Origin of the sequence: Geomicrobium sediminis (assembly GCF_016908595.1) — a bacterium.
Classification (GTDB): domain Bacteria; phylum Bacillota; class Bacilli; order Bacillales; family Marinococcaceae; genus Geomicrobium_A; species Geomicrobium_A sediminis.
This window is the reverse complement of sequence record NZ_JAFBEC010000002.1, coordinates 115,344-346,029: the sequence shown is the minus strand read 5'-3', so window position 1 is coordinate 346,029 and position 230,686 is coordinate 115,344. Positions and strand designations below refer to the sequence as shown.

At 42.1% G+C, this 230,686-nt stretch carries 227 protein-coding genes, 1 tRNA gene, 2 pseudogenes and 6 other annotated features (1 of these 236 running past the window's edge); of the genes and pseudogenes, 183 read left to right on the top strand and 47 right to left on the bottom strand.

What is annotated here, in order from left to right; translation table 11 throughout:
* Window positions 1–1,567, bottom strand: partial view of a transglycosylase domain-containing protein gene (locus tag JOD17_RS04620; RefSeq protein WP_204695900.1) — the 5' portion only. The gene continues 1,271 nt to the left of window position 1, outside the view; 1,567 of the gene's 2,838 nt are visible here — the first part of the coding sequence; the start codon lies at window positions 1,565–1,567; the stop codon falls past the left edge of the window.
* Window positions 1,568–1,758: 191 nt separating this feature from the next.
* Window positions 1,759–1,963, top strand: a binding site (T-box leader).
* A gap of 49 nt (window positions 1,964–2,012) precedes the next feature.
* Here JOD17_RS04620 and tyrS point away from each other — a divergent pair.
* The gene (tyrS, locus tag JOD17_RS04615) at window positions 2,013–3,254 is read left to right on the top strand and encodes a tyrosine--tRNA ligase (protein ID WP_204695899.1); all 1,242 of its coding nucleotides are present in this window, start codon (window positions 2,013–2,015) and stop codon (window positions 3,252–3,254) included.
* Window positions 3,255–3,368: 114 nt separating this feature from the next.
* The gene (locus tag JOD17_RS04610) at window positions 3,369–4,010 is read left to right on the top strand and encodes a carboxymuconolactone decarboxylase family protein (RefSeq protein ID WP_204695898.1); all 642 of its coding nucleotides are present in this window, start codon (window positions 3,369–3,371) and stop codon (window positions 4,008–4,010) included.
* 227 nt (window positions 4,011–4,237) lie between these two features.
* Here JOD17_RS04610 and JOD17_RS04605 read toward each other — a convergent pair whose 3' ends face one another.
* Window positions 4,238–5,218, bottom strand: coding sequence for an aldo/keto reductase (locus tag JOD17_RS04605; protein WP_204695897.1), 981 nt, complete (start codon window positions 5,216–5,218; stop codon window positions 4,238–4,240).
* A gap of 203 nt (window positions 5,219–5,421) precedes the next feature.
* Complete coding sequence (gene rpsD / locus JOD17_RS04600) at window positions 5,422–6,024, bottom strand: 30S ribosomal protein S4 (protein ID WP_204695896.1); 603 nt, start codon at window positions 6,022–6,024, stop codon at window positions 5,422–5,424.
* 295 nt (window positions 6,025–6,319) lie between these two features.
* On the opposite strand from rpsD, the gene deoC reads away from it, so the two are divergent.
* The 3 genes from deoC (at window position 6,320) to JOD17_RS04585 (ending at window position 9,508) form a co-directional block, all read left to right on the top strand.
* The gene (gene deoC, locus JOD17_RS04595) at window positions 6,320–6,994 is read left to right on the top strand and encodes a deoxyribose-phosphate aldolase (protein WP_204695895.1); all 675 of its coding nucleotides are present in this window, start codon (window positions 6,320–6,322) and stop codon (window positions 6,992–6,994) included.
* A gap of 136 nt (window positions 6,995–7,130) precedes the next feature.
* Entirely contained in the window at window positions 7,131–7,913 is a 783-nt protein-coding gene (locus tag JOD17_RS04590) for a PRC-barrel domain-containing protein (RefSeq protein ID WP_204695894.1), read from the top strand.
* A 185-nt stretch (window positions 7,914–8,098) separates the two neighbouring features.
* Window positions 8,099–9,508: an FAD-dependent oxidoreductase gene (locus JOD17_RS04585; RefSeq protein WP_204695893.1), complete on the top strand. Its 1,410-nt coding sequence runs from the start codon at window positions 8,099–8,101 to the stop codon at window positions 9,506–9,508.
* Window positions 9,509–9,666: 158 nt separating this feature from the next.
* On the opposite strand, the gene JOD17_RS04580 is transcribed toward JOD17_RS04585, so the two are convergent.
* The 4 genes from JOD17_RS04580 to JOD17_RS04565 form a co-directional block, all read right to left on the bottom strand.
* Window positions 9,667–11,223 carry an ABC transporter permease gene (locus tag JOD17_RS04580; RefSeq protein ID WP_239575218.1) on the bottom strand — a complete coding sequence of 519 codons (1,557 nt, stop codon included), beginning with the start codon at window positions 11,221–11,223 and terminating at the stop codon, window positions 9,667–9,669.
* 25 nt (window positions 11,224–11,248) lie between these two features.
* On the bottom strand, window positions 11,249–12,154 hold the full coding sequence (locus tag JOD17_RS04575) for an ABC transporter ATP-binding protein (protein WP_204695891.1): 906 nt from the start codon (window positions 12,152–12,154) through the stop codon (window positions 11,249–11,251).
* The gene (locus tag JOD17_RS04570) at window positions 12,151–12,801 is read right to left on the bottom strand and encodes a TetR/AcrR family transcriptional regulator (protein ID WP_204695890.1); all 651 of its coding nucleotides are present in this window, start codon (window positions 12,799–12,801) and stop codon (window positions 12,151–12,153) included. Before JOD17_RS04570 ends, JOD17_RS04575 begins: the two co-directional genes overlap by 4 nt.
* 281 nt (window positions 12,802–13,082) lie before the next feature.
* Window positions 13,083–13,568 carry a GAF domain-containing protein gene (locus JOD17_RS04565; RefSeq protein ID WP_204695889.1) on the bottom strand — a complete coding sequence of 162 codons (486 nt, stop codon included), beginning with the start codon at window positions 13,566–13,568 and terminating at the stop codon, window positions 13,083–13,085.
* A 148-nt stretch (window positions 13,569–13,716) separates the two neighbouring features.
* Here JOD17_RS04565 and refZ point away from each other — a divergent pair, with 148 nt between their 5' ends.
* Window positions 13,717–14,364, top strand: coding sequence for a forespore capture DNA-binding protein RefZ (gene refZ, locus JOD17_RS04560; protein WP_204695888.1), 648 nt, complete (start codon window positions 13,717–13,719; stop codon window positions 14,362–14,364).
* Here refZ and hisJ read toward each other — a convergent pair.
* The gene (gene hisJ, locus JOD17_RS04555; protein WP_204695887.1) at window positions 14,361–15,173 is read right to left on the bottom strand and encodes a histidinol-phosphatase HisJ; all 813 of its coding nucleotides are present in this window, start codon (window positions 15,171–15,173) and stop codon (window positions 14,361–14,363) included. The two genes, refZ and hisJ, sit on opposite strands and share 4 nt — an antisense overlap.
* A 211-nt stretch (window positions 15,174–15,384) precedes the next feature.
* On the opposite strand from hisJ, the gene JOD17_RS04550 reads away from it, so the two are divergent.
* The 9 genes from JOD17_RS04550 to tpx all read left to right on the top strand — a co-directional run bounded on the left by JOD17_RS04550 (window position 15,385) and on the right by tpx (window position 24,622).
* Complete coding sequence (locus JOD17_RS04550; RefSeq protein WP_204695886.1) at window positions 15,385–17,115, top strand: septation ring formation regulator EzrA; 1,731 nt, start codon at window positions 15,385–15,387, stop codon at window positions 17,113–17,115.
* Between the two features lie 99 nt (window positions 17,116–17,214).
* On the top strand, window positions 17,215–18,366 hold the full coding sequence (locus tag JOD17_RS04545; protein WP_204695885.1) for a cysteine desulfurase family protein: 1,152 nt from the start codon (window positions 17,215–17,217) through the stop codon (window positions 18,364–18,366).
* Complete coding sequence (thiI, locus tag JOD17_RS04540; RefSeq protein WP_204695884.1) at window positions 18,363–19,565, top strand: tRNA uracil 4-sulfurtransferase ThiI; 1,203 nt, start codon at window positions 18,363–18,365, stop codon at window positions 19,563–19,565. The genes JOD17_RS04545 and thiI overlap by 4 nt, the downstream gene beginning before the upstream one ends.
* 59 nt (window positions 19,566–19,624) lie before the next feature.
* A complete protein-coding gene (locus tag JOD17_RS04535) occupies window positions 19,625–21,229 on the top strand; it encodes an amidohydrolase (RefSeq protein WP_204695883.1) in 1,605 nt (534 codons plus the stop codon).
* An 18-nt stretch (window positions 21,230–21,247) separates the two neighbouring features.
* Complete coding sequence (gene sppA / locus JOD17_RS04530; RefSeq protein ID WP_204695882.1) at window positions 21,248–22,240, top strand: signal peptide peptidase SppA; 993 nt, start codon at window positions 21,248–21,250, stop codon at window positions 22,238–22,240.
* A gap of 12 nt (window positions 22,241–22,252) precedes the next feature.
* Window positions 22,253–22,813, top strand: coding sequence for an RDD family protein (locus JOD17_RS04525; protein ID WP_239575216.1), 561 nt, complete (start codon window positions 22,253–22,255; stop codon window positions 22,811–22,813).
* A 98-nt stretch (window positions 22,814–22,911) separates the two neighbouring features.
* Window positions 22,912–23,604: a DUF2953 domain-containing protein gene (locus JOD17_RS04520; protein WP_204695881.1), complete on the top strand. Its 693-nt coding sequence runs from the start codon at window positions 22,912–22,914 to the stop codon at window positions 23,602–23,604.
* Between the two features lie 6 nt (window positions 23,605–23,610).
* Window positions 23,611–24,054, top strand: coding sequence for a GerW family sporulation protein (gene ytfJ / locus JOD17_RS04515; protein WP_042359674.1), 444 nt, complete (start codon window positions 23,611–23,613; stop codon window positions 24,052–24,054).
* A gap of 64 nt (window positions 24,055–24,118) precedes the next feature.
* Window positions 24,119–24,622, top strand: coding sequence for a thiol peroxidase (gene tpx, locus JOD17_RS04510; protein WP_204695880.1), 504 nt, complete (start codon window positions 24,119–24,121; stop codon window positions 24,620–24,622).
* A 75-nt stretch (window positions 24,623–24,697) separates the two neighbouring features.
* On the opposite strand, the gene JOD17_RS21685 is transcribed toward tpx, so the two are convergent.
* The 3 genes from JOD17_RS21685 to JOD17_RS04495 form a co-directional block, all read right to left on the bottom strand.
* On the bottom strand, window positions 24,698–25,036 hold the full coding sequence (locus JOD17_RS21685; protein WP_204695879.1) for a DUF3221 domain-containing protein: 339 nt from the start codon (window positions 25,034–25,036) through the stop codon (window positions 24,698–24,700).
* 83 nt (window positions 25,037–25,119) lie between these two features.
* Entirely contained in the window at window positions 25,120–25,881 is a 762-nt protein-coding gene (locus tag JOD17_RS04500; RefSeq protein WP_204695878.1) for a hypothetical protein, read from the bottom strand.
* Between the two features lie 142 nt (window positions 25,882–26,023).
* A complete protein-coding gene (locus tag JOD17_RS04495) occupies window positions 26,024–26,632 on the bottom strand; it encodes a hypothetical protein (protein ID WP_204695877.1) in 609 nt (202 codons plus the stop codon).
* 185 nt (window positions 26,633–26,817) lie between these two features.
* Here JOD17_RS04495 and JOD17_RS04490 point away from each other — a divergent pair, with 185 nt between their 5' ends.
* The 4 genes from JOD17_RS04490 to argH all read left to right on the top strand — a co-directional run bounded on the left by JOD17_RS04490 (window position 26,818) and on the right by argH (window position 31,790).
* Window positions 26,818–27,807, top strand: coding sequence for a class I SAM-dependent methyltransferase (locus tag JOD17_RS04490; protein ID WP_204695876.1), 990 nt, complete (start codon window positions 26,818–26,820; stop codon window positions 27,805–27,807).
* A 10-nt stretch (window positions 27,808–27,817) separates the two neighbouring features.
* Window positions 27,818–28,636, top strand: a complete 819-nt coding sequence (locus JOD17_RS04485; RefSeq protein ID WP_204695875.1) for an EcsC family protein — start codon at window positions 27,818–27,820, stop codon at window positions 28,634–28,636.
* Between the two features lie 578 nt (window positions 28,637–29,214).
* Window positions 29,215–30,420: an argininosuccinate synthase gene (locus tag JOD17_RS04480; protein WP_042359668.1), complete on the top strand. Its 1,206-nt coding sequence runs from the start codon at window positions 29,215–29,217 to the stop codon at window positions 30,418–30,420.
* Complete coding sequence (gene argH / locus JOD17_RS04475) at window positions 30,417–31,790, top strand: argininosuccinate lyase (RefSeq protein ID WP_204695874.1); 1,374 nt, start codon at window positions 30,417–30,419, stop codon at window positions 31,788–31,790. Before JOD17_RS04480 ends, argH begins: the two co-directional genes overlap by 4 nt.
* 151 nt (window positions 31,791–31,941) lie before the next feature.
* On the opposite strand, the gene JOD17_RS04470 is transcribed toward argH, so the two are convergent.
* Complete coding sequence (locus JOD17_RS04470; protein ID WP_042359666.1) at window positions 31,942–32,379, bottom strand: universal stress protein; 438 nt, start codon at window positions 32,377–32,379, stop codon at window positions 31,942–31,944.
* 251 nt (window positions 32,380–32,630) lie between these two features.
* On the opposite strand from JOD17_RS04470, the gene JOD17_RS04465 reads away from it, so the two are divergent.
* The 6 genes from JOD17_RS04465 (at window position 32,631) to JOD17_RS04440 (ending at window position 37,595) form a co-directional block, all read left to right on the top strand.
* A complete protein-coding gene (locus tag JOD17_RS04465) occupies window positions 32,631–33,395 on the top strand; it encodes an SDR family oxidoreductase (RefSeq protein ID WP_204695873.1) in 765 nt (254 codons plus the stop codon).
* A gap of 77 nt (window positions 33,396–33,472) precedes the next feature.
* Entirely contained in the window at window positions 33,473–33,826 is a 354-nt protein-coding gene (locus JOD17_RS04460; RefSeq protein WP_152549489.1) for a hypothetical protein, read from the top strand.
* 77 nt (window positions 33,827–33,903) lie between these two features.
* The gene (ald, locus tag JOD17_RS04455; RefSeq protein ID WP_042420207.1) at window positions 33,904–35,031 is read left to right on the top strand and encodes an alanine dehydrogenase; all 1,128 of its coding nucleotides are present in this window, start codon (window positions 33,904–33,906) and stop codon (window positions 35,029–35,031) included.
* Between the two features lie 60 nt (window positions 35,032–35,091).
* Window positions 35,092–35,772, top strand: a complete 681-nt coding sequence (locus tag JOD17_RS04450; RefSeq protein ID WP_204695872.1) for a metal-dependent hydrolase — start codon at window positions 35,092–35,094, stop codon at window positions 35,770–35,772.
* Window positions 35,773–35,916: 144 nt separating this feature from the next.
* Window positions 35,917–36,177 carry a hypothetical protein gene (locus tag JOD17_RS04445; RefSeq protein ID WP_204695871.1) on the top strand — a complete coding sequence of 87 codons (261 nt, stop codon included), beginning with the start codon at window positions 35,917–35,919 and terminating at the stop codon, window positions 36,175–36,177.
* 107 nt (window positions 36,178–36,284) lie between these two features.
* The gene (locus tag JOD17_RS04440) at window positions 36,285–37,595 is read left to right on the top strand and encodes a DRTGG domain-containing protein (RefSeq protein ID WP_204695870.1); all 1,311 of its coding nucleotides are present in this window, start codon (window positions 36,285–36,287) and stop codon (window positions 37,593–37,595) included.
* Between the two features lie 29 nt (window positions 37,596–37,624).
* Here JOD17_RS04440 and JOD17_RS04435 read toward each other — a convergent pair whose 3' ends face one another.
* A complete protein-coding gene (locus JOD17_RS04435; protein WP_042359661.1) occupies window positions 37,625–37,939 on the bottom strand; it encodes a YtpI family protein in 315 nt (104 codons plus the stop codon).
* 75 nt (window positions 37,940–38,014) lie between these two features.
* Here JOD17_RS04435 and JOD17_RS04430 point away from each other — a divergent pair, with 75 nt between their 5' ends.
* On the top strand, window positions 38,015–38,971 hold the full coding sequence (locus JOD17_RS04430) for a DHH family phosphoesterase (RefSeq protein ID WP_204695869.1): 957 nt from the start codon (window positions 38,015–38,017) through the stop codon (window positions 38,969–38,971).
* On the opposite strand, the gene ytrI is transcribed toward JOD17_RS04430, so the two are convergent.
* Together ytrI and ytrH are read right to left on the bottom strand one after the other, a co-directional pair.
* Window positions 38,952–39,467: a sporulation membrane protein YtrI gene (gene ytrI / locus JOD17_RS04425; RefSeq protein WP_204695868.1), complete on the bottom strand. Its 516-nt coding sequence runs from the start codon at window positions 39,465–39,467 to the stop codon at window positions 38,952–38,954. The genes JOD17_RS04430 and ytrI overlap by 20 nt on opposite strands.
* Entirely contained in the window at window positions 39,464–39,802 is a 339-nt protein-coding gene (gene ytrH, locus JOD17_RS04420) for a sporulation membrane protein YtrH (RefSeq protein WP_042420219.1), read from the bottom strand. Before ytrH ends, ytrI begins: the two co-directional genes overlap by 4 nt.
* 114 nt (window positions 39,803–39,916) lie before the next feature.
* On the opposite strand from ytrH, the gene JOD17_RS04415 reads away from it, so the two are divergent.
* The 13 genes from JOD17_RS04415 (at window position 39,917) to pnpS (ending at window position 56,640) form a co-directional block, all read left to right on the top strand.
* Complete coding sequence (locus JOD17_RS04415; RefSeq protein ID WP_204695867.1) at window positions 39,917–43,243, top strand: DNA polymerase III subunit alpha; 3,327 nt, start codon at window positions 39,917–39,919, stop codon at window positions 43,241–43,243.
* A 187-nt stretch (window positions 43,244–43,430) separates the two neighbouring features.
* Complete coding sequence (gene ystJ, locus JOD17_RS04410) at window positions 43,431–44,666, top strand: NADP-dependent malic enzyme (RefSeq protein ID WP_204695866.1); 1,236 nt, start codon at window positions 43,431–43,433, stop codon at window positions 44,664–44,666.
* A gap of 96 nt (window positions 44,667–44,762) precedes the next feature.
* A complete protein-coding gene (accD, locus tag JOD17_RS04405) occupies window positions 44,763–45,641 on the top strand; it encodes an acetyl-CoA carboxylase, carboxyltransferase subunit beta (protein WP_204695865.1) in 879 nt (292 codons plus the stop codon).
* Window positions 45,638–46,582, top strand: coding sequence for an acetyl-CoA carboxylase carboxyl transferase subunit alpha (gene accA / locus JOD17_RS04400; RefSeq protein ID WP_204695864.1), 945 nt, complete (start codon window positions 45,638–45,640; stop codon window positions 46,580–46,582). Before accD ends, accA begins: the two co-directional genes overlap by 4 nt.
* A gap of 32 nt (window positions 46,583–46,614) precedes the next feature.
* Window positions 46,615–47,574 carry a 6-phosphofructokinase gene (gene pfkA, locus JOD17_RS04395; RefSeq protein ID WP_204695863.1) on the top strand — a complete coding sequence of 320 codons (960 nt, stop codon included), beginning with the start codon at window positions 46,615–46,617 and terminating at the stop codon, window positions 47,572–47,574.
* Between the two features lie 23 nt (window positions 47,575–47,597).
* Entirely contained in the window at window positions 47,598–49,352 is a 1,755-nt protein-coding gene (gene pyk / locus JOD17_RS04390; protein ID WP_204695862.1) for a pyruvate kinase, read from the top strand.
* A gap of 25 nt (window positions 49,353–49,377) precedes the next feature.
* Entirely contained in the window at window positions 49,378–49,770 is a 393-nt protein-coding gene (locus JOD17_RS04385; protein ID WP_204695861.1) for an FxsA family protein, read from the top strand.
* A gap of 487 nt (window positions 49,771–50,257) precedes the next feature.
* Entirely contained in the window at window positions 50,258–51,373 is a 1,116-nt protein-coding gene (citZ, locus tag JOD17_RS04380; RefSeq protein WP_204695860.1) for a citrate synthase, read from the top strand.
* A gap of 29 nt (window positions 51,374–51,402) precedes the next feature.
* Window positions 51,403–52,665, top strand: coding sequence for an NADP-dependent isocitrate dehydrogenase (gene icd / locus JOD17_RS04375; RefSeq protein WP_042420227.1), 1,263 nt, complete (start codon window positions 51,403–51,405; stop codon window positions 52,663–52,665).
* Window positions 52,666–52,690: 25 nt separating this feature from the next.
* Window positions 52,691–53,638 carry a malate dehydrogenase gene (mdh, locus tag JOD17_RS04370; protein ID WP_204695859.1) on the top strand — a complete coding sequence of 316 codons (948 nt, stop codon included), beginning with the start codon at window positions 52,691–52,693 and terminating at the stop codon, window positions 53,636–53,638.
* A 147-nt stretch (window positions 53,639–53,785) separates the two neighbouring features.
* On the top strand, window positions 53,786–54,001 hold the full coding sequence (gene tatA, locus JOD17_RS04365; RefSeq protein WP_042359654.1) for a twin-arginine translocase TatA/TatE family subunit: 216 nt from the start codon (window positions 53,786–53,788) through the stop codon (window positions 53,999–54,001).
* A gap of 174 nt (window positions 54,002–54,175) precedes the next feature.
* Window positions 54,176–54,892 (top strand): response regulator transcription factor, encoded by a 717-nt coding sequence (locus tag JOD17_RS04360; protein ID WP_204695858.1) that lies wholly within the window; start codon window positions 54,176–54,178, stop codon window positions 54,890–54,892.
* The gene (gene pnpS / locus JOD17_RS04355; RefSeq protein WP_204695857.1) at window positions 54,889–56,640 is read left to right on the top strand and encodes a two-component system histidine kinase PnpS; all 1,752 of its coding nucleotides are present in this window, start codon (window positions 54,889–54,891) and stop codon (window positions 56,638–56,640) included. The genes JOD17_RS04360 and pnpS overlap by 4 nt, the downstream gene beginning before the upstream one ends.
* A 14-nt stretch (window positions 56,641–56,654) precedes the next feature.
* Here pnpS and JOD17_RS04350 read toward each other — a convergent pair whose 3' ends face one another.
* Window positions 56,655–57,014: a hypothetical protein gene (locus JOD17_RS04350; protein ID WP_204695856.1), complete on the bottom strand. Its 360-nt coding sequence runs from the start codon at window positions 57,012–57,014 to the stop codon at window positions 56,655–56,657.
* A 123-nt stretch (window positions 57,015–57,137) separates the two neighbouring features.
* On the opposite strand from JOD17_RS04350, the gene polA reads away from it, so the two are divergent.
* The 16 genes from polA to rplT all read left to right on the top strand — a co-directional run bounded on the left by polA (window position 57,138) and on the right by rplT (window position 74,284).
* Window positions 57,138–59,780: a DNA polymerase I gene (gene polA, locus JOD17_RS04345; protein ID WP_204695855.1), complete on the top strand. Its 2,643-nt coding sequence runs from the start codon at window positions 57,138–57,140 to the stop codon at window positions 59,778–59,780.
* Window positions 59,781–59,792: 12 nt separating this feature from the next.
* Complete coding sequence (gene mutM, locus JOD17_RS04340) at window positions 59,793–60,611, top strand: DNA-formamidopyrimidine glycosylase (RefSeq protein WP_204695854.1); 819 nt, start codon at window positions 59,793–59,795, stop codon at window positions 60,609–60,611.
* Window positions 60,612–60,698: 87 nt separating this feature from the next.
* Window positions 60,699–61,361, top strand: a complete 663-nt coding sequence (gene ytaF / locus JOD17_RS04335) for a sporulation membrane protein YtaF (protein ID WP_204695853.1) — start codon at window positions 60,699–60,701, stop codon at window positions 61,359–61,361.
* A gap of 12 nt (window positions 61,362–61,373) precedes the next feature.
* Window positions 61,374–61,964 carry a dephospho-CoA kinase gene (coaE, locus tag JOD17_RS04330; protein WP_204695852.1) on the top strand — a complete coding sequence of 197 codons (591 nt, stop codon included), beginning with the start codon at window positions 61,374–61,376 and terminating at the stop codon, window positions 61,962–61,964.
* A gap of 107 nt (window positions 61,965–62,071) precedes the next feature.
* Entirely contained in the window at window positions 62,072–63,100 is a 1,029-nt protein-coding gene (locus tag JOD17_RS04325) for a glyceraldehyde-3-phosphate dehydrogenase (protein WP_204695851.1), read from the top strand.
* Window positions 63,101–63,258: 158 nt separating this feature from the next.
* Entirely contained in the window at window positions 63,259–63,735 is a 477-nt protein-coding gene (gene nrdR, locus JOD17_RS04320; RefSeq protein ID WP_042359647.1) for a transcriptional regulator NrdR, read from the top strand.
* A gap of 50 nt (window positions 63,736–63,785) precedes the next feature.
* On the top strand, window positions 63,786–65,180 hold the full coding sequence (locus JOD17_RS04315; protein WP_204695850.1) for a replication initiation and membrane attachment family protein: 1,395 nt from the start codon (window positions 63,786–63,788) through the stop codon (window positions 65,178–65,180).
* Window positions 65,181–66,122, top strand: coding sequence for a primosomal protein DnaI (gene dnaI, locus JOD17_RS04310; RefSeq protein ID WP_204695849.1), 942 nt, complete (start codon window positions 65,181–65,183; stop codon window positions 66,120–66,122).
* 99 nt (window positions 66,123–66,221) lie between these two features.
* Window positions 66,222–67,346, top strand: coding sequence for a cyclic dehypoxanthinyl futalosine synthase (mqnC, locus tag JOD17_RS04305; protein ID WP_042359643.1), 1,125 nt, complete (start codon window positions 66,222–66,224; stop codon window positions 67,344–67,346).
* Window positions 67,347–67,468: 122 nt separating this feature from the next.
* Window positions 67,469–68,314 (top strand): sporulation protein YtxC, encoded by an 846-nt coding sequence (locus tag JOD17_RS04300; RefSeq protein WP_204695848.1) that lies wholly within the window; start codon window positions 67,469–67,471, stop codon window positions 68,312–68,314.
* Window positions 68,315–68,591: 277 nt separating this feature from the next.
* Window positions 68,592–68,924, top strand: coding sequence for a DUF485 domain-containing protein (locus tag JOD17_RS04295; protein WP_204695847.1), 333 nt, complete (start codon window positions 68,592–68,594; stop codon window positions 68,922–68,924).
* Between the two features lie 5 nt (window positions 68,925–68,929).
* Entirely contained in the window at window positions 68,930–70,471 is a 1,542-nt protein-coding gene (locus JOD17_RS04290) for a solute symporter family protein (RefSeq protein ID WP_204696079.1), read from the top strand.
* Window positions 70,472–70,628: 157 nt separating this feature from the next.
* Window positions 70,629–70,846 (top strand) — a binding site (T-box leader).
* Window positions 70,847–70,890: 44 nt separating this feature from the next.
* Window positions 70,891–72,825, top strand: a complete 1,935-nt coding sequence (gene thrS, locus JOD17_RS04285; protein ID WP_204695846.1) for a threonine--tRNA ligase — start codon at window positions 70,891–70,893, stop codon at window positions 72,823–72,825.
* Between the two features lie 332 nt (window positions 72,826–73,157).
* Window positions 73,158–73,667 (top strand): translation initiation factor IF-3, encoded by a 510-nt coding sequence (infC, locus tag JOD17_RS04280; RefSeq protein WP_042359640.1) that lies wholly within the window; start codon window positions 73,158–73,160, stop codon window positions 73,665–73,667.
* Window positions 73,668–73,695: 28 nt separating this feature from the next.
* A complete protein-coding gene (gene rpmI / locus JOD17_RS04275; protein WP_042359639.1) occupies window positions 73,696–73,896 on the top strand; it encodes a 50S ribosomal protein L35 in 201 nt (66 codons plus the stop codon).
* 31 nt (window positions 73,897–73,927) lie between these two features.
* Window positions 73,928–74,284, top strand: a complete 357-nt coding sequence (gene rplT / locus JOD17_RS04270) for a 50S ribosomal protein L20 (RefSeq protein WP_042420263.1) — start codon at window positions 73,928–73,930, stop codon at window positions 74,282–74,284.
* Between the two features lie 102 nt (window positions 74,285–74,386).
* Here the strand turns inward: rplT and brnQ are convergent, their stop codons facing one another.
* Together brnQ and JOD17_RS04260 are read right to left on the bottom strand one after the other, a co-directional pair.
* The gene (gene brnQ, locus JOD17_RS04265; protein WP_204695845.1) at window positions 74,387–75,691 is read right to left on the bottom strand and encodes a branched-chain amino acid transport system II carrier protein; all 1,305 of its coding nucleotides are present in this window, start codon (window positions 75,689–75,691) and stop codon (window positions 74,387–74,389) included.
* 134 nt (window positions 75,692–75,825) lie between these two features.
* Window positions 75,826–76,236, bottom strand: a complete 411-nt coding sequence (locus JOD17_RS04260) for a hypothetical protein (protein WP_042420266.1) — start codon at window positions 76,234–76,236, stop codon at window positions 75,826–75,828.
* 197 nt (window positions 76,237–76,433) lie between these two features.
* Here JOD17_RS04260 and JOD17_RS04255 point away from each other — a divergent pair, with 197 nt between their 5' ends.
* Complete coding sequence (locus tag JOD17_RS04255) at window positions 76,434–77,519, top strand: M42 family metallopeptidase (protein ID WP_204695844.1); 1,086 nt, start codon at window positions 76,434–76,436, stop codon at window positions 77,517–77,519.
* Between the two features lie 32 nt (window positions 77,520–77,551).
* Here the strand turns inward: JOD17_RS04255 and sspI are convergent, their stop codons facing one another.
* The gene (gene sspI / locus JOD17_RS04250) at window positions 77,552–77,758 is read right to left on the bottom strand and encodes a small acid-soluble spore protein SspI (protein WP_042420269.1); all 207 of its coding nucleotides are present in this window, start codon (window positions 77,756–77,758) and stop codon (window positions 77,552–77,554) included.
* 48 nt (window positions 77,759–77,806) lie between these two features.
* Between sspI and JOD17_RS04245 the strand changes: the two genes are divergently transcribed.
* From JOD17_RS04245 to uvrC, 16 genes are all read left to right on the top strand, one after another.
* Complete coding sequence (locus JOD17_RS04245) at window positions 77,807–78,583, top strand: TrmH family RNA methyltransferase (RefSeq protein ID WP_204695843.1); 777 nt, start codon at window positions 77,807–77,809, stop codon at window positions 78,581–78,583.
* 14 nt (window positions 78,584–78,597) lie between these two features.
* A complete protein-coding gene (locus JOD17_RS04240) occupies window positions 78,598–79,389 on the top strand; it encodes an SDR family NAD(P)-dependent oxidoreductase (RefSeq protein ID WP_204695842.1) in 792 nt (263 codons plus the stop codon).
* Between the two features lie 71 nt (window positions 79,390–79,460).
* Window positions 79,461–79,678 (top strand) — a binding site (T-box leader).
* A gap of 61 nt (window positions 79,679–79,739) precedes the next feature.
* The gene (pheS, locus tag JOD17_RS04235) at window positions 79,740–80,774 is read left to right on the top strand and encodes a phenylalanine--tRNA ligase subunit alpha (protein ID WP_204695841.1); all 1,035 of its coding nucleotides are present in this window, start codon (window positions 79,740–79,742) and stop codon (window positions 80,772–80,774) included.
* Window positions 80,775–80,801: 27 nt separating this feature from the next.
* Window positions 80,802–83,216 carry a phenylalanine--tRNA ligase subunit beta gene (pheT, locus tag JOD17_RS04230; RefSeq protein WP_204695840.1) on the top strand — a complete coding sequence of 805 codons (2,415 nt, stop codon included), beginning with the start codon at window positions 80,802–80,804 and terminating at the stop codon, window positions 83,214–83,216.
* Window positions 83,217–83,415: 199 nt separating this feature from the next.
* Window positions 83,416–83,658, top strand: coding sequence for a cell division protein ZapA (gene zapA / locus JOD17_RS04225; protein WP_042420283.1), 243 nt, complete (start codon window positions 83,416–83,418; stop codon window positions 83,656–83,658).
* Window positions 83,659–83,661: 3 nt separating this feature from the next.
* Window positions 83,662–84,204: a CvpA family protein gene (locus tag JOD17_RS04220; RefSeq protein ID WP_042420286.1), complete on the top strand. Its 543-nt coding sequence runs from the start codon at window positions 83,662–83,664 to the stop codon at window positions 84,202–84,204.
* An 11-nt stretch (window positions 84,205–84,215) separates the two neighbouring features.
* Complete coding sequence (gene polX, locus JOD17_RS04215; RefSeq protein ID WP_204695839.1) at window positions 84,216–85,940, top strand: DNA polymerase/3'-5' exonuclease PolX; 1,725 nt, start codon at window positions 84,216–84,218, stop codon at window positions 85,938–85,940.
* A 27-nt stretch (window positions 85,941–85,967) separates the two neighbouring features.
* Window positions 85,968–88,319: an endonuclease MutS2 gene (locus JOD17_RS04210; RefSeq protein WP_204695838.1), complete on the top strand. Its 2,352-nt coding sequence runs from the start codon at window positions 85,968–85,970 to the stop codon at window positions 88,317–88,319.
* A 15-nt stretch (window positions 88,320–88,334) separates the two neighbouring features.
* On the top strand, window positions 88,335–88,748 hold the full coding sequence (locus tag JOD17_RS04205) for a DUF350 domain-containing protein (RefSeq protein ID WP_169961656.1): 414 nt from the start codon (window positions 88,335–88,337) through the stop codon (window positions 88,746–88,748).
* 332 nt (window positions 88,749–89,080) lie between these two features.
* Entirely contained in the window at window positions 89,081–90,802 is a 1,722-nt protein-coding gene (locus tag JOD17_RS04200) for a long-chain-fatty-acid--CoA ligase (protein ID WP_204695837.1), read from the top strand.
* Between the two features lie 136 nt (window positions 90,803–90,938).
* Window positions 90,939–91,535 (top strand): TetR/AcrR family transcriptional regulator, encoded by a 597-nt coding sequence (locus JOD17_RS04195; protein WP_042359629.1) that lies wholly within the window; start codon window positions 90,939–90,941, stop codon window positions 91,533–91,535.
* A 23-nt stretch (window positions 91,536–91,558) separates the two neighbouring features.
* The gene (locus JOD17_RS04190) at window positions 91,559–92,320 is read left to right on the top strand and encodes an enoyl-CoA hydratase (RefSeq protein ID WP_204695836.1); all 762 of its coding nucleotides are present in this window, start codon (window positions 91,559–91,561) and stop codon (window positions 92,318–92,320) included.
* Between the two features lie 21 nt (window positions 92,321–92,341).
* Window positions 92,342–93,115: an electron transfer flavoprotein subunit beta/FixA family protein gene (locus JOD17_RS04185; protein ID WP_042359628.1), complete on the top strand. Its 774-nt coding sequence runs from the start codon at window positions 92,342–92,344 to the stop codon at window positions 93,113–93,115.
* A gap of 14 nt (window positions 93,116–93,129) precedes the next feature.
* The gene (locus tag JOD17_RS04180; RefSeq protein WP_204695835.1) at window positions 93,130–94,107 is read left to right on the top strand and encodes an electron transfer flavoprotein subunit alpha/FixB family protein; all 978 of its coding nucleotides are present in this window, start codon (window positions 93,130–93,132) and stop codon (window positions 94,105–94,107) included.
* A gap of 181 nt (window positions 94,108–94,288) precedes the next feature.
* A complete protein-coding gene (gene trxA, locus JOD17_RS04175) occupies window positions 94,289–94,603 on the top strand; it encodes a thioredoxin (protein WP_042359626.1) in 315 nt (104 codons plus the stop codon).
* 67 nt (window positions 94,604–94,670) lie between these two features.
* Window positions 94,671–96,443, top strand: a complete 1,773-nt coding sequence (gene uvrC, locus JOD17_RS04170; protein ID WP_204695834.1) for an excinuclease ABC subunit UvrC — start codon at window positions 94,671–94,673, stop codon at window positions 96,441–96,443.
* 44 nt (window positions 96,444–96,487) lie between these two features.
* On the opposite strand, the gene JOD17_RS04165 is transcribed toward uvrC, so the two are convergent.
* Entirely contained in the window at window positions 96,488–96,880 is a 393-nt protein-coding gene (locus JOD17_RS04165; protein WP_204695833.1) for a DUF2507 domain-containing protein, read from the bottom strand.
* Window positions 96,881–97,293: 413 nt separating this feature from the next.
* On the opposite strand from JOD17_RS04165, the gene JOD17_RS04160 reads away from it, so the two are divergent.
* The 3 genes from JOD17_RS04160 to sdhB are packed head-to-tail and all read left to right on the top strand — an operon-like array spanning window position 97,294 to window position 100,478.
* Entirely contained in the window at window positions 97,294–97,923 is a 630-nt protein-coding gene (locus tag JOD17_RS04160) for a succinate dehydrogenase cytochrome b558 subunit (RefSeq protein ID WP_042420307.1), read from the top strand.
* 15 nt (window positions 97,924–97,938) lie between these two features.
* Window positions 97,939–99,717, top strand: coding sequence for a succinate dehydrogenase flavoprotein subunit (gene sdhA / locus JOD17_RS04155; protein WP_204695832.1), 1,779 nt, complete (start codon window positions 97,939–97,941; stop codon window positions 99,715–99,717).
* Complete coding sequence (gene sdhB, locus JOD17_RS04150) at window positions 99,717–100,478, top strand: succinate dehydrogenase iron-sulfur subunit (protein WP_204695831.1); 762 nt, start codon at window positions 99,717–99,719, stop codon at window positions 100,476–100,478. Before sdhA ends, sdhB begins: the two co-directional genes overlap by 1 nt.
* Window positions 100,479–100,596: 118 nt before the next feature.
* On the opposite strand, the gene JOD17_RS04145 is transcribed toward sdhB, so the two are convergent.
* On the bottom strand, window positions 100,597–100,821 hold the full coding sequence (locus tag JOD17_RS04145) for a helix-turn-helix domain-containing protein (RefSeq protein WP_042359623.1): 225 nt from the start codon (window positions 100,819–100,821) through the stop codon (window positions 100,597–100,599).
* Window positions 100,822–101,256: 435 nt separating this feature from the next.
* Between JOD17_RS04145 and JOD17_RS04140 the strand changes: the two genes are divergently transcribed.
* From JOD17_RS04140 to JOD17_RS04055, 18 genes and pseudogenes are all read left to right on the top strand, one after another.
* Window positions 101,257–101,523, top strand: coding sequence for a phosphocarrier protein HPr (locus tag JOD17_RS04140; protein ID WP_042420316.1), 267 nt, complete (start codon window positions 101,257–101,259; stop codon window positions 101,521–101,523).
* Window positions 101,524–103,239, top strand: coding sequence for a phosphoenolpyruvate--protein phosphotransferase (gene ptsP, locus JOD17_RS04135; RefSeq protein WP_204695830.1), 1,716 nt, complete (start codon window positions 101,524–101,526; stop codon window positions 103,237–103,239).
* A 74-nt stretch (window positions 103,240–103,313) separates the two neighbouring features.
* Window positions 103,314–103,745 carry a MarR family winged helix-turn-helix transcriptional regulator gene (locus JOD17_RS04130; RefSeq protein ID WP_042359621.1) on the top strand — a complete coding sequence of 144 codons (432 nt, stop codon included), beginning with the start codon at window positions 103,314–103,316 and terminating at the stop codon, window positions 103,743–103,745.
* A gap of 26 nt (window positions 103,746–103,771) precedes the next feature.
* Window positions 103,772–104,593: a glutamate racemase gene (gene racE / locus JOD17_RS04125; protein WP_204695829.1), complete on the top strand. Its 822-nt coding sequence runs from the start codon at window positions 103,772–103,774 to the stop codon at window positions 104,591–104,593.
* Window positions 104,594–104,679: 86 nt separating this feature from the next.
* Window positions 104,680–105,705, top strand: a complete 1,026-nt coding sequence (locus tag JOD17_RS04120; protein WP_052366174.1) for a GerMN domain-containing protein — start codon at window positions 104,680–104,682, stop codon at window positions 105,703–105,705.
* Window positions 105,706–105,790: 85 nt separating this feature from the next.
* On the top strand, window positions 105,791–106,543 hold the full coding sequence (gene rph, locus JOD17_RS04115) for a ribonuclease PH (RefSeq protein ID WP_204695828.1): 753 nt from the start codon (window positions 105,791–105,793) through the stop codon (window positions 106,541–106,543).
* Window positions 106,543–107,133 (top strand): XTP/dITP diphosphatase, encoded by a 591-nt coding sequence (locus JOD17_RS04110; RefSeq protein ID WP_204695827.1) that lies wholly within the window; start codon window positions 106,543–106,545, stop codon window positions 107,131–107,133. Before rph ends, JOD17_RS04110 begins: the two co-directional genes overlap by 1 nt.
* 13 nt (window positions 107,134–107,146) lie before the next feature.
* Window positions 107,147–107,659: a metallophosphoesterase gene (locus JOD17_RS04105; RefSeq protein WP_204695826.1), complete on the top strand. Its 513-nt coding sequence runs from the start codon at window positions 107,147–107,149 to the stop codon at window positions 107,657–107,659.
* 109 nt (window positions 107,660–107,768) lie between these two features.
* A tRNA-Arg gene (locus tag JOD17_RS04100) sits at window positions 107,769–107,845 on the top strand.
* Between the two features lie 156 nt (window positions 107,846–108,001).
* The gene (locus tag JOD17_RS04095) at window positions 108,002–108,367 is read left to right on the top strand and encodes a sigma factor-like helix-turn-helix DNA-binding protein (RefSeq protein WP_204695825.1); all 366 of its coding nucleotides are present in this window, start codon (window positions 108,002–108,004) and stop codon (window positions 108,365–108,367) included.
* Window positions 108,368–108,432: 65 nt separating this feature from the next.
* Window positions 108,433–109,089, top strand: a complete 657-nt coding sequence (locus JOD17_RS04090; protein WP_204695824.1) for a hypothetical protein — start codon at window positions 108,433–108,435, stop codon at window positions 109,087–109,089.
* A 144-nt stretch (window positions 109,090–109,233) separates the two neighbouring features.
* Complete coding sequence (locus tag JOD17_RS04085; RefSeq protein WP_204695823.1) at window positions 109,234–109,587, top strand: hypothetical protein; 354 nt, start codon at window positions 109,234–109,236, stop codon at window positions 109,585–109,587.
* Between the two features lie 98 nt (window positions 109,588–109,685).
* Window positions 109,686–109,871: a hypothetical protein gene (locus JOD17_RS04080; protein WP_204695822.1), complete on the top strand. Its 186-nt coding sequence runs from the start codon at window positions 109,686–109,688 to the stop codon at window positions 109,869–109,871.
* 175 nt (window positions 109,872–110,046) lie between these two features.
* The gene (locus tag JOD17_RS04075; protein ID WP_204695821.1) at window positions 110,047–110,625 is read left to right on the top strand and encodes an Ltp family lipoprotein; all 579 of its coding nucleotides are present in this window, start codon (window positions 110,047–110,049) and stop codon (window positions 110,623–110,625) included.
* Between the two features lie 114 nt (window positions 110,626–110,739).
* Complete coding sequence (locus JOD17_RS04070) at window positions 110,740–110,979, top strand: terminase small subunit (protein ID WP_204695820.1); 240 nt, start codon at window positions 110,740–110,742, stop codon at window positions 110,977–110,979.
* Window positions 110,934–112,173, top strand: a pseudogene (locus JOD17_RS04065) (PBSX family phage terminase large subunit); the annotation flags it as partial. The gene JOD17_RS04070 and the pseudogene JOD17_RS04065, both read left to right, overlap by 46 nt.
* Window positions 112,174–112,187: 14 nt before the next feature.
* Complete coding sequence (locus JOD17_RS04060; protein ID WP_204695819.1) at window positions 112,188–112,415, top strand: phage portal protein; 228 nt, start codon at window positions 112,188–112,190, stop codon at window positions 112,413–112,415.
* 171 nt (window positions 112,416–112,586) lie between these two features.
* Window positions 112,587–113,357 carry a hypothetical protein gene (locus tag JOD17_RS04055; RefSeq protein WP_204695818.1) on the top strand — a complete coding sequence of 257 codons (771 nt, stop codon included), beginning with the start codon at window positions 112,587–112,589 and terminating at the stop codon, window positions 113,355–113,357.
* A gap of 1,124 nt (window positions 113,358–114,481) precedes the next feature.
* Here JOD17_RS04055 and JOD17_RS04050 read toward each other — a convergent pair.
* Window positions 114,482–114,934, bottom strand: coding sequence for a hypothetical protein (locus tag JOD17_RS04050; protein WP_204695817.1), 453 nt, complete (start codon window positions 114,932–114,934; stop codon window positions 114,482–114,484).
* A 165-nt stretch (window positions 114,935–115,099) separates the two neighbouring features.
* Between JOD17_RS04050 and JOD17_RS04045 the strand changes: the two genes are divergently transcribed.
* Window positions 115,100–115,459, top strand: coding sequence for a YxeA family protein (locus JOD17_RS04045; RefSeq protein ID WP_204695816.1), 360 nt, complete (start codon window positions 115,100–115,102; stop codon window positions 115,457–115,459).
* 33 nt (window positions 115,460–115,492) lie between these two features.
* Here the strand turns inward: JOD17_RS04045 and JOD17_RS04040 are convergent, their stop codons facing one another.
* Window positions 115,493–116,158 (bottom strand): SOS response-associated peptidase, encoded by a 666-nt coding sequence (locus JOD17_RS04040; protein ID WP_204695815.1) that lies wholly within the window; start codon window positions 116,156–116,158, stop codon window positions 115,493–115,495.
* Between the two features lie 152 nt (window positions 116,159–116,310).
* Here JOD17_RS04040 and JOD17_RS04035 point away from each other — a divergent pair, with 152 nt between their 5' ends.
* From JOD17_RS04035 to JOD17_RS04025, 3 genes are all read left to right on the top strand, one after another.
* Window positions 116,311–116,529, top strand: a complete 219-nt coding sequence (locus tag JOD17_RS04035; protein WP_204695814.1) for a LexA family protein — start codon at window positions 116,311–116,313, stop codon at window positions 116,527–116,529.
* A 371-nt stretch (window positions 116,530–116,900) separates the two neighbouring features.
* Window positions 116,901–117,281, top strand: a complete 381-nt coding sequence (locus tag JOD17_RS04030) for a hypothetical protein (protein WP_204695813.1) — start codon at window positions 116,901–116,903, stop codon at window positions 117,279–117,281.
* 155 nt (window positions 117,282–117,436) lie between these two features.
* A complete protein-coding gene (locus JOD17_RS04025; protein WP_204695812.1) occupies window positions 117,437–118,228 on the top strand; it encodes a peptidoglycan recognition protein family protein in 792 nt (263 codons plus the stop codon).
* Between the two features lie 51 nt (window positions 118,229–118,279).
* Here JOD17_RS04025 and JOD17_RS04020 read toward each other — a convergent pair whose 3' ends face one another.
* The 7 genes from JOD17_RS04020 to JOD17_RS03990 all read right to left on the bottom strand — a co-directional run bounded on the left by JOD17_RS04020 (window position 118,280) and on the right by JOD17_RS03990 (window position 124,732).
* The gene (locus tag JOD17_RS04020) at window positions 118,280–119,320 is read right to left on the bottom strand and encodes a GerAB/ArcD/ProY family transporter (protein ID WP_204695811.1); all 1,041 of its coding nucleotides are present in this window, start codon (window positions 119,318–119,320) and stop codon (window positions 118,280–118,282) included.
* Between the two features lie 322 nt (window positions 119,321–119,642).
* A complete protein-coding gene (locus JOD17_RS04015) occupies window positions 119,643–120,764 on the bottom strand; it encodes a DUF418 domain-containing protein (protein WP_204695810.1) in 1,122 nt (373 codons plus the stop codon).
* Window positions 120,765–121,105: 341 nt separating this feature from the next.
* Window positions 121,106–121,570: a GNAT family N-acetyltransferase gene (locus tag JOD17_RS04010; protein WP_204695809.1), complete on the bottom strand. Its 465-nt coding sequence runs from the start codon at window positions 121,568–121,570 to the stop codon at window positions 121,106–121,108.
* An 8-nt stretch (window positions 121,571–121,578) separates the two neighbouring features.
* A complete protein-coding gene (locus tag JOD17_RS04005) occupies window positions 121,579–122,208 on the bottom strand; it encodes a hypothetical protein (protein WP_204695808.1) in 630 nt (209 codons plus the stop codon).
* Between the two features lie 45 nt (window positions 122,209–122,253).
* Window positions 122,254–123,522: an L-lactate MFS transporter gene (locus tag JOD17_RS04000; protein ID WP_204695807.1), complete on the bottom strand. Its 1,269-nt coding sequence runs from the start codon at window positions 123,520–123,522 to the stop codon at window positions 122,254–122,256.
* Window positions 123,523–123,724: 202 nt separating this feature from the next.
* A complete protein-coding gene (locus JOD17_RS03995) occupies window positions 123,725–123,925 on the bottom strand; it encodes a hypothetical protein (RefSeq protein ID WP_204695806.1) in 201 nt (66 codons plus the stop codon).
* Between the two features lie 18 nt (window positions 123,926–123,943).
* Window positions 123,944–124,732, bottom strand: a complete 789-nt coding sequence (locus JOD17_RS03990; RefSeq protein WP_204695805.1) for a GAF domain-containing protein — start codon at window positions 124,730–124,732, stop codon at window positions 123,944–123,946.
* A 436-nt stretch (window positions 124,733–125,168) separates the two neighbouring features.
* On the opposite strand from JOD17_RS03990, the gene JOD17_RS03985 reads away from it, so the two are divergent.
* The 5 genes from JOD17_RS03985 to JOD17_RS03965 are packed head-to-tail and all read left to right on the top strand — an operon-like array spanning window position 125,169 to window position 130,272.
* Complete coding sequence (locus JOD17_RS03985; RefSeq protein ID WP_204695804.1) at window positions 125,169–126,182, top strand: XdhC family protein; 1,014 nt, start codon at window positions 125,169–125,171, stop codon at window positions 126,180–126,182.
* Between the two features lie 20 nt (window positions 126,183–126,202).
* Window positions 126,203–126,754, top strand: coding sequence for an NTP transferase domain-containing protein (locus JOD17_RS03980; protein ID WP_204695803.1), 552 nt, complete (start codon window positions 126,203–126,205; stop codon window positions 126,752–126,754).
* A complete protein-coding gene (locus JOD17_RS03975; protein ID WP_204695802.1) occupies window positions 126,724–127,566 on the top strand; it encodes an FAD binding domain-containing protein in 843 nt (280 codons plus the stop codon). The genes JOD17_RS03980 and JOD17_RS03975 overlap by 31 nt, the downstream gene beginning before the upstream one ends.
* Window positions 127,559–129,817, top strand: a complete 2,259-nt coding sequence (gene pucD, locus JOD17_RS03970; protein ID WP_204695801.1) for a xanthine dehydrogenase subunit D — start codon at window positions 127,559–127,561, stop codon at window positions 129,815–129,817. Before JOD17_RS03975 ends, pucD begins: the two co-directional genes overlap by 8 nt.
* Complete coding sequence (locus tag JOD17_RS03965) at window positions 129,814–130,272, top strand: (2Fe-2S)-binding protein (protein ID WP_204696077.1); 459 nt, start codon at window positions 129,814–129,816, stop codon at window positions 130,270–130,272. The genes pucD and JOD17_RS03965 overlap by 4 nt, the downstream gene beginning before the upstream one ends.
* 12 nt (window positions 130,273–130,284) lie before the next feature.
* Here the strand turns inward: JOD17_RS03965 and allB are convergent, their stop codons facing one another.
* The 3 genes from allB to JOD17_RS03950 are packed head-to-tail and all read right to left on the bottom strand — an operon-like array spanning window position 130,285 to window position 134,094.
* Entirely contained in the window at window positions 130,285–131,586 is a 1,302-nt protein-coding gene (gene allB / locus JOD17_RS03960) for an allantoinase AllB (RefSeq protein WP_204695800.1), read from the bottom strand.
* A 2-nt stretch (window positions 131,587–131,588) separates the two neighbouring features.
* A complete protein-coding gene (locus tag JOD17_RS03955; protein ID WP_204695799.1) occupies window positions 131,589–132,833 on the bottom strand; it encodes a pyridoxal-phosphate-dependent aminotransferase family protein in 1,245 nt (414 codons plus the stop codon).
* The gene (locus tag JOD17_RS03950) at window positions 132,811–134,094 is read right to left on the bottom strand and encodes a M20 family metallo-hydrolase (protein ID WP_204695798.1); all 1,284 of its coding nucleotides are present in this window, start codon (window positions 134,092–134,094) and stop codon (window positions 132,811–132,813) included. The genes JOD17_RS03955 and JOD17_RS03950 overlap by 23 nt, the downstream gene beginning before the upstream one ends.
* Before the next feature lie 157 nt (window positions 134,095–134,251).
* Between JOD17_RS03950 and JOD17_RS03945 the strand changes: the two genes are divergently transcribed.
* The 4 genes and pseudogenes from JOD17_RS03945 to JOD17_RS03930 all read left to right on the top strand — a co-directional run bounded on the left by JOD17_RS03945 (window position 134,252) and on the right by JOD17_RS03930 (window position 138,057).
* A complete protein-coding gene (locus JOD17_RS03945; protein WP_204695797.1) occupies window positions 134,252–135,859 on the top strand; it encodes a PucR family transcriptional regulator in 1,608 nt (535 codons plus the stop codon).
* Between the two features lie 96 nt (window positions 135,860–135,955).
* Window positions 135,956–137,445: pseudogene (gene pucL, locus JOD17_RS03940) on the top strand (factor-independent urate hydroxylase).
* Between the two features lie 15 nt (window positions 137,446–137,460).
* Window positions 137,461–137,796: a hydroxyisourate hydrolase gene (gene uraH, locus JOD17_RS03935; protein WP_204695796.1), complete on the top strand. Its 336-nt coding sequence runs from the start codon at window positions 137,461–137,463 to the stop codon at window positions 137,794–137,796.
* Between the two features lie 78 nt (window positions 137,797–137,874).
* Window positions 137,875–138,057 carry a hypothetical protein gene (locus tag JOD17_RS03930; RefSeq protein ID WP_204695795.1) on the top strand — a complete coding sequence of 61 codons (183 nt, stop codon included), beginning with the start codon at window positions 137,875–137,877 and terminating at the stop codon, window positions 138,055–138,057.
* Window positions 138,058–138,072: 15 nt separating this feature from the next.
* Here the strand turns inward: JOD17_RS03930 and JOD17_RS03925 are convergent, their stop codons facing one another.
* Genes JOD17_RS03925 through paaA form a run of 5 tightly spaced genes read right to left on the bottom strand, consistent with a single transcriptional unit; the run spans window position 138,073 to window position 141,299 of the window.
* Window positions 138,073–138,861 carry an enoyl-CoA hydratase/isomerase family protein gene (locus tag JOD17_RS03925; RefSeq protein ID WP_204695794.1) on the bottom strand — a complete coding sequence of 263 codons (789 nt, stop codon included), beginning with the start codon at window positions 138,859–138,861 and terminating at the stop codon, window positions 138,073–138,075.
* Window positions 138,854–139,162 (bottom strand): EthD family reductase, encoded by a 309-nt coding sequence (locus JOD17_RS03920; RefSeq protein ID WP_042359531.1) that lies wholly within the window; start codon window positions 139,160–139,162, stop codon window positions 138,854–138,856. Before JOD17_RS03920 ends, JOD17_RS03925 begins: the two co-directional genes overlap by 8 nt.
* A 31-nt stretch (window positions 139,163–139,193) precedes the next feature.
* A complete protein-coding gene (paaC, locus tag JOD17_RS03915) occupies window positions 139,194–139,970 on the bottom strand; it encodes a 1,2-phenylacetyl-CoA epoxidase subunit PaaC (RefSeq protein WP_338028750.1) in 777 nt (258 codons plus the stop codon).
* Window positions 139,963–140,319 (bottom strand): 1,2-phenylacetyl-CoA epoxidase subunit PaaB, encoded by a 357-nt coding sequence (gene paaB, locus JOD17_RS03910; protein ID WP_042359532.1) that lies wholly within the window; start codon window positions 140,317–140,319, stop codon window positions 139,963–139,965. Before paaB ends, paaC begins: the two co-directional genes overlap by 8 nt.
* Window positions 140,316–141,299 (bottom strand): 1,2-phenylacetyl-CoA epoxidase subunit PaaA, encoded by a 984-nt coding sequence (gene paaA, locus JOD17_RS03905; RefSeq protein ID WP_204695792.1) that lies wholly within the window; start codon window positions 141,297–141,299, stop codon window positions 140,316–140,318. The genes paaB and paaA overlap by 4 nt, the downstream gene beginning before the upstream one ends.
* 301 nt (window positions 141,300–141,600) lie before the next feature.
* On the opposite strand from paaA, the gene JOD17_RS03900 reads away from it, so the two are divergent.
* From JOD17_RS03900 to JOD17_RS03880, 5 genes are all read left to right on the top strand, one after another.
* Window positions 141,601–142,674, top strand: a complete 1,074-nt coding sequence (locus JOD17_RS03900) for an ABC transporter substrate-binding protein (RefSeq protein ID WP_239575210.1) — start codon at window positions 141,601–141,603, stop codon at window positions 142,672–142,674.
* Between the two features lie 19 nt (window positions 142,675–142,693).
* Entirely contained in the window at window positions 142,694–143,710 is a 1,017-nt protein-coding gene (locus JOD17_RS03895; protein WP_204695791.1) for an ABC transporter permease, read from the top strand.
* Window positions 143,685–144,485 carry an ABC transporter ATP-binding protein gene (locus JOD17_RS03890; protein WP_204695790.1) on the top strand — a complete coding sequence of 267 codons (801 nt, stop codon included), beginning with the start codon at window positions 143,685–143,687 and terminating at the stop codon, window positions 144,483–144,485. The genes JOD17_RS03895 and JOD17_RS03890 overlap by 26 nt, the downstream gene beginning before the upstream one ends.
* A 135-nt stretch (window positions 144,486–144,620) precedes the next feature.
* The gene (paaX, locus tag JOD17_RS03885) at window positions 144,621–145,448 is read left to right on the top strand and encodes a phenylacetic acid degradation operon negative regulatory protein PaaX (RefSeq protein WP_204696075.1); all 828 of its coding nucleotides are present in this window, start codon (window positions 144,621–144,623) and stop codon (window positions 145,446–145,448) included.
* Window positions 145,449–145,462: 14 nt separating this feature from the next.
* Window positions 145,463–145,876: a PaaI family thioesterase gene (locus JOD17_RS03880; RefSeq protein ID WP_204695789.1), complete on the top strand. Its 414-nt coding sequence runs from the start codon at window positions 145,463–145,465 to the stop codon at window positions 145,874–145,876.
* A 33-nt stretch (window positions 145,877–145,909) separates the two neighbouring features.
* Here JOD17_RS03880 and JOD17_RS03875 read toward each other — a convergent pair whose 3' ends face one another.
* The 4 genes from JOD17_RS03875 to JOD17_RS03860 all read right to left on the bottom strand — a co-directional run bounded on the left by JOD17_RS03875 (window position 145,910) and on the right by JOD17_RS03860 (window position 149,783).
* On the bottom strand, window positions 145,910–147,130 hold the full coding sequence (locus JOD17_RS03875) for a dihydrolipoamide acetyltransferase family protein (protein WP_204695788.1): 1,221 nt from the start codon (window positions 147,128–147,130) through the stop codon (window positions 145,910–145,912).
* An 11-nt stretch (window positions 147,131–147,141) separates the two neighbouring features.
* A complete protein-coding gene (locus JOD17_RS03870; RefSeq protein ID WP_204695787.1) occupies window positions 147,142–148,146 on the bottom strand; it encodes an alpha-ketoacid dehydrogenase subunit beta in 1,005 nt (334 codons plus the stop codon).
* The gene (gene pdhA / locus JOD17_RS03865) at window positions 148,143–149,195 is read right to left on the bottom strand and encodes a pyruvate dehydrogenase (acetyl-transferring) E1 component subunit alpha (RefSeq protein WP_204696071.1); all 1,053 of its coding nucleotides are present in this window, start codon (window positions 149,193–149,195) and stop codon (window positions 148,143–148,145) included. Before pdhA ends, JOD17_RS03870 begins: the two co-directional genes overlap by 4 nt.
* Before the next feature lie 330 nt (window positions 149,196–149,525).
* Window positions 149,526–149,783 (bottom strand): hypothetical protein, encoded by a 258-nt coding sequence (locus JOD17_RS03860; protein ID WP_204695786.1) that lies wholly within the window; start codon window positions 149,781–149,783, stop codon window positions 149,526–149,528.
* Window positions 149,784–149,989: 206 nt separating this feature from the next.
* On the opposite strand from JOD17_RS03860, the gene ilvE reads away from it, so the two are divergent.
* The 23 genes from ilvE (at window position 149,990) to JOD17_RS03745 (ending at window position 178,619) form a co-directional block, all read left to right on the top strand.
* Window positions 149,990–150,892, top strand: a complete 903-nt coding sequence (gene ilvE / locus JOD17_RS03855) for a branched-chain-amino-acid transaminase (RefSeq protein WP_204695785.1) — start codon at window positions 149,990–149,992, stop codon at window positions 150,890–150,892.
* Between the two features lie 90 nt (window positions 150,893–150,982).
* Window positions 150,983–151,228 (top strand) — a binding site (T-box leader).
* Between the two features lie 102 nt (window positions 151,229–151,330).
* Entirely contained in the window at window positions 151,331–153,055 is a 1,725-nt protein-coding gene (ilvB, locus tag JOD17_RS03850) for an acetolactate synthase large subunit (RefSeq protein ID WP_204696069.1), read from the top strand.
* The gene (gene ilvN, locus JOD17_RS03845) at window positions 153,052–153,570 is read left to right on the top strand and encodes an acetolactate synthase small subunit (protein ID WP_042359537.1); all 519 of its coding nucleotides are present in this window, start codon (window positions 153,052–153,054) and stop codon (window positions 153,568–153,570) included. The genes ilvB and ilvN overlap by 4 nt, the downstream gene beginning before the upstream one ends.
* A 30-nt stretch (window positions 153,571–153,600) precedes the next feature.
* Window positions 153,601–154,623, top strand: coding sequence for a ketol-acid reductoisomerase (ilvC, locus tag JOD17_RS03840; protein ID WP_169961706.1), 1,023 nt, complete (start codon window positions 153,601–153,603; stop codon window positions 154,621–154,623).
* A complete protein-coding gene (locus JOD17_RS03835; RefSeq protein ID WP_204695784.1) occupies window positions 154,610–156,157 on the top strand; it encodes a 2-isopropylmalate synthase in 1,548 nt (515 codons plus the stop codon). The genes ilvC and JOD17_RS03835 overlap by 14 nt, the downstream gene beginning before the upstream one ends.
* A 20-nt stretch (window positions 156,158–156,177) precedes the next feature.
* Entirely contained in the window at window positions 156,178–157,248 is a 1,071-nt protein-coding gene (gene leuB / locus JOD17_RS03830) for a 3-isopropylmalate dehydrogenase (protein WP_204695783.1), read from the top strand.
* An 11-nt stretch (window positions 157,249–157,259) separates the two neighbouring features.
* Window positions 157,260–158,678 carry a 3-isopropylmalate dehydratase large subunit gene (leuC, locus tag JOD17_RS03825; RefSeq protein WP_204695782.1) on the top strand — a complete coding sequence of 473 codons (1,419 nt, stop codon included), beginning with the start codon at window positions 157,260–157,262 and terminating at the stop codon, window positions 158,676–158,678.
* Between the two features lie 12 nt (window positions 158,679–158,690).
* Window positions 158,691–159,275 carry a 3-isopropylmalate dehydratase small subunit gene (leuD, locus tag JOD17_RS03820; protein ID WP_204695781.1) on the top strand — a complete coding sequence of 195 codons (585 nt, stop codon included), beginning with the start codon at window positions 158,691–158,693 and terminating at the stop codon, window positions 159,273–159,275.
* A 226-nt stretch (window positions 159,276–159,501) separates the two neighbouring features.
* Window positions 159,502–160,926, top strand: coding sequence for a sodium/glutamate symporter (locus tag JOD17_RS03815; protein ID WP_204695780.1), 1,425 nt, complete (start codon window positions 159,502–159,504; stop codon window positions 160,924–160,926).
* 27 nt (window positions 160,927–160,953) lie between these two features.
* The gene (locus tag JOD17_RS03810; protein ID WP_204695779.1) at window positions 160,954–161,955 is read left to right on the top strand and encodes a tetratricopeptide repeat protein; all 1,002 of its coding nucleotides are present in this window, start codon (window positions 160,954–160,956) and stop codon (window positions 161,953–161,955) included.
* Window positions 161,956–162,080: 125 nt separating this feature from the next.
* A complete protein-coding gene (tig, locus tag JOD17_RS03805) occupies window positions 162,081–163,400 on the top strand; it encodes a trigger factor (protein WP_204695778.1) in 1,320 nt (439 codons plus the stop codon).
* Between the two features lie 112 nt (window positions 163,401–163,512).
* Complete coding sequence (locus JOD17_RS03800) at window positions 163,513–163,653, top strand: ClpX C4-type zinc finger protein (RefSeq protein WP_081833577.1); 141 nt, start codon at window positions 163,513–163,515, stop codon at window positions 163,651–163,653.
* A 207-nt stretch (window positions 163,654–163,860) separates the two neighbouring features.
* Complete coding sequence (gene clpX / locus JOD17_RS03795; RefSeq protein ID WP_042419345.1) at window positions 163,861–165,141, top strand: ATP-dependent protease ATP-binding subunit ClpX; 1,281 nt, start codon at window positions 163,861–163,863, stop codon at window positions 165,139–165,141.
* Between the two features lie 131 nt (window positions 165,142–165,272).
* Window positions 165,273–166,943: an ATP-dependent protease LonB gene (lonB, locus tag JOD17_RS03790; protein ID WP_204695777.1), complete on the top strand. Its 1,671-nt coding sequence runs from the start codon at window positions 165,273–165,275 to the stop codon at window positions 166,941–166,943.
* A gap of 137 nt (window positions 166,944–167,080) precedes the next feature.
* A complete protein-coding gene (gene lon, locus JOD17_RS03785) occupies window positions 167,081–169,423 on the top strand; it encodes an endopeptidase La (protein ID WP_239575206.1) in 2,343 nt (780 codons plus the stop codon).
* Complete coding sequence (yihA, locus tag JOD17_RS03780) at window positions 169,410–169,997, top strand: ribosome biogenesis GTP-binding protein YihA/YsxC (protein ID WP_204695776.1); 588 nt, start codon at window positions 169,410–169,412, stop codon at window positions 169,995–169,997. The genes lon and yihA overlap by 14 nt, the downstream gene beginning before the upstream one ends.
* A gap of 299 nt (window positions 169,998–170,296) precedes the next feature.
* Window positions 170,297–171,703 carry a glutamyl-tRNA reductase gene (hemA, locus tag JOD17_RS03775; protein WP_204695775.1) on the top strand — a complete coding sequence of 469 codons (1,407 nt, stop codon included), beginning with the start codon at window positions 170,297–170,299 and terminating at the stop codon, window positions 171,701–171,703.
* Between the two features lie 92 nt (window positions 171,704–171,795).
* The gene (gene hemC / locus JOD17_RS03770) at window positions 171,796–172,731 is read left to right on the top strand and encodes a hydroxymethylbilane synthase (protein WP_204695774.1); all 936 of its coding nucleotides are present in this window, start codon (window positions 171,796–171,798) and stop codon (window positions 172,729–172,731) included.
* The gene (locus JOD17_RS03765) at window positions 172,728–173,456 is read left to right on the top strand and encodes a uroporphyrinogen-III synthase (RefSeq protein WP_204695773.1); all 729 of its coding nucleotides are present in this window, start codon (window positions 172,728–172,730) and stop codon (window positions 173,454–173,456) included. The genes hemC and JOD17_RS03765 overlap by 4 nt, the downstream gene beginning before the upstream one ends.
* A gap of 14 nt (window positions 173,457–173,470) precedes the next feature.
* Window positions 173,471–174,469 carry a porphobilinogen synthase gene (gene hemB / locus JOD17_RS03760; protein WP_204695772.1) on the top strand — a complete coding sequence of 333 codons (999 nt, stop codon included), beginning with the start codon at window positions 173,471–173,473 and terminating at the stop codon, window positions 174,467–174,469.
* Window positions 174,469–175,761 (top strand): glutamate-1-semialdehyde 2,1-aminomutase, encoded by a 1,293-nt coding sequence (hemL, locus tag JOD17_RS03755; protein WP_204695771.1) that lies wholly within the window; start codon window positions 174,469–174,471, stop codon window positions 175,759–175,761. The genes hemB and hemL overlap by 1 nt, the downstream gene beginning before the upstream one ends.
* A gap of 673 nt (window positions 175,762–176,434) precedes the next feature.
* The gene (gene spoVID / locus JOD17_RS03750) at window positions 176,435–177,601 is read left to right on the top strand and encodes a stage VI sporulation protein D (protein ID WP_204695770.1); all 1,167 of its coding nucleotides are present in this window, start codon (window positions 176,435–176,437) and stop codon (window positions 177,599–177,601) included.
* Window positions 177,594–178,619, top strand: a complete 1,026-nt coding sequence (locus JOD17_RS03745) for a protein kinase family protein (protein ID WP_204695769.1) — start codon at window positions 177,594–177,596, stop codon at window positions 178,617–178,619. Before spoVID ends, JOD17_RS03745 begins: the two co-directional genes overlap by 8 nt.
* A gap of 36 nt (window positions 178,620–178,655) precedes the next feature.
* Here the strand turns inward: JOD17_RS03745 and JOD17_RS03740 are convergent, their stop codons facing one another.
* The gene (locus tag JOD17_RS03740; protein WP_081831820.1) at window positions 178,656–178,862 is read right to left on the bottom strand and encodes a hypothetical protein; all 207 of its coding nucleotides are present in this window, start codon (window positions 178,860–178,862) and stop codon (window positions 178,656–178,658) included.
* Between the two features lie 78 nt (window positions 178,863–178,940).
* Window positions 178,941–179,161: a binding site (T-box leader), on the top strand.
* A gap of 49 nt (window positions 179,162–179,210) precedes the next feature.
* Here JOD17_RS03740 and JOD17_RS03735 point away from each other — a divergent pair.
* The 25 genes from JOD17_RS03735 to JOD17_RS03615 all read left to right on the top strand — a co-directional run bounded on the left by JOD17_RS03735 (window position 179,211) and on the right by JOD17_RS03615 (window position 202,445).
* The gene (locus JOD17_RS03735; RefSeq protein WP_204695768.1) at window positions 179,211–181,856 is read left to right on the top strand and encodes a valine--tRNA ligase; all 2,646 of its coding nucleotides are present in this window, start codon (window positions 179,211–179,213) and stop codon (window positions 181,854–181,856) included.
* Between the two features lie 20 nt (window positions 181,857–181,876).
* The gene (locus JOD17_RS03730) at window positions 181,877–183,157 is read left to right on the top strand and encodes a bifunctional folylpolyglutamate synthase/dihydrofolate synthase (RefSeq protein WP_204695767.1); all 1,281 of its coding nucleotides are present in this window, start codon (window positions 181,877–181,879) and stop codon (window positions 183,155–183,157) included.
* Between the two features lie 100 nt (window positions 183,158–183,257).
* Window positions 183,258–183,980: a prepilin peptidase gene (locus tag JOD17_RS03725; protein ID WP_204695766.1), complete on the top strand. Its 723-nt coding sequence runs from the start codon at window positions 183,258–183,260 to the stop codon at window positions 183,978–183,980.
* Between the two features lie 110 nt (window positions 183,981–184,090).
* Entirely contained in the window at window positions 184,091–185,179 is a 1,089-nt protein-coding gene (locus tag JOD17_RS03720; RefSeq protein WP_204695765.1) for a hypothetical protein, read from the top strand.
* Window positions 185,180–185,211: 32 nt separating this feature from the next.
* On the top strand, window positions 185,212–185,793 hold the full coding sequence (locus JOD17_RS03715; RefSeq protein ID WP_204695764.1) for a Maf family protein: 582 nt from the start codon (window positions 185,212–185,214) through the stop codon (window positions 185,791–185,793).
* A gap of 30 nt (window positions 185,794–185,823) precedes the next feature.
* Entirely contained in the window at window positions 185,824–186,489 is a 666-nt protein-coding gene (radC, locus tag JOD17_RS03710) for a RadC family protein (protein ID WP_204696065.1), read from the top strand.
* 309 nt (window positions 186,490–186,798) lie between these two features.
* The gene (locus JOD17_RS03705) at window positions 186,799–187,836 is read left to right on the top strand and encodes a rod shape-determining protein (RefSeq protein ID WP_042419374.1); all 1,038 of its coding nucleotides are present in this window, start codon (window positions 186,799–186,801) and stop codon (window positions 187,834–187,836) included.
* Window positions 187,837–187,985: 149 nt separating this feature from the next.
* Window positions 187,986–188,900: a rod shape-determining protein MreC gene (gene mreC, locus JOD17_RS03700; protein WP_204695763.1), complete on the top strand. Its 915-nt coding sequence runs from the start codon at window positions 187,986–187,988 to the stop codon at window positions 188,898–188,900.
* Window positions 188,900–189,424 carry a rod shape-determining protein MreD gene (mreD, locus tag JOD17_RS03695; RefSeq protein ID WP_042359551.1) on the top strand — a complete coding sequence of 175 codons (525 nt, stop codon included), beginning with the start codon at window positions 188,900–188,902 and terminating at the stop codon, window positions 189,422–189,424. Before mreC ends, mreD begins: the two co-directional genes overlap by 1 nt.
* Before the next feature lie 63 nt (window positions 189,425–189,487).
* Complete coding sequence (gene minC / locus JOD17_RS03690) at window positions 189,488–190,186, top strand: septum site-determining protein MinC (RefSeq protein WP_042419379.1); 699 nt, start codon at window positions 189,488–189,490, stop codon at window positions 190,184–190,186.
* An 11-nt stretch (window positions 190,187–190,197) separates the two neighbouring features.
* Entirely contained in the window at window positions 190,198–191,004 is an 807-nt protein-coding gene (minD, locus tag JOD17_RS03685; RefSeq protein ID WP_204695762.1) for a septum site-determining protein MinD, read from the top strand.
* 156 nt (window positions 191,005–191,160) lie between these two features.
* A complete protein-coding gene (locus JOD17_RS03680; RefSeq protein ID WP_204695761.1) occupies window positions 191,161–191,973 on the top strand; it encodes a M23 family metallopeptidase in 813 nt (270 codons plus the stop codon).
* The gene (locus tag JOD17_RS03675) at window positions 191,966–192,823 is read left to right on the top strand and encodes a M50 family metallopeptidase (RefSeq protein ID WP_204695760.1); all 858 of its coding nucleotides are present in this window, start codon (window positions 191,966–191,968) and stop codon (window positions 192,821–192,823) included. The genes JOD17_RS03680 and JOD17_RS03675 overlap by 8 nt, the downstream gene beginning before the upstream one ends.
* A 44-nt stretch (window positions 192,824–192,867) precedes the next feature.
* Window positions 192,868–192,944 (top strand) — a sequence feature (ribosomal protein L21 leader region).
* Window positions 192,945–192,956: 12 nt separating this feature from the next.
* Complete coding sequence (rplU, locus tag JOD17_RS03670; RefSeq protein ID WP_042419384.1) at window positions 192,957–193,265, top strand: 50S ribosomal protein L21; 309 nt, start codon at window positions 192,957–192,959, stop codon at window positions 193,263–193,265.
* A gap of 8 nt (window positions 193,266–193,273) precedes the next feature.
* Window positions 193,274–193,633: a ribosomal-processing cysteine protease Prp gene (locus JOD17_RS03665; RefSeq protein ID WP_204695759.1), complete on the top strand. Its 360-nt coding sequence runs from the start codon at window positions 193,274–193,276 to the stop codon at window positions 193,631–193,633.
* Window positions 193,627–193,911, top strand: a complete 285-nt coding sequence (gene rpmA, locus JOD17_RS03660) for a 50S ribosomal protein L27 (protein WP_204695758.1) — start codon at window positions 193,627–193,629, stop codon at window positions 193,909–193,911. Before JOD17_RS03665 ends, rpmA begins: the two co-directional genes overlap by 7 nt.
* Window positions 193,912–194,212: 301 nt before the next feature.
* Complete coding sequence (locus tag JOD17_RS03655) at window positions 194,213–195,151, top strand: phosphate ABC transporter substrate-binding protein (protein WP_204695757.1); 939 nt, start codon at window positions 194,213–194,215, stop codon at window positions 195,149–195,151.
* 43 nt (window positions 195,152–195,194) lie between these two features.
* Window positions 195,195–196,124, top strand: a complete 930-nt coding sequence (gene pstC, locus JOD17_RS03650) for a phosphate ABC transporter permease subunit PstC (protein WP_042419389.1) — start codon at window positions 195,195–195,197, stop codon at window positions 196,122–196,124.
* On the top strand, window positions 196,124–197,011 hold the full coding sequence (gene pstA, locus JOD17_RS03645; protein WP_204695756.1) for a phosphate ABC transporter permease PstA: 888 nt from the start codon (window positions 196,124–196,126) through the stop codon (window positions 197,009–197,011). Before pstC ends, pstA begins: the two co-directional genes overlap by 1 nt.
* 21 nt (window positions 197,012–197,032) lie before the next feature.
* Window positions 197,033–197,848, top strand: a complete 816-nt coding sequence (pstB, locus tag JOD17_RS03640) for a phosphate ABC transporter ATP-binding protein PstB (protein ID WP_204695755.1) — start codon at window positions 197,033–197,035, stop codon at window positions 197,846–197,848.
* Between the two features lie 12 nt (window positions 197,849–197,860).
* A complete protein-coding gene (pstB, locus tag JOD17_RS03635; RefSeq protein WP_420827928.1) occupies window positions 197,861–198,637 on the top strand; it encodes a phosphate ABC transporter ATP-binding protein PstB in 777 nt (258 codons plus the stop codon).
* Between the two features lie 14 nt (window positions 198,638–198,651).
* Complete coding sequence (gene phoU, locus JOD17_RS03630; protein WP_204695753.1) at window positions 198,652–199,311, top strand: phosphate signaling complex protein PhoU; 660 nt, start codon at window positions 198,652–198,654, stop codon at window positions 199,309–199,311.
* A gap of 448 nt (window positions 199,312–199,759) precedes the next feature.
* Window positions 199,760–199,906, top strand: coding sequence for a YrzI family small protein (locus JOD17_RS03625; RefSeq protein WP_169961746.1), 147 nt, complete (start codon window positions 199,760–199,762; stop codon window positions 199,904–199,906).
* A gap of 141 nt (window positions 199,907–200,047) precedes the next feature.
* Window positions 200,048–202,027: a chemotaxis protein CheA gene (locus JOD17_RS03620; protein ID WP_204695752.1), complete on the top strand. Its 1,980-nt coding sequence runs from the start codon at window positions 200,048–200,050 to the stop codon at window positions 202,025–202,027.
* Window position 202,028: 1 nt separating this feature from the next.
* Window positions 202,029–202,445: a chemotaxis protein CheW gene (locus JOD17_RS03615; protein WP_204695751.1), complete on the top strand. Its 417-nt coding sequence runs from the start codon at window positions 202,029–202,031 to the stop codon at window positions 202,443–202,445.
* Here the strand turns inward: JOD17_RS03615 and JOD17_RS03610 are convergent.
* Window positions 202,424–202,759: a hypothetical protein gene (locus JOD17_RS03610; RefSeq protein WP_204695750.1), complete on the bottom strand. Its 336-nt coding sequence runs from the start codon at window positions 202,757–202,759 to the stop codon at window positions 202,424–202,426. The two genes, JOD17_RS03615 and JOD17_RS03610, sit on opposite strands and share 22 nt — an antisense overlap.
* Before the next feature lie 99 nt (window positions 202,760–202,858).
* On the opposite strand from JOD17_RS03610, the gene JOD17_RS03605 reads away from it, so the two are divergent.
* A complete protein-coding gene (locus JOD17_RS03605) occupies window positions 202,859–203,653 on the top strand; it encodes a polysaccharide deacetylase family protein (RefSeq protein ID WP_204695749.1) in 795 nt (264 codons plus the stop codon).
* Window positions 203,654–203,779: 126 nt separating this feature from the next.
* Window positions 203,780–204,931: an FtsW/RodA/SpoVE family cell cycle protein gene (locus tag JOD17_RS03600; protein ID WP_204695748.1), complete on the top strand. Its 1,152-nt coding sequence runs from the start codon at window positions 203,780–203,782 to the stop codon at window positions 204,929–204,931.
* A gap of 41 nt (window positions 204,932–204,972) precedes the next feature.
* Here JOD17_RS03600 and JOD17_RS03595 read toward each other — a convergent pair whose 3' ends face one another.
* Complete coding sequence (locus JOD17_RS03595; protein ID WP_204695747.1) at window positions 204,973–205,446, bottom strand: DUF4064 domain-containing protein; 474 nt, start codon at window positions 205,444–205,446, stop codon at window positions 204,973–204,975.
* Between the two features lie 217 nt (window positions 205,447–205,663).
* Here JOD17_RS03595 and JOD17_RS03590 point away from each other — a divergent pair, with 217 nt between their 5' ends.
* The 7 genes from JOD17_RS03590 to JOD17_RS03560 all read left to right on the top strand — a co-directional run bounded on the left by JOD17_RS03590 (window position 205,664) and on the right by JOD17_RS03560 (window position 214,120).
* Entirely contained in the window at window positions 205,664–206,086 is a 423-nt protein-coding gene (locus JOD17_RS03590; RefSeq protein WP_204695746.1) for an organic hydroperoxide resistance protein, read from the top strand.
* Between the two features lie 206 nt (window positions 206,087–206,292).
* A complete protein-coding gene (locus JOD17_RS03585) occupies window positions 206,293–206,655 on the top strand; it encodes a hypothetical protein (RefSeq protein ID WP_042419410.1) in 363 nt (120 codons plus the stop codon).
* A 77-nt stretch (window positions 206,656–206,732) separates the two neighbouring features.
* Window positions 206,733–209,891, top strand: a complete 3,159-nt coding sequence (locus JOD17_RS03580) for an SNF2 helicase associated domain-containing protein (protein WP_204695745.1) — start codon at window positions 206,733–206,735, stop codon at window positions 209,889–209,891.
* A 374-nt stretch (window positions 209,892–210,265) separates the two neighbouring features.
* Window positions 210,266–211,219: an ABC transporter permease gene (locus JOD17_RS03575; RefSeq protein ID WP_204695744.1), complete on the top strand. Its 954-nt coding sequence runs from the start codon at window positions 210,266–210,268 to the stop codon at window positions 211,217–211,219.
* The gene (locus tag JOD17_RS03570; protein ID WP_204695743.1) at window positions 211,209–212,165 is read left to right on the top strand and encodes an iron chelate uptake ABC transporter family permease subunit; all 957 of its coding nucleotides are present in this window, start codon (window positions 211,209–211,211) and stop codon (window positions 212,163–212,165) included. Before JOD17_RS03575 ends, JOD17_RS03570 begins: the two co-directional genes overlap by 11 nt.
* On the top strand, window positions 212,165–212,977 hold the full coding sequence (locus JOD17_RS03565) for an iron ABC transporter ATP-binding protein (RefSeq protein ID WP_239575204.1): 813 nt from the start codon (window positions 212,165–212,167) through the stop codon (window positions 212,975–212,977). Before JOD17_RS03570 ends, JOD17_RS03565 begins: the two co-directional genes overlap by 1 nt.
* Before the next feature lie 117 nt (window positions 212,978–213,094).
* Window positions 213,095–214,120 (top strand): siderophore ABC transporter substrate-binding protein, encoded by a 1,026-nt coding sequence (locus JOD17_RS03560; RefSeq protein WP_042419417.1) that lies wholly within the window; start codon window positions 213,095–213,097, stop codon window positions 214,118–214,120.
* Between the two features lie 32 nt (window positions 214,121–214,152).
* Here the strand turns inward: JOD17_RS03560 and JOD17_RS03555 are convergent, their stop codons facing one another.
* A complete protein-coding gene (locus JOD17_RS03555; protein WP_239575201.1) occupies window positions 214,153–215,016 on the bottom strand; it encodes an SDR family oxidoreductase in 864 nt (287 codons plus the stop codon).
* 97 nt (window positions 215,017–215,113) lie between these two features.
* Between JOD17_RS03555 and JOD17_RS03550 the strand changes: the two genes are divergently transcribed.
* The 14 genes from JOD17_RS03550 to JOD17_RS03485 all read left to right on the top strand — a co-directional run bounded on the left by JOD17_RS03550 (window position 215,114) and on the right by JOD17_RS03485 (window position 228,464).
* Entirely contained in the window at window positions 215,114–216,991 is a 1,878-nt protein-coding gene (locus tag JOD17_RS03550; RefSeq protein ID WP_204695741.1) for an ABC-F family ATP-binding cassette domain-containing protein, read from the top strand.
* An 18-nt stretch (window positions 216,992–217,009) separates the two neighbouring features.
* Window positions 217,010–217,447 carry a peptidylprolyl isomerase gene (locus JOD17_RS03545; RefSeq protein WP_042359569.1) on the top strand — a complete coding sequence of 146 codons (438 nt, stop codon included), beginning with the start codon at window positions 217,010–217,012 and terminating at the stop codon, window positions 217,445–217,447.
* Between the two features lie 86 nt (window positions 217,448–217,533).
* A complete protein-coding gene (locus tag JOD17_RS03540; RefSeq protein ID WP_204695740.1) occupies window positions 217,534–218,070 on the top strand; it encodes an HD domain-containing protein in 537 nt (178 codons plus the stop codon).
* A gap of 80 nt (window positions 218,071–218,150) precedes the next feature.
* Window positions 218,151–219,383 carry a M20/M25/M40 family metallo-hydrolase gene (locus tag JOD17_RS03535; protein WP_239575199.1) on the top strand — a complete coding sequence of 411 codons (1,233 nt, stop codon included), beginning with the start codon at window positions 218,151–218,153 and terminating at the stop codon, window positions 219,381–219,383.
* Window positions 219,384–219,406: 23 nt separating this feature from the next.
* Window positions 219,407–220,069, top strand: coding sequence for a phosphatase PAP2 family protein (locus JOD17_RS03530; protein WP_204695738.1), 663 nt, complete (start codon window positions 219,407–219,409; stop codon window positions 220,067–220,069).
* Entirely contained in the window at window positions 220,044–220,736 is a 693-nt protein-coding gene (locus tag JOD17_RS03525; protein ID WP_204695737.1) for a response regulator transcription factor, read from the top strand. Before JOD17_RS03530 ends, JOD17_RS03525 begins: the two co-directional genes overlap by 26 nt.
* Complete coding sequence (locus JOD17_RS03520) at window positions 220,733–222,109, top strand: ATP-binding protein (protein WP_204695736.1); 1,377 nt, start codon at window positions 220,733–220,735, stop codon at window positions 222,107–222,109. The genes JOD17_RS03525 and JOD17_RS03520 overlap by 4 nt, the downstream gene beginning before the upstream one ends.
* The gene (locus JOD17_RS03515) at window positions 222,102–222,605 is read left to right on the top strand and encodes a PepSY domain-containing protein (RefSeq protein WP_204695735.1); all 504 of its coding nucleotides are present in this window, start codon (window positions 222,102–222,104) and stop codon (window positions 222,603–222,605) included. Before JOD17_RS03520 ends, JOD17_RS03515 begins: the two co-directional genes overlap by 8 nt.
* Before the next feature lie 134 nt (window positions 222,606–222,739).
* Entirely contained in the window at window positions 222,740–224,011 is a 1,272-nt protein-coding gene (gene pgsB, locus JOD17_RS03510) for a poly-gamma-glutamate synthase PgsB (RefSeq protein ID WP_239575197.1), read from the top strand.
* 19 nt (window positions 224,012–224,030) lie between these two features.
* Window positions 224,031–224,480, top strand: a complete 450-nt coding sequence (gene pgsC, locus JOD17_RS03505; RefSeq protein ID WP_204695734.1) for a poly-gamma-glutamate biosynthesis protein PgsC — start codon at window positions 224,031–224,033, stop codon at window positions 224,478–224,480.
* 47 nt (window positions 224,481–224,527) lie between these two features.
* Window positions 224,528–225,673 (top strand): CapA family protein, encoded by a 1,146-nt coding sequence (locus JOD17_RS03500; RefSeq protein ID WP_204695733.1) that lies wholly within the window; start codon window positions 224,528–224,530, stop codon window positions 225,671–225,673.
* 51 nt (window positions 225,674–225,724) lie between these two features.
* A complete protein-coding gene (locus tag JOD17_RS03495) occupies window positions 225,725–227,380 on the top strand; it encodes a gamma-glutamyltransferase family protein (RefSeq protein WP_204695732.1) in 1,656 nt (551 codons plus the stop codon).
* A gap of 33 nt (window positions 227,381–227,413) precedes the next feature.
* Window positions 227,414–227,575, top strand: coding sequence for a hypothetical protein (locus JOD17_RS03490; RefSeq protein ID WP_169961770.1), 162 nt, complete (start codon window positions 227,414–227,416; stop codon window positions 227,573–227,575).
* 169 nt (window positions 227,576–227,744) lie between these two features.
* The gene (locus JOD17_RS03485; RefSeq protein ID WP_042419444.1) at window positions 227,745–228,464 is read left to right on the top strand and encodes a cytochrome c biogenesis CcdA family protein; all 720 of its coding nucleotides are present in this window, start codon (window positions 227,745–227,747) and stop codon (window positions 228,462–228,464) included.
* Window positions 228,465–228,515: 51 nt separating this feature from the next.
* On the opposite strand, the gene JOD17_RS03480 is transcribed toward JOD17_RS03485, so the two are convergent.
* Entirely contained in the window at window positions 228,516–229,949 is a 1,434-nt protein-coding gene (locus JOD17_RS03480; RefSeq protein ID WP_204695731.1) for a cryptochrome/photolyase family protein, read from the bottom strand.
* Window positions 229,950–230,019: 70 nt separating this feature from the next.
* On the opposite strand from JOD17_RS03480, the gene JOD17_RS03475 reads away from it, so the two are divergent.
* The gene (locus JOD17_RS03475; protein WP_204695730.1) at window positions 230,020–230,661 is read left to right on the top strand and encodes an HD domain-containing protein; all 642 of its coding nucleotides are present in this window, start codon (window positions 230,020–230,022) and stop codon (window positions 230,659–230,661) included.
* The last annotated feature ends 25 nt before the right edge of the window (window positions 230,662–230,686 follow it).

Below are 230,686 nucleotides of genomic sequence, written 5' to 3'. Positions count from 1 at the left end.
ATCCGAGTTGCAGAAGTTCATCGTACGTTTCTTCTTCAGGCAACTCCCATAGCGTTCGCACAGAAGGGGTGTTTCTAGAGTTTGTAATCGTATCTCGAACTGACGGAATGCCTGCATAGCCACCGCCAAAGTTGCTAAACGTTCCACCCCCACGGTAATTTGTCGGTACGTCTGGAACAACAACGCCCGGCTGCACGATGCCTCGCTCCATAGCCGAAGCGAAAGGCATTAACGGTTTTACCGTTGAACCGACAGAGCGCCTCGCTTGCGTAGCAAGGTTAAACGATTCTTCTTCAAAGTCACGACCACCAACAAAGCTTAAAATGGCGCCAGTTTCATTATCTTGCATAACGGCACCGACTTGCTCGATGAGTCCATCATTTGAATTCGGACCGAATAGATTGCCGTTTTCAACAGCTTCTTCCATTGCATCATAAATGTCTTTGTTAATCGTAGAATGAATGCGATACCCACCTAATCGAAGTTGGGTCTCAGCTCGAGCGTAATACTCACTGCGAATGGATTCACGCTCTTCTGATTCGTACTCACTTAAGTCAACGCCATCTTTGTCTAAGAAGTAATCACGCAAGATTGGAATCGCACGTCGTTCCAATTCATTCGTAATGTACGGATACCGTTCAAAGCTGTTGCGAGGTGCTGAGTCTGTGAAATCACTGACAATGTCATAGTCTCTCGCTTCTTCGTATTCTTCTACGGTAATCATACCCGCATCGACCATTCGATAAAGAACTGTATTCATTCGACTTAGGCCTGCGGTGAGGTCTTCTTTTAAATCTCCATTTCCATCAAAAGGTGTGTATGAAAACGGATTTTGAGGAATTCCTGCAATAAACGCAGATTGCGGTAAATTCAATTCAGAAGCATCAACGTCGAAAATGCCGTTGGCAGCTGCTTGAATTCCAGCAATCTGAGTCCCCCCTGCATTGCGTCCGAAAGGAACGATATTTAAGTACGCTTCTAAAATGTCGTCTTTATCAAGATAATTCTCAAGACGCATGGCGATCATCATTTCTCTTGCCTTTCGATCAAAAGAAACTTCACTGGATAGCATTTGATTTTTGACAATTTGTTGTGTGAGCGTACTTCCTCCAGTTTGCATGCCAGTGTCTACAAACTCTTGGAACGTTGCTCGCATGATAGCTTTCGGAACAATTCCGTTATGTTCATAGAAGTATTCATCTTCTGTAGAAATAAGTGCTGCTTGTACATAGTCTGAAACGTTTTCAAGTTCAACTTCCCGGCGCTCTAATATAGAAGGAAGCTCGCCCAAGTAAACGTCATTCGCAAAGTACACTTCACTCGTTTCTTCATAGTTGTACACTTCTTCTTTCATTTGTGCTTCTGTATATTCAGGTTCTCCTTCAACGAGAGAAACAAAATATCCAGCCCCAGCTGCTCCTACGAAGGTTGTTCCGAGTAGTAATGTGACGGTTATGATAATAAATAAATTCCATAGAACTAAACTTGTCAAATTAATACGTTGGATATACCGTTTATCTCGTAAAGAATCAAGCCAGTTATTCAATTGCTGAATACGAGACTTCATCACTCACCTCCATACAAAATCACGCATATTATAGCATACTTTTTAACATACTAATCAACAGCTCTAGTACAAATTCGATAATGTTAGACATTTTCCTCTTACCGATTTCTCGTTAGTTTTCCATAAAGGCGATTGAGCATACAGTTGACATGATGAATTCCTCGTGATATAACATGAAGCATCGCTATAACATAAAAGTCATGACGGTAACGAAGTAGTTTAGCGCTTATTGGTACAGAAAGTCGACGGTTGCTGCGAGTCGATCCAGAACGTTAAATGAATTACATTGCCCGAACTTTCCCGTAAGTGGAACGTGAACTCTGCGTTAAAGAGCCGAGTGGAGAATAGAGATGCTATTCTCAACAAGGGTGGTACCGCGACACGTTCGTCCCTTTTTTGGGGGTGGCGTTTTTTTTATGTTTAATTTTAATTAGGAGGAAGTTACATGTCAGAGCAATGGAGCTTAACACCAGAACAAACGGAGCTTGTCGACCGTCAAGTGGAAGATTTGATGCGTGGCATCGTTGAGATCGTCCCAAAAGAGGCATTTCGAGATAAAATTGCTAAAAGTGTCGTTACAGGTAAGCCACTAAATATTAAATTAGGTATGGACCCTTCAGCACCTGACGTACACATCGGTCACACGGTTGTGCTACACAAATTACGTCAGTTCCAAGAATACGGTCATCACGTACAAATGTTAATCGGGGATTTCACCGGACGAATTGGAGATCCAAGTGGAAAGTCAGAAACGAGAAAAGTTTTAACGAGCGAACAAGTTGCAACAAACGCACAAACGTACGTAGAGCAATACGGTAAGATTATTGATATGGACAAAGCGACACTTTACTACAATTCTGAGTGGTTAAGTAAACTAAACTTTGAAGATGTTATTCAGTTGTCGGGGAACTTAACGGTTGCAAGGATGCTCGAGCGTGAAGATTTTAATAACCGTTACAAAAACAATTTACCGATTTCAATTCATGAATTTTTCTACCCATTAATGCAAGGGTATGATTCGGTTGCGATGGATACAGATATTGAAGTGGGCGGTACGGATCAGACGTTTAACTTAATGATGGGGCGCCAGCTCCAAGACGCATACGGGAAAGAAAAGCAAGTTGCCTTAACGCTTCCATTAATTGAAGGACTTGACGGTGTACGTAAGATGTCGAAGTCATTGAATAACTACATCGGCATTGACGAAGAGCCTAACGAGATTTTTGGTAAATCAATGAGTATTCCAGATGAATTAATGATTAAATACTACAAGCTTGCGACTGACATTCCATTAGAAGAAGTCGAAGCCCTTGAAAAAGGATTAGCGGACGGTTCAGTCCATCCAAGAGATGCAAAGCAAAACCTTGGGAAACACTTTGTTGAAATGTACCATGGCAAAGAAGCGGCAGAAGAAGCGCAACGTTACTTCCAAACGGTCTTTACAAAGCGCGCGCTCCCAGAAGATTTACCGGTCGTGAAATGGGAGAAAGATCGTGAGATTTCACTGATTGACCTTCTCGTTGAATTGAACATGATGCCTTCTAAAGGTGAAGCGCGCCGGATGATCAAAAACGGTGGCGTGAAGATTAATGAAGAGAAACAAGAGGATATTCAAACGACAATAACCGTTGAAGACGAGATGATCGTTCAAGTCGGAAAACGTAAATTCGCAAAACTAACTGTATAAAACACGAGGGACAGTCCCCCAGCGCTTTAACGTACCGGGGGACTGTCCCCGGTGCGCATTTTATGATAAATTGTAAGAATAGATCGACAAATATACTATTTAGGAGTGAGACGAATGTATAACAAATCATATTTTAGTCGCTTAGGAGAATTTAAAGAACTTGCTCCGGCTGCATTTGAAGCATTTATGGCGTTTGATCAACAAGCGCTACGAGAAGGTCAATTAGATGGGAAGTTAAAGGAACTCATCGCTGTTGCTGTTGCCCATACGACGGGGTGCCCGTATTGTATTGAGCTGCATGTAAACCAAGTGAAGCAAAAAGGAGCAACGAAAGGTGAGATGGCAGAAGCAGTGATGGTCGCAACAGCACTTAAAGCAGGCTCTGCGATTGCACATAGTGTGAATGCTTTAAACGCGTACGATGATTTTACGGAAGATTCGCTTTATGAATCTTCCTACTTTAAACGATTACCAGAGCTAAAAGAACTTAGTCCTGGCGCATTCAAGACCTTTATTGAGTTTGACCAAGAAGCGTTAAAGCCAGGTGCGCTCACGAAGAAGGAAAAAGAATTAATTGCAATTGCGGTCGCGCACACGACGGGATGTCCGTATTGCATTGAATTGCATACAGGTGGTGTCAAAAAAGCAGGAGCATCAAAAGAAGAAGTAGCAGAAGCAGTAATGGTTGCAACGGCACTAAAAGCAGGTTCTGCACTCGCTCACGGAGTTAACGCTTTAAATGCGTACGATTCATAAAAATCCGCATTAACCTTGAGTAAGTTTCGTAAACGTGTTAGAGTAACTGATTAGTACAGCAAGTCAAACACACATATGAAAGAAGGGTAACGGAGACGTTACCCTTCTTTCATGTTTAAAGAGAATATGGGTTACGTGTAAATATCCTAGTGTCACATACAGAAGAAACGCATATGAACCCTTTCGTATGCGCTTCTTCTGTATAATCATCGGATTGAAACGTTCGCTTACTTCGGTAATGGTGCATTTGGTGAAAGCAACTTACGCTCAAGGAGCTCGTCCCAAAATTGTGTAGGAATTGATTCTTTCATTGCATCCAAATCTTCTTTTATTCGTTCTGGTCGAGTTGAACCTGGTATGACGGCTTCAACGGCTGGGTGAGCGGTTGAGAATTGAAGCGCTGCAGCTTTTAAGCTCACGTTAAAACGTTGTGCGACCTCGTTTAGTTGTTGAACGTGTTTTTTAATTTCTGGTGTTGCTTCTACATAATCAAAGTGTTCTCCACCTAGCAAGGCACCAGAATTGTAAGGACCACCAATCACAAGTCCCATACCTTTCTTTTGAGCAGTCGGCATCATTCTTTCTAACGCTCGTTCGTGCTGCATCAATGTATATTGTGTAGCGGATAAGCTTAAATCAGGATGGGAATCTTCGAGCTCCATTGCCAGTTCAATTGGCGCCGTTGTGTTTACACCAAGTCCCCATGAGCCAATGACCCCTTCATCACGGAGCTGAGTGAGTACACGGAATGCACCGTTTCTCGCTTCATCAAATTTCGTAATCCACTCATCACCATGAAAATCTGGTGAAATGTCATGAACGTAAACAATATCAAGGCGATCGGTTTTTAAACGCTCTAGACTTTGTTCAATGGAACGTAACGTTCCATCTTTTGTGTAGTCATCAATCACATTATTTTTACGACCATGTTCGAATAACCCTTTACCATTTTCTGCTTTTTCGTCGGAGATTAGACGACCGACTTTTGTGCTTAATACATAGTCATCACGATTATAATTAGATAACACTTCACCTAAACGAATTTCAGACAACCCAGCACCGTAAAGTGGGGCAGTATCGAAGTAACGAATGCCATGATCCCAGACGGATTGAATCGTTTCCATCCATTCTTTCTCTGGTATATCACGAAACATGTTTCCGAGTGGTGCTGTACCAAATCCAATTTTTTCTTTTATCGTTAAGCTCATTGCTAAGATTCCTCCCTCAAAAACAGATATCCTTCATTCATAACCTGAATGAGTACAGTTTAAACATTGATTAAGATGTAAGAGCCTCACAACAATTTGCTGTTTAGCATAACGAAATAGATAAATATAAAAAAAGCCCCTTAAGACGTTGATCAACCAACATCTTAAAGGGGCTTTTAACATAACTCTGCAATCTAGGAAGATTAACGAGAGTACCACTCAACGATTAACGCTTCTGTGATTTCAGAAGAAAGCTCAGAGCGCTCAGGAAGGCGAGTGAATGTTGTTTCAAGCTTTTCACCATCTACGTTTACGTATTCTGGTGTGAAAGCAATCGCTTCACGTGCTTCACTGATTGAAGTGAGGTTTTGAGACTTTTCGCGAACACCGAATACTTGTCCTGGCTTAAGTGTGTAAGAAGGAATATCTACACGCTTACCATCAACAGTGATGTGTCCGTGGTTAACGAGTTGGCGAGCTCCACGACGAGTGCGAGCAAGACCAGCGCGGTAAACGAGGTTGTCAAGACGAGATTCAAGAAGAATCATGAAGTTCTCACCGTGTACTCCGTCGATTTTACCTGCTTTATCGAATGTGCGTTTGAATTGACGCTCATTCAAACCGTACATGAAACGAAGTTTTTGCTTCTCTTGAAGCTGAACACCGTATTCAGTAAGTTTCTTTCTTTGAGTTGGACCATGTTCACCTGGAACATATGGGCGCTTTTCTAATTCTTTGCCAGTACCGCTAAGAGAGATTCCAAGACGGCGTGACTTTTTCCAAGCTGGACCTGTATAACGAGCCATAGTAATAGCTCCTCCTTCATCACGATAAATTTGCGTGAAAAAGACGGACAGTGGCAATCTCTTATTCGGACATTTTGCTTTCACACATCTTCGCTCCGACAGCGAGGAGTTAGTGATGCACCTCTTCGTGTATAGAAATACGGTTGAGGAACAAAATGAGCACGTATAAGTTCACCTAGGCTGCCTTTTAACACAACTACCATTGTATAAAGATCAGGATGAAAAGTCAACCTCTCGTTTACGATGGAAAACATGATATAGTAGGTAGGAAACTGTTAAGGAAGGTGTGACCTGAATGAATGCTAATGAGCTAGCATCTTATATTGATCATACGCTATTAAAGCCAGAAGTAACGAAAGAGGCCATCGTAGCATTATGTCAGGAAGCGAAAGATTACCACTTTAAAACGGTATGCGTTCATCCGTACTGGGTGAAGACGGCAGTAAAAGCGCTTGAAGGCACAGAGGTTGGCGTGACGACAGTAATCGGGTTCCCTCACGGCACGACAACAAAAGAAGTGAAAGCATTTGAAACCGAGCAAGCAATCCAACACGGAGCATCCGATGTTGATATGGTCATTAACGTTGGTGCGTTGAAGTCTGGCCTCGTTGATGAAGTGGAAGAAGATATTGCATCTGTCGTTAAGGCGAGTAACAAACGTGCAGTCGTAAAAGTTATCATTGAAACGAGTCAACTTACGGATGAAGAAAAGGTAGTGGCTTGTGAGCGTGCCGTTGCAGCTGGAGCAGACTTTGTGAAAACATCTACTGGATTCCATACAGGTGGAGCGACGCTTTCTGATGTTCGTTTAATGAAAGAAACAGTCGGCAGCAATGCAAAAGTAAAAGCGTCAGGCGGAGTAAAGAACGCAAACGATGCGAAAGAATACATCGATGCAGGAACAGATCGCATTGGAACAAGCTCAGGAATTGCAATTGTTTCAGGTGGACAATCACAATCAACTTATTAATTACACAGGCTCTGCTAACGAAGTTAGTGGAGCCTTTTTTTGTGAGAGTGAGATCATGAGTCAGTTTGTTCATTGGTTTAAAGGACAACCAAAAGAGGTATTGACTACTATGTAAGTATACTAGGAGGTTTTTATTTTGAATTTCCGAGTCGATGCGTTCACACAGTTTGCTTTATCAACGACTGACGATGAATTTGGAACGGTAAATGATGTTTATTTTGACAGCGTTGGAAATTGGAAAGTACGTTATATCATTGCAGATACAAGGCCTTGGTTTTTCGGAGGCAAAGTAATACTAAGTCCTGACAGTGTGGAGCGAATGGACATAGACGCTCAGCTCCTCCACCTTTCGGCGACAAAAGAAGAGATTAAAGACAGCCCTAAGCCTGATGAGAAAGAACCGATTTCTAGGACGCATGAAGAGAGGATTTTAAGTCATTACGGGCTACCTTATTATTGGACGGCTCCAGGTGGAATGGCGCAAAATGGCACACACCCTTATCCGACTGTAGGTCCGCTATCCCCGGTTGCAGTCGAGGCTGTAATTGAGAGCGAAGAAGCTCAAATCTCAGAAGAACCGACGGAAGACGTGAATTATCATTTACAAAGCTCTAAAGATTTAACGTCTTATTCGGTCTATTCCCGTGGGGAGAAGATCGGCAAAATTGATGATATTGTGTTCGATAGTAGAACGTGGCAAGTTGAATTTATTGAAGTAAACACAGGTACGGCACTGAAGAAAACCCATCACCTCATTCCAGTCCAGAAGTTTAAAGAACTTGATCCAGTCACAGAACGTGCACACGTTGATATTGATTTGGAGAAGCTTAAAGATGCCCCAACTCATGAGCAACTCACAGATGAGCATAAAAAGGGAATAAATAAATACTACGGCATGTCAGGCATGTCTGGATTATAGAGTTATCGCTCGTAGGGAACCGTCTCGCTTGAAGGCAGACGGTTCTTTTTGTTGAGAGGTTTGAGCATCTCCCTACTTAGATTGCCGGATGTACCTATATCGATAATTGCTCTATTCCTCTAGAATATTGATGAAACCGCTACGCATATACTGTCTTTTGTTTCTAGCATAGAAGGAGGACATTTATGAAGAAAAATACAGCAATCGTGATTGGAAGTAGTATTGCGGGGATTTTTGCCACCAACGTCTTAGCGCCTGTTTATGAGGAAGTGATTGTTATTGATCGTGACAGACTTCCAAAAGAGGCGAAGAATCGACCTGGAACCCCGCAGTCATTTCATATTCATCGTTTACTTCCGAAAGGAATTGAAGTGATGAACCGTTACTTTCCAGGCTTTATTCAAGAAATGATTGACCAAGGTGCATTTCATTCTTCAAGTTTTCCAGGCTACATTGATAATCCTTTCGGTTCAATGGAAATTCCTGCTGCGATGGAAGATGCAGGTGCGAGTCGTGCTTTACTAGAATCGACCTTGCGACGACGCGTCAAAAAGCATCGTAACGTGACGTGGATGGAACAAGTAAATGTTATTGGATTAACGACAACAAACGGTCATCAGACCATTACCGGAGTTCGAGGGGAAGATCGGCTAACGAGAAAAGAATTACACATTACCGGGGATCTTGTTATTGATGTATCAGGGATTTCAACAAAACTTCCTCAATGGCTAAGTGATTTGAATCTATCACCCCCGACTCCTGAGAAACTAATGACCAATATCGGTTATACAACACGATATTATTCTTATCCTCGTAAAGGTGATTCACCGACTTATTCCGATATTATTAGCCACGGAAATTCAGGGGAACAAGTCGGTTCTGGGCTTTTGTCTCATCAAGAAAACGGCCGTGCAGGGATTATTCTTTATTTTGCAGGAGGTGCGCGTTATCCATCTACGGACGAAGAGGCATTCGAAAATGAAATTAACGAGCTTCAAAGCTCAAAGATTGCTGAAATTTCCGAATCCTTCGTGCCGGAGTCAGCACCACGGGGCTATCGTATTAAAGAATGTGTGAGGCAACACTATGAGTGTGCAGACGTATGGCCTGAAGGATTACTTGCTCTTGGAGACGCCTTTTGCAATTTTGATCCATTGTTCGGGCAAGGGATTAGCGTTGCGGCAATGGAAGCTGAAGTGTTAGATGAATGCTTGAAAGTACAAACATCTCATTGGACGAAGCATGTTTTTGAGCAAATGCAGCAACGTGTTATTGCTCCTGCGTGGTGGACGAGTGGGTTGTCTGATTTGCAATGGTCTGGCGTGCACTATGTAGGTGATGGAGAATTGAACGATCCAACATTTGCCCACAATTACTTGAGGCATTACCTTTCCTATGCATTTGAAGAGAAAGAAAATGGGAACACGAAGCCGATTGAAGGATACTTAGCGATGATTGGTCTGTTAGAACCGTTGACTTCCGTGTTTAACGCTACAACAGCACTAAAATTAGCTGAGCGTTCTGATGAATTTGCGGGTTATAAAACAAAAGACGAGACGTGGGAGCACGTCATTTCTACAGCGTTGCCTACCTAGTTTTTTTCAGGTCTTGAGAAGTTGTATGGAAGTAACTGTCGATAAACCGATTAAATGTTATGGAAAAGCTAGACTAAGAAGTGATCAACGACGGCCCCGATGTTGATCACTTCGCGCTGTTATACAATTTTAACTTACTCAACAAGTCGCTGGAAATGTCACCCTTCAATATCTCGTTTCCTATAACCGATAAACCCAATGATGAAAAGTAAAAGGGATAGTCCACTAATGACAAGAAGTGGTAACACGCTTATTTCTTCAATTGGAATTTTCGGTACATGGCCAAATGGAGTTAAGTACCCCATCCAATCGGGCAGATCTAGCAAATTCCCTAAGTAAAGAACGATAAATGCATACAGCAAATACAACCAAAGGACGATCTTGAGCTTTGGCGTTAAACCAATAACAACAGTCGATAATCCGACCATCAATAGCATAGCAGGGTAGTACACCATTGTTGCTTGATACAATGTTGAAAGTGACAATGGGTCATCCATAACGATCGATATCGCACTCCACATGCCGATCGCACTCAATGAGAGCAAGATCAAGCCGTTTAATGTAGCGATTGTCACATAGCTTAAAAGAATTTGTGGGCGTGACACAGCTCGGGACAGGAGATGTTCAACACGGTTTTTCTTCTCTTCAATATAAAGGCGATGAACATTCATCATTGGTGGTACAGTAGCCAAAATGGAGATAACCATCAAAATCATTGGTAAAAACTGTTCTGCGATTGATTGGGCATGGTCTCCAACAAGCATTTGTTGCAACATGTCATTTCCTTCAAAGAATGCCTCCAAATCACCAAACACAGATCCATAAGACAATGCAAGGATGAAGAGCCCTAAAGCCCAGAAAAAGATGCTCGTGCGCTGAAGACGTATCGCTAAACCAAATGGGCTTAATAAATAGTTGGATGCCTCTGTTTTTCCTGGTGTTGCTCGTAAAAGCCCTGAACCAAGATCTCGCCTTGCGGATAACAAACCACCTAATACCATAAAGCAAACACCTGTAATGATGAGTGCGAGTACCGGCCACCAATGATTGCCGGTAAAGACCTCAGATTGCATTACCCAACCAAGGGGCGATAACGATGATAACAATTCATAATTCACATCTCCAATCGCACGGAGAATATAAAAAGCAAAAAGCATAGCTATTGAGCTTCCAATGGCTCCCCCAGAATTTTCAAAGAATTGCATACATACAGTAGCGACACCTGCAAACGCAATCCCAGTTCCACCAAGTACCATGCCATATAAAAGAGATCCTTCAAGTCCCATGCTTTCAATGTTCAGAGTGTACAATCCAAATCCAACGAGTAAAGCGATGAGTACATTAACGAGTGATACATTAATAAATGCAGCTGTAATAGTTGCCAACCTACCGACAGGCAAAGCCCGTAACATTTCGGTTCTCCCTGCTTCTTCATCTGTTCGGATATGACGGTTCATTAACAAGATACTCATTAGTCCGACAACAACTGCTGTTAATAAGAGCATTTGATGCGCTGTCATTGCACCAATTGTATAATTATCCATATCACCTTGCCCAACAAGTGCGGTCATTGCTGGATTACTCATCGTTTCAGCAATGGCTTCTCGCTCTTGTTCCGTAGTAAACATCTCATCAAATGTTGGCGGTACGATTAATGAGAAAAAAACAAGTCCAATAACCCAGATCGGAATGAGAAAACGATCTCTTTTAAACATAAAAGCACTTAAAGTTTTTGTGTTTTTAAACATTGGAATTATCCATCCGTGTTTGATTTTCATAATGTCGCATAAATAAATCTTCCAATGCTGGTGGTTTACTTTCCAATTTTTTTACGCCAAGTGGAGCAAGGAAGCGAATAATTTCGTCAAGGTTTTCATTATCTGCTTGGAATGTCCATTGTCCATCAGTATTAGCAAGGTCATGAATACCTGGCACATTTTTAAGCATTGTAAGAGATTGATCTGCTTGAACAGTCATCTGAATTCTTGTAAGGTGTCGCATCTCTTTAAGTGTTCCAGTCTCAATTATTTCACCTTCGCGTATAATTCCGATACGATCACACAACTTTTCTACTTCTGATAAAATGTGGCTTGAGAGCAATACACTTTTTCCTTGATCTTTTATTTCTTGAACGCATTGTTGAAATACTTGCTCCATGAGTGGGTCGAGCCCTGATGTTGGTTCATCTAAAATATACAATTCTGCATTCGACGAGAACGCTGCCACGAGAGCTACCTTTTGTCGGTTTCCTTTTGAATAAGTTCGACACTTTTTCTTCGGGTCCAAAGAAAAACGTTCAATCATTTCTTCTTTTTTTGAGCGATCTATGCTTCCGCGTAATTTCCCGAACAAATCAATGACCTCTCCACCAGTTAAGTTTGGCCATAAGTGAACGTCACCAGGGACGTATGCAAGCCTTCTATGTATGTCGACCGCATCCGTCCAAACATCCTTTCCGAAAATGTGGGCTTGACCGGACGATGCTCTAATTATTCCTAACAAAGTGCGAATCGTTACTGACTTTCCAGCACCATTCGGACCGATAAAGCCAAATACTTCACCTTTATTTACAGTTAAATCGATACTTTTTAAAGCGACAAACGAACCGAAACTCTTTTGTAACTGCTCCACGTGCACAACACTCATTGAGCATCCTCCTTATAAAAGACAGTTTTTAGTGTAATCAAATAGTGATCAAACTCTTCCCAGTAGGTCTCCCATGATTCATGTACCATCGATTTTCCTTTTAAACGTTTAATAACGTCTGCTTGATAACCGTCAAATGTCCAGTGAACTAGCTTTAATGCATGATTAATGTCGATGTCTTCTCTAAATAAGGAAAGGTCAATTTCAGCAAATAGACTTTCCATCCTTTGATTGATAAGGAGTTTGATCTGCTTTTGATAATCTGATGGGATGATGTCTGAGTCGTTAACAAATACCGAGCTTATAAAAGTTGCTAATTCAGGGTGCCTCTGCATAAATCTCCATTTATCACTAGCGAACACTTTTAAGCGTTCAATAAAGTCAGGCTCTGTTCGAGAAAAATTAAGATAATCATCTTGAATCTTTTTTAGCGCAAAATCGATTAAGTACACATATAGATCGTACTTACTATTGAAATAATGAAACAACATCCCTTTGCCGATGCCTGCTCGTTTCACAATTTGATTTGTAGAAGCTTTCTCATATCCATTTTCACCGAATTCGAACATTGCTTCATTCCGAATGCGATCTTGTTTTTCCTGTGCGATTGACAGAAATGATTCATTCATTTTTAATCTTCCTTTCATGCGTAGACCACCCTGGTCGATTGAATTGTATCATGATCGACCAGGATGGTCTACTGATTTTTTTGAAGGTTTCTTTTTGGAGTAATTAATGTTTATAAGAAGTTATTCGTAGATGGAAAAGCATCACTAAGGTTACTTTTTCAGCAGATAAATAGATTTTTGGGAATATTCCACTAGTCGATATATGGGCTTAAATTATATAATCAGAATCATACAAAAAAGTGGTCATTGTGGCTTCGACAAGCGAGCCACAATGACCACAATTAGAAATAAGAGTGATATTAATGAGTAATGTGTGGGAGTAAACGTTCCACAAAGCGTGTGAGTAGTGTGCCTTCTTCTTCAGTAAAGCGTGATTTTTCTGGAGAATCAATGTCGAGGACTCCGATTACCTCATCATTTACGATGATTGGCACGACAACTTCCGATTGTGAAGCAGCGTCACAGGCAATATGACCAGGGAATTGATGGACATCTTGGATGACTTGCGTTTCTTTCGTTTCTGCAGCTGTTCCGCAAACCCCTTTACCGACAGCAATGCGTACGCAAGCAGGCAAGCCTTGGAAAGGACCTAATACAAGTTCGCTGTCTTTCATTAAATAGAACCCGACCCAATTCGTGCGATCTAGGAATTGATTTAATAATGCTGATGCGTTTGACATATTGGCGATATTGTCCGTCTCATCTTCAAGTAAAGCATCCAATTGCTTATAAAGCATTTCGTATTTTTTTTGCAAACTTCCATCATAAGTGACAGGTTCAAACATAAAAAGTACCCCTCTCCATTTCTTTCTTGTCTAATGAAATTATAACATGTAGAACGAGCGGACATATAGTCGTAAAGCTTTTGCAGGAAGTATGCCTTTCAAAAAGAATGATTAACGATACGGTCATCTATTGAGAGGAGTGTTTGAATTGACGAATGCTGCAAGCACGAAAACAAAAGAAGCGGTGATGACAGCCGCAGTGGACCTCTTTATGACACGAGGATACAACGGAACGTCTGTACGAGCGGTTGCAGACGAGGCGAAGGTCAATGTCGCATTAATCTCCTATTACTTCGGCGGAAAAAAAGGTTTGTTAGAAACAATCTTAAATGACTATTTAATTGGCTATCTAGAAGCCATTGAAGACGGAATCCGACGTGAGACATCAAGCTTTGATCGATTGCTCGCCATGATCGAATCGGCAATGGAATACCAACGAACCCACCACCGCAAAGCAAGGCTCGTTTTACGCGAGATGACACTCGATTCAATGCTCGTTCGCGAAGTGATGGCAAGTTATTTCATGAAAGAAAAACATTATTTTTCACTGGTCTATGAACAAGGTAGAAAGCAAGGTGTTTTTACACAAATGCGTAAAGAATGGGCCATACTACATTTGCGTGGCATGATTACGATGCCATTTCTTCATGCACAATACATTCGTGAAGTTTTTCATTTAGAACCCAATGATGACACCTTTGTTATGCACTACATGAAACACGTGAAGCAGTTCATTGAACTTCAATTGTGCACAGATCATCAAACGAAGAATTTACCTCTACCGATGATGATTTAATACAGCGATGGTGAGCTTAGTGGAAAAGTACGTAACGTGTCGTAACCTTGGGCAATGCCAGTTGGATGGTGGGCATCAGAGCCATAAACGAGTGGAATCCTCTGTTTCGTTGCTTCATTCAGAATAAACGTCGGAGGATAAGGCTCTAAGCATTTTGGTTTGATTGTGCCTGCCCCATTGGTATCAATTGCGTAATTGTATGCTTTGATTTGGTGTAACACTTGTAAAAGCCAAGCTTCGTCATTTGGAAGGGCGAAATCTCGCTGGAACTTTCTGACAAGACTCGGATGGCCAATTCGGGTCGGTTTATAACGACCTAGATTTGCATGAATAGAGTGCGTGACAGTTTCATAATAACGACGAACGCCCCGTTCGACCGACCCTGCTTGTTCATAGAAAAGTTGAAAAGCTTGTTCACTAAAATCAATACAGTGGTAGTGGTCTTTCGTTTTTACAAAATGGACCGATAGAATTGCGTCATCAAGCTTAGGCCCGTATTCATCCAACAATTCCTTCGTTTCTTCTTCATACCCTTCAATAAAATCGACTTCTAATCCGATATTAATCGTGAAATGATGTTCATATTCTTTCTTGATCTGTTGCAAGTCCTCTAAGTAATGAGGAAGTTGTGCAAGTGACATCCCACTATCTTGTTCTGGCGTCGGGTCGACAAATGCGTGCGGCAAAGGAGCGTGTTCACAGAAAGTAGCCCCTTGAAACCCTTGACGTCTCAACGCGTCAACATAGTCTATGAAAGAAGCTGAACTGCCATGGGGACAGTAAGGTGTATGAACATGTCCATCATACATATGAAAAATTCCTCCTATTCGGCTTTTGTTTTCCTATTTATGAGGCTTACATGTTAATATAGTAAATAGACACAAAGATTACCATAAAAGATTTCTACGATTCTCACTAACGATAATGATAAATATGGTTTTTATAATTACATAAAACGGAATAAAGTACGATTTAACATCACACAACGATCAGTTGTATGAACATATTGGGGTGAGCGAAATGTTTACGATTATAGTCATCGCCATCGGACTCCTTTTAGTTGCTGGAATTGCCTATGGCGCTTGGTTTAGACGGAAAATCTATCAACGTGTTGATGCGCTTGATAAGCGGAAGAATGCAGTTATGAATGAGCCTATTGCAGATGAGATTAGTCGTGTGAAAGGACTAACGATTTCTGGAGAAACCGAGCAGAACTTTGAGCGCTGGCGAAGCGCTTGGGATACGATCGTTGAAGATCGTTTTCAAGAAATAGAGCTTCAGCTTTTTGACATTGAAGAAGCGGCTAACAAATATCAATTCAAAAAAGCCAATGAAGCGATTGACCGCGCATCAGAGAATCTCGACCATGTTGAAAGCGAGATCGCTTTAATTCGAAGTGAAGTCGATGAGCTCGTAAGTAGTGAGCAACAAAATCGCAATGAAATTGATGATGTATCTGATCGCCTTAAAGATACGAGAGCGTTACTATCAAGACAAAGCCGCGCCTTAGGTGATGCAGGCGCTACGATTCAAGAGCACGTTGAGCAGTGCAAAGAAGAGCTTGAAGCGTATTTCGAAGATACGAAGGCAGGGAACTATATGAGTGCCCGCAAACGTCTTATTGCGATAACAGAACAGATTGAACAAGTGAATACGTGGTTAGAAACCATTCCTGGTCAATTAGTCGAGATTAATGTCAACATTCCTAGTGAATTGAATCAGATCGTTGCTGGAATGGATGAGATGGAAGAGAACGGTTTTGATTTAAGCCATTTCACACTCAAAGAAGACGTAACAGAATTACGTGAACTTCTACCGAACATCAAAGATGAAACGGAGAAGTTGCACGTTGATTATGCCGAAGAGAAGATTAAAGTTATTAAACAACAGATTGAAGAAATGTACGATACACTAGAGCAAGAAGTAGATGCTAGAAGCGTAGTTGAAAAGCAAGTACAAGAGCTTCGTAAGCGATTCATTCAAGTGAATGAGGGCATCGTGCAGTTAGAGCAAGAACAAAGTAGAGTGAAAGAAAGCTATCATTTGCCCGAACGGGAACACAATGTGTACGAGCAAGTTCTTAAAGAACTACAAGATACTGAAAAAGAGCAACGAGTATTTCAAGATCTTCACGAACATCGTAAACAGTCGTTCATTGACTTAAAAGCAACACTTTCTCGTCATGAAGAGAGAATTGTAACGATTGAAAACGATTTGAAAGAATCAATGGTTCGATTGGAAGAGTTACGAAGCGATGAATTGAAAGCTTATGAAGAGCTTGCCCTTCTTCGGAAGAAAATTATGGAAGTGCAAATGAAGATACAAAAAAGCCACTTACCAGCCGTACCTGAGGCGCTCGTATCAGAACTTGATCAAGCGAAGAGAGAATTAGAGAAGGCAACTGCTTTGCTTGAGATGACTCCACTTGAAATGAAGGCTGTAAAGGACGCTTTAGAGCTTGGCCAACATCAAGTAGGAAAAGCGGTTATGACGGTGCAAACAACCATTCAATCGGCTGCGTGGGCAGAGCGCTTGTTGCAATTTGGAAACCGGTACCGCAATCAATACCCAGAGCTTCTAGACGAACTGCATTCCGGTGAATGGGAGTTTAGAAATGGGTTCTATGAAGAGGCTATTGAACGATTAACAGACGTTTTAAATCGCCACGTTCCAGTTGCACTAAGCCAATTAGAATCAGCATGGGATGAAGAAACAGACAAAGAAGAAACGAAACAATATCAAAACGTATAAACGTAGCGCGGGGCCATTCGTCCCGCGCTTATCTTTGACTAAAAAGTGTGCTATAATGTTCTGCTGGATAGAAAGCGACATTTGTGAGGTGGCTTCACAATGATATATTTAGATAATAGCTCAACGACGAAACCGTACGCTGAGGTTATGAATACATTTACGAAAGCAAGCATCGACTATTTTGGTAACCCTTCTTCATTGCACAATCAGGGGTCAAAGAGCGAGCAACTAATTAGAGAAGCAAGGCGATCGATCGCAAAGCAGTTATCAATTTCCCCTCAAGAGATCGTGTTTACTTCTGGAGGATCAGAAGGGAACAACCTCGCGATTAAAGGGGCAGCTTTTACAAGGCAAGATCGTGGAAAGCACTTGATTACAACTGCAATTGAACATCCTTCGGTATTGGAAACGTTTCAATACTTAGAAACGCTAGGCTTTACAGTTACGTACTTGCCGGTTAATTGTGAAGGTCTTGTATCCGTTCAATCTGTTATGGATGCAATCAGAGAAGAAACGATACTCGTATCCATCATGCATGTGAATCATGAAACTGGAGCTGTTCAACCAATTGAAGCGATTGGACAAAAGCTAAAAGACATTGAAAAGATACGTTTTCATGTTGATCATGTGCAAGGTTTCTTAAAAGTCCCTCTTAATTTTCACACAGCCGGAATCGATTTATGTACGATATCTGGTCATAAGATTCACAGTGTGAAAGGAAGCGGCTTTTTATTTGTGAGAGATACTGTTACGCTCGTTCCTCTTATTCACGGTGGCGGTCAAGAATTTGGTGTACGTTCTGGAACCGAAAACGTTCCTGCGATTGCGGCATTAACGAAGGCGATTCGCTTGTCTTTAATGAAACGTGACGAACAGCTTCAACATGTACAAGTACTAAAAACATTCTTAATGGAGCAATTGCGACAACGTATGGGTATGCATTTGAACACGCCAAACGAGCGGAGTGCACCTCATATTGTAAACGTATCAATTGATGGAATAAAACCAGAAGTACTCATTCAAGCATTAAGCAAACAAATCATCTATGTTTCTTCAAAGTCGGCATGCTCATCAAAGCAAAAGAGTGCAAGTGCTGTACTATATGAGCAGTTTAAAGATCTAACAAGGGCCTCTACGGCACTACGCATGAGCCTCTCGTATGAAACGACGAAAAGTGAAATCGTGACCTTTCTAGAAGCTCTTGATGAAATTGTAGCTGAAGTTCGAACGATAAAGGAAGTGAAGTTGTGAAAGTCGATCATATACTCGTTCGTTACGGTGAAATTGCCCTTAAGGGCAAAAATCGTAATGAGTTTGAACAAATTTTAAAAGGGAACATAAATCAAGCATTACGGGAAATTGGTTCTGCACGTGCAAAGCGAATTTTCGGCCGTTTGATCGTTGAAGTGGGCGATGAAGACGATGCTGACCAGATCATGGCGCGTCTTCAAAATATATTCGGGATCGTCTCGTTATCAAAAGCAGTAAAAACGACGAGAGAACTTGAAGATATTCAAACAGCAGCGCTTTATATGATGAACGAAGACTTGACCGCAAAAACATTTAAAGTGACGGCAAGGCGTTCCTATAAACAAACGCCATTAAACTCACAAGAAATGAACTACGAAATCGGTTCGTATGTCTTAAGAAACACAGAACATCTAACGGTCGATGTTCACAACCCGGATGTTGAATTGCACGTTGAGGTGCGCGAGCACGGTACGTACTTGAGTGCAGGTCGTGTGATGGGACGAGGAGGCCTTCCTGTCGGAAGTTCAGGTAAAACGATGCTTCTATTGTCTGGTGGTATTGATAGTCCAGTTGCAGGGTACCTAGCAATGAAGCGCGGTGCGGTTGTAGAAGCCGTTCACTTTCATAGTCCTCCGTATACGAATGAGCGAGCGAAACAAAAAGTGATAGATCTTGCAAAACAGATGGCTGCTTACGGTGGTGCCGTTCGGTTGCACCTTATTCCCTTTACAAAGGTGCAACAAGATATCCATCAAAAAATTCCATCTTATTATGCGATGACAATTACGAGACGGATGATGATGAGAATCTCAGAACAAGTCGCTCATGAACAGCGAGCACTCGCGCTCGTAAATGGCGAGAGCCTCGGTCAAGTCGCATCACAAACACTAGAAAGCATCCACGCCATTGAAGAAGCAAGCTCGCTTCCGGTGTTGCGTCCACTCGTTACAATGGACAAAACCGAAGTGATGGACATCGCGATGGAAATCGGCACGTATGAAACGTCGATTTTGCCGTATGAAGATTGTTGTACAATTTTCTTACCTCAAGAATCGAAAACAAAGCCGAAGCTTGAAAAAGCAAAAATGTTTGAGACGAACCTTGATATTGAAGATTTAGTAAGTCAATCGCTTGCAGGAAAAGAAACGATGCTCATTAAACATCAAGACAGCACGGATGAGTTTGATGATTTGTTATAAAGGGTGAGTAGCTTGGCGACCTTTTTGGTTGCCAAGCACCTTACATTGAGGAGGAAATGATGGGTACGTTGTATTTTAATGGTAAATTCTATTCATTAACGTCAGAACATTCTAGATTTGATGCGTTGTTCTCAGAAGACGGAACGATTGTAGAACTCGGATCGAAAGAAGACCTTCAAGCGAAATATCATGACAGAGTGACCGAGTACTTTGACTACAAAGGAAAAACGATTATTCCGGGTCTCGTAGACAGTCATGCACATATGTTAGGGTATGGTTTTCAACAACTACGCCTTGATCTTTCTCAAGTGAAAAGTCGTGAGGGAGTGTTTTCGAAGTTAGAAGAGAAGGCACAAACGTTACAATCAGGCGACTGGTTAATTGCCGAAGGCTGGAATGAGAATGAGTGGGAGGTCGCTACGGTTATTCACCGACGAGAACTCGATGAACGGTTTCCAGATCGGCCAGTTATGCTCACTCGCATTTGTCGTCATGCGATGATCGTTAATTCAAAAGCGTTAGAGCTTGCTGGGCTAACCAACGAATCTCCGGATCCAAGTGGTGGGGTTATTGGTCGTGATGAAGATGGGCTTAATGGTTTGCTTCTTGAAGAGGCGCAAGATATAATACATGCTGTGCGTCCAAGGTATACGAACGACACGATGAAACGTGCGTTAACAGCAGCGTATGAGCAAATGGTTACAATGGGCCTAACTGGGGTACATACTGAAGACTTAGCTTATTACAATTCTCCTGCATCAGTCATTGACACATATCGTGAGGTCATTGAAGGAGACACCCGCAAATTCCGCGTTCACCACCTCGTGCATCATGATGCGGTGGATGAGTGGCTTGAATTAAAACGGGGAACGAAACTTGCAAATGAATACCAAACATTTGGGAGCATGAAGATTTTTGCGGACGGCTCTCTTGGTGGACATTCGGCATGGCTATCAGTACCTTACGTTGGAGAAGAAAGTAATGTAGGAGTGCCCATTCATCAGGATGATGAATTAGAAGCGTTAATTGTAAAAGCGCGAAACTTATCGATGACGATCGCCGTACATGTAATTGGAGATCAAGCTCTTGACCAAACGATTCGTATACTTAAAAAGCATCCACCGAACTATTCGGAAAAAGATCGACTGATTCATTTACAAATCGTACGAGCCGACCTTATGGAAGAATTAAAAGCGATGCCAGTTGTGCTTGATCTTCAACCACAATTTACAGTTTCTGATTTTCCGTGGGTCCGTACGATTGTCGATGAAGCGTTGCTTGAGCACGCGTATGCATGGAAAACGCTATTAGCGAATAAAATTGCTTGTGCAGGGGGTTCTGATGCACCAATTGAAGTTCCAGACCCTAGAATTGGCATTCACGCTGCTGTGACTAGGAGAGCAAGAGGAGAATCGAGTGCCCGTTTTAAGCCTGGACAGTGCTTATCCATTTACGAATCGTTTCGCCTTTATACGTCCGGTAGTGCGTCTGCAATTGGGAAAGAAGAGCAGTTTGGACAATTAGCGCCTGGGTATGCAAGTGATTTTACCGTGTTTCATGAAGATCCTTTTCAATTTACGGAGGATCAGTACGATGAGCTTTTAGATCTTAAGATCGCTTATACGATCGTTAACGACAAAGTCGTGTTTGCAAAAGAGGTTTAACTTAGAGGAGGAAATACTGTGACAGTAAAACGTTGGATTGCTCTTGCTGTTGCAGCAATTGTACTGTTTGTTTCAGCAGGGTTTCAGTTTTTTAGTGCAATTGCTTCAACGAATTTTTCTGACATGTTCGATCTTGACGGAGGTGATTTTCGTCAAGAGATTTTGGAAACAGGAACAGACGGTCAAATTGCCGTTATTGATTTAGATGGAATGATTATGGATACAGGTTCTCAAGGAGGCCTTTTTGCAGGTGGCGGTTATGACCACCGTGTATTTATGCAAATGTTAGAAGTTGCTGCCGAAGACGCTAGTGTCGATGGCATTGTTATTAATGTGAACACCCCTGGTGGAGGTGTCGTTGAAAGTGCAGCAATCCATGACCGGATTGTACGTGCACAAGAAGAGTTTGATACAGAAGTATATGTATCAATGGGTAGTATGGCTGCATCTGGCGGTTATTACATCGCTGCACCTGCAGACTACATCTCGGCACATTCGGGCACGATTACCGGCTCAATCGGTGTTATTATGGACAGCATCAACTTTGCCGAGCTTGCTGAAGAGTGGGGAATTAGCCACAACGTCATTAAATCTGGCGAGTACAAAGACATTATGAGTCCGACTCGTGAAATGACGTCAGAAGAAGAGCAATTATTACAAGACATGGTCGATGACATGTTCGAAGAATTTACTGAGGTTGTCGTCAATGGTCGCGATCTATCAGAAAGTGAAGTACAAGAGCTCGCTCAAGGTCAACTGTTTACAGGGAACCAAGCATTAGAAAATGGCTTGATTGATGGCATCGGTGATCTTGAGCATACGATTGATCATATGCAAGAGAACTTAGGCATTAATGCGACAGTCGTACACTATACGAACGATTTTGGTGTTGGATCAATTTGGGGCCTTGCGGCTGAAACGCTTGCGAGTGAGCGAGTGACAATGAATCAACTCGAGCAGCTGATTACACATTCGAATGCACCACGCTTAATGTATCTCTATCAAGACTAAAGGAGTGGAATGATGGATTACACATACGATGAAGAAAATCGATACGATCGACAGCCTCATCAAACCGATCATGAACCTCCTAAGCAAGAGGCAATGCAAAAAACGGTTGAAGAGAGCATTTATGCAGGTTTTTGGATTCGTCTTTGGGCGTATTTATTAGACTTGCTTATTGTTGGTGCAGTAAATGGGATACTCATTACACCAATCTTTATGTTTATGGATTCAAACCCTACGTTGTTAAGCGTCTTTACGATCCAAGGATTATTAACGGCGATAATGGCTTATGTATACTTTGCGATTATGACGAGATACCTCGGTCAAACGCTTGGAAAGATGGTGTTTGGGTTAAGGGTCGTTCGAGCAGACGGAGCAAAGCTAAGTTGGTCAGATGTGTTTTTCCGTGAAGTACCAGGGCGAATGATTCACCGAGTACTTGGAATTACGAACTTGATGTACATCGTCGTAGGTGTGCATCCTGAAAAGGCTGGCGTTCATGACTTACTTGCTGATACGAGAGTGATTCGTGATACGAAAATCCCTGCTGACAAAGAAGATGAAGACGACGACGAATAGTTTTAAAGCCGGTGCAATGATGTTGCATCGGTTTTTTTCGTTTATACGCTTAGCATTTTGTCGATACTATCATCATTAGTGTCTAAGGAATGAGGGAAATGATGGTTTGGCTTATCATATGTGCCGTAACGCTCATTTTGTTAGGGATCGGGGTAGTGACGTACTTCCTTCGTGTATCATGCCATATTCACGTACTCCAAGCCAATTTACATACAAATGGCGAACTGCAAGTGAAACTGTTACGAGGCTTACTAAAAAAAACGTGGGACGTACCCGCAATCCGCTTTGATGAAAAGAACCTCTCTTTTGTATATGTGGAAGATGAGACAAAGCTGTTTTCAAAACGTAAACAAAAAAAAGTCAAGGAAGAGACACCGAGAGATATTGAGAGTAGGTTGAAGGATTCTAAAGAACTTATTGAGGGTATTTCCCACCTAGGGACGATTCTACGTAAGTTTTTAGCGACGGTTCGCGTTGAACAATGGAAATGGGCAACGACATTTGGAACAGGGGACGCAGCCGTAACAGGCATTGCTGCTGGAGTTGCTTGGACGTTGAAAGCCTTTATGCTTCAACTCGTTTCGTCGTATACACAGTTACGAGAGAGACCACATTTTCAAGTAACGCCCTTTTATCAGGCGCCTGTGTTTTATATGGATGTTCGTTGCATAGTTACTTTCCAAATCGGACACGCTATACGAGCATTACTTAAAATGTGGATGCATAGCAAAAAGCTACAAAAAACATCCTCTCGGAATGAACGTACGGAACATGTAACGAAAGGGGCATAACGTGCCGTGGCAGAACATCCTATTCAAGGTTTAATGAAAACAGCAATGGAAAACATTAAAGAAATGGTCGATGTGAATACGATTATTGGTGATCCCGTTGAGTCACCAGATGGCAATGTCATCATCCCTGTTTCCAAAGTAGGTTTTGGGTTTGCAGCAGGTGGTACAGAGATGAACGTTGGACATGCGATGGATGAAGAAGAACGTCATCCATTTGGAGGAGGTAGTGGTGGCGGTGTGTCCATTACGCCGGTTGCCTTTTTAATTGTTGGAACGCATGGGGTTAAGATGATTCATTTAAATAATGGAACACACTTTTATGAGAAATTACTTGAACTTACTCCTCAAGTTGTAGAGAAAATCAAGGATCTCATTCAAGGGAATGAGCACGTTGAAGACCAAAGTTTATCGCCAATTGATGTAACGAAAAAAGAAACTCCGCCTTTTTAAATTTGCAGACATTGCCAATTCCGATTAGACTAGATGTAAAGGATCTACTCTAGGAGGATTATACATGGCAAAAGTAACGTTTAAAGGCAACCCAATGACGCTAGTAGGAAATGAAGTTAAAGTAGGCGAACAAGCACCGAATTTTACGGTACTTGATTCAGGTCTACAAGAGAAAACACTTGCAGATTACGAAGGTAAAACGATCGTAATTAGTGTTATTCCAAGCATCGACACAGGCGTTTGTGAACAACAGACGAAACGTTTTAATGAAGAAGCAGCTAAATTAGATAACGTTCAAGTCCTCACAATTAGCGCAGATCTTCCATTTGCACAAAAGCGCTGGTGTGCAGCGGAAGGCGTCGACAATCTTGAGATGCTTTCAGACCACCGTGACTTCTCGTTTGCACAAAGCTTCGGTGTAGGCATGAAAGAACTCCGCTTACTCGCTCGCGCTGTCTTCGTCATTGATGATAAAGGAACAATCCAACATGCTGAGTATGTGGAAGAGGCAACCAATCACCCTGACTATGACAATGCATTGGCACAAGTGAATAGTCTCATCAAGTAATAAACCAAATAAACTGGCTCATCATCTAATGATGAGCCAGTTTATTTGATATGTAGTATAGCGATGTTGCCGATGCTATTGATCAATGACTTCAAAGGTTGTTGCAGTAATTTGAACAGGATAACTTTCCATCATTACACCATCATACCCTACTCTTACCGAATCGCCTTTTTTAACTTGAGAGAATTTAAAAACATGACTAGCTGGAATTCGCACGATTACAGTGTCTGATAAATGAGGATCTTCTTCAATATCAATCGTGAAGGAAAAGCCCATTCTATTGATGTCTGATGTTACACCCTTGATGTACAAAAGCGTCTCATCGTGATCTGTTGGATCAGCATTAGAATTAGTATAAGTCACGAATGCGAGCAATAATAGCAACGTAACGATAAAGAATCTTAACGTTTTCACGTTAGAACTACAGAAAACGTTATCTGCTTAAGATTGAAGGATGCTACGTTTTTCATTTCCTAATCTCCTTATCTTAGTTATGTTTAAGAGAATCCTTTTTTTTCGTCAACGAGTTTCTGAAAAGCGCTTGGATCAGTAAGGTAAAGACGTTCATCAAGTGCTTGGTCAATTTTTGCGTTAATCATGTCTGATTGAACCGTATGAATGGTTTCTTCCACTTCGACGTTTTGTGTGTACGTTTTCGTCGCAAGAGCATCAACGAGCATCTCATCTGTAAATTGATACATACTTGAAAGCGTGAGTCGGTACTTCCCATTACGATCGACTTCAGTCACGTTTCCAGGTTGCCCTTTAAAAGGTTCCATATGAGAAGTGAACGTATCATACGTATTGGAATCTTCATTGTAATAGTCATATCCAACGACGAGGTTCGACCGGACAGTTACTTGATCACCGACGCGAAACCGTGTAATGGTCGGTATGTCATAAGGAAGGACATAAGCGAAATTGTTCGTCGGTGGATCTTGCAAGATCATCACAGCAAGTTGCTTGTTCTCAACCGTAAGCAGACGGCCTTTATGGACGACCGTTCGGTTTCGAAGCGTATACCCATAGACAGGGTCATAGAAAAGCGTTCGACTAGACCCGCGTATAAGCTCTTTCCCACCTTGACCTAAATAGACCCCACGAATGCTTCCATTGCGATAGAGTTTCGCGTCGGTTAGATAAATCGTATAATTCTGACTTTCTTCTATGAGAACTTCCCCGTACGTTGTTTCAATTCTGTACGTATCTGGTTGCATTCGTTGTAATACGATGACTGTACCTTTTTGAATACGAACCAACACGTCCATCTCCTCTGCAAATAAAGTCAAGATCACCGTTCGCGAAATAATGTAAGTTTATTTACTATGACACAAAAGTCCGTTTTTTTCTAGCGGAAAGAATCCATAACAAAAAAACCACTGAAGAACAGTTCAGTGGTCGTTAAGCATAAGCCGCTTGAATGGCCGTTGTATAACAGTCATAACAAACAGATTCATAGATTTGGGTTGCATCCGCATAATCTTCAACATTAATGGGTGAACCAGACGTTTGCAAAACACCATCTAGATAGAGAAGGTGGTGAGTCGCATCTTGAGAACAGTGAGCACATGGCATGGAAAGGTGGTGGATCGTAAATCCACATTCCATCGCGCGCTTAATCGGAGAGAACATTTCACCTGTATATGAAATCATGAGCCCGTACGCTTGAATCGCTACGTCAAAGCGAATGGAAGCTTTCGCTAATGCTTCAACTTGTTCATCTGTGAAAAATTGTAATTCATCCACAAGAATCACTTCAGGCCGTTCAGTCTCAATAATCGATTGTACATAAGATCCATCATCGTACTTTGGGATAATGTGTGCGGGGCGTTTCGTATGTAGTGCTCGTGAAGAAACGAAAGCGCCGTCTCGAAGGTCTGTTTCTGGTTTTAACGTTAAAACCTTCTTCCCTTGTTCATCTAATTGATACCCGTGCATCAATAAATGAGCAGATTTCGCAGATTTCATTGTGCCGAGCATTAAATGGCGGACTTTATTAGATTTCAACATGGAAGCACCTCGTTACGTCATTTTACATGTGGACAGTCAGACCTTTATCTTGTCACAGAATGTCATTTCATGCAATGCGTAATCATTGTATGAAAATGGATTATTTTGTGTGCTCCTCTTCTGAAGGTAGAGATGTAGGGAACGAACGTGATAAACTGGAACAAGATTGTATTCGAGGTGAAAAGATGGAACGTCAAATAGATACAGATCAGTTGTTTCATGTATTGGATGAAATGGCTCAAACGCTAAGTAATGAAGGGCATGGCAGTTACTTGGAGACACTTGCCCTTGCTGGAGATAATTTATTCCAAGGAAGCATTATGCAACAACCGCTCTCCGATGTTGCCTTTAAGAAAATGGAAGAGCAATTTAAAAAGATTGATCAAATGACAATGGAACGAGAAACCGTTCGAAAGGCATTTCAACTTGCGATCATCAAAGGGATGAAGCAAGCCGTACAACCCCATCATGCGATGACACCTGATGGCATTGCTATTTTTATGTCGTATTTGTTAAAGCGTTTATTAAAAGATCAATTAGGCGTGAGTGTTTACGACCCTGCTGTAGGAACAGGAAACATGCTTACTGCTATGATGAATCATACAGAAGGCATTGAACGTGCAATTGGAGCGGACGTGGATGAGTCATTAATTCGCCTTGCGTTCGTTATGTCGAATTTACAGCAATATGAACTAGAACTGTACAATATGGACAGTGTGAAAGAAGAAGGTATACCAACGGTTGATGTGATTGTATCAGACCTTCCGAATGGGATTTATACGAACGATGAGGTCGTGGAGTCGTTCAATACGAAACCTAGTGAAGGAAGAATGCCAGCAGAATATGCAATCATTGAAAGCAGCTTACGTGCGTTAAAGCCAGGTGGAGTCATGCTTTTCTTAATTCCGAATGATATGTTTACAAGAGAACATTCGGAAGCATTCCGTACATTCATGAGAAAAGAGACGATTACGCTTGGAATGTTGCAACTTCCTGATACGATGTTTAAAGCTGAAAGGCATGGTAAGAGTATTTGGATGCTACAGAAGCAAGGTCCAGACGTATCGGCACCACAACAAGCTTTATTCGCAGAACTTCCATCGTTTACGCGTGCAGAAGCGATGACAGACATGATGGCTAAAATTAACGAATGGTTTGATCACATTTATAACTGAAGGTGATGGCATGGATGAAGCAAAGCTTCACGAAAGACTTCGTGAGTTGTATGAATGGGAAGATGTATATTTCCCTGAAGAAATTCGACATCGTAAGTTAACGAACAGTCAAGATGTGTTACCAAAGCGTTATGAAAAAAAGCTCGTAGAACTTGTTGATCGCTTTATGTTTTATACACAAACACTCATCTTGAACTCGAGTGCACAAGTTGAAGCGGAGCAGCGTATCTTATCCACTGCAAAAGTGTTTAATCATCGCATCGAACACATTTCTGAGTTGAATCAACTTTCGTTTGAGCAGAACAAGTTCATCCTTGAACAACAAACGGCCAAACAACGCTTATTGTCGTTTGGACAAGGTGGCTTGACGGGTCTTGGTGGACCGTTTTTATTAGCAGCAGACTTACCGTTAATGCTTGCTACTAACTTACGCACGGTTCAATTGGCAGCAATGTCGTTTGGCAATGACCTTAGACATCCAAGAGAAATGATGATTGCCTTAAAAGCCTTCCACGTTGCTACGCTTCCGAGAAAAGCGCAATATGAAGGTTGGACTGAGCTACAAGCCGAAAAAGAGATTTGGATGGGGCGCTTTCCTGTTTTTTATGGTGGCAATGAGGAAGTTACATCTGCAGAGTGGTTCCAACAACCATTGCGCCAAATTGCGAAGTTAATGATGATTTCTGTCATAAGAAAGAAGATGGTTCAAGGCATTCCCATTGCAGGAATTGCGCTTGGGGCGTACAGTAATTATCAATTGGCAAGGCAAGTGTCAACGATTGCCGGACATTATTATGAGCGACGTTATTTAGAAGAAGTTTTACAATAGAAGAAAATAGCTAGCATATGTCGCTTCAGGCTGTTAATAAATGAAGTACTCATAAATGGATGAAGCGGCTTATGTGGTTACGCTTACCGCGGGTGTTGTCAGCTGATGATCTTTAGCTAACTATACTCCCGCAGGCGCCTTTGCCACAACAGCCGCTTTTGTTTTGCATATTTTAGCTACGATAACAACGTTGAATGAGCTATATTCATAAGTACAATTTTTTTCACTTTGTTATTGACCGAAGAGTTTAGGGTTGTCACAAGTGGTAATGAAAACACGTTGAGCCGTGTTGTCCTAGTGCGAAGCGTGAAAGCAACCGCCAGTAATGGAAATTATTCATTGTATAAATCAAGTACTTGAATCGCGATCGTCACGTTATTACATTTTTATAAAAATGTATGTATAACTATTGATGTTCATTAAAGATGGTGTTACAGTATATTTAGACATTGAGAGAGGGCGATCCTCTTATATTTTTTACTAATTAATGCATAATAATAATATCGATAGCATGTTTATTCGTACCGAAATTTTATACACGGAGGTGAATGAAAGGGAAAAGATCCCTTTCAATCAATATGAACAAACAAAAAGTCGTTTTAGCCTATTCAGGTGGTTTAGATACGTCAGTTGCAGTTAGATGGTTAATGGATCAAGGATATGAAGTCATTGCAGTTGGCTTAGATGTTGGTGAAGGTAAAGATTTAGAAACAGTAAAACAAAAAGCGATTAACGTCGGCGCAAGCCAGTCGTATACAATTGACGCAAAGAAAGAATTTGCAGAAGAGTTCGTATTGCCTGCACTTCAAGCGCGTACAATGTATGAAGATAAATATCCACTCGTATCAGCGTTATCAAGACCACTCATCGCAAAGAAGCTCGTTGAGATTGCTGAACAAACGGGTGCAGGATCAGTCGCGCACGGGTGTACCGGAAAAGGAAATGACCAAGTTCGTTTTGAAGTGTCAATTCAAGCGCTAAATCCAGATCTCGAAGTATTAGCACCTGTTCGTGAGTGGGGTTGGTCCCGTGACGAAGAAATTGAATATGCAAAAGAGCATAACATTCCGATCCCGGTTGATTTGGATAACCCGTATTCGATTGATCAGAACCTGTGGGGGAGAAGTAATGAGTGTGGAATTCTTGAAGATCCGTGGGCAACACCACCAGAAGGTGCGTATGATCTGACGAAGCCACTTGAAGAAACACCAGACACGCCCGATACGATTGAAATTGAATTCGAACAAGGTAAGCCAGTCGCAGTTGACGGCGTTCATTATGAATTAGATGAATTGATCATGCATCTAAACAAAATCGCGGGTGCACATGGCATCGGAAGAATTGATCACGTTGAGAATCGTCTCGTTGGGATTAAATCACGTGAAGTGTATGAGACACCAGGCGCAACAACGTTAATTAAAGCGCATAAGGAACTAGAAGACTTAACACTTCCAAGAGAACTTGCGCACTTTAAACCGATCGTCTCTAAGCAATTAACGGAACTCATTTACCAAGGTCTTTGGTTCTCTGCGCTTCGTCCAGCGCTTGAAGCGTTTTTGAAGGAATCACAAAAGTCCGTAACAGGAACAGTTCGTGTGAAGCTGTTTAAAGGTCATGCGATTGTAGAAGGACGTAAATCACCATTCTCACTTTATGATGAGAAGCTTGCTACGTATACGAAAGAAGATGAGTTTGATCACAACGCAGCAGTCGGGTTTACGCAACTTTGGGGACTTCCAACGAAGGTGCACAGCCAAGTAATGAAGAACGGTGTGAAACTATGACCAAGCTTTGGGGCGGCAGATTTACAAAAGAAGCAGAAGAGTGGGTGGATGCATTTGGTGCATCCATCGGCTTCGATCAACAGCTCGTCTTTGAAGATCTCGAAGGTAGCATGGCTCATGCGGCAATGCTTGCGAATTGTGGCATCATATCAGCCGATGATGAATTACTCATTCAAAAAGGCTTAAAATCCCTTTTAGAAAAAGCGAAGCGTAATGAACTCGTTTTTGACGTGAAGTACGAAGACATTCATATGAATCTAGAGAAGCTTCTAAAAGACGAGATTGGAGACGTAGCTGGAAAGTTGCATACGGCGCGTAGTCGTAACGACCAAGTCGCAACGGACATCCATCTATTCATGAGAAAAGAAACGCATGAGTTGATGACACTCTTGAACAATTTAAAGCTCGTTTTATTAGAGCAAGCCGAAGAGCATGTTGAAACGCTCTTACCTGGTTACACTCATTTGCAACGTGCTCAACCAATTTCTTTTGCCCATCATATGCTCGCTTATGTATCGATGTTTGATCGTGACTATGACAAGCTACAAGACAGTTTGAAACGAGTAAACCTTTCGCCGCTTGGAGCTGGTGCTTTAGCAGGGACAACTTTCCCAATTAATCGCTACGAAACAGCTGAGTCGCTCGGGTTTGACGACATTTATATGAACAGTATGGATGCGGTCAGTGATCGGGACTTTCTCATTGAATTTCTAAGTGTTGCGTCAACAATTATGATGCACCTTTCTAGATTCTCTGAAGAGCTCATTTTATGGTCAAGTCATGAATTTAATTTTATTGAGTTGGATGATGCATTTGCAACGGGAAGTAGCATTATGCCACAAAAGAAAAATCCAGACATGGCTGAACTCGTTCGAGGAAAAACAGGGCGTGTATACGGCAGTTTGGTCGGGTTACTCACAACGTTAAAAGGCCTTCCCCTTGCGTATAACAAAGATATGCAAGAAGACAAAGAAGGAATCTTTGATGCTGTAACGACTGTCAAAGGATCATTAAAGATCTTTATCGGTATGATTGAATCAATGACTGTCAAAAAAGAGGAAACTGAAAAAGCGACAAAGTCCGACTTTTCGAATGCCACAGAGCTTGCGGATTATTTAGCAACAAAAGGCATGCCATTCCGTGAGGCGCATGAAGTGGTCGGGAAGCTCGTCTTACAGTGCATTCAAGAAAATAAAGTGTTAAGTGAGCTCTCACTCGAAACGTTTAAAGAGGCAAGTCACTACTTCGAAGAAGATATCTATACTGCGTTAGACCCTTATGAAGCAGTCGCTAGAAGAGTGAGCGCAGGCGGTACAGGCTTTGCGAAAGTGAAAGAGAGCATTGCACTCCAAAAAGCAAAGTTACAATAGATCGTAAAGATTAGAAAAATGACATGGCTCGTGATCGAGTGATGTCATTTTCTATTTGTCCAATTCGTACTTTACGTATTGAGGAGGGCTTCTAGTCAAAAAGCGCCCACCAAAGTTTTTACTTTGGTGGGCGCTTTTAAAACCATCTTCGTTACTTACGGCGAACGATCAAAACGTCACAAGTTGCTTGGCGTACGATCGCTTCAGAAACACTACCGATGACGATGCGTTCTACTTTGTTGGCGCCTGTTGCACCAGCCATGATTAAGTCAATTTCATATTTTGGTGCGATATAACGTGTGATGCGAACTTTAGGTGATCCAAAATCAAGAATCGTCTCGACTTCTTCGACACCTTTATCCAACGCTTGTTGTTTGTAGTTCTCAAGCGTTTGCTTTCCTTGTTCTTCTGCACGCTTTACGATTTGGCGGTCAAAACGTTCAATCGTAGCGAACGATTTCGTGTCAATCACAGTCACGATAAAAAGCTTGGCTCCTTGATCAATTGCAAATTCACAAGCTTGGTCAAACGTGTAGTTGGATTCGGTTGAACCATCTACCCCAACTAGAATTTTCTGGTAACGACGCATAATGGTCTCCTCCTTTGTTCAAGTGGTTCGTAGCATAAGTATAAATCGATAAAAGCAGTTGAATATCTCTACAGAATAGCTGTTTCCTTTAAAGGGATATTCTAAACCTCATTTGAGTCCATTTTACCTTGTGTTAACGAATTTGTCGAAAATTAAGTATGGGTCTAACGAAACTAATGAGCGACTTGCTTTTCGTCTCTCAAAAAAAATAGTAAGATCAAATAGACGAACAGGACCTGGAGGTTTTCTGTATGAAACACGCACTTATTACAGCGGGATCAAAAGGATTAGGGAAACAAGTAACTGAAGCCTTCATAAAGAAGGGCTACTCTGTCACGGTTAGTTATCGAAGTGATTATGCATCTGTTCTGAGGTTGCGTGAAGAGTTAGGCATTGATGAAAAGCAATTGTTTGCCGTTCAAGCGGATGTGACGAACCGTGAAGATGTGATCTCACTCGTTCAACAGGCAAATGAGACATTTGGCCGTCTCGATGTACTCGTCAATAACGCAGGTCCATACATTTTTGAACGAAAGAAGCTTTATGATTACGAGCCATCCGAATGGCATGCGATGATTGAAGGAAATCTTTCAAGTATGTTCTATTTATTAAAAGAAGCTTTGCCAATCATGCGTAAACAACGCTATGGTCGAATTATTGCTTACGGTTTTCAAGATGTAGGAAATGCACCTGCATGGTTGTACCGCAGCGCATATGGCGCTGCAAAAGCAGGGCTTGCGTCCTTAATTAAGTCAGTAGCCGTTGAAGAAGCAGAATACGGCATTACAGCGAACATGGTTTGCCCTGGAAAGATCGTTGGTGACATGAAAGAAGCTTCAATAGAGACTGGCAAAATGCATCAAGATGACGAGACTCCGATCGGTAGACCTGGGACCGGTGGCGACATTGCACGTACGGTTATGTTTCTCGCTGATGAACACGCAGACCTTGTGACAGGTGCCATTATTGAAGTGACTGGTGGCGTTGATGTTCTACACCAAAACCGACACGAATAGGAAGTCATTTCAAAGCCATGCTATGGGTGAGGTGATCGGTCATCAGAAAGGTACTTATAGCTGTGTTGGCGCTAGTTATGATGGTAAGTGTAGGAACGTTGGAGAGAGCAGAAGCGGATGAATTAATGGAAAGCTTTGCGCTTCGTGTGACTATTGAAACGAAAGATGGGGGATATCAATGGAGATTTGATAGCCCAGATCTTTATGAATTTCAAGATGGTGATCGAGTACTGCGCTCAGAAGATGCGAAAGAACATGTCGAGAATATGAGTAAACAATTGCATGTGAATGAAAAGGTAACAGCCGATCAATTAGCAGAAAGAATTAAGCAACATTTTCCAAAGCTACGCAAGATGGACGTTCGTTGGAAGAACGGAGAAGGTGAGCTTTATACGTGGCGGTGGAAAAGTGAGCAAGTGTTGGTTGATTAATCACTACTGTTAGTCTATCTTTGAGGTAGACTAATTTTTTTATTTTATACCATAACTAGAATAGGGGCGTGGGGCTTATGAATATTGGCGTACCCAAAGAGATTAAGAACCAAGAAAATCGTGTCGCAATGACACCAACAGGCGTTGTGCTTTTAAAGCGTGACGGGCATCAAGTGTTTATTGAGACGTCTGCAGGGATTGGATCAGGATTTACGGATGAACAGTACATCGAAGCAGGTGCTGTAATCGTTGATTCTGCTCAAGAAGCTTGGGACCAAGAATTAATCGTCAAGGTAAAAGAACCGGTTCAATCGGAGTACGGTTATTTCAAAGAAGGTCAACAGTTGTTTACATACTTACACTTGGCCGCGGAAGAGGAACTAACGAAAGCGTTACTTGAGAGCAAAGTGACGGCAGTTGCTTATGAAACGGTGCAGCTACCCGATCGCTCATTGCCACTACTTACACCGATGAGTGAAGTGGCTGGAAGAATGTCAACGCAAATGGGTGTTCAATACCTCGAGAAAACAAAAGGTGGAAAAGGAATTTTACTTGCAGGTGTACCTGGAGTTAGTCGTGGAAAAGTAACGATTATCGGCGGGGGTGTTGCAGGAACGAACGCTGCCAAGATTGCCTTAGGACTTGGGGCGAATGTAACAATCTTGGATCTAAGTCCACAACGACTTCGTGAACTTGATGATCTGTTCGGTTCTTCTGTGAACTTACTCGTTTCAAATCCGGTCACGATTGAACAATCGGTTATTGAAGCAGATGTGGTAATTGGGGCAGTCCTCATTCCAGGAGCGAAAGCGCCTAAGCTCGTAAAAGAAGAAACGATAAAGAAGATGCAGCCAGGTTCAGTGATCGTTGATATTGCAATTGACCAAGGCGGAATCTTTGAGACGACAGATCGGATTACGACACATGATGATCCAGTTTATACAAAGCATGATGTGTTGCATTATGCCGTAGCGAACATGCCTGGTGCTGTTCCTAGAACATCAACAATCGCTTTAACAAACGTAACGATGCCTTACGTGTCAGCGATTGCGAACAAAGGTTTAGTACCGGCGCTTCAGCAAGATCTGAACCTTAAAAAGGGATTAAATACAATTGATGGTAAATTAACGTATGAGGCGGTTGCCGTTGCAATGGACTTACCATTTACGCCAATTGAAGCCGTTTTACCTTCAGAAAACGTTTAATGTTAGCCAAAATCGGTAATAGGTCTAGTGAATCGAAAGTCGATGAAGGGTGGATAAACAATGAAGTTAACATTCCATGGACAATCGTTTATTGAAATTGAAACGAACGGGTATTCCGTATTAATTGATCCGTTCATTACTGGCAACGATACGTGCAAAATTAAACCAGAAGACGTAAACCCTGATGCGATTTTATTGACGCATGGACATGCGGATCATCTTGGAGACACAGAGGCGATTGCAAAGCGTAGTGGTGCACTCGTCGTAGCGACTCATGAGCTTGCCACATATTTAGGTGGAAAAGGGCTTGAAACTCACCCGTTAAATACTGGTGGAGGTTATGAGCTCCCATTTGGTCATGTGCGATTAACGCAAGCGTTTCATAGTTCTTCATTCCAAGAAGAAGATGGTCAAATCATCTATCTTGGCATGCCGAACGGAATTTTGTTCACAGCTGAAGGGAAAACGATTTATCACGCCGGAGACACATCGTTATTCTCGGATATGAAGCTGATTGCAGAGCGTCATGATCTGGAAGTTGCGCTACTTCCAATCGGAGACAATTTTACGATGGGACCAGAGGATGCGAAGGTTGCTGCTGAATGGTTGCAAGCTGAATTAGTCATCCCGATTCACTACAACACATTCCCATTAATTGAACAAGACGGAGATGCTTTCGTAGATTCAATCGCGCCACTTAAAGGAAATGCTTTAAAGCCAGGCGAGTCTACAGAAGTGTGATGTATAAAGAACCAGGTGAAATCATCGTGATCACCTGGTATCTTTTTTTTTTTTTGGGCGTAACTGAAGAGGTAGACAAGTCATATTGGCTCGTCCTTTTGAATAAACTGTTTGCAAGGTATGGTTTATTTGGGAGGTTATAAAATGCGCCGGTTAAGAATTTGGATTTCTTTTTTAGTTGCCGCGTTCCTTTTGTATCTTGGTTTACAGCAATTTACAATCGGTACAGTTGGACTTCATGGATGGTTCTCTGTTGCTTGGTTTTTGTTTTGTTTCCTCGTTATTGGGGGGAATCTTGCAGTGCTTGCTTATGAGCGCACACGGGTTTATGAAGGTGAAGCACACCCATCACGACGGATCAACAAGCGGGAACTTGAACGTAAGGCAGCTCGTCTTCGAGCTTGAAGTCCACGAACGACACCGATATAATTAAAGAGACTTTAGTCGAAAACTTGGCTTTATGCCAAGTTTTTTGTATCGTAATTATCCTTTTTCTAAAAGGAGTGACCCGAATGAGTACGAAGCATGAACAAATATTAGATTACATAGCTCAATTGAGCGTTGGAGAAAAAATCTCTGTTCGCCAAATTGCCAAAGCCCTACATGTTAGTGAAGGGACAGCATATAGAGCCATTAAGGAAGCGGAGAACCAAGGTCTCGTTACGACGATTGAACGAGTAGGCACGATCCGCGTTGAACAGAAACTTAAAGAAAATATCGATCATTTAACATTTGCTGAAGTCGTTAACATCGTAGATGGACAAGTTCTTGGTGGAAGAAGTGGCTTACATAAAACGCTTCAACGGTTTGTTATTGGTGCAATGAAGATGGAAGCGATGATGCGATACGTAGAACCGGGAAACTTATTAATTGTCGGAAATCGCTATCAAGTTCATCGATTGGCACTTGAAGCCGGGGCAGCCGTGTTAATTACGGGTGGATTCGGTACGAATGAAGAAATCATTCAGTATGCCAATGAACAATCGCTACCGATCATAACGACGAGTTATGATACGTTTACGGTCGCCAGTATGATTAACCGGGCGATCTATGATCAATTGATAAAGAAAGAAATTGTCATCGTAGAAGATATTCTCATCCCCCTCAATGAGACGTACTTTTTAACGACAGATAATATGGTTGAACGTTGGCATCAATTAAATGCAAAAACGAGCCATAGTCGATATCCAGTCGTTAATCATGAAATGCAAGTTCAAGGTATGGTTGCGGCGAAAGACATTCTTTCAATGAAAGAAAGTACGCCAGTGGAAAAGGTGATGACGAAAGAGCCGATTACCGTTCATGCAACGATGTCGCTAGCATCCGCTGCTCACGTTATGGTTTGGGAAGGTATTGAGTTATTACCGGTCGTTGATGATGAGGCTAGACTTGTTGGGGTCATCAGCCGCCAAGATGTGTTAAAAGCTTTGCAAATGGCTCAACGTCAACCACATGTTGGAGACACACTTGATGATGTTGTAACGAGACAAGTGGAAGAAGCGCCAACAGGAACAGTTTATGATTACGTTTGTCATTTAACACCGCAAATGACAAATCCAATTGGGATGATTTCGTACGGAGTGTTGTCCACGTTAATTACAGAAGTCGGTAGCCGACTGTTAAGGCGTCATAAACGTGGTGATGTTGTTGTTGAGAACTTATCGTTATACTTCCTAAAGCCAGTGCAAATTGAAAGCAAGATTGAGATGAAGGGTAAGATTCTTGAAGTCAGTCGTAAAAGTGGTAAGGTAGATGTCGAATTGTACTCAAATGATGAACTTGTTGGCAAAGGTCTAATGACTGCTCAACTTCTTGAACGTTAAAAAACAGCTGCCAACGGGCAGCTGTTTCATTAACTCTCTTGAGAGCGTAACTCTTCTTTTGCAAATGGTGTGATGATTCGATTTGCTTTAATTCCATAGTAGACGAACACAGCTCCGAGAATTGCAAAAACGAGTCCAACAACGATATCGACCCAACTTCGGTACGAGAACATGAACAATAGGCCTGGTGATAGAATGAAGATCCCAAGAGCAGTCATTGCTTTCGTTTGATACCATTCTTTTAAACGTTCGCCTTTTACGCGGAAACGTTTATATTTATAATAAACATACAATGCAAGAGCTAGGGTTAGAATCAACGTAACGACAATTGAAATAAATCCCATCGAATATCCCCCTTTTTTTCATTCGTTATTAGTTTACAGGATAAGGGTTCGATGTACAACAGAGGAGAAGTGACAGTGCAAGAAAAACTATTAGAAACAATTGAGCGCTTTGATACAATTATCATTTGTCGTCACGTGCGACCAGACCCAGATGCGTTTGGTTCGCAGCTTGGCTTAGCAGAATTAATTCGAGAAAACACGACGAAGATGGTGTACACAGTTGGAGAAGACGAAAGGTCCCTTTCATTTCTAGCAACAATGGATGAAGTGGATACCGAAACGTTCAAAGACGCCCTCGTTATTATCTGTGATACAGCTAACCGTGGACGGATCGATGAAGAGCGGTACGCATTAGCCAAAGAGACATTTAAAGTCGATCATCATCCAGAAATTGATGATTATGCGGATGCATCATGGGTCGATACGAGCTACAGCTCAACGTCTGAAATGATAACAAGATGGTTTGAGGAAACAGCAAAGCCAAACGGATGGAAGATGAACCAAACGAGTGCAAGGGTTTTATATGCAGGAATTGTCGGGGATACCGGACGTTTTCGTCATCCGAATACAACTGAACATACGTTTCGAGCGGCAGGAGTGTTGATGGAACAAGGCATTGATTTGCCTGAACTGTTTCGCAATCTATATCGTAAACCGTTGCCACTTTTACGCCTTGAAGGTGAGCTGTTACGTACAGTGAGCTTAAGTGAGTACGGTGTTGCTGCGATTCGTGTGTCAGACGAGCAACTAAAACAATATGAAGTAACCGTTAATGAATCTTCTGCACTTGTAAACGCCATTAGCGACCTCGAAGGTCTTCTTACGTGGGGGATGTTTGTCGAACAAGAGGATGGCACGTATCGCGTACGACTCCGTTCTAAAGGGCCTATTGTGAACACGATTGCAGAGAAGCATAACGGTGGTGGCCATCCGCTTGCTGCGGGTGCGTCTGCGAATAGTAAAGAAGAGATCGACACGATCATTGCAGAATTAAATGAAGCTGCAAAACAGTTTAACCCGAAGACTCAATAACAATTTCTGTATGAAGATCAATTTTTTTATAGAAGATGGCTCGTGATACTTCGAGACTGAATTGTTGTTCGTTCACAACAAATCGCTTGTTTTCAAGTGTTCGAATGACGAGCTCTTGCTGCTCAGCGACACTTTCTAAGTTCTGATGAAGCAAAGGCTCTAACTCATCGACGGCTTGTTGGCGTAAGTCATAGAGGGCAAGTTCACTGAGCCTGCTCTCTCTTTCATTTGTAAAGTGAATTTCAATGGTCTCTACTTCCACACGTTTTTGATCTTCATCGAGATCTTCTTGCTCTTGCTCACGTGCGAGCAAAAGCTCAATTTGACTTTCAAGTTGATTAATGGTGAGTTCGTTTTTTCTAAGTTCGATAATGGTTCGCTCATAGACTTGGCCATATTGAAAGATGAAAAGCCCCCAACCGATGACAACACCGATAAATAGGCCTGCTAAAAAACGTTGCCACCCGGGTCGCTTATAATAGGGTGGAATCCTCATGGATACATCTGTTCCTGAGTAATCCACTGAATAATGAGTGCACCTGCATTTGCACCCGAGAGGGCACTTAATATCATGAAGATGGTCTTATAAACGTCAATGTGAGTACCTGCAAACAATCCCCGCTCTAGACTTGTGATTGCATCAAATGTCCCGCCAATGGCTGCAACGAGCGCCCAAATCTTTAAACTGCTTGCAAGTTCTTGAATGGTCGTAAGTGGTGGCTTTCCGATAATAAACGCGCCAATTCCACCGATTAGTGCTCCACCTAGAACGACGCCAAAGGCAACAAAAAAATCAATGACGAGTGTAGCGGCAAAGTCTCTGCTAAACATGGTGCATGCCCCTCTCCTTGAAACGAATCACCTAGTCTCTTATCTTTCATTTATATCGAGTCTTTGTCCAAGTTATGACTAGTCAATCTAAAAACGATCGGAGTGAACAGAGTCATGGCTAATTTTGTACATTTACAAGTGAAAAGTGAGTATTCGTTTTTGACAAGTACTTGTCGGATTGATGCGCTTGTTGCTAGAGCAAAATCGCTAGGCTATGAGACGTTAGCTCTTACGGATCGCAACGTCATGTATGGCGTGAAAAAGTTCATCGATGCGTGTCATAACGAAGGAATTAAACCGATTATCGGGCTTGAACTTGATGTCGTTAGCAATGAAGTGGAAGGCAATGTACTCGTCTACGCAAAGAATGCAAAAGGGTACCAAACACTCCTCTCACTCTCAACTGTTGCGACTTCAAATGACGAGCGAATTGAATTTGAGCAACTCGCTCAAATTCAAACGGATGACGTTGTTTTTATCTTTCCAGAACAAACACACCCAATCGCTAAGCTGATCAATCTCGAACAATATGAGCGTGCGACAAAAGAGCTTCGCCAATGGCAGCACGTTTTGCCAAATGACAATTATTGGTGTGGACTTTTGCCGAGTACACATACGGACTTTCATGAGCACAATGCATGGGTAACGTTTCTCACCGAGCAGAACTTGACGCCAATAGCACTTGCTAACGTTACGATGTTATATCAAGGTGATGATTGGGTGAAGCAATGCTTACACGCCATTCGAGACGATGTTCCAGTTGCAGAGGTCAACCAATTTGAATGGCGTGCTGAGTCACATTTGTTGTCAGTGGAAGAAGCGATAGCAACGTGGCAAAATGACTTTGAACGAAGAGCATTACACGAGACCTTGAACGTGGCTAGTCTCGTTGACGTTTCTTTAGAGTCGCTAACAACGACATTGCCAAGCGTTAGTAATGAAGAGGAAACCACGCACTTGCAACAACTCGTGAGAAAAGGTGCAGCTGTGCGCTTTCCTGATCTAACGACTGAAGTAAAGGAACGCCTTGCAAAAGAAATGCAAACGATTAAGAACATGGGATTCTCCAATTACTTTTTGATCGTGTGGGACTATATGCGCTATGCCAGAAAACAAGGGATGTTAACCGGTCCGGGTCGTGGTTCCGCTGCAGGTTCTCTCGTAGCATACTGCCTATTTATTACCGATGTGAACCCACTTGAATATGGGTTACTCTTTGAACGCTTTCTAAATCCAGAACGAAAATCATTGCCTGATATTGATCTTGATTTTCCTGATGATCGTCGAGATGAAATGTTCCATTATTTAGCAAAACGATACGGCAGTGAGCATGTCGCTCAAATTATTACATTCGGAACATTTGGCGTCCGTTCTTCATTACGTGAAACAGCGAAAGTTCAAGGCATTCGTGATGCACTTTTACAACGAGTTTTAAAGTTTATACCGAGCACAGCAGGTGAACTAAACACCGTCATTAAGAATACATCTGAACTTCAACGGTTGTACAAAGAAAACGATGAGGTACATGAATGGTTTAATCGAGCACTTGCCATTGAAGGGTTGCCAAGGCATACGTCACTGCATGCAGCAGGAATCGTTCTTAGTAAACGGCCGTTAACGTCGGTCGTACCGATTGTGCGTGAAAGAGGGGCGCTCGCGTATACGCAGTTGCCGATGGAAGATCTTGATGCTTTCGGACTCTTGAAATTTGATTTACTAGGATTACGGAACTTAACACTTTTAGATCGCCTACAAAAAGATACCTTCTCAAAAACAGGACAACATCTATTATTCGATCAGTTGCCAAAAGATGATAAAAAAACGATGCAAATGCTTGCAAGTGGTCAAACCGCAGGAGTGTTTCAGTTTGAGTCGGCGGGTATGCAGTCGGTGTTAAGGAAGTTAAAGCCGAGTCAATTCGAAGATATTGTTGCGGTTAATGCCCTGTATCGACCAGGTCCAATGGACAATATCGATACGTTTATACGGGGAAAGCGTGCACCAGAGAACATTACGTATTTGCATGATTCGCTACGTCAGACGCTATCACTAACGTACGGCGTTATGGTTTATCAAGAGCAAGTTATGCAAGTTGCTGTGCAAGTGGCTAATTATTCATTGGCAGATGCAGATCTTCTTCGACGCGTGATTAGTAAGAAAGACAAAGACTTACTCTTGCAAGAGGAAGAGCGTTTTCTAGCAGGCGCAGTCACGAGCGGATACGATCAATCAGTAGCCAAGCAGTTGTTTGAATGGATCTTGCAATTTGCAAACTATGGTTTTAATCGAAGTCATGCAGTTGCTTATAGTTTAATTGCGTATCGAATTGCATACTTTAAAGCACATTTCCCAGGAATTTTCTATGCCGCGTATTTTTCGATGATTAGTGGTGATTTAGAACGGATGAAGCGCGCGGCAGCGGAGATGAAGCGCGAAGAGTTGTCTATACTTGGACCGTCTGTCAATAACAGTGATTACACGTATACCGCAGATGAATGGGGCGTGCGTTTCCCACTTCAAAGTGTGGCACACGTCGGAGGAAATATAGCAAAAGCGATTGTTTCTGAACGAAAGGAAAATGGTAGGTTTCGTAACTTTATAGACTTTTGTCGTCGAATGAAGCCTGTTCGCTTGCAAAGAAATCAACTGATCAGCCTCATCCGCTCAGGGGCACTAGATGAGTGGGAACAACACCGCGCAGTCTTGCTCGCATCGATTGATCGAGCGAGAGAGTACATTGATTTCGAAGATGATGTTGGTGCCCTTTTCAAAAGCCGTGATGAAGATTTCCGTTATGCAGAACGCGAACCGTATACCCATCACGAGAAATTGCTACAAGAGAAAGAAGCGACTGGGTTTTACTTAAGTGGTCACCCACTTGATGAATATGTACACTTATTCCAAGCGCAAAAGCCAAAAGACATTGGAGAAGTTGCTGAAGAACATCATGATCAATACGTTTGGATTGCTGGAACTTTAGAAACAATGAAGCCTATACGAACGAAAAATGGACAATCAATGGCTTTTTTGAACCTTAGCGATGATACAGGTCGAATTGAAGTTGTCGTTTTCCCAGATGTTTATCGTGACATGAAAGATGAACTTATTGAAGGAGAACTTCTCGTTGTCTTTGGAAGAGTGGAAAGCAATGCGAATCGAATAAAGATACTCGCTCAGCTTACTCAACTAGCGGACCATGCTAAGGCTGAATCAACGTCGTCTCTCTACCTCAAAATACCTGAACACTTAAATTCTACGAAGACATTAAGCGCAATTAAACGACAGCTCCGCAACCATTCTGGATTTGCCGGTGTAAAGGTGTACCATGAATCAAAACGCAAGCTGTATGAGTTAGACGCGAGTTACCATGTTCACATCAAAAAAGAATTGCTAGAACGTCTAACCCTTATTGTAGGTGAAGAAAACGTTGTCAAAAAATGAGATCGTCTTTTTGAACGCAAAAGGGTGAATGCAAGAGAACACTTTGTTATAATAGATTGCACATGTACAGTTAATACAGTTTGTCCTTTTTTATTCATTCATAGTTCGAACAGCGTCCCATCGGTCGCAAACATAAGATTCATCAAATATAAGATGAGATCCACTTGTTAAGGAGTGTGCAGGAATAATGCCAACGACTAGAGAAGAAGCACTACACATTCATAGAATGAAGCAAGGAAAGCTAGAATCGAAATCTAAGATTCCCGTAAGAAACAGTAAAGATTTAAGTCTTGCATATTCTCCAGGTGTTGCAGAACCGTGTAAAGAGATTTTTAACGACAAGCAAAAGGTATTTGAATATACGATGAAAGGCAACATGGTTGCGGTTGTTAGTGACGGTAGTGCAGTTCTTGGCCTCGGTAACATCGGTCCAGAAGCATCATTGCCTGTTATGGAAGGAAAAGCTGTTCTGTTCAAATCATTTGCAGGTGTGGATGCATTTCCAATCTGTCTAGACACTTCAGATCCTGATAAGATCGTTGAAACAGTTAAATTAATGCAACCTACCTTCGGTGGTGTGAACTTAGAGGATATTGCAGCTCCGAATTGCTTTATCATCGAGGAACGTTTAAAGAAAGAAACAAACATTCCAATTTTCCATGATGACCAACATGGTACAGCAATCGTTACTCTTGCTGGGTTGATCAATGCACTTAAAGTAACAAACAAACAGCTATCTGATGTGCGCGTAGTATTAAACGGCGCTGGAGCGGCTGGAATTGCAATCGTGAAACTGCTTCTAAGCATGGGTGTCAAAGAAATTATCCTTTGTGATAGTAAGGGAGCAATCTTTGAAGGTCGTACAGCTGGAATGAACCCAATCAAAGATGAGATTGCTAAAGTAACGAACAGCCAGAAGAAAGAAGGCGCTCTTAAAGACGTGATTCAAGACACGGACGTGTTTATCGGAGTTTCTGTTGAAGGCGCACTCACAAAAGAGATGATCGAGAGCATGAATGACGATGCAATCATCTTTGCAATGGCGAACCCGAACCCTGAAATTATGCCTGAAGATGCAAAAGCAGCAGGGGCGGCAGTCATTGGTACTGGTCGTTCTGACTTCCCTAACCAAGTGAATAATGTTCTTGCATTCCCTGGTATTTTCAGAGGGGCATTGGATGTGAATGCGACGCATATCAATGAAGAGATGAAACAAGCAGCCGTTTTTGCGATTGCTGAACTTATTTCTGAATCAGAATTAACGAGAGATTATGTCATTCCAGCACCATTCGATACAAGAGTGGCACCAGCGGTCGCTGCTGCGGTAGCAAAAACAGCGATGGAAACTGGTGTTGCCCGTAAGGAAGCTGATCCAGAAGAGGTTGCTTCACGAACAAGAAAAATGGCTATGATCGAGGAATAAGAAGATAAGGAGCGATCGTCTCTTTGGACGATCGTTTTTCCCTATTATTTCCTATTGGAGAAAGCCGCCTTTAGTGTGGTACGAGAGGTGAATAAGGTGTTCAAAGACTTATTTTCAAAGAAAAGAAAGTATGCAACGATCCCTTCTGAACGTACACAACCGACGAAGATGAACGACGGTGTGATGACGAAATGTCCAACGTGTAAAACGATCATGTATTCAAGGGAATTAAAGAAACATGATTATGTTTGTACGAAGTGTGATCATCATTTCCGGTTGACCGCAAGAGACCGAATTAATAGCGTAATCGATGTCGGTTCATTTGAAGAGCTTGATGTAAGCCTTCTGTCAGGGAATCCACTTGATTTCCCCGACTACGAAGACAAGTTAGCGAGTGATCAACAAAAGACAGGCTTGAATGAAGCGATCATTACAGGACGTGGGCAAATGGAAGGCTTGCCGGTCGTGATCGGTGTCATGGATCCACGTTTTCGTATGGCGAGCATGGGGACAGTCGTTGGCGAAAAAATTAAGCGCGCAATTGAGACAGCACTAGAGGATCGAGTGCCATTCATTATGTTTAGTGCCTCCGGTGGTGCAAGAATGCAAGAAGGGGTTCTTAGCCTTATGCAGATGGCTAAAACATCTGTTGCTTTGCAAAGACTTGACGAAGAACAGTTGCCGTTTATCTCAATCATGACGCACCCTACAACAGGTGGTGTTTCCGCAAGCTTTGCGTCGCTTGGTGATTACAATTTTGCAGAACCACGAGCGTTAATTGGATTTGCAGGTAGAAGAATTATTGAGCAGACGATTCGTGAAGAATTACCTGAAGATTTTCAGACTGCAGAGTTTCTACTTGAACACGGTCAACTCGACAAAGTCATCCATCGCTCTGAGATGAAATCAACACTAACAACGATCTTGAAGATGCATCAAGCTTCGCATCAACGAGGAGGCGAGCTTTCGTCATGACCCATAAGTTACCATTCGAAAAGCCTGTTGTAGAACTCCAAAATAAAATAGATGAATTGAAAAACTTCACGCAAGACAAAGATATTAATCTTGAAGAAGAAATCGCTCATCTAGAAGGACGTTTACAACAAGTTGAATCTCAAATCTACGATAATTTAAAGCCTTGGGAGCGTGTGCAAATCGCAAGACACGCCGAGCGACCGACAACGTTGGACTACATTGAGCATTTATTCACCGATTTCATTGAACTTCATGGTGATCGTTATTATGGAGACGATGATGCAATTGTCGGTGGAATTGCGTTTTATAAAGGACAACCGGTCACGATTATTGGTCACCAACGTGGACGGAATACGAAAGAGAATATTCAACGGAACTTCGGGATGCCGCATCCAGAAGGGTATCGTAAAGCGTTACGCTTGATGCATCAAGCAAATAAGTTTAATCGGCCAATTATTACGCTCATTGATACAAAAGGTGCATTCCCAGGTAAAGCGGCAGAAGAGCGTGGACAAAGTGAAGCAATTGCGCGCAACTTGTTAGAAATGGCAAGCTTTACTGTGCCGTCAATTGGTATTGTAATCGGTGAAGGAGGAAGTGGTGGAGCATTGGCTCTTGGCGTGGTTAATCGCATGTTTATGCTTGAGAACTCCACATACTCTGTAATTTCACCAGAAGGCGCAGCCGCAATTCTATGGAAAGATGCAACACAGGCTCAGCGTGCAGCGGAGACGATGAAAATTACGGCACCTGATTTGTATGAATTAGGTGTTATTGAAGGCGTGATTCGTGAAGTTCGAGGCGGAGCACATCATAATGTGAAGCAACAAGCTGAGTATATTGACTCGGTTTTAAAGCAACAAATGGACGAATTAACGCAACTATCCAAAGAAGAGATAAGAAACCAACGCTACGAAAAGTTCAGTAAAATTGGTATGTAAGAAATGCTGGTTAAAGGGTAGGAGTGATCAACATGAAGCGAATCGGAGTACTTACGAGCGGTGGAGATTCCCCGGGGATGAATGCCGCGATCCGAGCAGTTGTACGTAAGGCGATCTATCACGACGTTGAGGTTTACGGGATTTACTACGGCTATTCGGGACTCATTAACAACCATATAGAGAAAATGGAAGTTGGTGACGTTGGCGACATCATTCACCGTGGGGGAACGATGCTCTATACGGCGCGCTGTGAAGAGTTTAAAACAAAAGAAGGTCAACAACAAGCCATTGAAAACCTCAACAAAGCGGGCATTGATGGGCTCGTTGTCGTAGGTGGAGATGGTTCATTCCACGGCGCGGAAGCGTTGACGTCACTAGGGTACCCAACAATCGGTGTTCCGGGAACGATTGATAACGATGTTCCAGGTACCGATTTTACGATTGGTTTTGATACAGCATTAAACACAGTCATTAATGCAATCGACAAAATCCGAGATACAGCTACCTCTCATGAACGAACGTATGTCATTGAAGTAATGGGTAGAGATGCAGGCGACTTAGCGCTTTGGTCTGGTCTTGCTGATGGTGCAGAAACGATCATGATCCCAGAGCAACCCCAAGAGACTGAGGACATCGTTGAACGTTTATTAAGAGGTCATCGCAGAGGGAAGAAGCATAGTATTATCATCGTTGCAGAAGGTGTTGGTAGCGGTGTTGATGTCGCTCGGGAGATCCAAGATGAAACAGGACTTGAGACAAGGGTGACAGTCCTTGGCCATATTCAAAGAGGGGGTTCTCCTACAGCCTTTGATCGTGTGTTGGCAAGTCGACTTGCATCAAGAGCTGTTGAACTTCTATTGGAAGGCGAATCAGGCAAGATGGTAGGACTCGTAAACAATCAAGTCGTCCATAAGCCGATTCAAACAGCACTTGAAGAGAAACACAAGATTGATCAAAACATGTACAAGCTCTCTCAAGAGCTGTCCATTTAGTCGACACAAGGAGGAATCTTTCGATGAGAAAAACTAAAATAGTCGCGACGATCGGACCTGCATCTGAAGAGAAAGAAATGCTTAAACGCCTGATTTCAGCAGGGATGAACGTGGCACGTCTAAATTTCTCGCACGGGTCACATGAAGAACATCGCAGTCGTATTAAAACGATTCGAGAAGCAGCGGCAGAACTTGAAACGACCGTCTCGATTCTGTTAGATACGAAAGGTCCAGAGATCCGCACGTATACGATGGAAAATGACGCGATTACACTCGAAAAAGGTCAGCCACTCATCGTAACTGGTGAGGAAGTAGTCGGTACGACGGATCGAATCGGTGTAACGTATCAGAATTTGTCAGAAGATCTTTCAGTCGGTAATACGATTTTGTTAGATGACGGTCTCATTGGACTTCATGTTGATCGTATTGAAGGCAAAGACGTCGTTACGACCGTAATGAACAATGGTGTGTTAAAGAACAAAAAGGGAGTTAACCTTCCGAAAGTAAAAGTAAATCTACCAGGCATGACAGACAAAGATGCAGCAGATATTCGTTTTGGAATTGAAGAAGAAGTTGATTTTATTGCAGCTTCATTCGTTCGTCGTGCTTCAGATGTCCTTGAAATTCGTGAGCTTTTGGAAGCGCATGGCGCAGGCGATACGCATATTATCCCTAAGATCGAAAACGAAGAAGGTGTCGAGAATATCGCAGAAATTCTCGAAGTGTCTGACGGACTTATGGTTGCACGAGGGGACTTAGGTGTAGAAATTCCACCGGAAGAAGTTCCACTCGTTCAAAAGAAACTCATTCAACGTTGTAATGATCTTGCTAAACCAGTCATTACTGCAACGCAAATGTTAGACAGCATGCAGCGTAACCCTAGACCTACTCGTGCAGAAGCTAGTGACGTTGCCAATGCGATTTTTGATGGTACAGATGCAATTATGCTCTCAGGTGAAACGGCAGCAGGTGACTATCCGTTTGAAGCTGTTGAGACGATGAGTAACATTGCAAAGCGTGCCGAATCTGCACTAGATTTCGATCGTTTGCTTAACATCCGTACAGAAGAAAGCCAGACGACGATTACGAATTCGATCAGTCAAGCAGTAGCTAGAACAGCGCTAACGTTAAATACACCTGCGATTTTGACGGCTACAGAAAGTGGTTATACAGCTAGACTCGTATCAAAATATCGTCCGAAAGCAACCATTGTTGCTGTGACGAGTAACATTCGTGCGCAACGACGTTTAACTCTCGTTTGGGGCGTACATGCGCTACTTGGAAACACTGTCGAGACGACAGATGAAATGTTCGATGAAACGGTTAGTGTTGCGCTCAAGAGTAATCAAGTCAAGCACGGCGATCTTGTCGTCATAACAGCAGGGGTACCGGTCGGTGAGATTGGTACAACGAACATGATGAAAGTCCATGTGATCGGTGAAGTAGCAGCGAAAGGTCAAGGAATTGGTCGCACAACTGCAAGTGGTAAAGCGGTCGTTGTTAAAGATGCTGCAGAAGCAAATGCTAGGATGGAAGAAGGCAACATTCTGATTACGACAGGAACAGATAAAGAGATGATGCCTGCATTTGAAAAAGCAGCGGCGGTCATCACTGAAGAAGGTGGCTTAACATGTCATGCTGCAGTGGTAGGAATTTCACTTAGCGTTCCAGTCATTGTCGGTGTTCATGATGCGGTTAAGATCTTTAAAGATGGTGAAGAACTAACCGTTGACAGTTCAAGAGGCGACATCTACAAAGGTCACGCTCGAGTATTGTAATTGATGGAAGGGGTTGGGAGTGATTATGGCACGATTCCTGCTTGTCGGTTTGCTACTCGTACCAATCATAGAGATCGCTGGAATATGGCTTGTTGGTCGCTGGCTCGGATTCTGGCCAACTCTCGGTTTAATGTTGCTAACGAGTTTAATCGGCTTATGGATGGCTAGACGAGAAGGAAGACAAGCTTGGCAAGTATTTAACCTGCAGCTGAACAATCATGAAGTTCCGACAAGTTCAGCAATCGACGGGGTTTGTATCTTACTCGCAGGGTTGTTGTTATTAGCTCCAGGGTTTTTGACTGACCTTATAGGATTTATTCTACTCATCCCGTTTACAAGAGCTTACATTAAAGGGTTTTTACGACATTTTTTTCAAAAAATGGTGGCGAGTGGCCGATTCATCGTTATACGAAGATAAAGTTCCCCTCTTAGATGGTGTTCTAAGAGGGGTGTTTTTTTCTGGTAATTTTTAAGAGAATCATGTAAATGTAAAAGGGCAAGCCTTGATTTCTTGAGGGTTTTCCAGCGATCTTTCATTGTATACAAAAAAACATTGGAAAAAAGATTTGTGCGTTTTCGTTCACAAAAAGACGAATCACGTTTATAATAGAGGATGTTGAAAAAACTGGAGAAATCACGACCACCATAGTAACATACGGTAAGAATTGTCTAATTATGTCAAATTGGACGAGGGAACAATTGAATACAATATAGTAGGATGATCGTGTTCACTTCACGTTGATCTTGTAGAAATTATGGTGCGCGCGACGGTTTTATCTGGTAACAGCAGTCATACGTTTTTCGTTTCTGCATGATGGAAAACGCATAATGTGGACAAGGTTAAGACAAGTTATCCTTGTTATTTATGAAGAATCGGATTCTTGTTACAAAGGGGAGAGATTGTAATGAGTCAAACAAGAGGTTTAGAAGGAGTCGTTGCGACGACTTCAAGTGTTAGCTCGATTATTGATGATGTGTTAACGTACCAAGGTTACCATATTGATGATTTAGCAGAACAATCTTCGTTTGAAGAGGTCGTGTACCTATTATGGAATGGCAAATTACCGACGAAGCAAGAGCTTGACGCTTTTTCTAAAGAGTTATTTGCAAACATGCAAGTTCCAGACGAGATTTTCAATTACATGAAAGCGTATCCGATTGCTGATGTACATCCAATGGCGGCGCTACGCACAGCAATTTCGCAGCTTGGTCTATACGACAAAGATGCAGACAAGAATGACGTGGAAACAGCAAAGAAATCAGCAATTAAATTGCAAGCAAAAGTTGCAACAGTGGTTACTGGTTTTGCGCGTATTCGTAATGGCAAAGAGCCTGTTAAACCTAAAGAAGGCTTAAGCTTTGCTGCGAACTTCTTGTACATGTTAAACGGTGAAGAGCCTAATGAGGTTGCAGAAGATGCATTTAATAAAGCACTCGTATTGCATGCAGATCATGAGCTAAATGCTTCGACATTTACTGCACGTGTTTGTGTCGCTACGTTATCAGATATTTACTCTGGTATTACAGCAGCGATTGGTGCTTTAAAGGGACCATTGCACGGTGGAGCGAACGAACGTGTTATGCAAATGCTAAGTGAGATTGAGCAACCTGAAAACGTAGACAGCTACGTTCAAGGCATGTTCGACAAAAAAGAAAAAATCATGGGATTTGGACACCGCGTATACAAAAACGGTGATCCACGTGCGAAACATCTTCGTGAAATGTCGAAAAAACTCGGTGGTATTACAGGTGAAGACAAGTGGTATGAGATGAGCCTTCAAATTGAGAAGATCGTAACAGAAGAAAAAGGACTTCTTCCGAATGTCGATTTCTACTCTGCATCGATGTATCATAGTTTAGGTATTGATCATGACTTATTTACGCCAATCTTCGCGGTTAGCCGTGTTTCTGGTTGGAACGCACACATCCTAGAGCAATATAGCGATAATCGTTTAATCCGTCCGCGTGCAGAGTACGTAGGTCCTGGAAAGCAACAATATGTTTCGATTGAGAATCGCTAATCCATCATTTTTTACAGGAGGTTTTTACTATGGCTGAAAAAATTACAGTAAACAACGGTGTACTAAACGTACCTAACAACCCAGTTATTCCATATATCGAAGGTGACGGAATCGGTCCTGACATTTGGGCTGCAGCTTCTCGCGTTCTTGATGCAGCGGTTGAAAAAGCATACAACGGCGAAAAGAAAATCGATTGGAAAGAAATCCTTGTTGGTGGAAAAGCACACGACAAAACAGGTGAATGGTTACCAGAAGATTCCCTTGACGCAATCCGTGAATACTTGATTGCAATTAAAGGACCACTTACGACACCAATCGGTGGAGGAATTCGTTCATTGAACGTTGCCCTTCGTCAAAAGCTTGACCTTTACACGTGTCTTCGTCCAGTACGTCACTTTACTGGGGTACCATCACCAGTTAAGCGTCCTGAAGAAGTAGATATGGTGATTTTCCGTGAAAACACTGAAGACATCTACGCAGGAATTGAGTTCCAAGAAGGAACTGCTGATGCGAAGAAAGTGATCGACTTTATTCGTAACGAAATGGGATCTGAAAACATTCGTTTCCCTGAAACATCTGGTATTGGTATCAAGCCAGTATCTAAAGAAGGTACAGAGCGAATCGTTCGTTCAGCAATTGAATATGCACTCGCTGAAGGTCGTAAGAGCCTAACACTCGTTCATAAAGGAAACATCATGAAGTTTACTGAAGGTGCCTTTAAGTCTTGGGGTTATGATCTTGCTGAGCGTGAATTCGGAGACAAAGTATTCACGTGGAACCAATACGATGCAATCGTTGAAAAAGAAGGTAAAGATGCTGCGAACAAAGCGCAAGACGAAGCTGAAGCAGCTGGTAAGATTATCGTTAAAGATTCGATCGCTGATATCTTCTTACAACAAATCCTTACTCGTCCAAAAGAGTTTGACGTTGTTGCTACAATGAACCTTAACGGTGACTACATCTCTGATGCTCTTGCAGCACAAGTTGGTGGAATCGGTATTGCACCAGGTGCAAACATTAACTATGCGACTGGACACGCAATCTTTGAAGCAACTCACGGAACTGCACCGAAATATGCAGGTCTTGATAAAGTAAACCCATCATCTGTTATCCTTTCTGGTGAGCTTATGTTACGTCACTTAGGATGGTTCGAAGCAGCAGAACTTGTTCTTCAATCAATGGACAAGACAATTGGAAGCAAAGTTGTCACGTATGACTTCGCTCGTCTTATGGACAACGCAAGAGAAGTGAAGTGCTCTGAGTTTGCTGATGAACTTATCAAAAACATGTAATTGATTTTGCTGGGAGGGCTAGGCTATGGCAATCACGCGCAGAAAAGTCTCCGTTATTGGTGGTGGGTTCACAGGTGCTACGACAGCACTGATGGTCGCACAAAAGGAACTTGCTGATGTTGTACTCGTCGACATTCCTGACCAAGAAGGACCCGTGCAAGGGAAAGCTTTAGATATGTTAGAAGCAACTCCTGTACAAGGTGTAGACGTAAGTGTTGTTGGTACGTCAGATTATGCTTTAACGAAAGACTCGGATGTCGTTGTTATTACGGCTGGAATTGCAAGAAAGCCAGGAATGAGTCGAGACGATCTTGTTCATACCAATGCGAATATCATGAAGTCAGTGACAGAGCAAGTGGTAAAGTATTCACCGAATACGCACATCATCGTTTTGACGAATCCTGCGGATGCAATGACTTATGCTGTTTATAAATCGTCAGGGTTACCGAAGAATCGTGTTATCGGCCAATCAGGTGTACTTGATACGTCACGTTTTCGTACCTTTATCGCACAAGAACTTGAGCTTTCTGTAGAAGATGTACAAGGTTTTGTACTTGGCGGTCATGGTGATGACATGGTCCCACTTATTCGATACTCAAGTGTCGGAGGCGTGCCATTAACGAAGTTGTTATCACAAGATCGCATTGACGCCATCGTGGAACGTACACGAAAAGGCGGTGGGGAGATCGTTTCCTTACTTGGAAATGGTAGTGCATACTACGCTCCAGCCGCTTCGCTTACGCAAATGGTAGAAGCCATCATAAAAGACAAAAAACGCTTATTGCCCGCAATTGCCTATCTCGAAGGTGAGTACGGCTATGAAGGTGTTTATGTCGGTGTACCGACAGTGCTTGGTGGAAATGGTATTGAGAAAATCATTGAACTTGATCTTACAGATGAAGAACGTGATCAATTTGCTACTTCTGTCACCTCTGTTCAGAGCGTTATGAATGCACTTCCTGATGAATTTTAAATGAAAAACCAGCCAATTTGGCTGGTTTTTTCTATAGTTGTACATGAGCTTTGGGTGTGATATGATGAACGCGTAGTTGATGTAGACAAGTCACATTTTTGTGGTTAATACTTAGAAATTCAGACAAGTTCTGAAGGAGGAAACATCATGAGCCCTTTAAATATCGGTGTCCCAAGCTTAATTCTTATTCTCTTGCTCGCTTTACTCATTTTCGGACCGAAGAAGCTTCCAGAGATTGGTGGCGCATTTGGTAAGACGCTAACAGAGTTCAAGAAATCCACAAGCAACATGATGGATGATGATTCGGATAAGAAGGACGTTATTGAGCAACCGTCAACAACTGAGACAAATAAACAAGCATAACATTGATAAGAGGGAAGACTAACACCGGATGTGTTGGTCTTTTTCTGTGTTTTCTTTGCAAAGGTTGTAAAGAATATGTAAAGGTATTAGAGAGAAGCTTGTGAAGGTTATGTTGTTCGATTACGATTAAGATAGAGTTGACAGTCTGATTATAAGAATTAAAGGGGTTATTCGATGGGCTTAAAAATGCTAGTTGTTGACGATGAAGCGTCAATTGTAACATTACTTACTTACAATTTAGAGCAGTCAGGATATGTTGTAGAAAGTGCTACAGACGGAGAACAAGCGTTAGAACTTGGTTTGAACAATGATTACGACATGATTATTCTAGATTTAATGTTGCCTGTTTACGATGGTTTAGAAGTTTGTCGAAAGCTTCGAGAGCGTGGAATCACGACCCCAATCGTTATGCTAACTGCAAAAGATGAAGAGTTTGATAAAGTGCTCGGTTTAGAGCTTGGCGCAGATGATTACTTAACGAAGCCTTTTAGTCCAAGAGAGTTAATTGCTCGAGTCAGAGCGATTTTAAGAAGAGTAGAACAAGCAGGAAAAGTCGACGAAGAAGAAGAAAATGAGAAGGTGCATGTGAGCCTTGGAGACTTAACGATCTATCCAGATTACCACGAAGCATACCTTCAAGAAGAAGGACTTGAATTGACACCGAAAGAATTTGAATTGTTATTATATCTCGTTAACCACAAAGGAAGAGTGCTGACGAGGGATCAATTGCTTAAAGCCATTTGGAACTATGAGTTTGTTGGTGATACACGGATTGTTGATGTGCACATTAGCCATTTAAGAGAGAAGATTGAGCCGAACACGAAAAAACCGACGTACATAAAAACCGTACGTGGTCTAGGGTATAAGATGGAGAACCCTGCTCTACGATGAATACATTTAGAACACGGCTTATGTTTGCTCTTAGTCTGATCATTCTTGTCGTACTTAGTGCACTTGGACTTCTCGTTGGCTCACTAGTGAACGACATTAATATGGAGCAAACGATAGAACGAATCCAAAATGAAACGTCTCTCATGGTTTCACAAATCAATGAGTTATCAGATTCAGGTTCAATTGAACAATATGTAGATCAAGTTAGTGATGAACTGAATTTACGAATAACGGTTATTGATGAGACCGGATCTGTACTCGCTGAAAGTAATATTGAACAAGTATCAGAACAAGACGATAACTATTTATCGCGAGAAGAGATCGTTCACGCTGAAGATTTTACACATTCAGCGGTACGAATAAGTGAAACGTTAAATGAAGAAATGCTCTATTACGCACTTCCTTTATCTGGAGAAGTAGAAGGATACGTACGAACATCCTTAAACATTGACCATTTGCGTGAAGCGTCTATGCAATTATGGTTGTTTTTAGGATTAAGTTTCACAGCAGCAATGATTATCATTATGATACTCGTCTACCGAGTGTCACAACAATTGACGCGTCCAATCTATGAATTAACTGAAATGTCTAGGCAACTAGCGAGAGGGAATTACAAAGCTCGCGCTTACGATGACACGAGTGATGAGCTTGGTCAGCTTGCCCGCTCGGTAAACGTACTTGCCTACAACTTAGATAAAATGACTCGACGCTACAAACGCCAACAAGATCGACTTGAAGCGCTCATCGATCATATGGGTAGTGGTCTCATTTTTATTAATGGTCATGGACAAATTAACTTAACGAATAAAATGGGGATGGCCATTTATAAAGATCAAAAAGATTATGAAGGGTTATATTATGAGAAGATTGCTGAGCCTACGCTTGTTGCCTTCATTCAAGATGTGTTTATGAGTGAAGAACATCAGCGTTCGCAAATAAGCTTTACTCAACGAAGTCCTCAGCAATATTACGAAGTGTATGGAACGCCAATTACGAATAGCCATGGTGAACTGCAAGGCGTTGTGATCGTATTGCATGATATAACGAACCTGAAGCGGCTTGAACAAGCACGAAAAGACTTTGTGGCTAACGTTTCTCATGAGCTAAAAACACCCGTCACATCTTTAAAAGGGTTTGCCGAAACACTGTTGGATGGCTCTCATGAGGAAGAAACGATCCGGCTTCAGTTTTTGCATATTATTGAGAAAGAAAGTAGTCGATTGCAAGAATTAATTGAAGATCTTTTAGAGCTCTCTCGAATCGAGCACCACAGCTTCGAATTAAACGTGATGCCTCTTGAACTTAGTGAAGTTACAAATGAAGTTGTACATTTACTAGAAGAGAAGGCGAATGATAAGGAAATTACGATTCACGTGTCCTGTGAAGGGTCAACGAAGATGGATGGAGATATTGCTCGTATTAAGCAAGTGCTCATTAATCTGATTACGAATGCGATCGTATATACGCAACAAGGTGGAAAGGTTTGTGTAAAGACGATTGAAAAAGCAGAAGAAGTAGCTATTGTCGTTCAAGATAACGGGATTGGGATTGATGAAGAATCGTTACCGCGAATCTTTGAACGTTTCTATCGTGTTGATCGTGCGAGAAGTCGCAACTCAGGTGGAACAGGACTTGGACTTGCCATCGTTAAACACTTAGTTGAAGCACAACACGGAAGAATTGACGTGAATAGCATAGTTGGTAAAGGAACGAGCTTTACCATCACTCTTCCAAAAAAACCAAATTAAAAAAGGGAAAAAGATCAGAGTGATCTTTTTCCCTTTCCTTTCACTTTAATGGTCTCGCCTCCATCAAACGTGATAGCAACATCCCAATGTGTGACCTCAGAAACATCGATACCTAAAGCGTTTGCTAGTCGAAGCTGAACATCTTCCTTAGTAGCACCAGGGTAGATTCCTAAGTGAAAGACGAAGCGTTCTGTGGATTGCTTGTTTTTGTCGTTATCTGTTTCTTTACAACTATATTGCTCTTGAAACGCATCATAGCAAATTTCATAATCTTCTGTAACCGTGACAATTTTAGCTTGAAATTCGATAATGCTTGGGGTGGCATAGACGTCTTGTGAAAGTGGGAATAATAGTAACAGTAAGGTGAAGCTCATGATCATTAGTTTCATATGAGTACCGTTCGCAATACTCACAAAAACTATACAGGCGAACGAGAAGAATCATTGGATAAGGTATGATAAACTAGGTGTATTGATCGGTACGAAAGGGGTTTCCAAGTGAATAAAAAATTAGTATTAGTCGATGGAAACAGTATTGCATACCGCGCATTTTTTGCTTTGCCGTTACTTACTAACGACCAAGGTGTTTACACGAATGCGGTGTATGGATTTACGAATATGTTAATGAAGATTTTAGAAGACCAAGAACCTAGCCATATTTTAATTGCTTTTGATGCAGGTAAAACGACATTTCGTCATGAGCAATTTGAAAGCTATAAAAGCGATCGTGAAAAAACACCACCTGAGCTTTCAGAGCAAATGCCAATAATAAAAGAGGTATTGCAGGCCTTTCAAATTAAAGTAACACGCATTGAACTTTATGAAGCGGATGATATTATCGGAACCCTTTCAAAGCGAGGAGAAGATGAAGGCTTTGACGTTCGCATTTATACAGGAGATAAAGACTTACTTCAACTCGTAAGTGAGCGCACGCACGTTGCCATTACGAAAAAAGGGATTACAAATGTCGAATGGTTTGATGAGGCGCATATGGAAGAAGTTTACGGAATCCCTGCTTCTCATATCCCAGACATGAAAGGACTTGCTGGAGATTCTTCAGATAACATCCCTGGTATTCCTAAAGTTGGTGAGAAAACGGCACTTAAGCTACTAAAAGAATTTGGAAATATTGAAGAGGTTCTCAATTCATCAGAACAAGTTTCTGGACCGAAGTTACGTGAACGTTTAACGGAATTCCGTGACCAAGCATTGATGAGCAAGGAGTTAGCGGTTATTCACCGTGAATCACCGGTGGAAGAGTCGTTGTCAGACCTTGAATACACGGGTTACGAAACGAATGATGTACGTAAGCTTTTCACAGAGTACGGATTTAATTCTCTAATGAAACACATTGGTGTTGACGATGAAGAACAAATAGAGGCCAAAGAACGGGCGTTAGAAGAATTTACTTTCCACCACGAACAAGAAATTACTGAAGACATGTTGCAATCTCCTGCAGCGCTTGTTATTGAATCACCAACTGAAAACTATCACCATGCTGAAATTTGGGGGCTAGGCATTGTGAATGAAAACGGTTCGTATACCGTTCCAATGGATGTTGCCTTACAATCTGACGATTTCAAAGCTTGGTTAGCCGATGAGACGAAAGAAAAATATGTGTTTGACGGTAAGAAACTCACAGTAATGTTAGGCTGGGAAGGTTTTGACGTGCGGGGCATTGTGTTTGATACTTTGATCGCTTCTTACTTAATTGACCCGTCATTATCGAGCCATGATCTTGCAAACATTGCAGAGCGTAGAGAAATGACGAGTGTGTTGCTTGATGAAGAAGTATATGGGAAAGGGGCAAAACAGCAAAAGCCAGAGGCAGATGCCCTTAATGATCACATTGCTAGAAAGACAGCTACGATTTGGAAATTACAACCTTTATTAAAAGAAGAGTTAACGACAAACGATCAATGGCAACTCTTTGAAACGTTAGAGTTACCGTTAGCTCTCGTGCTTTCAGAAATGGAACTCGAAGGTGTAAAGGTAGACCAAGAACAATTAAAGCAAATGGGCGTAGAATTGGACGAGCGTTTAGGTCAGCTTGAGCGCGATATTCACGAGCTTGCAGGTGAGGATTTTAACATTAATTCTCCAAAGCAGTTAGGACCGATTTTGTTTGAAAAACTGGGCTTACCGGTCATTAAGAAGACGAAAACAGGGTATTCAACAGCAGCAGATGTTTTAGAGAAGTTAGAAGGCGAGCATGACATCATTCCGAATTTGCTTCATTACCGTCAAATCTCGAAACTACGCTCCACATACGTGGAAGGTTTGTTAAAAGTCATTCACGGAAAGAGCAATAAGATTCATACGCGGTTTAACCAAGCTTTAACACAAACAGGAAGGTTAAGTTCTCAAGATCCGAACTTACAAAACATCCCCATTCGACTTGAAGAAGGACGTAAAATCCGTAAAGTGTTCGTACCAAGTGAAGAGAACTGGTACATTCTTGCTGCTGACTACTCACAAATTGAACTTCGTGTGTTAGCGCACATGTCTGGCGACGAGAAATTAATGGAAGCATTCCATGAAGGGCAAGACGTTCATACGAAAACAGCGATGGATGTTTTTGATGTCTCAAAGGATGACGTCACCGACACGATGCGTCGCAATGCAAAAGCAGTGAACTTCGGGATCGTTTATGGTATTAGTGACTATGGATTGTCGCAAAACCTCGGTATTACGAGAAAAGAAGCGCAATCATTCATCGACAAATACTTCGAAACGTATCCGAATGTTAAACGATATATGGATGAATCGATTGCGTATGCAAAAGAGCATGGTTACGTAACGACGTTATTAAAACGCCGTCGCTATTTGCATGATATTAACAACCGCAACTTTAATTTGCGTAGCTTCGCAGAGCGGACTGCAATGAACACACCGATTCAAGGTACAGCCGCTGATATTATAAAAAAAGCGATGGTAGATGTCGCGAACACGCTTAATGATCAATCATTAAAAAGTCGCTTGCTTCTACAAGTACACGATGAATTGATCTTCGAAGTACCAGAGTCAGAGCTCGAAACGATGAAGCAGCTCGTTAGTGATTTGATGAGCCAGACGATCTCGTTAGACGTACCGCTTGTCGTTGATGTAGAATTCGGAAAGACATGGTACGAAGCGAAGTAAGGAGAAACGAGAATGCCGGAATTACCAGAAGTTGAGACGGTACGCAAAACACTCTCATCATTAGTTGTTGGTAAGACGATTGCTGATATAGAAATCGGCTGGCCTAAGATGATTAAAGAGCCAGACGATGTGAGCGTATTTCGCGATCAAGTGATCGGTCAAACGATCGTAGACATTGAACGGACAGGGAAGTTTTTACGGTTTATTTTGACGGACTATGTTCTCGTTTCCCATTTACGGATGGAAGGCAAGTACAACACGTCTAATGATGAAGTCGATAAACATACACATGTGCGTTTTTTCTTTTCAGATGAAACCGAACTTCGTTATCGGGATGTGCGTAAGTTCGGTACGATGCATCTCTTCGTAAAAGGGACAGAATTTGACCGAGCACCGTTGAATAAAGTAGGACCAGAGCCATTTAATGAGCGCTATACGGTGTCTTACTTGCAGGAGAAGTTCCAAAGAACGACTCGCTCCATTAAGGCTGTGTTACTCGATCAAGCGATTGTTGCGGGGCTTGGAAACATTTATGTAGACGAAGCACTACATCGCTCAGGGATTTTGCCTGGACGAGTTGCGAACACGTTGCGAATAGACGAAATCCAACGATTACACAAAGAAACGATTCAGACGTTAGAGGAAGCCATTGCATCAGGAGGCTCTTCGATCCGTTCCTACTTAAATGGAAACGGAGAAATGGGTTATTTCCAGCAGAAGCTTTTCGTATACGGGAGAAAGAACGAGCCGTGTAAAACGTGTGAAGGAACCATTATTCGATCAGTCGTTGCAGGACGAGGCACGCACTATTGCCCCGACTGTCAATCGTAATTGTAAAAATGCCCCCTTCCCTCATGTACATAGGATAAGCGTATTTCATAGGCTATCGTATTGAGTGAGTATGAGGGGGCTTTTTTTATGGAATCGTGGATTGCAGTTTTAATTCTTGCATTTGCGGTTAGTGTAGACGGATTGGGTGTAGGAATGACGTACGGTATGCGAAAAATGCAAATTAATTGGTTGCCTCTTTTAATTATCGGCACATTTTCATTTACAGCGGTTTTGCTGTCAGGGTTTGCAGCGACCTTTGTGTTTCAATATTTACCGAATGCATTTGCGGATTACTTAGGGGGAAGCATTTTAATCCTCATCGGAGTTTATGCGATTGTGCAAGCGTATCACCATTCAAAAACGAAGCCAGAAGAAATTAAGCCAATAACAAAAGTCGATCAAGTAAAAGAGAAAGTCGTCAAATTCGAAATTAAAAAATTAGGATTGGTCATCCAAATCCTCAAAAAACCGACGGTAGCGGACGTCGATAACTCAGGGACAATTAGTGTAAAAGAAGCAGTCTTACTCGGCTTTGCGTTATCACTTGATGCTTTTGGTGCCGGATTTGGGGCGAGCATGCTCGGGTACTCGGTCGTTTGGTTTGCCTTAATCGTATCCATCATGTGTGTCACGTTTTTAGTGATCGGCAAAAAAGGTGGATATAAACTGTCGAATGTGCGCTTTTGTGAGCCTTTAGTGTTTTTGCCAGGTTTATTGCTAATGTGTATCGGTATATACAATTTTTTATAAGGAGTTTTCATTATGATCATCGGGTTAACTGGTGGCATTGCTAGCGGTAAAAGTCTCGTGGCGAACCTTCTAAAGCAGGAAGGTTTGCCTGTTATTGATGCAGATCAAATTGCAAAGGAAATCGTTGAGCCTCACGAAGAAGCTCATCGTGACATACTATTTCATTTTGGACGAGAGGTGTTCCATGAAGATGGCACACTTCACCGAAAAGCACTCGGTAAGGTCATTTTTAATGATCCTAAGCAACGTGAAACATTGAATAACATTATGCATCCGCGAATTCGTGAACGATCGAAGTTAAAGCAGCAACAGTATGAGAACGAAGGGTATACAACGATTGTGTACGATATTCCCTTATTAATTGAAGGCGGAAAAATGGATCAATACGATCAAGTGTTGCTCGTGTACGTTGATGAAGACGTACAGTTACAACGGCTTATGGAGCGGGATCAAAGTACAGAAGAAGAAGCTAAGTCACGAATAAACTCACAAATGCCCCTACGTGAAAAACGGCAATATGCTGACGAAATCATTAATAATAATGGCTCAATTGAGGAAACTACAAGACAAGTACGAAAAACACTAAAAAAATGGGGAATATAAATAGAATTGATTTCCAATAAAGAAAAACATCGTACAAGTTATCGTTATATGATATACTATTGAAGAAAATAGTGATGATTAGTGTATCATAATTAGGAGGCATCAAGATGAAAGCGAAAGTAGCGATCAATGGATTTGGAAGAATAGGAAGAATGGCTTTTCGACGTGCATTCTTCAATGAAAATATTGAAATCGTTGCAGTGAACGCAACCCACCCTCCAAAAACGCTTGCGCATTTGCTAAAGTATGATAGTACTCATGGAACGTTTGACGTCGCTGTAGACACAACAGATGATGCGTTAATCGTTGATGGCAAAGAAATCAAACTACTTCAAAACCGTGACCCGAAGCAGCTACCTTGGGCAGAGCTCGGTGTTGATATTGTTATTGAAGCAACAGGCAAGTTTGTTACAAAAGAAGGCGCTGGGAAACACATTGAAGCTGGGGCGAAGAAAGTCGTGATTACAGCTCCTGCGAAAGAAGAAGACATTACAATCGTTATGGGCGTGAATGAAGAAGAGTATGACCACGATAATCACCACGTCATTTCAAATGCTTCATGTACAACAAACTGTTTAGCACCTGTTGTGAAAACGCTTGATGATGTTTTTGGAATTCAAAGCGGTATGATGACAACGGTTCATGCTTACACAAACGATCAGAAGAATATCGATAATCCACATAAAGATTTGCGTAGAGCGAGAAGTTGTGGACAATCAATTATTCCGACGACAACGGGAGCAGCTCGTGCGATTTCCCTCGTATTGCCTCATCTAGACGGGAAATTAAACGGTATGGCACTACGAATTCCTACACCGAACGTATCACTTGTAGACCTCGTTTGTGAACTTCAAAGTGACGTAACGGCTGAACAGGTGAACGAAGTGTTTAAGTCTGCAGAAGAGAAAGAAATGAAAGGTATTTTAGGCGTTTCGGATGAGCCTCTCGTTTCGATTGATTTTAACGGCGACGATCGTTCTAGCATTGTTGATAGCATGTCTACAATGGTCATGAACAAGCGTCAAGTGAAAGTAATTGCTTGGTACGATAATGAGTGGGGTTATGCTTGTCGTGTCGTTGACCTTGTTGATTTAATTGCTCAGAAAATTACACAACAATCAGTTGCAAATTCTTAAATCATTTTCAGCTGAACCTTTTATGACTGATCCATGTCGTTAATGGATCAGTTTTTTTATATTTGTCGTCTAATTTGATTAGGATTGGATGAGTAATTCTAGACATGTTATGATAGACTCAATTAGTTGTTATTCTACCTTGTTAAGGAGTGGGGCCGATGCGTTGTCCGGTCTGTCATTCCAACGGGACTCGCGTACTCGACTCAAGGCCACACAATGAGGCTCGCTCAATTCGAAGACGAAGAGAGTGTGAACGATGCAGTCATCGATTCACAACGTATGAGATTGTCGAAGAGACACCGATGTTAATTGTGAAGAAAGATGGCAACCGTGAGGAATTTAGTCGCGACAAAATGCTTCGCGGTTTAATTCGAGCATGTGAAAAGCGCCCAGTTCCATTGGAAAGATTAGATAAGATCGTTAGCGATGTTGAGCGCGAATTACGAAGTGGTTCCGAGCGTGAAGTTCCGAGTGGCCGAATTGGCGAGCTTGTTATGGAACATTTATCACACGTTGACGAAGTTGCGTACGTACGTTTTGCATCCGTATATCGACAGTTTAAAGACATTAATGTGTTTATAGATGAATTAAAAGAATTGATGAAACGCACAGATGATGAAGGGCCCGACAAGTGAGCAATCACGCTTTCAGGGCTCTTTCTACGTCTTGAAGGAAGGTGACTCGTTTGTCTTGGTCTTGGAGTGAGTTACGGCCAATGGATCCGTACACAGTGCGAATGGTCGAACCGTTTTCACAACTACATGAAAAAGCATTGCTATTGTTGTATCAACCTTTAATCGGCTCGATGGCCGTTAATTTATATTTGACGTTATATTATCGATTAGAACGAGACGCCTACATGTGTGACGAAAGCACACACCGGGAATTGATGATCACCACGGCAGAAGAATTGCCAACGATTTTAGATGCTAGAAAGCGACTTGAGGCGATCGGTTTATTAAAGACGTATATGCAAAAGCAAAACGATGAACGTGTATTTTTGTACGAATTGTCGACGCCAATGCTTGCAAATGAATTTTTTGCCGATCCGTTCTTAGGTGTTTTTTTACAAAATCGCATCGGTGTAACGAAGTTTCGCCAAATTCGACAGCGGTTTAGCACACCAAAAATCGATAAACATCAATGGGAAGAGAAAACAGTTGCCTTTAATGACGTGTTTACGTCGTTAAAAGATCGCGAATTAAATCGAGAAGATCGTGAAGACTCTGAAGAGCTTGTTGGTGATCGTGATCGCTCGTCTTTAGTTGTCAACGATCGACAATTTGATTTTGAACTTGTGAAGACGTTTTTGCCAGCGTTTTTCGATCATGAGGCGATGCTAACCGACTCAGTGAAAAAAGATGTTCGCAGTTTATCGTTTGTGTATCAGCTTGATGAAATGGAAATGAGTCGTTTAATGATTGAAGCGATGATTGGTGATGATACGATAGATATTGAACGGTTACGTACGGTCGTAAAAAATTGGTATCGCCATCAACACGGTCAAAATCCTCCAAAGCTTGGGCTTCGGACGACGGCTGATGAGGAAGTTCCATCATCTGAGAAACCAGAACAGATGAGTGAAGACGAGAAAATGGCAAGCTACTACAATCGTATTTCACCCTATGAGTTATTGGAAAGCATTTCAGAGGCAACGGTCTCGCCTCCAGACATTAAACTAGCTGAATCACTCGTTCATGATTACAAATTACCAGTCGGTGTCGTGAATACGCTCATTGATTATGTGATGCGGACCCATGATCAACGCTTAGATGCTCCGCTCGTACAAAAGATTGCAGGCGATTGGTCAAGGAAGAAGATTAAGACCGTTGAAGAAGCAATGAACCATGCAAAACAAGAATACCAAAAGCGTAAACAGGTAAAAGATAAACCATCCAAATCCACAAATCGACCTTCTCAAACGAAAAACAAAAAGTCACAACAAAATCAAGATAAATTGCCGAAGTGGTTAACAGGTGAACGGCAGGAAGAACCATCAGAAGAGAAGCGCAAAAAAGCAGAAGAAGAACGCAAGAAATTTGAGTTGTTACTTCAAAAATATAAGAAAGGGGACAGTTAAGTGGAGCCGATCCGTGATTCCCTAAAAAAGTATATGGGAGAAACAGGCTGGGAAAAGCGTTTGAATAAAGCGCGTGAATCACTGTTTCAAGACGAGAGAATTCGGTCTTGGCTGGATCATCATCGCGATGAATTGGCAGATGGAGCGATCGAACAAGGCATGGCAGAACTATATGAGTATAAAAACTCGACAGTTGGTTGTCACGCTTGTACTTCATTAAATGCTTGTCAAAATCCGATGCCTGGATACCAACCAGAATTGTATGTTCATTTAGGTCAAATTCATATGAGGTATCAACCTTGCCCTTCTAAAATTGCTAGTGAGCAAGAACAAAAGCATAAGAAGTTGATTCAAAGCATGTACGTTTCTGAGGAATTTAAAAAGGCATCTTTTGAACAAGTAGAACTTGATGATGAAGACAATACGAGAGGGACAGCGGTCATTCAAGCGATTACGTTTGCGAATGAAATTGAGCCTAAGAAAGAAGGGAAAGGGCTCTATTTGCACGGGATGTTTGGTGTTGGAAAAACGTATATCGCAGCAAGCATTCAGAATACGTTAGCGAATCGCAAAATCTCGTCATTGCTCGTCTATGCACCAGAGTTCTTCCGTGAAATGCGACAGTCAGTGGCAGATGGTACTGTTTCAGAGAAGCTCGATGCAGTAAAAGCAGTTCCCGTCTTAATTTTGGATGATTTAGGCGCCGAAACGATGTCCGCTTGGATCCGTGACGACGTATTAGGTGTGATTTTGCAATATCGCATGACTGAAAAACTACCGACCGTTTTCACGTCAAACTGGGATTTAGACGAACTAGAAGGACATTTAGCATTTTCACAAAAAAATGGTGAAGAACGACTAAAAGCGAAGCGATTGATGGAAAGAATTCGTCCGATGACAACTGCAGTGTATGTTTCAGGGAGAAATCGACGTCATGAATAAATGTCGTCCCTGAAACTACATTCGATGTTTTTCATTGGCTATGTTACGATAGAAGAGAAATATGAATCTATGAATCGGCGTTTTTAAGGAGGCAGAACGATGAGCATCGATGCGATTTTGGAGAAAGCTGTCGCAGGTGAACGACTAACGATGGATGATGCCGTTCGGTTATACGAAGTAGACGAAAATGACGAAGTACAGCTAAATAAACTTGGTGAAGCTGCAGATACAATGATGAAGAAGTGGCATCCAGACCCAATTACGACATTCGTAATTGGACGTAACGTCAATTATACGAATTTCTGTGATACATACTGCAGATTTTGTGCGTTTTATCGTCCTCCTGGTCATGAGGAAGGCTACGTTCTAAGCGATGAAGAGATCTTCAAAAAAATTCAAGAAACCGTGGATGTTGGCGGTACTGAAATACTGATGCAAGGTGGAACGAACCCTAATTTAGAGTTTTCGTATTATACCGACTTGCTCCGAAACATTAAAAAACGTTTTCCGGATATTACGATGCATTCTTTCTCACCCGCTGAAATCTATAAGATGATGGAAGTGTCAGGACTTAGCCTTGAAGAAGTGCTACAAGAATTAAAAGATGCAGGTCTTGATTCATTACCAGGTGGCGGTGCGGAGATCTTAACAGAAGAAAACCGTAAAGCGGTTAGTCGCTTAAAGATTGATTGGCTGCAATGGATTGATTGTATGAAAGCCGCGAAGAAAGTTGGCATGCACGGAACGGCTACAATGGTTATTGGCTTTGGGGAGTCGAATGAAGAACGTGCGCTTCATTTGCAGCGAGTACGTGATGCGCAAGACGAAACGAACTGTTTCCTTGCATTTATCTCATGGACATTCCAACCAGATAACACTCGGATGAAAGGCGAGAAAATTACTCCGAATGGGTATTTGAAGAACGTCGCAATTAGCCGCTTGTTTTTAGATAACGTTCCGAACTTCCAATCTTCTTGGGTAACGATGGGACCAGAGACAGGCAAGCGTTCTCTCCACTTTGGTTGCAATGACTTTGGTAGTACAATGATCGAAGAGAACGTTGTTTCTGCTGCAGGTACGACGCATAAAGTGAATAACAACCGTGCGCTTGATATTATTCGTGAAGCAGGCAAGAAACCAGCTGTGCGCGATACGAAATATAACACACTGCACGTTTTTGAAGAACATGAACGAGCATCAAGAGACTTTGAAATGCAGAATTAATCAGTAGAGGAGCCTTCTTTGAAGGTTTCTCTTTTTTTTTCGCATGTTTGTCCAGCGCGTACATACGATGGAATAGAGCGATGTATGGACCGGATTAACGGAATGCGCGAGGAGGCATGTTTGTGCTGACAATTGAATTTACACATAGCAAGGACTGTAATAAGGTCGTCGATCGTATGAAGAATGGGTTAGCGCATCTGTATACACCATGTACGATTTCTAAAACGAAAGAAACAGAGATGCGTTATGAATATCAAGGGGACAAAAATGAGTGGGAGCAATCGGTACGTCCTTTTATCGCTGCGGTGATTACAGATGAAATGATGGCGAACTACGAAACCGATTGGTTAGCAAGACGGATTAATCGTCGTTTTAATTATTGCGATCCAAGTGTACTTGAGCATGTGATTGAGTGTACAAAAGCAATTCTTTCTGGAGAACATTCGGACATTCCAGAAGCTAAAAAAATTACGAAACGAATGGATGCATTTTACGAGTCTGTCCATCAACATCTCATCGATAAAGATACCTTCCATTGGCAACCATTTATGCAGTTTTGTATAGGGAAGTACATTCATTATTTAGACGAGTTATCCGATGCGATTTTCGAAGAATATCAAATGGAGCAAGAATATCAAACGCTCGTTGATACACTTCGAACATATGTCCACGGTGCGACCCCACTGTCAACGGAATTGCATCTATGGTACCCGGGCAGGGAACGATTTAAGCTTTGCGATGGGAATGGCAATGAGTGGAATGCGATTGAAAGACTAAGGAATACAAAGAGTATGCTCGTTTTTGAAGAAGGAGTGTTACCGGCGGAAATGATTATTAGTCCGATTGCAAGTGTCGCCCCTAAGCGGTTATACGTGTATACCGATTGTGATGATGGTGTGATTCAAACGCTTCGGAACATTTTCCAAGAACGAATCAACTTGCGATCGTTTACGCAATGGGAATTTTAAGTTTGTTGATTTTTAATTCATTCATAAATTGTTTATTCTGCAAATGAATACGAAGCAACTTTTGTTAGGAATTCTGAAATTCATGATCTCTTAAGTACGTTGCTTTAAAGAGAGAACGCGTTACCGACAAAAAGTATTTTTTGTCGGTTTTTTTATTCATATACTTTCTGGATATTCTTTTCATTAAGCGCTTACAAATTTTAATATAAATAAAATTGACACAATTAAGAACATCTTGTAATCTTTGTATACACACTTGGTAAAGAGGTGATCGGTCATGAGTAATTCGAAAGCTACAATTGATTATGAAAAAGTTGTAAGCGATTCCAAATTCAAAGCGTTAATGAATGCCAAGAAACGATTTATCGTACCAATGACCATCTTTTTCTTTTTATTTTATTTTTCACTTCCTGTGCTTGCTTCGTATACAACGATTTTACATAACGAAGCGTTCGGTGTGATTACGTGGGCATGGGTGTTAGCAGTTGCTCAATTTGTGATGACGTGGACACTTTGCATCATGTATACGAGAAAAGCGGCTCAATACGATCGAATGGCTGATGAAGTGTTAGAAGAACATGTACAGATCGATCGGAGGGAAGTAAGTTGAATGAATTGAACTTTACCGTTATATCACTCTTTCTAATCATCGTTGCAGCAACACTCGTCATTACGTATTTCGCAGCTAAGCGTACGAATACGGCTAGTGAGTTTTATACTGCTGGTGGGGGACTTACTGGTTGGCAAAACGGTTTAGCCATCGCAGGGGATTACTTATCTGCAGCGTCATTTTTAGGGATTGCCGGCGCCATTGCACTTACAGGTTTTGAAGGGTTTTATTATAGTGTTGGTTACCTTGTCGGTTACTTAGTCGTTCTATTTATCGTTGCAGAACCGATGCGTAATATCGGGAAGTATACGATTGCTGATATGTTAACGGCTCGATTTGATTTAAAGAAAGTACGTGGAATTGCAGCACTTAGTACAATTACGATTGTTACGTTTTACATGATTGCCCAACTCGTAGGGGCAGGAGCACTTATTCAATTATTATTTGGGATCCCTTATTGGGTAGCTGTTATTATCGTCGGGGTCATGATGACAACGTATGTTATGTTCGGTGGTATGACCGCAACGAGCTGGGTTCAGATTATTAAAGCCGTGTTACTCATGGCCGGGATGTTTATCATTTCACTTATCGTATTATTCCACGTGAACTTCAATATCGTTGAATTGTTCACGCAAGCGAGAGATGCCTCGCCTCACGGAGCGTCCTATCTAAATCCTGGAGTCGATTCTGATCTACCATTAGATACGATTTCCTTAATGCTCGCTCTCGTATTAGGTACGGCAGGTTTACCGCATATTTTACTTCGCTTCTTTACAGTAAAAGATGCGAAGACTGCACGAGCATCAGTAATTACTGCGACATGGATCGTCGGGATCTTCTATTTGCTCACGATTTTCCTCGGGATGGGAGCGGTAATCTTCGTTGGTCATGAAACGATTGTCGCGAATAACCCGGCAGGAAATATGGCAGCACCACTTCTTGCTCAAGTTCTCGGTGGCGATTTATTATTCTCATTCATCGCCGCAGTAACATTTGCAACCATCCTTGCAGTTGTGGCTGGTCTTGTTCTTTCAGGAGCATCGGCATTTGCTCACGATTTGTACGGGCAAATTCTTAAGAAGGGTCAAGCTACTGAGAAGCAACAAGTGGTTGCAGCAAGAGTTGCATCATTAAGTGTTGCGGCAATGTCAATCACTCTGGCACTCTTCGCCCAAAACTTAAACGTTGCCTTCCTTGTAGCTCTTGCATTCTGTGTGGCGGCAAGTGCGAATTTACCGCCAATCATCTTCACAATTTATTGGAAACGATTTAACACAACAGGTGCAATTACAGGGATTTTGAGTGGTTTAATTTCAGCATTAGTACTCGTTATGCTAAGTCCAAATGTGCTTGATCCAGACGGAAATGCGATTATCGTTGGAGATCCACTGTTCCCATTGGCTAACCCAGCGATCATATCCGTTCCGCTCGGGTTCTTAGGGGCATACCTCGGTACGATCTTCTCGAGTCGCAAATTAGATACTGAGAAGTATCGTGAAATTAAAGTGAAAGCAAACACAGGATTTAAAGAAGAGATTGACAGCTAATGTAAGTAGAGCGGAAGTTCCTATTTAGGGCTTTCGCTTTATCTTTTCCCGGGAAATAATTACGAATGTCTTAAAAGTAAGCAGCGGCTCGTAAGAAAGTCGAACAAAAATAGGCGGTTGCATTTTTCATGACGAATGAATATAATAGGTCGTAAGAAAAAAGGCACGGAAGAGGACATGAATTTATCGATACGATTCACAGAGAGAAAAGCCTAGGCTGAAAGCTTTTTAACGCCGGTCGATGAGTTTACCCCCTCAGAGCTACAGTGATGAACGCGATGCTAGTACTTACTGTCGTTATCGGGCGTTAACCGATTCGAGTGCAGCAAATCAGCTGTATGAGGGTGGAACCGCGGGTATAAACTCGTCCCTATTTAGGGACGGGTTTTTTCGTGTTTTAAATTAAAGGAGTGAATCGCATGTCTAATCAAGTACAACTTACATTTCCAGACGGAGCAGTTAAATCATTTGATGCAGGCGTCACGTTAGAAGAAGTCGCATCGTCCATTAGTTCTGGACTGAAAAAACAAGCGTTGGCTGGTAAGCTCAATGACGAATTGTATGATCTTCGTAGACCAATTAAAGAAGACGGGAAGATTGCAATTATCACATACAAAGACGCAGAAGGATTAGAAGTTCTCCGCCATAGTAGTGCTCACTTGCTAGCACAAGCGGTCAAGCGTCTCTATCCAGATGCAACATTCGGTGTAGGACCTGTCATTGAAGGGGGTTTCTACTACGACATCGATACTGAGCATACGATCACACCAGAAGATCTTCCTAAAATCGAAAAAGAAATGAAGAAGATTATGGATGAAAACTTCGAGATCGTTCGAAAAGAAGTATCTCGTGAAGAAGCGAAAGCGTATTTCAATGAAATTGGCGATCCGCTTAAACTAGAATTGATCGATGCAATCCCAGAAGGCGAAACGGTTACACTTTATGAGCAAGGTGAGTTTACAGACCTTTGTCGCGGTGTACACGTACCATCTACGAGCAAGTTGAAAAAGATTAAACTGATGAATATCTCTGGTGCTTATTGGCGAGGCGACAGCAAAAACAAAATGCTTCAACGCATTTACGGGACTGCATTTGAAAAGCAAGCCGACTTAGATGAGCATCTTCGTATTTTGGAAGAAGCAAAAGAACGAGATCACCGTAAATTAGGTAAAGAGCTCGAGATTTTTACAATCAATCAAAAAGTAGGACAAGGGTTGCCATTATGGTTACCTAAGGGAGCGACAATTCGTAGAACGATTGAACGTTACATCGTCGACCTCGAAGAGCGCTTAGGTTATGATCACGTCTATACACCAGTGCTCGGCAGTGTAGACCTTTATAAGGCATCAGGTCACTGGGATCACTATCATGAAGATATGTTCCCACCTATGGAAATGGATAATGAAGACCTCGTGTTACGTCCGATGAACTGTCCACATCATATGATGGTATACAAAAACAACTTACACAGTTATCGTGAACTTCCAATCCGAATCGCGGAACTTGGAACGATGCACCGTCATGAAATGTCAGGAGCGCTTGCTGGTTTACAGCGAGTACGTGCAATGACATTAAATGATGCACACATTTTCTGTCGTCCAGATCAAATGAAAGAAGAATTCCTACGCGTGGTTGATCTCATTCAAAACGTGTATAGCGATTTTGGTATTAACGATTACTACTTCCGTCTTTCTTATCGTGATCCTGAAGACAAAGAAAAGTATGTCGATAATGATGAGATGTGGGATAAAGCACAACGTCTTCTAAAAGAAGCGATGGATGAGCGTGGTGCGGAATACGTGGAAGCAATCGGAGAAGCAGCATTCTACGGTCCAAAACTAGATGTTCAAGTAAAAACAGCCCTTGGAAAAGATGAAACATTATCTACGGTTCAGCTCGACTTCCACTTGCCAAATCAAATGGATCTCACATACATCGGTGAAGATGGAAAAGAGCACCGTCCAGTCGTTATCCACCGTGGCGTTGTATCAACGATGGAACGCTTTGTTGCTTTCCTCATTGAAGAATACAAAGGTGCATTGCCAACATGGCTTTCACCGGTCCAAGTGCAGTTAATTCCTGTTTCACTAGAAGTACATCAATCGTACACTTCAAAAGTAGAAGATGCGCTTCGTAAAGTAGGCGTACGTGTTGAAGTAGATATGCGCGAAGAAAAGCTCGGTTACAAAATTCGAGAAGCGCAAACGAAAAAGATTCCGTACACTCTCGTACTCGGTGATAAAGAGCAAGACGCACTCGATGTGAACATCCGTAAGTATGGTGAAAGTGATACAGAGTCGATGCCACTCGATGCCTTTGTTGAACAACTAAAACAAGAAGCACGTAAGTTCTAATAGTAGAAACAGAAACTGGGTAGTGAGCCACTCGTTCGAGCGTTTCAACGAAGTGATTGCTTTTTTTAGAAGTGATGTTGACAATTCGTTATTCATCCTGTATAGTAATGAAGTATTGAACATGTTGCACGCAAGCAGAAGCGCCCGCTTCTCACCTGCAAAACACCTTAGGGTCGTTACCAGGTAAGCAATCGAACGTGATGGCTATAAGTGGGCGTCGTATGTATACGACTCTCACTTTTTTTTATGCATAGCTAACTGTTTTTGTGAGCATGTTTAGATTCATATCGTTTCCTTACTAATGTCGGAGGTGGCTCACTATTCGTAAAGATATGAAGCTCAACGATGGGATTCGTGCACGTGAAGTGCGTCTCATCGACGCTAATGGCGAACAACTTGGTGTGAAATCAAAGCGCGATGCGCTTGAGTTAGCATCTAAAGCTGAATTAGACCTTGTCCTTGTTGCTCCAAATGCAACTCCGCCTGTATGTCGAATTATGGACTACGGAAAGTTTCGTTACGAACAACAGAAGAAGGATCGAGAAGCTCGTAAGAAGCAAAAAGTCATTAACGTTAAGGAAGTGCGTCTTAGCCCAACTATTGAGGAACATGACTTCAATACGAAGCTTAGAAATGCACGTAAATTCTTAGAGAAGGGCGATAAAGTGAAAGCGGCAATTCGTTTCCGTGGACGCGCTATTACCCACTCTGAAATCGGACGTAAGGTTCTCGAGCGTCTTGCAACAGAATTAACGGACGTTGCAAGCATTGAGACACGCCCGAAAATGGAAGGTCGCAGTATGTTCTTAATACTTGCGCCGAAAGCTGAAGACAAGAAGTAGTCGCACAACAGCAAAGGAGGAAGTACTCATGCCAAAAATGAAAACTCACCGCGGTGCTGCAAAGCGCTTTAAGCGTACAGGAACTGGGAAGCTCAAGCGTGGTCATGCTAACACAAGTCACCTTGCAGCTGCTAAGTCTGAAAAGCAAAAGCGTCATCTAAGCAAACAAGCCGTTATGGATAAGAGCGATCAGTCTCGTATTGAGCAGTTGCTCCCTTACAAAAAATAAGTTATTTTCGTAAACTGAGGAGGGATTGACGATGCCTAGAGTTAAAGGTGGAACAGTCACACGTCGTCGTCGTAAAAAGATATTAAAGCTTGCTAAAGGTTATTACGGTTCCAAACATGCGTTGTTCCGCACAGCGAAACAACAAGTAATCAAGTCAGGACAATACGCTTATCGTGACCGTCGTAATCGTAAGCGTGAGTTCCGTAAACTTTGGATCGCTCGTATTAACGCCGCTGCACGTCTAAACGGTCTTTCTTACAGCCGTTTAATGCACGGTCTTAAGCTTGCTGAAATCAACATCAACCGTAAGATGCTTGCTGATCTTGCTGTTAACGACAAAGACGCTTTTACTGCACTTGCAGACAAAGCAAAAGCTCAATTGTCATAATGAATGAACCCCTTGTGCAATGCACAGGGGTTTTTTATTATATAGAGATCATCGGTGATACTAAAACGCCCACACTCATTAAAGTGTGGGCATTTATAAATACTATTTCTTTGATACGAAAAATCCTACAATACCACCGAGAATTGCTGGAACGAGCCAACCAAATCCGAGGTCACTTAATGGTAGCATAGAAGTTAAAGATACAATTGATTCTGGAAGTAATCCTGCCTCTTTCAAACCATCTGTTGTACTGATAAGTGCAGTCATAATGATTACACCTCTATAAACACTTTGACGTCCGCCGAACAGTCGGTCTGTAAACGCTAAAGCGATCAGTGCGATGATGATAGGGTAGATAAACACAAGTACAGGTAGTGAAAATGCAATGAGTTGGTTAAGTCCCATGTTCGCAATCAGCGCACTGAACACCGTGAAGATGAGTACGAACCTTTTATATGAAATTTGAGGGAACCAACCATTAAAGTACGTTGAGCACGATGAGATTAGACCGACAGCAGTTGGGACACAAGCAAGGATTATCGTAATGGCGAGAATGACGTTTCCGCTTACTCCAAAGTACTCAAAAGCAGTGAGTTGCAATATCTGTCCACCGTTTTCTTGTGTACCTACGGCCGTTTCGCTGACAGCACCTAGATACCCAAGACCAGTGTAAATTACCGCCAATAGTCCACCGGCAATTAAGCTTGCTTTAATGGTTACAGATCGGATGACCGTCTGATCGTTAATTCCTTGTGATTTAATCGTTTGTAAAACGAGAATTCCAAAAACAAATGCTGCAATCGTGTCCATCGTTAAGTACCCTTCGGTAAACCCAGAGAAAAATGCCAAGCTACTGTATTCCTCAGATGGCGCTGAAAATGTACCGAGTGGTCCAAAAATCGTTCGAGCTAATACGACCGCTAAAACGAACAATAAGATTGGGGTAATAATTTTCCCGATTCGATCGATGAATTTGCCTGGAGAGGCAGCTAGCCAATAGACAAACGCAAAATAGACAATTGTAAAAATAACGAGTGCAAGACTCGTAACATTGTCTAAAAAGGGCGTTAAACCGACTTCAAAAGAAACAGTAGCTGTTCTTGGAACAGCGAATAAAGGTCCAATTGTCAAAAATGTTAGAGCAGTAAATGCTGTCGCAAAAATAGGGTGTACACGTTTACTAATCGCTTCAGCATCGTCTTTACCTGTATAGATGATTGCAATAACTCCAAGTACAGGCAAGCCAACTCCAGAAATCAAAAACCCGATAATTGCTGGCCAAAGTTGATCACCAGCTTCTTGTCCAAGTAACGGTGGAAAAATAAGGTTCCCTGCCCCAAAGAACAGAGAGAACAACATAAGCCCGATTAAGATCGTTTGCTTTGTTGATGATTGTGATGCTGACATAATTATGTAATGCTCCTCTTTACAGTGATAAAGTCTAATGGAAACTATTCTATCATACAAAATGTCCCTTTCAAAACTTTTAGACAAATGAAGCGCTTTCTTTTTTGTGGAAAAATGTGGAGAAGCAAAGAATGTCAGACAGACCCCTTTGCTTCTCGAGTTTTCTTGCGTTGCATGAGTTGTTTAATAGGGCTACGCCATTCCACTTGTGCATGTGAATAACGTTGCTTTACTTCCGATTCAAGATATAAGAAGTCTTCATATCCAAGCCCTTCAATTCTCTCTGTTCGCTTCGGGTCCATAACGACTCGAACGACTTCGAAGCTAGATTCAGCTACACTTACATACTTCTCTCCTTCAAACATAACCCCTCGGTACGTAATTAAGAAATTCTTTCGAACGTCGTCAGGGTCATCATAAAAATAAAACTCTTGTCGTTTATGGGCAACTTCAAGCTTGCGTGTAGAATTCGTAGCATAACGGTAAACAGAGTAGGCTAGAATAAATAAGGCCGCAGCTAAAAATGCGTAGAGTAGTAACGACATGATGCGCCCTCCAATCGATACAGGTTTATGTATATATACGTTGAACCTTAAGAAAACGTTTCATTACGAATTACAATTAATATTCCACAACTTGTTGCACATCAAACATTTTAAAACGGGCGTAAGAAACGATGGATTGAGTATACCATCAATTGTCGGTATACTAGATGTATTGTACTAGAATGGAGGAATATGGAATGGTCAAGTTAACAGAGACGCAACAAATGCTCAAAGACTTAACAGATGCAAACGGTGTACCAGGCAACGAACAAGAAGCACGTGACATCATGAATCAATACATAAGCCCTTATGCCGATGAAGTAACGACGGACAACTTAGGTAGCTTAATTGCTAAGAAGGTCGGTAAAGCAGGGGGACCGAAAGTGATGGTTGCGGGTCACCTTGATGAAATCGGCTTTATGATTACACAAATTGATGATCGTGGGTTTTTGAAATTTCAACCTTTAGGCGGTTGGTGGGAGCAAGTGATGCTCGCTCAACGAGTAACGGTCATGACGAACAAAGGAAACATCACAGGGGTAATCGGCTCTAAGCCTCCACACATTTTACCTGCTGACCAACGCAAGAAAATGGTCGAGAAAAAAGACATGTTCATTGATATTGGTGCGAGTAATCGCGAAGAAGCGGAGTCATTTGGTGTGCGCCCAGGGGATTCTGTCGTACCAGTTTGTGATTTTACGGTCATGAACAACGAGAAGCTTCTAATGGCTAAAGCTTGGGACAATCGCATAGGGTGTGCAATTGCGATTGAAGTGTTAAAGCAATTAAAAGATAGCGATCATCCAAACGAAGTGTACGGAGTTGGAACGGTTCAAGAAGAAGTTGGTTTACGTGGTGCAAAAACGTCGTCACAAGCGATCGAGCCAGATATTGGGTTTAGTGTAGACGTTGGCATTGCAGGTGATACACCAGGTGTATCCAAGGCAGAAGCACAAGCAGAAATCGGGAAAGGTCCACAAATTCTCGTTTATGACGCTTCATTAATCTCTCATAAAGGCCTTCGTGAGCTTGTCGTTGATACGGCTGATGCTGAGAACATTCCTTATCAATACGATGCGATGGCTGCAGGAGGAACAGACGGCGGTGCAATTCAACTAACGGCTAATGGTGTTCCGGCACTTTCAATCTGTATTCCGACACGTTACATTCATACGCACGCCGGCATTTTAAATCAAGATGACTTTGATAATGCAGTTAAATTAATAGTAGCTGTCATTAAGAAGCTCGACGCTGAAACCGTTAAAACGCTAACATTCAAGTAAAAAAACACCCCAGTTTGGGGTGTTTTCCCGTTTTATTTCACACCTGTTGAAATCTGTTCAACAATTTGTTGCTTAGCTGAATCATCAACTTCGTTCCAATAGACTTCAAATAAAACGCCTAACCCAGGAAGCATTTTCTCTTCGCCGCTAGAAATGGCATCGGTAATGGTTGCTTCAATTTGTGTTGCATCACTTCCAGAAACGTTGTCTAAAATTGCATGTCGTAAATTTAATCCCATTATAGATCCTCCTTCAGTCTTTGCAGGTTTCATTATAGGATGAGGTGAATGAGGGAATCTTATACATCATCGAAAGAGGTGAGTACGTTGATTATGTCAGCGAGCAATCCTAAAATTAAGCAAATTAAAAAATTACAGCAAAAAAAATACCGTCAAAAAGAGCAACGATTCCTCGTTGAAGGACCGCACCTTGTGGAAGAAGCAATTCAGGCAGGTCGCGCTGAATCATTGCTACAAAGTGAAAGTGCAAAACCACTAGCAATAGAAACAGCGATGGAGCCACTCCTTGTGAGTGATGAAGTAATGAAAGGAATCAGTGCGACAAAAACATCGCAAGGCTGGCTGGCGGTTTGCAAGTTGCCAGATGAAAGCCTCCCAACTGAGGGGAACTTATTGTTCATTGATGGTGTACAAGACCCTGGGAATCTCGGTACGATCATTCGCACAGCTGAAGCTGCTGCTATTGCTGGAATCATCATTAGTGAAGAGACGGTCGACCCGTATAACGACAAAGTTATTCGCTCAACTCAAGGAGCCATTTTTCATCTTCCGATTGTTCGTGCCGATTTACGTGAACAAATGATCGCACAACAACAAGCTGGAAAAGTGATCATCGGAACAGCAATGAAAGGTCATCATTACCGGGAGATTGATCTCGAGAGTCGTGACTTCGGTTTGCTAGTTGGTAATGAAGGAGCTGGAGTTTCTAATGAATTACTCGCGCTTACTGATGAGAATGTTACGATCCCGATTGTTGGTCAGTCAGAATCATTGAATGTTGCGGTTGCAACAGCCATCCTTATTTATCAATGGTCGAACTTATAATAGGAGGAATCTCAATGGTTTATTCAAATGATGCCCTTCAAAATGAGCATATCGTTGTTACAGGTGCGACAGGTGGAATTGGCTACGAGACCGCCTTACTCGTAGCTCAATTAGGTGCTTTTGTGACCGTTACTGGTCGCAATGAAGAAAAGCTACAATTACTCGGTGAAGAACTTAGAAAGCATACGGAAAACTATTTCGTCAAACGTACAGACATAACGGTTGAAGAAGAGCGTCAAGACCTCGTATGTACTGCTGAAGAAAAGCTAGGTCCGATCACAGGGCTTGTTAATGCTGCAGGGATTGCTGGCAATTATACCGTTGAAGAAGTTACTGCAGAGCAATTGCGCAACTATATGGAGTTGAATTACGTATCACTAGTCATGTTAAGTAAGCTCGTGTACCGTTCCATGAAAGCGAACAAAAAAGGTGCAATCGTAAACGTCTCTTCGCTTTCTGGATTACGGGGAACGTATGCTAACACGGCGTACTCTGCAAGTAAGTTTGCGGTGATTGGTTTTACGCAATCGTTTGCATTAGAAGCTATTGAATACGGTGTTCGTGTGAATGCAGTTGCACCTGGAATTGTGGATACAGAAATGGGAAGAGCGGTTATTGAACGTAAAGCCGCGCAACATGACCGTACGTATTTAGAACAAAAGCAACATACTGAAGATAACTATCCGACAAAAAAGCTAATTACCCCACAAGAAGTCGCCCGCTCCATCGTTTACTTGTTAACGGATGCTACAGAGAGCATCATCGGCGAAACCTTGAAGATTAGTAGCGGAAGTTTAATGAGGTAAACGTGATTTGTTAACCGCCCCTCTTGCAAGTGCAACAAAAACCCTCTATACTATACTGCAACTGAACATGATTCAACACGTTGATAGAGAGTAGTAAAGTGAACACTGACTGACAGGAAGGGAAGACCATCGATTGGAAGTCTTTCTCTTTAAAGATCACTTGAATTCACTCTGGAGTTGGCACCGGTCACAAGGTGTCCCGGTTGACTACCGTTATGAGTTCATAAGTGATTGGTTCGTTCGTGAGAGCTGATAACAAGGGTGGTACCGCGAAACCTTCGTCCCTTTTTGGGCGAAGGTTTTTTTGCGTTCAATTACGATGTTGAAGCAAGGAATAAAGGAGGAGCACGATGATTGATCGATTAGAAGAGTTAAAGCTTGAGGCTCAAAGCGCTGTAACAAGCAGTCAAGACAAAAAAGAACTTGAACAAGTACGTATTAATTATCTTGGTAAAAAAGGACCCATCACTGAAGTACTAAGAGGGATGGGGAAGCTTTCAGCAGAAGAACGTCCTGTCGTTGGTCAAAAAGCCAATGAAGTGCGCGAAGCAATTCAAGCATCCATTGACAGCAAACAAGCATTTTTCGAAGAAGCAGAATTACAAGAGAAACTTTCGGCAGAAAAAATTGATGTGACGTTACCCGGCAAAAAGGTCGAAGCTGGATCTCCGCATCCCCTAACTGCAGTCGTTGAGCAGATTGAAGATATTTTTGTAGGACTCGGGTTTGAAGTCACAGAAGGTCCTGAAGTGGAGCTAGATTACTATAACTTTGAAATGATGAACTTGCCTGCAGACCACCCTGCACGCGACATGCAAGATTCGTTTTATGTATCAGAAGATACGCTTTTACGTACACAAACGTCTCCGGTACAAGCGAGAACGTTGCAAGCGGCCAAAGGTGAAGGACCGGTTCGAATTATTTGTCCAGGTAAAGTGTATCGTCGTGATGAAGATGATGCGACGCACTCTCATCAGTTTATGCAAATCGAAGGTTTGTACGTAGACAAACACGTGCGAATGAGTGACTTAAAAGGCGTATTTGATACGTTTGTTAAAGAATATTTCGGCAGTAATCGTGCCATTCGTTTACGTCCAAGTTACTTCCCGTTTACAGAGCCATCGGCTGAGATTGATGTGAACTGTGGCGTATGTGGTGGTGATGGTTGCCGCGTATGTAAGCAGTCCGGTTGGATTGAAGTACTCGGTTCCGGAATGGTTCACCCACGAGTTCTTGAAATGAACGGATTTGATCCGAACGTCTATTCAGGCTTTGCATTCGGAATGGGTGTAGAACGTTTTGCGATGCTAAAGTATGGCATTGATGACATTCGTCATTTCTACACGAACGATACGAGATTTTTATCACAATTCAAACACGTTTAATCGATAAAGAAAGAAGGTGAAGGGAACATGCTCGTTTCCTATCAATGGTTGCAAGATTATGTGGATCTTTCAGGAGTATCTCCTGAGGAAGTAGCGGAGCTTCTAACTCGCGGCGGGTTAGAAGTGGATCATATTCATCGTTATCATGACGGCATGGACGGTGTTGTTGTCGGTAAAATTACGGACTCAGGACCTCATCCAGACGCAGACAAATTAACGATTTGCCAAGTTGACTTAGGTGATCAATCATCACAAATCATTTGTGGTGCGACAAATGCCCCGAAAGCAAGCAAAGTTGTGGTTGCGAAGCCAGGCACGGTTCTTCCAGGTAATCGTGTTATTGAAGCAACAGAAATTCGTGGTCAAAAATCTGAAGGCATGATTTGTGCATTAGATGAGCTTGGGGTAAGCGAAAACCTTGTTTCGAAAGAACAACAAGATTTAATTATTGAGCTTCCAGACGATGCTGAAGTTGGCAGTGATGCCCTTGAATATCTTGGGTTGAACGATGTTGTTCTAGAGATTGACTTAACACCGAATCGTTCCGATGCACTAAGTATGCTAGGGGTCGCTTATGACATCTCAGCGTTACTAGATCGTCCAATTAAAGTGCCTGAAATCGAACACGGTGCTGTCCGCAAAAATGCGATCGATCAAGTGAGTGTGACGGTTGAAGCTGGAGTAGATGTTCCGTATTACGGAGCAAAGATTATTAATAAAGTAACGATTGCTCCGTCACCATTATGGATGCAAATGCGCCTCGTTGCAGCAGGCATGCGTCCTGTAAACAACGTCGTTGATATTACAAACTACGTGATGCTTGAAACGGGTCAACCGCTTCATGCGTTTGATTATGACCGTTTTGGCTCAAAAGAAATTGTGACACGCAGAGCGTATGCGGGCGAAACGATGACAACGTTGGATGAGCAAGTACGCACACTAAATGAAGAAGACATTGTAATTACAAACGGTCATACACCTACAGCGCTCGCAGGCGTGATGGGTGGAGCTAGTTGTGAAGTCATTGAAACGACAGAGAATATCTTGTTAGAAGCAGCTCAATTTGATCCGGTTCGTGTTCGCAATACAGCAAAACGTACGAACTTACGTAGTGAGTCGAGTACACGTTTTGAAAAAGGATTGGATGCACAAGGGACGGTTCAAGCTGCTGAACGTGCGGCCTATTTATTAGAGAAGTATGCGGGTGGCTCTGTTCTGAACGGTATTGTAGAGTCTGGAGAAATGCCAGTCTTCGAACAAGAAGTTGAGCTAAGTTTAGGCGCTGTCAACACGAGACTTGGAACAGAACTTGACCAAAAAGAAACAGAAGAAATTCTGTATCGTCTCGGTTTTGGTGTTGAAGATTTAGGGGATCGTTGGAGAATTTCAATTCCTTCTAGACGTTTAGACATTAACATTCAAGAAGATTTGATTGAAGAGATCGCTAGAATTTACGGTTATGATCGGATTCCAACGACGTACCCAGTTAGTGAGCGAAGCGCGGGTCGTCTGTCGAATACACAAAAGCTCAAGCGAAAAGCGCGTCGCTTCCTTGAAGGAGCAGGACTAGAAGAAGCAATTACGTATTCGTTGACGAGCGAAGAAAAATCGAAACGTTTCCGACTTGATGAGTTTAGCGATGACGTACGCGTTTTAATGCCGATGAGCGAAGAGCGTAAAGTTCTACGTCAAAGTCTATTACCACAGTTGCTTGATAGCATTAGCTACAACAAAAACCGTCAAAACAACGACCTTGCGTTGTTTGAAATGGGAGCTGTATTCTTACCAAATCCAGGAGAGAAGCTGCCTTCTGAGCTTTGGCATATCGCAGGAGCATTTAGTGGCAATTGGACAGCCGCTGCTTGGAACAAAACGGCAGAACCTGTTGATTTCTATACAGCGAAAGGCATTGTAGAAGGTTTGTTAGAACAACTAGGATTAACTGAAGGTGTGACGTACCGAATCGCTAAACGGGAACAACTTCACCCAGGACAAAGTGCAGATGTGCTCGTGAACGGACAGGTTGTCGGCTTTATCGGTCAACTTCATCCGACATTTGCAACGCGTGAAGGACTGCCTGTGACGTATGTGTTTGAACTTCGTGGTGAGGCGCTGTTAACGGAACAAGACAAAACGATGCGTTATGATCCGCTTCCACGTTTCCCAGCAATCAAGCGTGATTTCGCCGTCGTTGTTGATGCGCAAATCTCAGCATCTGAAGTACAACACGTGATCTATGAAGCAGCCGGCACGTGGGTAAAGGATGTCACTCTCTTTGACGTTTATGAAGGTGAGCATCTAGAACCTGGCAAGAAATCTCTTGCATATTCAGTGACGTTCTTAAATAAAGAACGAACGTTAGTGGATGAAGAGATTGCAAAAGTTCATGAGACGATCGTTGAACGCCTGCAATCGAAGCTCGGTGCAAGTCTACGAGGATAATCATAAGTTAGGGAGCAATCGTTGCCGTCGAACGGTGGCGATTGCTTTTTGTTATGTGTAACCGAAAGGACTCGAACATCGTAAACATTAAGGAGATGACATTTTCTTCTCTGTCTGATTTTGGTATGATGAAGCATAGGACTGACAAGTTTCGGATTCACAAGACATCACGGTGTGGTGTTTGGAGGAGGCGTAAAAAGTGACGGGGAAAAAAAGAACAACGGTTACGATTTATGGACATCAGTATACGATTGTTAGTGACGAGTCAGAGACGCACGTCCAAGAGGTTTCACAGCACGTACATCAAAAGATGAAAGAAATGAAAAAGGTCAACCCTTTTATAGATACGTCAAGACTTGCAGTGTTAGCGGCAGTGAACATCGCCGATGATTATTTGAAGCTAAAAAAAGAACTGGAATTACAAACAAAAAAAGAGGATTAATCGATGTTAAGTTTACTATTATTACTACTACTCATTACGAACTTTTTTATTGGGTTACGACGAGGGTTCATCTTACAATTGTTTCACCTTGTAAGTTTCTTCGGATCACTCATCGTTGCGTACTTGTTTTACCAAGATATTGCTGAATACTTACGACTTTGGTTGCCTTATCCGCAATTTCTAGACAACCCTGACAATATGTTAATCTCAGCATTTAATTTTGAAGCGGTCTATTATAATGGCATCTCGTTTGCGCTCTTGTTTTTTGCGACAAGGATTCTACTCCATATTCTTGCATCGATGCTAGATTTCGTGAGCCATTTGCCAATCCTTCGTTCCATTAATCGTTTGCTCGGTGCCGTTCTCGGGTTTATTGAAGCGTACCTATTAATATTCGTTTTGTTAATTGTCGCTGCGTTACTCCCAGTTGACGCTATTCAAGAAGCAATCGCTAATTCATCGATTGCTAGATTAATGATTGAACAAACCCCGTTTTTATCGGATTGGTTAAAAACGTTGTGGATATCCCCGATTGAACAGAGTTAAGGAGTGACAAGATGGACAAGAAAGCGGTCATTAAGACATTAGAGACGATTGCCGTTTATATGGAAATCGCAGGTGAGAATCCATTTAAAACATCTGCATATCGAAAAGCTGCCCAAGTGTTAGAGCGTGAAGAGCGCACACTAGAAGAAATTGAAAAGCCAGAGGATTTGACGGGGATCGGCAAAGGAACAGCGGGTGTCATTACTGAGCTGAAAGAAACCGGTGAAACTGCTGTTTTAAATGACTTAAAAGAGCGAGTTCCAGCAGGTCTCCCCTCACTTTTGCAATTGCCTAGCCTTGGCGGTAAAAAGATTAATAAGCTTTACAAAGAACTCGGTATTACCGATGTAGATGCACTTAAACAAGCTTGTGAGCAAGAACAAGTCCAAGCGTTAGCAGGCTTTGGTAAGAAAAGCGAAGAGAAGATTCTCGCAGCACTTGAAGAGGTAGGAAAGCGGCCAGACCGATTGCCAGTCGCGTTTATGCTAGACGTTGCAGAGCAGGTGGAAGAAGAGCTTCGTTCGTTTACAGGCATTACACGCTTTGAAAGAGCAGGGAGTTTACGAAGAGTAAAAGAAACGATTCGTGATGCTGATTATGTAATTAGCACGACTCAACCGGATGATGTACGTGAGCAATTAAAGTCACTTCGTGACACGTATGAAGTCATTGCAGATGGGGATACGAAAGTATCGTTAACGCTTGAAAAAGAGTATCGTGTAAATGTTGATTTTAGACTCGTTAATGATGAAGAGTTCGCAACAGCGCTACACCATTTTACAGGTTCTAAAGATCATCACTTACTCATGCGAAAACGTGCGAAAGATCTAGGGCAAAAGATCAACGAGTACGGTGTAGAAGACCTAAATGAAGAAAAGCTGCATCAATTCGAGACGGAAGAACAATTTTTTCACCACTTTGATCTTCATTACATTCCTCCAGAAGCTCGAGAAGGAACGATTGAATTAGATTGGTTTAAGGAAGATCGCCCGCTCATTGAAAAACGTGATATTGTAAGTGACCTACACATGCATACGGTCTGGAGCGATGGTGCAAATTCAATTAAAGAGATGGCTTTAGCAGCTCGAGATCAAGGGTATAGCTACATTGTTATTACCGATCACTCGAAGTATTTACAAGTTGCGAACGGCTTAACAGAGGAACGTCTACTACGACAAATCGAAGAAATAAAAGCGGTCAACGAAGAAGTAGAGGGCATTCACATTTTCGCAGGTACAGAAATGGATATTAAACCAGATGGAACGCTCGATTTCGATGACGAGATCTTGTCTCAACTCGATTTCGTCATTGCGAGTATCCATTCATCGTTCCAGCAATCCCAAGAAACGTTACATGAGCGATTAGACAGCGCATTGAAGAATCCGTATGTCCATTTAATTGCCCATCCAACGGGACGAATTATCGGTCAACGTCCAGGGTACGATGTCGATGTGGATTGGCTTATTGAACGTGCGAGCGAAACAAACACGGCACTTGAGCTAAATGCGAACCCTAATCGGTTGGATTTAACCGCGGATTCTTTACGAAAAGCACGTGACAAAGGGGTGCGGGTTGCGGTCAATACCGACGCCCACCGAAAAGAAATGCTCAACCATATGAGCGTTGGTGTTTCAACGTGTAAAAAAGCATTTCTCACACGAGAAGATGTGATTAACACGTATTCACTTGAACAATTTAAACAATACATCGGAGAAAAGCGGCGACGCTTTCAATAGATGAGGTGAACGGTCATTCAAAAGACGATGTTACACACATTAGAATATAAGAAAATGAAAGAACAGCTCTTCACGCACGTAAGTTCAGCACTCGGGCGAGAACGAGTTGAGCAATTAACACCAGAGAAAGACGCAAACGAAGTAAAACGACTTCTCGATGAAACGTATGAAGCGACAGAAGTGTTGCGCCTTCGCGGTCATGTGCCACTCGGTGGACTGCATGACATTCGCTTTGAAGTAAAACGAGCATCACTCGGAAGTGTGCTCGATGCAAAAGCGATTAATGAAACGGCAGATACAATTCGTGTAGGCAATCAATTAACCCTGTTCATGGAACGATTGTTTGAAGATGAAGAAGACATTCAATTACCGAACTTGAATGGGATGATTGAGCAGATTCTGCCATTAAAAGAGTTGTACAATACGATCAGAAAAGCGATCAGCGAAGAAGGATACGTATTAGATAGTGCTAGCGCTGAACTACGTGCAGCAAGACAACAAATTCGTACCTTTGAATCAACCGTGCGTTCTAGACTGGAACAAATTATCCGTTCTAGTGACGCAGACACGAAGCTATCTGATCGAGTCGTAACGGTAAGAAACGATCGTTACGTGATACCGGTTAAAGCTGCGTATCGCCATAGTTACGGCGGGATCGTGCACGATCAATCTGCATCTGGACAAACCGTGTTCGTAGAGCCTCAATCGGTCGTAAACGCGAACAATCAGCTTCGTGAAGCACGCTTAAAAGAACGTAATGAGATTGAGAAGATTTTGCGTGAACTGTCACTTGAAGTCGGCGCAGAGTCAGCTGTTTTACTCATTAACGTTGAGCAGTTAGCGACGATTGATTTCACATTCGCGAAAGCTAAGTACGCCAAAAGCATTGCGGCGATTAAACCGAAGATTAATGAAGAGTATTACTTGCACTATCCAAAAGCAAGACACCCATTACTCGATCAAGAAACGGTCGTTCCAACTGATTTAACGCTCGGTCGAGAGTACACGTCACTCGTGATTACTGGACCGAATACAGGTGGAAAGACGGTTGCATTAAAGACGACGGGCTTACTCACATTAATGGCACAATCAGGGTTGTTTCTACCAACGGATGAAGGTGCGGAGGCGACCGTCTTTGATTCGATTCATGCAGATATCGGTGATGAACAGTCGATTGAACAAAGTTTAAGTACGTTTTCGTCGCATATGACGAATATCGTGTCCATATTAAAGAGTGTTGACCATCGTAGTCTCGTTCTCTTTGATGAGCTTGGTGCCGGTACGGACCCACAAGAAGGTGCAGCGCTTGCAGTTTCGATTTTAGATGAAGTGCATGCAAGAGGGGCGCGTACTGTGGCGACAACCCACTATACAGAGCTTAAAGGTTATGCGTATAACCGTACAGGAGTTATGAATGCAAGCGTGGAGTTCGACGTGGCATCACTTAGCCCGACGTACCGTTTGTTGATTGGTATTCCTGGTCGAAGTAACGCCTTTGCCATTTCCCGTCGATTAGGTCTAGATGATTTCTTAATTGAGGCAGCAGAAAAGGAACTAACTGCGGATACGAAGCAAGCTGAACAGATGATTACGTCACTCGAAGACCAGCAACAAGTCGCTCAAGTAGCGAAAGAAGAAGCTGACGAATTAAGACAATCTGCTGAGAAACTCCATGAAGAGCTTGAAGAAGCATTCAACGATCTTGAACGCAAAAAAGAACGCATCTTAAAAGAAGCGGAAGAAAAAGCAGCGGAAGAAGTTGAACTTGCTAAACTCCAAGCAGAGGAGATTATTGGCCATCTACGCGAACTTCAAAAGCAAGGTTCTACGATTAAAGAGCATGAACTGATTGATGCGAAGAAAGGTCTAGAAGATGCAGCTCCTAAGCTTACGAAGAAACAAAAGCAAGTGAAACGCAAAGCACAAAAGGCGGCATCATTTATCGACGGTGAAGAAGTGTTTGTTCAACGCTTTAATCAAAAAGGACAAATACTTGAAAAGGTTTCTGATAAAGAGTACCTCGTACAAATCGGCATTATGAAAATGACTGTAACGGTCGAAGACCTCCAAAAAACCGAACAACCGAAACAAAAAGAATTGCGTCCAGTAACGCGCGTTCAGACGAGTGGCAGTACCGTGAAGCCAGAGCTCGATCTTCGGGGAGAGCGATATGAGAACGCCTTGTCTCGCTTAGAGAAGTATTTGGATGAAGCGGTGCTTGCAGGTTATCCAACAGTCCATATTATTCATGGAAAAGGGACAGGAGCACTTCGAAAAGGGGTTAAGCAATACCTTGCAAAACACCCAAGTGTTAAGTCAACACGTGACGGAGGCATGAACGAAGGTGGAATCGGCAATACCGTTGCGGATCTAAAGTAAGAAAGGGTCATGTTCATGGCAGCATGGATGGAAATGACGTGGGTAATGATTATTGCTCAATACAGCGTCACAATACTCGCTTTGATTGTATTTATGGTCGTTTTTGAATGGATTACCCCATATAAAAATTGGGAATCGATTCGATCAGGGAATTTAGCTGTTGCGATGGCAACAGGTGGGAAAATTCTAGGTGTCACGAATATTTTTCGGTTTTCAATCGAAAATAACGATACGCTCTTGCAAATGCTCATGTGGGGAAGCTTTGGATTTGTTTTACTCGTTGCCGGCTATTTAATCTTTGAATTTTTAACGCCGTTTCTAAAAGTCGATGAACAGATCGCTTCAGACAATCGCGCTGTAGGTTTATTATCGTTGATTCTTTCATTCGGGTTGTCCTATGTAATCGGTGCAGGAATTACGAACTCATAGGGGGAAGTATGGAGAAACTTTGGAAGATCCTCGTTGTTTGCTGTGTCGGCTTTATGTTGGCAGGGTTTATATATTTAATTGTAGCGACGTAATAAAGATGTTTACCCACTCGAATGGTGACGTTCGAGTGGGTTTTCTATATTAGGAATCGAGCCTTTTGATTGATGTCATTCGTCATAGATAATCCGTAAATAAGGCTTGATCTACATGTAAAAAATCAGTTAGGAATAGGACATGCTATACATGAAATATTCATAATACACTTAATAATGATAGCGTTTTCAGATGAAAAAATGTAGACTATATGTATGACTATTTCAAGGAGGCCAACGATGACACAAGAACAAACTGCGCACAACTGGTTTCAGTATTATCCTAAGGATGTTGCACAAAGTTATCGCTATTCAGAGAAGGCTTTATCCGATTATTTAGGTGAAGTAGCAGAGAGGAATCCAGATGAAAAGGCCGTTCAATTTATGGGGACGAATGTTACCTATAAAGAGGTTTATGATCAGGCCAGACGGTTTGCAAACGCACTGCAATCCAAAGGAGTAGTAAAGGGCGACCGAGTGGCGATCATGCTCGCGAACACACCGCAGTCGGTGATTTGTTATTATGGTGCGATGCTTGCGGGCGCTGTAGTTGTTCAAACAAATCCACTGTATGTGGAGCGAGAAATTGAACATCAGATGGTTGACTCTGGTGCGAAAGTACTTGTTTGCTTAGACATGGTATTTCCTCGTGTTCAAAAAGTAAGAAACAACACGCAACTTGAGCATGTGTTTGTCACATTCATCAAAGATTATCTGCCGTTTCCGAAGAATCTAATTTATCCATTTATTCAAAAGAAAAACCTCGGGATGAAGATTGAAGTTGACTATGACGAACAAACACATAATTTGAAACAAGCGCTTGAAGCAACAACGAATAAGTACAAGAAAGTCGACATCTCACCACGAGAAGATTTGGCGTTAATTCAATACACAGGTGGAACAACTGGCACACCTAAAGGCGTTATGTTAACCCATTACAATCTTGTCGTTAATACCGAGCAATGTACGAAATGGACGTATCGTTCTGATGATCCTAACCCACATGAGAAAGTGTTAGCTGTGCTACCCTTTTTCCACGTGTATGGAATGACGGTCGCATTGAACCTTGCTGTAATGAATGGCTATACGCTCGTTATTTTGCCAAAATTCGACCCGAAGCAAGTATTACAAACAATCGAAAAGCACAAAGTAACGCTTTTCCCAGGGGCACCAACGATGTACACAGCGCTCGTTAATCACCCTGATATCGATAAACATGATCTTTCATCGATCAAAGTCTGTCTAAGTGGTGCAGCACCTTTACCTAAAGAAATTCAAAAGAAATTTGAAGAGAAAACAAAAGGGCGCTTAATCGAAGGGTACGGTCTAACGGAGACGGCTCCAGTTGCAGCCTCAAATCCAATTTGGGAAAATCGCAGAAATGGAAGCATCGGTTTACCTTGGCCAGATACTGAACTTGCAATTTTAGATAGTGAGACTGGTGAATTTCTAGAAACAGATCAAGTCGGAGAAATTATCATCCGAGGTCCACAAGTTATGCAAGGGTATTGGAAGCGCGAAGAAGCGACAAAAGCCGTTTTCCATGAAGATTGGTTTAAAAGCGGTGATATGGGATACCAAGATAAAGATGGCTATTTTTATATTGTTGACCGTAAGAAAGATATGATTATCGCAGGTGGATTTAACATCTATCCTCGCGAAGTAGAAGAAGTGTTGTATGAGCACGACGCGATCCTAGAATGTGCTGTTGTTGGTGTTCCAGATGAATACCGAGGAGAGACGGTCAAAGCGTTTGTTGTCACAAAAACTGGAAAAGAAGTAACTGAAGAAGCATTAGAGTCATTTTGTCGAGAAAGACTTGCTGCCTATAAAATCCCACGTATTTATGAGTTCCGTAAAGAACTACCAAAAACACTGGTTGGAAAAGTGTTAAGACGTGTGTTAGTTGAAGAAGAGCAGAAAAAAGCAGAAGAAGCTTTATTGTCTCAAAAAGAAAACTAAAACTAGTGGCAGCAGTCCGGTAAGCTTCATCCGGACTGTGATCTTTGTTTATAAGATTGACAAGCAATCGTACATTCAGTAAAATTTATGAATGAGTAATCATTCATAATTGTTGGACATAAGGGAGTAGCCGCACATGGCAGTAGATAAACGAAATTCTGAGAAGTACCACTTGATTATTGATGCAGCAGTGACAGTCATTGCAAAACACGGCTACCATCATGCGCAAGTCTCCAAAATAGCAAAAGAAGCGGGCGTTGCAGACGGAACAATTTATCTTTATTTCAAAAACAAAGAAGACATTCTCATTTCGTTGTTTCGCTTGAAAATGGGAACGTTTATAACAACGATTGAAAAGCGTCTTGAAACGTGTTTTGATGCAAAAGAAAAGCTGCGATTTCTTGTCGAAATGCATTTGTCGCAACTTGCAGAACAACCGGACCTTGCTGTCGTGACTCAGCTAGAACTCAGGCAATCTGCCCGCGAACTTCGTCTAAAAATAAACGATGTTCTGAAAGGGTATGTGCAAGTTATGGAGAATGTTATAGATGAAGGGAAAGCCGAAGGAATCTTTCAAGAGCAACTTGATACGAAGCTAGCTCGTCAGATGTTATTTGGTACGCTTGATGAAATTGTGACAAATTGGGTCATGAAAGAAGGAAAGTTTGACTTAGAGTCACTTTCACAAGAAACGTATCACATGCTCTTAACAGGCTTTCAGAAGTCATCATGATCGAGAGAGGAGCCTTTTAAATTATGATTGAAAAGAACAAACAAGGAGCGGTCTTGTGGTTAACCATTAAGCACCCTCCTGCAAATGCTTTGTCGACGAAAGTATTGAAATCTTTAGATGAAGCGATTACGGAAGCTGAAAACGATGAAAGCGTACGAGCGATCGTTTTGCACGGTGAAGGACGCTTTTTTGTTGCAGGAGCTGACATTAAAGAGTTCCAAGGGAGCTCAGGTCAAGCACTTGCAGAAAATGGTCAATTATTGTTTAATAAGATTGAACAATTAAAAAAGCCAGTCATCGCTGCGATCCACGGTGCCGCTCTTGGTGGCGGTCTAGAATTAGCGATGGTCTGTACGATAAGAATCGCTACAGAAGATTGCAAATTAGGCTTACCAGAGACGAACCTCGGTTTGCTCCCTGCATACGGAGGTACACAACGGCTACCGAAGCTTGTAGGACCGCATAAGGCAACTGAAATGATGCTTACTGGCATTCCGATTACTGGTGTACAAGCACATCAGTGGGGCCTAGTAAACGACGTTGCGAAAGATGAATCTGAGCTCCTAGAGAAAGCCGGCATTCTTGCCGATACGATTGCCAGCAAGAGCACAGTAACAACTTCACGCATTCTCGATCTCATTCAGCATGCTGCGAGTGGTCAATCTTTAGAAGAAGGCTTAAAGAAAGAAGCGAAATATTTTGATGAATGTTTCGATAGCGAAGATTCTAAAGAAGGCATTGCAGCATTTCTAGAGAAGAGAAAGCCAGTATTTTCAAATCGTTAATTCTAAGGAGGAGGAAACCAGATGAACATTTTTGTGGTTATGAAACGTACATTCGATACGGAAGAAAAGGTAGAGATTAAAGACGGTCGTGTCGATGAGGAAGGCGCAGAATTTGTCATTAACCCTTATGACGAATATGCAATTGAAGAAGCCATTGTCCTTAAGGAAGCAAACGATGGTGAAGTTACAGTCGTCACTGTCGGAGACGAAGAGGCAGAGAAAGAGCTTCGTACAGCATTAGCAATGGGTGCAGATAAAGCTGTACTTCTTGATACAGAAGACCTTGATGATGAAGTTGATCATTATACGATTTCTGAAATGTTAGCGGCTTACTTCAAAAACCAAGAATTTGATATTATTCTAGGTGGAAATGTCGCTGTCGATGATGGCGCTGGACAAGTTGCCCCGCGACTTGCAGAGCTTCTTGATATCAACCAACTGACAACGATTACAAAACTTGATATTGATGGTACAAAAGCAACGGTTGAGCGTGACGTTGAAGGGGATGTTGAAGTTGTCGAAACAGAACTTCCACTTCTTGTAACGTGTCAACAAGGCTTAAATGAGCCACGTTATCCTTCATTACCAGGCATTATGAAAGCGAAGAAGAAACCGCTTGAGACGCTTGACCTTGATGATCTTGATTTAGACGAAGATGAGCTAGAAGCGAAAACAAAAACGGTCGACCGCTTTTTGCCACCAGAAAAGCAAGCAGGTAAGAAGCTTGACGGTGAACCAGCAGAACAAGTGGAAGAACTCATCAAATTGCTCAGAACCGAAGCAAAGGTCATATAAGGAGGAATTACAACATGTCTAAAAATGTACTTGTACTTGCAGAATCAAAAGATGGAGAACTACGTAACGTTTCCTTTGAAGTGATTGCAGCTGGAAAGAAAATTGCTGGAGAAGGTTCAGTAAAGGCACTTCTCGTCGGTGAAAATGTTGCATCATTTAGTGAACAGCTTATTCAACAAGGAGCAGATGAAGTTCTTGTTGCTGAACATTCAGACTTGAAAACGTATACAACAGACGCGTATAAGCAAGTGTTGTTACAAGTAATTGAGAGTGAAAGTCCAGATGCGCTTTTAATTCCACACACGTCTTCTGGTAAGGACCTTGCGCCTCGTTTAGCTGCGAAGCTATCGTCAGGACTTGTCTCAGACGTTGTTGATATTGAAGAAGTTGGCGAAGAAGTAATCTTCACTCGTCCAATCTACTCTGGTAAAGCGTTTGAGAAGAAGAGCGTATCAAGTGGCCTCGTCTTTGCAACAGTAAGACCGAACAACATTGCAGCACTTGAAGTTGATTCTTCAAGAAGTGGTGAGACGAAAGAAGTTTCTGTAGATTTGAAAGACTTACGCACAGTCATCAAAGATATCGTGAAGAAGACGAGTGGTAAAGTCGACCTTGCAGAAGCGAAAGTCATCGTTGCTGGTGGTCGTGGAGTGAAGAGTGCAGATGGATTTAAGCCACTTGAAGAACTTGCAGACATTCTAGGTGGAGCAGTTGGTGCTTCACGTGGTGCTTGTGACGCTGAGTATTGTGACTACTCGTTACAAATTGGTCAAACAGGAAAAGTCGTTACACCTGAACTTTATATTGCTGTAGGTATTTCTGGTGCAATTCAGCATTTGGCAGGAATGAGTAACTCGAAAGTGATCGTTGCGATCAACAAAGATGAGGAAGCACCAATCTTTGATGTAGCGGATTACGGTCTTGTTGGAGACCTCTTCGACATTCTTCCGATCCTCACTGAAGAGTTTAAGAAAGTAAAAGCAGGAGCGTAACAACCCCCAAACACACCAGATGTCATTTCTGGTGTGTTTTTTAATACCACTATTGACCAAATGAACGCGTTCACGTATAAATGAAAAAGTACATCGAAGTGTAAGCAGATTATTTCTCACGAAGTTTTACGAATGCTATACTTACGGTGTGGAAAGATAGAAATGAAAGGGGATTATCACAATGGCAATTGTAAATGTTACGGATCAAGACTTTGCAGAGCAAACGTCCCAAGGCGTCGTACTTGCAGATTTTTGGGCACCATGGTGCGGACCTTGTAAAATGATTGCACCAGTACTTGAAGAAATTGACGGAGAAATGGGCGACAAAGTTAAAATCGCTAAACTCGACGTTGATGACAACAAAGAAACTGCAGGAAAGTTTGGGGTTATGAGTATCCCAACATTGATGGTCTTTAAAGACGGCGAGCAAGTAGAACAAGTTGTAGGCTTCCAACCGAAAGAAGCACTTGTTGAATTGCTTCAAAAACATCTATAGAGCAGAAGAAAAAGCCTGATTCGCTTCAGGCTTTTTTTCTACTTTTCGGTGAAGGGGAGGTGTTCATATGGACACTCTTAAAGAGAAACTTGCGGTTATTCCAGCCAAGCCCGGATGCTATCTCATGAAAAATCGAAATGGCGCCATTATCTATGTCGGTAAAGCAAAAGTGTTAAAGAACCGAGTTCGCTCTTATTTTACAGGGAGCCATGATACGAAAACACAACGCCTCGTTAGTCAGATCGATGACTTTGAATATATTATTACGTCGTCAAACATTGAAGCGCTCATTTTAGAGATGAACTTAATTAAGAAGTATGAACCGAAGTACAACGTCTTACTGAAAGACGATAAATCATATCCGTATTTAAAAATAACGAATGAAGAACACCCTAGGCTCATTACGACGAGAAACGTCAAAAAAGATGGCGGCAAGTATTTTGGCCCGTATCCGAATGCCTTTGCGGCAAACGAAACAAAAAAGCTGCTCGATCGTTTGTATCCACTTCGCAAATGTAGAACGTTACCAGATCGTGTTTGTTTGTATTATCATATTGGTCAATGTTTAGCGCCGTGTGAATTTGAAGTATCACAAGCTCAGAATCAAGCGTTAACATCAGAAATTGGTCGTTTTCTTAACAACGGTCATAAAACGATCCGAAAAGAAATCGAACAAAACATGCTTCAAGCATCAGAAGACTTGAATTTTGAGCGTGCAAAAGAACTTCGGGATCAAATTCAACATATTGACGCGGTTATGGAAAAGCAAAAAATGACAGAGGTAGATGGTGTTGATCGTGACGTATTTGCGTATTCATTCGATAAAGGATGGATGTGCGTACAAGTCTTTTTTGTACGACAAGGGAAATTAATTGAACGCGACGTCTCTATTTTTCCTTTTTATCAAGAACCAGAGGATGATTTTCTTTCGTTCCTCGGTCAGTTTTATTGGGAAGGCGCTCATATTAAGCCAAAAGAAATTCTCATACCAGATGTTGCCGGTTATGAAGAAGTAGAGCAAGTGCTTGAAACGAGCGTACGTGTTCCGAAACGCGGAAAGAAAAAAGACCTCGTTGAACTTGCTGGTCAAAATGCGGATGAAGCACTTGCTGCGAAGTTCCGCTTGTTAGAACGAGATGAAGAACGTACGGTTCGAGCGGTCGAGCATCTTGGCGAAGCGATGGCGATTAATGCTCCATATCGAATTGAAGCATTTGATAACTCAAACATTCAAGGAACCGATCCAGTATCTGCGATGGTCGTGTTTGTGGACGGTAAGCCAGAAAAGAAAAGTTACCGAAAATATCGCGTTCGTGACGTTGAAGGCCCAGATGATTATGCATCAATGAAAGAAGTCATTCGTCGCCGTTATTTACGTTTGTTACGTGAAGAAGCACCGATGCCTGATTTGATTCTCGTCGACGGTGGTAAAGGTCAATTACGTGCAGCCATTTCCGTGTTGGAAGATGAATTGGGTTTATCTTTGCCTGTTGCTGGCCTTGCAAAGGATGATAAGCATAAAACATCGCAACTATTATTTGGTGAAGATGCGACGGTCATTCCTTTAGCGAGAGACAGTCACGCCTTTTATTTGCTACAACGAATCCAAGATGAAGTACACCGATTTGCGATTACGTTTCATCGTGATTCACGAGGGAAAAGTGTACAAAAGTCTGTGCTTGATGATGTGGAAGGTGTTGGCGATAAGAGGAAAAAGAAGCTCTTTAAACACTTTGGTTCCATTAAGAAAATGAAAGAAGCAGAGCTTGAAGAGTTCACAAATATTTCAATTCCAGAAAAAGTAGCGCAAGAGATTATGACGAGATTACGAGAAAACTAAACCAGCCAAACGATCGGGTCGTCTGGCTGGTGTTCTCTAATTCACTACATGAGGTCCATATGTATATGTAAACGGAAGCGTCGACGCTTTCGCTCGAGGATTGCTTCGGCAGTCGTTTGATAGAGTAACTCATATTGGGCAGCAATAAACCCGGCTTCAATATGACGAGAGAAATTCTCCCGCTTTTCATCTTCAAAAAAATGCAAATCAAACGTCGTTGATTTTTTGCCAGATTTCACAAGTTCTAGTCGTCCCCAACCTGCCTTGTCAAAAAATGCCGAAAGCTGTTCGATGTTTTCAAGAGGATACTTTCTCGCTAACAACTTGCCGCCGAGATAGAGGATGTCGTCTTGATCATCGTTGAGTAGCTCTGGTAGCAGTGCTTCTCGAAGTAATTCGTAGCCGAAATCTGTATATTTACGTACTTCCTCAGACAAAGAAATCTCCCCCAATTCAATTATCTATTATAAGCGTTTCACAAAAAGAAAACTACAGAAATGTAAAAATATCGCAAATGATCGTATATGAATGCGTTTTATCTGCTTTCTTGACGACTCTACCGTGTCAGAGTACAATAAATATGTCGGAAATATGAATGGACGGGACACAGTTTAGTTAGTATGAAAACGCTTAGGTTTTGAATGCTGGTCAAACTGACGAGGGTTACATATTCGTTCCGTTTAATAGCATATATCTTCATCGAATACTGGACGTAACACGGGGAGACAGTTTGCGCCGTGTTCGTGGAGTGCCATAGGGAGGGTTTTCATAGCGCATAGACAAGCAAAAAATATGGATAGGCTAGGTACTAGGAGCAAGGGTCAGCAAAAATAGAGGGGGAGCCTTATCGATGCCTCAGAATCAAGAGTTTTTTAACCGAAGACTACACTCATTACTCGGGGTCATTCCAGTCGGTGTATTCTTAATTCAGCACTTTATCATTAACCATTTCGCGGTGTACGGTGCAAGTTCGTTTAACGCCGCTGCACATTTTATGGAAAGTTTGCCTTTTCGCTATGCACTTGAAATTTTCGTGATCTTCTTACCACTTCTTTACCATGCGATTTACGGCTTGTATATTGCATTTTTAGGTAAGAGCAACACGAGAAGATACGGATTCTTCCGTAACATTATGTTCATGTTACAACGAGTGACAGGTGTATTCCTTGTCATCTTTATCGCTTGGCACGTTTGGGAAACACGTGTTGCTGCAGCATTCGGTGCAGATGTAAACTATGACATGATGGCGGACATTTTAAGCAGTCCATTTATGCTTGTATTTTATATTGCGGGTGTATTAGCTGCTACATTCCACTTTGCAAACGGACTTTGGTCATTTGCAGTATCTTGGGGACTTACGGTTACACCAAGATCTCAGAAGATCATGACATACGTAAGTATTACAGTATTCTTAGTACTAAGTTACATTGGTATTCGCGCGATTATTGCGTTCTTAGATCCAGCTTTAGCTAACATGTAAAGGAGTCGGTGATTCATGAGCAACGGAAACATCATTGTTGTCGGTGGCGGCTTAGCCGGTCTAATGGCAACAATTAAAGCAGCGGAAGCAGGGAAGAGTGTAGAATTGTTCTCCCTCGTTCCGGTAAAACGTTCACATTCCGTTTGCGCTCAGGGTGGAATTAACGGTGCCGTTAATACAAAAGGTGAAGGAGACTCTCCGTGGGAACACTTTGATGATTCCGTGTACGGTGGAGACTTCCTTGCGAACCAACCCCCTGTAAAAGCAATGACAGATGCAGCACCAGGGATTATCCATCTTTTAGACCGTATGGGAGTTATGTTTAACCGTACACCAGAAGGTCTTCTAGATTTCCGTCGTTTCGGTGGAACACAACATCACCGTACGGCATATGCCGGTGCAACGACCGGACAACAGTTACTTTATGCACTTGATGAGCAAGTTCGTCGTTACGAAGTTCAAGGACTTGTTAAGAAATATGAGAACTGGGAATTCACCTCAGCAGTAATGGACGACGAAGGTCGTTGTCGTGGAATTACTGCCCAGAACCTTGCGTCTATGGAAGTTCAAAGCTTCCGCGCTGATGCAACAATTATGGCAACGGGTGGACCAGGAATTATTTTCGGTAAATCAACGAACTCAATGATTAATACAGGTTTTGCAGCAGCGAAGCTTTATGAGCAAGGCGTTTACTATGCAAATGGAGAATTCATTCAAATTCACCCGACAGCAATTCCTGGAGACGATAAGCTTCGTCTTATGAGTGAGTCTGCTCGTGGTGAAGGTGGACGAGTTTGGACGTACAAAGACGGTAAGCCTTGGTACTTCCTTGAAGAGAAATACCCAGCATACGGAAACCTTGTACCTCGTGATATCGCGACTCGAGAAATCTTCAACGTTTGTGTCGAGCAAAAGCTCGGTGTAAACGGAGAGAACATGGTTTACCTTGATCTTTCTCATAAGGATTCTCACGAACTTGATGTTAAGCTCGGTGGAATTATGGAGATTTATGAGAAGTTCATGGGTGATGACCCTCGAAAAGTTCCAATGAAGATCTTCCCAGCAGTTCACTATTCTATGGGTGGTATGTGGATTGATTACGATCAAATGACAAACATCCCTGGTCTTTTTGCTGCAGGTGAGTGTGATTACTCTCAACACGGCGCGAACCGTCTTGGAGCCAACTCACTTCTTTCTGCAATCTACGGTGGTATGGTTGCTGGACCGAAAGCCGTCCAGTACATCGATGGACTTGAGAAATCAGCCGACGATCTTTCTTCTTCACTGTTTGATTCAGAAGCGAAGAAAGTGGAAGATGAGTACGAAGGCATCCTAAAAATGGACGGTAAAGAAAACGCGTATGCACTTCACAAAGAACTTGGTGAGTGGATGACCGATAACGTTACTGTTGTTCGTGAGAATGCTAGACTACTCCAAACGGATGATAAGATTCAAGAATTAATGGAGCGTTGGAACAACATCAACATGCACGATACGAGCCGGTGGTCAAACCAAGCAGCACCATTTACTCGTCAATTAAAAGGAATGCTTGATCTTGCTCGTGTAATCACAATCGGTGCATACAACCGTAACGAAAGCCGTGGTGCACACTACAAGCCTGAATTCCCAGATCGTAATGATGAAGAGTTCTTAAAGACTACGAAAGCGAAGTATGATGCGGCAAACAACAAGCCGATCTTTGAGTATGAAGACGTTGATACATCGCTAATCAAGCCAAGAAAACGTGACTACTCAAAGAAAAAAGCTAGTGAAAAACAAGGAGCTGGAAAATAATGAGCGAACAAAAAACCGTCCGCTTTATCGTTACTCGTCAAGACAGCCCTGATGCCAGTCCATATACAGAAGAATTCGAGATTCCACATCGTGAAAATATGAACGTCATTTCTGCTTTGATGGAAATTAGACGTAACCCTGTTACTGTAGATGGAAAAGATTCTGCCCCAGTCGTTTGGGATATGAACTGTCTTGAAGAAGTTTGTGGTGCATGTAGTATGGTAATTAACGGGAAACCACGTCAATCGTGTACAGCACTCGTAGACCAACTAGATCAACCAATTCGTCTAGAGCCAATGAAAACATTCCCGGTTGTACGTGACCTTGTGGTAGATCGTAGCCGGATGTTCGATTCATTGAAGAAAGTTAAAGCTTGGATTCCTATTGACGGTACGTACGACTTAGGTCCAGGACCACGTATGGCAGAGAACAAGCGTCAGTGGGCTTATGAACTTTCTAAATGTATGACATGCGGTGTTTGTCTTGAAGCTTGTCCGAACGTAAACAGCAAATCTGACTTTATTGGTCCAGCAGCAGTATCTCAGGTTCGTTTGTTTAACGCTCATCCAACAGGTGAGATGAACCGTGAAGAGCGTCTTAACGCACTTATGGGAGACGGCGGTCTTTCAAACTGTGGTAACTCGCAAAACTGTGTACAAGCTTGTCCAAAAGGAATTCCTTTGACAACATCAATCGCGGCGCTTAACCGTGACATGACGATGCAATCGTTCAAAAACTTCTTCGGAAGCGACAAACTGTAACAAAGACCAAAGCCGGATGTTCGAAATGAACATTCGGCTTTTTTATGGTTTCCCAATCTTTGTTTTGCGCACACTCTAGAAAAGCCGGTGTCATCCCTCATTGACGACCGGAACAGTTCTAGATTTGGATCTCACCGAGTCGAATTAATTCAATGACAGCTTGAGAACGCCCTTTAACTCCTAATTTTTGCATGGCATTAGAAATATGATTACGGACTGTCTTCTCGCTGATGTAAAGCTGACCCGCAATTTCCTTTGTCGTTTTGTCCTGCACGAGAAGGTCAAAGACCTCCTTCTCCCTTTTCGTCAGAAGGGAGCGCGGACCACGTTCCAAGTCCTTCAATCGTGTCACCCTTTCTAATCCAGGCCACCCTCTTGTGTGTCCGGCTCTCGTTGGAATTGGACGATTAGAAGAAAGTATTTAGTCTCCATATCGTATGTGAGAGTTAACCCTTCGGTGAGTAGTGGAGTAAAAAGCGGCGAACAACTATACCGAAAAGTTTTCAAAAACTTTCATCCAATAGCAGCAGTGGTCATAGACGTCCCAAGAACAAGTGCTTACGATAAACAGCTGTCTTGAAAGCTCAAGCCTATCTTATTCAAGTTTTGATAAAGATGTTAAGAAAATGTTGCAAAAAACCGATAAAATTTTTAGAAAAAGTTGTTAATCAGCAAAACGATTGGCGATTTATTGCTTGAGTGATAAAATGTAGAAGGAGTAAAGATGATTAGATCAACCAATTCAATTCTGAACTGAATCTTGAAAGGGGCATGTCAAATGCTAGAAAAAACATTCACTATTACTGCTGATACAGGATTACACGCACGTCCAGCTACTCAGCTTGTTCATAAAGCAAGCCAATTCTCATCTGAGATTGAAATGGAAGCAAAGGGTAAGAAAGTTAACTTGAAATCAATCATGGGTGTCATGTCTCTAGGCGTTGGAAAAGGCGGAGAGATCAAGATCCTTATTTCAGGGAATGACGAAGAAGAAGCAATGAACGCGATTACTGCAACGATTCATGAAGGCTTAGGAGAGTCGTAAATGTCTAGCGTGATTACAGGAATTGCTGCGAGTAACGGCATTGCAATTGCAAAAGCCTTTGTCTATGAAGAAGTGTCGCTTGAAATCACAGAAAACAGTACTGAAGGTGCTGAAGTTGAAAAAGCGAACTTTGAACGAGCGACAAAAACATCGAAGCAAGAGCTTGAAGCGTTAAAGACAAAGACGGAAGAGCAACAAGGAAAAGAAAATGCAGAGATTTTTGCTGCACACTTGCTCGTTTTGGAAGACCCAGAACTGGTCGGAGCCGTGCATACGAAAATTGATGCGGACAACGCCACTGCGGCACATGCGTTAAATGAAACCGCGGCTATGTTCATTTCGATGTTTGAGAGCATGGATAATGACTACATGCGTGAGCGAGCAGCAGACATTAAAGATGTTAGCCAGCGCGTATTGCGTCATTTGCTCGGAGTGAAATCAGCGTCACTTGCTGATTTATATCAAGAGACAATCGTGATTGCAAAAGACCTCACGCCATCTGATACTGCCCAGCTGAACAAGGAATTTGCGTTAGGCTTTGCAACGGATATTGGCGGACGCACGTCGCATTCAGCAATTATGGCACGTTCTCTGGAGATTCCAGCAGTCGTTGGATTAACGAATGTCACGACGGATGTTCATGATGGAGATGTGCTCATCGTGGATGGGATCAACGGAGAAGTCATCGTTAACCCAGATGAAGCTACCGTAGAGCAATACAAAGAGAAACGAGCAGTATTCCTTGATGAACAAGAAAAGCGTAAGCGACTCATCAACGAGCCGTCCGTTTCTAAAGACGGGAAGTCTGTTGAGCTTGCAGCGAACATCGGTTCAGTGAAAGACGTTGACGGCGTGTTGAATAATGGCGCAGAAGGCGTTGGTCTTTACCGAACAGAATTTCTTTACATGGAGCGAGATCAGCTCCCGACCGAAGAAGAGCAGTTTGATGCTTATAAAGCGGTTGTAGAGAAACTTGATGGAAAGCCAGTCGTCATTCGTACGTTAGACATTGGTGGCGATAAAGAATTGCCGTATTTGGACTTGCCGTCAGAGCTTAATCCATTTTTAGGCTTCCGCGCCATTCGTCTTTGTCTTGAGAATGAAGCGTTATTCCGCACGCAACTACGCGCGCTAGTTCGCGCAAGTGCATACGGAAATCTGAAAGTGATGTTCCCGATGGTTGCGACACTTGAAGAGTTTCGTGCTGCGAAGGCGCTCATCGTAGAAGAGCAAGAGAAGTTACGAGCAGAAGGCATTTCGTTTGATGAGTCAATGGAAGTTGGAATTATGGTCGAGATCCCGTCCACTGCTGTGATTGCAAAGCAATTTGCAAAAGAAGTTGATTTCTTTAGCATTGGAACGAACGACTTAATTCAATACACATTGGCCGCGGATCGTATGAGTGAAAAGGTTTCTTACTTGTACCAGCCGTACCATCCTGCGATTTTACAACTCGTGAAAAATGTCATTAATGCATCCCACGCTGAAGGAAAATGGACAGGCATGTGTGGAGAAATGGCTGGTGAAAAGACAGCAATCCCGCTACTCTTAGGTCTCGGTCTAGATGAATTTAGCATGAGTGCTTCTTCTGTATTACAAGCGAGAGAGCAGTTGTTAGGACTCGATTCTAAAAAGTGTGAAGCCCTTGCGACACAAGCATTAACATGCACGACGCAAGAGGAAGTTGAAGCACTCGTAAATGAAGCAATCCGATAAGTAGATGTTAAGTCGTCTGAAACATTTTTTCAGGCGACTTTTTTTACAAACAAAAGAGTGGGAGGAGATTAGATGTGAGAGATAACCAAGTGGAAAGCATTGAACGTTCTTTACGTCGAATTTCATATACAGTCAAGCAAAAGGGAAGAGAAATTCTGAATCAATTTCCAATTACACCTCCGCAATTTATAGCATTGCAATACTTAAAAGACAAAGGTGATTTGACGATTGGTGAATTGTCTCAAAAGATGTATCTGGCATTTAGTACGACAACAGACCTTGTGGATCGTATGGAGAAAAACGAACTTGTAGAGCGCGTTCGTGATCAACGGGATCGCCGCGTCGTACGCGTTCATATATTGGAAGAAGGTAAGGTCATCATTGATGAAGTGATTCAAAAACGTCAAGAATACTTGCAAGAAGTTTTAGTACACTTTTCTAGTGAGGAAGTTGACCAATTACAAGCAACGCTTGGATCCCTTCATGAAGAGATGTCCAAAGATTAGAATAGTGAAATAAAGAGGCGAGACGATTGAATTTACCGATTGGTGTTATTGACTCGGGTGTAGGTGGATTAACCGTTGCAAAGGAAGTCGCAAGGCAGTTACCAAAGGAAACGATGATTTACATTGGTGATACGGCTCGTTGCCCGTACGGACCAAGAACGGTGGAAGAAGTTCGCCGCTTTACGTGGCAAATGGTAGAACAGTTGTTGCAATGGGACATTAAGATGCTTGTAATAGCTTGCAACACAGCAACAGCTGTGACGCTAGAAGAGTTACAAGCACAACTCGACATTCCAGTAGTCGGAGTTATTCGTCCTGGGGCAATTGCCGCATTAAATGAAACGTCAAGTGGTGAAATTGCGGTTATTGGTACAGAAGGTACGATTCATAGCGGCGCTTATCCTGAAACGATCCGCGCGATTCAAGGTGAGCAAGTCACTGTTCATAACCTTGCATGCCCACCCTTTGTGCCACTCGTTGAACAAAACCGAACATCTAAACAAGACGCATACAAGATCGTTGAAGAAACGTTAAGACCACTTCAACAGTATCGTTATGACACGCTCATTCTCGGATGTACGCACTACCCAATCTTAAAAGCGGTCATTCAAGAAGTCGTCGGTGGTGGTGTGAGCGTCATTTCATCAGGGCAAGAAACAGCTAGAGAGATGAGCACCATCTTGCAACATAATGGTATCCATAATCGATCGGAGGAAGCTCCAGCCCATATTTTCTATACGAGTGGCGAGGTGTTGCCATTTGTAGAAAAGGTGGAGCGCTGGATGACCATCACAACCCCTGACGTTCGTCAGATTAGCTTTTTATCATCAACGATGAACCACGACTAATTGTCGTGGTTTTTTCGTCTTGATAACTGGTCTAATTCCGTCATAAGGCTCGTATACTTCAGTAGACTAGCTAGGGGGGATCAAGAGTGAAAAAGCAAATTCGCCGTTCTATAATTGCGATCGCTGCACTTCTTGTCGTGCAAGCGTGTAGCACCGATGAAGAAGCGGTGGAAAGAGACGCAGAAACCGAGCATACAGAAGAGCGTGTCGTGGAAGAACAAGACGAAGAAACCGCAGAAGGACTCACAGAGCGTGAGTTGTATTTAATCGATTCTGACGGGTATGTCGTCCCGAGAACCTTTTCACTTCCGCACGACGAAGAAGTGCTTCGCCAAGCGCTTGAGTATATGATTGACGGAGGACCGATCACCGAAATGCTACCGAGTGGTTTTCAAGCGGTGTTCCCAGCAGATACAGAAGTGCTCGGTGTTAACGTAACGAACGAAGGGACTGCGGTTGTCGACTTCTCTGAAGACTTTAGAGATTATGACCAGAACAAAGAAGAAGCTATTCTTCAGGCATTAACGTGGACACTAACACAATATGAGTCCATTGACCGAGTAGAAATTCTTATTAATGGTCATGAACAAGACGTTATGCCACACAATGAAACGCCAATTACATCATTAACGAGAGACCGTGGCATTAACAAAGAACCAAATGTGAATTCAGTAGATGTAACAGCGACGTTACCATCGACATTATACTTTCTAAATGAAAACGAACATGACCTATATTATGTGCCTGTCACAAGACGGATCGATCAGTCTGATAATCGAGTTGAATCCGTAGTGAATGAAGTCATTCATGGACCTGCACTCCAATCGGAATTGCTTACCGGTCTGCGTCACGGTGTTGAGCTCGTAGATGAGCCAACACTGAATGATGGGGTACTGACTGTCAATTTTAATGAAGCGCTCCTTACAGAGAATGAAGGAACGGCAATCGCAACGGAAGCGTTAACGATGTTAACGAAGACGCTCACAGCGATTGATGGTGTAGACAGTGTGACGTATCTCGTAAATGGAAGTGATGAAATTAATGCCCGTAGCGGCGATGCACTTCCAACAGCGGTTACGGAAGATCACATTAAGGAACTTGTTTCACAGTAGCTTCATATTCATGGTATACTTGCAGAAAAGGCGGCAATTTGCGGCCTTTTTTGTTATGATGAACGTTAGATAGGGAGTCGTTAACATGGAAAGAACAGATGGAAGAACTACGAATCAAATTCGACCAACAACAATTGAAACGAATTATATTAAACACCCGGAAGGATCAGTATTGATCTCCGTTGGGGATACAAAAGTCATTTGTTCTGCAAGCATTGAAGAAAGAGTACCACCATTTCTTCGTGGACAAGGCAAAGGCTGGATTACAGCAGAATATAGCATGTTGCCACGTGCAACCGAACAACGAAACATTCGTGAATCTTCAAAAGGCAAAGTAACAGGCCGAACGATGGAGATTCAACGTCTGATCGGACGCTCACTCCGCGCAGTCTTAGATTTAGAGGCACTTGGCGAACGTACCGTATGGGTTGATTGCGATGTTATTCAAGCTGATGGAGGCACGCGAACGGCATCCATTACAGGCGCTTACGTTGCAACGGCACTTGCACTTACGAAACTCGTGAACGAGAAGAAAATCGAAAAACTACCGCTTCAAGATTCATTAGCAGCAATCTCTGTCGGACTTGATTCCGAGCGTAACGTCTTGCTCGACTTATGTTACGAAGAAGACTCTGCGGCAAACGTCGACTTAAATGTCATCATGACAGGTAGCGGTGAGTTTGTTGAACTTCAAGGAACCGGTGAAGAGGCGACGTTTACGCATCAAGAATTGTTAAGTATGCTTGCATCAGCAGATTCAGGCATTAAAGAACTCATTGCGATTCAACAACAAGTGTTACAACTCGTCAACGAAACAGACGGTGAGGAGGAGAAGTAATGACGACAATTGTACTTGCAACGAAAAACGAAGGCAAGCGGAAAGAACTTGAAACGATGCTTCAAGGTAAAGTTGATGTAAAGTCATTAAACGATTATCCAGAATGCCCAGATGTTGAAGAGACAGGTACGACCTTTTATGAAAATGCCAAACTAAAAGCAGAATTTGTATCAAACTATACGAAGCTACCTGCGCTTGCGGATGATTCTGGACTAGAAGTTGATGCACTTGATGGTGCTCCAGGCGTCTATTCTGCTCGATTCGCAGGAGAGCCAAAGAGCGATGCTCGAAACAACGAAAAGCTGTTAGACATGTTAAAAGAAGTTGATGACGCAGATCGTACCGCGCGCTTCATCTGTGCGCTCGTCTACTTTGACGCTAGTACAGGAAAAGAACAAGCGGTTGAAGGAACGTGCGAAGGACGAATCTTAACAGAAGCGCAAGGCGAACACGGCTTTGGCTATGATCCACTCATGTACAGTCCAGAACACGGCAAATCACTCGCTGAAATGACGCCAGATGAGAAGAACGCAATTAGTCATCGCAGTCACGCATTGAAAAAAATGGACGAGCTTTGGTCAACACTTTAGGAGGCGATGGGAAATGAAACGGTTGCTTGTCATGAGTGACACACATCGTGATCGACAGTGGTTAGAAGCAGTTGTTGAGCGACACCAGTCTGACGTAGATGCAGTGTTTCACTGTGGAGATTCTGAGCTAGATACCGACGATCCACTACTAGAAGGCATTACAATTGTTCGTGGCAACACCGATTTCGAAATCGATTTCCCGTCGTTTCAAATGACAACGATTGATAACCTCACGATCTGGCAAACACATGGTCACCTCCTGCACGTGACGAGGGACGATCAACAAGCATTACAAGCAGCAGCCAAAGAAAAAGGCGCAGACCTCGTGTTATACGGTCATACGCACATTCCAAACGTTGATCACATCGATGAGAAGATGCACATCGTTAACCCAGGAAGCCTTCTAATGCCACGAGGTGGCTACGAACCAACCTATTGCATCATTACGATTGAAGAAAGCAAAGTCAAAGCCATCGACTACTACAATCGCAACACCGGTGAGCGTAACGAATCACTCTCCGTCTAAGCAAACCTTTTCATTGCCGCAAAACATGCGGCAATGAAAAGATATCTAAAAAAATCCAGTAAAATTATTGACGAAACATGAATTATTCGGTATGATACTAATTGTCGCTGTCCCAGTAGCTCAGCTGGATAGAGCAACAGCCTTCTAAGCTGTGGGTCGGGAGTTCGAATCTCTCCTGGGACGCCATTTACATTACATAATACCAACCCTTGGGGTTGGATCGGGGTCGATTTTTATAAATCGGCTCTTTTTTTGTTGCAAAACTCTCTTTTATGTATTCAATGTTCGTTATTTTTATTTTGGACTGCACAGCATGAAATCATTGGCGAGACGATCAGAGACTTGAAGTATGCGTTTGAGAGGACGGAGACGAGTAGGCGGTCAGGAGCAAAGCAAGATATTGAGCGACGATCCGTGCACCAACGCACAATTTACATGGAGCCTAGCGCATTAGAGCAATTACGGCATAACATGTCAGAGGACAAACAAATAAGTCAGGCCAACCATTTTCGCATCGATGACGCTCTATCTATGCTTACGGAGAGAGAGCGTGAGGTTTATGTAATGGTTAAGGCAGAGTTGCTCTCGTTGGAGCAGGCGACAAGGTATCTAGGGGTGTGTAAGTCTACGGTGCAAAAGACCGTGGATCGGGCAGAGTTAAAGATTAATAACCAAATCGCAAATAGCCTCTTCTCCTTTGTGGGATGAGGTTTTTGTAGAATAGCTAAGTTGCTTGTATAATGATAATTAAATTGAAATAAGGGAAGCGAGCTATGGATACACTAGATACAATGCGTTTATTTGAGTTATTACTAACTGGAGTAGGGGCCTCTATTGTTACATTTTTTCTCTCAGCTATATTCTATGGCTTACGTTCAAAAGGAGAGAGAAAACTTAATACTCGGTCTATAGTTGAGGTTCAAGATCAAATGGTTAAGTATAACCTAGATGTAGATCCGATTAGTGCATCGCGAATTATACCGACACCAGAATATGAAGAGAATTTGGTCCGCATGAAGCAAACCTCACCGGCAATTAAAATCCCGTTTGCGAGAGTGACTAATCACGGACCAGGTATAATTCTTAGAGCAGATATAGGGATTAGAGTTGTACTAACAAAAGATAATGAGAATGAGTTAAAATCTTGGCGTCATGATGTTAGCACATCAGTAATTAAGGTTGGGGAGAGTATTTACATACCATTAATGAATAGTGAGTATTACGAAGTTGAATACCGTATCGCTAATTGTGACATAGACTATATAAGTCAGTCTAACGAAAAATTGAGGCATGAATATATATGCATGAAAAAGAGTGATAGGTTAGAAATACTTGTCAGAATGCGAAGAAGAATTTGGGGGAAATACGTTAGTTTTCATAGGTTCCGTGGAGATAGCAATCGTTGGTTTGTATTTTACAAATCTAAATAAATTGCCATACGCTTGCCACCTATAAACGAGATCCATTCTATTAAGCAGTGACGATGGTTGGTCGTTGTGGTTTTTTGAATTTTCATGACTATTCATCTTTTTTGAGCTACATTATAGATATATCTTTATGTAAGAGGTGATGAAGTGGCACTTTATAATGTCGTAAAAGATGCTTTAAGGTTCGCGAAAGATAGTGGGAATAGCGAGCTGTATTTTAAGATGGTAGAAGTTCAAGAAAAGTCACTTGATTTGCAGCATGAAAATTATGAACTGAATAAGGAAATAAAAAAACTAAAAGAAGAAAAAGACGTCAGTAAATCATTAAAAGTAACAGGCCACTTTTATTATTTTCATAACAAAGTAGATGAAGGTCTTTTCTGCACAGCATGTTGGGACAAAGATAAGAATCTAATTAGAGTCCACGTATCAGATTCTTACGGAGTAGACACAGGCAAATGTCCAATTTGTAACTTCGGTTCTTCTTATATAGAGTCGTAACATCTTGCGATCGAACCAGAACTTTCTGTTTATTGATGGAGGAATATAGTTCCTTATGTCGAATTTGGTAAGGAAATCAAATCTTAGGGGGTTATGAAGTGGCTCACGAGACTCCTATTGAAGAGATTAGACGGAAAATTGATCCGGGTGCAAAAGAAATATTTGATGAAAAACGAAAACAAATGATGTATTACCTTCCGAAAACTGAAGAAACATTAACTCTTGATGAGGTTATCGGAAAAAATGGAATTAGTTTAAAAAATAAATTCAGAAGAGGCGTTTAGCACCCACTCGGGTGCTTTTTTAATGCTACAAAACAAACGAATCCGTCGTGGGTGGGTGATTATGTAGATGCTGGACAAACTTAAGTCATCATAAAATTTGGTCGTTGTGGTTTTTGATGATTTATGCAGGTATATAGTCCCTTATGTCGAATATGTAAGTGGAGGGGGTTAGAAAATGAGAAAATTACTATTCCTTACTTTTGTATTAACTTTGGTTTTATCAGGATGTGGTGGTAATGACGATGTAACAGCAGATGCCACTTATGAAAACGAGGAGCACGAAGAGGGTGTTGAGAACAATGGACTGGAGCCGGAAAACGAGGAGGATATTGAGAACAATGAATTGGAAAATGAAGTAGATGAATCAAGCGGAGATCATGAAGAGATTTCCACTGACGAGAGTGAGAATGAAGAACCTTTAAGTACAGACCAAGAAGAAAATGAAGAAGTTGAAGAACTGGAAGAAACACCATCACAACAAAACGCAGTGAGCATGGCTCAAGATTATTTAGCTTTTACAGCTTTTTCAGAAAGTGGTCTGATAGAGCAATTAGAATTTGAAGGTTTTGGTAACGAGGATGCTACATATGCAGTGGATAAGATAGATGTTGACTGGCAAGAGCAAGCAGTAATAATGGCGCAAGATTACTTAGATTTCTCAAGTTTTTCAAGATCGGGTTTAATAGAACAGTTAGAATTTGAAGGTTTTAGTAATGATTACGCTACAAATGCTGTAGATGAAGTAGGGCTTTAAAATTATTGTTGATCGCGATACCGATTATCATATTTTCCTTCTAAGCTACCTTAACACCGGTGGCTTTTTTTATGCTTACATAATGACAAATTACGAGGAGGACGGTGATATGTAATGAAGATGACAGAGAAGCAGAGGCGGTTTGCTGACTACTATATTGAATCAGGTAATGCAACGGAAGCGGCAATCAAAGCAGGCTATAGCAAAAAGACTGCAAGGTCTGTGGGTAGTGAAAACCTTACAAAACCTGACATATCAGTATATATCGAAAATCGGCTAGAAGAATTGGCTAGTGAACGGATCGCTGATCGCTTTGGCGAGCTGCACTTAATCCAGAAATTCTCAATGTTGTAGCTAAAGGCGGTCGTGGATCGGGAAAGTCATCAGACATTGCTCACATCATCGTACAATTACTCATGCGATTAGCCGTAAACGGTGTTGGCATCCGTAAGTTTGACAATACGATTGAGCTATCATTGTTCGAGCAGATTAAATGGGCAATTAGCGAGCAAGGAGTGGCACACTTGTTTAAAGTTAACAAGTCGCCTATGAGGATTACCTATACCCCAAGAGGCAATTATATTATGTTTCGAGGAGCGCAGCAGGAGCTAGAGCGTATTAAGTCACTTAAATCGGCAAATTATCCATTTGCAATTGCTTGGGTCGAGGAGCTAGCTGAGTTTAAAACAGAAGACGAAGTAACAACCATCACTAACTCACTTTTACGTGGAGAGTTGGGTGATGGTCTTTTTTATATGTTTTTTACTCATACAACCCTCCTAAACGCAAGCAATCATGGGTTAACAAGAAGTACGAGAGCCATATACCGGCTGACAATACCTTTGTGCATCACACAACCTACCTTGCCCGTTTATTTCACAGCAGTTTATTGAGGAGACTGAGGCGGCAAGAGAACGTAATCAAAGTAAATATGATTGGGAGTATCTAGGCAAGGCAATCGGTAGTGGCGTTGTGCCGTTTGACAATTTGGAGTTCCGCAGAATTGAAGACGAAGAATACAACAACTTTGATAACATCCACCAAGGGATTGACTACGGATTTGCTGGCGATCCATTTGCATTTGTTCGCTGGCACTTTGATAAGAAGAAGCGCACGATCTATGCGATGGACGAGATATATGACGTTAAGCTATCAAATCGCAAAGCATCTGAGGGTATTAAGTCTAAGGGATATGAAGACAAAGAGATACTTGCTGATAGTGCGGAACCGAAATCGATTGATGAGATGAAACTAGAGCATGGCATTAAACACATTAAAGGAGCTAAGGAAGGTCCTGACAGCGTGGAGTACGGCGAGGAATGGCTGGATGATTTGGATGCCATTGTAATTGATCCAAAGCGTACGCCTAATAACATTGCCCGTAAGTTTGAGAACATTGATTATCAGACTGACAAAGATGGCAATGTGCGTAGCAAGCTAGAGGATGCAGATAACTACACAATAGATGCAACACGTTATGCATTCTCTAACGACATGGAGAAGCGCGGGAAGTTGCGTTCACGAAGCAAAACTTCATTCGGATTTTAACAGGAGGTGAGAAGATGGATATAAGGATGAATGAAACCGAATCAAGTGTAGAGCTAGTAAAAGCCTTGATTGATGCACACAAAAGCAGTAAGGACTTAAAAAAAGAGAAGACAAATCAGTTATATTACGAAGGTCATCACGCTATTATGGAACGAGTATTCGATGATAAAGATAAACCAAACAACAGGATTGTAACTAATTTTTGCAAGTACATCACGGAATTAGCACTGGTTACTTTATAGGTGTTTCAATCCTTACTTGTTGTTTACATGATCGAACATATTAGATGATTAAGTACTCATATGTCTAATTCATAAGTAGTAAATGGTTAATTTTCACTTAAAATTAGCCATTTTCTTATGTTAGTGTTTAGGAGGTATTAAATATATTATTAAAAAGGAGATATTACTCAGATGAAAAGGTCTTTTATAGGGATATTAAGTGCAACCCTTGTCTCAGCAACTATATTAGCTCCTGCAAGCACTTCTGCTTCTACCTTTAATTCAGTTGAGGGTAATGTTCTGGAGGAGTTTACAAGTGAATCTGAAATAGAAATTATTGAATCTAATGATGATGGTTCAACATATCGTTATCAAGTTGATAATGATAGAGAAATAGAGGTTGTAGAAGAAATCGAAGTTATTGACGCGAACATTCATACAATTACAACTAAAACCTATGATATTACATATGATAAAGAATTGATTAGTGAAAGTGAAACAAAAATTATAGAAAATGAAGATACAACAATCACAATTATTCAAGACGGGGAAGAGATAGTATTCAATCCAAATGAAGAAACTGAGATTATTTCACCGATGAACAGAGGAGGTTCGTCAATAACACAAACTCGTTATAGTGAAATGTCGAGTGGAACAGCATACGCCACTATTTACCCTGGGAACCAGAAACAAACGACGGCCTCTAACTCTAATTATCGGACATTCAAATCACACGCTCAAGACTTAGTTAGCATTGAAAGAAACTTGGTTTCAGCTGGGTTAGCCGGATTGGCTGAAGAAATATTCAGGAGTATAATCCGAGGAAATCCTTTCTCGTTTGAAACAGTTAAGGCAATTGTAAGGGCTACTGGTAAAGCAATACCGATTATAGGTACAGCTACAACGCTTTTTAATTACGGGAGCACATTACAAAGTGCACGTAGTGCTCATGGGAGTATATAATATGGATATTGATAGTAAGGGGCAACTAATATGCAGATAGTGATCGATGTTACAATCACTTTGCTGTATTTTTTGTTCTCAATCTTCATTGTAAAAACAACAATAAAATTAATTCGAGTTAAAGGGTGGCCACTTGAGCTCCCATATTTATTTGGATGGTTAGCTTCAGTTATTTTTTCTACAGTAGCGTATATAGCTTATGAAGTAACTCTTAATCAAATTTATACTGCGGGAACGCTCTTATTGGTTGGCTTAATTGTAAGTTCTGTAGCAAGTTTACGATTTTTGTTTCTCGTGTTTCTTCGTATATTTGGAAGTGAGAAATATGATAAATATATAAAACGCTTGGAAGAATCGAGTCATAATTAGTGAGGGATTGGAGAGTGAGCACATTTTGAATTGTATACTCACACTCACTAAGGATTATGGATCAACACCTCGATTTTGCAGTTGTGATTTGACAGTTCTATAGTCTTTTGAGCTAGCTGAATTGGAAGTTGAACATTTCATATAACCGGACCTGAGCCTAGTTGGATTGGAGTCGATTTTATAAATCGACTCTTTTTGTGTAGAAAAAAGGTATTTAATTAGTAGATTTCCTGAATTTTAGGTTTTGCGAGTGATAGACATCTCACATCAAACAACAATGAATACTTATACCAGTACAGTCAAAGAACACTAGCTCTACCAACCTAATGAAAAAGCCCAGTTTCACCTGAACTAGCGCTTTTTCAACAATTGATTACTTCTTATGGAATCTGCCTGTCATACCTAACTTTTATTAGCATCTTGCATTCCGTGCTTTACTGCGATACGAATGATCCAATATAAGACGTACAAGCTAATTCCCCAAATAACGAGTGGAAATAATATGTTGCCGACGTTTATCATAAGGACACCTCAATCAATGAAAGAATTATCAATTAATTGTATCAGAGTCACACGGGGAATTCATTGAAATAAGAAGGTTCATATTGTAAGGTGAAGGAAATTTATATTAGATGAAAAGTGAAAGTGGTTCAGTTTTCAAAGATCTATGTAATTGATAGTTTACAAACTACATTAATTCTCTTCAAAGCTTTCACTGGCTCAAATCTACCTAATTCAATTCAATTCAATTCAATTCAATTCAATTCAATCCTTTCCCAAGCAAGATCCAAGGATTTAATTGCTTTGATAAGATCATTATCCTCTTGTCGTAATTCGTAATTCTGCCCACCTAACGACATGGTATCCTTATTAATATAAAAGATGAGCCGACTCTGAGTCTCTTCGAAAAAAACGACGAAACTGTACAACTCTTCACCTCTTTTTTGATTAATAGCCGTTAATTCCATTTCAGTAGCAAGGTTCAAAAAGCTATTGATTTCCTCTGATTCTTCAAGTCTTGCAAATTCCTCTGTTGCATACATTTCTGAAGAGTGATCATAGATAAGTAGTTGGCTGAACTCCCCGTATTCTTCTTTCGTGTTCGTGATAATGTGATCAAAAGTCGTTTGATTAATGAAGTTTATAGTTAATGTTAGTACACCTATTAAGACTGCGATTGTCACGAGCCATAGCCATAGCTTCCTCATACAAAGTAAGCTCCTTTTATCACAATATGATGTAGCTTTATTCCACCGTGCATTTTACCTTCACTACCTACGATCTTACAACATTGTAAGGGCAAGTAAGAAGAATCCATTTAATCAACGATTAAAAAGATTTACGATTAGGTAAAGATCGATAGGAGGCTAATTATGAGAAAGGCGATTATCGGTGTGAGCATTGGCGCATTTTTAATGATTGCAGCCCTAGTCGGTTTATATCAATCGTTAACCGATATGACACGGGCGAACATTAACCCATTTATCGAAGAAGAGTATTGGTATGTACAAGTAGATGCATCAGGAATACTAGAGGAAGACGAACGTGGTAGCGTCTATTATGAACTTCCGGCTATACACAAAGACGGTGATGAGGAGAAAGAAATCGAATTTACCGCTCTAAGTGAATTGCAAGAAGGTGCTTATTTGCAATTAACCTTAAAAGAAGATCATGTCATCACATACGATGAAGTCGAGGAAGATGATGTGCCAACACAATTAATCACGAATTAAGCACCCGATGTGGGTGCTTTTTTTGAATCGTAGTTATAACGAATTAATAAGGTTCGCATGATTGTTGTACGGGCTGTTAACATCTGTAGATACCTCATAGGCAATCATATCTCCAGCAGGGTAGGGCTCTAAGTAGCTAAGCAGATACTCCGAATCGGTCATTGTAGGGTCTAACCACGCTTCATAGTCAGCTGGTGTGAGGATGACAGGCATACGGTCGTGGATGTCTCTCATTAGTTCATTTGCTTCGGTCGTGATGATGGTACAGCTGTGGATCGTTTCGTCTTTATCACTCCATGTCTCCCACAACCCTGCAAATGCTAACGGATCACCGTTTTTCAATTGAATGTGATAGGGCTGTTTTTTACCATCAATGTTTTTCCATTCGTAAAACCCTGAAGCGGGTATAATGCAACGGCGTTTCTTAAATGCAGTGCGAAAGCTGTTTTTTTCATGAACGGTTTCTCCTCGAGCATTGATCATTTTGTATCCGATTTTAGGATCTTTAGACCACGATGGAATGAACCCCCAGCGTAAGGTTCCTAAACGGTTTTGTTGTCCATCGTTACGTACCGTAACGACTTGTTGAGTCGGCGCAACATTGTAACTTTCCTGATACTCATCGAGTGCTGTGATCGTTATATTAAAATGCTTTTGGAGCGACTGAAGTTGCTCAAAGAACGTAAATCGTCCGCACATGAGATCGACCCCCTTACTTCGTTTTCACCACTTTTGGTTACTAGTAAGCTTGCGATTATAAATGGGAAAATATACACGAACAAAAGTTCGTGAAAAGTCTTGAATTAGAATGTATGTTCGTATATGATTAAGTAAATGAACGGAGTGATGAGATGACGAAACGACAAAAGGAAGCGTTACAAGTTGCGATTGCTTTTATTGATGAGAACGGGTTTTCTCCTACATTTCGTGAATTAAAAGAACTGTTAGGATTGAAATCTCAATCGTCCGTCCATACGCTGTTCATTCGTTTGAAAGAACAAGGTTATGTCACGTGGGAGTATGATCGACCAAGAACACTGAAGATCTTAGTGAAGGGAGTCGCTTCATGAGCAAGTATGTCCTTCAACATTCAAGGTCTACAAGTATGCCTATACAAATCATTTATGAGGCAAAAGATGGATCCCTCAGTCAAAGACTTGTTACTGTGCGACGAATGAATGAAGAGAACGTGTTCGTTTGGTGCCATAATAAGAAAGCTGTTAGAAGCCTCAGAGTAGAAAATATCCTATCAGCGCAAAAAAGAAGACAAAGAATGATGCATGCGTACGCTTAAGAACGATGAAAATCATCAAAAAATCCTCCATAACGACGCATTATTGATTATGGTTGTAGCTCTTTGTTATCGAAATGATTAATCCTCCTTCATAACTGTTATATTCATAAATTTGAATGATAAAATATAACTATGGGAGTGGTAATCTTGGAAAATGATAAAATACAACTAGATATGTTAAAAAGCTTAATTACGAGCTCTTTTAAATTCGCAGAACTATCGTTAGAATCATTAACTTATGGTAAGCATGTAAGTGATTGTGACTACATTCTTTCTGCCCAATTTTTAAGTATATCGCAAAATGAGATTTCCAAAACGAAGATCTATTATGCAAACAATATACAAATGGAGCATCATCATATTGAATTGTATTTTTCGGTACATAATCATTTTGTGCAAGATCTGACGGATGTGATCAAAAGTTTAGATCCTGACGTCACGTATGCAGAAAAAAGTCTTGAGAATCTAAGAGATCAAAAAGATCAAGTAACGGCATTTATCGATTATTATCATAAAGTGATTAAGTAAGTGAAGCACCTTCGTGGTGCTTTTTTATTTTGGCTTGATCCTAATCAACCTAGACAAGAGTGACAAGCAATGAAGAGTGTTCATATACTAACACGAGCATTCTCTGATCTAGCGGAATCAGTGGTTTATGTTACTAAACAAAAGGAGTCATGAAAATGATCAAACCGACGATTTTAAGGTGGGGGAATTTAACTCCTATTCGTAAAGTTAGACGTATTATCATTCATCATCCTGCCGCCGTGAGATACTCGTATCTGCAAATCCACAACCAACATCGCAACCAAGGATGGTCAGGGGCTGGATACAATTATTATCTGCAAAAAAACCATGAATTCTATGAGTTGCGAGGCTTAAATGTAGGTGCCCATGCGGCCAACCACAACAGCGATTCCTTAGGCGTTTGTGTTGAAGGGAATTATGATCGTGAACAAATGGATGAGACACTGTTTTTGAAATTTGTACAAGAAGTCAAAAAGTTAATGAATCAGCACGGGTTAACAGCAAATGATGTGTATCGTCATAGTGATGTAGGGCAGACGAGTTGCCCTGGACGAAACTTTCCATGGGCACGATTTAAGCAGCTCATTGCCCAAAGAGAAGAAGTGAAATCAATTGTGCATGAACCAAAACAAAAAGAGGTGATGTATGTGAAAGCGGAAGATTTCCAGTGGTCATCAGGAAAAGAACAATTCGAAGCTGTGATCAATCGACACGGTAACAAAAATGAACTAGATGCGTATAAAGCAGGTAAGCTAACGGTTAGTGACGCGCTAGGTGTATTATCAAAAGGCATTCTAGCAGAACCTTCTCAAACTGTGGCTAGCACGCACAAAGACGCTTGGGAGGATCTAACGAAGAGAGGCATATTTAACGGCAAGAATCCGAATCATCCGATTACACGGGCGCAACAAGCAACAGTGATTAAGCGGATTGAGGAAGGAAATTAAATCCGTTAACAGAAGAAAGACCTACGGTATTGTACGTAGGTCTTTCTTCTGTTAACGATGATTCGTGACACCGTATTCAATGTTTCGATTCTTTAGTTTCATGTGCAATAAAAGTATGAAAAACAGAGCGAACGATGCGATTGAAATATAAATGGACCATGAACGATAAAATTCGATTTCTTCAATCGTATTCGCGGTGTAGTATGCTGCGACAACAACGATGATTGCTCCTGTAATGATTTGTAGCGTTTTTGATGGCTTAACGTTGATGGAGCGCAACACGTCTGAAATCACGTGTTTGTAAACACATAAGGAGAAGAACATCGTGAAATACCAGATCACAAAAAGCGAAGATTTTAACGCAAATGCATCGCTTAACATTCCTGAATTCTGCATCGTGCGAAATGCAGGGAAAACTTCCATGCTCGTTAATTTCGGTCCAAGAGAATTAATGGTAAAGAAATTAAGGAGTGCCAGAATAATCACGGAAAGCAAGTAACCGATTTTAATTCCTTTAATTGTCCCTTTGAAGTTCGAAGCATGGCGAGGATAAAGGTAAAAAAGGATTAAAATGTTGTCGATCACGCTTTTTATTAAATAAAAGCCTACTGAATTTACGTAGTGATCGTATGGATACTGGAACATCGGCAAAAACTTATCAAATTCTATGTCTCGTACAAAGGCAAGTAAGGTTAAAATAATTAATAACAGAACGAAAGGACCTACGAGTGTCGACGTAGTCACAATTGTAGTGAAGCCTGAGATTGTCGCGTACACAATAATGATCATCAATAGGATCAGGACCACGATGTGCGGTGTGCCATCGAGTAGCGTGTTATTAATAAATAGCCCAAAATAGTTTAAGTGAGAAACGAGTAACGATACAGGTTGGAAGAGAAACAATACGGCTAAGATCATACAAGCCTTAGAACCAAATGAGTTCTTTAGACTTGTGATTAAATCATAGTCCGGTAACGTCTTGAATAAATACGATACGACTACAATTAACAAGTAGCCAATGAAGCAACCGACTAATGGGATCCACCAAATCTCTTGGCCCACATCAGGGGCAATGTTGTAAGGCAAACTCAATAAGGTAGAATTGCTAAAAATGAACAAAGAGATAAAGAGAGCGTTTGTATTTAAAGAGGCAGGAGTGTTCATAGCACTATCTTGATCATTTTACGTGGGATTATTCAGAAATGGCTTCTGTGGTTAAACATTTCCCATTATCATCTGCTGTACATTATTCATGATCTTCATTCGTAGGTAGTACGAATGTGAGTGATGAAAGAGTAATTAATGAAAGAAAGAAAGCGAAAGGTATTCAGCATGAAGTTGAAGCACTGACGAATTAAATCTAAGAACACAAATTAAAACCCTACCATAGCAATTCTATGGTAGGGTTAATCGCTTAACGATAAACAAATTTACGGAAAAGGAAATCGAACGGGCCTGCTTTTTGTTTTCGCTCGAGAATGGTTGCCATCGCGACAGATGATAACCATACAAGGAATGTAAGTATCCATACTTGTGCAATGCTTAACGTACTAGCTAACCCGAAGACTGCTGGTGAGAGGAGAACGATCAGCAAGATTTCATTCACGATAAAGAAAGTGAGTGAGCGTTTTCCGAGTGCTGTAATCCCTGTTACGACCGGATTCGTCTTCTTTAAATGTGGTCCGACGAGTCCGAACAGTGCTGCATAACCACACCCTCCAGCGATCCCGCTCATCATGTGAATCGTAAAGATGATTCCGAATAGGCTCGGTTGTTCGATCGTGATGACCCCGTTACTGTGCAGAGCATGAGGGATCGCACCGATGATTGAAATGAGAATACCGCCAACTGCAATTTTTTTTAGGAGGGAGCGGTGTTTTGGATCTTCATTCAACAAGCCTTTTCGACCAAACCAAATGCCTAGCATAATGGATAGAATGACAGGCAGTGCAAAGTTCCCGAACAGCGGAGCGCCAGTGAAGAACATGACGAGTTGATTGAGCATCGTTTCCCAATAACCGTCACCTGTCATGAACATGTTTTCCATGCCAACAGAAGCCATGTTGCCCCAAAAGATTGGCAGTAGTAAGGCAAATCCGATGGTGAGAGCGATCATCGCTCTGACGAGTGTTTTATCACTTCGATATAAGAACCAATGAACAAGTAATAATCCTGCACCGTAAATGGCTAGTATGTCTTTTCCGCCAATAATGACTGAGAGAACGAACCCGAAGAAAAGTAGAGCGATGGCTCTACGATTTATTGAACGTCGTATATCGAGTCTAGATTTTTCTCGCTTCATGTAACTACGGATGACGAGCGTAATTCCGTAACCGAATAATAAGGCAAACATTGCGCGAGCGCGGTTATCAACAAAGAGAACCGAAGTGTAATTGAGGATCGTATCGATGAACCCACCACTTTCGGGGCGAGTAAGGATGGTACCACTCAAGAAGATTTGTGCATGCGCTAGGGCGACGAGTAGTAGCATAAGCCCCCGTGCGAGGTCGAAAGAGATGTATCTTTTTTTCGTCAAAAATCCCACTCCTATTTGTCTAGTCTAGGTTCGTCTGAAAATCGGTGGTGATTGTTAATAAATCTAAAAACGTGCTAGAGGTCCAGTTCCAGCGGTAAAGCATTGGAAGGTGTTCCATACGAAGAGCATTCATTTAGAGGTGTCATTCATAACTCAAGAACAATACGTCATCATGACATAAATTAACACGACTATGAGAAGCACTACAATAGGTCGTCTCTCTTCATTTGTTAGGTTGTAAACGCATGTAAGCGCTTTTGATGACGATCTTCATAGGTGTGAAGTATACGACTTTCTGAGAACACAAAAAAGAGCGTCAAAATAGACGCTCCGTTCTCCAACTAGTATTGATTTGTATGGTTTTCATATAATGGAATGGAATCTCCAGATGGACCGTACGCTAAGCCGATTTGCTTCCAGCCATACTTTTCATAATAGCCTTCTAAGTCAGAGGTAAGGTACAACGAGCCGTAGCCTCGATTTGCGGCTTCTTTTAAGCCGTGCTCGAGTAATTTAGCTCCTAATTGCTGGCCGCGATGGTCTTCGCTTACGTATAAGCACGCTAGCCAAGGGCGCAAATCTTGACGACTGTTTAAGTCGTTTCGAAGAAGCGCATACGTTCCGATGATGGCGTTTCGATCATCAATCGCAACGTAGAAGCTCGGAAGTCCAGAAGGGTCTTGTAAGCTATGAACCATCGCATCTTCATAAAAAACTTTGCCGCCTTCTTCACCCCATGTTTTCCAGTAAAGGTCAACGGCCTCATTGAATTGTTCGTTCTTATCGGTTAATTGGATGACCTGCATGGGACCCCTCATCCTTCCTGTGTGTGTTTGCCAATCCAAACGTTCCCGGAGTCAATCAAGTAGAGGAGATCTCCGTTTGAAAGAACCATCGTTTCATAGACATTTCGTTTGTAACGATCTAATTCTTGTCTCGTTATGAGGTCATCCTCGAGCCATCCGTCAAAAATTTCTTTCGTCCAATCGGTCGTATGAATGCACAATTGCCAGTTCATATCGTTCACCTTCATCGGATCGTTTACGAATTTGTCAGTAGGAAACGCTCGTTGTTGCTCTCGCTGTTCGAACGTTTGGTCATAAAAATGGAGGCAATCACGATACGAAACGACGACTTGCGACTTCATGAAATCTGGGTCAAATAACCAAACCATTAAATCGTACGGCTCGTGTAACAATTGAAGTTGTTCATGCCAAGAATGATACACGTCCAACACCGCATCGAATACTTCCCGAACAAACCAAGCGGGTAGTTTCCCTTCAAAGGAAATGTAAAAAGGATGAATGGTTAATTTAACATATGTTCGTTTGTGTGCGTGTAATTCATCGAACGGGAACGTCATTGCATGACGTTTCCACCGATCAATCTTTCGCTTATGCCGCTTCCAGCCTCGAATTTTTTTCTTCTTTGAATGATAATGCATCGTTTCACCTTTGTTTTGTTCGTGCTAGTGACCATCATTTAGAGATTACGCACTAACCGAAGAGTCAGCATCCACTTTTTGCGATTTTACCCGTTTAATATTGATCTTCATTAAGATGGCGGTTACGAGTGCAACTGCGAGCAGAATCGTAAACAAAATGAATGCGGATGTAAATTCTCCTGTACGTTCAAACGTAAGACTCACAGCCATTGGACCAACAATGCCTGCCATTGCCCAGGCGGTAAGTGTGTAGCCGTGGATCGCACCGAGTTGCTTTGTACCGAACAAGTCGCCGATAAAAGCGGGAAGGCATGCAAATCCACCACCGTAACACGTCATGATCAAGTAAAGAAGAATGGAGAAGGCGATTTCGTTCGTTGTGAACGGTAAGGCGATAAAGGCGCCGAGTTGAATAATAAAGAAAATGATGTACATATTCGCTCGACCGATGTAATCAGAAAAGCTAGCCCAACCAATTCTACCAATTCCATTAAAGAAGCCCATCACTCCAACGACAGTCGCTGCGAATGCTGAAGTTGCACCGGTAATCGTTTCTGTCATGTTGGCAGCAACCGCAAGCAACATAATCCCTGCAGAGATGTTAATGAACATCATCACCCAAAGAAAGTAAAAGCGAGCGGTACGAAGCGCTTCGTTTGCCGTAAGTTGTGCCAGATCGACGGCAACGGTACGCGGCTGTTTACGTTCAGAATCGGTTTTCATGTTTTCTGGCTTCCAGCCTTCAGGAGGCGGTGAAAGGTAGCTCGCACCACTGACCATTAAGACGAGATAAAGCGTACCGAGAATGTTAAAGGTCATATGAATGGACGTTTGATTCATAAGAAATTCTGCAAACGGGCTCGTAATTAACGCACCAGCACCAAAACCGAGAACGGCCATTCCAGTTGCGAGTCCGCGCCGGTCGGGAAACCATTTAACGAGCGTTGAGACGGGCGATATGTATCCGATTCCGAGTCCAATTCCACCAACAACACCGTAAAAGAAAACAAACATGGCAATGCTTTCAAGTTGAATAGCTAAGCCCGCACCAAATGTCCCTGAGACGAACAGAGCGGTTGATATGAGTGCTGATTTCTTGGGACCGTTACGTTCCACGAACTTCCCCATAAAAGCGGCACTCATCCCAAGAAAGAAAATCGCAACCGTAAATGCAAGCGTAACAGACGTAATCGCCCATCCGAGAGAATCATTAATCGGGTTTTGATAAACGCTGTACGCATACACTGAGCCGATCGACAAATGAATGGCAATCGCAGAGAGGGCGATAAGCCAACGATTTCGGTGTGCTTCCATTGGAAACCCCTTTCAATAATTATTTAAAAATTAATAATACAAAAATAATAATAAACGCTTTAATTCGTCGTGTACAGTTAATCGCATCATAAAAAAGAGAAGTGTTGCAAGCTAGAATGATTAAACGGCACAAAAAAAGCGCGACGGGCAATCCTTCCGACGGGAGAGTCCCGATCCATCGCGCTTTTAAATGATCTTCATATTATACAGTTTTATACTTCGTACTGATTCCCGTCATTAAGTTTTTTGCTGCAACGTCATCTTCTGCTTTTTGCTTGCTCACTTTGTCAACGTAGGCTCTTAGCGTATCACTCTCCCTTTTGAAAAAAGCTTCGCTAATGATTCCTTGTTGCCGTGCGATATCGAGCACTTTAATTTTCTTTAGTGCATCATGATAGTTCATGACAGAAACTCCCTACCTTTAATTTTTGTCTAACGATCCATTTAGCTCTTCATCCTGGAATTTCAATGCATCGAACATTTGCAGATAGGCAAGCTCAATACACTTCGCATATAAACATATTATATTACGTGATTCTTGATTAAATGGTGAAAGTGAATCGACGGTTAAAATGCCTAAGTTTAAGATAGGTATGCAAATAAGGCTTTTGTAATTCCCTCTAGATTCTTCATTTTTTAACCAATCAGGATCTTCAGTTACATCATCAAGGTCGATGATTTCGTTTTTGCGATAACAACGTCCGCCTGTTGAATTATCGATGTCTAATTTTCGGCTGTTCGTATAATCTTTTGGGAAATTGAAACTTCCTGTATGGAAATCTAACGTATTGGTCGTAGGACTACTGAGCCAGACTGCGCATCGCTTACTATCGCCTCTTGAACTCGATAGTGATAACGGAAGTGTATCGATGATTTTCTTAATGACTTCAAGAGATTCTTCGTACGTTTGATGACAATCGTTTCGAAGTTCAATAAGGTCCTCAAACAAATGATTGATACTTTGTAATGAGTGATGGTATTGGGTGTTGGCGTCTTGTAAGTCATTGTTTTGGCTCGTTAAGGTTGAATTCTCTTGAGAGATGGCAAGAGCAGACGATTCACTTTCTAATGCCCTGAGTACGTTTTTTGCAAATCGACTCAAATAAAATGAACCGAGCACTAAGCCTATGATCAAGAGGATGGACAACACGGCGAATGTCCAATCGGGCATTCGGTCGATAATGCGAATCATAACATCTTCACCGATCATAATCCGAATCCCTCCATTACTATATGATATACAAGCAGTTTATTAATGGTGAAAACGCGTTAGAAGGGATTGCTTTAAAAATAGATCATTAAACATGGGTCTGTTTTCAAATGTAGCGTAGGTAAGAAGATTTATGTAAGGTCATCTTCCATGAGCGATTGAAAAGTGACAGATGGAAGAGCATACGACGTGTTGTACGTTGTGATGGTAAAGCAAAAGGAAGCCGATCTTTTGTACAAAATGATACAAAAACCGTCCCTCCATTTAGTTAATCTAACCAATGACGAGTCGTTAGACGAGCGATACGATGGGTAATATTGGTAGTTGAAACTAAGATCGTTGATAGAAAATCTAATTAAATATCATAAGAACAACGTGTTATTTCTTATACTGGTTAGTAAAACCTTTTGTGAAGCTAACTTAAGGAGTGAGAAAAATGGAGAACATGCATGAAATCTTAGATTATATAGAAACGTCGAAGGATCGTTCGATGTTGGCAACGGTTATTCATGTTGAAGGTTCTGCCTATCGAAAAGAAGGTGCATCGATGCTCGTCACCGCTGATGGGAATCAAGTAGGAGTGATGAGTGCGGGGTGTCTAGAAGAAGATATCATGGCTCGCTTTGAACATGTTTGGCATCACGGAGCAGATGTGTATGAATATGACATGCGAAGTGACGATCCATTTTCTTGGGGAGTGAACAATAGTGGTTGTAATGGAGTTGTTACCGTACTGCTTGAGCCGCTCACTGAGAAGCTTCAAAGCGAGCTTTTGCACGTAAAGGCTGAACTAATGAACGGTCACGCGATCCAAGTGATGAAGTTGATTCAAAAAGACGACGTACAGACGGTGTATCAAAGTACGTCTAACGATCACTTTGGAGAATTATCATTATTGAAGCAAGCGGTTGATGTTCCCATACGTAGTGGGATGTGGCAAGAGATGTTTGTTCATCGATATGAGCCCAAACCACGACTTTTTCTTTTCGGAGCGAATGTTGATGCAAGACCTGTCGCATCGTTTGCAGCAGCGTCAGGGTTCGACGTCATCGTTACTGATTGGCGCAGCGGTCTATGCCAAGATCACTATTTTCCTCATGCAACAAAGTTCATCATAGGGTTTCCTAAAGAAACGATCCCGACCATTTCATTTAGACCGACGGATTATGTTGTTGTGATGACACATCATTTTCATTACGACCGTGACATTGTCATCTCACTACAAGACTTGTCGCTTCGGTATTTAGGTGTTCTAGGATCTAAAAAAAGAACGAGGCGACTTCTAGGCACTTCCGTTATTCCGCCCACCATTACGACGCCACTTGGACTGTCAATTGGCGCTGAAGGGCCAGAACAAATTGCAATCAGTGTGGTCGCACAGTTAATTGAAGAAGAACAAAAAGGAGACGACCGACGTTCGCTATGGGATACACAATCGGCATCTATTTAGCAGCGGGAAGTAGCTCAAGAATGGGAAGAAACAAATTAGCCCTCCCATTGTTCAATACAACACTCGGTTCGGTTGCATTAAAAGTCGCACTTCAAAGTAATCTTGATGAAGTCTTGATCGTAAAACGAGCGGAAGATCGTCTAGAATGGGTCGATTCGTCATGTGAAGTTCAATTCCAATCCGTCACGTGTTGTGATGCTCATTTAGGGCAGGCGCATTCAATCGTTACTGGGATTAAAGCTGCGGTAACACGTGGTGCAGATGCAGTGATGATTATGTTGGCCGATCAACCATTTCTACGAATGCATCATCTAAATACGATGATGGAGGTTGCGACAAGAGAGCGTATTCAGTATATCGGTACAAATGCGGAGCGGCGCACACAACCGCCACTTTTATTTTCGAAAGAAGTCTTTCCAGACTTAATGAAGCTTGAAGGTGATGTCGGTGCCAGGAGACTATTGCCGACACTTACTGGAATGAGTCTCAATATAAAGGAAAGCAGGGAAGCGTATGACATTGATACAGAGGAACAGTATACATGGTTAATCAGTCAACAGAACATACCGTAAAGGCAAATACCGTAGTCCGAATCGCACATTCTATTGAAGAAGCTCTAGCGTTAAAGGTGCAATTTCCTAATTCTAGTCGGTTTATTTCTGGTGGTACCCTCATTCAATTAGAACGTGAGCAAGGCAACGAGTTGCCTGAACAATTGATAAGTTTGGAGCGTATTTCATCGTTATTTGGAATTGAAGAGACAGAAGGTTATGTACTCATAGGGGCGGCGACACCACTGAATCAATGTGCAAGCGTCGAGCTTTTACAGACCGTGATTCCAACAGTCGCGTCTAAGGCGGTGAGAAACCGGGCCACACTCGGTGGGAATTTGATGTATATGTGTGGCGATACGATTCCGGCATTAATTGCGCTCGGGGCAACGGTATCGATCGTTGAAGAAAATGGAGAACGGACCGTTTCGGTCACGGACTTCCTTTCATTAAGAGTAAATGAGCCTATCGTTACACAGATTCATATACCGAAAGAAAAGATTGAATCATTTTTTTATCAAAAGGTTGGCTTTCGAAAGTCATTTTCGAAGTCACAGTTAACTGTTGCAAGCATGATTAGCATCGACAAACAACGTGTTCAAAGCAACGTACGTCTTGTCTTCAGTGACGGAGAGCGGACTGCAATTCGTTTACCAACAACCGAACGAGTACTCGGAGGGCAGAAACTAACGAAGAGTGTCATTCAAAAGGTGAGTGAATCTTTAAATGAAGAATTGGCACGTATCAAAACAGCAACGACGTATCAACGCATGGTTACGAAGAATCTATTCATCTCAGAATTGATTAACAGAATGGAGGGATCTCTTGAGTAAATCACGCAAACGACCGGATGGGAACGACAAAGTGACAGGACAGTTAGCGTATTTAACCGACCGAACTTTTCCAGAAATGTTGTATGCGAAAGTATTAAGAAGTGCATATCCTCACGCGCGGATTCGTTCGATCTGTACAGAGCGTGCGAAAGAGCTTCCAGGCGTTAAAGCAATCATTACACACCAAGACGTACCTGGTGTCAATGGCTTTGGTATTATTACTCCTGATCAACCTGTGTTTTGTGATGAGACCGTACGTTTTATCGGTGATGCGGTTGCGGCTGTAGCTGCGACAAGCGTAGAAGTCGCTGAAGAAGCGATAAAACGTATTGATGTAACATACGATGTTTTGTCTGTACTTGATGATCCAGCGAAAAGCTTAGCGAAAGACGCACCAAAACTGCGTGATGACGGAAATGTGTTGTATAAAAAGAGTTTTACAAAAGGGGATGTGGCCGAAGGATTTAAGCACTGTACGGCGGTCGTTGAAGAAACGTATCACGTTCCAAGACAGATGCATGCGTATATGGAAACTGAAGGTGGTGTTGTCGTACCTGAGGCAGATGGTGGTATTACGGTCTATATGGGTACGCAACACGGTTTTAAAGATCAATTTCAATTGTCTCGTATTCTTGATTTACCTAAAGAGAGCATTCGCATCGTCTCAAGCCCGATGGGAGGATCATTTGGAGGGAAAGATGAATTAAACGTTCAACCGTACGCAGCGCTTTTGGCACTAAAAACGAACAAACCGGTAAAACTCCACCAAACCCGTGCTGAATCAGTCATTTCAAGCATTAAGCGGCATCCGATGGCAATTACGATTAAAACAGGGGCAGATGAAACGGGAAAAGTAATCGCGCACGATGTCAAAATCGTTGCTGACACAGGTCCGTATGCAACGCTTGGACCCGCAATATTGGATTTCGCAGTAGAACATAGTGCAGGTCCGTATCGTTTCGAACACGTAGCGGTCGATGGCACATCGGTGTTGACGAACAATGCCGTGTCTGGAGAGTTTCGAGGGTTCGGGGGTAACCAAATTACGTTCGCCCTAGAAAATCAAATGGATCGTCTTGCTGAGCAGGTAGGGATGTGCCCATTGGCATTACGCAAGTTGAATTTGCGTGGTGAGCATGATCTAGGACCACTCGAGCAGCGGATCGTACCGACAACCGGTGCAAGTGACGTGCTTGAGAATGTCGAACGATTAAAAGACCAACTTGAATTTAAAAAAGACCTTCCGTTTGTTCGCACAGGTGTAGGGATTGCGATGGCCATGCACGGTGGGGGATTGGGCTTTGGGCGTTTAGACGGTGCCGGAGGAAGGTTATCCTTAAGCGATGAGGGAAAAATCGACGTTTCTTTTGGCTTTGAAGAGGTCGGTCAAGGAATCGTTGCGGTCATTGAAGAATTAACAATAGCAGCACTGCATTGTGATGAAAACGACATTACAATTACGATTGGTGATACGAACCGAGTTCCACATTCAGGTTCAACAACGGCATCCCGAGGGACGAGTATGGTATGGCACGCCCTTGAGCGAATGAAGCAGGAGTTTAAAGAGAAACTTTGTGAACAAGCTGCATTAATTACGGATGAGCCAGTGAATGATCTATGTTTAGGGACCGGTGGGATTTACAAGGGCGAGGAGCAAGTACTCACGTATCGGTCGTTACGTGAACAAGTAACAAGTGAAGCGAATGTTGTCGTAGAGACATCGTTTGATTTTCCGACAACACCAGATGAAGTTGACGGTGGGCATTATTTGTACACGTTTGCAGGGGTTTTAGCAGCCGTTGAAGTTGATCTTCTTACCGGCCAAGTGAATGTTACTCATTTACATCAAGCGATTAGTGCAGGTGAGGTCGTTAATGAGCTTGGCTATAAAGGTCAAATTGAAGGTGGCGGTGTGATGAGTCTTGGTTACTCGATTATGGAAGACATGGGAATGGAGCAAGGGCACTATTTGAAACCGAACTTTGATACGTACATGTTGCCAACAATTTCCGATGTACCGAGGTTATCGGTGGATGCCATTGAGAAGCTACCGGATGGAGATGTACACGGACCACGAGGCGTCGGTGAAATCGGTACCGTAGCTGTCGCTCCCGCAATTACGAAAGCAATTCATGATGCACTCGGCATTTGGATAAACAAAATACCTGTTGATCCTTCAACGATTCTTCAGGCTATAGAGAAGGAAGGTGCTACGTGGTGGAACGAGCAACCGATTGTAAGCCACAAATGATTAGCATGACATTAAATGGTGAGCGTGTGTCTATTCAGGCGAATGAAACTGATCGACTGACCGACGTACTCCGTCATGGTGAACCATCCTTAACTGGAACGAAGTTATCATGTGGAATTGGTCGTTGCGGAGCGTGCTCTGTGTTAGTGAATGGAGAGCTCGTTAATTCTTGTTTACTCATGGCGTATCAAGTAGAAGGAGCTTCTGTGACAACGATCGAAGGCGTTGGGAAAGGGTCGCTAGATCCAATCCAAATTGCATTTATGGAAGAAGGCGGTTTTCAGTGTGGGTATTGTACACCTGGAATGGTCATGGCTGTAAAGGCACTTCTTTTAGAAAATCCTGAGCCTAATGATGAGCAAATTGTTGAAGGATTGTCCGGGAATATTTGTCGCTGTACAGGGTATGAAGGAATTAAACGTGCCGTACGAGCGGCAATTAGAAAACAAAACTAACCGTCCGTAAATTTACGGACGGTTAGTTTTGTAGATCGATTGACCGCGATAGAAGGTTTCTTTAATTCGATGAGGAAATCGATGTCCGAGGTAGAGGCTGTCTTTATGCTTAGAGTGTAACGTTTCTTCTGTGACAGCATCATATTCGTTCTTGTTAACGACAACAAGATCTGCGAGCTTTCCTTCTTCAATACTTCCACGATCACGAGTAAGTTTGAAGCGTGAGGCAGGTGCTGTAGCTGTTAACTGGGCGACATCTTGGATGGTTAATGATGTCGTTTCCGTAAGTTCAAGTAAACTAAGCAACGTAAATTGCCCTCCATTAATGCCACCCCAAGCAGTAAAGAAATTGCCTGTTTGTTTTAACGTATTTGGACTTGGTGAATGGTCCGATGCAACGAAGTCAATCTGTCCATTTACGAGTGCTTGAACGAGTCGCTCTCGGTGTTCTTCATTACGTAACGGTGGCGCGCACTTTGCGTGCACCCCCTGTTCATACATCGCTTGATCATTGAACAATAAGTAATGGGGGCACGTTTCAACGGTCACATCGAGTCCTTGTTGTTTGGCTTCTTGAATGAGTTGTAGCGTACTCGTATTACTGATATGGACGAAATGCAAGGCACAACCGGTTAGTTCAGCGAATGATAAGCTGCGTTTGACTGCCTCACTTTCAGCGATAATAGGGCGCATGTGAGAGTATGCTTGAACCTGATCTTCAATGTTCACGTTACGTTCTAAGTGCTCAATGATCGGTGTGCTTTCTGCATGTAAGGCAAGGACGCTCCCTAAGCGAGCGATTTCCCGCATGCCTTCTAGTAATGTTTGATCGTCTGTGTGATTGAATTCTTTTGTTCCTGATGGTGATAGGAAGGCTTTAAAGCCAATTACGCCGAGATTATGGAGGGAAGCAAGTTCAGAAAGGTTACCTGGAACTAGTCCGCCCCATAATCTGAAGTCATTGATCGATTTTTCACTACCGATTTTTTTCTTCTCATGAAAAGCGTTCTCGTTAACCGTTGCAGGAATGCTGTTTAGCGGCATATCAAAGTACGTTGTACAACCCCCAGCGGCGAGCATTTGTGATCCAGTCGTAAACCCTTCCCAATGATCCCGTCCTGGCTCATTGAGATGAACATGGGCGTCAATGACACCAGGCAACACGTAACAGTTTTCAGCATTGTAGACGGGGCTGCTTGCTACTTGAAGGGATGGCGATAAGGCAACAATTTTTCCATCTTGAATGCCGATGTCGACATTCTTCACTTCATGTGGCAACACAACAACGCCGTTTTTTATGATGAGATCATACACATCTACACACGCTCCTTGTTGCTGGCTTGATTTTCGTAATAGGTGAGCGCTGCCTGAACACCATTTCCTCTAGATAAATTAACGCCATAGTAAGTGAGCGCAGCTTCTAGTGCTGCAAGTACGAAAAGGACATTTTCTTTTCGACAACTTGCTCCCATCGTTCCAATTCGCCAAATTTTCCCGTGTAATGATCCGAAGGAACTTGCAATTTCAACGCCAAAATGCTCAAGCATAAAAGCGCGAACTTGATCTGCATCAATGCCTTCTGGAACGTTAACACACGTAACGACAGGCAGTTTATAGTCTTCTTGAACGAACAACGTTAAACCTAAAGCACGAATGCCTGCAATAAGAGCGGCTTCATGAGTGCGGTGACGTTCAAAGCGGTCTTCTAATCCCTCATTCAGTACCATCGTTAAACCAGTGTGGAGTGCATAGAGCATCGACGTTGCTTCCGTATGATGATTAAGTCGTCTTGGACCCCAATACTCTTGAAGTTGGCTCAAGTCAAAGTAATTGCTCGGAATGATGTTGTTTTGTTGAGGTGTTTGCAAGTCATCGTCGGTTGCAATTCCACGTTCGATTTTTTTCCTTTTTTGTAGCACGCTTTCAATACGTTCGTTATACGTAATCGGTGCCATGCCAGAAGGAACCGACAAGCACTTTTGTGTACCGCCGATACAAGCATCAATTTGCCACTCATCTACGTTTACTTCTGTGCCTCCAATTGTTGCAACCGCATCAACAATAAATAACGCATCCACATTAAGGCAAGCCTGACCGATCTGATCGATCGGTTGCATACATCCTGTTGACGTTTCGCCATGCACAATTGCAACGACATGGGGGCGAATGCGATAAATCTCATCAATGATCGTTGTTTGTGAGAAGACAGTGCCTTGAGGTTGCTCGATCGTGACAACATTTGCCCCATACCGTTCACAAATTTCTTGCAATAGATAACCGAAACGGCCGTACACAGGAATAAGGACTGTTTCCCCACGGGATACCACACTTGCGAGTACAGATTCAATCCCTGATCGTGACGTGCCGTCGATCGGAAAAGCCCAACGGTTTTTCGTTTGGAACAGTGAACGAAGCATGTGCATCGTATCATTCATCATATTCGTAAACGCAGGATCAAACTGACCAAGAATTGGAGCAGACATTGCTCGCAATACGACGGGGTCAACTTCAACCGGACCAGGTGTCATAATCGTTCGTTTAGGAGAGAGATGATTCGTCATGATAAGAGCTCCTTTTCTCGTAGGCAAGTGTATAAATCATTGATTTTAAGACGTCAACGCCTGCACGTAAATGATGCTCTGCGGTGAACTCTTTCGGTGAGTGGCTAATGCCATCTTTGCTTGGGACAAATAATAACGACGTTTTACAATGAGTCCCGAAGATTTGAGCATCATGTCCAGCACCACTGTGCATAAATTTCGTTTGATAGTTGAGTCGTTCGCTCTCTTTATAGGCAAGTTCAACAAGTGAAGCATCCATATTGACTGGTTTGACGTTCGTCCATCGGTTCACATGTACGTTAACTCGTTTTTCTCGCTCTAATTGAGCAATAAGGGTGTTCATTTCCTGTTCGTACAATTCAAGGGTTGTAACGCTCGGGTGTCTAACGTCGAGTGAAAACGTCACTTGATGACAAATGACGTTTGGGGTATTTGGTTTCGCTTCAATTTTACCGACAGTACTCACTAAGTCGTCATCTAGACGGCGAGCGATCTGAGTAAACGAAGTCATAAGACTTGCAGCACTTTCCATGGCGTCGACTCTTCGATTCATCGGTGTTGTTCCGGCATGATCACTCTTGCCATTCACGACAATCGTGTAGCGACGCTGTCCGACGATGCTTTGTACAATGCCGATGTCTTGATGATCTTGCTCGAGGACACAGCCTTGTTCGATATGCACTTCCAAAAAGTGTGACAAGTCTCCTCGATAAGGCTGTGGATAGCGACCGAGCCCGAATCCTTTTTCAATCATTGCACTGTACAATGATACGTCTTCGTGGTCGACAATTTCAGTCGATACAATCTGTTTATGTTTGTTTGTTATATTTCCTGACCCCCAAAATGTTAAAGGGAAGCGACTGCCTTCTTCTTCACACAATGAAGCGACTTCAATCGTTTGAAGTGGTCTTCCGTGTTGTTCAAGAAGTTCCCTGACCGCAATCCAAGCAGCGGCAATGCCATACACCCCGTCGTATTTACCACCGTCAATCACCGTGTCAATATGGGAGCCAACGAGTATGGCTTCTTTATGATTTCTGTTTATACCTTCTACTCTTCCGAATAAATTCCCTACATCATCAAAGTACGGCGTTAAGCTTGATTGCTGGAATTGGTCAAATAACGCATTCTGGGCATTCATCCAATCGTTTGAATAAAGAAGCCTCGTATTCCCTGTATCACTCGATTTACCGAAAGTATGCAGCCAATCAAGTATGGATTGGACCGTCGTTGATTGATTCAAGAGCGATTGTTGTTTCAAGTTTTGCCTCCTTAACTCGAACAATTTGTTAGGTGATCTTACATACTATCTTCGTTTTTTCTAGTTTACTGGTATGATGTGAGGAAATCATTAGATGTTTCGTGAGTTTTCTTTCGATTTCTTGTACAACATAACCAATTGTTTGGAGGCGATCATCATGCAACTCGGACACATTCTACAATTACCGATTTTTCAAGAAGCAGACGTTATTTCAGGAAGTAGTGGCCTTTGGCGGAATGTCGAAAACGTCAATATGATGGATGCACCTGATATCGCTGACTATCTAAAACAAGATGAGCTTCTTATTACAACGGCATACCATTTCAAAGAAGATCCAACGAGTCTAAAGCAGTTAATCGAAAAAATGGCGCGAAGAGGTTGTGCTGGGCTCGGAATTAAGACGAAACGTTTTCTGGCATCCATTCCAGAAGACGTAAGGGCATATGCGGATGCCTTGCATTTTCCAATCATTGAATTGCCTTTTCACGTTCGATTAGGATCGATCGTGAATCAGACACTAAGCGCGATTTTAAACGTTCAAACGTTAGAGATGAAAGAAGCGATGGCAGCGCATCAAACGTTTTCAGAAAGTGTGATGAGCGGAAAAGGGTTAAGTCACTTGCTAACAACGGTGTCAGACGTTGTAAGTCTTCCGGTTTATTTACTGAATCATCAATCAATTTTAGTTGCAACGTCAGGAAAGGATCACTCGAACTTAGAGACCTTGAATGAGTCCATTAGTGGAAAACAGCAGTGCTTTTTGTCCCAAACTCATCATACGTACTTTTCTCTTGTCGACAGTAAGCAAGTCGTTACCGCATTTGCAGTAGAGATGAGCAACATCACTAAAGGGATGTTAGTCGTTTTAAGTGATACTCCTTTAACGCATCGGACGATTTTAACGTTAGAACAAGCAACGAATGTAATTGCCTTTGAAGTGATGAAAGAGAACGCAGTCAAACAATACACGCAACGTGCGCGCAACGAGTTTTTTAAAAATTATTTAGACGATGCTTTTCTAACCAATGACGAAGTAATTAGTCGAGCAAAAGAGTTCGACATTTACAACAATCAACAATTTAGCTGTTTTGTAGGAAAAATGGATGCCTGTGAGGCAACACTTGGTTTTAAACAAAACGTTATCGAAGTTGAGAAAGTATTTGCGTTAATTGAAGAGGAGCTCGCAATGTTCGCGATTCCAACCTATGTCTTTATGAATGGTAATTATTGTTGTATTCTCGCTGAGGAAACTGGAGAAGTTCATCCGAGTGACTGGCATTCGCCTACACGAATGATGGTAGAGATGATTCAAGATCATGTCATTCAACAACTGGGTCGGTCCGTGTCATTTGGGATTAGTAACATTTGTCATGAGTTCCTCGATGTAAAAGCAGGTTATTCAGAAGCGCTAAACGCCCTAAACTCGGGGCTATTATCAGGCAATCGCCAATTTATTCAAGCGTATCATACGAAAGATGTTAGCGAGTTATTGCGAATGATTCCAGGTGAAGATTTACGTAGTTTCTGTGAATATACGTTACAGCGAATTGATGATTCTGACTTGTTACACACGTTAGCCGTTTATTTAGAAACGCATTGTCAGATTACCGAGACTGCCAATCGTTTGTATGTTCATCGTAACACCGTCATTTACCGTCTAGAAAAGATTGAAGATTTACTTGGTAAAAAAGTTAACGAACCTGAAACGACGCTGCAGTTGAGAATTGCCTTTCGAATCCATCCTACATTGAATGCTTCATTGTAAACATGTTCTAATTTTAGCGAATAGATTTAGACGAAGTACACAAAGACAGTTTGTCTTTCCTCTTCTACGATGAAAGGAACGAAAGGAGTGTTCGAGTTGGTAACCTTGAAACAGCTAAATGAAAATGACACTCACTTTTTTACGGACACGTTATCAGACGTCTTTGAACATTCACCGTGGGTTGCTGAGGAAGCTGCCGACAATCGTCCATATAAAACAGTTGTAGAAGTGCATGAACGTATGGTGATGAGTGTGGAAGAAGCGGACGTTGAGGATCAATTAACGTTAATTCGGTCTCACCCAAAGCTCGGGGCACGAGAAAAGATGGCACCAATGTCAGTTGCGGAACAGCGCAAAGTCGGATTGGATCAATTAAGTGATGAGGAGTACGAGACGTTTTTACAGTTAAATGAACAATATGTGGAAACGTTTGGGTTTCCTTTTATAAAGGCAGTTAAAGGTCAATCAAAAGATGCGATTGTTGAAGCGATTCAGAGAAGGTTGTTGTTAACAAAAGAAGAAGAAGTCTCAACTGCATTACAGGAAATCTATAAAATTGCTTACTTTCGCTTATGTGATCGGATTCAAGGTTAACAAGTTTCGAGGAGGTAATCATCGTGGACGAGAGAGAAATGATGACGTATGGAAAAGGAAATGTTTTTGCTTACCGTACGTTTATGGAGCCCGTTGTAGCGAGTAGACAAATCCCTGAATCGTCATTTAAAGAGCGGGACAATACGGTATTTGGAATAGATGTGACGGTAGAAGTAGGAGGGAAGGAATTTTTATCTTCATTTACTGAAGGAGACAACTCGAAGGTCGTTGCAACGGATTCAATGAAGAACTTTATTCAACGGCATTTAGCGACTTTTCCTGGTACAACGGCTGAGCAATTTGTACACTATGTCGCTCATGCGTTTCTTGAACACTATGCTCACATCGAGACGGTCAAGATGACGGCAGATTTATTACCATTTGAGGCAACTGTTACAACGGAGAATGATGAGCCTAAAATTAGTGATCTTGTTTACAAGAAGTCTAGAAACGAAAAGTTGAAAGCATCTATTCATATGGAACGTCGTGAAGGGGCAATAGCAAGTGTACAGCAGATGAGTGAACTCACGGATTTGCAGCTGATTAAAGTGAAAGACAATTCGTTTGTCGGTTTTATTCGAGATGAGTATACAACATTACCAGAAGATGGGAATCGACCGCTTTTTATTTATTTGAACATAGGATGGACGTATGAACCAGGAGGAGAAGAAGAGGATGGATTCGTTGCTCACGAGCAAGTGAAAGACATTGCGAGTACAGTTTTTCACGAAACCGCATCACCATCCATTCAAAGCTTAATCTATCACATCGGGTTACGGATGTTGCAACGTTTTCCTTCATTAAAAGACGTTCGCTTTGAATCGCAGAATCGCACGTGGGATACAGTTGTTGAACAAGTACCAGATTCTGAAGGCAAGGTGTATACAGAACCACGTTTACCGTATGGTTTTCAACGATTCCAAGTGACGCGGGCGGACTTAGAAAACGAGCGACAGTCTGCCAACATTGGCGTAGAGGAGAGTCATCGTTAAAAGGAGGAGAGAGAATTGGGAAAGGTAACGACACACGTTCTAGATCTCTCAAACGGTGTACCTGCGAAACATGTACACATTAAATTGTATTCTATTAATCTTGGTGAACGAGAAGAAAACCTTCAAGAGGCTTGGACGAATGGTGACGGTCGAGTCGATGAACCTCTTTTGCAAGGTGAACAGCTTGAATTAGGGATATTTGAATTAGAGTTTCATGTTGGGGATTATTTTAATGAACAGAGCTTCTATGAAACGGTACCGATCCGTTTTAAAATTACCGATCCAGATGAGCATTACCACGTGCCGTTATTAATCTCTCCTTGGGGATATCAAACGTACAGAGGAAGTTAAATGAATGCAATAAGTTGAGTTGAATGAAGGAATCGAGTACACTTTCTAATAGAAAAGACATACTAAGGCTGTGTTAACGTGAAGTGGCTCGACATCTTATTTCCATTAATTGCGCTCATCTACTTGTTGTTTTTTAATTGGTATACGAGTGTGTTCGGAGTCATAACCGCACTGTTCGTTACGTTAGTTGCTGCGATGGCAGTTGCGAATTTAGCGCTACGTATCACAAGAAGACACCGAAGAAAAAAGCAACAAAAATAGGGCGAACCCTACAGCTTACAGACCTGTAAACTGTGGGGTTCGCTTTTCTTTGAAGGCGTTTAATCCTTCTTTATGATCGCTTGTGTTACCAGCTTTAAGCTGAGCGCGGGCTTCATGATTCAAATACGTTTCATAGTCTTCTTGTAGTCCACCGAAGAGCAGCTCTTTCGTTAATCGAAGGGCCTCAGTAGGCATGGTGGCAATTGTCTTCGCAAATTGTTCAACGCCTTCTTGCCAATCATCGTGGATGTAGCAAGTGGCAAGATGTAGAGAAATTGCTTCTTCACCTGAGATTTTTTCATTTAATGTAGCGATCTCAAATGCCTTCGCTGAACCGACAAGGCGTGGTAGGTCATACATCATCCCTGCATCCGGTACTAAGCCGATGTTTGTAAATGCACTAATAAAAGTCGTGTTTGCATGAACGAGGCGATAGTCACAAGCGAGCGCAAGGCTCATACCTGCACCAGCAGCGATACCATTTACAGCAGCAATAAGTGGTGTCTTTGTCGCGCGCATGACTCGTAACAGCGGATGATAGTTGTTTTCTAGCAACTGATCGTATGTTTCTTCGGATTTCATTGCTTTTAAATCCTGACCTGAGCAAAACGCTTTGCCAGCACCCGTAATCACAATCGCTCGAACTTGATCATTTCGATCGGAGTCTTCAATAATGCTTGTAAGCGATTGCAATAGACTCGGTGTGAATGCATTATAATAGGTAGGTCGTTGAAACGTGACGTAGCAGACGTTCTCTCGTAGTTGAACGAGAAGTTCGTCGGTGGTTTTCGTCTCGTTATTCATCGACATCTTCGCCAATCATTAGCGTAACTAAAGATCCTGCAAAGCTCATTAAATCCTTTCCAGATGCTTTACCTTCATCGCTTTTAAGTCCTGCTTTTAAGGCGTTATGAGATTCATAAACCATTTCACACATGAGGTAATAATCGCTTTCTTTTCCCATCGGTGTACCAACAAACTTCGTAACGTTCATTTCTTTTAATCCAGGAATTTTCTTCGTGATTGGCGCATGTGTGTTGAAGTAATGTTCATCAAATGCTGCTTTGTCTTCCGGTTGCTTATACAGTGCGATTAATTTAGCCATTGTAATTCCTCGTTTCTATAAATTAATTTCGTTACCACTGAGCGACTGGATCAGTTCGATAGACTTCTGATAATGTTGTCAGAGCTTCATCCAAATCTTTCGTATGCTCTCCGTTTCGCCCATTCTTTACTTGTTCTAATGGGCGTGTGGGAAGGTCTTTCACTTTGGATTGTAGCTCGGATAACCATTGTTGCTTTAACTCATTTGGATCGTTTATATAGCCTTCGATCAGAAGGGTTTGTTCGTATTGACCAAAGTCAACTAAGTCCAAACTCAGCGACCAAGCTTCTTCAATTCTCGTGCGTATTTTTTCTTTGGCAGTCGGAGAGCTTTGTTGTAATTGCTTCATCCACTCTTCCCAATAAGCGAGATGATAACGCTGCTCAGGTAAAATACGTTTAGCACAGGTGGCGAGCGGTTCATAAGAAGAGTTGGTGAACGAGATGAGCTTCACTCGTTTATACGTCTCATAAAAATAACCGCGTACGACGGCAAGCGCCCAGTCAAAGTAAGGATCTTCGTCGTACTGACCGTCGCCATTTCGCTTTTCAAGGTAAACGGCATTACGTCGTTTAACAGCAGGCCTCTCGTGAGCGAGCACGTCTACGTCACCTTCACCAAGCTCTTGAAGAAGGCGATAAAAGTAAACCGCATGCCCCATCGTATTCTGCGTAATTGATGAGAAGGCTACATCCGCCTCGATGTGGGGGGCAAGACCTAACCACTCAGAACCTCGAAATGAAACGAGCAGGTCATCATCTGCACATTGATATAGCAAATCAATGAGTGCCTCATTGCGTTTATCCACGATTCTTTTTAACCTCCTTCCAAGACATAATCTCTTGTTCATCGAGCATTCCTTGTTCTTTGTCTTGCCATTTTTTTCGTAAATAGCCGTATGCTTTCGTCGTACGGTAATTTTTATTGTCTATACGTTGGGTAAGGGCTTCGCGCTCTTCGTCAGTCATGTGACGAATGGAAGAAGAAGGAACGACCCATATGTCCATGACTTCTTCACGCCTCATAAAGTTCTCTTGAGCGAGAATCATTGCCATCTCTTCATTAGGGGCTAGTAGACTAAACTGATGCATCAACCCGCTTCTAGGATTCTTGCGACTGAAAACTTCAAATTCTTGATAGAAATCTTGTTCGCTCATGGACGATCACCTCCAGCAACGGCTAAAGCTTCTCGCACCCAGCTATTGTTCGAATAGGCAATCTCACGCACTTTTAGGCGCGCTTTTGAGCGTGGTCCTTTATTTTGGATGATTAGTTTAAATTCATTCCAATCCGGTTGTTGGTAAATCCACTTTTCTTGGACGTCGTCATAGTGCATCGTTTCATCAGGGACGGTGAGTCCGAGTGAAAATACGCGCGGCATGTACTTATCTAAGAAGGCTTGTCGAAGCTCTTCGTTCGTACTTTTACGGATGTTGTATTTGATTGTAATCTCTTGTTTTGATGAGCCGGTCGTTTCTGCACTCGCAGGTCCGAAAAACATGAGCAGTGATGGCCACCAACGATTGAGAGAATCTTGCAAAATCTTCCGTTGGTCTTCTGTGCCTTCCGCAAGTGCCATAATGATGGATTCCCCGTGTTGCGCATGAAACACTTCTTCCTTACAAATGCGCTGCAATGCACGTTGATAAGGACCGTAAGATGCATCAAGCATGTTCGTTTGGGAAATAATCGCTGCACCGTCAACGAGCCAACCGACCATTCCTGCATCAGCCCACGTTTTCGTTGGCATATGGAACACATTATGAAACTTTAATCGTCCAGATAATAAATCTTCCATTAAATGTTGGCGGTTTCTTCCGTAAGGCTTCATGAGATCCTCAGTAACTCTTAGAAGTAACTGACCATGACCCATTTCATCTTGAACTTTCGCCATAATAGCAAGTTTACGTTCTAAAGATGGGGCTTTAGGTACCCATTCTTTCTCTGGAAGCGCTCCCATAATTTCGCTGATGCCATGCATTGAAATTAATTTAATTAACGTATCGCGATACTCAGCAGGCATCCAGTCATTCGCTTCAATCTTATCGCCGTTCTCAATTCGTTGCATAAAATTGTCGTAAAGAATCGGATCTTCATTCGTTTTGGACCCCTTTTGGTGCTCTAAATAGTGGTACATGAAGCGATCCTCCTATATAACGTCTTTATAACGTCATCTTATCACACGTCATATAAAAATCAATAATAAAAGTTTAGAAAATTAATACTTTTTAATTAAAAACTTAATAATCGTTATTGACACGCCCAGTTTTACCATGTAACTTATTCATAAATCGTAGTCAAAAATTCCTCATAGATTATAGAATTTAGCCGTTTAAAGGATTAAAATCGCTGCTGAATTATGTCATACTATGTTTAAGAAACGTGGCAAAGATTTCTATCGCCACTTTTCATAATATTGTAAATAAGGGGGATTTAAATTGAAAAAATGGATGATTGGTTCTGGTACATTGATGTTTGCAGCAACGATGCTCGTAGCATGTGGAGACACAGAAGAGGAAGCTCCTGCAGAGCCGACAGAAACAGAAACAGAAACTGACGATGAGGCTGAAGAAGCTGCTGAAGACGATGGAGAAGATGAGCCTGCTGCAGCTAGTGAAGGAGAGAGCTTCGACGTTGGCGTCGTTCAATACGCTGATCATCCATCGTTAGATGCGGCGACAGAAGGGTTTAAAGACGCATTGGCAGAAGCAGGTTTAGACATTACTTATGATGATCAAAACCCTAACGGGGACATGAATGTGTTGCAGACAATTGCAGATACATTCGTTGGAAATGACGTTGATTTAATTTTTGCTAATGCTACACCCGCGGCGCAAATTATGACAACATCAACTTCTGAAATTCCAATTTTATTTACGTCTGTAACTGACCCAGAAGGGGCTCAACTTGTGGATACATTAGAGGCGCCAGGTGGAAACGTTACGGGTACGATGGACCTTCATCCGGATGCCATTTCACAAACAGTTGAATTGATGTCAGAACAATTCGACATTGAAACGTTCGGTATGGTATATAACGCAGGTGAACAAAACTCTGAGTACCAAGTGAGTATCGCTCAAGAAACCGCTGACGAGCTAGGGTTATCTGTAGAAACAGCAACAGTTCAAACGTCAGCTGACGTACAAAGTGCAACGGAAAGTTTAATTGGATCAATTGATGCGATTTACATCGTAACTGATAATGAAGTCGTTTCTGGACTTGACGCAGTAATTGGCGTTGCAGAACGAGAAAGTCTGCCGTTATTTGTTGGGGAATTAGATTCAGTTGCAGCCGGTGGTCTTGCTGGATTCGGGTTCTCTTATTACGACATTGGTTACAAAACAGGTGAGATGGCTACAGACGTTCTCGTAAATGGCGCAGATCCTGCGACGTTGTCTGTAGAATTCCCGCCAGAATTGGAACTCGTATTTAATGAAGGTGCAGCAGAACGTATGGGGCTTGATTGGGACGAAGAGTGGGATTCAATTGCTGATAACGTAATTAACGAATAAGTTAGGTAGGTGAAGTCGAATGTTCACCGCCCTTTTCGGCTCAGTTGAACTTGGACTCATATACGGAATTATGGCACTAGGAGTTTATTTATCGTTTCGAGTTTTGAACTTTCCCGATTTAACGGTGGATGGAAGTTTCGTTACAGGTGGGGCTGTCGCTGCTATTATGATTGTAAGTGGCTACTCACCAATCCTTGCCACATTAGCAGCAGTTGGTGCAGGTTTTATAGCCGGTTCAATTACGGGAACGTTACATGCAAAAGGAAAGATTAACCCTTTACTATCCGGGATATTAATGATGATCGCGCTATACTCGATTAACTTAAGGATTATGGGGAATAGTCCGAACATCCCGCTCATGCGTGAAGATACGATTATGACAATGTTTCAAAGTTTTTGGGCGACATTACCGTTTGATGGTTTGATGACGAGTTTGTTTACGACATTAAATCTACCATTTACACCTTCAACATGGGGTATTTTATTGTTTGCCATTATGATTGTCATCGTCGTAAAGCTATTTACCGATTTTTTCTTAAGTACAGAAGTTGGTCTTGCGATTCGTGCAACAGGGGATAATCCACGTATGATTAGCAGTTTATCTGCGAATACGGATCGTCTAAAAATTTTAGGTCTCGGTATTTCCAATGCTTTTGTAGCCTTATCAGGGGCGATCGTCACACAATATAGTAGTTTCGTCGATGTGAATATGGGAATCGGAATGATTATTATTGGTCTTGCTTCCGTTATTATCGGTGAAGCGATCTTTGGAAAAGGGTCGATTTTCAAAATTACGATTGCTGTTATTGTTGGGGCAGTCATCTATCGAATGGTCGTCGCACTTGCGCTACGCGTAGGGTTTCTTGAGACAGGTGACATGAAGCTCATAACGGCCATTATCGTCATAGGCGCACTTGTCGTACCGAGGCTACTAGAGAATGGCAAAGAGCGAAGGCGTAAGTATCGCAAAGCTCGTAAGATAAAAGAGCAATATGGGGGGGAGAAATCCGTTGCTGCAACTAAGTCAGATCTTTAAAGTGTTTAATGAAGGTACGACCGATGAAAAGGCAGCACTAGAAAACGTGTATTTAGATTTAAAAGACGGTGACTTTGTGACTGTTATTGGTAGTAACGGTGCAGGTAAATCAACGCTTATGAACTTAATCGCAGGTAATCTAACCCCTGATGTTGGGAAGATACTAATCGATACAAAAGACGTAACAAGGTTAAAAGAACACGAGCGTTCCAAGCTCATCGGTCGTGTCTTCCAAGATCCAATGGCAGGGACAGCACCTTCAATGACGATTGAAGAAAACATGGCAATGGCTTATAGCCGAACGAGAAAACGTTCGTTTATCGCAAAAGGCGTCACAAAAAGTCGAAAGATGTTTTTCAAAGAACAACTAGAATCTCTAGGTCTTGGGTTAGAAGATCGATTAAATGCAAAGGTTGGTTTTTTGTCAGGTGGTGAACGCCAAGCACTTTCGCTACTTATGGCAACGTTTACCGATCCGTCTATACTTCTATTAGATGAGCATACAGCTGCACTTGACCCTTCGCGAGCGGAGCTCATTACAGACAAGACGAAAGAAATTGTAAGCAAAAATGAGTTAACAACGCTTATGGTTACGCACAACATGCAACAAGCACTAGACTTAGGCAACCGCTTAATCATGATGGATAAAGGCCAAATCATTTTTGAAGCAGAAGGTGAAGAAAAACAGCGATTAACGGTTGAGCGTTTGCTAGAAGAATTCCAAAAAATTCAAGGTAATCAACTTGCAAATGATCGTGCAATTCTTAGCCATTAAAAAAATTGGGATGATCGGAAGTTTATTTTCCGATCATTCCCTGTTTTTAAACGGTTCTGCTATAATGAACGCTGTAGCGGGCTCAAATAAAGAAAGGATCGGAGTTTCTTGACGAAAAAATTAAATACGAGATCGATGATCTTTACGATTTATGGAGATTATATTCAACATTATGGAAGTAAAGTGTGGATTGGTACGCTAATACGATTGCTCGAGGAGTTTGGTCACAATGCACAAGCAGTACGAGCCGCCATGTCAAGAATGCAAAAGCAAGGATGGGTTCAAGCCGAAAAGCAAGGAAATCGAAGCTACTATTCACTAACAACCCAAGGTACGAGACGAATGAAAGAAGCAGGTAGAAGAATTTTTAAGCAATACGAAGAAGATTGGGATGGGAAGTGGCGCATGCTCATCTATTCCATACCTGAAAGTAAACGAAAGTTACGAGATGAACTTAGAAAGGAACTATCGTGGAGTGGGTTTGGTTCACTCACACATAGTTGCTGGATTACCCCTCATCCTCTAGAAGATGAAGTTGAACAATTGAAAGAACGTTATGACATTGAGCAATACATCCATTTCTTTGTTTCAGATTATGAGCAAACAGAAAAACAAAAAGAACTCGTTACACAATGTTGGGATATCGAAGAAATAAATGAGAAATATCGTCAGTTTATTGATGCGTATAGCAAGCGATTCATTATTACAAGAAATCAAATAGAGCGGGGCCAAATGGACTTAGGCGCTTGTTTTGTAGAAAGAACAGAACTCGTTCATGAGTACAGGAAGTTTCTATTCGTTGACCCGAGCTTACCAGAAGAGTTGTTGCCAAATGATTGGTTAGGTGGTCACGCAGCCGTATTGTTTGCCGATTATTATAATGTTTTAACTAAACCTGCGACTGAATTTTTTGAAACGATCTTCTCTGAAGGAAATGACGAAGCATTACTCGTGCAGGTGTGATAGGAGAGGTGACGATGAAGCGGTTTGAAATTCGTGATTTTTTACGTGTTGCTAATGGCGAGATTGAGCCGCCTCCGTGCGATACGATGATGAACATTCGTGTTACAGCAGCAAGTGAAGGCGAATCAACTGGAACTTGGACGGTGAACGATTCGTTTATTAATGGAAACGGTGTCGTGATGGGAGGCTTTTTATCATCAGCGGCAGATATTATGATGGCTTATGCAATTGCTTCAAAGCTTGAAGATCATCAAGGGTTTGCTTCAATTAACTTAGATACAACGTTTCACCGGCCGGTTACCGAAGGGGTTGTAACGGTTCATGCGAGAGTAGACCGCTTGGGAAAACGAGTCGCGTATGTCATCGCAGAGCTTTATCAACACGACAAAAAAGCAGCTACATGCCAGTCCTCAATCTTTATTACGTAAAAAAGCTTGCCCATCAATGATGAGCAAGCTTTTTTATTTGAGAGCTACGAGTAAGTGCATAGGTTGTTCTAACAATTCCTTTACACGGTTCGTGAAAGAGACTGCATGAAAGCCATCAGCAACCCGATGATCAAAGGAAAAGGAGACATTAAGTAGTGAGCGAATAACAATTTCTTTGTCTCGAACGACAGGTGTATCTTCAATTTTGTGGAAGGAGAGAATGCCTGTCTCGGGATAATTAATGATAGGTGTTGCATAAACGCCACCAATCGGTCCGACGTTACTCATCGTAAAGGTACCGCCTTGCAAGTCTTTCAACTCACACGTGTTTGTTTGCGCTTTTTTCGTTAATTGTTTGAATTGGTTGTGAATCTCTTGGATGCTAAGTGCATCAACATCTTTAACAACCGGCACAATCAGCCCTTCCTCAGCGTGTGTCGCCATCCCGATGTTAACCGTGTCTTGAAAGACAATTTCTCCACGTTCTGCATCGAGCTTACTGTTGAAGATGGGGAAGTCATGTAACGAAATTGCGATTGCCTTTATGAAGACAGCGGATAAAGATAAGCTTGCGCCAGATTGATGGCTATAAGATTCTTTTAACGACAACAACTCCGTCACATCAATTCGTTCGAAGTGAGTGACGTGCGGGATTGCTTTGACTGATTGTGTCATTTTTGCGCCAATCTGTTTTCTTCGACCTTTATACGGTATGGACGTTCGTGCGGGTGTACTTTTGCGCACTGTCGTCTCCTCGATTGCTGTTGTAGCGGCAACTTCGTCTTCAGGTCTCGTAGGCTGTTCTATATGACGCCGAATGTCTTCAATCGTAATTCGATTGTTTTTACCGGTGCCAGTGACTGTTTCAATGGCAACCCCATACGTACGTGCGAGTTTACGTGTGAATGGTGCGGCTTTTACATTTTGCAAACGAAACAGACGAGTGGCAGGCAACTCGGTTTGATTCTCTGGTGTTGCCTTTTCAATTGTCTTCGTAGTGAGCGTTTCTTTCTCCTGAATTTTATTGGATATTTTTACCATCACTTCGCCTAGAGATACAACGTCTCCTTCGGAAACGACAATGTCTTTAATCGTTCCGGCAACAGGTGACGGTAAGTCGGCAGTTACTTTATCAGTTTGTACAGCAATGACAGGTTGGTCCACAGATACAACATCGCCAATCCCTACGTAGAGGGTATCGACCGTTCCTTCATGAATGCCTTCTCCTAAATCGGTTAATTTCATCTCAAACATATCTGAGCCTCCTACTCTTCGTTTAACACGGTTTCAATGGCTTTGTAAATACGTGTTGCATTCGGGATATAATGTTCTTCAATTGAAAAGAAAGGAACGTGAACATCGTAACCAGTAACCCGAACAACCGGGTTTCGAAGAGAAAAGAGTGCTTTGTCGTTAATGAAGGCGATGAGTTCAGCGCCAAACCCACTCGTTTTATGGCCTTCATGGACGATAACGACCCTTCCGGTTTTCTCCACCGATTCAAGAATCGTTTGTTCATCAAGAGGGTACAACGTACGTAGATCGATGACTTCAACGTTGACATTGTCGTTTTCTTTTGCCTGTTTCGCTGCAGCTAGTGCAGGGCTTATCATATTACCATAAGCAAGAATTGTGACGTCTTCCCCTGTTGTAAGGGCAGATGCTTCACCAATCTTCACGGTATACTTCTCACTCGGTACCGTCGCTCGTGTAGAACGGTACGTGCGCATCGGTTCCATGAATAGAACAGGATCAGGATCTTCAATCGCAGAAATTAACAGTCCCTTTGCATCGTAAGCGTTAGAAGGGATAACAACTTTTAATCCTGGTAGATGTGTAAACATCGCTTCCATACTATCGGAGTGCAATTCAGGAGCATGAATGCCGGCGCCATATGGAGCGCGAATAACCATCGGTACGGTAAAAGCCCCAAGCGTACGTGTTCGAATTCGTATAGCATGTGAAACAATTTGTTCAAATGCAGGGTAAATAAACCCTTGGAATTGCATCTCTGCAATCGGCTTAAAACCGTTAAGGGCAAGCCCAATACTCGTTCCGATAATGCCTGATTCAGCTAGAGGTGTATCGATCACACGATGCTCTCCGAACTGTTCGAGCAGACCGTCTGTTGCACGAAATACACCGCCGTTTACACCGATATCCTCTCCGAGAATCATCGTCGTCGGGTCTTCTTCTAACATGATCTTTAATCCATCCGTAATGGCTTGCACCATCGTTAATTCTTTGGTTTGTTGTAAAGAACTCGTCATGAAGTGACCTCCTTTTGAAACTGTTGATGTTGTTCTCGCAGTGAAGGTGTTAGATCTTCGAATACATGGTCAAACATATCATTTGGATTCGGCTCTTCTGCACGTTCAAAGCGTTCTACGGCTTCATCAATTTCCATCGCAATCTCATGTGTCGCATCTTCAATCTGTTGCTCATCAAAGACACCTTCTTGTCGAAGGAATCGCTCAAGCCGAAGAAGACAATCTTCATCGCGACGTTCTTCATTAATACTCTGATCGCGATACTTTGTAGGATCATCTGCTGTCGTATGTGCTCCGTAACGCCACGTGACAGCTTCAATTAATGTTGGTCCATCTCCACGACGTGCTTTTTCGACTGCGTACTCCATCACTTTGTAGACGGCTAGTACATCATTACCATCAACGCGAATGCCTTCAATATCATAAGCGAATGCTTTTTGAGCAATCGTTCTTGATTTCATTTGTTTATGAATTGGAACACTGATCGCAAAGTGATTGTTTTGACAAAAGAAAATCGTCGGTGTATTGAAAGCGCTTCCAAAATTTAATCCTTCGTGGAAATCGCCTTCTGAAGTAGCACCATCTCCAAAATAGGCAATTGCAACTCGGTCCTGACCTTTTAAACGTTCAGCCCATGAAGCACCAACAGCGTGTAACAATTGCGTAGCTATGGGAACGGACGGTGGTAAGATGTTTAACCCAGCAGGTGGGACACACCCATCGATTCTTCCTTTCCAATAACGAAATATCGTCTCTAATGAATGACCATAGGTCATCGTTGCTGCGTGATCACGGTACGTCGGAAACATCCAATCCCCTTGTTGGAGAGCGGATGCACTCCCAATTTGAGCAGCCTCTTGGCCTTCAAAAGGAGCGTATGTGCCGATCCGACCTTGACGTTGTAAGTTAATCGCTTTTCTGTCAAACATGCGTGCTCGAAGCATTTGTTTGTAAAACGAAAGAAGCAATGTCACATCGTAGTCATCTTCAGCAAATGCTTTACTGCCATCTGGTTGAATCATTCTAAGAAGTGGATAGTCATGGTCCATTCGTTCTAATTGATCGAGATAAGAAGAAAGGGATGTTGTCAAAACGACGCCTCCTTAGTCCAGAAAAAGTATCACAATATTATATCGGACTATGTTAATACTGTAATAATAACGAAAGATGAATCTAAATGTCAATAATCTTTAGAAAATTCAACATCATTTATAATGAAATAATATGCTAGGGGTTTGGGGGATTGAAGCTTTAAAGTGATGAAGAGTACTAAACAAAAACCTTTCATTTCAGAATCGTTGGTAAGAAAACAATAATATATAACAAAAATAACAACTCCGTAAATAAAACGAATAATAAAAAACGAGGAAAAACATCTCTTATGTAAAAGCGACATCTGTAATTTGTTCAAATGGAATGAAAAAGAACGTTGGGTCTTGATTAAAGACAACGCGATTGCTTTCATGATCTACTTCTACGCATGTACCGTGTAAATGAGCGGCCATTTCTTCTTTGAGAATCGAAATGGTAAGCGGAATACTTCTATAAAGAGCGGTCTCTAATTGCTCAATGACTGATTTTTGTTCAATATTCGTCGAAACCTCTTTTTCTAAATAAGAATAAGGGTGTAAATACATCGTCGATCCACTCCTAATAAATAGTTAATGTTATTATATACGAACGTATGTTCTTTAGCAATCGTTTTATATTGTCAGAAAAGTTGTCAAAAAACGGTTGACCGTCATTTCACTTAGCGGTATGATAGACAACAACATCGATGTACTCGTGAGAGAAACAAATGGTTTTGTACGGTGTACATTTACTGAAGTCTTGAGGTGATCGTATGGAAGAAGAACAGCAGTGGATATTTATGAACGGCGAGTTCGTACGCAAGCATGAAGCGAAAGTTAGCGTTTATGATCACGGATTCTTATACGGCGATGGCGTGTTTGAAGGGATTCGTACGTACGACAACAACGTCTATAAATTAAAAGAACATCTCATTCGTCTTTTTGAATCAGCAAGATCAATCATGATGGAAATTCCGTATTCATTAGATGAAATGACAGAAATTGTAGTCGATACGGTTCGTAAGAATGATTTAGAGAATGCGTACATTCGAGTCGTCGTCTCTCGTGGGGTAGGCAATTTAGGATTAGACCCTAGATCATGTGGAACACCTCAAGTTATTGTAATTGCAGAAGAACTAGCACTATTTCCAAAAGAACTTTATAAGACGGGGATTGAAATTGTCAGTGTAGCAACAAGAAGAAACCGCCCTGATGTGCTTAGTCCGAAGGTTAAATCACTTAATTATTTGAACAATATATTGGTGAAGATTGAGGCCAATCTTGCAGGCGTTCCTGAAGCGTTGATGTTAAATGATGAAGGGTACGTTGCAGAAGGCTCTGGTGACAACATTTTTATCGTAAAGAATGGTGTGCTATACACGCCACCAGGATACGTTGGTGCCCTCGAAGGAATTACGAGGCAAGCAATTATTGATATTGCAGACGACTTAATGTACACCGTAAAAGAACAACCGTTTACGAGGCATGACGTCTATACAGCAGACGAAGTATTCTTAACCGGCACAGCTGCAGAAGTTATTGCTGTCGTTAAAGTCGATGGTCGTGTGATCTCTGATGGCAAACCAGGTCAAGAAACCATTCGATTAACTGAGGCGTTTCGTGAGAAGATTTTGCAAGACGGAACACCGGTTTACAAAAAAGAAATGAAAGCATAACAAAAAAATTTAGAATAACTATGTTTTTATATTCATACTTGTGGTAACATATCTATCAATCGAACATTCGAAATTCGTATAATTGAATGACATAAAACGTTGAAGAGGTTAAGTAGTCGAAAGACATTTACTTCACAGAGAGCCGAGGAATGCTGAGAACCCGGCAGTAAAGCTTAAGATGAACTCCCCTCTGAGTGCAGCGATGAACATAAGTAGTGGCTGCCGGTCAGAACAACGATCTGATCGTTACGAAAAAGACGCAAATCGGTTGCGTCATGAGCCAGCGCTTTGGTGCTGGGAATTAGGGTGGTACCGCGAAACCTTTTCGCCCCTTTTGTCGAACAGACGTGAGGGATGGAAAGGTTTTTTTATTTTATTTTTTCGTAAATGTTGAGTGGACAGATTACGATACGCGATGAAGGAGGAAAAGAGATGAGTATGGATCTCGAGGTGGAAGCGAAGACGCAAGCTGCCGAACAAACAGATACGCAAATGAGTGGCAGTCAGATGATTCTGCAATCTCTCGTTGAAGAGGGAGTCGATATCATATTCGGCTATCCTGGCGGTGCAATTTTGCCAACCTATGATGAGATTTACAAAAAGGGGATACGTCACATTCTTGCTCGTCATGAACAAGGTGCCGTTCACGCTGCGGAAGGGTATGCAAGGGTTTCAGGGAAAGCCGGTGTATGCATCGTCACATCAGGTCCTGGCGCTACGAATGTCGTAACGGGTATTGCTGATGCAATGATTGATTCTTTGCCGCTGATCGTCATTTCAGGTCAAGTTGCTACAAGTGTTATTGGTACAGATGCTTTTCAAGAGGCTGATATGGTTGGAATTACAATGCCAATTACGAAACACAACTTCCAAATTCGTGACGTTCAAGATATACCAACCGTAATGAAGCAAGCTTTTCATATTGCGACAACCGGTCGACCAGGTCCAGTACTCATCGATCTTCCAAAAGACGTATCTACAAATGTCGGAACATTTAATTATCCAAAGCATATTGATTTGCCTGGATACCAACCGACTGTGCAGCCTAATCGATTACAAATTAAAAAACTGAACGCGGCGATTAAAGAAGCGAAGCGTCCAGTCATTCTTGCAGGAGCAGGGGTTTTACTTTCAGGTGGATCATCTGAACTGGCGACTTTCGCAAAAACTCGGAACATTCCAGTTGTTACAACGCTTTTAGGACTTGGAAGTTTTCCTGAATCTGAGGAACTTTCACTTGGAATGGCAGGAATGCATGGGTTGTATACAGCGAACATGGCACTTCATGAAAGTGATCTATTAATCAACATCGGAGCACGATTTGATGATCGCCTTACTGGTAATCTTGATCATTTTGCACCGAACGCCACGATCGCACATGTTGATGTAGACCCAGCTGAAATTGGTAAAAACATCGACACGGATATTCCGATTGTAAGTGATGCCAAGCGAGCACTTGAGATCCTAAATGCTAGTAAAGAAGAGAACGACGGGTTTAAAGCGTGGCATGAACACCTCACATCGTATCAAGAAGAAAATCCACTGTGGTACGAAGAAGACGGTGAAACATTAAAGCCACAAAAGCTACTTGAATTGATTTATGAGGAAACAAATGGTGAAGCAATTGTTACAACTGATGTTGGGCAACATCAAATGTGGACTGCACAGTACTATCAATTTGATGAGCCAGACCATTGGGTAACATCAGGGGGACTTGGCACGATGGGCTTTGGCTTTCCAGCAGCAATCGGGGCACAATTTGCTAAACCTGACAAAGCTGTCGTTGCAGTCATTGGCGACGCTGGATTCCAGATGACATTGCAAGAGTTATCGATTCTTCAAGAGCTGAATTTACCCGTGAAAATTGTCATCGTAAACAACGCTTCGCTCGGTATGGTTAGACAGTGGCAACAATTGTTCTATGAAGAGCGATATTCTCATTCATTGTTTCCGATTCAGCCTGATTTCATTAAATTAGCTGAAGCGTACAACATACCAGGTTTTAAAGTGGAGAACCCAGATGAAGCTCGAGATGTTTTAAAGAAAGGGCTTGAGATGGATGGCCCGGTTCTCTTTGATTTTCGTGTCACATCTTTAGAAAATGTCTATCCGATGATTGCACCTGGGAAAGGGCATCAAGAAATGGAGGGGGTTAAACCATGATCCGCACCATCACTGCAACGGTTAATAACTCTTCCGGTGTTTTAAATCGCATTACGGGTTTATTTGCTAGACGTCAATTTAACATTGAAAGCATCACAGTCGGTGTAACCGAAAACCCTGAAATTTCTAGAATGACGTTTGTTGTAAACGTCGATAACGACCGGGCACTTGACCAAGTAATTAAACAGTTAAACAAACAAGTTGATGTCTTAAAAGTAAGAGACATTTCAGGGGACACAATTGTTGCTCGCGAGCTTGCATTAATAAAGGTCGTTAGTACGCCGCAAAATCGCAGTGAAATTGAAACGCTCGCGAGACCGTTTCGAGCATCGATTGTTGATGTAGGAAGAGACTCTGTGACACTCCAAGTGACAGGTGACCATCAAAAAGTCGAAGCGCTCATTGATTTGTTAAAACCTTACGGTATTAAAGAATTAGCAAGAACAGGCGCAACAGCTCTTAAGAGAAGTTCGAAGTCGCAATCTCAAGAATTAAAGTATTCCTTTATTCAATAAAAAATAAACTACAAAATAGGAGAGATAAAAATGGCTACAGTATATTACAACACCGACATCAACGAATCAGCACTAGAAGGTAAAACAGTTGCAGTAATTGGTTATGGATCACAAGGACACGCACACGCATTAAATATGAAGGAAAGCGGAGTAGATGTCATTATCGGTCTTCGTCGCGGACGTTCTTGGGAGAAGGCAGAGGAAGACGGTTTCCACGTATATGAAGTAAGTGAAGCAGCTGAAAAAGCGGACATTATGATGCTTGCACTTCCAGATGAAGCTCAACCATCAATCTATGAAAATCAAATTAAACCAGCGCTGACGAGCGGTAAGTCACTCGTATTCGCACACGGTTTCAACATTCACTTTAGTCAAATTCAACCACCTGAAGACATCAATGTTTTTATGGTAGCACCTAAAGGACCTGGTCACATCGTTCGTCGTACGTACGAATCTGGTGCGGGAGTACCAGCGCTTTATGCAATCTATCAAGATCCACACGGTGAAGCGAAAGAACTCGCACTCGCTTATGCGAAGCAAATTGGTGCAGGTCGCGCAGGGATCATTGAAACAACATTCCAAGAAGAAACAGAAACGGATCTTTTCGGTGAGCAAGCGGTACTTTGCGGTGGTACATCGGCACTCGTAAAAGCAGGTTTTGAAACACTTGTAGAAGCTGGATATCAACCTGAAGTTGCGTACTTCGAGTGTCTTCATGAATTGAAACTCATCGTAGATTTGATGTACGAAGGTGGACTTGAGTACATGCGCTATTCAATTTCAGATACAGCTCAGTGGGGTGACTTTGTTGCAGGACCACGGATTGTAACGGATGAGACGAAAGCTGCAATGAAAGAAATTCTTACAGACATTCAAACAGGGAAATTTGCACACGGTTGGATTGTTGAAAACCAAGCGAACCGCCCTCAGTTCAATGCAATCAACAAGCGTGAGCACGAGCATCAACTAACTGAAGTTGGGCAAAAGCTTCGTGAAATGATGCCATTTGTAAAACACGATCAAAAAGGAGTGATTTCGCGTGCGGGAAATTGATATTTTTGATACGACATTGCGAGATGGAGAACAACAACCAGGCTTGAATTTGAATCTCGATGAAAAGCTCGAAATCGCTAAACAGCTCGATCGTTTAGGCGTAAACATTATCGAAGCAGGTTTTCCTGCTTCGAATGAAGGTGACTTTCACTCGGTTCAAAAGATTGCAAGGGCGGTAAAAAACAGCACCGTTACTGGGCTCTCTCGTGTCGTGAAAAAAGATATCGACACTGCATACGAAGCACTAAAAGATACAGCTAATCCGAGGATTCATATTTTCATTGCGACATCTGACATTCACATTAAGCACAAACTATTAATGACACAACAAGAAGTGCTTGATGCTGCTGTAGAAGCTGTACGCTATGCGAAACAGAAGTTTCCTGTCGTACAGTTTTCAGCAGAGGATGCTTGTCGTACGAGTTGGGATTTTCTAACTAAGATCTCGTCTGAAGTCATTCGAGCAGGTGTTGATGTGATCAACTTGCCAGACACGGTAGGTTACACGACACCTAATGAAATTAAAGCGATGTTCCAACATATGAAGCAACATGTTCATGATGTAGAGAAGATTAAGCTATCTGCTCATAACCATGATGATTTAGGGATGGCTGTTGCAAACTCATTAGCCGCAATCGAAGGTGGCGCCGACCAAGTTGAGTGTACGATTAATGGCATTGGAGAACGAGCAGGAAATGCGTCTTTAGAAGAGATTGCTGTTGCACTGCAAATTCGAAAAGACTATTACGCGGCAAACTCAACGCTAAAGCTTAACGAATTAAAGCGCACGAGTAATCTCGTTAGTAAGTTGACTGGGACGATCGTGCCTGGCAACAAAGCAATTGTTGGTGCAAATGCATTTGCCCATGAATCTGGCATCCACCAAGACGGCGTGCTTAAAGAGAGCACAACGTACGAGATTATTACGCCAGAGCTCGTTGGTGTTGAGAAAAATAGCTTGCCGCTAGGAAAGCTCTCTGGCAAGCATGCTTTCAAAACAAAAATTACCGAACTCGGTTTTGAGTTAGAAGAAGACGACTTAAAACGTGTATTTAAAGCATTTAAAGACCTTGCACACAAAAAGAAAAGCGTGACAGATGATGATATCTTTGCTTTATTAACAGCAGAGAAATCAGGTAGTCAAAATGGTATGTATGAGCTGAAAAGCCTACAAGTGAATGTTGCAACTCAAGAGAACGTCATTCAAACGGCGACCGTGATTGTTCGCACACCAGACGGTGAAGAAATTCAAGAAGCGGCGACGGGTAAAGGAAGTGTCGAAGCCGTTTATAACACACTCTCGAGATTAATCGGTGAACCGATACAGCTTGAAGATTATCGAATCCAATCCGTAACAGGTGGAGAAGACGCGCTTGCTGAAGTTGTTGTACACCTCACTTACAATGACGAGTCATCACTTGGGCGCGGTACAGCGCATGATGTGCTAGAAGCTTCTGCATTTGCTTATTTAAATGCAGTAAACCGAATTATTAGTGGTAATCCAACAAAAGAACCGATCGAAGAGTTAGTGTAATAAAGAATTGAGGGGAAATGATGGTAAAGAAAATCGCAGTTCTTCCAGGCGATGGTATCGGACCAGAAGTTACTGAAGCTGCTGTTCACATTCTAAAAGCCGTTGCAAAAAATACGAATCAACAGTTTGAATTCCATTACGGAAACATTGGAGGGGTCGCCATTGATGAAGAAGGAGACCCCTTCCCCTCTTCAACTGAGGAACTATGTAAATCGAGTGATGCGGTATTATTAGGAGCGGTTGGCGGTCCTAAATGGGATCAAAATGAACCTGCTCTAAGGCCTGAAAAGGGCTTGCTTGCAATGAGAAAGAATTTGGGTCTGTTTGCGAACTTACGTCCGGTCAAAGCGTATGGTCCTCTACTTGATTCATCTCCACTGAAACGAGAAGTTGTTGAAGATGTGGACGTACTGATTATGCGTGAACTGACAGGTGGCATTTACTTTGGTAAACACGAACGTGAACAAGTAAATGGTGAATGGCAAGCGCTGGATACGTTAACGTATTCAGAGTCGGAAATTACTCGCATTGCTAAAAAAGCATTTGAAGCTGCTAAATTACGAGATCAACGTGTCGTTTCTGTCGATAAGGCAAACGTATTGGAGTCGAGTCGATTGTGGCGAGAAGTAGTAGATCGTATGAAAACAGATTACCCTGACATAACGGTTGAGCATATGCTCGTTGATAATGCTGCCATGCAGCTCATTCACGGACCAAGCCAGTTCGATGTTATTTTGACAGAGAACATGTTCGGTGACATTTTAAGTGATGAAGCTTCAATGCTGACCGGTTCACTAGGGCTGTTGCCATCTGCAAGTTTAGGAGACCAAGGTGTCGGTTTGTTTGAACCGATTCACGGATCTGCTCCAGATATTTCAGGTCAGAATATTGCAAATCCCTTAGCTGCTATTGCATCTGCTGCGATGCTTTTAAAATACGGGTTTGAGATGGAAGACGAAGCAAAAGCCATTGACGATGCTATTTTGAAAGCGTTAGAAGCAGGGTATCGAACGAAAGATATTGCAACTGAGCAAGGTGCTGTTTCTACAACGACGGAAATGACAGAAGCAGTCATAAAAGCATTACGATAAGGAGGAGTCGTGTGATGGGAAAGACGATCATTGAAAAAGTTTGGGAACGTCATAAAGTTTACGAAGAAGAAGGTAAGCCAGACTTACTCTATATCGACTTGCACCTTATTCATGAAGTGACGTCACCGCAAGCGTTTGAAGGGCTACGACTTAACAATCGTAAACTTCGTAGACCTGATTTGACGTATGCAACGATGGACCATAATATTCCTACGAAAGATCGTGAGACGATCACTGATAAGATTGCGAAAAAGCAAATCGATGTGCTCGTTGAAAATTGTAATAACTTTGGGGTTGAATTGGCAGGTTTGAACAGTCCAAACAACGGTATTGTTCATATTATTGGACCAGAACTTGGACTCACTCAACCTGGAAAAACGATCGTTTGTGGAGATAGTCATACGTCAACTCACGGCGCATTCGGCGCGCTAGCTTTTGGGATTGGGACGAGCGAAGTAGAACATGTGATGGCAACACAAACACTCTGGCAAGATCGACCGAAAACGATGGAAGTCGTGATTGACGGTCGCTTGGAGAATGGCGTTTCTGCAAAAGATATTATTTTAGCTCTAATTGCTAAATACGGAGTGAATTTCGGAACAGGTCATGTCGTTGAATATCGTGGAGAAGCCATTCGAGGCTTGACGATGGAAGAGCGCATGACGATTTGCAACATGTCCATTGAAGGCGGTGCTCGTGCTGGGTTAATTAGCCCTGATCAAGTAACGTTTGACTATCTACGAGGACGAGAACATGTGCCTGATGGTGATGCATACGACGTAATCGTTGAAGAGTGGAAGCAACTTGCCAGTGATCCTGATGCGAAATTTGATTCAACACTCGTTTTAGATGCGAGTGAAGTGAAGCCAATGGTTACTTGGGGAACGAACCCTGGCCAAGGGGTGACAATTGACGGTGCTGTACCTTCACCAGAAGATGGCACAACGGATACTGAGCGTCGTGCAATTGAACAATCACTTGAGTACATGGGGCTCGAACCAGGTACGAAGATGGAAGACATCAAAATCCAACACGTATTTTTAGGTTCGTGTACAAATGCTCGCATTAGTGACTTGCGTGAAGCTGCACGCTATATAAAAGGAAAGAAAGTGGATAAATCTGTTCGAGCTCTTGTCGTCCCTGGTAGTGTGAAAGTGAAACGACAAGCAGAGGAAGAAGGCTTGGCAACCATTTTTATTGAAGCGGGATTTGAGTGGCGCGATGCAGGTTGTAGCATGTGTCTAGGGATGAATCCTGATCAAGTTCCTGCAGGAGAGCGTTGTGCATCAACGTCCAACCGAAATTTTGAAGGGCGACAAGGGAAAAATGCACGAACGCATTTAATGAGCCCAATTATGGCAGCTGCAGCGGCGGTTCATGGACATTTCGTAGATGTTAGAAAGCTAGATGCCATACCGGCGTCATCGTAAGGAGGGGATAGAATGGAAAAATTCACTACGCACGTTGGAACTGTAGCAGCACTTCCTTATGTCAATATCGATACCGATCAAATTATACCGAAGCAGTTTTTGAAACGGGTAGAACGTACAGGTTTCGGACAGTTTTTATTTTACAATTGGCGACTACTTGAAAACGATCAGCCAGATCCTGAATTTCCATTGAACTACGAGCGTGCAAAAGATGCGACAATTCTCGTTGCAGATGAAAACTTTGGGTGTGGCTCATCTCGTGAACATGCAGCCTGGGCGCTTCAAGATTACGGCTTTAAAGTCGTCATTGCACCAAGCTTCGGTGATATTTTTTACAACAACAGTTTCAAAAATGGTCTACTTCCTGTTCGAATGCCTCTTGAAGTCGTTCGGAATTGGGAAGAGAGGTTTGAAGAAGGAACACTACAATTACGGGTGAACCTTGAAGAGCAAGTGATCGAAGATGACCAAGGCGGGATTCATACGTTTGACATTGACGAGTATTGGAAAAACATGTTGATTCACGGATTAGATGAGATTGGATTAACACTTCAATACAGTGATCACATTGCTAAATATGAGCAAGCAACCCAATAATAGTCGCACAAAAGCCAGCAGATTTTCTGTTGGCTTTTTACTTTGGAAAAAAATAAGGTAAACATGTAGAAAAAAATTACACCGTTCTTGTTACTAGATAAACCTCCATTTTTATCCTCACGGAATTATGTTGTTTTAAATGAATGACGAAGTGGTAAAGAGGTATCATACATACGTATGTACACGTGTGAGAAGCGAGGTTCACAAATGAATAGGATGTGGTTGAATGACAGTTGAAATTGTAGCGTTTGCCTTAATGGTAATTAGTATTGTACTTATTATTGGAAAGTGGATCCGTTTGCGGGTTCCCGTTTTTCAACGACTGTTTTTACCTAGTTCATTGCTTGGTGGTTTCTTTGCACTTCTATTAGGACCAGAAGTTATTGGAAGAATTATTACACCAGTCACAGGCGAAGAAGTAATGCCTTATGGGATTTTTACTGAAGGAATTTATGAGGTGTGGGCAGAGCTTCCAGGATTATTAATTAACGTCGTCTTTGCCAGTCTTTTTATCGGGTTTGCATTACCGCGCCTTCAAGAAATTTGGAAAGTCGGTGGACCGCAAGTCGCACTCGGCTATACGATTTCTTGGGCCCAATATGCAGTAGGTATGGCGATTGTGTTGATCATTTTAACGCCGTTGTTTGGCACAAACCCAGCAGCAGGTGCTTTAATTGAAATTTCATTCGTAGGTGGTCATGGTACTGCAGCAGGTCTTTCAGATACATTTGAATCGTTAGGATTCCCGGAAGGTTATGATCTGGCTGTCGGGTTAGCAACCGTCGGAATCTTATCTGGTGTCGTCATCGGTATAGTGATGCTTAATATTGCAGCAAGAAAAGGGAAGTCTGAAACGTTGCAACACCCAGATGACATCTCGGTTGATCAACAAACGGGGATATTAGACCAAGATCGTCGTGAACCCGCAGGGCAAATGACAACATCTACGGTTTCTATTGAACCACTTGCGCTTCATATCGGTTTGGTTGGTTTATCAATCTTCATTGGTTACTGGATATTAGAAGCTTTAGTTTGGGTGGAAGAAGTTCTTTGGTTAGATACCGGTGTAGAGATTATTGCCCATGTCCCTCTGTTTCCATTTGCGATGATCGGTGGAATTATCGTGCAAGTCTTTATGTCGAGATATGATAAAAATGACATCGTCGATCGACAAATTGTGAGTCGTATTCAGAATACAGCTTTGGATTTATTAATAGTAAGTGCATTAGCAACGCTTAGTTTACAAGTAATCGGAGACAACTTATGGGAGTTCATCATTTTAGCTGTCGTTGGTGTTGTCTTAAACGTTATTATGTTTATTTATTTAGCACCACGAATGATTCCACATTTCTGGTTTGAACGTGGTATTGGTGACTTCGGTCAGTCAATGGGTGTAGCAGCGACAGGGATCATGCTTATGAAGATTGTTGACCCTGAACAAAAGACACCTGCGATGAAAGCGTTCGGTTACAAACAGATCTTCTTTGAACCGATGGTCGGTGGTGGTTTAGTAACGGCAGCAGCGATGCCGCTCATTATAAACTTCGGTGCCGTTCCATTTTTAATCGCAACGACATTGTTGACCGTTGCATTCTGGTTGCTCGGTGTGCTTTACTTCGGTAAGAACAAACAGAATGAACGGCGTGAGTAATGTTCGTTTATGAATAGAGGATGAATGATGAGTAAACATGACAATAAAGTGATTATGTTTCCAGGCATGCAAGAGCACCTCATCAAAAAAGGGCTGCTTGCATTGGAGACGAACAATTATAATGAAGCAATTGAATCGTTCCAACTTCTATTAGATGTCGACCCCGCGCATTATGATGCGGGGTACGGCTGTTTGCTAGCTTACTTAAAAGCAGGCCGGACAGATGATGTATTAGAACTTGGCAAAGTCTTGATTGAGAATCGACCTTCATCAGAAGGGAAGGTTGTATCAATCATCATTAGCGCCCTTTCTGAAAACAATCGCTGGTCAGAAGCGATTGCGTGGATCAACCGTTCTTTGCGTAGTGAAGCGATCAGTGATGAAGAGCGCATGCAAATGCAACAAATATTGACAAATGCCGAGTGGATGGAACAGCAATCAGACGTTCAAGTCGAACGAGAAGAGCTTCCTGAAGATCTACAAAAACGTTTGTATTCCGGTTCAGAAGAAGAAAAGATGGGTGCTTTTCAACAGATTAAGCAATACAGTGTTGCTGTGTCGGTGTCAGCCCTTGAAAAAGTGCTCGCTGACGATGAACAAAATCCAGTATTAAAAACGATGATCTTGTTGTATTTAAAAGATGAAGATTGGAGCGAGTCAGTTGCCGTTAGCAAAGATGATCTTATGCTTTCGTTCGTTCCGAGCGAACTAAAGGGATTCGAAGACTATGAGGCTGAAAAGGAAGCAAAGCTTATCCAGTTGCTCGAACATACCGTTCTTAATGAGAGTCCGCAACTTTACGAAACGGCAACGCAGTTATGGGAGTATGTAAAGTTTAATAAGTATCCATTTGCACTTCCGGCTTTTCATGTTCATACATATGCGGCAGCGCTACACTTTGAAGCGATGGTGTATGCTGGAATGGTTCAAAAAGACGAACTTAAAACAATTGCACACACGTATAGTGCGGATGTTCAGGAATTACAAGAAGTCGTCGAAGTTCTCCGAGCGCATCATCAGACAAATTAATAGAAAACTTATGTTTAGGCAAGTTTTTCTATCGGACATTGATTGAAAACAAGGTCGAATATGTTATAATGTAATGGTTGTAATTATGGATGCGTAACCTATGAAACTTGGAGGGAACACAATAAATGACTGCTAAATGGGAAAAAGGTGAAGGAAACCAAGGGGTCCTCACTGTAGACGTAGATGCAAAAGAATTCAACGCTGCGATTGACCAAGCGTTTGATAAAGTGAAAAAAACGGTCAATGTACCAGGATTCCGTAAAGGGAAAGTACCTCGTCAATTGTTTGAATCACGTTTTGGAGTAGAATCATTGTACCAAGATGCACTAGACATTCTTCTACCAAAAGCATATTCTGAAGCGGTTGAAGAGACTGGAATCGAACCTGTTGACCAACCAGAAATCGACATCAAAGAGATGGAAAAAGGTAAAACACTTATTTTCACTGCAAATGTTGTCGTAAAACCTGAAGTTGAACTTGGCGAGTACAAAGGTCTTGAAGTACCGAAGTTCGATACAACGGTAAATGACGAAGACGTTAACAAAGAATTAGAGTCACTTCGTGAGAAGCATGCTGAGCTCGTTATCGTTGAAGACGATGCGGCTAAAGATGGCGACACACTCGTATTTGACTTTGAAGGATTCGTTGATGGAGAGCCGTTCGAAGGCGGAAAGTCTGAGAACTACTCATTAGAGATCGGATCTGGACAGTTTATCCCAGGCTTTGAAGAAGAGCTTGTAGGTGCAAAAGCTGGCGAAGAAAAAGACGTTAACGTAACATTCCCTGAAGAATACCATGCATCTGACCTTGCTGGTAAGCCTGCAGTATTCAAAGTGAAAGTTCATGAAGTAAAGCGCAAAGAGCTTCCAACACTTGATGATGAATTTGCAAAAGATGTCGATGAAGATGTCGAAACGTTGGACGAGCTTAAAGCGAAGAAGAAAGAGCAACTCCAAAAAGACAAAGAGCACGAAAAAGAGCACCACGATAACGATGCAGTCGTTGAGAAAGCGACTGAAAACGCGACAGTTGACATTCCAGAAGGAATGATCAAAACTGAAACGGATCGTATGATGCAAGAGATGGAGCAACGCTTCCAATCTCAAGGCATTTCTATGGATATGTACTACCAAATGGCAGGTACAGATGCAGAAGGAATGAAAGAGCAATTCAAGCCAGAAGCTGAAAAGCGTGTTCGCATGAACCTCGTTCTTGAAGCAATTGCGGTTGCTGAAGACCTAGAAGCAAGTGATGAGCGAGTTGAAGAAGAGCTCGACAAAATGGCTGAAATGTATCAACGTGAAAAAGAAGAGATTCGTCAACTTCTTGCAATGCAAGGTGGCGTAGAGGCTCTTAAAGGTGATCTTCGCATTCAAACTGCGGTTGATTTCCTTGTTGAGCAAAGCGTTACAGTTGATAAAGTTGAAGAGAATAGTGCAGAATAATGCATGGGATTAAAAGGCACGAGCGTCATCGTGCCTTTTTCCATCTCATTAAAAGGTGAACGGTTTGATCTTTTATTAATATTCCTGTAAATTGAGAAAGAAGGTAGTCAAAATGACTGAAGAAACAACGAAGCGCCCGGAGCTAAGCTGTTCATTTTGCGGGAAGAAAGAATCTGAAGTGAAGAAGCTGATCGCAGGTCCTGGCGTTTATATTTGTAACAGTTGCGTAAGTCAAGCGCAAAAGCAGTTATAATGATCTTTAAGCGATAGTTTGATCGTGTGAGGCGCTACTGTTGTGCCCGCTTTTTTCTTGGAATTTTTGTAAAATCACGAATGAATTCTCACATCTCCACGTAAAGCTGTTGAAGAATGGGCAGTATAATTATGGTGGAAATCGAAAGATTTGACGCGGGGTCACAATTCGGTGTAGTCTACATTATACAATAGAGGGGTGAATAACATGATCAAGTTCAACGATGAGAAAGGTCAGTTGAAGTGTTCTTTCTGCGGGAAAACACAAGACCAAGTCCGTAAGCTAGTTGCCGGACCTGGTGTCTATATATGTGACGAATGTATTGAATTATGTTCGGAGATCGTTGAAGAAGAACTAGGAACGGACGAAGAAGTTGAGTTTGAAACTGTTCCGAAACCACAAGAGATTGATGCAATCTTAGATGATTATGTCATCGGACAAGAAGGCGCGAAGAAAGCGTTGTCAGTAGCTGTTTATAACCATTATAAGCGTGTGAATTCAACGGTTAGTACGAGTGGAGACGATGTTGAAATTTCAAAGAGTAACATCTGTCTAATTGGACCTACCGGTAGCGGTAAAACGCTTATGGCCCAAACGCTTGCACGTATTCTTAATGTGCCATTCGCAATTGCGGATGCAACGAGTCTTACTGAAGCAGGTTATGTAGGTGAGGATGTTGAGAACATCTTACTTAAACTGATTCAAGCTGCCGATTACGATGTAGAGAAAGCTGAGAAAGGCATTATCTATATCGATGAGATTGATAAAGTTGCGCGTAAATCTGAGAATCCTTCAATTACTCGTGACGTATCTGGTGAAGGCGTTCAGCAAGCACTCCTCAAGATTCTTGAAGGAACAACAGCTAGTGTTCCACCACAAGGTGGTAGAAAGCATCCACACCAAGAATTTATCCAAATTGACACGAGCAATGTACTGTTTATCGTAGGTGGTGCATTTGACGGAATTGACCAAGTGGTCAAGCGTCGTCTCGGGAAGAAAGTCATCGGATTTGGTTCTGAAGGTGATAGCGGAGAGATGACCGCTGATGATTATCTAGGCAAGTTATTGCCAGAGGATCTTCTTCGTTACGGGTTAATCCCAGAATTCATCGGTCGTTTACCGGTGATTTCAAGCCTTCGTATGCTTGATGAAAATGCACTCGTTGAAATTTTGACGAAGCCAAAGAATGCACTCGTGAAACAATTCCAACGCTTGTTAGAGATTGACAACGTGGAGTTGGAGTTTACGGAAGAGGCGCTTCGTGAAATTGCAAAGAAAGCAATCGAGCGCAAAACGGGGGCAAGAGGGCTTCGTTCGATTATTGAGGCAATTATGCAAGACGTTATGTACGACTTACCGTCTCAAGACAATATCAGTCATTGCCAAATTACAGCAGACTGTGTATTGCACGATGCATCTCCAATCCTTACGACAAAGGACGGAGAAAGCATTACACTCGATCAAGTTCAACCGAAAGAAAGTGCTTAAACGAGAGATGACCTGCAGATTCTAATCTGCAGGTTTTTTTATTTGGATAGAGACAAACGTCCAGAGTCATACTACCGATAAATGAAGCCGTGCACGAATCAAAGTGATTGTGCTCATTTAGGAGGAGAACTATGAACTGGACGTCAATCTTCATGGTCGTACAAGTCTTTTTTGGGGTAGTTATCGGCTTGTACTTCTGGAATTTACTTAAGAATCAACGTACGCAAAAGGTGAGTGTAGACAGAGAATCAAGAAAAGAAATGATGCAACTGCAAAAGCTTCGGTCGATCTCTCTTAATGAACCACTAGCTGAGAAAGTACGTCCCCAACGACTTGATGACATTATAGGACAAGACCAAGGCATTCTTTCCCTCGAAGCTGCGCTTTGTGGCCCCAATCCGCAACACGTTCTCATTTATGGTCCGCCGGGTGTCGGTAAGACGGCTGCAGCTAGGCTAGTGATGAATAAAGCGAAAGAAAATAACCAATCGCCGTTTGCGAGTGAAGCGCCATTTATTGAGCTTGATGGAACGACGGCGCGTTTTGATGAGCGTGGGATCGCGGATCCATTAATCGGCTCGGTTCATGATCCGATTTATCAAGGAGCGGGATCGATGGGGCAAGCTGGAATTCCACAACCGAAGCCAGGTGCGGTCACAAAAGCCCACGGAGGCATGTTGTTTATCGATGAGATTGGTGAGCTTCATTCAATCCAATTAAATAAGCTATTAAAAGTGTTAGAAGACCGCAAGGTCTTTCTAGAAAGTGCTTATTACAACGAAGAAAACATGAATATTCCTAGACACATTCATGATATTTTTCAAAATGGCTTACCAGCTGACTTTCGGTTAATTGGGGCAACAACACGTACGCCAGACGAAATTCCGCCTGCCATTCGTTCAAGGTGCTTAGAAGTATTTTTTAGACCGTTAAAACAAAAAGAGTTGTCAACGGTAGCGAAAAAAGCATCTGAGCGATTAAAGATGACGATGAATGAGAAAAGTCTAGAGACCATTTCAACATATGTCACAAACGGTCGTGAAGCGGTAAACACCGTGCAAATTGCAGCCGGTCTTGCGACAACTGAGAATCGCGAAGAGATCTTTGTTGATGATATCGAATGGGTTGTACACGCAAGCCGATTGACGAGGCGCCCTGAGCGTATGATCCATAATACACCTGCGGTTGGACGAGTAAACGGCTTAGCAGTGTACGGAGCGGACCTAGGCATGCTGTTAGAAATTGAAGCGACAGCGAGAGAAACAAAACCTGAAAAAGGCATGTTAACTGTTACCGGCATTGCTGAAGAAGAAAATGCTGGTAATCAAATGCGGTCGATTCGACGTAAAAGTATGGCAAGAAGTTCTGTTGATAACGTGATGACGGTGTTACGTCGCCTCAAAGTACCGGTTGATAGTTATGATATTCATGTGAATTTCCCTGGTGGCACGCCGATTGATGGTCCTTCAGCTGGGGCAGCGATTGCAACTGCAATCTATTCGGCGGTACATCAATTTAAAGTGAAAAATGATATTGCGATCACAGGTGAGCTAAGCATTTGGGGAACGTTAAAGCCTGTAGGAGGCGTGCCTTCTAAAGTGGCTGCTGCATTAGAAGCAGGAGCGAAGACGGCATATATTCCAGTGGACAATGATGAAACCGTATTACATCGTTTAGAAGGAATTAACGTCATCCCTCTCACATCGTTAGATGAATTGTTCGATGCCGTTCTTATAGAAACGGAGCAACCGAACAAAACAGAGAATGTCATTTGGGACGAAAATCAATCATCATCAATGTAAAAACCACTGTGCGCCTTCGTGGACACGTGATAGCCGTTAAGCTACAATGGGTATCATGAGATCAACTCCGTCTGTGTATATACTATTAGAGAAACTTTTGAATAGATGCGATCGTTGATGTGAAATGGGGGATGACGTTGACGTCTAGACAAACTGAAAGACGATCGATTCCGCTTTTACCATTGCGTGGAGTGCTCGTATTTCCAGGCATGGTGCTTCATTTAGATGTAGGGAGAGCGAAATCAGTACGAGCTTTAGAGCAAGTGATGGTAGAAGACCAAGAAATTATTCTTGCAAGCCAAGTGGATTTATCTGTAGATGAACCGGCGAAAGAAGACCTTTATGAAGTCGGAACGCTTGCATATGTTAAACAAATGGTAAAGATGCCGAACGGAACGACGAGAATTCTCGTCGAAGGCTTAAAGCGAGCGACAATTGAACAATTTAATGAAAACGATGAGTACTATGATGTTTCAATCACAATTCCTGAACAATCATCAGATGTTGATGATGAGAAGGCAACAGCTTTAATGCGCACGGTGCTTAAACAGTTTGAAAACTACACAAAACTGTCTACGAAAGTATCTAAAGACACGTTGAAGTCCGTGCAAGACGTTGATGATCCAGGGTATTTTGCGGACTTGGTCGCTTCTCATTTGCCACTTCAAATTAAGCGCAAGCAGTCATTGCTTGAAGCGTTTAGTGTTGAAGCACGTCTTGAGAAGTTGCTTGAGATTCTTGAGAACGAGCGGGAAGTGCTCGGCCTTGAAAAGAAAATCGGCCAACGTGTAAAAAAGTCGATGGAGAAAACGCAAAAAGAATACTATTTGCGTGAGCAAATGAAAGCCATCCAAAAGGAGCTCGGCGACAAAGACGGCAAAGGTGGGGAAGTTGAAGAGCTTCGCTCAAAAATCGAATCCCTTAACATGCCAGAAAACGTTGAAGAGAAAGCGTTAAAAGAACTCGCTCGCTATGAACGCGTGCCAGCAAGTTCTGCTGAGAGTTCCGTGATTCGCAATTATATTGATTGGTTAACATCCATTCCTTGGTCAGAGAAAACAGAAGACCGCCTTGATCTTTCTCATGCGGAGAAAGTTTTAAATGAAGATCATTTTGGTTTGGAGAAAGTAAAAGAACGTGTTCTTGAACATTTAGCGGTTCAACAACTTACGAATTCTTTACGAGGACCGATTCTTTGTTTATCTGGACCTCCAGGTGTTGGTAAGACGTCACTCGCGAAATCCGTTGCGCGCTCCATTGAACGTGAATTCGTAAGAATTTCTCTTGGTGGTGTTCGTGATGAGGCGGAGATTCGCGGTCACCGTAGAACGTATGTCGGTGCGATGCCAGGGAAGATGATTCAAGGAATGAAAAAAGCAGGAGTCATGAACCCAGTATTCTTACTCGATGAAATTGATAAAATGGCGAGTGATTTTAGAGGAGACCCATCTTCTGCAATGCTCGAAGTGTTAGACCCCGAGCAGAACAACCAATTTGGTGATCATTACCTCGAAGAAACGTACGATCTCTCAAATGTAATGTTTATTACGACAGCAAATCAAATCGCAAAAATCCCTGCGCCATTACGAGACAGAATGGAAATGATTCACATCGCTGGGTATACAGAGCTTGAGAAACAAGCGATTGCAACGGATCATTTACTCCCTAAGCAAATCGAAGCTCATGGTTTAACGAAACAAGACATCCAAATTCGTGAAGCTGCACTCTTGAAAGTAATTCGTTACTATACACGTGAGGCGGGGGTCCGAAACTTAGAGCGACAAATTGCGACACTTTGCCGTAAAGCTGCAAAAATGATCGTTGCGAAAGAAAAGAAACGTGTCATCGTAACGGAAGGTCTTGTTACGGAGCTATTAGGGAAGCCGAAGTATCGTTACGGGAAAGCGGAAGAAGAAGACCAAGTTGGTACTGCAACTGGACTTGCCTATACAACGGCCGGTGGCGACACGCTTGCGATCGAAGTATCGCTTGCCAATGGCAAAGGTGGTCTAACGCTAACAGGGAAACTAGGCGACGTTATGAAAGAGTCCGCTCGTGCTGCATTTAGCTATATTCGCTCGAAAGCCGAAGAATTTGGCATTGATGAGCGTTTTCACGAAAAGTATGACGTTCATATTCACGTTCCTGAAGGTGCAACCCCAAAAGATGGGCCTTCTGCAGGAATTACGATGGCAACTGCACTATTGTCTGCGCTAAGTAATCGTCCTGTATTAAAAGAAGTCGGTATGACGGGTGAGATGACACTTCGAGGCCGAGTATTACCGATTGGCGGTTTAAAGGAGAAATCAATGAGCGCTCATCGCGCAGGTCTTACGAAAATCATTTTCCCGAAGGATAATGAAAAAGACTTAGATGATGTTCCTGAAAGTATCCGAGAAACGGTAGAATTTGTGCCGGTCACTCATTTCGATGAAGTGATTGCTCATGCATTAGGTGGTGTAATTGATGAACGTGAGTAAAGCAGAATTAAAGATAAGCGCAGTTGGTCCCGATCAGTACCCAGAAGAGAATTGGCCAGAACTTGCTTTTGCCGGTCGTTCTAATGTCGGTAAGTCATCATTTATTAATACGATCACGCATCGCAAAAAACTTGCTTATACGTCGCAACAACCAGGTAAAACGAAAACCTTAAACTTCTTTAATATTAATGACCTCTGTTATTTTGTAGATATTCCTGGATATGGTTATGCAAAAGTCTCGAAGAAAGAGAGAGCAGCTTGGGGAAGAATGATTGAGGAATATATAACATCAAGAGAGCAATTAAAAGGTGTCGTCTTATTGATTGATGCAAGACATGACCCTTCTGAAGACGATTTAAAAATGTATGATTGGCTAAAGCATTTTGAAATACCAATTATGCTCGTTCTAACAAAGATTGATAAAATCAATAAAACGAAGCGTACGAAACATATTAAAAATATCATTGAAATAATTGATATTGATGAAGATGATGTATATGTGCCGTTTTCATCAGAAACTGGTGACGGAAAAGACGATGCGTGGAAACAAATTCGTAAACTCCTTAACGTGTAATAACAAAAAGAAAAACGCAAAGGTTATCAGATGATAATTTTGCGTTTTTCTTTTGTACATGTTTTCTTTCAGATTCGGTACACTAATAAAAAATGTAACAACCGAGCACGTTATTTGCAGTTCAGTGCGTTGTATGTTGTAATGGAAAAGATAAAATATCAGGTGTTGTGTCAGAGCTTGTTCACATTTTGAGTGAACCGAGCGTTTTTGATGCGTGTTATAATAGATTGTAGATATTCTTAGTACGGAAATGAGCGTAGACTAAGCAGAGCGATTGGAAAAGTGGGGTGGAGACGGATATGCATATAATCGTTGCTAGCATCGACTACAAAAGGGCCCCTGTCGATTTGCGAGAACAATTTGCATTTGATGAAGAAGAATTACCAAAAGCGTTGAGCATGTTACGAGATATGAAGAGCATTTTAGAGTGCACGATTATTTCAACGTGTAACCGTACGGAAATTTATGCTGTCGTCGACCAACTTCATACAGGTAGACATTTTACAAAGAAATTTATCTCACAGTGGTTTGATGTACAGCCCGAACAATTTCAATCCGTATTAGACATTCGTGAAAATGATGAAGCGATTGAGCATTTACTCAAAGTTTCTACAGGTTTAGAATCGATGATTCTAGGCGAAACTCAGATTCTTGGACAAGTGAAAAGTAGCTTCTCGATTGCTCAAGAGAATGATGCTACAGGGACTGTGTTTAATCAGCTATTTAAACAAGCGATTACATTCGCAAAGCGAGCACATCGTGAGACGTCAATTAACGATAATCCAGCTTCAATTAGCTATGCCGCGGTTGAATTAGCGAAACAAGTCTTTGGTGATTTTACGAATAAACACATTCTAATTCTCGGCGCTGGGAAAATGAGCGAACTTACAGCAAAGCACCTAGAAGCAAACGGTGCAGCGAGCATTACCGTGATGAATCGGACATTCGAACGAGCAGAATCACTTGCAGCGACAATGAAAGCAGAAGCCAAGCCGATTGAAGAACTTCATGCGTACCTTGAAGAAGTGGATATTCTCATTTCTTCGACGAGTGCAGATCAATATGTTCTCACACAAGAGATGGTTGCACCAATCATGGAACGACGTTCTACGAAGCCTCTTTTTATGGTTGATATTGCCGTTCCAAGAGACTTAGATCCTGAACTTGGCAAGCTTGAACCAATTTATCTTTATGATATTGATGATTTAGAAGGCATCGTGGCGGCTAATATGGAAGATCGTAAAGAAGCTGCCATTCAAATTGAGGCGATGATGACGCTTGAGATTGAAACGTTCAAAAATTGGATTGATCAGCTCGGAGTAGTTCCTGTCATCTCAGCTCTACGTGATAAGGCCTTAATGATTCAAGCAGAAACAATGGAAAGCATCGAACGCAAAATGCCGAATTTAACAGATCGTGAACGTAAAGTTCTTTCAAAGCATACAAAGAGTATCGTCAATCAGCTCCTGAAGGAGCCGATTACGAGAGCGAAGGAAATGGCTGGAGAAGACGATCGAGAGCAATCATTGTCACTATTTATTGAGATTTTTGGTCTTTCCGATGAAGTCGCAGAAGCAAAGGTTGAGCGATTACAAAGCAATCAATCTTCATCTTTTGCGAATGGAAATGCGTTTATGTCTGACGGTGAAACGAGAGTGTTGCAAGAACTCTTGCAGTATCGTTATGCCAAAGACATGTCTGTATAGATCTTTTTTGAGACAACCGGAAGGCTCTTTGCTTTCTGGTTGCTTTCATGTTGAACCACGGACTACTGTCCGTACCTAGGAGGATTCAAACGATGAGAAAGATTGTAATCGGTACGAGAAAGAGTAATTTAGCAGTGAATCAAGCAGAGTGGGTACTTAGTAAGTTAGAATCGCTAGGTTTACCTTATGAATTTGAACTTAAGAAGATCGTAACAAAAGGTGATCGCATCTTAGACGTAACACTTTCTAAAGTAGGCGGAAAAGCGTTGTTTGTGAAAGAGATTGAGCAAGCGTTACGTGACGGTGAAGTCGATTTAGCCGTGCATAGTATGAAAGATGTTCCTTCTGTATTGCCAGAAGATTTTACGCTAGCTGCAATTAGTGATCGTGAAGATCCTCGTGACGCACTCATCTCAACGAGTGGTAAAACGCTTAACGAACTTCCTGAGGGTTCGATTATTGGAACGAGTAGCTTGCGTCGTCAATCACAAATCCTCGCTTTACGACCAGATTTACACGTAAAATGGATTCGTGGGAACATTGAAACGAGAATACGAAAATTAAAAGAAGAGAACTTTGACGCCATCATTTTAGCAGCTGCTGGATTATCACGGATGGGTTGGAGCGAAGAAATCGTTACTGAATTTCTTGATCCAACCCTTAGCATACCAGCAGTAGGTCAAGGAGCTCTTGGTCTAGAGTGTCGGGTTGATGATGATGAAGTAAAAGAAGTTCTTCGTCATTTACACAACGAAGAAGTGGCAAAAACAGTATCAGCAGAGCGTTCATTCCTGCGAAATGTTGAAGGCAGCTGTACGGTTCCAGTTGCGGCTCATGCAACCTTACTTGATAACGATCAAGTGTCACTAACGGCATTGATTGCTTCAACGGACGGCAAAACGTTACTAAAAGATGAAGTCACAGGTAGTGATCCAGATCAAATCGGTAAAATCGCCGCGGCTAATCTCTTTGAACGTGGTGGGAAAGAAATTCTAGCTCAAGTAAGAGCGGAGCAAGAAGATTCTTGAAGCCGACGGTGATCGTCACAAGGTCACAAGGAGACGTCGGACCTGATCCATTAATGCGTGTACTGCATCAGAAAGGAATTAATGCAGTACACATTCCCCTCGTTCAGCAACGAGCGATTCACGTCGATGTGACATCCATAGAATTGGAACGCTATGACTGGATTATTTTTACGAGTGCGAATGCCGTGAAGTATTTTCATGAACACTACAAAGCTACACATTTCCCGTCTTCAGTGAAGGTTGCAACAGTCGGTAAGAAGACGACAGATGTAGCAAAGCAATATGACTATCCCGTTTTGATTAACCCTGAGCAAAGGTTCACTGCAGAAAGCTTGTACGAGGAGTTAGAGCCACGTGTTAAGAAGGGCGACCGGGTTCTAATTCCAAACAGCAAACAATCTCGCGACCTTCTAGAGATCAAGCTAACTGGATTAGGTGCACGTGTAGACGTACACGCGTTTTACGAAACCATACCGAGTACGAATTTAACTCGAGATCAGCTTAGTATGCTGAATAACCCAATCTACCCCATGGTGTTTACGAGTCCAAGTGCGGTAAAGGCTTATCATAGCTTTGCAAGGGAAAAAACGAACAGTAAGCGCCAAGCTTTTGTCATCGGACCGATTACGAAACGAGAAGCAAGGCATTGTGAGTTTAAACAACTCATTGCACCGAGTGAATATACATTTCAACATTTAGCAGAAGCCATTGATCAATACTTATAACGAGGTGAAGCGCAATGTCTCAACAAGCATTTAACCGCCACCGTAGACTTCGTGGCAGTCACAGTATGCGTAACTTAGTACGAGAAACAAAGCTTTCGAAAGAAGACTTGATCTATCCACTTTTTGTCGTGGAAGGTCAGAATTATAAAAAAGAAGTTCCTTCAATGCCAGGTGTGTTTCACTATTCTTTAGACTTATTAGATGATGAAATTGACAAGATCGTCAGTCTTGGGATTGAGTCGATCATTTTGTTCGGTGTGCCAAAGCATAAAGATGACGTAGGTACACAAGCTTATGCAGAAGAAGGAATTGTTCAGCAAGCGATTCGTCAAGTGAAGGCAAATCACCCGCACCTCGTCGTTATTGCCGACACATGCTTATGTCAGTACACAGATCACGGTCATTGTGGTGTGATCCAAGACGGAACGATTGAGAACGATCAATCACTTTCTCTTCTCGTTAAAACGGCAGTGTCTCAAGCGCGAGCAGGCGCAGATGTGATTGCCCCTTCGAACATGATGGACGGCTTTGTCGCTTCAATTCGACACGGTTTAGATGAAGCTGGATTTAGCAACACGCCGATTATGTCTTATGCTGTGAAATACGCGTCAGCATTTTACGGTCCGTTCCGCGATGCAGCTCACAGTACCCCTCAATTTGGTGACCGTAAGACGTATCAAATGGATCCTGCAAACCGAATGGAGGCGCTTCGTGAAGCTCGTTCAGACATCCAAGAAGGTGCAGACTTTTTAATTGTTAAACCAGCGCTCTCTTACCTAGATATTATGCGAGATGTTAAAAACGAAAGTTTACTACCGGTTGTTGCTTACAACGTATCTGGTGAATATTCAATGATTAAAGCAGCCGCTGCAAACGGATGGGTTGACGAGAAAGAAACGGTTCAAGAGAAATTAACGAGTATGAAGCGTGCAGGAGCAGACTTAATCATTACGTACTTTGCCAAAGATGTGGCAAACTGGATCAATGAAGACATAGAAAGGGGACGTCACTAATGCGTACGTTTGACCAATCACAATCATTATTTCAACAAGCGAAGCCACTTATGCCAGGAGGTGTAAGTAGTCCTGTTCGTGCGTATAGCTCTGTAGGGATGGACCACGGTCTATACATGAAGAAAGGTTCAGGTGCTTACATTACGGACCAAGACGATAACACGTACATTGATTACGTATTGTCATGGGGGCCGCTCATTTTAGGTCATGCAGATGAACAAGTCGTAGAACGTTTAAAAGAAACGACTGAACTTGGGACAAGCTTTGGTGCGTCCCACGAAATGGAAATCAAACTAGCGAACCTCGTCATCGACCGCGTGCAGTCTGTTGAAATGGTACGTTTCGTAAACTCTGGTACAGAAGCGACGATGAGTGCATTGCGTCTTGCTAGAGGGTTCACTGGACGTAGCAAGATCGTCAAAATGGAAGGCAACTACCACGGTCACGGTGATTCATTGTTAATTAAAGCAGGTTCAGGTGTGGCTACACTCGGTTTACCAGATAGTCCTGGTGTTCCAGAAGGAACGGCATCAAACACATTAACGGTTCCTTATAACGATCTAGATAGCTTAAAGCTTGTTTTTGAAAAATACGGTGATGATATTGCAGCCGTTATTTTGGAGCCAGTTGCTGGGAATATGGGTGTTGTTCTTCCGGAAGATGGCTTTTTACAAGGTGTTCGTGACATAACAACAGAGTACAGTAGTCTGTTGATCTTTGATGAAGTTATGTCAGGTTTTCGTACCGGTTACAACTGTGCACAAGGAAAGTTCGGTGTGACACCTGACCTTACAACGCTCGGGAAAGTCATCGGTGGTGGCTTGCCAGTAGGTGCCTTTGGTGGACGTAAAGATGTGATGGAGCAAATCGCACCAAGCGGTCCGATTTACCAAGCAGGTACATTATCAGGCAATCCGCTTGCGATGACTGCAGGATATGAAACACTATCACAAGTAACGGAAGCTGATTATGAGACGTTTGAACGCCAAGGAAAGCGCCTTGAAGAAGGGATTTCAGAAGCAGCCAAAATGTATGACATCCCACATACATTTAATCGTGCAGGCTCTATGGTCGGGTTGTTCTTTACAAACGAACACGTAAAAGACTTCCCATCTGCTAAAACAGCAGATCTTGATCTTTTCGCCACATATTTTAGAGAAATGATGCAAGAAGGGATTTCAATCGCACCTTCACAATTTGAAGGGATGTTCTTAAGCACAAAACACACTGATGAAATGATTGAAGAAACGATCGAAGCCGCAAAACGCGTTTTTGCGCGTATCAAAGGATAATAAACGTAACCCGCCATGTGTCTAATCACTTGGCGGGTTTATTGATGAATGAGGGGTGTAAACGGTGTGGTTGAATAAGAGTAGATCTATTGATGAAAATCACATTTGATTTATAGCAAGTGAGTTTAGAAAATGGTTGGTTCGAATGAAAGAAGCCATTGAAAAACTTCTGTTTTGCTTCTAAGAAAACAAAAGTAAATAAAAAACGGATGTGAGATTACTGAAAAGAATGAATTTCGCATCCGTTTTATAAGGTTGCCGTGTGATTTTGTATGCGGCATCGCCTCCTTATAACGAATATCTCAGATTGGAACGGAAGGCGGTGACGCCTGCGGAAGAAGGGGCGAGTCGAGACCCCGCAAGGCGAAGCCTGAGGAGGCTCGAACGCTCCTCCGCGGCAAGCATCCGCCTGCAGTGGAATCATGGCACTAGTATAGATTATTAAAAAAGAAACGGCCTCCTGATTTAATTCGACCTTTCGTTCGTTATTCTTGAATGGATCGTATGAAGTGAGAGTCTTTTGCATAGACATTATTGTAGAGTAACTCGAATATTTTGCTGTTTGGAGTCATACGTTGATAGCGTACGCAAAAAATCTGCACGTAAGCATCGTGGATAGTCTTCTATGGTTGTAGGTTTTTCAAACAACTCTATGATAAAGGGGGAACGGTCTGTGACCCAAGAACAGCCTTCTGCGCTAACATTTAATCTAGAGGAATCAGTCTGGCTTGATCAAGGAGAGAGGATTCAGACGATTTTGGGTCTGGAACTGGAGCCAGAGCTTCTCATCGAGGAAGATGAGCATCAGGTGAGCATTAAAGGTGGTTTGCATTTATTTGGGCAATATGTTCCGTATGAACAAGAAGAAGTGTTTCAAGATTATGAAGGTGGGGGAAAGCCTCATCGAATTGATAGCGTCCGAACGACAGAAAATGGCGAACGGGAGTTGAAACACTTTTTCCCGATTGAAGTGTCAATTCCGCTTAATCGTATTCAAAGTGTGGATGAGATTTATGTTCAAGTGGATAGCTTTGATTATGATTTGCCTGAGCCTAGTTGTATCCAACTGGCGGCAGATGTGACGATTAGTGGGATGAAAGATTTGCAAGAAACACATCAAGCGGAGAAAACGATTGCCGATCCACCTGAACCATTTCCAACCTTTAGTCACGAAGTTAAAATTCCAGATACCGAAGCTGAAGCAACTCGTGAAGCGGATGAAGAGGTAGAGGAAGAAGAGTATGATTTTGAAGAAGAGACTGAGGTAGAAGAAACGTATCGAGCTTATGAAGAGGAGTCGTATGATGATGACTCGGAATTAGAAACAGCGGCCGATGTTGATGAAGAGCTTGAAGATGATCATATCGTTTCTGAAGAGGAACATGAAGATACGTATGTTCATCAAGTAGAGCAAGAAGTAGACTCAGACACGTCGTTTCCAGTGCGCTTGCATCAACGAGAGGAAGAAGCGGATGATGCAACGAATGCGTTAAGTGAAGCGTATGAAGAAGCATTGGAAGATGAAACGGTTCATCTGAAAGACGATGAAAACAGAGATGAAGTTGAAGAAGAAGAGCACGAAGCTCCCAAACTTGAAAAGCCACTAAAAGAAAAGAAGCGAGAAAACGCACTGTATTTAACAGAGATGTTAGACAAAGGTGATCGGGAAACGTTCACGAAAATGAAAATGTGCATTATTCAAGAAAATGAGTCGCTTGATACGATCGCTGAACGCTACGGGTTGTCGGTACAACAACTTCTCCGTTGGAATAACATGGATTTAAATCATGTAGAAGCAGGAGAAATCATATACATCCCGGTGCAAGTGAAACATGATTGAGCCGAATTGGTCTGAAGCGGTTCGTGCGATTGCCAATGATAAGAGTGATTGGTCTTGGGTGAGTGAACGTGTGATTAAAGTCGACCATCCTGAAGGACCGATGGCAATGAAACGTTGGCAACGCACCGTTTCAGAGCGTGATACGTTTTTGCATCATCTACGGTACGGTGAACGTGCTGGTATTCAAGGAATTATCCCCCTCATGACGGGCACGAGAGGGGATTTTCCGATTTTTGAACATGAAGGTGCTGACTATTATCTTGAACCGTGGGTTGAGGAACAATTGCTAACATCTCCTCCATCTAAAGAGTTGCGATTGCTCGCGATCTTAGCGGCAAATCACAAGCTTTCCGAAAATGAGCAAGTCATTGAAGAAGAAGCAATGACTGAATACGCACAAGAAGTTGATCTGCTTTGGAATCAACAGCGCTTAACGATGGAACAGATGGCAGATCAAATGGAACAAGTACGCTTTCTCTCCCCGTTTACGATGACTTTTCTCCATGCTGGTCCTTTTTTAGAGCGAATGTTTCAAGCAGGTAGAACTGGATTTCAGCAATGGGTACGTCACGTAAAAGACCAAGGCAGTTATCGGTTTGTATTTTGTCACGGTCAGCCTTCTCTTGAACACGGCATTATAGCATCAGACGGAAATGCGTGGTGGACAAATTGGGAAGAAAGCGGTCCGAATCATATGGCTTATGACTTGGCTTACTTTTACCAAGACATTGCAAGGAACCAACCATTTCATGCGTTAGACCAGCAAGCCATCTTCGGAACGTATGAAGCGTATGGTCCTGTTTGGAGAGAAGCGGATACATCTTTGTTGAAAGCGTTAATGTTAACTCCAACCCCGGTCATTGAGTTTGTTGAGTTGTATCGAACGAATCCAAATCGCTATGCAGAACACCAGTGGACAGCGATGTTGGAAGTGAAGTTAAATACACTTCGCTATTTATCTGAGATGGTTCGTTTTAAAGAAGACCAAGAAGCAGCCATGAGGCAAAGTTCAACCTAAGCCTCATGACTGCTTTTTTGTCGTGTATGAACGACGTTACTTTTGGAAATACCAGAACATACAGATCAAGATAATGAGAATGAATACATCGAAGAAAGTAGGAAAAAACAACAAGCGTAACAGTTGAAAGCAGATGATCGGTAACAAGATTTGTAAAGCGGCCGCTCGCCATTTGTATACCCAATGGGGACGCTTCTTTTTCCCGTATGGATAGTGGGGCGGGGGATCGTAATAACGTGGCAAAATAAACACCCCTTTTCGTTCTTACGGTCAGTATTGACGGATGTTAGAGCAGTCGGTACAATAACAGAAGATATTCTATTACATGCAAAGATTGGGAGTAGTATGCAGGAATCCTCATCCAGAGAGAGAACCCTTGGCTGAAAGGTTCTTTGACTAGGAGACGTGCAGAAGTCGCCCATGAGCATTCTTTTCTGAACAAGAGTAGGAGAAGACGATAACAACGTTACAGTTCTTAATGAGTGTATGAGTGATTTATCGTTCATAAACAAAGGTGGTACCGCGAACACTTCGTCCTTTGCCTAAGGAGAAGTGTTTTTTTTTTATTGAATTTAATAAGGAGGATATACAATGGCGAACAATTTAGACACGAAATATGATCCGAAACAAACCGAATCGAAATGGTATCCGTATTGGATTAACAACGGCTACTTTGAAGCATCAAAAGAAGGAGAACATAAGGGTGAGCCTCACTCAATCGTGATTCCACCGCCAAACGTAACGGGACGGTTGCACCTTGGTCATGCTTGGGATGTCACGCTTCAAGACATTATCGCTAGACAAAAGCGAATGGAAGGTCGTGACATGTTATGGTTGCCAGGAATGGACCATGCAGGGATTGCAACGCAAGCAAAGGTAGAAGCGAAATTAAAAGAAGAAGGGCGCTCTAGACGAGAATTAGGTCGTGAGAAGTTCCTAGATGTGTCTTGGCAATGGAAAGATGAGTATGCGGAGTTTATTCGTGAACAGTGGGCGACGCTCGGTCTGTCTCTTGATTACACGAAAGAGCGCTTCACACTTGATGATGGCTTGTCTGACGCGGTCAAAGAAGTATTTGTTCGTCTTTACGAAAAAGGCTTGATCTATCGCGGGAAATACATTATTAACTGGGACCCAGCTGCACAAACAGCTTTGTCTGACATTGAAGTAGAATACAAAGAAGTTGAAGGCGCGTTTTATCATATGCGTTACCCGTTAAAAGACGAAGACGAGCATATTGAAGTAGCAACTACACGACCTGAGACGATGCTCGGTGATACAGCGGTTGCGGTTCACCCGAAAGACGAGCGTTATCAACATCTTATCGGAAAGACGGTAATACTCCCGATTGTCGGACGTGAAATTCCAATTGTTGCTGATGAGTATGTTGATCGTGAATTTGGTTCAGGTGCTGTTAAGATTACACCAGCGCATGATCCGAATGACTTTGAAATTGGTAATCGTCATGAACTTCCGCGAGTGCTTGTCATGGATGAGGCAGGGAAGATGAACGGAAACGCTGGCGAATATCAAGGACTTGATCGTTTTGAGTGTCGTAAGAAAATCGTTGCTGATTTACAAGAATCTGGCGTGCTTTTTGACATTGAAACGCACGTTCACTCAGTTGGACATTCTGAACGTAGCGGTGCAGTGGTGGAGCCGTATTTATCAACGCAATGGTTTGTTGATATGAAACCACTTGCTAAAGAAGCCATTGCGCTTCAAGCAAAAGAAGACAAAGTAACATTCGTTCCAGAACGTTTTGAGCGTACGTATTTGCAGTGGCTCGACAACATTCGTGACTGGTGTATTTCTCGTCAATTGTGGTGGGGGCACCAAATTCCTGCTTGGTATCACAATGAAACAGGAGAATTGTACGTAGGGAAGGAAGCGCCGAAAGACCTTGAAAACTGGACGCAAGATGAAGACGTATTAGACACGTGGTTCAGTTCAGCACTGTGGCCATTTTCAACAATGGGTTGGCCTAATGCAGAAGCAGATGACTTTAAGCGTTTTTACCCGACAAACGTTCTTGTTACAGGGTATGACATCATCTTCTTCTGGGTATCTCGAATGATTTTCCAAGGCATTGAATTTACAGGTGAGCGTCCATTTAAAGACGTGTTAATTCACGGACTTGTGCGTGATTCAGAAGGTCGTAAGATGAGTAAATCACTAGGCAATGGTGTCGATCCGATGGATGTTGTTGAGAAGTACGGTGCTGATGCACTTCGATTCACACTTGCAACGGGAACGACGCCTGGTAACGACTTGAAATTCCAATGGGACAAAGTTACAGCGAACTGGAACTTCGGAAATAAGATTTGGAATGCGTCTCGTTTTGCCCTTATGAACATGGAAGGGTTCAAAAAAGAAGATATTGATTTGAGTACTGTTACAGCGGCTCATGATCGTTGGATTTTAGCGAAACTACAAAAAACAATTTCGTCAGTTACGAGATTAATGGATCGCTATGAATTTGGTGAAGCAGGTAAACTTCTTTACAACTTTATTTGGGATGATGTGTGCGATTGGTATATCGAGATGGCGAAATTACCTCTTTACGGTGAAGATGAACAAGAGCAAAACACGACAAAGTCTGTCCTTGCACACGTTCTAGACCAGACGTTGCGATTACTTCACCCATTTATGCCGTTCATCACAGAAGAGATTTGGCAACACTTACCGCATGAAGGAGAGTCCATTACGATTGCAGCGTGGCCACAAGTCGAAGAGAAGTGGCAAGATGAGCAGGCGTTTTCAGATATGGAAATGTACCAAGCTGTCATCCGTACCATCCGTAACACTCGTCAAGAAATGGATGTTGCACCGAGAAAGCCAATTCCACTTCACATGAAGCCTACGACAACAGAAGCGAGCGAGCAACTTCTTCGTGGGAAACATTATCTTGAGCATTTCTGTAGTCCGGAAACGCTTGTAATCGATGAACATTTAAGTGAACCAGACCAGGCTGTATCACATGTGTTAACAGGGGTTGAGATCTACATTCCTCTCGCAGGCTTGATCGATGTAGAAGCAGAACTTGATCGATTAAAAGGTGAAAAGAAGAAGTTAGACGGTGAAGTTAAACGCTTAGAAGGCAAGTTATCGAATGAGAAATTCGTAAGCAACGCTCCTGATTCAATTGTTGAAGCGGAAAAAGAGAAGCTCACTGACTATCAAATGAAACGTGAAAAAGTAGACGAGCGACTAGAAGAAATCGCGAAACTCAAGTAATTAAAGGAGTCAATGTGTTCATGAACAATTTTTCAGAGGCCATGGCATGGCTCTTGAGTCATCGCAATTACGGAATAAAACCAGGTCTTGAACGAATTGAGGCAGTGCTTGAACATCTCGGGCATCCCGAACGTGCCGTCAATAGCATTCATATTGGTGGTACGAACGGGAAAGGATCGACTGTTACGTATGTGCGCCAAATCATGCAACAAGCTGGATACAACGTGGGGACATTCACGTCCCCTTACGTTGTCCAATTTGAAGAGCGAATTAGCATAAACGGAACCCCCATTTCTGAAGAAGAGTTTACAGTTGCTGCGACTTCAGTAAGAGAAGCACTTGAGCGAGTAAATCATCCTTACGGTCCGGCAACGGAATTTGAGATTTTGACGCTTATTGCGATGGTTCATTTTGCGAATGTTAAGGAGCTTGATCTGGTGATCTTTGAAGTTGGACTTGGAGGGCGACTTGATTCAACGAACGTCATTCATCCGCTCGTCTCAGCCATCACAAATGTCGGACAAGATCATATGCACATCTTAGGCAATACGATTGAGGATATTGCGTTTGAGAAGGCTGGCATTATTAAACAAAACGTTCCAATCGTAACAACCGTTGCAAACGATGAAGCACTTCGTGTTATTCGAAGAATAGCTCAAGAAAAAAAGGCTCCGATCACCATTGTTCACGATGAGTTGAATGTACACATTGCCAAGCTAGATGAAGAAGGATCAACATTTAGCGTCATCACGAAGCAGTCGACGTATTCAGAGCTTACCATTCGTATGCGCGGGACTCATCAAGTCGATAATGCACTTCTTGCAATTCGAATTGTAGAAGAGCTCACATCATTCAATTATCTCGTGAAAGAAGATAAGATTCGTAAAGGATTAGAACTTGCGTTTTGGCCAGGTCGCTTAGAATTAGTCCACTCGAATCCTAGAGTATTGCTAGACGGTGCGCACAATCCGGAAGGGATTGAACGCTTATCGTCGTTTTTACAAACGAGCGTTCAAGGTCGTAAGCTTCATTTGATCATAGCTATGACCATAGAGAAAGACATTCAACAAATGCTGGAGCCACTAATTGCGTTACAGCCTGCATCGGTGACGTTTACGTCTTTTAATCATGTGAGGGCAATGGATCCCGAAGTGATCATTAAACAAGTGCCGTTTGATGCCCGTGCGGAAATGAATAACCATAAAGCTGTTCAAGAAATGTTACGAGAAGCAGCTGATCAAGATGTGATCGTTGTTGTCGGCTCGTTGTTTTTAATTTCTGAAGTCCGAGCTTTTTTCTGAAATTCGCCGTCGAATAAGAAGGGATTTTTTCTTCGACGGCGAATTTTTATTTATAAGTGGTGTATGCTTAGGTTGTTTACAGAAAGAAAGGTTAGAGGCTTTGGTCGTTGTCTTCGTTTTATTCGTAGTTGGATTAGTATTTGGTTCATTCTTTACAGTTGTTGCAACAAGGGTTCCAAACGACGAGTCGATCATCACCCCAAGATCTCATTGTCGCCATTGTTTGCACACTCTTCGGTGGAATGAGTTAATTCCGCTAGTTTCCTATGTATGGCAACGTGGGAAATGTACACAATGCAAAGCGATCATTTCAATCCGCTATCCCCTCATTGAATGTACGACCGCGATTTTGTTTGTCCTTGCGTTTGTTCTTCAACAATCACTTCCTCACTTTATGTTTCTATTACTTCTCTTCTCACTTTGTATTCTTGTTACCGTAACAGATCTTTACAAAATGATGATACCTAATCAGATTTTACTCCTATTCTTCTGTTATTTTCTTTTACATCGAAGCTTGCTGGACCCTTTTCCGTTTTTCGGAGATCCATTTATATTAGCCTTCCTCGTATTTGTCGGTTTGTGGGTAATCATGGTCCTTTCTAATGGAGGAATCGGTGGTGGGGATGTGAAGTTGTTTACGGTGCTTGCGATTGCACTCGGTAGTACCCATTTTCTGTTCATGTTCATGCTAGCAACGTTGTTCGGCTCGATATATGGGGTGCTCGTCATTAAAAAGCGGAAAACACCCTTTCCTTTTGCACCTTGGATTGCACTAGCAACTTTACTTACGGTTTCTATTCAAGGGTTGTTTTTAGGTTATTAACGCTAATCATGTCGACAAAACAATCAAAGCGACTGACAGGAATCATCAACGTTTGATTTTCACCTATGATACGGTAAGCCTATTCTATTACCGACATGGGGGAATGTCACTTGGAACGAGAAAACAATCGCATGACATTCAAATTTCCACAAAATAATGACGATCAACGAACTTCAAAAGAGAGAGAACACAGTCAAGAAGAAACAAATGAAGTAGAAAAAGTACAACAAAAAGACGTGCAGGAACATCAAGATGGCTATGAAGAAGCAACAGAAACAAACAATGAAGTAACATTAGAAACAGACAGTAAAGAAGCAAATAAAACGGACGGTCAAAACAAAGAAGAAGCTGTAGTAGAAGATCAGAGTGCCTTGCACAACGAGACGATAAACGTTCAAGAGAAGAGAAAAGAATGGGAACAACTAGAAGGGAATCATTACGACACGGTGTCAATGAAAAAAGCACCAGGCTTACCTTTTCATAAAAAAAGGAAATTCAATTTCCCGAAGAAAAGGAACAAAATGACGATTCCTTTTCAACATATTAAGATGACAGGATTGATTGTATTAGCGCTCGCCATCGGTTCTCTGTTTGGGTTGCCGCTTTTGCAAGTTGTGACAACTTCTTCGCCGACAGATTCGGCAGAACAATGGATGTTAAGTAACGAAGAAGAGTCAGCTCCTGTGCAAGCAACGGAGCAATCAGTCAGTGATCAAGACGTTCAACTATCGGTTGATGTCGTACAAGCTGGTGCGTTTTCAACAGCTGAAGCGGGACAAAGTTCACAACAACAACTTGAAAGTGAAGGCTATTCAAGTGTGCTACATGCCCCAGCATCAAGTGAACATGTGTTTTTATATGTAGCGGTCGCAGCTTCTGGACAAGCGGCAGAAGAATATTTACCAACGTTTGAAGCTGACGGACTTGATGTTTTTGTAAAGTCGCTCGATCTTCAAAGCGCAAATGCAGAAGAAGAAGAACAACAAGCAGCAGAAGAAGTAAAGCAAATTATTGAACAAGCATTAACAAGTTCGGAGATTAATTCTTCAATGACAGAACAATCAAAATCTGTACTTCAATCCAGTGAAGAAGGCACCGCGCTTTACGAATCGTTAACAGGCGCACTTGATAATACGGAGCAAGAAGATGCTTGGATGCAAACGGTCGTGAATTTCGATGGATGGCTTTCGAGTCTTTAAGCTGAGATAATAGAAAGAAAAAGGAGTACAAGATGAAGTTAATTCTTGCCTCGAAGTCACCAAGAAGAATTCAATTGCTTGAAGAAATGGGCTACGAATTTGAGATCCGTACGCGTAGTGTAAAAGAGTGTTTTGATGATACATCTTCTTCAAACGAAAATGCTGTTCGGTTAGCGAAAGAAAAAGCTGTTGCCCAGCGAGATGCGTTAAAAGAAAACGAAGTGATTCTGACTGCTGATACGATTGTTGATGGTGGCAAAATGCTCGGGAAACCAAGAACGAAAGAAGAAGCAAAACAAATGTTGCGCACATTGTCAGGAAGTACACACCGTGTTGTGACAGGTGTATACATTGGAAGCTTCATAACACATGTGCAATTTAGTGTGGAGACGATTGTGCATTTCAAACCATTAACAGAAGTAGAAGTAAACCATTACACGAATACGAAAGAACCTTACGATAAAGCTGGGGCCTATGGAATAAATGGATATGCCGCGTTGTTCATTGATCGAATTGAAGGCGATTATTATAACGTAGTAGGACTCCCGCTTTCACGTGTATACAAGGAACTACAAACGTTTGGCGTTGTACCAACGTGGGCACAAGACGAGTAAAAAAGAGGTGTTGTGTTGCATCTTCCTATCATGAACATGCCAAATGACGAGCGCCCTCGTGAGCGCTTATTATTAGAAGGTGCTGATAAGCTTTCGAACGTAGAGTTGTTAGCAATCCTCCTTAGAACAGGCAGTCGACAAGAGTCAGTAATAGAACTTAGTCAAAGAATCTTAACGGCATTTGGTGGATTGTTACCATTGAAAGAAGCGACTTTGGAAGAGTTACAAGCGATCAAAGGAATCGGTCGGGTTAAAGCGATTGAAATCCGTGCAGTATTAGAACTTAGTAAACGAATTCATACGACAAGTGACAAAAGTCGTGCGATTATTAGTAGTCCAAATGACGCTGTAGATCTTGTGATGGAAGATTTGCGGTTTTTAAAGCAAGAGCATTTCGTTGCCATCTACTTAAATACGAAAAATCAAGTCATTCACAAACAGACGTTGTTCATTGGCTCACTTAATAGCAGCATCGTTCACCCTAGAGAAGTGTTTAAAGAAGCGATTCGCCGCTCTGCTGCATCGGTCATTGCCCTACACAATCATCCTTCCGGCGACCCTGAGCCGAGTGAAGAAGATAAAGCTGTCACAAGGCGACTGTTTGAATGTGGTCAATTGTTAGGAATTGAATTCCTTGATCACATCGTCATTGGTGATCATAAATACGTAAGTTTACGTGAATTGGAAGTTATCTAATATAACCCGCCCTTTTTGCTATCGAAAAGGGCGGGTTATTTGTTACGATAGAAAAAGTATTCGCAAACAAAGTTGCAAAAGTCCTGTAAATGACCTTGCATAATGACAATGTTTGTGACGAATTGAGGAAATTTGCGAAAGCAATTTTTTCAACTATGTTTTTAGAGTAAAGTTGCGTATAATAAGTAAGGGAAATTTAGATAGATTAATTGCTTTGCTTCGCGTTGAAGTGCTTTTTTAGTGAAAATGTAACGAACTGAAAATAAAAAACGATTAAGTATAGTGAAGGTAATGAAGGGAGATACATAGATGTTTGGTGGTTTTTCAAAGGATTTAGGCATTGACTTAGGAACTGCAAATACGCTCGTATACGTAAAAGGAAAAGGGGTTGTCGTCCGAGAACCTTCGGTTGTGGCAACAAGATCGGACAATCAACAAATTGAAGCGGTAGGAAACGACGCAAAGAATATGATCGGTCGTACGCCTGGGAATATTGTCGCAATTCGTCCGATGAAAGACGGTGTAATTGCTGATTTTGATACAACAGCAACGATGATGAAATATTTCATTCGACAAGCACAAAAGAATCGTTCAATCTTTACTCGTAAACCAAATGTCATGGTATGTGTGCCATCTGGAATTACGGCGGTTGAAAAGCGTGCCGTTGAAGATGCGACAAAACAAGCAGGTGCTCGTGAAGCTTATACTATTGAAGAGCCGTTTGCAGCAGCAATTGGTGCGGACTTACCTGTTTGGGAACCAACAGGTAGTATGGTTGTAGACATCGGTGGAGGTACGACTGAAGTTGCCATTATTTCTTTAGGCGGTATTGTTACGAGCCAATCAATCCGTGTTGCAGGTGATGAGATGGATGAGTCGATCATCCAATACATTAAGAAATCATACAACCTGATGATTGGAGAGCGTACGGCTGAAGCACTTAAGATGGAAATCGGTTCTGCTGAAAAGCAAGAAGAGATGGAGTCAATGGATATTCGCGGTCGTGACCTTGTTACTGGACTTCCAAAAACGATCTCAATTGATGCAGATGAAGTAGCACAAGCATTAGAAGATACAATTACAACAATTATTGAGACTGTTAAATCAACACTAGAACGTACGCCACCTGAGCTTGCGGCAGACATTATGGACCGTGGAATTGTACTCACAGGAGGCGGGGCGCTTTTAGAAGGCCTAGATAAGCGTCTTGGTGAAGAGACAAACATGCCAGTCCTAGTGGCAGAAGAACCATTGGATTGCGTAGCACTTGGAACAGGTCGAGCACTTGAGAATTTGCACTTGTTCAGATCAAGAGCAGGGATTACAGCTCGTTCTAACCGTAAATAAAACGAGTAACGCAATTGGTAATGCATTTCTAAGACTGAGACATTCGTCACATCGGCGGATGTCTACGTCTATTCAGGATTGATTGAAACAGTTACTATAGTGAACGGAGCATGGGTTTGCTCTAGTTGCGAGAGTAGAAGGTGTCTTGCATGCCCCATTTTTTTTCTAACAAACGATTAATTTTACTTATGGTCGGCATCATTATTCTCGTTATTTTAGTTGGTCTTACGATGAGAGAACGTGAGCAGGCGACCATTCCTGAACAAATCATGCGTGATTCTGTTGGTGTTGTACAATCTGTGTTTCAACGTCCGGCTTATTTTGTTCGGGATATTTATGATGATTTTGTTAATATCTTAAACGTTCATGAAGAAAATGAACGACTAAAGGGTCAATTGAATGACTATGCGATGTTACGTTCTGAAGTAGATGGATTACGCGAAGAGAACAATAGTTTAACAAGCCTTTATGAAGGCATGGAAAGTTTAAGTTCATTTGATACGATTCCAGCACTTGTCATTGATCGTCAGCCAGATCGATGGACAGAAACAATTGGTATTAACCGAGGGACGCAACACGGTGTCGAAACGGACATGGCGGTCATAACCGAAGAAGGTTTGATTGGTAGAGTTCAGTATACGAGTGCGTTCACATCACAAGTTCAACTATTGAGTGATGGAGAGCGAACAAATCGGGTGTCTGCTAAAGTGAGCTCGGAAGAAGGCGACCCGGCTGTCGGTTTTATTGAAGGTTGGGACGTGGACCAAGATCTTCTCGTTTTACAAAAAGTAGACTCTGAAAATGAATTAGAGCCAGGACAGTTTGTTAGTACTTCTGGGCTTGGTGGTCTCTTTCCTGCTGACTTACCGATTGGTGAGATTGTAGACGTTCAAGTCGATGAATACGGGTTAACACAAAATGCGTACATCGAGCCGTCTGCGGACTTTTTCCACTTGAATCACGTCCTAGTGATTGAACGTAATGTTGATAATATTGAAGGGATTCAAGAAGAGTTTCTACAACAAGAAGAGGAAGAAGATGAAAGCGAAGGGAGTGACGATTAATGCGTTACTTGCTTCCTGCTTTTGTGGCATTCTTCTTCATCATTGAAGGAACTTGGTTTCAAGTCTTCTTCCCGCCGTCTACGGAACAAGATTTACATTGGGTGCCACGATTTGCGTTCGTCACGGTCATTTTAATCTCGATCTATCGTGGCTCACGTTCGGGGATCTTTTATGGAATGGGTCTTGGGCTGTTTCAAGATGTCGTTTATTCAACGGTCATTGGTATTTACACGTTTTCGTATGCACTCGTTGGCTATATGGCAGGGTTTAATTTTCGTGCAGTCCAATCAAGACCATTTGTCGTATTGCTCATTGTTGTTGTGGCTGTGGCGTCGTTAGAATCATTAATCTATCTTATGTACACGTGGACTGGAATTGCTCAAGTGACATTTGAAGAGTTTGCTGCAACCCGTTTACTGCCCTCAGTTGTTTTAAATGGGGCGTTTGGGATATTACTCATACTCCCACTTCGTAAATTCTTCTTAATGCTCGAAGATCGCGATCGTCAGCAGGAGAACGTATAATAAATGTTGAATTAGTTACGGATGAACTCTGTAGTCTAATGGAAACTAGGTCGGGGTGAGACGGTGAAAACAAGCGTTCAAAAGCAAAACGTAACGATAAAAGGAACGAAGGACGGAATCATCATACACCTGAATGATCAATGCGGTTATGATGCGATGATTACTGAACTCAAATCGAAATTGACGGAAAACCATTCCGCTTTCGATCCTAATAAAGATGTATCGGTGCGTGTTCATTTAGGTAAGCGATACTTAGAACAAGAGCAGCAGCGTGAAATCCAACAAATCATTGAAGAGTCCGGAGCGATTGTTGTTGATGAGCTAATTAGCGAAGTGATGACAAAAAAAGAAGCTAAAAAGCAACAAGAACAACAAGAATTAACGACATTTACTCGACTCGTACGCTCTGGACAAGTACTTAGGGTGAAAGGTGACTTGCTAATCCTTGGAGATGTGAATCCTGGTGGAGCTGTAGAAGCTGCAGGAGACGTTTACGTTTTAGGTGCATTAAAAGGAATTGCAAGAGCGGGTATTGATGGCAATGAAAACGCGATCGTAGCGGCATCTGTGATGGTGCCGTCTCAAATTACGATTGCCGATCGGTTGTATCTTACCGAAGCCACACGTGCAGAGCGTTCAATAGAAATGAAGAAAACCGAACCGAAGTACGCGTGTATCGAACATCAAGAAGAAGACATTGTTTTTCACGCAATGAGCGGACTTGCTGCTTTTAGACGTGATCGCAAAAATGAAATGGATTAGGAGGATATGCTGTGGGAGAAGCAATTGTTATAACATCCGGGAAAGGCGGCGTTGGCAAAACAACAACGTCAGCAAATATTGGAACAGCATTGGCACTACAAGGAAAACAAGTGTGCCTCCTCGACACAGATATTGGACTACGTAATTTAGATGTTGTGATGGGGCTTGAGAATCGTATTATTTATGACCTTGTGGATGTGCTGGAAGGGAAATGTGAGGTGCGACAAGCGTTAATTCGTGATAAGCGGTTTAATTGCTTGCATTTGTTGCCAGCTGCACAAACGAAAGACAAATCATCGGTCACACCAGAGCAAATGAAACAAGTCGTAGATGAATTAAAGCCAGATTACGATTATTTAATTATTGATTGCCCTGCAGGGATCGAACAAGGGTTTCGCAATGCCATTGCCGGTGCAGATCGAGCGATCGTTGTCACAACACCAGATATTCCTTCTGTTCGAGATGCAGACCGAGTAACTGGCCTTGTTGAACAAGAATTAGATAAGCCGATGCTTATCGTCAACCGGGTTCGTAAAGCTTCTAAAACAAATGAAAGTGAAGATCTACTCGATGTTGATGATGTTGTAGATACACTCTCATTGGATTTATTAGGTGTTGTTTTTGAGGATGAGAATGTTTTGAAGGCTTCTCACCGTGGTGAACCTGTAGCAACTACTCCAAATACTTCTGCTTCTCTTGCGTACCGAAACATCGCAAGAAGAATTCTTGGAGAGTCTGTGCCTTTGTTGTCACAACAACAAAAGTTAGGCTTCTTTGCAAAAATAAAATCACTGTTTGGCTTACGAGCGAACTCATAAATTTTGTCTGCTGGGAACTATTCTCAGCAGATTTTTTTATGGTTGTTTTCAATTAGAGTCATTAAATTCAAGGATTTGCCCCATCAGTTAACATATCTAGCTTCCATCCTTCATACGTTTAATTAAATGTACAAGCGTTAGGAATGGAGGTAAGACATGGGTGATCAATTAGATCGAATTCGAAAAGAGGCAGAAAAGAAAAGAAAAAAAGAAACAACGGTTCAAAAAGCACAAGAACCTAAAAAAAATAATGAAAAAGAGTTACCGCTTTATTCGTATTATCCGAGTCGTGAAGAGATGAATGAGCACGAACCTGAGTTTTATATGTGGCGCAATGAAGAAATTTCAGAAGCGAAACAGAAGAAAAAAGAGAAGGTAAAGCAACGTTTTTTTATTCAATGGGTAGCAGCACTCGGGTTGTTTTTAATTACAGCGATTGTTGTTCAAGCCGACCACCCTTCACTTAACGAAACGAAACAAACGGCTTTATCGCTCTATCAAGATGAGTTTCAATTTGCGGCAGTATCTTCATGGTATGAAGAACAATTTGGTCACCCGCTCGCACTTCTTCCTGCAAACCCGAACGTAACAAATGAAGAGCCTTCATTCGATGGATATGCAATGCCAGCGGCAGGTGAAATTCAAGTAACGGAAACCTTTTCTGAAAATGGGCAAGCCATTGTTGTTGAAACGATGGAAAATGCAGCAGTCACAGCGGTGAGGCCTGGTGTCGTTATACGGGCAGGTGAGAATGAAGGGTTCGGTCAAACGATCGTCATCCAGCATGAAGACGGTACAGAAGCGATGTACGGCTCTCTACAGACGATTGATGTCCATGTTTATGATCACGTTGCGGTTGGAGACTCCATCGGAACCGTATCAAGCGATAACGGCGGTGGCCAGTTTATGTTCGGGTTACGTAGTGATGATGAGTTTATTGACCCGAGTGAAGTGATGACATTTGATTGATGTTTTCAAACGGATTCGCATACACCCACTGTTTTGGGTCGTTATTGGTCTTGGGGTGGCTACGGGTTATTTTCGTGAATTAATCATGCTCTTTAGCATCATTTTCTGTCATGAACTCGGTCATGCGCTCGCTGCAAAGTATTTTGGATGGCGGATTGTAAAAGTGGAATTGCTACCGTTTGGGGGCGTATTAGAAACCGAAGAATATGGCAATCGGCCGTTCCGCGAAGAGTTCATCGTCACCCTTTCTGGACCAGTGCAGCATTTACATCTAATGCTGCTTTCTTACTTTGCCTACTCTTATTTACCGTTTTGGTCCTATGCGGATCATTCGCTTTTTATTTTGCACAACCTTACGATTTTGTTGTTCAATTTATTGCCGATTTTACCTCTTGATGGTGGACGCATGATGCAATTAGCGCTTGCGAAATTCTCACCGTATCGACTCGCATTGAAACAGTCGCTTTACTTGTCTTTAAGTTTTTTAATCGTATGTGCTAGCGTAACAGTGATTTATTTTCCGTTGCATTTACAGTTGTGGTTCGTACTTAGCTTCTTGCTACTAGCAAACGTGTTAGAGTGGAAGCAACAACCGTTTGGTTATCAACGTTTTTTATTGGAACGAGTACGAAAACAACGTTCACCAAAAGGTCAAATCGTTCGTTACGTTTCTCAAAGCATGCCGATTCAAGAAGCGCTAAAACGACTCTATAAAGAAAAGCAAACGATTTACATGATAAAAGAAAAAGGAATACAAATTGAAGAGCACGTTCTGTTGCGCTATTGGTACAATGATTATCGGAGTGAAATGTCGATTGGAGAAGGGATCATTACCCCTTATGATGATTGACAGCAACTCATGGGTATGGTAACATTTTTATGTTGTTTGGAACCCCCAAACTACAACCGCACAGAAGGGGTACGAAGTTCACATTTGCTGAACACCTTGGATGGCGAGTCTTAGAAATCGGGAGGTGCAGTACATGTACGCAATTATTGAAACAGGCGGAAAGCAAATCAAGGTAGAAGAAGGTCAAACGATCTTCATCGAGAAGCTTATTGAAGACGCTGGTGAAACAGTATCGTTTGACCGTGTTATTTTTGTAGGTGGAGACGACACGAAAGTAGGAGCTCCTTACGTTGAAGGCGCGAAAGTAACTGGAACTGTTGAGAAGCAAGGTAAAAACAAGAAGGTTATGATCTACAAGTTTAAGCGTCGTAAAGGATATCGTCGTAAGCAAGGACACCGTCAACCTTACACGAAAGTTAAGATTGACAGCATCACTGTCTAAGTAGAACGATGATTGAATTAACGATTCATCGAAATCATAAAGATCGTACAGTAGTCTCGTTTGAATTAAGTGGTCATGCGAACGCAGCCGAATACGGTGAAGATATCGTTTGTGCTGGTGTCTCTGCTGTAGCAATTGGAGCCGTTAATTCCATTGCAACGCTATGTGACACCCCATTGGACGTTAAGACGGCAGGTGATGAAGGTGGCTACATTTATGCAACTGTTCCATCGACTTGGTCAGGACGAACGTTTGAAGATGGACAACTTCTTCTTGAAGGCATGGTCATTGCGCTTAAAGATATCGAAGCTGCGTACGGGGACTTTATAAATGTTACGGAAATCGTGGGAGGTGCAGACATATGCTAAACATGAACCTACAATTTTTCGCTCAGAAAAAAGGGGTAGGGAGCACGAAGAACGGTCGTGATTCCATTTCAAAACGCCTTGGTACAAAGCGTGGCGATGGCCAACACGTATCAGGCGGCTCAATCCTTGTTCGTCAACGCGGAACAAAGATCTACCCAGGAACGAACGTTGGTAAAGGTGGAGACGATACACTCTTCGCTAAAATCGACGGCGTTGTTAGATTCGAGCGTCTTGGTAAAAAGAAAAAGCAAGTAAGTGTTTATCCTAAAGAAGCATAAGCACTTAAAAAGAACTCCTTAATGGGGTTCTTTTTTTTGTTTTATGGAGAAGTTTAATATGATGGTTTGCTATATTTCTAAATTCTTGTCCTAGCTTTGGTCGTTGCTGAACTAGATATTCTTTGTTCATTAACAATTGAAGTGTTGCTACATAGAGGAAAGAACGATAAATTGCCTGAAACCCGGAATGACCTTTACAAAGCTTTAATGTTTTTTTACATATCATCCATTTCTCCTCAACATCCAATCGCTATAGTAGAGGCTGTAAAGATCAATAAGCCTTGTAGGGGGAAGAGAAACGATGAAAAAGAAAGCTCTATTTGCATTCTCAGGACTTATGCTAACATTTGCACTTGTCGCATGTAACGGTGACGAAGAAAGTAATGAAACGGTTGATGAAGCAGCAAGCGGAGGTAACGACTCTGAGACAGATTCAGAAGCAAGTGCAGCTACTAGCGGTACAGTAACACTTGCAGGGTCAAGCGCAATGCAACCACTCATTGGAGCAGCTGCTGAGATTTACATGGGAGAAGTAAATACAGAAGCAGACATCCAAGTGCAAGCGGGTGGCTCTGGAGCAGGACTAAGTCAAGTTTCTCAAGGACAAGTTGATATTGGAAATTCGGATTTATTTGCTGAAGAAGAAGATAACATCCCACATGAAGACCTTGTTGATCACCGAGTAGCAGTCGTTGGTATGGGAGCTGTTGCGAACCCAGGAGTGGGTGTTGACGATTTAACGCAAGATGAACTGATTGATGTATGGACTGGAGAAGTAACAAACTGGTCTGAAGTTGGTGGAGAAGACGTTGATATTACACTCGTAAACCGCCCAGATTCATCAGGTACGAGAGCGACGTTCGTTGATTATGCATTAGAAGGCGCTGAACCTGCTGAAGGAATCACGGAAGACTCTTCAAACACCGTTCGTCAAATCGTTGCAGATACTGAAGGTGCAATCGGTTATCTTGCCTTCTCTCATATTGACGACAGTGTCGCAGCATTAAGTATTGATGGTGTAGAGCCAAATGCAGAAAATGTTCAAGCTGGAGAGTTCCCAATTTGGGCGTACCAACACTCTTATACAAATGGTGAGCCAGACGGTCTCGTTAAGGAATTTTTAGATTACCTTCTTTCAGAAGAGATTCAAAGCACGTTAATCCCTGAGCAAGGTTACATTTCTGTAACTGAAATGCAAGTTGAACGGGATGCTGAAGGCAACGAAACGCCTGTAGAGTAAAGGTCAAGCAATGGGGTTAAGGTAGAAATTCTGATTAGAACAGGTGGTATATCGTATGGATCAGGGGCGAGCAAGTGAGCGATTACTCACCCAGCGAAAAGGGCAAAAGCGTCAATCAGAACGTAAAGGTAAAATTATCGTTTATACAGCAGCAACGATAACGATTGTTGCAACCCTCGCAGTTACATTCTTTCTAACTCAGCGCGGGTTGCAATCGTTCTTTGTAAGTGGCATTAATCCTTTAGAATTTTTCACATCAGCAAACTGGAATCCTTCAGGCGCTGACCCGAGTTATGGAGCATTAGCATTTATCTTCGGTTCCCTCGCGGTAACCTTATTGTCTGCCATTATCGTTGCACCTTTAGGAATTGGTACGGCAATATTTATGACTGAGATTGCTCCACGTTGGGGTAAGCGTATTTTACAACCGGTAATAGAAATACTCGTAGGAATTCCATCGGTCGTGTACGGCTATATTGGCTTGACCGTACTCGTTCCGTGGATTCGTGATACGTTTGGTGGCTCTGGATATAGTTTAGTCGCTGGGGTTGTTGTTGTATCGGTCATGATTCTTCCGACGGTTACAACATTATCTGCAGATAGCCTTAAAAGCTTACCAGACGGTCTTAGAGATTCCTCTTACGCTCTTGGAGCTACGAGATGGCAAACAATTCGTCGTGTCTTACTACCAGCGGCGATCCCAGGACTACTCACCGCAGTCATTCTAGGGATGGCTCGTGCCATCGGTGAAGCACTGGCGATTCAGATGGTAATCGGAAACACACGAATTATACCTGACTCACTATTAGATCCAGCAGCAACGATGACGACGATTATCACGCTGAACATGGGCCATACAACGTTTGGAAGTGCAGAGAACAATGTGCTTTGGACGCTTGGATTATTGCTCATGGTGATGTCTTATATCCTCGTCTTAACTGTTCGGTATCTGGCTTCAAGGAGGAAAGTGTAATGCAGCGTAGAAAGCTAGCAGACAAAACTGCGACCGTTGTACTGACAATGTTTGCTGCCATCATCGTCATTATTTTAACCGCGTTACTCGGTTACGTATTATCACTTGGAATTCAACAAGTAAACTGGGACTTCTTAACGTCAAAGTCAAGTTCATTTAGAGCAGGCGGGGGAATTCAAGATCAACTGTTCAATTCCTTCTATATCTTGCTTTGGACGATGATTTTCACAATTCCACTCGGTTTAGCAGGTGGAATTTATATGGCCGAATATGCAAAAGACAATCGCATTACGGCATTTATTCGTATCTGTATTGAAACGTTAGCATCGTTACCGTCGATCGTACTCGGAATGTTTGGTTTACTCATTTTCGTTAATGCAACGGGAATGGGGTATAGCATCCTGGCAGGTGCGTTGACATTAACCATCTTCAACTTACCAATTATGATTCGTACGTGTGAAAATGCTTTGCGAGCCGTTCCCCTTGAATTAAAAGAAGGTGGGTTAGCGCTAGGCTATACACACTGGCGCACGATCACAACGGTACTTTTACCGAGTGCATTTCCGTCAATCTTAACAGGTATTATCCTTTCATGTGGTCTCGTATTCGGGGAAGCTGCAGCACTTTTATACAGTGCGGGGATGACGACACCGAAGCTAGATTTTGGAAACTTGAACCCATTTGCTTCAGATTCGCCACTTAACATTATGCGACCAGCTGAAACGTTATCGGTTCACATTTGGAAAGTAAACTCAGAAGGAATTATCCCCGACTTAAGAGATGTTGCTGATGGTGGTGCGGCAGTTTTAGTAACCGTCATTCTCATCTTTAACATTAGTGCTCGGGTATTTGGAAGCTGGCTTCATAAGAAGTTAACGGCAAAATAAGCCTTTAAAGGAGGAAAAGTCATGCAAGCGGTATTGGAACGTGAGTTAGTTGAACAGCAGTGGACACAAGAGCAACAAGAGGTGGACCTATGTCTAGACGTTACGGACCTTTCGATTTTCTACGGCCCGAAACAAGCGGTTAAGAATGTATCCATGCCGATTAAGCGCCATAGTATTACCGCATTAATCGGCCCTTCTGGTTGTGGGAAATCAACGTTTCTTCGTTCAATCAACCGAATGAATGACGGCATTAAAGGTTTTAAGGCTGAAGGAAACATTCTTTATGATGACGTAAATTTATTAGATGCCAATATTGATCCGGTTGCTCTGCGTAAAGAAATTGGAATGGTGTTTCAGCGTCCAAACCCTTTTCCAAATTCAATCTTAAAAAATGTAACGCTTCCGTTAAAAGAACATGGCCTTAAGTCAAAAGCGAAACGAGAAGAATACGCAGAAACGTATTTAAAGCAAGTCGGTTTATGGGATGAAGTGAAAGACCGTCTACATGAATCTGCTCTAAGTTTGTCTGGTGGTCAGCAACAACGACTTTGTATTGCTCGTACACTCGCGATTCAACCATCCGTTCTTCTGCTTGATGAACCAGCGTCAGCATTGGACCCCATTGCAACGGCAAAGATTGAAGAACTTCTCTTAAAGCTAAAAGAAAAGTACACGATTGTGCTCGTGACACACAACTTACAGCAAGCGGCACGAGTCGCTGACGATACGGCGTTCTTTTATCAAGGAGAAATTGTCGAGTTTAGTGATACGAAGACATTTTTCCAAAGCCCGAAAGAAAAGCGTAGTGAAGATTATATTTCTGGTCGTTTTGGCTAAAATCCAGGGGGAATTGCAATGACAACAGGAACGTTACAAGACTTCGCTTATCGAATTGAAGATTTACGTATTTCATATGGAGATCATCAAGTCATTCACGGGATTGATTTAACGATTGAGAAGAACGAAGTGACTGCGTTAATTGGTCCTTCTGGTTGCGGGAAGTCTACATTTTTGAAAGCTTTAAACGGTATGGTACGCACAACATCAAACGCTACGTGGAGCGGTACGATTGAATGGAACGGGAAGAATATGATTCAAGAAAATGTCGATCCACTAGAGTTGCGTCAAAAGGTGGGCATGGTGTTCCAAAAGCCGAAGCCATTCCCGAAGTCGATTTATGAAAATGTCGCTTTTGGACCAAAGATTCATGGTGTGAAGAAAAAAGACATCCCTGAAATCGTTGAGCAAACACTACGAGATGCGTATTTGTTTGATGAAGTAAAGGATCGCTTACACGAATCTGCACTTGGACTCTCAGGTGGACAACAACAGAGGCTATGTATCGCTCGGGCACTTGCGACATCACCCGATATTTTGCTTATGGATGAACCGACATCTGCACTAGATCCTCTTTCTACAATTGCAGTAGAAGAACTCATTCTCAAATTAAAGGAGAAATACACGGTCGTACTCGTCACACATCAAATGGAACAAGCAGCTAGAATATCGGATTCCACCGCTTTTTTCCTTATGGGTGAGCTCATTGAATTTAATCGTACAGACGCGTTATTTCAAAATCCAAAGTCCCAGCAAACGGAAGATTACATTACTGGCCGTTTCGGGTAAAAGGAGAGAATGATATGCAAAGATCAATGTTAGCTGAGAAAGTTGCACATTTGCACCGTGAGTTGCATCAGATGGGAATGGAATCGCTTCAGTCTTTAAAGTCAACGTTAATTGCGATTGATGATGAAGACATGGAGCGTTCCAAGCAAGTGATTGAACAAGATGCGACAATTAATCAATATGAACTTTCAATAAATGATGCAATTGTAGAAGTACTCGTCACGCAACAACCAGTTGCTACTGATTTACGTACGTTAACAGCAATGATGAAAGTGACCGCTGACTATGAACGACTTGGTGATTTATCTGTAGAAATCGCCAAGTCTAATTTACATCGCGCACCGTTTCATTTTAGTGCCTATGAAAAAGGCATTTTGCTTGAAATGGGTGAATATTGTATTGCGATGGCAGAAGAAGCGATGGAAGCCTTCCATGACCTCGATCTTGAAAGAGTTATGCGAATTGAGCAGAGCGACGTCGTAGTAGATGATTTGTATGGCAGAGCGATTCGTGAGTTTATCTTAAATGGTCATGATGAACGTGCAGTGATCCAACTTGCTTACATTGCTCGATCATTGGAACGCATTGGAGACCATTGCACGAACATTGCCGAGCAAGTGATGTACGTGAAAAAAGGTATACACTTTGATTTGAATCGTCCGACAATTGTGTAAAAATGTGGTGTAAAGCAAAAAGGCTTTACAACTAGAGCGTTCTGGAATATAATAAATTCAGAAAATAATGAAAGGGTGAGCACACATGACAACGCTAATGAAGAACAATCAACAATTGAATAAGCAAGTTGCTATGTGTGTGGAATCCGTTCAATCGTAGTATGTGCTAATCGCTTAGTACGTTTAATACCATTGATTACGTATGCTGTGACCTCACGCAGAAATGTTGTGAGGTCTTTTTGTGTTCATTTTGCTTCTAAAAATGTATGTCGAAGCGTACACTCACTTTCGTGTGAAACGTTCATTTGAACGTCTTCATATACAATAACATATGACTTGAAAGGAGGAACCACCCGATGACAAAGAGCTTTATCAAACTGACAATGGGCAAAACAAATGAGGACAGATCGCCGTAGAAAACGAACGTTGAGAGGAGGCGGAGTTAACGATGCGCTTTCATTTATTACTCATTACTGTAACAATTAAGCGACGCTTCTACTCAGAAGACGAAACAAAACGTGCTTACAGAGAACAGAAAATTGAAGAGCAGTTCCAACAACATAAAGATCAGATTTATCGCCGATACTTTATGTAAGAAAGAGCTCCAGATGAACACCGTTGTTCATCTGGAGCTCTTTTCGTGAGAAAAGAATGCGAATAACGTTTATCTATCAACTATCGTTTAGGTAAACCGATATAAGAACTAAGTAGTAATTAGCGCAATGAGGTGAACGGGATGGCTCAACATGAATATTTACATTTATTTATAGAAGAAAGCTTTGAACATTTACAAAATGTGCAACAGCATTTATTGGCACTTGAGCAAGAAGAAGAGGTTATGCTACATATTGAAGAGATCTTCCGCTCTGCGCATACGTTAAAAGGTATGGCAGCGACGATGGAATATAAAACGATTACTGAGCTCACCCACACGATGGAGAATGTTCTTGACGGTTTACGCAAAGAAGAACTATCGTTGCAGCCAGCAATGATCGATGTGTTATTTCAAGCAGCGGATGCTTTAGAAGAAATGGTTCGCGATATTGAACGAGGAGAAGAAAATGATCGCGACGTCTCAACAATCGTCTTGCAGTTAGAACAAATGACAAAGCATCCAACATCTTCAATGGAATCCGCGGCTGTGGCTTCTATGGAGATTGATTATTTTCCATTTGAGAGAACGGTTATTGAACAGGCAGTTACGACGGGGCTGAACGTCTATGAAATTACGGTAACGTTTGAAGCGAGCGCAGTGCTTAAAGCTGTTCGTGCTTTCATGGTCGTCCAAAAGCTTGATGAATACGGCGAAATGGTAAAATCGATCCCGAGTGCTGAAGATATTGAAAACGATCAATTCGATCAGTCAATTACGCTCGTCTATGTGACGGATACTGCAGCTGGAGCGTTGCAAAACGAAGTGGAGCGAATTTCTGAAATTGAGCATGTTTCCATTCAACCTGTACAACTGGGGAAGACGCAACAAAAAGAAGCGCGTAGCAGTCAAAAAGAAAAGAAGCAAGAAGAAAAGGTAGAACTCACAAAGACTGTTCGAATCAATACGGATCGTATGGAGCTATTAATGAATTTGTTTGAGGAGTTTGTAATTGAGCGTGGACAGCTCGAACAAGTGGCACATACAATCGACCATCCAGATTTAACGAGTAGCGTAGATCGGATCAAACGTACATCTTCACAATTACAAGAAGTGATTTTATCGATGCGAATGATGACCGTGGAGCGCGTGTTTAACCGTTTTCCGAGCATGATTCGAAAGTTATCGAAGGAATTAGGGAAAGACGTCGTCATTGATATTTCCGGCCAAGATACTGAACTAGACCGTTCGATTATTGATGAAATTGGTGATCCGCTCGTTCATTTATTAAGAAATGCGATTGATCATGGCATTGAGACACCGGACGTGAGAAAGCAAGTCGATAAACCTGAGAAAGGCCGCGTCACGCTTGAGGCGTATCATCGAGGAAATCACGTCTATATTGATATTAGTGATGACGGTGCTGGAATTAATCGAGAACGTGTCATGAAAAAAGCGATTGAAAACAACTTAATTAGTGAAAGTGATGCAGCTTCTCGTTCTGATTTTGATTTATTTCAATTGTTGTTTGCACCTGGATTTAGTACTGCTAAAGAAGTAACAGATGTCTCAGGACGTGGTGTAGGTTTAGATGTTGTGAAACAGACCTTTGAACAACTAGGCGGTAAAATTATCATTCAAAGTGAAGAAGGCAAAGGTTCTACGTTTTCTATTCAATTGCCATTAACGTTATCGATTATGGACGTACTACTCATTCAGTGTGAAGAGGAGATCTATGGAATTCCGACTTCTCAGCTCATTGAGACCGCTATTGCACCACATGAAGACAAGGTCGTAATGCAAGGACAAGTAATGTTGCAATATCGCGGACAAATCATACCCGTCATTGAGCTAAAAGAAGCGTTTCAAGTTCCTGTACGACCGACGGCTGCTGAAGAAGTCCATTTCGAAGATACATTTACGTCTTATCTGATCGTTAAGCATGATAAAAAAGCAGCTGCAATCGCCGTTGATCAATTTATCGGTCAACAAGATGTTGTCATTAAGCCACTCGGAAAACGATTATCCACTGTACGAGGCATTAGTGGAGCGACAATCTTAGGTAATGGTACGATTGCTTTCATTATTGATGCTGCGCAATTGCTTGAAGAAAGAGGTCGATAAGGTGAAGTTGCTGCAATTTATAATGGGTGGAGAACAATACGTTGTTGATGTGTTAGCCATCCACTCAGTTGAAAAGATTCAAGATATAACGAGAGTACCTAATGCGCCAGAAGGCGTTATTGGAGTGATCAACGTCCGAGGATTGATGACAACAATCGTTGATGTGAGAGGGAATCAGTCAGAGGAAACGAATGCGTATACGAAAGATACTCGAATCGTTTTAATTGAAGATCAAAACGATCCGTTAGGCTTTATCGTCGATCAAACGAGTAATGTGTTTACAATTGAAGATCAGTTGTATCATCAAGCGCTTGAAGCTAATGAACAAGAAGAGAATCGTCAATATAGCTGTGGCGTCATGTACATCCATGAACAATGGTATACGATTTTTGATTATCAATCGTTATTTCGTTCATAGAGTGGTTTTCGGAAAAGAATATCGATGCCAAACGTTGTTAACCAGATGATGAAGAGGACAAAAATAACGAGATAATACTCATCAACGATAATGAGTGTAAGGATGATTACAAGTCCAGTTGCTGCCCAGCTGTTATAAAACCAAAAGTTCGAGATTTTCTTAAACCATAACACGTAGACGACGAGTGAAAGTGCGATTAGATGTGCAGAGATGAGTATGAGTGAGATCGACGCTAAAGGAACGTAATAAAGCGTAATTGTAATTGCTGCTAGTATGTATACGACTAAAAAAAATAATCGGTCTCTCGTTTCCATTAAAAGTCCTCCTTTTTTTCTTTTTTTACCAAATCGTACATATTATTGGTATGAAATCACAAGACTATAAAAAAGTATCTTGTGAAAGGAAGAAGAGATGTGCGGACGATCCATTGGTTATTAGTGATATGTTTAGTATTCGTTCCTTCCGTTGCGTTAGCGGAAACAGATGATGTTCCCCCATTACAAGGAGGAAGCGAAGAAGATGAAAGAGATCCAGATCCGTTAACGTTCACCCAATTAAAACAATCATTCCCTGATTCATTTTACTACATGGGCGACCCGAGTTCACAGCAAATCGCCCTTACATTCGATGACGGTCCTGATCCTAGACATACAACGCAAGTATTAGAAGTGCTTGAAAAGTACGACGTCCCTGCAACGTTTTTCGTGCTAGGATCAAGAGCAGAAGCGTACCCAGAGCTTCTAACTACGATCGATGAACAAGGACACGACATTGGATCACATACGTTTTGGCACCCGAATTTAACGGATGATGAAGAGTCCGATGATTTGATCGGTCAACTTGATTGGGAATTAACTCAGACCGAGGAAGTTATTGATGAGATTGTTGGTTATCGCCCGCGCCTCTTCCGTGCACCATATGGAGGTTTGAACATCGAGTTGATGGAACGCCTCGTCGCATTGGACAATGTTGCCATCGGTTGGGATGCCGATTCTAATGATTGGCGACAAATCCCAGCCGAAGAGATTGTGGAGATCTTAAGAGAAGAGATTTCACCTGGTAGCATCGTGCTCATGCATGACGGTGGCAACTGGGATCAGACGATTACATCAGCACAGGCGTTAGACATATTGATTCCTGAACTACAATCAGATGGCTATGAGTTCGTAACCATTTCTGATATGCTTGATATTGACCGAGCAAAATAATCGTTTAAACCGAATGCGTGTGACGTATTCGGTTTTCCATGTGATTATAGGGAAAATCGGTCGTATACGGACGCTTTTAAATCGTGTATGATGTAGAAATGAAAGTTGTTTTCAGGGGATGAAGATATGAAACCATATCAAAGTTACGAAAAGCAATACGACATCAATATGATGTTCGTTCTGTTTATTTTTGCTGTATTAAGTTGCTTGTACATTTATTTGGCTTCAGGTAATACAACGACAGTCGTAATGCAAGCAATCTTTTTTGTAGTTGCTTTTGCGATAGCGATTGTTGTGATGCATTTTGACTTTGAATATTATTTGAACTTGCACTGGGTTTTTTATGGATTTGGTTTATTTCTGTTAATTGTTCTCGCACTCTCGCCAGAATGGCTAGCACCTGAGCGACAAGGAGCGACGCGTTGGTTTAACTTACGAGTTATTAACTTGCAACCCTCAGAATTTATGAAAGTCTTCATCATCGTAACGTTAAGTGCGATCGTTTACAAACATAACAATGAATGGACACCGAAGGAATTAAAGTCAGATCTGTGGCTACTAGCTAAAATGGGACTCGTTATTCTTCCACCAATTCTGTTGTTGCAACAGCAACCAGATATGGGAATGGTCATGATGATGCTCGCCATTACTGTCGGTTTGACGCTCGTATCAGGAATGAGTTATAAACTCCTCGGCCTACTATACGGAATTCCAGCTGCTATTGGTGCGTCGTTCGTTATTGCTTATTTCCGCTTTCCGGATTTCGTGCAGACGTATTTCTTCGACCATATTGCACCGTATCAAGTGAATCGTTTTCACGGTTGGTTAAGGCCATTAGAGAATCCAGATCAAGGCTATCAAGTTGCTCAGGCAATGACGGCTATCGGTTCAGGTGGGTTAACGGGAGATAATGAACATAATGTTTACGTTCCTGAGGCGCATACGGACTTTATTTTCTCGATTGTCGGACGAGAAACAGGCTTTTTAGGGTCTGCACTCGTCATTACGATGTTTTTTATTCTTTTCTACCAGATTATGATGACAGCGATTCGTACCCATCATAGTTTTGGAACGTATTTATGCTCAGGAGTCATTGCGTTATTTACGTTTCAAGTGTTTCAAAACATCGGGATGAATGTTGGTATTTTGCCAGTTACTGGGTTTACATTACCGTTCATGAGTTATGGTGGTAGTTCATTGCTTAGCTCAATGCTCGCGATCGGGATTGTACTCGGTGTTCGGTATCATTCAAAAAGCTATGTATTTGAGGAAAAATAAATCCCTTGACCGGATGACGGTCAAGGGATTTTCTTTAGGCTTTATGGTTGTGGATTTGAATTTGGATCTGGCTCGTTATTGACAGTAACTCGTGGTTTGCGCGCTAAACACATAATTCCTGCAATGATTAATAATACTGACTGAATCAATGTCGTACCGAGTGTGAGTAGTAACATTCCGCCACCTGCAACGAGTAAAAGAATACCTGCTGTTTTGGCGTTATTCGTAATCTTAATAGCTCCAATAATGCCAAGGACAGTTCCGACAATCATAACAATGACTGCGAACCATGTAATTCCGACAAACGTACTGCCCATCATGCCGAGCATATCGGCAGCCATTTGTGCGTCTTCACCAGTAACCGCTGGATCGTTTTGAAGTTCATTCATTAATTCCTGCTCAAAGTCGCCACCTAAGCTAGATAGACTAATTGCTGCAAATCCTAATACGATGACCATTAAAATATTAATGACGTTACCAATCCAACTGAGTATTTTTTCCCCTGTTCGTTTCAACTTCCATCACCTTTCTTATGTTCGAGGTAAAGATTCTATCTTCTATACCCGTAATCCATACATGTAAAAACATATGTATCCAAATAGTATACTATGTTTATAAATCGAAAAGCAGAAACTAAACAAATTTGTAATATGAGGTTTAAGGATGTGCGTAAACGTAAACATATAAAGTAGAACAGCGTTTAACAACACATTAACCGGAGGCGAATTAACGATGGCAGATAAAGTATTTACAACGAGCGCAACAGCAGTAGGTGGACGTGAAGGACAAGTTAAATCCGATAACGGTGTAATTGAAGTCCAGTTGTCGATGCCTAAAGGTGACGATATCCCAAGTGATGCATCAAATCCTGAGCAATTGTTCGCATCAGGTTATGCGTCTTGCTTTGATGGTGCTTTAAATTTAATGGCTAGTAAAAGCAAAGAAGAAATCGAATCTGAAACGAAAGCTGAAGTGAGCTTATTAAAAGACCCACATGATGGTGGATTTCAACTAGGCGTTGCTTTGCACGTGTCCATTAAAGGCGTGGATCAATCGAAAGCCGAAGAACTCGTAGAAAAGGCTCATGAATTTTGCCCGTATTCGAAAGCGACAAGAGGCAATGTCGATGTTTCATTACACGTTAAAGCTCAATAAATCAACGAAAAAGTACAAGTGGACAACGTCTGCTTGTACTTTTTTCGTTGTTTTTACCTGAATCCTACTTTAGTATCGATGACTTATGAAGGGATTTCAGTTATTATAAGTTTAAGTATAAACAGGTTCGAAAGTAGACATTCTAAATATGTACAAACCCACTGCATTTCATTGAAGTGCTCTGTAAGGGAGGGGTTCTTATTTCTATGAGTACGATTGCAAAAGAGTCCGTCTGGTTGTTAGAGTCGTTAAGGTTAAACACCGTACGTAAACCTGATATAGAATGCAACATCTGCGGCAAACCAATTGAGCGTCATTATTTGAAGCTAGGGACGAGGCGTGGCTGTTACTACTGCTTGTTGAAATTTCTCAACCATACGAAGTTTGATAACTACCGTATGAAAGTAAAGAATGACCCAGCGAATCCAGGAATTGATACGGTTTTACTCATGGCGGATTTACGCTTTATCATTCAGAAACGTTCCATTGCGAGTCTTGTTAAGGATGATAGAAAAAAAGAAGATGATCATGTATTACATGATCTCGTAGAGACATATAAATCTCAGTAACTGTTTGAAGAGCACAGGCTTATGAAGTTGTCATAAGCGTGTGTTTTTGTTCGTTATTGTTGGAAAGGAAGTTCACGATGATTCAGAGCATTGAACAATTTGTTCATACATTTGCAAGGCCCGAGACGATTCAACGTGCGAAAACGTATCATCGCCAAGGAAATGTGCGCAAATTATTAAGTGATCGAAAAGGCGAGTGGAAAGCGGTCGTACTCGGGCATGAGATTTATGATGTTCATTTTACGATTGAAAATGACTTACCAAAAACATATTCATGTACATGTCCTGCATATGAAGCTTATCCAGGCTTGTGCAAACATTTAATTGCTTGTTTGTATGAATATGAAAACAGGCTAGCTCCAGCGAAAGAAGCACTTCCAAAAGAACAAAAAGGAGAACGAGACGTTAATCGTTTGATTGATTCTTTTGCTGATTTGTTTGAAGTAGAAGCAACCACTGAAAAGGAAGAGTTGTTGATCGAGTACGTCGTACACGTGCATCCTGCAAAAATGTTTGTCGGATCTGGTTTTGTCGAAATTGAATTAAAGGTCGGCATCGATCGTACGTACGTCGTTTTTGATTTGCTTAAATGGTTAGAAGTGCTCGAAGAACAGCGAACGTATTTCTTTACGAAAAACTTTTCATATAATCCTGATGAACATAAGCTCTCAGACGAAGATCAAGAAAAAATGGACCTTTTATTAACGATTGTCCGAATGAGAGAAGATGATGTGAGCTTTCGTGGAGAAAGACGCTTGTTCGTTCCTGGTCCCGCCTTTTCCTCGTTACTATCAAATATCAATACAACGCAACTTTCACTCGTCATTCACCAAAATACGATGCCAATTAAACACATTCATTTCCCTGACGAACGGAATACGCCTCTACAAATTTCTGTCATGAAGACGGACTCTGGGGGAATGTTGCTTCATTGGACAAATATGGAGACGAGTTACTATTTCGGAAGCGATTATCGAGCCATTCTTACAGAAGATACGTTGTATATCTTGTCTGAGGAACAAAACCTCGTCTTTGTGAAGTTCTTTCACCGGATGCAAAGAGAAGAAGGGAAACTGCACATTCCACACCGTTTGTTTGAGCAGTTTTATTCGTACGTGTTGTTACAGCTAAAGAAAGTTGCAAAGGTTGTTATTGAGCCTGAAGTCGAACAAAAAATTCAGCAACACGACTTGAAAGCGACATTGTATGTGGATGAAGTGAACGAGCAACTGAATGCCAAGCTGTATTTCAGCTACGGAGAGCACACCTTTAATCCACATGAAGAGCAAGTCACAAACGATGATTATTATCAAATTCGCGATATAAAACAAGAAAATCAAGTGATGGCAGCAATCGAACAAGTTCCTTTCACGTACAATGAGCGAGGATTAACGATTCGTGGAGAAGATGAAATGGCGCATTTTTTGTTATTTGATTTAAATGAGCTTGCTAAATCGATGGACATCAATGTGAGTGAAAATGTGCAGGAGCGTATTTACACGCCAGCTGAGATGCCGACGGTTGAAGTGAATTACAATCAACAACATGATTGGTTAGATATTAACTTCCAGTTCTCTGGCTTAGATGAGGAGGAAAGCATCAGCCTCCTCAAAGCGATGCGTGAAAAGCGCTCTTTTGTACAACTGAACAACGGACAATACGTCAACTTAACGCGTGATGAATTGAAAAACATGAGTGATGTTCTCAATCAACTCGGTCGCGAACATGTGGAGTCGACATCCGTTCAGGCGCCACTATACCATGCATTTCAATTAAATGAAGAAGCAGCTGTTACGATCTCAGATAAAGTGAGCCGTTGCATTCAAGATATCGAATCACCGAAAGATTTGAACGTGACAGTACCTACTAATTTAGAGACGATTATGCGTGACTACCAAAAAACCGGTTTTCAATGGATGACGGCTTTATCAAAGTATGGATTTGGTGGCATACTCGCAGATGATATGGGGTTAGGGAAGACGATCCAGACAATCGCTTATTTGGCAAAGCAGTATGAAGGACGACGAGAGGGGAAATCATTAATTATTTCTCCTGCTTCGCTCGTTTACAATTGGCAAAGGGAGATTGAGCGTTTTGCTCCCCAACTTGATGTTGTCATTATTGATGGAAACAAAGAAGAGCGAAAGAAAAAACTCACAAAAGATGCGCAGTTGTTCATTACATCGTATCCTTTAATGCAACGTGATGAAGAATTGTATGCTCCAGTCGTTTTTGATCATTTAGTACTTGATGAAGCACAGCACTTAAAAAATGAACAAGCGAAAACGACGAAAGTCGTACGTTCGTTGCGAAAACGACAAGCGTTTGCGTTAAGTGGAACGCCAGTAGAGAACAAAAAGGAAGAACTCTATTCGATCTTCTCAATCGTGATGCCAGAGTTATTCGATTCGAAGCGGAAGTTCTCAGATTTAGATAACCGTGCTGTTCATCGACGAATCAAGCCGTTTTTATTACGAAGATTAAAGACAGAAGTATTAAAAGAGCTACCGGAAAAACAAGAGATTATTCAATACACCGAACTGAGTGAGCTTCAAAAGCAACTGTACGTCACTCAAGTTGAGCAAATTTCGTCACACTTATCGAGGGCAGTGAAAGAAAATGCTTTCCAAGAGGAACGTTTTCACATTCTTGCCGGGTTAACGAAGCTCCGGCAAATTTGTTGTCACCCAGGACTTGTCATGCAAGAAGAAGGTGGCAGATCAGGGAAGCTTGACTTTTTACTTGATTATGTAGAACAAGGGATCGCTTCAGGCAAACGTATGGTCATCTTTTCGCAGTTTACGTCAATGCTTGCAATCATTAGAAAGCAGTTTGATGAACGCAAGTTTGGTTATCATTATTTAGATGGCAGTACACCTGTTGCGGACCGTTTATCGTTGACACAACAATTTAATGAAGGAGAGCACTCGCTGTTTCTCATTTCATTAAAAGCCGGTGGGACGGGGTTAAACTTAACTGGTGGCGATACAGTAATTTTATACGATCTGTGGTGGAATCCTGCTGTTGAAGAACAAGCTGCGGACCGTGTTCATCGCTTTGGTCAGACAAAGCAAGTGGATATCGTTCGACTTGTCACTACCGGAACCATTGAAGAGAAAATTGCGGCACTTCAACAAGATAAGAAATCATTGATTGATGATTTGATTCAACCAGGTGAAACGTTAATTCAATCGATGAATCCTGAGGAGTTACACCAATTAATTTCTTTTAACTAGACGGTGGCTTCAATGCACAACGGAATTTGTGTGCATTGAAGTGATGCATGACAGACGCAGGTCATTAGACTGATGGAAGTAAGGAAGTTACTCATTTGTGAGCAGTTGTAGTGAGAATGAATGACCTTAAGCGCGTAATAGATCGAGAGAGTTCCTTTAAATGAGCCTAAAGAACGTGAGATGTTATTCATCTCACGTTCTTTTTTAATGTTAATTGAAAGTTTTTCTCAATTACTCATTGACCTCATTTCAAAACATAGTATAATCAGAAGTGGCACTGTTGATAATGAATCTCATTTGCATCAGCACCCAACCTTAGTGAAGAGCGAGGAGGGGCGATTAAAGTGCTGTAGCCATTTTGATCAGACACCTTGATGAAGATTAAGTACTTAATACCTGCACTCATTTTACTATCGATCATTTCCTTGTTTGTCGGTGTGCAAGATTTGTCGATCTGGAACATACACAATTTCACCGAAGAGCAATGGGAAACACTATTAATCAGCCGATTACCAAGGCTACTAGCAATTATTATCGTTGGTGTGAGTTTAAGTGTTGCTGGACTGATTATGCAACAACTAACACAGAATAAGTTCGTATCACCAACAACTGCCGGAACGCTTGACTGGGCAAGACTGGGAATCCTCGTCGCCATTATTGCGTTCGCTGGTGCGAGTACGATGGAGAGATTATTCGTTGCATTTCTCTTTGCACTAGGCGGTACATTCTTGTTCATGAGAATACTTGAACGGATTCGTTATAAAAACGTCATTTTCGTACCACTTGTTGGGTTAATGCTCGGAAGTGTCGTAAATGCTGTAACGACGTTCTTCGCTTACCAGTATGACCTTATTCAAAGTTTAAATTCTTGGATGCAAGGAAGTTTCTCACTCGTGCTACGCGGGAACTTTGAGATTCTTTATATTGGAATTCCACTTGTGATCATTGCATTTATCTTTGCGAACCGGTTTACGGTTGCAGGGATGGGTAGGGATTTCTCACAAAGCTTAGGATTAAATTATAAGCAGATTATGAACATAGGCTTACTTATTGTTGCAGTCATTACAGCAGCCGTTGTCGTTACAATTGGTTCAATACCATTTCTTGGACTTATTATTCCGAACATCGTTTCGATTATGAGAGGCGATAATCTACGAAACAGTTTGCCACATACGGCACTGTTTGGGGCGATCTTCTTACTTATATGCGACATTCTTGGCCGTGTGCTCATCTATCCTTATGAGATTCCGATCGGTTTGATGGTCGGAGTGATTGGAAGCGCACTCTTCCTATACTTGCTGTTAAGGAGAAAGTCGTATGCAACGTAAGACTAAATGGATTTTTATCACACTCATTGTATTGTCAATTAGCCTAATCGCGACGTTTCTATTTATCGGTTTAACACCTGCTGGATGGGATTATGCGTTACCGAGACGTGGTCGAAGTGTTGCGGCGATTATCATCGTCGGTTCAGCCATTGCCTTTTCAACGTTAATCTTCCAGACGATCACGAATAATCGAATCTTAACACCGAGCATCATCGGTTTGGATTCTTTATATATGTTGATACAAACAGCACTTGTGTTTTTCTTTGGTACACTTGGACTTGTCTTTTTCTCTCAAGAAGCGAACTTCTTAATGTCCATTGTGTTCATGGTATTGTTCGCATTACTATTGTACGCGTTGCTCTTTAGAGGAGAGCAACAGAACATCTACTTCTTATTACTCGTAGGAATTGTATTTGGTACACTGTTTGGAAGTCTCTCAACGTTTATGCAAGTGCTCATCGATCCAAATGAGTTCCAATCGATTCAAAACCGGATGTTTGCAAGCTTTAGTAACATCAACGTTGATTTGTTATGGTTATCAATCATCATATTGTTGCTAACATTACTATACGTATTTCCTTACTTGAAATATTTAGATACACTCGCACTCGGTCGAGATCACGCTGTGAACTTAGGGATTCCATATGACAAAGTCATTCGACGTTTTCTTATCGTCATTGCGATCATGGTTTCTGTCTCAACAGCGCTAGTTGGACCGATTATGTTCTTAGGTCTACTCGTCGTAAACGTGGCAAGAGAGATGCTGCCAACGTTTAGGCACTCAACACTTGCAATCGGATCAATTCTCGTAAGTGTTGTTGCACTTGTAGGTGGAACGTTACTCGTAGAGCGTGTCTTTGCTTTTTCCGCTCCGTTAAGTGTGTTCATTAACTTCATCGGCGGCGCATACTTTATTTACTTACTTCTAAGGGGGACGAAAAACTAATGGCTCTTAACATGCTAGAACGTCAAAAGTCACAATTCGAAACGGGCGACATTGCCCTTGAAGTGAAAAACGTCTCAAAGTCATTTGATGGAAAGAAAGTAGTAAAAGATGTATCCATTGGCGTTAGAAAAGGTTCAATTACGTCTTTTATCGGACCAAACGGTGCCGGGAAAAGTACGCTTATTTCAATGATGAGTCGCTTAATGAGTCATGATTCGGGCGAAGTTCTCGTCGAGGGAAAGCCAATTAAAAGTTATAAAAGCGATGAGCTTGCCAAAAAGGTATCAATCTTAAAGCAAGCAAATAACATTAATATCCGTCTGACAGTACGTGAGCTCGTAAGTTTTGGGCGCTTTCCACACTCTCGCAATCGCTTGTCGAAAGCCGATTGGGGATACGTTGATAACGCCATTGACTATATGGAGCTTCGCGATATGCAAGACAAATACTTAGACCAACTAAGTGGTGGTCAAAAGCAGCGAGCGTTTATAGCCATGGTTTTAGCTCAAGACACGGACTATATCATTTTAGATGAGCCATTGAATAACCTTGATATGAAACATTCTGTCTCAATTATGAAGACGTTACGTAAGCTTTGTGATGATTTAGGGAAAACGATTCTAATCGTTGTGCACGACATTAACTTTGCGTCTTGCTATTCTGATGACATTATTGCGATGAAAGATGGCGAGTTAGCGGCACAAGGGCACTGCCATGAAATTATTAATCCAACAACATTAAAGAAGATTTACGACATGGACATTGGGATCGAAGAAGTAAATTGCAACAAGATTTGTGTGTACTTTACGTAAATGAAGTGACCAACTTGTAGGGGGTGGGGCCTGGGGCGCTCTTAGAAACACAATGCCACAATAGGTCTTACGATAAATGGGGAAATATCGTACGTAGAAAAAGGGAGATAATTAACGATGAAAAAGTTTTATGTATCTGTAGTATCGGTTGCAATGCTAACAGCACTAGCTGCTTGTGGAGCTGACGAAGAACAAAATGAAGGCGCAGACACAGGCGCGGAAGACACGGAAGAGACAGTAGAAGATGAAGCTGATGCTGAAGAAGACGCTGAAGGCGATGACGCTGCTGCAGGCGGAGAAGTAACAATTGAGCACGATCTTGGTGAAACGACAGTACCGGTAAATCCTGAAGTTGTCGTATCGTTTGATAATGGTATTACAGATTCAATCCGTGCGATTGACGGAAATGTATCAGGGATTCCACAAGCAAACAACGTTCCAGGTTACTTATCAGATTTAGAAGGTACAGCTGAAGACGTGGGAAGTCTTTTTGAACCGAACTTTGAATTAATCAATGAAATGCAACCAGATGTTATTTTCATCTCTGGTCGTGCTTCAGATAACTACGATGAACTAAGTGAAATTGCTCCAACAGTTTTCCTTGCTGTAGACAACGAAAACTACATGGAGTCATTTGAATCAAACATGAACGTCCTTGGAGAAATCTTTGATGCACAAGATGAAGTTGACACGCAACTCTCTGAAATCAACGACATGATTGCAGGCATTAACGAGCGTGCTGAAGAAAGTGAACAAAATGCGCTCATCCTTTCAGCAGATGAAGGTGCGGCTAGTGCATACGGTATTGGTTCACGCTTTGGTTTCATTCATGATGTATTAGGAATTCCAGCTGCTGACACTGAAATTAGCGCTGAAAGCCACGGTGAGAACGTATCATTTGAGTACATTGCTGATGTTGAACCGGACTACATTTTTATTTTAGACCGTGGTGCAACGGTTGGAAGTGACGCTGAAGCAAGTGCGACAGAAGTGATTAACAATGAGCTTGTTGAACGTACACCAGCTCACCAAAACGATAACATTGTTGAACTTGACGGTGACTTCTGGTACCTAAGCGGTGGTGGACTCGAGTCTGTTAGAGGCATGATCGAGAACATCGAAGCAGGATACGAAGCAGAATAATGAAAAACGACCGGATCTCCGGTCGTTTTTTTTTAAGAGGACATAAAGTCACCGCCGTTTACGTGAATCGTTTGACCAGTCACGTAAGAAGCGTCATCTGATGCCAAGTACACGTATGCTCCTGCCAGTTCTTCAGGTTGTCCTGCTCGCTTCATCGGTGTATTCGCGCCGAATTGTGAAACCTTTTGCGCGTCAAAAGAAGAAGGAATGAGGGGCGTCCAAATCGGTCCAGGAGCAACTGTGTTGACACGAATACCGTCTGTAACGAGTGACTTTGCCATACTTCTCGCAAATGCAGTGATTGCACCTTTTGTACTCGAATAGTCAATCAACGTTTCATTGCCAACGTGACCTGTGATTGAAGACGTACAAATGATCGAATCTCCTTGGTTTAGGTGAGGCAATACTGCTTTCGTCATGTAAACATAAGAAAATACATTGGTTTCAAATGTTAATTGAAGCTGTTCATCGGTAATTTCTAATAGTGATTGTTTCGGGTATTGTACCGCGCAGTTATTAACGAGAATGTTGATGTTGCCTAACGCTTCAATTGTTACTTGAACAGCTTTTTTGCATTCTGTTGACTGTTTCAAATCACCGTGATATAAAAAACAGCGTTTTCCTGTTGTTTCGATTAGCGATTGTGTTTCTTTTGCATCGTCATGTTCGTCGTAATAAATAATTGCAACATCCGCACCTTCATTCGCAAACGCAATCGCAACGCTCCGGCCAATGCCGCTATCCCCGCCAGTTATGAGCGCAACTTTTCCATGTAGCCTCCCTTCTTTATGTGTGATCGGTTGTGTGTGGAACGGCAGCGGGTCCATCGCACTTTCAATTCCGGGTTGTTTCGGTTGGGTTTGTGGTTTAAATCCACCTGTTGGGTAAGTTTTCAAATGTTCAACCTCCTCATAATCGAGTTTCTTCACGTAGTATCACCATTCAATCAAATTCTATTTTTGTGGTAGAATGAAGAGTGAAAGGGAGTCGGAAATGAGCGTATTAATAGCAGATGAACTGACGAAGACGTTTGGTGAGAAAAGCTTACTGAACAAAGTTTCTTTTACGATAGAAAAAACGAGTAGAATTGGCATTATTGGTGCCAACGGTACAGGTAAATCAACATTATTAAAAACGATTACAAAACAAGAAGATTTAGAGCATGGATCGTTTACGCATGCGAAAAACTTTCGGATTCAATACGTAGAGCAAGAACCGCAATTTGATGAACATTTGACGGTTTTAGAAACGGTCTTTCAAGGACCTTCTGAAGTGATGACCGTATTGCACGATTATGACCGGGCGTTAAAGCAATTTGAGAACGAACCTTCTTCATCAACAAATGAAAATCGATTGTTTCAAATGCAAGCAGAGATGGATCGATTGAACGCATGGGAAGCAGATACGAAAGCGAAAACAATCCTTTCTAAGCTCGGGATCAAAGAGACAAACCAAGAAATTCGTAAGCTATCCGGGGGTCAAAAGAAAAGAGTGGCGCTTGCGCGCGCGCTTATTGATCGTGCCGACCTCTTGATTCTTGATGAACCAACGAACCATCTGGACTCCACTTCAATTGCGTGGTTGGAATCATTTATTAGTCAATATAGTGGTGCACTAATGATGGTGACGCACGATCGCTATTTCTTAAATCGCGTGACGAACACGATTTTTGAGTTAGATCGAGGTAACCTTTATCAATATGATGGTAACTATGAAACGTATTTAGCAGAAAAAGCGAGACGTGAAGAAGAAGCGCTTAAAGCCGAAGATCGTCGTCAAAACATCTTAAGACGAGAATTAGAATGGTTACATCGTGGTGCGAAAGCGAGAACGACGAAGCAGAAAGCACGAATCGATCGCGTTCACGACTTGAAAGAACAAAAACAAGAGCAATCATCGGACACGTTATCATTTGTTTCAGATCAAGCAAGACTAGGAAAGAAAGTAATTGAAGCCTTTTCTGTGTCAAAGCGTTTCGCAAATGAAGAGTGGTTATTTCAACACGTTGACGAACGTGTCGATCGTGGAGAAAGGATTGGGATTACTGGTGAGAACGGTACTGGCAAGACAACCTTTCTAAATTTATTAGCTAAACGCATTCAACCGGATGAAGGCGCGGTTGAGCACGGAGAAACGGTACGAATCGGTTATTTTACTCAAGGTGAAACGGAAATCGATGGTGATTTACGTGTGCTTGAGTATATCCGCGAAGGGGCATCGGTCATCAAAACGAAAGATGGCACAACGATTACTGCTGAACAAATGCTTGAGCGTTTTCTATTTCCTAGAAGTGTACAGTGGTCATACGTTCAGCGCCTTTCTGGCGGGGAACGTCGTCGACTCTACTTGCTTAGAATCTTAATGGAAGAGCCGAACGTGCTGTTTTTGGATGAGCCAACGAACAACTTGGATATCCCAACCCTTCGATTGTTAGAAGAATATCTCGTTGATTTCCCTGGCTCGGTCGTTACGGTTTCCCATGATCGTTACTTCCTTGACCGTATTGCGGATCGTTTGTTGATTTTCCAACAAGGGGAGCCGATTCTACGTTTTGTCGGTTACTTTGAAACCTATTGGCAAACGAAAGAGGAAAAGCCTGCGAAAGTAAAAGTGAAGAATGAGCCTCAACCAAAGCAGGCAAAATCACGTAAGAAGCTGTCATACAAAGATCAACAAGATTGGAACACAATTGAAGAGCGCATTGACATTCTAGAGCAAAAAAAGGCAGAATTAGAAGAGACCATGGCACATGCAGGTAGCGACTCCGGTCAGTTGCAAGATTTGATGCAAGAAGTGAGAGCAATTGAAGACGAAGTTGACCAACTCATGGAACGTTGGTCGTACCTAGCAGAGCTCATGGAAGAATCATAATTAATGGAGGCACAAACAATGGCGAAAAAAGGATACATTGAAATGGAGAATGGCAACAAAATTGAAATGGAGTTTTACCCAGACGCAGCACCAAACACGGTTGCTAACTTTGAAAACTTAGCGAACACTGAGTTTTACAATGGCGTGACGTTCCACCGTGTTATTCCTGGATTTGTCGCACAAGGCGGAGATCCTACAGGAACAGGCGCTGGTGGTAGTGGCAAGAACATTAAGTGTGAAACAGAAGGTAACCCACATAAGCATGTTGCAGGTGCCCTCTCAATGGCACACGCTGGAAAAGACACTGGTTCATCACAATTTTTCCTCGTACATGAAGCGCAACCACACCTTGACGGTGTTCACACGGTCTTCGGACAAGTGACGAGCGGAATGGACGAAGTGTTAGCAATTAAGCCAGGAGACAAGATGAAAGAAGTAAAAGTTTTTAACGACTAATTCAAAAGCCCTTCGGGGCTTTTTTTACTTGAAATTAATACGTGCAACGTGTTATGTTTGAATGAAAAAAACTAGGAGGAGATTCCATGCGTAACGTAACGTTATTGGATATTTATACTCACCCAGTTGCAAGGAAATTTGTAACACGTTCAGGATTAAGACACGCAATTGACACAGCGAATACGGCTTATAATCTCGCTGTTGAAATGGACGTAGATCCTGATTTGGCAACAAAGGCTGCGTTCATGCACGACATTGGTCATTATACGTGGTATCGCGAGGATGGAAAGTGGGACTTTGATCGTTATAAAGAAAATGATATTCATGCGATAAAGGGCGCTGAGCGAGCGCATAAGTTACTCATTCGTCTCGGAGAGGATCGCTCGAAAGCGAAAGAAATTGCCCTTGCGATTTTACTTCATACAGATTCGTATTTACCAGAAGGCACACTTGCACTAAACCAGTTACAACAAATTGTCGCTAAAGCGGATGAATTAAATGAACAACCGAATGGAAATCATCATTATTTAACGATTAATGAAAACGAAGCAAACGATTTGCTCACGCAACTTGATCAAAAAGTAGAAGAATATGAAGCTGTCGGGCAGAAAAAGACGAGTTAAACCTGAAAGGACTAGGGATGTTCCTTTCAGGTTTTTTCGTATTAACGTATAATTGTTGAGAGACTATGAGGAGGGTTACGATGGATACGTACAAACAAGTTTATGAACAGCTAAAACAAATGAAAGCGGTAGAAGAAGCAATCACTTTTTTGGCAAATGATGATACAAGAACGCTAGAGGAGCAAATTGTACTTGCAGAAATTCCAGCACCTCCTTTCAAAGAAGAAAAGCGAACTGACTATATTTATGAACAACTCGAACACCTCGGTTTAGTAGATGTTCAAAAGGATGAGGAAGGCAACGTGTTTGGAGCGTATGAGGGTACTGAAGACGGACCAACATTGTTCGTAAGCGCGCATGCAGACAGTGTTTTTGCAGAAGATGTTGATACAACAGTAACGCATAAAGAAGGTACATACTATGGAGCGGGTATTACAGATGACGCTAGAGGATTAGCGGCAATGTTATCGATTGTCCGGGCATTCACAACGAACAAGCTTTCAATAAAAGGGAAGATTATCTTTGGTGCGACTGTTGGCGAAGAAGGTGTTGGTGATTTACGAGGCGTGAAAGCATTTTTTGAACATCATACTGATGTTGATGGCTTTATTTCAATTGATGCCGTGTCTCCAACAGAGATAATTTACCTTGGTACGGGAAGTTATCGTTATGAAGTAACCATTTCAGGTCCTGGTGGGCATAGCTTTGGGGCATTTGGGACGCCGAGCGCTTTACATGTGGCTGCAAAAGCGGCAGCAAAATTAACCGAATATGATGTAACCGACGTACCTAAAACGACGTTTAATATTGGGAGTATCCAAGGAGGTACATCTCCAACTGCCATTGCAGAATTCGCGAGAATGACAATTGATTTACGGTCGAATGGCAACCTTCAATTGCAAGCCATTGACGATTATTTGCATCAAGCATTAGCAACTGCAATCAATGAAGAATCAACGCGTGCACCACTAGGAAAGCTTACATATACCGTAACGAAGATTGGAGATCGACCTGTGGGAACGCAGTCGACGGATGCTCCAATCGTTCGCGTGGCTGAAATGGCAACAAAATCTCTTGATTTAACGCCAAAACTTGCAGGGCCTGCTAGTACAGATGCAAATCACCCGATTCATTTAGGAATTCCTGCCCTAACGCTTGGAGCAGGTGGTGAAGCAGGGGCAGCGCACACCTTAAATGAATGGTACCGACCGACGAATAGTTATTTGGGACCACAGCGCGTGCTCTATACGATTTTAGGATTAGTCGGGACACATGAAACAGAATCATTGTTACCTCGTAGATTGGCAAAGTAGAAAGTAGGAATAACGTTTTGAAAATGAACCGACTCACAAAAACATTGCTTTATATTACCTTAACCGTCATCATCTCATTTTTGTTTCGGCCACTCGCTTTACGTGTAGACGAGCTCATTTATGAGGCGCTCCAACCAGTGCATCGTTCAGAAGAGGGTGCATTGTATACATTTGCGGAATTGATTACGGTTCTTGGTGGCTCGACGGCTTTTATGCTCATCATTGCAACATTCTCTGTTGCGTTTTATTGGAGAAAACAGTGGCAATGGTTTATATTTATGGTTGTCTTTTTTGTCGGTGGTGTACTCATTAATACCGTGCTTAAACAAATTATTGCACGAGACCGACCTTATGGAATTGAAAAGAGCATTGACTACATCGGTGAGGCGTTTAACCTCTTATCGTACAGCTTTCCGAGCGGACACTCGTTTCGGGCAATGATGCTTGCACTATTTCTTTCCTTTCTCGTTTATCAAAGTCACAAATTGATTCGTTTCAAACGTATCATCAGTGTAGGGTTAATGATTTTAGCGATCGTAATTGCATTAAGCCGTGTCGTACTTGCTGTCCATTTCCCAAGCGATATTATTGCGGCTGTTCTGTATGCGTCGGTATGGTTTGTCATTTTGAAAATGTGGCTAAACCCCGGTGTTAAGGAGGATGAAAGTGAAAATCTTAATCGCTGAAGACGATTTGAAGATCAGTCGATTGCTCGTTCTTGAGCTTGAATATGAAGGCTATAAAACGACTGTTTGTCATGACGGAGTGGAGGCAGTTCAAGCGGTTGAACAGAATCGCTTTGACTTGCTTTTACTTGATGTGATGTTACCAAAATTAAGCGGTTTAGAGATTTTACGACGTTTTAGAAAAAACGACCGTACGACTCCAGTCATTATGCTAACCGCAAAAGCTGATGTAACAGATAAAGTAAGTGGGTTAGATTCTGGTGCCAATGATTATATAACAAAGCCATTTGAAAATGAGGAATTGCTTGCACGGATTCGAGTACAACTTCGAAAGTCAAAACAAGAAGACACTGAAAGTGAAAGCATGCTTACGTTAGCCGATGTTGTCGTCTATCCAGAACGACATGAGGTATATCGTAACGATCAGCTGATTGAGTTAACAGCGAAGGAATTTCGTTTACTCGTCTATTTACTGGAAAACCAAGGTCATGTACTTACGAGGGATCAGTTGTTGCAACACGTTTGGGGCTATGACTATATTGGAGATACGAATGTAACAGATGTGTACATTCGTTATCTTCGAAAAAAAATTGATCACAACGCAAGCGCATCGTTAATTCATACGGTTCGTGGCGTCGGTTATGTGATGAAAGTCGTTAAACCGTGAAGTTACGAACGAAAATCCAACTTCTTGCTTCCGTCGTTGTCGTTGTGTTTGTAAGCTTAACGAATGTGTCCGTCTATTTGTTTTACGAAAATCAAAGCTTTCAAAGTGAGGCAGAACGGGTACTCAATCAGACAGATGCAATGAGTCAAGCGGTGAGTACCGTTCCATACGATGAACTTATCCTCGTAAACGTTATTCAGTCATACATTCCGTCAGAAGGAATGATTCGACTCATTAATCAGGACGAAGAAAGTTTTCACACCTTTACGACGGACGAGTCATTTTCTTCTATTTCTACTTCGTTTACAAATTCTCAAACAGCCCAAACATTGACAACAGATGATCAAGAGCGATATGTCATTGCCTCAAAGCCATTAATTTGGGAAGACGGTGAAATTGTTACGCTTCAAGTCGTTGAACGATTGTATGGATTAGAAGAAAATATGGCGTTGTTGCGATACATTTTAATCGTAGCATCCATCATTGCCATCTTGCCTGCCGTTGTTGGAGGATTTTTGCTTGCAGCAGTGATCGTCAAACCTGTACAACGGTTAAGTGAAACGATGGTGCACGTTGAAGCAGAAGGGAACTTTCAGAAGTTAAACGAACAAAACGTAACGAAAGATGAACTTGGACAATTGACGGTGGCCTTTAATAAAATGATGGAGCGATTGCATCGGCAATTTAAGCAACAAGAGCAGTTTGTATCAGATGCTTCCCATGAGTTGCGAACGCCGTTAACAGTCATTGATGGCTACGCCAAATTACTGCTTAGAAGAGACATTGATCGTAGTTCTCCACTATTTAAAGAGTCATTACTTGCAATTTCTGATGAGACAAAACAGATGCAACACTTAACAGAGCAGTTATTGATCCTTGCTAAAGATGATGAGCAATTGCACGTTGAGAAGACGACGTTTTTCGTTGAGCAACTTCTAGAAGAAGTTACTGATCGTTTTCAAGTCGCAACAAACCGTTCGATTAAACAGATTAGTCAGCGGTCGTCTCAAACGGTGTATGCAGATCGTGAGAAAGTAAAGCAAGTTTTGTATATCTTAGTGGATAATGCTTTAAAGTATAGTGAAGGAGAAGTTGAGTTTGTTGTAGATCGCAAAAAAGACACGGTATACGTTCGGGTTCGTGATTATGGTGTTGGAATTGATGAGCAAGAGGTCGCCTACATATTTGATCGCTTTTACCAGATCGATGCAGGTCGAAATCGTCAAGCTACTGGTGTTGGGCTCGGGTTGTCTATTGCGAAGAAGTTGATAGAAGCACAACAAGCGACCATTTTTGTCGAAAGTAAACAAGGAACCTCTACGACGTTCACAATTGGCTTACAAGCTGGAGAGGATTGTGAAAGCGATGAGTAAGAAAATGATTGCCCTTATTGTAGTTTTACTCATCGTGATGATCGTGATTGCGTTATTTCCGAATGACTCAGAAGTATTATCGATTGATGAGATGACATCTAAAGTGATTGATGAGTATCCAGGAGAAGTTGTTTATGAAGGACAATCGCAGTTGGATAGTTCATCGTCAATGCATGAGTTTTCTGTGAGGTTCCAAGGAACGGAGTATCAATTATTTGTCGATGAACATGTTGGAACGATTCACGGGCTCTCTAAAGTTGGAGACGCAGATCGTGACAACGATGAAGAAAAACGTTCACAAGATGTCATCATTACGAGTGAAGACGCATTAACGATTGCAAAAGGTCACTTTGATGGAGAGCTTGATAGCATTGAGTTAGATGAAGAAGACGGTCGGATCATCTGGGTCGTTGAACTTGAACGAAATGACTTGGAAGCTGAGATTGAAATTGACGCGTTTACGGGAGAAGTTTTGATTATCGCTTACGAAGATTAAAGTTGAAAGAGTAGTGAATAACTTTACGAAAAAAGTAAAAACTACGTTCAACCGCTGACATTTTTTACAGGATTTTTAATTAAATGGTTTTATTTTAGTAATAATCAACGAAATTGTAACAGCATTGAAACCGTATGCTAGAAATATTTCAGTATAATAAACGTATACTCATGGGCAGTACGTGTATTGAAACGAGTACTTGTCGTAAGAAAGTTGGGCAGGCTGTGATTACCCTTTTTGCAACCATAATATTAGTAGGGCTATTAGGTTTAGGTATTTATGAGAAACGAAAACATCAAGTAGAAGTGAACAAAGTTCCTCTACGCATTAACGTGAACGGCAGCCGGGGGAAGTCTACGGTAACGAGGTTAATTGCTGGGGTTTTAATGGAGGATGGTATTAAAACGGTCGGTAAGATGACAGGGACGGCAGCCCGGATGTTTTATTGGGATACCGACGAAGAACGACCGATCAAACGGCGGCCGGAAGGCGCCAACATTCGTGAACAAAAAGGCGCAATGAAAGAAGCGGCTGATCGTGGGGCGGAAGCATTTGTCAGCGAATGTATGGCCGTTGCACCAGATTATCAGCGCGTTCTACAAGAGAATTGGATGCAAGCAAACATTACAGTGATCGTTAACGTTGTAGAAGATCATATGGAAGTAATGGGTCCGACTCTTGATCATATGGTCGATGCATACAAAGAGACGATTCCTTACAACGGGAAGCTAATTATTTCCCCATCTCCGTATGTGGAGTATTTCAAGATTGAGGCACGTAAGCGAAATACCGAAGTATTTGTTGCCGATACTGATGCGGTTCCTAAATCATACTTAACGAAATTTGAGTACATGATTTTTCCTGAAAACGTCGCTCTTGCTCTCGCGGTAGCAAAAGCGTTAGACATTGATGAGAACACAGCAGGACGAGGAATGCTTAAAGCAAAGGCAGCTCCTGGGGTGACGAGAGTATTTCCATTTGATACAAAGACGAAAGGGAAAGCTTCATTCTTTGTTAATGGTTTCTCTGCAAACGAACCGGCCTCAACTTTAAAGATTTGGGAAAATGTCGTAGAACTTGGGTACCCTTCTGAACAGCCAATTATCGTTATGAATTGTCGTTCAGATCGACCTGAACGAACCGAACAGTTCGCAAAAGATTTATTACCAGAGATTGAGATGGATAAATTGATCGTTATTGGGGAAGGCATTGGACCGATTCAAAGTGCTTATGATGACGGCCGTCTACGAGTAAATGAACTTGTGAATTTCGAAGGATACGATGCGAACGATGTGTTTGATTACTTAGAGCAAGTCGTTGACGGACAAGTTGTCTATGGCATTGGAAATTATCATGGTGCAGTGCCACTAATTGAACGATTAGAAACGATAAAAAAGGAAGCATGACGTAAGGAGTTGCTGTCAGTTGTTTGGTACAGAGTTATATATCGCACTCGTGATCGGCGTAGTGCTCAGTTTGATTTATACAGAACGAACGGGGATTATGCCAGCGGGTTTAATTGTTCCGGGTTATTTAGCACTCGTCTTTGATCAAGTGATATTTTTAGTAATGATTTTCTTTTTAAGCTTTATTACGTACTTAATCGTAACTCAAGTCGTCGGTCGAGTTACGATTCTCTACGGTCGACGTAAATTTGCAGCGATGATGACAGTTGGGATCCTCGTTAAGATGATCTTTGACTATTTCTATCCCGTCTTCCCATTTGAGACCGTAGAATTTAGAGGGCTCGGCGTTATTGTCCCAGGACTGATTGCAAACGCATTTCAACGTCAAGGGGTATTACCGACAACGTTAAGTACACTCGTTCTTAGCGGTATAACGTTTCTAATCGTGTCCTTACTTTATTTCTTATAAATTAAGGGCTTAAGAAATGGGATTTAAATGAGACGAGGGATTACTCGATGGAAAACGAGAAATTTACATTTAAAGAGAAGATGCTCGCATTTACGAAAAAGCACAAAAAAAGAGCATTGCCTCATAGCATTATCGGTGTTGTTGTCACGCTCGCTATATTACTAGCAGCTAATTGGTGGCCTTTACCAGAACGAGAATCATTAGCAGAGACTGGAAGTCAAGAAGAGGAATCAATTTTCACAGCTTCGATGGTGGGAGACATGATGTTAGGAAGATACGTGTCGAACGTCATTGATCATCGTGGAGGAGACTTTTTGTTGCATTATGCACAGCCGTATTTTGATGAAGCAGATTATGTGACTGGGAACCTTGAGAATCCGTTATTAATTGACGGTCATGACTACGTGCCTGCGGACAAGGAAATACACCTTGAGGCACCTGCAGAAACGGTACAGATCTTAGAAAACGCTGGTTTCTCAACGGTGAACATCGCGAACAACCATATTCTTGATTATGGTCAACAAGGACTATACGATACGTTAGATGTGTTAGACCGATCATCTGTAAATGCAGTTGGACAAGTCCAAAATCCTGCGATTGATTACCAGCAAATCAACGGGATTACGGTAGCAACCATTGGTTTCAACGATGTGTATTACGGTGGCGGTCAAGAAGGAGTGCTGTCTGCTACACCTTCAGAATCACTAGAATACATTAAAGCAGCCAAAAGTGGTGAAGATGCAGCGGACCTTGTTATCGCTCACGTTCATGCAGGTGTGGAATATACGAGTACCCCAACTGAGAGGCAAGAGCAGTTAATGAAAGCCTATGTTGATGCTGGTGCAGATATTGTAATTGGGCACCATCCTCACGTGTTGCAATCCGTTGAGACATATAACGACGGCATTATTTTCTACTCATTAGGGAACTTTATATTTGATCAAGGGTGGACTCGTACACGAGACACTGCTCTTGCTCAATACCATTTGTATGAGGATGGACGAGCAGAAATAGAATTAGTTCCGTTTCGCGTTCATGAAGCACAACCTCGAGCAATTACAGGTCCAAGAGAAGAGTACTTCAAGCAACGGATCTTCCAACAATTAACAAAGGATACGACAGATGATCAAGCATACGAGATTCGAGATGGAAGGCTAATATTCGAAGTAGATCATCGTCATGTGGTAAACTAACACGAGCGAAATACGAGGTGTTTCGTCGTTCGCAGTGTGGGAGGAAATTAAATGTCCAAAAAAATGACGATAATCATGTCGATTGCAGCCGTCTTGTTGCTTGCGATTGCAGTCGTATTCAGTAACGTCACTGAAGAAGCACAACATGAAGAAGGGCCTGTAACAGAAGGGGAAGGCAACGGATCATCATCTGCCCCTACAGGAGAGCAAACTGAACTTGGCGACTACGGGGTTACAGCTTCACACCCAATCGCAGAAGAGGTAGGAGAGCAAATTCTCTCTCAAGGCGGTAATGCGGTTGATGCAGCCATTGCCATTTCATTTACACTCGGTGTAGTAGAACCTTACGGTTCTGGCATTGGTGGAGGTGGAGCAATGCTCGTGCTAGAAGACTTAGCTTCTGCACCTTCTGTATACGATTACCGTGAGATGTCACCTGCTGAGGGAAATGAGAACAATGCGGGTGTACCTGGATTCGTTAAAGGAATGCAACACGTTCATGAGGCACACGGAACGTTGCCAATTGAAGATCTCGTTACACCTGCTATTGAACTAGCGGAGAACGGATTTACCGTTGACGAGATGTTAGAAGATCGATTATACCGTGCGAACGTTCGAATCGATGAGAGTGCAGCACAAGAGTTCTATCCGAGTGGTGTGCGCATTAAGGCCGGAATGGAACTCGTACAACCGAGGCTCGCTGACACGATGCGACGTCTTTTAGAAAATGGGTTTGAAGACTTTTATACTGGGGAATTGGCTAATGAACTTGCTGGAGATCGTAACAGTATAACGCTTGCTGACTTACAAGCTTACGAGGTGCTTGAGACTGAAGCAGTATCTGGTCAATTTACGGACTACACGGTCTACTCAACACCTGCTCCGATGTCTGGGATCACAATGATCCAGCAGTTACAAATGGCAGAACTCGCTGGACTTACTGAGGCAGAACCTGGTTCTGCAGAGTTTGCGCATACGTTTGTTGAGATTACGAAGGAAGCTTATCGCGATCGTTCACGAAATATCGGTGATCCTACGTTTACTCCAGTAGACGCGGAACAACTAACGAGTATTGACTATAGCCAAGAACTTCTTTCGAATGTAGATTCCCTTGCGAACACGTCGATTCATGAAGGGGCAGTAGCGAGTACAGACGACCAAGGCAATACAACTGCATTTTCAATTGCAGATGCAGATGGCATGGTCGTATCTGCAACGAATACGCTCAGCAATTTCTTTGGAGAAGGCGTCATGGTGAATCAAGGGTATTTTCTTAACAACCATATGAACAACTTTGCACAAAGTGAAACGTCACCGAACCTTTATCAAGGTCACAAACGTTCACGTAGTTTTATTGCTCCAACACTACTCGTTAATGAAGAGAACCAAGAAGTGATTGGTGTTGGTAGCCCAGGTGGAAATCGTATTCCACAAATTATGAGTCAAGTGCTCGTGTATGGTTCGCAGTTGGGGAACTTCGAAGATGCCATGCAAGCACCGAGGGTGACGCACGGAACGCACCCAGAAACAAATGAGCAACAAATGATCATTGAACCAGCTTGGCCAGAAGAGAGTGAAGAAGCTCTATTAGAAAGAGGCCATGATGTTGATCGATATTACACGTCTGTTTTCTTTGGTGGTCTTCAAGTTCTAATTGCCGATTATGACAATGGGAACGTAAGCCGAATACAAGATCCAAGACGATAGTGAATTGCAATGGAGAGAGGAACGAATCAAACGATGAAAGTATTTAAAGCAATACTGCCTGTAGGAATTGTTGCAGTCATTGTGTTCAGTTTGTATGAACTTCAGTATGAAGACACGTTATCAGGAAAAGAAAAAGAAGCAATTGAGTACCACACGAACGACGAAATGGAACCACTTGTCGATTCTCATCATTAATGGTAAAACTGCCCAACATCGAAATGATTGGGCAGTTTTTTCGTTTTTGATACATGAAGTCATACGTCGTTTCTTGAAAAATTTGTTACAATCTAAAAAGACATGCGTAAAAAAGCATGTTCTGATATACAATAATAGAAGAAAGCTATTTGAAAAAGGGGGAAAAAGGATGGATGAAGTATCGCTCGGCGCAGCCTTTTTAGCCGGGATGGTAACTTTTTTCTCTCCATGTGTCTTCCCACTTGTACCAGCATACCTTGCTCAATTGACAGGTAGTAATGTACAAGGTGGTGCGATCAATGCGAACAGAGGCATCATTCTATCGCGTAGTCTAGGGTTCATTTCAGGTTTTACGATTATTTTCGTTTTACTTGGAGTTTCAGCTACTGCGATTGGAACCTGGTTTGCGATGTATGGAACGTTGATTGAACGCATAGGTGGTATTGTTATCATTCTTTTTGGATTACAAATGTCAGGTCTTATTTCGTTACGATCTTTACTTACAGAGAGAAAAGTGATTAAGCGTAAGCCGAAGAAAGTATCAAGTTTCTCTGGTTCTGTCGGTTACGGTCTTGTATTTGCTGCAGGTTGGACGCCTTGTATTGGATTAATTCTCGGTTCAATTCTTTATATGGCGAGTCGTGAAGAAACGATGTTCAGTGGCGTTGGTCTTTTGTTAATCTATTCTATTGGACTAGGAATTCCGTTTCTACTCGTTGCACTGCTATTCTCTCAGTCGTTGAATAAATTAAGTGTTATTAACCGTTACTTACCGCTCATTCAAAAAACGAGTGGCGTCATTATGATTCTTCTCGGTATTGCATTGTTTACTGGATTATTCTCAACTATTTCGGCATACTTCGGGAACTTTGTACCAAGCTGGCTATAACGAAAACTAATCCGCAAGAAGAGAGTTTAAACTTTCTTCTTGCGGATTTTTTTATTGTATTTCTTTAAAACGTTCGAGTGTTTTTTGGCGCATTTCTTGGTGAGAGACGATTGGTTTTGGATAATCACTTCCGATTATACAATGTGCGTCTTCTTGTTCAGATTCAGACATTTTACTAGGTTCGTGAATAAATGCTAGAGGAACTTCTTTTAATTCAGGTAAATACGAAGTAATAAACGTACCGTCTGGGTCGTACCTTTCTGATTGTCTTGTCGGATTGAAGATCCGAAAGTATGGTACAGCGTCAGTGCCTGTAGAAGCTGCCCATTGCCATCCGCCAATGTTTGAGGCAGGATCATAGTCAATTAAATGATCTTGAAAATAACGCTCACCGAGCCGCCAATCCAGTTGGAGGTCTTTCGCCAGAAATGAAGCGACAATCATACGAAGTCGATTGTGCATCCAGCCTATTTCATTGAGTTGTCGCATTGCAGCATCGACGATTGGAAATCCAGTTGTACCATTCTGCCAATGATGATAGCGTTCCTCATCGTATGACCATTGTAGTTGTTGATACTTTGAAATAATTTCTTCGTCTTTGCTCGTTGGATAACGGTAATAAATCATATTGTAAAAATCTCGCCAAGCGAGCTCTTGAATGAATGTATTCGCACCTTCATCGTTGCTAGATTCATCAATGTATTTTTGTACAGCTGCATAAACGGTCCGAGGAGAAATTGCTCCTGTACGTAAATACGCCGAAAGCCGGCTAGTTCCATCAAAGTCTGGTCGGTCTCGATCACTGTTATAATTCGTTATTAGACCTTTCGTGATGAAAGCTTGAAGTTGCTCGAATGCTCGATCGCTACCAGCCATTTTCTTCCAGATGCCCGTTTTCCTTTGCATTAACGTTCCGAACTGCTTTTGACCTTCGGTAAAGTCATCGGTTCGTTTTTGAATGACATCGCGTAGTTGACTTAGATCAATGTGACACGGCCGTTCTTTTGTACGGTTGATCCACTGTTTATAATAAGGCGTAAACACTTGGTAATGACTGTGATCTTTTTTTACAATTTCTTGGGCGCCATGCAGATGGGCATCTGTATAATTGTAGTAGCGAATGTTCTGCTTTTCAGCGAGTTGTTGAACGAACTGATCCCTTTCTCTAGCAAAAGGAGTATCATCAACGTTTACATGAATGGCTGTACAATCATCAACGATGGAAAATAAAGATTGAAAAGCTTCTTCGACTGAACCTGTTATAAAATGAAGAGATCCACCTTGTTGCTCAATCTTCTGAACGTGATCATATAAAGCTTCATAATAGTAGTCATGTCTCTTCGTAAACGCATCAGTAAGATCTGGGTGAATATGGTAAAGTAAAAGGAGCTTGTCATCTTCTTTGAGGTGTTCTAAAGCAGAATATAACGCTTTGTTATCATGTATTCTTAAGTCTCTACGAAACCAAACGATTTGAGTGCCCAATAACAACCATCCTTTCATATGGATTATTTACCCGAATTCGATCACGAACAATCGTAGAAAGTAGGCGTATATGAAAGAGCAAATAGAAGTAACAAACCAGTACGTTCGGTCGCTATTATTAAATGAACGTACTGGTCATGACTGGTATCACATAGAACGAGTAACGAAACTTGCTCACTATATTGCTGAACGTGAAGGGGCGAATTTGTTTATCGTTAAGATGGCAGCACTTCTTCATGATTTGGCTGATGATAAAGTCGCGTCTGATGAAGAATCAGGATTAAAGCAAGTGGAGGATTGGCTCAAATCACAAGAGATTCCATTTGAAGATCAACAAAAGATCCTTTCGATTATTACAACAATATCGTTTAAAGGCGGAAATGGATTACCTGTTGAGTCATTAGAAGCAAAAGTCGTCCAAGACGCTGATCGTCTCGATGCCCTGGGTGCCATCGGTATTGCTAGAACATTTGTGTATGCTGGCGCAAAAGGAGATCCGATGTATGACCCAACCATTGATGTGCGAGATAAGATGACAAAAGAAGAGTACCGTCACGGAAAGTCATCAGCGATTCATCATTTTTATGAGAAACTTTTAAAACTTCGAGGACTAATGAACACAAAAACGGGTAAACAATTAGCAGATGAACGTCACGAACAGCTTGAACAATTTTTAAAAACGTTCTTTCAAGAATGGGATGTGAAATTTTAGTAGGAAAATCAACGATTGACCTGAC

Coding starts and splice junctions, on each gene's coding strand:
- pyk (WP_204695862.1), top strand. CDS start 47,598: ATGAGAAAAACTAAAATAGTCGCGACGATCGGACCTGCATCTGAAGAG.
- JOD17_RS03525 (WP_204695737.1), top strand. CDS start 220,044: ATGAAAGTGAAAATCTTAATCGCTGAAGACGATTTGAAGATCAGTCGA.
- JOD17_RS03540 (WP_204695740.1), top strand. CDS start 217,534: ATGCGTAACGTAACGTTATTGGATATTTATACTCACCCAGTTGCAAGG.
- JOD17_RS03570 (WP_204695743.1), top strand. CDS start 211,209: ATGCAACGTAAGACTAAATGGATTTTTATCACACTCATTGTATTGTCA.
- JOD17_RS04045 (WP_204695816.1), top strand. CDS start 115,100: ATGAGAAAGGCGATTATCGGTGTGAGCATTGGCGCATTTTTAATGATT.
- JOD17_RS03620 (WP_204695752.1), top strand. CDS start 200,048: ATGGCTCAACATGAATATTTACATTTATTTATAGAAGAAAGCTTTGAA.
- brnQ (WP_204695845.1), bottom strand. CDS start 75,691: ATGTCAGCATCACAATCATCAACAAAGCAAACGATCTTAATCGGGCTT.
- ptsP (WP_204695830.1), top strand. CDS start 101,524: ATGTCTAGCGTGATTACAGGAATTGCTGCGAGTAACGGCATTGCAATT.
- paaA (WP_204695792.1), bottom strand. CDS start 141,299: ATGTACCACTATTTAGAGCACCAAAAGGGGTCCAAAACGAATGAAGAT.
- argH (WP_204695874.1), top strand. CDS start 30,417: ATGACCAAGCTTTGGGGCGGCAGATTTACAAAAGAAGCAGAAGAGTGG.
- JOD17_RS03475 (WP_204695730.1), top strand. CDS start 230,020: ATGAAAGAGCAAATAGAAGTAACAAACCAGTACGTTCGGTCGCTATTA.
- JOD17_RS04185 (WP_042359628.1), top strand. CDS start 92,342: ATGAACATTTTTGTGGTTATGAAACGTACATTCGATACGGAAGAAAAG.
- JOD17_RS04470 (WP_042359666.1), bottom strand. CDS start 32,379: ATGCGTCGTTACCAGAAAATTCTAGTTGGGGTAGATGGTTCAACCGAA.
- hemL (WP_204695771.1), top strand. CDS start 174,469: ATGCGTACGTTTGACCAATCACAATCATTATTTCAACAAGCGAAGCCA.
- JOD17_RS04105 (WP_204695826.1), top strand. CDS start 107,147: ATGAAACGGTTGCTTGTCATGAGTGACACACATCGTGATCGACAGTGG.
- JOD17_RS03870 (WP_204695787.1), bottom strand. CDS start 148,146: ATGACGAGTTCTTTACAACAAACCAAAGAATTAACGATGGTGCAAGCC.
- JOD17_RS03945 (WP_204695797.1), top strand. CDS start 134,252: ATGCAACTCGGACACATTCTACAATTACCGATTTTTCAAGAAGCAGAC.
- deoC (WP_204695895.1), top strand. CDS start 6,320: ATGAATGCTAATGAGCTAGCATCTTATATTGATCATACGCTATTAAAG.
- JOD17_RS03995 (WP_204695806.1), bottom strand. CDS start 123,925: ATGAACTATCATGATGCACTAAAGAAAATTAAAGTGCTCGATATCGCA.
- JOD17_RS04205 (WP_169961656.1), top strand. CDS start 88,335: ATGGCAGCATGGATGGAAATGACGTGGGTAATGATTATTGCTCAATAC.
- JOD17_RS04050 (WP_204695817.1), bottom strand. CDS start 114,934: ATGAGGAAGCTATGGCTATGGCTCGTGACAATCGCAGTCTTAATAGGT.
- tpx (WP_204695880.1), top strand. CDS start 24,119: ATGGCAAAAGTAACGTTTAAAGGCAACCCAATGACGCTAGTAGGAAAT.
- JOD17_RS04580 (WP_239575218.1), bottom strand. CDS start 11,223: ATGTTTAAAAGAGATCGTTTTCTCATTCCGATCTGGGTTATTGGACTT.
- mdh (WP_204695859.1), top strand. CDS start 52,691: ATGGCAATCACGCGCAGAAAAGTCTCCGTTATTGGTGGTGGGTTCACA.
- JOD17_RS03875 (WP_204695788.1), bottom strand. CDS start 147,130: ATGTTTGAGATGAAATTAACCGATTTAGGAGAAGGCATTCATGAAGGA.
- ytrI (WP_204695868.1), bottom strand. CDS start 39,467: ATGAGGATTCCACCCTATTATAAGCGACCCGGGTGGCAACGTTTTTTA.
- JOD17_RS03665 (WP_204695759.1), top strand. CDS start 193,274: ATGATTGAATTAACGATTCATCGAAATCATAAAGATCGTACAGTAGTC.
- JOD17_RS03925 (WP_204695794.1), bottom strand. CDS start 138,861: ATGAATAACGAGACGAAAACCACCGACGAACTTCTCGTTCAACTACGA.
- JOD17_RS03815 (WP_204695780.1), top strand. CDS start 159,502: ATGACAGTTGAAATTGTAGCGTTTGCCTTAATGGTAATTAGTATTGTA.
- JOD17_RS04010 (WP_204695809.1), bottom strand. CDS start 121,570: ATGCAGGTCATCCAATTAACCGATAAGAACGAACAATTCAATGAGGCC.
- sspI (WP_042420269.1), bottom strand. CDS start 77,758: ATGGGATTAAATTTACGACATGCAATTTTAGACAACGTTTCTGGAAGT.
- leuB (WP_204695783.1), top strand. CDS start 156,178: ATGGTAAAGAAAATCGCAGTTCTTCCAGGCGATGGTATCGGACCAGAA.
- clpX (WP_042419345.1), top strand. CDS start 163,861: ATGATCAAGTTCAACGATGAGAAAGGTCAGTTGAAGTGTTCTTTCTGC.
- JOD17_RS03575 (WP_204695744.1), top strand. CDS start 210,266: ATGAAGATTAAGTACTTAATACCTGCACTCATTTTACTATCGATCATT.
- ytaF (WP_204695853.1), top strand. CDS start 60,699: ATGGAATCGTGGATTGCAGTTTTAATTCTTGCATTTGCGGTTAGTGTA.
- mreD (WP_042359551.1), top strand. CDS start 188,900: ATGCGTTACTTGCTTCCTGCTTTTGTGGCATTCTTCTTCATCATTGAA.
- nrdR (WP_042359647.1), top strand. CDS start 63,259: ATGCGTTGTCCGGTCTGTCATTCCAACGGGACTCGCGTACTCGACTCA.
- JOD17_RS04415 (WP_204695867.1), top strand. CDS start 39,917: ATGGCTAATTTTGTACATTTACAAGTGAAAAGTGAGTATTCGTTTTTG.
- JOD17_RS04585 (WP_204695893.1), top strand. CDS start 8,099: ATGAAGAAAAATACAGCAATCGTGATTGGAAGTAGTATTGCGGGGATT.
- JOD17_RS04295 (WP_204695847.1), top strand. CDS start 68,592: ATGAGTAATTCGAAAGCTACAATTGATTATGAAAAAGTTGTAAGCGAT.
- JOD17_RS04565 (WP_204695889.1), bottom strand. CDS start 13,568: ATGTTTGAACCTGTCACTTATGATGGAAGTTTGCAAAAAAAATACGAA.
- JOD17_RS04245 (WP_204695843.1), top strand. CDS start 77,807: ATGAGGGAATCTTATACATCATCGAAAGAGGTGAGTACGTTGATTATG.
- phoU (WP_204695753.1), top strand. CDS start 198,652: ATGCAAAGATCAATGTTAGCTGAGAAAGTTGCACATTTGCACCGTGAG.
- paaX (WP_204696075.1), top strand. CDS start 144,621: ATGATCTTTACGATTTATGGAGATTATATTCAACATTATGGAAGTAAA.
- pstB (WP_204695755.1), top strand. CDS start 197,033: ATGCAAGCGGTATTGGAACGTGAGTTAGTTGAACAGCAGTGGACACAA.
- hemA (WP_204695775.1), top strand. CDS start 170,297: ATGCATATAATCGTTGCTAGCATCGACTACAAAAGGGCCCCTGTCGAT.
- sdhA (WP_204695832.1), top strand. CDS start 97,939: ATGAGCAACGGAAACATCATTGTTGTCGGTGGCGGCTTAGCCGGTCTA.
- JOD17_RS04140 (WP_042420316.1), top strand. CDS start 101,257: ATGCTAGAAAAAACATTCACTATTACTGCTGATACAGGATTACACGCA.
- JOD17_RS04550 (WP_204695886.1), top strand. CDS start 15,385: ATGTTTACGATTATAGTCATCGCCATCGGACTCCTTTTAGTTGCTGGA.
- JOD17_RS04220 (WP_042420286.1), top strand. CDS start 83,662: ATGTTAAGTTTACTATTATTACTACTACTCATTACGAACTTTTTTATT.
- JOD17_RS04040 (WP_204695815.1), bottom strand. CDS start 116,158: ATGTGCGGACGATTTACGTTCTTTGAGCAACTTCAGTCGCTCCAAAAG.
- pstA (WP_204695756.1), top strand. CDS start 196,124: ATGCAGCGTAGAAAGCTAGCAGACAAAACTGCGACCGTTGTACTGACA.
- JOD17_RS04350 (WP_204695856.1), bottom strand. CDS start 57,014: ATGAGCTTCACCTTACTGTTACTATTATTCCCACTTTCACAAGACGTC.
- JOD17_RS03535 (WP_239575199.1), top strand. CDS start 218,151: ATGGATACGTACAAACAAGTTTATGAACAGCTAAAACAAATGAAAGCG.
- JOD17_RS04465 (WP_204695873.1), top strand. CDS start 32,631: ATGAAACACGCACTTATTACAGCGGGATCAAAAGGATTAGGGAAACAA.
- pdhA (WP_204696071.1), bottom strand. CDS start 149,195: ATGGACCATGACTATCCACTTCTTAGAATGATTCAACCAGATGGCAGT.
- pheS (WP_204695841.1), top strand. CDS start 79,740: ATGATTGATCGATTAGAAGAGTTAAAGCTTGAGGCTCAAAGCGCTGTA.
- JOD17_RS04240 (WP_204695842.1), top strand. CDS start 78,598: ATGGTTTATTCAAATGATGCCCTTCAAAATGAGCATATCGTTGTTACA.
- JOD17_RS04520 (WP_204695881.1), top strand. CDS start 22,912: ATGATGGTTTGGCTTATCATATGTGCCGTAACGCTCATTTTGTTAGGG.
- JOD17_RS04575 (WP_204695891.1), bottom strand. CDS start 12,154: ATGAGTGTTGTGCACGTGGAGCAGTTACAAAAGAGTTTCGGTTCGTTT.
- ilvN (WP_042359537.1), top strand. CDS start 153,052: ATGATCCGCACCATCACTGCAACGGTTAATAACTCTTCCGGTGTTTTA.
- JOD17_RS03680 (WP_204695761.1), top strand. CDS start 191,161: ATGGGTGATCAATTAGATCGAATTCGAAAAGAGGCAGAAAAGAAAAGA.
- infC (WP_042359640.1), top strand. CDS start 73,158: ATGAAGCTCAACGATGGGATTCGTGCACGTGAAGTGCGTCTCATCGAC.
- JOD17_RS04495 (WP_204695877.1), bottom strand. CDS start 26,632: ATGTTGAAATCTAATAAAGTCCGCCATTTAATGCTCGGCACAATGAAA.
- uvrC (WP_204695834.1), top strand. CDS start 94,671: ATGGACACTCTTAAAGAGAAACTTGCGGTTATTCCAGCCAAGCCCGGA.
- JOD17_RS03485 (WP_042419444.1), top strand. CDS start 227,745: ATGGATGAAGTATCGCTCGGCGCAGCCTTTTTAGCCGGGATGGTAACT.
- JOD17_RS03500 (WP_204695733.1), top strand. CDS start 224,528: ATGGAAAACGAGAAATTTACATTTAAAGAGAAGATGCTCGCATTTACG.
- JOD17_RS04005 (WP_204695808.1), bottom strand. CDS start 122,208: ATGCATTATCATTCAAAGAAGAAAAAAATTCGAGGCTGGAAGCGGCAT.
- JOD17_RS04260 (WP_042420266.1), bottom strand. CDS start 76,236: ATGTCGTTACTACTCTACGCATTTTTAGCTGCGGCCTTATTTATTCTA.
- pnpS (WP_204695857.1), top strand. CDS start 54,889: ATGAATACATTTAGAACACGGCTTATGTTTGCTCTTAGTCTGATCATT.
- JOD17_RS04110 (WP_204695827.1), top strand. CDS start 106,543: ATGACGACAATTGTACTTGCAACGAAAAACGAAGGCAAGCGGAAAGAA.
- coaE (WP_204695852.1), top strand. CDS start 61,374: ATGATCATCGGGTTAACTGGTGGCATTGCTAGCGGTAAAAGTCTCGTG.
- JOD17_RS03550 (WP_204695741.1), top strand. CDS start 215,114: ATGAGCGTATTAATAGCAGATGAACTGACGAAGACGTTTGGTGAGAAA.
- ilvE (WP_204695785.1), top strand. CDS start 149,990: ATGGAAGAAGAACAGCAGTGGATATTTATGAACGGCGAGTTCGTACGC.
- hemB (WP_204695772.1), top strand. CDS start 173,471: ATGTCTCAACAAGCATTTAACCGCCACCGTAGACTTCGTGGCAGTCAC.
- JOD17_RS04070 (WP_204695820.1), top strand. CDS start 110,740: ATGAAGATGACAGAGAAGCAGAGGCGGTTTGCTGACTACTATATTGAA.
- JOD17_RS03800 (WP_081833577.1), top strand. CDS start 163,513: ATGACTGAAGAAACAACGAAGCGCCCGGAGCTAAGCTGTTCATTTTGC.
- JOD17_RS03810 (WP_204695779.1), top strand. CDS start 160,954: ATGAGTAAACATGACAATAAAGTGATTATGTTTCCAGGCATGCAAGAG.
- JOD17_RS03735 (WP_204695768.1), top strand. CDS start 179,211: ATGGCGAACAATTTAGACACGAAATATGATCCGAAACAAACCGAATCG.
- JOD17_RS03625 (WP_169961746.1), top strand. CDS start 199,760: ATGCGCTTTCATTTATTACTCATTACTGTAACAATTAAGCGACGCTTC.
- icd (WP_042420227.1), top strand. CDS start 51,403: ATGGCTGAAAAAATTACAGTAAACAACGGTGTACTAAACGTACCTAAC.
- JOD17_RS03980 (WP_204695803.1), top strand. CDS start 126,203: ATGGGAAGAAACAAATTAGCCCTCCCATTGTTCAATACAACACTCGGT.
- pfkA (WP_204695863.1), top strand. CDS start 46,615: ATGAAGCGAATCGGAGTACTTACGAGCGGTGGAGATTCCCCGGGGATG.
- JOD17_RS04255 (WP_204695844.1), top strand. CDS start 76,434: ATGGTCAAGTTAACAGAGACGCAACAAATGCTCAAAGACTTAACAGAT.
- JOD17_RS03490 (WP_169961770.1), top strand. CDS start 227,414: ATGAAAGTATTTAAAGCAATACTGCCTGTAGGAATTGTTGCAGTCATT.
- JOD17_RS03580 (WP_204695745.1), top strand. CDS start 206,733: ATGATTCAGAGCATTGAACAATTTGTTCATACATTTGCAAGGCCCGAG.
- JOD17_RS04055 (WP_204695818.1), top strand. CDS start 112,587: ATGAAAAGGTCTTTTATAGGGATATTAAGTGCAACCCTTGTCTCAGCA.
- JOD17_RS04210 (WP_204695838.1), top strand. CDS start 85,968: ATGTTACACACATTAGAATATAAGAAAATGAAAGAACAGCTCTTCACG.
- JOD17_RS03585 (WP_042419410.1), top strand. CDS start 206,293: ATGAGTACGATTGCAAAAGAGTCCGTCTGGTTGTTAGAGTCGTTAAGG.
- sdhB (WP_204695831.1), top strand. CDS start 99,717: ATGAGCGAACAAAAAACCGTCCGCTTTATCGTTACTCGTCAAGACAGC.
- hemC (WP_204695774.1), top strand. CDS start 171,796: ATGAGAAAGATTGTAATCGGTACGAGAAAGAGTAATTTAGCAGTGAAT.
- JOD17_RS04195 (WP_042359629.1), top strand. CDS start 90,939: ATGGCAGTAGATAAACGAAATTCTGAGAAGTACCACTTGATTATTGAT.
- JOD17_RS04200 (WP_204695837.1), top strand. CDS start 89,081: ATGACACAAGAACAAACTGCGCACAACTGGTTTCAGTATTATCCTAAG.
- JOD17_RS03975 (WP_204695802.1), top strand. CDS start 126,724: ATGGTTAATCAGTCAACAGAACATACCGTAAAGGCAAATACCGTAGTC.
- hisJ (WP_204695887.1), bottom strand. CDS start 15,173: ATGTATGATGGACATGTTCATACACCTTACTGTCCCCATGGCAGTTCA.
- JOD17_RS03545 (WP_042359569.1), top strand. CDS start 217,010: ATGGCGAAAAAAGGATACATTGAAATGGAGAATGGCAACAAAATTGAA.
- JOD17_RS03705 (WP_042419374.1), top strand. CDS start 186,799: ATGTTTGGTGGTTTTTCAAAGGATTTAGGCATTGACTTAGGAACTGCA.
- paaB (WP_042359532.1), bottom strand. CDS start 140,319: ATGAGCGAACAAGATTTCTATCAAGAATTTGAAGTTTTCAGTCGCAAG.
- rph (WP_204695828.1), top strand. CDS start 105,791: ATGGAAAGAACAGATGGAAGAACTACGAATCAAATTCGACCAACAACA.
- JOD17_RS04035 (WP_204695814.1), top strand. CDS start 116,311: ATGACGAAACGACAAAAGGAAGCGTTACAAGTTGCGATTGCTTTTATT.
- JOD17_RS04360 (WP_204695858.1), top strand. CDS start 54,176: ATGGGCTTAAAAATGCTAGTTGTTGACGATGAAGCGTCAATTGTAACA.
- JOD17_RS04000 (WP_204695807.1), bottom strand. CDS start 123,522: ATGGAAGCACACCGAAATCGTTGGCTTATCGCCCTCTCTGCGATTGCC.
- radC (WP_204696065.1), top strand. CDS start 185,824: ATGAACATGCCAAATGACGAGCGCCCTCGTGAGCGCTTATTATTAGAA.
- JOD17_RS04480 (WP_042359668.1), top strand. CDS start 29,215: ATGAACAAACAAAAAGTCGTTTTAGCCTATTCAGGTGGTTTAGATACG.
- JOD17_RS03860 (WP_204695786.1), bottom strand. CDS start 149,783: ATGTATTTACACCCTTATTCTTATTTAGAAAAAGAGGTTTCGACGAAT.
- JOD17_RS03590 (WP_204695746.1), top strand. CDS start 205,664: ATGGCAGATAAAGTATTTACAACGAGCGCAACAGCAGTAGGTGGACGT.
- polX (WP_204695839.1), top strand. CDS start 84,216: ATGGACAAGAAAGCGGTCATTAAGACATTAGAGACGATTGCCGTTTAT.
- JOD17_RS03920 (WP_042359531.1), bottom strand. CDS start 139,162: ATGGCTAAATTAATCGCACTGTATAAGCAACCGGAAGACAAAGCAGCA.
- rplT (WP_042420263.1), top strand. CDS start 73,928: ATGCCTAGAGTTAAAGGTGGAACAGTCACACGTCGTCGTCGTAAAAAG.
- rpsD (WP_204695896.1), bottom strand. CDS start 6,024: ATGGCTCGTTATACAGGTCCAGCTTGGAAAAAGTCACGCCGTCTTGGA.
- JOD17_RS04025 (WP_204695812.1), top strand. CDS start 117,437: ATGATCAAACCGACGATTTTAAGGTGGGGGAATTTAACTCCTATTCGT.
- JOD17_RS03990 (WP_204695805.1), bottom strand. CDS start 124,732: ATGATCGGTGAAGATGTTATGATTCGCATTATCGACCGAATGCCCGAT.
- trxA (WP_042359626.1), top strand. CDS start 94,289: ATGGCAATTGTAAATGTTACGGATCAAGACTTTGCAGAGCAAACGTCC.
- rplU (WP_042419384.1), top strand. CDS start 192,957: ATGTACGCAATTATTGAAACAGGCGGAAAGCAAATCAAGGTAGAAGAA.
- rpmI (WP_042359639.1), top strand. CDS start 73,696: ATGCCAAAAATGAAAACTCACCGCGGTGCTGCAAAGCGCTTTAAGCGT.
- JOD17_RS04435 (WP_042359661.1), bottom strand. CDS start 37,939: ATGGGATTTATTTCAATTGTCGTTACGTTGATTCTAACCCTAGCTCTT.
- JOD17_RS03895 (WP_204695791.1), top strand. CDS start 142,694: ATGTTCACCGCCCTTTTCGGCTCAGTTGAACTTGGACTCATATACGGA.
- rpmA (WP_204695758.1), top strand. CDS start 193,627: ATGCTAAACATGAACCTACAATTTTTCGCTCAGAAAAAAGGGGTAGGG.
- JOD17_RS04605 (WP_204695897.1), bottom strand. CDS start 5,218: ATGAGCTTAACGATAAAAGAAAAAATTGGATTTGGTACAGCACCACTC.
- tyrS (WP_204695899.1), top strand. CDS start 2,013: ATGTCAGAGCAATGGAGCTTAACACCAGAACAAACGGAGCTTGTCGAC.
- pheT (WP_204695840.1), top strand. CDS start 80,802: ATGCTCGTTTCCTATCAATGGTTGCAAGATTATGTGGATCTTTCAGGA.
- thrS (WP_204695846.1), top strand. CDS start 70,891: ATGTCTAATCAAGTACAACTTACATTTCCAGACGGAGCAGTTAAATCA.
- JOD17_RS03565 (WP_239575204.1), top strand. CDS start 212,165: ATGGCTCTTAACATGCTAGAACGTCAAAAGTCACAATTCGAAACGGGC.
- ytrH (WP_042420219.1), bottom strand. CDS start 39,802: ATGTTTAGCAGAGACTTTGCCGCTACACTCGTCATTGATTTTTTTGTT.
- JOD17_RS04325 (WP_204695851.1), top strand. CDS start 62,072: ATGAAAGCGAAAGTAGCGATCAATGGATTTGGAAGAATAGGAAGAATG.
- JOD17_RS03745 (WP_204695769.1), top strand. CDS start 177,594: ATGATTGAGCCGAATTGGTCTGAAGCGGTTCGTGCGATTGCCAATGAT.
- ilvB (WP_204696069.1), top strand. CDS start 151,331: ATGGATCTCGAGGTGGAAGCGAAGACGCAAGCTGCCGAACAAACAGAT.
- citZ (WP_204695860.1), top strand. CDS start 50,258: ATGAGTCAAACAAGAGGTTTAGAAGGAGTCGTTGCGACGACTTCAAGT.
- JOD17_RS04160 (WP_042420307.1), top strand. CDS start 97,294: ATGCCTCAGAATCAAGAGTTTTTTAACCGAAGACTACACTCATTACTC.
- JOD17_RS04490 (WP_204695876.1), top strand. CDS start 26,818: ATGGAACGTCAAATAGATACAGATCAGTTGTTTCATGTATTGGATGAA.
- ald (WP_042420207.1), top strand. CDS start 33,904: ATGAATATTGGCGTACCCAAAGAGATTAAGAACCAAGAAAATCGTGTC.
- JOD17_RS03955 (WP_204695799.1), bottom strand. CDS start 132,833: ATGACGAATCATCTCTCTCCTAAACGAACGATTATGACACCTGGTCCG.
- tatA (WP_042359654.1), top strand. CDS start 53,786: ATGAGCCCTTTAAATATCGGTGTCCCAAGCTTAATTCTTATTCTCTTG.
- JOD17_RS04180 (WP_204695835.1), top strand. CDS start 93,130: ATGTCTAAAAATGTACTTGTACTTGCAGAATCAAAAGATGGAGAACTA.
- JOD17_RS04545 (WP_204695885.1), top strand. CDS start 17,215: ATGATATATTTAGATAATAGCTCAACGACGAAACCGTACGCTGAGGTT.
- JOD17_RS04445 (WP_204695871.1), top strand. CDS start 35,917: ATGCGCCGGTTAAGAATTTGGATTTCTTTTTTAGTTGCCGCGTTCCTT.
- JOD17_RS03560 (WP_042419417.1), top strand. CDS start 213,095: ATGAAAAAGTTTTATGTATCTGTAGTATCGGTTGCAATGCTAACAGCA.
- leuD (WP_204695781.1), top strand. CDS start 158,691: ATGGAAAAATTCACTACGCACGTTGGAACTGTAGCAGCACTTCCTTAT.
- JOD17_RS04090 (WP_204695824.1), top strand. CDS start 108,433: ATGGATACACTAGATACAATGCGTTTATTTGAGTTATTACTAACTGGA.
- JOD17_RS04385 (WP_204695861.1), top strand. CDS start 49,378: ATGGCACGATTCCTGCTTGTCGGTTTGCTACTCGTACCAATCATAGAG.
- tig (WP_204695778.1), top strand. CDS start 162,081: ATGACTGCTAAATGGGAAAAAGGTGAAGGAAACCAAGGGGTCCTCACT.
- pgsB (WP_239575197.1), top strand. CDS start 222,740: ATGCTAGAAATATTTCAGTATAATAAACGTATACTCATGGGCAGTACG.
- JOD17_RS04075 (WP_204695821.1), top strand. CDS start 110,047: ATGAGAAAATTACTATTCCTTACTTTTGTATTAACTTTGGTTTTATCA.
- JOD17_RS04485 (WP_204695875.1), top strand. CDS start 27,818: ATGGATGAAGCAAAGCTTCACGAAAGACTTCGTGAGTTGTATGAATGG.
- JOD17_RS03965 (WP_204696077.1), top strand. CDS start 129,814: ATGATTAGCATGACATTAAATGGTGAGCGTGTGTCTATTCAGGCGAAT.
- lonB (WP_204695777.1), top strand. CDS start 165,273: ATGAACTGGACGTCAATCTTCATGGTCGTACAAGTCTTTTTTGGGGTA.
- ilvC (WP_169961706.1), top strand. CDS start 153,601: ATGGCTACAGTATATTACAACACCGACATCAACGAATCAGCACTAGAA.
- JOD17_RS04190 (WP_204695836.1), top strand. CDS start 91,559: ATGATTGAAAAGAACAAACAAGGAGCGGTCTTGTGGTTAACCATTAAG.
- JOD17_RS03655 (WP_204695757.1), top strand. CDS start 194,213: ATGAAAAAGAAAGCTCTATTTGCATTCTCAGGACTTATGCTAACATTT.
- JOD17_RS04450 (WP_204695872.1), top strand. CDS start 35,092: ATGAAGTTAACATTCCATGGACAATCGTTTATTGAAATTGAAACGAAC.
- mutM (WP_204695854.1), top strand. CDS start 59,793: ATGCCGGAATTACCAGAAGTTGAGACGGTACGCAAAACACTCTCATCA.
- JOD17_RS03600 (WP_204695748.1), top strand. CDS start 203,780: ATGAAACCATATCAAAGTTACGAAAAGCAATACGACATCAATATGATG.
- JOD17_RS04610 (WP_204695898.1), top strand. CDS start 3,369: ATGTATAACAAATCATATTTTAGTCGCTTAGGAGAATTTAAAGAACTT.
- JOD17_RS03515 (WP_204695735.1), top strand. CDS start 222,102: ATGAGTAAGAAAATGATTGCCCTTATTGTAGTTTTACTCATCGTGATG.
- JOD17_RS04570 (WP_204695890.1), bottom strand. CDS start 12,801: ATGAAAGGAAGATTAAAAATGAATGAATCATTTCTGTCAATCGCACAG.
- JOD17_RS03730 (WP_204695767.1), top strand. CDS start 181,877: ATGAACAATTTTTCAGAGGCCATGGCATGGCTCTTGAGTCATCGCAAT.
- JOD17_RS03985 (WP_204695804.1), top strand. CDS start 125,169: ATGGAGAACATGCATGAAATCTTAGATTATATAGAAACGTCGAAGGAT.
- JOD17_RS04060 (WP_204695819.1), top strand. CDS start 112,188: ATGGATATAAGGATGAATGAAACCGAATCAAGTGTAGAGCTAGTAAAA.
- JOD17_RS03495 (WP_204695732.1), top strand. CDS start 225,725: ATGTCCAAAAAAATGACGATAATCATGTCGATTGCAGCCGTCTTGTTG.
- mreC (WP_204695763.1), top strand. CDS start 187,986: ATGCCCCATTTTTTTTCTAACAAACGATTAATTTTACTTATGGTCGGC.
- ystJ (WP_204695866.1), top strand. CDS start 43,431: ATGCCAACGACTAGAGAAGAAGCACTACACATTCATAGAATGAAGCAA.
- JOD17_RS03610 (WP_204695750.1), bottom strand. CDS start 202,759: ATGGAAACGAGAGACCGATTATTTTTTTTAGTCGTATACATACTAGCA.
- mqnC (WP_042359643.1), top strand. CDS start 66,222: ATGAGCATCGATGCGATTTTGGAGAAAGCTGTCGCAGGTGAACGACTA.
- JOD17_RS03880 (WP_204695789.1), top strand. CDS start 145,463: ATGAAGCGGTTTGAAATTCGTGATTTTTTACGTGTTGCTAATGGCGAG.
- JOD17_RS03530 (WP_204695738.1), top strand. CDS start 219,407: ATGAACCGACTCACAAAAACATTGCTTTATATTACCTTAACCGTCATC.
- yihA (WP_204695776.1), top strand. CDS start 169,410: ATGAACGTGAGTAAAGCAGAATTAAAGATAAGCGCAGTTGGTCCCGAT.
- JOD17_RS03715 (WP_204695764.1), top strand. CDS start 185,212: ATGAAGTTAATTCTTGCCTCGAAGTCACCAAGAAGAATTCAATTGCTT.
- JOD17_RS04440 (WP_204695870.1), top strand. CDS start 36,285: ATGAGTACGAAGCATGAACAAATATTAGATTACATAGCTCAATTGAGC.
- JOD17_RS04525 (WP_239575216.1), top strand. CDS start 22,253: ATGGATTACACATACGATGAAGAAAATCGATACGATCGACAGCCTCAT.
- JOD17_RS04535 (WP_204695883.1), top strand. CDS start 19,625: ATGGGTACGTTGTATTTTAATGGTAAATTCTATTCATTAACGTCAGAA.
- JOD17_RS04460 (WP_152549489.1), top strand. CDS start 33,473: ATGATGGTAAGTGTAGGAACGTTGGAGAGAGCAGAAGCGGATGAATTA.
- accA (WP_204695864.1), top strand. CDS start 45,638: ATGACCCATAAGTTACCATTCGAAAAGCCTGTTGTAGAACTCCAAAAT.